212 protein-coding genes, 1 tRNA gene, 1 other RNA gene, 2 pseudogenes and 2 riboswitches (1 of these 218 cut by a window edge) are annotated in these 227,359 nt (G+C 63.6%); of the genes and pseudogenes, 91 read left to right on the top strand and 125 right to left on the bottom strand.

Annotated elements, in window-relative coordinates:
• Positions 1-773: the 5' portion of an efflux RND transporter periplasmic adaptor subunit gene (locus IB262_RS01075; RefSeq protein ID WP_060582713.1), read on the bottom strand. 409 nt of this gene lie to the left of the window's left edge; the window shows 773 of its 1,182 coding nt (coding positions 1-773); its start codon is at positions 771-773; its stop codon lies off the left edge, out of view.
• A 317-nt stretch (positions 774-1,090) separates the two neighbouring features.
• On the opposite strand from IB262_RS01075, the gene IB262_RS01070 reads away from it, so the two are divergent.
• Entirely contained in the window at positions 1,091-1,912 is an 822-nt protein-coding gene (locus tag IB262_RS01070) for a cyclase family protein (RefSeq protein ID WP_060515955.1), read from the top strand.
• 198 nt (positions 1,913-2,110) lie between these two features.
• Here the strand turns inward: IB262_RS01070 and IB262_RS01065 are convergent, their stop codons facing one another.
• On the bottom strand, positions 2,111-2,425 hold the full coding sequence (locus IB262_RS01065) for an EthD family reductase (protein ID WP_034792570.1): 315 nt from the start codon (positions 2,423-2,425) through the stop codon (positions 2,111-2,113).
• A gap of 345 nt (positions 2,426-2,770) precedes the next feature.
• Here IB262_RS01065 and IB262_RS01060 point away from each other — a divergent pair, with 345 nt between their 5' ends.
• The 4 genes and pseudogenes from IB262_RS01060 to IB262_RS36630 form a co-directional block, all read left to right on the top strand.
• Positions 2,771-3,415 (top strand): hypothetical protein, encoded by a 645-nt coding sequence (locus IB262_RS01060; RefSeq protein ID WP_162728671.1) that lies wholly within the window; start codon positions 2,771-2,773, stop codon positions 3,413-3,415.
• Between the two features lie 124 nt (positions 3,416-3,539).
• Positions 3,540-3,947, top strand: a complete 408-nt coding sequence (locus IB262_RS01055) for a carboxymuconolactone decarboxylase family protein (protein ID WP_034792561.1) — start codon at positions 3,540-3,542, stop codon at positions 3,945-3,947.
• Between the two features lie 133 nt (positions 3,948-4,080).
• Positions 4,081-6,546, top strand: coding sequence for a UvrD-helicase domain-containing protein (locus IB262_RS01050; protein WP_113294165.1), 2,466 nt, complete (start codon positions 4,081-4,083; stop codon positions 6,544-6,546).
• Between the two features lie 155 nt (positions 6,547-6,701).
• A pseudogene (locus tag IB262_RS36630) lies at positions 6,702-7,877 on the top strand (adenylate/guanylate cyclase domain-containing protein); the annotation flags it as partial.
• A 94-nt stretch (positions 7,878-7,971) separates the two neighbouring features.
• Here the strand turns inward: IB262_RS36630 and IB262_RS01045 are convergent.
• From IB262_RS01045 to IB262_RS01035, 3 genes are all read right to left on the bottom strand, one after another.
• A complete protein-coding gene (locus tag IB262_RS01045; RefSeq protein WP_060582707.1) occupies positions 7,972-8,433 on the bottom strand; it encodes a GNAT family N-acetyltransferase in 462 nt (153 codons plus the stop codon).
• 43 nt (positions 8,434-8,476) lie between these two features.
• Entirely contained in the window at positions 8,477-9,112 is a 636-nt protein-coding gene (locus IB262_RS01040) for an isochorismatase family cysteine hydrolase (protein ID WP_112974983.1), read from the bottom strand.
• Positions 9,113-9,282: 170 nt separating this feature from the next.
• Positions 9,283-9,954: a phosphoribosyltransferase gene (locus IB262_RS01035; RefSeq protein WP_112974930.1), complete on the bottom strand. Its 672-nt coding sequence runs from the start codon at positions 9,952-9,954 to the stop codon at positions 9,283-9,285.
• Between the two features lie 333 nt (positions 9,955-10,287).
• Here IB262_RS01035 and IB262_RS01030 point away from each other — a divergent pair, with 333 nt between their 5' ends.
• Both IB262_RS01030 and IB262_RS01025 read left to right on the top strand, forming a co-directional pair.
• Positions 10,288-11,532, top strand: coding sequence for a GGDEF domain-containing protein (locus IB262_RS01030; protein WP_162728672.1), 1,245 nt, complete (start codon positions 10,288-10,290; stop codon positions 11,530-11,532).
• Positions 11,533-11,685: 153 nt separating this feature from the next.
• Positions 11,686-12,180, top strand: coding sequence for a CreA family protein (locus tag IB262_RS01025; protein ID WP_034792543.1), 495 nt, complete (start codon positions 11,686-11,688; stop codon positions 12,178-12,180).
• Positions 12,181-12,424: 244 nt separating this feature from the next.
• Here the strand turns inward: IB262_RS01025 and IB262_RS01020 are convergent, their stop codons facing one another.
• From IB262_RS01020 to IB262_RS01010, 3 genes are all read right to left on the bottom strand, one after another.
• A complete protein-coding gene (locus tag IB262_RS01020; RefSeq protein WP_034792540.1) occupies positions 12,425-12,733 on the bottom strand; it encodes a hypothetical protein in 309 nt (102 codons plus the stop codon).
• Positions 12,734-12,993: 260 nt separating this feature from the next.
• Positions 12,994-13,458: a chemotaxis protein CheW gene (locus IB262_RS01015; RefSeq protein ID WP_034792537.1), complete on the bottom strand. Its 465-nt coding sequence runs from the start codon at positions 13,456-13,458 to the stop codon at positions 12,994-12,996.
• A 2-nt stretch (positions 13,459-13,460) separates the two neighbouring features.
• Positions 13,461-15,560 carry a HAMP domain-containing methyl-accepting chemotaxis protein gene (locus IB262_RS01010; RefSeq protein ID WP_244546701.1) on the bottom strand — a complete coding sequence of 700 codons (2,100 nt, stop codon included), beginning with the start codon at positions 15,558-15,560 and terminating at the stop codon, positions 13,461-13,463.
• 370 nt (positions 15,561-15,930) lie between these two features.
• Between IB262_RS01010 and IB262_RS01005 the strand changes: the two genes are divergently transcribed.
• The 3 genes from IB262_RS01005 (at position 15,931) to IB262_RS00995 (ending at position 18,064) form a co-directional block, all read left to right on the top strand.
• Complete coding sequence (locus IB262_RS01005; RefSeq protein WP_034792531.1) at positions 15,931-16,089, top strand: hypothetical protein; 159 nt, start codon at positions 15,931-15,933, stop codon at positions 16,087-16,089.
• A 338-nt stretch (positions 16,090-16,427) separates the two neighbouring features.
• Positions 16,428-17,027 (top strand): SCO family protein, encoded by a 600-nt coding sequence (locus tag IB262_RS01000; protein ID WP_060582701.1) that lies wholly within the window; start codon positions 16,428-16,430, stop codon positions 17,025-17,027.
• A gap of 161 nt (positions 17,028-17,188) precedes the next feature.
• The gene (locus tag IB262_RS00995; RefSeq protein ID WP_034792526.1) at positions 17,189-18,064 is read left to right on the top strand and encodes a 50S ribosomal protein L11 methyltransferase; all 876 of its coding nucleotides are present in this window, start codon (positions 17,189-17,191) and stop codon (positions 18,062-18,064) included.
• 326 nt (positions 18,065-18,390) lie between these two features.
• On the opposite strand, the gene IB262_RS00990 is transcribed toward IB262_RS00995, so the two are convergent.
• Positions 18,391-18,663 (bottom strand): hypothetical protein, encoded by a 273-nt coding sequence (locus IB262_RS00990; protein WP_112974932.1) that lies wholly within the window; start codon positions 18,661-18,663, stop codon positions 18,391-18,393.
• A gap of 582 nt (positions 18,664-19,245) precedes the next feature.
• Between IB262_RS00990 and IB262_RS00985 the strand changes: the two genes are divergently transcribed.
• Positions 19,246-21,081 carry an aminopeptidase P family protein gene (locus tag IB262_RS00985; RefSeq protein WP_112974933.1) on the top strand — a complete coding sequence of 612 codons (1,836 nt, stop codon included), beginning with the start codon at positions 19,246-19,248 and terminating at the stop codon, positions 21,079-21,081.
• Between the two features lie 120 nt (positions 21,082-21,201).
• Here the strand turns inward: IB262_RS00985 and IB262_RS00980 are convergent, their stop codons facing one another.
• From IB262_RS00980 to panC, 5 genes are all read right to left on the bottom strand, one after another.
• Positions 21,202-21,441, bottom strand: coding sequence for a hypothetical protein (locus IB262_RS00980; RefSeq protein ID WP_034792522.1), 240 nt, complete (start codon positions 21,439-21,441; stop codon positions 21,202-21,204).
• Positions 21,442-21,623: 182 nt separating this feature from the next.
• A complete protein-coding gene (locus IB262_RS00975; protein ID WP_112974934.1) occupies positions 21,624-21,938 on the bottom strand; it encodes an AzlD family protein in 315 nt (104 codons plus the stop codon).
• A 2-nt stretch (positions 21,939-21,940) separates the two neighbouring features.
• Entirely contained in the window at positions 21,941-22,657 is a 717-nt protein-coding gene (locus IB262_RS00970) for an AzlC family ABC transporter permease (protein WP_034792518.1), read from the bottom strand.
• Between the two features lie 210 nt (positions 22,658-22,867).
• Entirely contained in the window at positions 22,868-23,689 is an 822-nt protein-coding gene (gene panB, locus IB262_RS00965) for a 3-methyl-2-oxobutanoate hydroxymethyltransferase (RefSeq protein WP_060515941.1), read from the bottom strand.
• 1 nt (position 23,690) lies between these two features.
• Complete coding sequence (panC, locus tag IB262_RS00960; protein WP_112974935.1) at positions 23,691-24,566, bottom strand: pantoate--beta-alanine ligase; 876 nt, start codon at positions 24,564-24,566, stop codon at positions 23,691-23,693.
• 249 nt (positions 24,567-24,815) lie between these two features.
• On the opposite strand from panC, the gene IB262_RS00955 reads away from it, so the two are divergent.
• The 3 genes from IB262_RS00955 (at position 24,816) to IB262_RS00945 (ending at position 26,703) form a co-directional block, all read left to right on the top strand.
• Positions 24,816-25,115, top strand: a complete 300-nt coding sequence (locus IB262_RS00955; protein WP_060515939.1) for a hypothetical protein — start codon at positions 24,816-24,818, stop codon at positions 25,113-25,115.
• Positions 25,116-25,435: 320 nt separating this feature from the next.
• Positions 25,436-25,846 (top strand): VOC family protein, encoded by a 411-nt coding sequence (locus IB262_RS00950; protein WP_060515938.1) that lies wholly within the window; start codon positions 25,436-25,438, stop codon positions 25,844-25,846.
• Positions 25,847-26,049: 203 nt separating this feature from the next.
• A complete protein-coding gene (locus IB262_RS00945; protein WP_112974936.1) occupies positions 26,050-26,703 on the top strand; it encodes a CatB-related O-acetyltransferase in 654 nt (217 codons plus the stop codon).
• A 34-nt stretch (positions 26,704-26,737) separates the two neighbouring features.
• On the opposite strand, the gene ligA is transcribed toward IB262_RS00945, so the two are convergent.
• The 10 genes from ligA to aqpZ form a co-directional block, all read right to left on the bottom strand.
• Positions 26,738-28,891, bottom strand: coding sequence for an NAD-dependent DNA ligase LigA (gene ligA, locus IB262_RS00940; RefSeq protein ID WP_112974985.1), 2,154 nt, complete (start codon positions 28,889-28,891; stop codon positions 26,738-26,740).
• Between the two features lie 75 nt (positions 28,892-28,966).
• Entirely contained in the window at positions 28,967-29,956 is a 990-nt protein-coding gene (locus IB262_RS00935) for a hypothetical protein (RefSeq protein WP_112974937.1), read from the bottom strand.
• Positions 29,957-30,115: 159 nt separating this feature from the next.
• Positions 30,116-31,789 (bottom strand): DNA repair protein RecN, encoded by a 1,674-nt coding sequence (gene recN / locus IB262_RS00930; RefSeq protein ID WP_060515935.1) that lies wholly within the window; start codon positions 31,787-31,789, stop codon positions 30,116-30,118.
• A 37-nt stretch (positions 31,790-31,826) separates the two neighbouring features.
• Complete coding sequence (locus tag IB262_RS00925) at positions 31,827-32,693, bottom strand: outer membrane protein assembly factor BamD (protein WP_034792504.1); 867 nt, start codon at positions 32,691-32,693, stop codon at positions 31,827-31,829.
• Positions 32,694-32,866: 173 nt separating this feature from the next.
• The gene (gene lpxC / locus IB262_RS00920; RefSeq protein WP_034792502.1) at positions 32,867-33,820 is read right to left on the bottom strand and encodes a UDP-3-O-acyl-N-acetylglucosamine deacetylase; all 954 of its coding nucleotides are present in this window, start codon (positions 33,818-33,820) and stop codon (positions 32,867-32,869) included.
• 334 nt (positions 33,821-34,154) lie between these two features.
• Positions 34,155-35,942 (bottom strand): cell division protein FtsZ, encoded by a 1,788-nt coding sequence (ftsZ, locus tag IB262_RS00915; protein WP_034792500.1) that lies wholly within the window; start codon positions 35,940-35,942, stop codon positions 34,155-34,157.
• Positions 35,943-36,047: 105 nt separating this feature from the next.
• A complete protein-coding gene (gene ftsA / locus IB262_RS00910; protein WP_034792498.1) occupies positions 36,048-37,379 on the bottom strand; it encodes a cell division protein FtsA in 1,332 nt (443 codons plus the stop codon).
• Positions 37,376-38,326 carry a cell division protein FtsQ gene (ftsQ, locus tag IB262_RS00905; protein WP_112974938.1) on the bottom strand — a complete coding sequence of 317 codons (951 nt, stop codon included), beginning with the start codon at positions 38,324-38,326 and terminating at the stop codon, positions 37,376-37,378. The genes ftsA and ftsQ overlap by 4 nt, the downstream gene beginning before the upstream one ends.
• A complete protein-coding gene (locus tag IB262_RS00900; RefSeq protein WP_112974939.1) occupies positions 38,314-39,240 on the bottom strand; it encodes a D-alanine--D-alanine ligase in 927 nt (308 codons plus the stop codon). Before IB262_RS00900 ends, ftsQ begins: the two co-directional genes overlap by 13 nt.
• 310 nt (positions 39,241-39,550) lie before the next feature.
• Positions 39,551-40,237: an aquaporin Z gene (aqpZ, locus tag IB262_RS00895; RefSeq protein WP_034792491.1), complete on the bottom strand. Its 687-nt coding sequence runs from the start codon at positions 40,235-40,237 to the stop codon at positions 39,551-39,553.
• 320 nt (positions 40,238-40,557) lie between these two features.
• Between aqpZ and IB262_RS00890 the strand changes: the two genes are divergently transcribed.
• The gene (locus IB262_RS00890; protein ID WP_060515931.1) at positions 40,558-41,868 is read left to right on the top strand and encodes an MFS transporter; all 1,311 of its coding nucleotides are present in this window, start codon (positions 40,558-40,560) and stop codon (positions 41,866-41,868) included.
• A gap of 167 nt (positions 41,869-42,035) precedes the next feature.
• Here the strand turns inward: IB262_RS00890 and IB262_RS00885 are convergent, their stop codons facing one another.
• The 18 genes from IB262_RS00885 to IB262_RS00800 form a co-directional block, all read right to left on the bottom strand.
• The gene (locus tag IB262_RS00885; RefSeq protein WP_162728673.1) at positions 42,036-42,626 is read right to left on the bottom strand and encodes a hypothetical protein; all 591 of its coding nucleotides are present in this window, start codon (positions 42,624-42,626) and stop codon (positions 42,036-42,038) included.
• A 117-nt stretch (positions 42,627-42,743) separates the two neighbouring features.
• Complete coding sequence (murB, locus tag IB262_RS00880) at positions 42,744-43,718, bottom strand: UDP-N-acetylmuramate dehydrogenase (protein ID WP_034792458.1); 975 nt, start codon at positions 43,716-43,718, stop codon at positions 42,744-42,746.
• Positions 43,719-43,720: 2 nt separating this feature from the next.
• Positions 43,721-45,130: a UDP-N-acetylmuramate--L-alanine ligase gene (gene murC / locus IB262_RS00875; RefSeq protein ID WP_060515929.1), complete on the bottom strand. Its 1,410-nt coding sequence runs from the start codon at positions 45,128-45,130 to the stop codon at positions 43,721-43,723.
• Positions 45,127-46,251, bottom strand: a complete 1,125-nt coding sequence (gene murG, locus IB262_RS00870) for an undecaprenyldiphospho-muramoylpentapeptide beta-N-acetylglucosaminyltransferase (protein ID WP_060515928.1) — start codon at positions 46,249-46,251, stop codon at positions 45,127-45,129. The genes murC and murG overlap by 4 nt, the downstream gene beginning before the upstream one ends.
• A 3-nt stretch (positions 46,252-46,254) precedes the next feature.
• Complete coding sequence (gene ftsW, locus IB262_RS00865; RefSeq protein WP_034792447.1) at positions 46,255-47,409, bottom strand: putative lipid II flippase FtsW; 1,155 nt, start codon at positions 47,407-47,409, stop codon at positions 46,255-46,257.
• Between the two features lie 96 nt (positions 47,410-47,505).
• Entirely contained in the window at positions 47,506-48,897 is a 1,392-nt protein-coding gene (murD, locus tag IB262_RS00860; RefSeq protein WP_112974941.1) for a UDP-N-acetylmuramoyl-L-alanine--D-glutamate ligase, read from the bottom strand.
• 7 nt (positions 48,898-48,904) lie between these two features.
• On the bottom strand, positions 48,905-50,005 hold the full coding sequence (gene mraY, locus IB262_RS00855; protein ID WP_034792441.1) for a phospho-N-acetylmuramoyl-pentapeptide-transferase: 1,101 nt from the start codon (positions 50,003-50,005) through the stop codon (positions 48,905-48,907).
• A gap of 231 nt (positions 50,006-50,236) precedes the next feature.
• Positions 50,237-51,691 (bottom strand): UDP-N-acetylmuramoylalanyl-D-glutamyl-2,6-diaminopimelate--D-alanyl-D-alanine ligase, encoded by a 1,455-nt coding sequence (locus IB262_RS00850; protein ID WP_089043440.1) that lies wholly within the window; start codon positions 51,689-51,691, stop codon positions 50,237-50,239.
• A 1-nt stretch (position 51,692) separates the two neighbouring features.
• Positions 51,693-53,156 carry a UDP-N-acetylmuramoyl-L-alanyl-D-glutamate--2,6-diaminopimelate ligase gene (locus tag IB262_RS00845; RefSeq protein WP_060528867.1) on the bottom strand — a complete coding sequence of 488 codons (1,464 nt, stop codon included), beginning with the start codon at positions 53,154-53,156 and terminating at the stop codon, positions 51,693-51,695.
• Positions 53,157-53,222: 66 nt separating this feature from the next.
• Positions 53,223-54,971, bottom strand: a complete 1,749-nt coding sequence (locus IB262_RS00840) for a penicillin-binding protein 2 (protein WP_060582686.1) — start codon at positions 54,969-54,971, stop codon at positions 53,223-53,225.
• A complete protein-coding gene (locus IB262_RS00835; RefSeq protein ID WP_034792423.1) occupies positions 54,971-55,354 on the bottom strand; it encodes a hypothetical protein in 384 nt (127 codons plus the stop codon). Before IB262_RS00835 ends, IB262_RS00840 begins: the two co-directional genes overlap by 1 nt.
• A 6-nt stretch (positions 55,355-55,360) precedes the next feature.
• Complete coding sequence (rsmH, locus tag IB262_RS00830) at positions 55,361-56,386, bottom strand: 16S rRNA (cytosine(1402)-N(4))-methyltransferase RsmH (protein ID WP_192493360.1); 1,026 nt, start codon at positions 56,384-56,386, stop codon at positions 55,361-55,363.
• A gap of 14 nt (positions 56,387-56,400) precedes the next feature.
• A complete protein-coding gene (mraZ, locus tag IB262_RS00825; RefSeq protein ID WP_060515924.1) occupies positions 56,401-56,841 on the bottom strand; it encodes a division/cell wall cluster transcriptional repressor MraZ in 441 nt (146 codons plus the stop codon).
• A gap of 565 nt (positions 56,842-57,406) precedes the next feature.
• Positions 57,407-57,806: RNase P RNA component class A (gene rnpB, locus IB262_RS00820), an RNA gene on the bottom strand.
• A 106-nt stretch (positions 57,807-57,912) separates the two neighbouring features.
• Positions 57,913-59,103 carry an FAD-binding oxidoreductase gene (locus tag IB262_RS00815; RefSeq protein WP_112974986.1) on the bottom strand — a complete coding sequence of 397 codons (1,191 nt, stop codon included), beginning with the start codon at positions 59,101-59,103 and terminating at the stop codon, positions 57,913-57,915.
• Between the two features lie 290 nt (positions 59,104-59,393).
• Positions 59,394-59,921 carry a lytic transglycosylase domain-containing protein gene (locus tag IB262_RS00810; protein ID WP_034792405.1) on the bottom strand — a complete coding sequence of 176 codons (528 nt, stop codon included), beginning with the start codon at positions 59,919-59,921 and terminating at the stop codon, positions 59,394-59,396.
• 223 nt (positions 59,922-60,144) lie between these two features.
• Positions 60,145-60,909 carry an N-acetylmuramoyl-L-alanine amidase gene (locus IB262_RS00805; RefSeq protein ID WP_060515923.1) on the bottom strand — a complete coding sequence of 255 codons (765 nt, stop codon included), beginning with the start codon at positions 60,907-60,909 and terminating at the stop codon, positions 60,145-60,147.
• Positions 60,906-61,613, bottom strand: a complete 708-nt coding sequence (locus IB262_RS00800) for a DnaJ family molecular chaperone (RefSeq protein ID WP_034792391.1) — start codon at positions 61,611-61,613, stop codon at positions 60,906-60,908. Before IB262_RS00800 ends, IB262_RS00805 begins: the two co-directional genes overlap by 4 nt.
• 430 nt (positions 61,614-62,043) lie before the next feature.
• On the opposite strand from IB262_RS00800, the gene IB262_RS00795 reads away from it, so the two are divergent.
• The 3 genes from IB262_RS00795 to IB262_RS00785 all read left to right on the top strand — a co-directional run bounded on the left by IB262_RS00795 (position 62,044) and on the right by IB262_RS00785 (position 65,161).
• Positions 62,044-63,261, top strand: coding sequence for a pyrophosphate--fructose-6-phosphate 1-phosphotransferase (locus tag IB262_RS00795; RefSeq protein WP_060582683.1), 1,218 nt, complete (start codon positions 62,044-62,046; stop codon positions 63,259-63,261).
• A 128-nt stretch (positions 63,262-63,389) separates the two neighbouring features.
• Positions 63,390-64,025 (top strand): LysE family translocator, encoded by a 636-nt coding sequence (locus IB262_RS00790; RefSeq protein WP_034792388.1) that lies wholly within the window; start codon positions 63,390-63,392, stop codon positions 64,023-64,025.
• Between the two features lie 116 nt (positions 64,026-64,141).
• Entirely contained in the window at positions 64,142-65,161 is a 1,020-nt protein-coding gene (locus tag IB262_RS00785; protein ID WP_192493359.1) for a lytic transglycosylase domain-containing protein, read from the top strand.
• 69 nt (positions 65,162-65,230) lie between these two features.
• On the opposite strand, the gene IB262_RS00780 is transcribed toward IB262_RS00785, so the two are convergent.
• Together IB262_RS00780 and IB262_RS00775 are read right to left on the bottom strand one after the other, a co-directional pair.
• Entirely contained in the window at positions 65,231-66,583 is a 1,353-nt protein-coding gene (locus tag IB262_RS00780; protein ID WP_112974987.1) for a serine hydrolase, read from the bottom strand.
• Between the two features lie 163 nt (positions 66,584-66,746).
• On the bottom strand, positions 66,747-68,210 hold the full coding sequence (locus tag IB262_RS00775) for a diguanylate cyclase (RefSeq protein ID WP_192493358.1): 1,464 nt from the start codon (positions 68,208-68,210) through the stop codon (positions 66,747-66,749).
• A 178-nt stretch (positions 68,211-68,388) separates the two neighbouring features.
• On the opposite strand from IB262_RS00775, the gene IB262_RS00770 reads away from it, so the two are divergent.
• The 5 genes from IB262_RS00770 to IB262_RS00750 all read left to right on the top strand — a co-directional run bounded on the left by IB262_RS00770 (position 68,389) and on the right by IB262_RS00750 (position 73,946).
• Positions 68,389-69,639: a DUF3419 family protein gene (locus tag IB262_RS00770; RefSeq protein WP_060515917.1), complete on the top strand. Its 1,251-nt coding sequence runs from the start codon at positions 68,389-68,391 to the stop codon at positions 69,637-69,639.
• Between the two features lie 36 nt (positions 69,640-69,675).
• On the top strand, positions 69,676-70,311 hold the full coding sequence (locus tag IB262_RS00765; protein ID WP_060515916.1) for a class I SAM-dependent methyltransferase: 636 nt from the start codon (positions 69,676-69,678) through the stop codon (positions 70,309-70,311).
• Between the two features lie 239 nt (positions 70,312-70,550).
• Entirely contained in the window at positions 70,551-71,342 is a 792-nt protein-coding gene (locus IB262_RS00760) for a GH25 family lysozyme (protein ID WP_034792376.1), read from the top strand.
• A 141-nt stretch (positions 71,343-71,483) separates the two neighbouring features.
• Positions 71,484-72,713 (top strand): lytic murein transglycosylase, encoded by a 1,230-nt coding sequence (locus IB262_RS00755; RefSeq protein ID WP_112974988.1) that lies wholly within the window; start codon positions 71,484-71,486, stop codon positions 72,711-72,713.
• A gap of 294 nt (positions 72,714-73,007) precedes the next feature.
• Positions 73,008-73,946: a DMT family transporter gene (locus IB262_RS00750; RefSeq protein WP_192493357.1), complete on the top strand. Its 939-nt coding sequence runs from the start codon at positions 73,008-73,010 to the stop codon at positions 73,944-73,946.
• Between the two features lie 743 nt (positions 73,947-74,689).
• Here IB262_RS00750 and metF read toward each other — a convergent pair.
• The 4 genes from metF to IB262_RS00730 all read right to left on the bottom strand — a co-directional run bounded on the left by metF (position 74,690) and on the right by IB262_RS00730 (position 79,923).
• Complete coding sequence (metF, locus tag IB262_RS00745; RefSeq protein ID WP_112974943.1) at positions 74,690-75,637, bottom strand: methylenetetrahydrofolate reductase [NAD(P)H]; 948 nt, start codon at positions 75,635-75,637, stop codon at positions 74,690-74,692.
• A 2-nt stretch (positions 75,638-75,639) separates the two neighbouring features.
• Positions 75,640-76,659, bottom strand: a complete 1,020-nt coding sequence (locus IB262_RS00740) for a metalloregulator ArsR/SmtB family transcription factor (protein WP_043615837.1) — start codon at positions 76,657-76,659, stop codon at positions 75,640-75,642.
• A gap of 622 nt (positions 76,660-77,281) precedes the next feature.
• Positions 77,282-78,931: an energy-dependent translational throttle protein EttA gene (gene ettA / locus IB262_RS00735; RefSeq protein ID WP_034792366.1), complete on the bottom strand. Its 1,650-nt coding sequence runs from the start codon at positions 78,929-78,931 to the stop codon at positions 77,282-77,284.
• Positions 78,932-79,140: 209 nt separating this feature from the next.
• On the bottom strand, positions 79,141-79,923 hold the full coding sequence (locus tag IB262_RS00730) for a ribonuclease (protein WP_192493356.1): 783 nt from the start codon (positions 79,921-79,923) through the stop codon (positions 79,141-79,143).
• A 186-nt stretch (positions 79,924-80,109) separates the two neighbouring features.
• Here IB262_RS00730 and IB262_RS00725 point away from each other — a divergent pair, with 186 nt between their 5' ends.
• Genes IB262_RS00725 through IB262_RS00715 form a run of 3 tightly spaced genes read left to right on the top strand, consistent with a single transcriptional unit; the run spans position 80,110 to position 83,704 of the window.
• On the top strand, positions 80,110-81,045 hold the full coding sequence (locus IB262_RS00725; RefSeq protein ID WP_060528750.1) for an alpha/beta hydrolase: 936 nt from the start codon (positions 80,110-80,112) through the stop codon (positions 81,043-81,045).
• A gap of 11 nt (positions 81,046-81,056) precedes the next feature.
• Positions 81,057-82,010: a DMT family transporter gene (locus IB262_RS00720; protein WP_034792361.1), complete on the top strand. Its 954-nt coding sequence runs from the start codon at positions 81,057-81,059 to the stop codon at positions 82,008-82,010.
• 47 nt (positions 82,011-82,057) lie between these two features.
• A complete protein-coding gene (locus IB262_RS00715; RefSeq protein ID WP_034792359.1) occupies positions 82,058-83,704 on the top strand; it encodes a thiamine pyrophosphate-binding protein in 1,647 nt (548 codons plus the stop codon).
• A gap of 309 nt (positions 83,705-84,013) precedes the next feature.
• Here the strand turns inward: IB262_RS00715 and IB262_RS00710 are convergent, their stop codons facing one another.
• From IB262_RS00710 to IB262_RS00700, 3 genes are all read right to left on the bottom strand, one after another.
• Positions 84,014-84,364 carry a cupin domain-containing protein gene (locus tag IB262_RS00710; protein ID WP_034792357.1) on the bottom strand — a complete coding sequence of 117 codons (351 nt, stop codon included), beginning with the start codon at positions 84,362-84,364 and terminating at the stop codon, positions 84,014-84,016.
• Positions 84,365-84,427: 63 nt separating this feature from the next.
• On the bottom strand, positions 84,428-84,766 hold the full coding sequence (locus tag IB262_RS00705) for a TIGR01244 family sulfur transferase (protein WP_034792356.1): 339 nt from the start codon (positions 84,764-84,766) through the stop codon (positions 84,428-84,430).
• Between the two features lie 92 nt (positions 84,767-84,858).
• Positions 84,859-85,704: a DUF4432 family protein gene (locus tag IB262_RS00700; protein WP_192493355.1), complete on the bottom strand. Its 846-nt coding sequence runs from the start codon at positions 85,702-85,704 to the stop codon at positions 84,859-84,861.
• 164 nt (positions 85,705-85,868) lie between these two features.
• On the opposite strand from IB262_RS00700, the gene IB262_RS00695 reads away from it, so the two are divergent.
• The 4 genes from IB262_RS00695 to IB262_RS00680 all read left to right on the top strand — a co-directional run bounded on the left by IB262_RS00695 (position 85,869) and on the right by IB262_RS00680 (position 90,315).
• Positions 85,869-87,323 carry a L,D-transpeptidase gene (locus IB262_RS00695; protein WP_112771121.1) on the top strand — a complete coding sequence of 485 codons (1,455 nt, stop codon included), beginning with the start codon at positions 85,869-85,871 and terminating at the stop codon, positions 87,321-87,323.
• A 386-nt stretch (positions 87,324-87,709) separates the two neighbouring features.
• Positions 87,710-88,999: an FAD-binding oxidoreductase gene (locus tag IB262_RS00690; protein ID WP_192493354.1), complete on the top strand. Its 1,290-nt coding sequence runs from the start codon at positions 87,710-87,712 to the stop codon at positions 88,997-88,999.
• 262 nt (positions 89,000-89,261) lie between these two features.
• On the top strand, positions 89,262-89,627 hold the full coding sequence (locus IB262_RS00685; protein WP_192493353.1) for a hypothetical protein: 366 nt from the start codon (positions 89,262-89,264) through the stop codon (positions 89,625-89,627).
• A 157-nt stretch (positions 89,628-89,784) separates the two neighbouring features.
• Positions 89,785-90,315, top strand: coding sequence for a dihydrofolate reductase family protein (locus IB262_RS00680; protein WP_034792349.1), 531 nt, complete (start codon positions 89,785-89,787; stop codon positions 90,313-90,315).
• Between the two features lie 159 nt (positions 90,316-90,474).
• Here IB262_RS00680 and IB262_RS35820 read toward each other — a convergent pair whose 3' ends face one another.
• The 9 genes from IB262_RS35820 to IB262_RS00635 form a co-directional block, all read right to left on the bottom strand.
• On the bottom strand, positions 90,475-90,693 hold the full coding sequence (locus IB262_RS35820; protein ID WP_246802567.1) for a GNAT family protein: 219 nt from the start codon (positions 90,691-90,693) through the stop codon (positions 90,475-90,477).
• Between the two features lie 530 nt (positions 90,694-91,223).
• A complete protein-coding gene (locus IB262_RS00670) occupies positions 91,224-92,744 on the bottom strand; it encodes a globin-coupled sensor protein (protein WP_060582660.1) in 1,521 nt (506 codons plus the stop codon).
• Positions 92,745-93,013: 269 nt separating this feature from the next.
• Complete coding sequence (locus tag IB262_RS00665) at positions 93,014-93,733, bottom strand: ParA family protein (RefSeq protein WP_112771123.1); 720 nt, start codon at positions 93,731-93,733, stop codon at positions 93,014-93,016.
• 187 nt (positions 93,734-93,920) lie between these two features.
• A complete protein-coding gene (locus tag IB262_RS00660) occupies positions 93,921-94,667 on the bottom strand; it encodes a ParA family protein (protein WP_192493352.1) in 747 nt (248 codons plus the stop codon).
• A gap of 238 nt (positions 94,668-94,905) precedes the next feature.
• Entirely contained in the window at positions 94,906-96,051 is a 1,146-nt protein-coding gene (locus tag IB262_RS00655; protein ID WP_060515901.1) for an iron-containing alcohol dehydrogenase, read from the bottom strand.
• Complete coding sequence (locus IB262_RS00650) at positions 96,048-97,433, bottom strand: aldehyde dehydrogenase family protein (protein WP_192493351.1); 1,386 nt, start codon at positions 97,431-97,433, stop codon at positions 96,048-96,050. Before IB262_RS00650 ends, IB262_RS00655 begins: the two co-directional genes overlap by 4 nt.
• Positions 97,434-97,517: 84 nt before the next feature.
• Entirely contained in the window at positions 97,518-98,882 is a 1,365-nt protein-coding gene (locus tag IB262_RS00645; protein WP_034792288.1) for a glutamine synthetase family protein, read from the bottom strand.
• Between the two features lie 192 nt (positions 98,883-99,074).
• Complete coding sequence (locus IB262_RS00640) at positions 99,075-100,622, bottom strand: amino acid permease (RefSeq protein ID WP_034792285.1); 1,548 nt, start codon at positions 100,620-100,622, stop codon at positions 99,075-99,077.
• Between the two features lie 113 nt (positions 100,623-100,735).
• The gene (locus tag IB262_RS00635) at positions 100,736-101,509 is read right to left on the bottom strand and encodes an N-formylglutamate amidohydrolase (protein WP_082566243.1); all 774 of its coding nucleotides are present in this window, start codon (positions 101,507-101,509) and stop codon (positions 100,736-100,738) included.
• A 175-nt stretch (positions 101,510-101,684) separates the two neighbouring features.
• Between IB262_RS00635 and IB262_RS00630 the strand changes: the two genes are divergently transcribed.
• The 6 genes from IB262_RS00630 to IB262_RS00605 all read left to right on the top strand — a co-directional run bounded on the left by IB262_RS00630 (position 101,685) and on the right by IB262_RS00605 (position 107,630).
• On the top strand, positions 101,685-102,563 hold the full coding sequence (locus IB262_RS00630; RefSeq protein WP_034792277.1) for a MurR/RpiR family transcriptional regulator: 879 nt from the start codon (positions 101,685-101,687) through the stop codon (positions 102,561-102,563).
• 204 nt (positions 102,564-102,767) lie between these two features.
• Entirely contained in the window at positions 102,768-103,874 is a 1,107-nt protein-coding gene (locus IB262_RS00625) for an ABC transporter substrate-binding protein (RefSeq protein WP_034792275.1), read from the top strand.
• A 183-nt stretch (positions 103,875-104,057) separates the two neighbouring features.
• On the top strand, positions 104,058-104,939 hold the full coding sequence (locus IB262_RS00620; RefSeq protein WP_034792273.1) for an ABC transporter permease subunit: 882 nt from the start codon (positions 104,058-104,060) through the stop codon (positions 104,937-104,939).
• Positions 104,936-105,718, top strand: a complete 783-nt coding sequence (locus IB262_RS00615) for an ABC transporter permease (protein WP_034792271.1) — start codon at positions 104,936-104,938, stop codon at positions 105,716-105,718. Before IB262_RS00620 ends, IB262_RS00615 begins: the two co-directional genes overlap by 4 nt.
• A gap of 11 nt (positions 105,719-105,729) precedes the next feature.
• The gene (locus IB262_RS00610) at positions 105,730-106,791 is read left to right on the top strand and encodes an ABC transporter ATP-binding protein (RefSeq protein ID WP_034792269.1); all 1,062 of its coding nucleotides are present in this window, start codon (positions 105,730-105,732) and stop codon (positions 106,789-106,791) included.
• Positions 106,792-106,914: 123 nt separating this feature from the next.
• Positions 106,915-107,064: riboswitch (FMN riboswitch) on the top strand.
• Positions 107,065-107,156: 92 nt separating this feature from the next.
• The gene (locus IB262_RS00605; protein ID WP_060515900.1) at positions 107,157-107,630 is read left to right on the top strand and encodes a 6,7-dimethyl-8-ribityllumazine synthase; all 474 of its coding nucleotides are present in this window, start codon (positions 107,157-107,159) and stop codon (positions 107,628-107,630) included.
• 380 nt (positions 107,631-108,010) lie between these two features.
• Here IB262_RS00605 and IB262_RS00600 read toward each other — a convergent pair whose 3' ends face one another.
• The 18 genes from IB262_RS00600 to IB262_RS00515 all read right to left on the bottom strand — a co-directional run bounded on the left by IB262_RS00600 (position 108,011) and on the right by IB262_RS00515 (position 127,757).
• The gene (locus IB262_RS00600; protein WP_112974949.1) at positions 108,011-109,294 is read right to left on the bottom strand and encodes a low temperature requirement protein A; all 1,284 of its coding nucleotides are present in this window, start codon (positions 109,292-109,294) and stop codon (positions 108,011-108,013) included.
• A 210-nt stretch (positions 109,295-109,504) separates the two neighbouring features.
• Complete coding sequence (locus IB262_RS00595; RefSeq protein ID WP_034792218.1) at positions 109,505-109,948, bottom strand: RpiB/LacA/LacB family sugar-phosphate isomerase; 444 nt, start codon at positions 109,946-109,948, stop codon at positions 109,505-109,507.
• 41 nt (positions 109,949-109,989) lie between these two features.
• Positions 109,990-110,757 carry a triose-phosphate isomerase gene (locus tag IB262_RS00590; protein WP_060605567.1) on the bottom strand — a complete coding sequence of 256 codons (768 nt, stop codon included), beginning with the start codon at positions 110,755-110,757 and terminating at the stop codon, positions 109,990-109,992.
• A complete protein-coding gene (locus IB262_RS00585) occupies positions 110,754-111,533 on the bottom strand; it encodes a DeoR/GlpR family DNA-binding transcription regulator (RefSeq protein ID WP_112974990.1) in 780 nt (259 codons plus the stop codon). The genes IB262_RS00590 and IB262_RS00585 overlap by 4 nt, the downstream gene beginning before the upstream one ends.
• 100 nt (positions 111,534-111,633) lie before the next feature.
• Positions 111,634-112,572 carry a TIM barrel protein gene (locus IB262_RS00580; RefSeq protein ID WP_112771129.1) on the bottom strand — a complete coding sequence of 313 codons (939 nt, stop codon included), beginning with the start codon at positions 112,570-112,572 and terminating at the stop codon, positions 111,634-111,636.
• Between the two features lie 14 nt (positions 112,573-112,586).
• Positions 112,587-113,438: a TIGR01459 family HAD-type hydrolase gene (locus IB262_RS00575; protein ID WP_210333207.1), complete on the bottom strand. Its 852-nt coding sequence runs from the start codon at positions 113,436-113,438 to the stop codon at positions 112,587-112,589.
• Positions 113,435-114,721: an FGGY-family carbohydrate kinase gene (locus tag IB262_RS00570; protein ID WP_060515896.1), complete on the bottom strand. Its 1,287-nt coding sequence runs from the start codon at positions 114,719-114,721 to the stop codon at positions 113,435-113,437. Before IB262_RS00570 ends, IB262_RS00575 begins: the two co-directional genes overlap by 4 nt.
• On the bottom strand, positions 114,718-115,770 hold the full coding sequence (locus IB262_RS00565; protein WP_112771131.1) for a class II aldolase/adducin family protein: 1,053 nt from the start codon (positions 115,768-115,770) through the stop codon (positions 114,718-114,720). Before IB262_RS00565 ends, IB262_RS00570 begins: the two co-directional genes overlap by 4 nt.
• Positions 115,771-115,780: 10 nt before the next feature.
• Positions 115,781-117,298, bottom strand: a complete 1,518-nt coding sequence (locus IB262_RS00560) for a glycerol-3-phosphate dehydrogenase (protein ID WP_112974992.1) — start codon at positions 117,296-117,298, stop codon at positions 115,781-115,783.
• Positions 117,299-117,312: 14 nt separating this feature from the next.
• Positions 117,313-118,350, bottom strand: a complete 1,038-nt coding sequence (locus IB262_RS00555) for a 2-hydroxyacid dehydrogenase (RefSeq protein ID WP_060582644.1) — start codon at positions 118,348-118,350, stop codon at positions 117,313-117,315.
• Positions 118,347-119,924: an FGGY-family carbohydrate kinase gene (locus tag IB262_RS00550; RefSeq protein ID WP_112974950.1), complete on the bottom strand. Its 1,578-nt coding sequence runs from the start codon at positions 119,922-119,924 to the stop codon at positions 118,347-118,349. Before IB262_RS00550 ends, IB262_RS00555 begins: the two co-directional genes overlap by 4 nt.
• A complete protein-coding gene (locus IB262_RS00545; RefSeq protein ID WP_060582640.1) occupies positions 119,924-121,048 on the bottom strand; it encodes an ABC transporter ATP-binding protein in 1,125 nt (374 codons plus the stop codon). The genes IB262_RS00550 and IB262_RS00545 overlap by 1 nt, the downstream gene beginning before the upstream one ends.
• Positions 121,045-122,163, bottom strand: coding sequence for an ABC transporter ATP-binding protein (locus IB262_RS00540; protein WP_060582638.1), 1,119 nt, complete (start codon positions 122,161-122,163; stop codon positions 121,045-121,047). Before IB262_RS00540 ends, IB262_RS00545 begins: the two co-directional genes overlap by 4 nt.
• Before the next feature lie 3 nt (positions 122,164-122,166).
• Positions 122,167-123,024, bottom strand: coding sequence for a carbohydrate ABC transporter permease (locus tag IB262_RS00535; RefSeq protein ID WP_034792198.1), 858 nt, complete (start codon positions 123,022-123,024; stop codon positions 122,167-122,169).
• 11 nt (positions 123,025-123,035) lie between these two features.
• Entirely contained in the window at positions 123,036-123,959 is a 924-nt protein-coding gene (locus tag IB262_RS00530) for a sugar ABC transporter permease (protein ID WP_034792195.1), read from the bottom strand.
• Positions 123,960-124,144: 185 nt separating this feature from the next.
• On the bottom strand, positions 124,145-125,587 hold the full coding sequence (locus IB262_RS00525) for an extracellular solute-binding protein (RefSeq protein ID WP_034792193.1): 1,443 nt from the start codon (positions 125,585-125,587) through the stop codon (positions 124,145-124,147).
• A 122-nt stretch (positions 125,588-125,709) separates the two neighbouring features.
• Positions 125,710-126,675 (bottom strand): sugar-binding transcriptional regulator, encoded by a 966-nt coding sequence (locus IB262_RS00520; RefSeq protein ID WP_162728681.1) that lies wholly within the window; start codon positions 126,673-126,675, stop codon positions 125,710-125,712.
• A gap of 278 nt (positions 126,676-126,953) precedes the next feature.
• Positions 126,954-127,757 carry a LuxR C-terminal-related transcriptional regulator gene (locus tag IB262_RS00515; protein WP_060515890.1) on the bottom strand — a complete coding sequence of 268 codons (804 nt, stop codon included), beginning with the start codon at positions 127,755-127,757 and terminating at the stop codon, positions 126,954-126,956.
• 185 nt (positions 127,758-127,942) lie between these two features.
• Here IB262_RS00515 and IB262_RS00510 point away from each other — a divergent pair, with 185 nt between their 5' ends.
• From IB262_RS00510 to IB262_RS00490, 5 genes are all read left to right on the top strand, one after another.
• The gene (locus IB262_RS00510; protein ID WP_112974951.1) at positions 127,943-129,025 is read left to right on the top strand and encodes an ABC transporter ATP-binding protein; all 1,083 of its coding nucleotides are present in this window, start codon (positions 127,943-127,945) and stop codon (positions 129,023-129,025) included.
• A 69-nt stretch (positions 129,026-129,094) separates the two neighbouring features.
• Positions 129,095-130,255 carry a spermidine/putrescine ABC transporter substrate-binding protein gene (locus tag IB262_RS00505; RefSeq protein ID WP_060582636.1) on the top strand — a complete coding sequence of 387 codons (1,161 nt, stop codon included), beginning with the start codon at positions 129,095-129,097 and terminating at the stop codon, positions 130,253-130,255.
• A gap of 230 nt (positions 130,256-130,485) precedes the next feature.
• Positions 130,486-131,352, top strand: coding sequence for an ABC transporter permease (locus tag IB262_RS00500; protein ID WP_029742635.1), 867 nt, complete (start codon positions 130,486-130,488; stop codon positions 131,350-131,352).
• On the top strand, positions 131,352-132,170 hold the full coding sequence (locus tag IB262_RS00495; RefSeq protein WP_029742634.1) for an ABC transporter permease: 819 nt from the start codon (positions 131,352-131,354) through the stop codon (positions 132,168-132,170). The genes IB262_RS00500 and IB262_RS00495 overlap by 1 nt, the downstream gene beginning before the upstream one ends.
• A gap of 4 nt (positions 132,171-132,174) precedes the next feature.
• The gene (locus IB262_RS00490) at positions 132,175-132,936 is read left to right on the top strand and encodes an SDR family oxidoreductase (protein ID WP_029742633.1); all 762 of its coding nucleotides are present in this window, start codon (positions 132,175-132,177) and stop codon (positions 132,934-132,936) included.
• A 95-nt stretch (positions 132,937-133,031) separates the two neighbouring features.
• Here the strand turns inward: IB262_RS00490 and IB262_RS00485 are convergent, their stop codons facing one another.
• Both IB262_RS00485 and IB262_RS00480 read right to left on the bottom strand, forming a co-directional pair.
• The gene (locus IB262_RS00485; RefSeq protein ID WP_112974952.1) at positions 133,032-133,835 is read right to left on the bottom strand and encodes a class I SAM-dependent methyltransferase; all 804 of its coding nucleotides are present in this window, start codon (positions 133,833-133,835) and stop codon (positions 133,032-133,034) included.
• Between the two features lie 126 nt (positions 133,836-133,961).
• Positions 133,962-135,551, bottom strand: a complete 1,590-nt coding sequence (locus tag IB262_RS00480) for a winged helix-turn-helix domain-containing protein (protein WP_348646571.1) — start codon at positions 135,549-135,551, stop codon at positions 133,962-133,964.
• Positions 135,552-135,661: 110 nt separating this feature from the next.
• Between IB262_RS00480 and IB262_RS00475 the strand changes: the two genes are divergently transcribed.
• On the top strand, positions 135,662-136,105 hold the full coding sequence (locus IB262_RS00475) for a cupin domain-containing protein (RefSeq protein WP_112974954.1): 444 nt from the start codon (positions 135,662-135,664) through the stop codon (positions 136,103-136,105).
• Positions 136,106-136,163: 58 nt separating this feature from the next.
• Here IB262_RS00475 and IB262_RS00470 read toward each other — a convergent pair whose 3' ends face one another.
• From IB262_RS00470 to IB262_RS00445, 6 genes are all read right to left on the bottom strand, one after another.
• Positions 136,164-137,822, bottom strand: coding sequence for a urocanate hydratase (locus IB262_RS00470; RefSeq protein ID WP_112974994.1), 1,659 nt, complete (start codon positions 137,820-137,822; stop codon positions 136,164-136,166).
• Between the two features lie 223 nt (positions 137,823-138,045).
• Positions 138,046-138,375, bottom strand: coding sequence for a TfoX/Sxy family protein (locus IB262_RS00465; RefSeq protein ID WP_112974955.1), 330 nt, complete (start codon positions 138,373-138,375; stop codon positions 138,046-138,048).
• A gap of 13 nt (positions 138,376-138,388) precedes the next feature.
• Positions 138,389-139,486 carry a DUF917 domain-containing protein gene (locus IB262_RS00460; protein WP_112974956.1) on the bottom strand — a complete coding sequence of 366 codons (1,098 nt, stop codon included), beginning with the start codon at positions 139,484-139,486 and terminating at the stop codon, positions 138,389-138,391.
• Between the two features lies 1 nt (position 139,487).
• The gene (locus tag IB262_RS00455; protein ID WP_034792149.1) at positions 139,488-140,768 is read right to left on the bottom strand and encodes a Zn-dependent hydrolase; all 1,281 of its coding nucleotides are present in this window, start codon (positions 140,766-140,768) and stop codon (positions 139,488-139,490) included.
• 65 nt (positions 140,769-140,833) lie between these two features.
• Positions 140,834-142,201, bottom strand: a complete 1,368-nt coding sequence (locus IB262_RS00450) for an amidohydrolase family protein (protein ID WP_112974957.1) — start codon at positions 142,199-142,201, stop codon at positions 140,834-140,836.
• Positions 142,202-142,219: 18 nt separating this feature from the next.
• Positions 142,220-143,758, bottom strand: coding sequence for an aromatic amino acid ammonia-lyase (locus tag IB262_RS00445; RefSeq protein WP_034792145.1), 1,539 nt, complete (start codon positions 143,756-143,758; stop codon positions 142,220-142,222).
• A gap of 215 nt (positions 143,759-143,973) precedes the next feature.
• On the opposite strand from IB262_RS00445, the gene IB262_RS00440 reads away from it, so the two are divergent.
• A complete protein-coding gene (locus IB262_RS00440) occupies positions 143,974-145,191 on the top strand; it encodes a LysR family transcriptional regulator (RefSeq protein ID WP_192493350.1) in 1,218 nt (405 codons plus the stop codon).
• A 45-nt stretch (positions 145,192-145,236) separates the two neighbouring features.
• On the opposite strand, the gene IB262_RS00435 is transcribed toward IB262_RS00440, so the two are convergent.
• Positions 145,237-146,208, bottom strand: coding sequence for a GlxA family transcriptional regulator (locus IB262_RS00435; protein WP_029742620.1), 972 nt, complete (start codon positions 146,206-146,208; stop codon positions 145,237-145,239).
• Positions 146,209-146,316: 108 nt separating this feature from the next.
• Here IB262_RS00435 and IB262_RS00430 point away from each other — a divergent pair, with 108 nt between their 5' ends.
• From IB262_RS00430 to IB262_RS00390, 9 genes are all read left to right on the top strand, one after another.
• Complete coding sequence (locus IB262_RS00430; protein ID WP_029742619.1) at positions 146,317-147,219, top strand: 3-keto-5-aminohexanoate cleavage protein; 903 nt, start codon at positions 146,317-146,319, stop codon at positions 147,217-147,219.
• 16 nt (positions 147,220-147,235) lie between these two features.
• Positions 147,236-148,729 carry a carnitine 3-dehydrogenase gene (locus IB262_RS00425; protein WP_192493349.1) on the top strand — a complete coding sequence of 498 codons (1,494 nt, stop codon included), beginning with the start codon at positions 147,236-147,238 and terminating at the stop codon, positions 148,727-148,729.
• A gap of 139 nt (positions 148,730-148,868) precedes the next feature.
• Positions 148,869-150,029, top strand: coding sequence for an acyl-CoA dehydrogenase family protein (locus tag IB262_RS00420; RefSeq protein WP_060582620.1), 1,161 nt, complete (start codon positions 148,869-148,871; stop codon positions 150,027-150,029).
• Positions 150,030-150,036: 7 nt separating this feature from the next.
• Complete coding sequence (locus IB262_RS00415; protein WP_090294346.1) at positions 150,037-152,094, top strand: acetate--CoA ligase family protein; 2,058 nt, start codon at positions 150,037-150,039, stop codon at positions 152,092-152,094.
• Positions 152,095-152,099: 5 nt separating this feature from the next.
• Positions 152,100-152,882, top strand: a complete 783-nt coding sequence (locus IB262_RS00410; RefSeq protein WP_029742615.1) for a carnitinyl-CoA dehydratase — start codon at positions 152,100-152,102, stop codon at positions 152,880-152,882.
• 385 nt (positions 152,883-153,267) lie between these two features.
• Entirely contained in the window at positions 153,268-154,857 is a 1,590-nt protein-coding gene (locus tag IB262_RS00405) for an ABC transporter substrate-binding protein (protein WP_029742614.1), read from the top strand.
• The gene (locus IB262_RS00400) at positions 154,842-155,978 is read left to right on the top strand and encodes an ABC transporter permease (protein WP_029742613.1); all 1,137 of its coding nucleotides are present in this window, start codon (positions 154,842-154,844) and stop codon (positions 155,976-155,978) included. The genes IB262_RS00405 and IB262_RS00400 overlap by 16 nt, the downstream gene beginning before the upstream one ends.
• Positions 155,975-156,802 (top strand): ABC transporter permease, encoded by an 828-nt coding sequence (locus IB262_RS00395; protein ID WP_029742612.1) that lies wholly within the window; start codon positions 155,975-155,977, stop codon positions 156,800-156,802. Before IB262_RS00400 ends, IB262_RS00395 begins: the two co-directional genes overlap by 4 nt.
• Positions 156,795-158,426: an ABC transporter ATP-binding protein gene (locus tag IB262_RS00390; protein WP_029742611.1), complete on the top strand. Its 1,632-nt coding sequence runs from the start codon at positions 156,795-156,797 to the stop codon at positions 158,424-158,426. The genes IB262_RS00395 and IB262_RS00390 overlap by 8 nt, the downstream gene beginning before the upstream one ends.
• A 56-nt stretch (positions 158,427-158,482) precedes the next feature.
• Here IB262_RS00390 and IB262_RS00385 read toward each other — a convergent pair whose 3' ends face one another.
• On the bottom strand, positions 158,483-158,737 hold the full coding sequence (locus IB262_RS00385; RefSeq protein ID WP_029742610.1) for a hypothetical protein: 255 nt from the start codon (positions 158,735-158,737) through the stop codon (positions 158,483-158,485).
• Positions 158,738-158,959: 222 nt separating this feature from the next.
• Here IB262_RS00385 and IB262_RS00380 point away from each other — a divergent pair, with 222 nt between their 5' ends.
• Positions 158,960-160,411, top strand: a complete 1,452-nt coding sequence (locus tag IB262_RS00380) for a LuxR C-terminal-related transcriptional regulator (RefSeq protein ID WP_113553682.1) — start codon at positions 158,960-158,962, stop codon at positions 160,409-160,411.
• A 9-nt stretch (positions 160,412-160,420) separates the two neighbouring features.
• Here the strand turns inward: IB262_RS00380 and IB262_RS00375 are convergent, their stop codons facing one another.
• Both IB262_RS00375 and IB262_RS00370 read right to left on the bottom strand, forming a co-directional pair.
• The gene (locus tag IB262_RS00375; RefSeq protein WP_192493348.1) at positions 160,421-160,762 is read right to left on the bottom strand and encodes a PAAR domain-containing protein; all 342 of its coding nucleotides are present in this window, start codon (positions 160,760-160,762) and stop codon (positions 160,421-160,423) included.
• Positions 160,763-160,816: 54 nt separating this feature from the next.
• A complete protein-coding gene (locus IB262_RS00370) occupies positions 160,817-161,611 on the bottom strand; it encodes a helix-turn-helix transcriptional regulator (RefSeq protein ID WP_060582615.1) in 795 nt (264 codons plus the stop codon).
• A gap of 162 nt (positions 161,612-161,773) precedes the next feature.
• Here IB262_RS00370 and IB262_RS00365 point away from each other — a divergent pair, with 162 nt between their 5' ends.
• From IB262_RS00365 to IB262_RS00335, 7 genes are all read left to right on the top strand, one after another.
• Positions 161,774-163,378, top strand: coding sequence for an ABC transporter substrate-binding protein (locus tag IB262_RS00365; RefSeq protein ID WP_192493347.1), 1,605 nt, complete (start codon positions 161,774-161,776; stop codon positions 163,376-163,378).
• A gap of 74 nt (positions 163,379-163,452) precedes the next feature.
• On the top strand, positions 163,453-165,447 hold the full coding sequence (locus IB262_RS00360; RefSeq protein WP_060582613.1) for a CocE/NonD family hydrolase: 1,995 nt from the start codon (positions 163,453-163,455) through the stop codon (positions 165,445-165,447).
• A 101-nt stretch (positions 165,448-165,548) separates the two neighbouring features.
• Positions 165,549-166,043 carry an HPP family protein gene (locus tag IB262_RS00355; protein WP_034792117.1) on the top strand — a complete coding sequence of 165 codons (495 nt, stop codon included), beginning with the start codon at positions 165,549-165,551 and terminating at the stop codon, positions 166,041-166,043.
• A complete protein-coding gene (locus tag IB262_RS00350) occupies positions 166,040-166,603 on the top strand; it encodes a TetR/AcrR family transcriptional regulator (protein WP_192493346.1) in 564 nt (187 codons plus the stop codon). Before IB262_RS00355 ends, IB262_RS00350 begins: the two co-directional genes overlap by 4 nt.
• Positions 166,604-166,765: 162 nt before the next feature.
• Entirely contained in the window at positions 166,766-167,230 is a 465-nt protein-coding gene (locus IB262_RS00345) for an SRPBCC domain-containing protein (RefSeq protein ID WP_034792113.1), read from the top strand.
• Entirely contained in the window at positions 167,223-168,821 is a 1,599-nt protein-coding gene (locus IB262_RS00340; protein ID WP_060582776.1) for an MFS transporter, read from the top strand. Before IB262_RS00345 ends, IB262_RS00340 begins: the two co-directional genes overlap by 8 nt.
• A 106-nt stretch (positions 168,822-168,927) precedes the next feature.
• Positions 168,928-169,347 carry a GFA family protein gene (locus IB262_RS00335; protein ID WP_060515877.1) on the top strand — a complete coding sequence of 140 codons (420 nt, stop codon included), beginning with the start codon at positions 168,928-168,930 and terminating at the stop codon, positions 169,345-169,347.
• A 14-nt stretch (positions 169,348-169,361) separates the two neighbouring features.
• Here IB262_RS00335 and IB262_RS00330 read toward each other — a convergent pair whose 3' ends face one another.
• Entirely contained in the window at positions 169,362-169,763 is a 402-nt protein-coding gene (locus tag IB262_RS00330) for an ACT domain-containing protein (protein ID WP_029742599.1), read from the bottom strand.
• 156 nt (positions 169,764-169,919) lie between these two features.
• On the opposite strand from IB262_RS00330, the gene msrA reads away from it, so the two are divergent.
• Entirely contained in the window at positions 169,920-170,639 is a 720-nt protein-coding gene (gene msrA / locus IB262_RS00325) for a peptide-methionine (S)-S-oxide reductase MsrA (protein WP_112974964.1), read from the top strand.
• Between the two features lie 30 nt (positions 170,640-170,669).
• Here the strand turns inward: msrA and IB262_RS00320 are convergent, their stop codons facing one another.
• Positions 170,670-171,593: an alpha/beta hydrolase gene (locus tag IB262_RS00320; RefSeq protein ID WP_192357097.1), complete on the bottom strand. Its 924-nt coding sequence runs from the start codon at positions 171,591-171,593 to the stop codon at positions 170,670-170,672.
• Between the two features lie 155 nt (positions 171,594-171,748).
• On the opposite strand from IB262_RS00320, the gene IB262_RS00315 reads away from it, so the two are divergent.
• The 10 genes from IB262_RS00315 to IB262_RS00270 all read left to right on the top strand — a co-directional run bounded on the left by IB262_RS00315 (position 171,749) and on the right by IB262_RS00270 (position 181,860).
• Positions 171,749-172,657, top strand: a complete 909-nt coding sequence (locus tag IB262_RS00315; RefSeq protein WP_029742595.1) for a LysR family transcriptional regulator — start codon at positions 171,749-171,751, stop codon at positions 172,655-172,657.
• 183 nt (positions 172,658-172,840) lie between these two features.
• Positions 172,841-174,001 carry an ABC transporter substrate-binding protein gene (locus IB262_RS00310; RefSeq protein ID WP_029742594.1) on the top strand — a complete coding sequence of 387 codons (1,161 nt, stop codon included), beginning with the start codon at positions 172,841-172,843 and terminating at the stop codon, positions 173,999-174,001.
• A gap of 194 nt (positions 174,002-174,195) precedes the next feature.
• On the top strand, positions 174,196-175,194 hold the full coding sequence (locus tag IB262_RS00305) for an ABC transporter ATP-binding protein (RefSeq protein WP_029742593.1): 999 nt from the start codon (positions 174,196-174,198) through the stop codon (positions 175,192-175,194).
• Positions 175,191-176,141, top strand: coding sequence for an ABC transporter permease (locus tag IB262_RS00300; protein ID WP_192493345.1), 951 nt, complete (start codon positions 175,191-175,193; stop codon positions 176,139-176,141). The genes IB262_RS00305 and IB262_RS00300 overlap by 4 nt, the downstream gene beginning before the upstream one ends.
• Positions 176,131-176,943: an ABC transporter permease gene (locus IB262_RS00295; protein ID WP_112974965.1), complete on the top strand. Its 813-nt coding sequence runs from the start codon at positions 176,131-176,133 to the stop codon at positions 176,941-176,943. The genes IB262_RS00300 and IB262_RS00295 overlap by 11 nt, the downstream gene beginning before the upstream one ends.
• A 24-nt stretch (positions 176,944-176,967) precedes the next feature.
• A complete protein-coding gene (locus IB262_RS00290; protein ID WP_192493344.1) occupies positions 176,968-178,395 on the top strand; it encodes a gamma-aminobutyraldehyde dehydrogenase in 1,428 nt (475 codons plus the stop codon).
• Between the two features lie 59 nt (positions 178,396-178,454).
• The gene (locus tag IB262_RS00285) at positions 178,455-178,949 is read left to right on the top strand and encodes a nuclear transport factor 2 family protein (RefSeq protein WP_060515873.1); all 495 of its coding nucleotides are present in this window, start codon (positions 178,455-178,457) and stop codon (positions 178,947-178,949) included.
• A 333-nt stretch (positions 178,950-179,282) separates the two neighbouring features.
• Positions 179,283-179,942, top strand: a complete 660-nt coding sequence (gene fhuF / locus IB262_RS00280) for a siderophore-iron reductase FhuF (RefSeq protein ID WP_112771210.1) — start codon at positions 179,283-179,285, stop codon at positions 179,940-179,942.
• Between the two features lie 33 nt (positions 179,943-179,975).
• Positions 179,976-181,085: an ABC transporter substrate-binding protein gene (locus IB262_RS00275; protein WP_246802564.1), complete on the top strand. Its 1,110-nt coding sequence runs from the start codon at positions 179,976-179,978 to the stop codon at positions 181,083-181,085.
• Positions 181,086-181,335: 250 nt separating this feature from the next.
• Positions 181,336-181,860, top strand: a complete 525-nt coding sequence (locus IB262_RS00270; RefSeq protein WP_060515871.1) for a hypothetical protein — start codon at positions 181,336-181,338, stop codon at positions 181,858-181,860.
• A gap of 58 nt (positions 181,861-181,918) precedes the next feature.
• Here the strand turns inward: IB262_RS00270 and IB262_RS00265 are convergent, their stop codons facing one another.
• Positions 181,919-182,503, bottom strand: a complete 585-nt coding sequence (locus IB262_RS00265; RefSeq protein ID WP_112974968.1) for a cysteine hydrolase family protein — start codon at positions 182,501-182,503, stop codon at positions 181,919-181,921.
• Between the two features lie 113 nt (positions 182,504-182,616).
• Here IB262_RS00265 and IB262_RS00260 point away from each other — a divergent pair, with 113 nt between their 5' ends.
• Complete coding sequence (locus tag IB262_RS00260; protein WP_226020607.1) at positions 182,617-183,060, top strand: Lrp/AsnC family transcriptional regulator; 444 nt, start codon at positions 182,617-182,619, stop codon at positions 183,058-183,060.
• 62 nt (positions 183,061-183,122) lie between these two features.
• Here the strand turns inward: IB262_RS00260 and IB262_RS00255 are convergent, their stop codons facing one another.
• From IB262_RS00255 to IB262_RS00245, 3 genes are all read right to left on the bottom strand, one after another.
• Positions 183,123-184,355 (bottom strand): aromatic ring-hydroxylating dioxygenase subunit alpha, encoded by a 1,233-nt coding sequence (locus IB262_RS00255; RefSeq protein WP_112974969.1) that lies wholly within the window; start codon positions 184,353-184,355, stop codon positions 183,123-183,125.
• A gap of 130 nt (positions 184,356-184,485) precedes the next feature.
• Positions 184,486-186,933 carry an FAD-dependent oxidoreductase gene (locus IB262_RS00250; protein ID WP_112974970.1) on the bottom strand — a complete coding sequence of 816 codons (2,448 nt, stop codon included), beginning with the start codon at positions 186,931-186,933 and terminating at the stop codon, positions 184,486-184,488.
• Positions 186,930-189,377, bottom strand: coding sequence for an FAD-dependent oxidoreductase (locus IB262_RS00245; protein WP_112974971.1), 2,448 nt, complete (start codon positions 189,375-189,377; stop codon positions 186,930-186,932). The genes IB262_RS00250 and IB262_RS00245 overlap by 4 nt, the downstream gene beginning before the upstream one ends.
• Before the next feature lie 123 nt (positions 189,378-189,500).
• On the opposite strand from IB262_RS00245, the gene IB262_RS00240 reads away from it, so the two are divergent.
• Positions 189,501-190,376, top strand: coding sequence for a LysR family transcriptional regulator (locus IB262_RS00240; protein ID WP_060582602.1), 876 nt, complete (start codon positions 189,501-189,503; stop codon positions 190,374-190,376).
• Here IB262_RS00240 and IB262_RS00235 read toward each other — a convergent pair.
• The 5 genes from IB262_RS00235 to IB262_RS00215 all read right to left on the bottom strand — a co-directional run bounded on the left by IB262_RS00235 (position 190,373) and on the right by IB262_RS00215 (position 192,978).
• Positions 190,373-190,786 carry an ABC transporter permease subunit gene (locus IB262_RS00235; RefSeq protein WP_162728676.1) on the bottom strand — a complete coding sequence of 138 codons (414 nt, stop codon included), beginning with the start codon at positions 190,784-190,786 and terminating at the stop codon, positions 190,373-190,375. The genes IB262_RS00240 and IB262_RS00235 overlap by 4 nt on opposite strands.
• Complete coding sequence (locus IB262_RS00230) at positions 190,783-191,046, bottom strand: hypothetical protein (protein ID WP_162728677.1); 264 nt, start codon at positions 191,044-191,046, stop codon at positions 190,783-190,785. Before IB262_RS00230 ends, IB262_RS00235 begins: the two co-directional genes overlap by 4 nt.
• Before the next feature lie 17 nt (positions 191,047-191,063).
• Positions 191,064-191,879, bottom strand: a complete 816-nt coding sequence (locus IB262_RS00225) for a transporter substrate-binding domain-containing protein (RefSeq protein ID WP_162728678.1) — start codon at positions 191,877-191,879, stop codon at positions 191,064-191,066.
• 11 nt (positions 191,880-191,890) lie between these two features.
• Positions 191,891-192,193 (bottom strand): GYD domain-containing protein, encoded by a 303-nt coding sequence (locus IB262_RS00220; protein ID WP_034792064.1) that lies wholly within the window; start codon positions 192,191-192,193, stop codon positions 191,891-191,893.
• Between the two features lie 119 nt (positions 192,194-192,312).
• Positions 192,313-192,978, bottom strand: a complete 666-nt coding sequence (locus IB262_RS00215) for an isochorismatase family cysteine hydrolase (RefSeq protein WP_112974974.1) — start codon at positions 192,976-192,978, stop codon at positions 192,313-192,315.
• Positions 192,979-193,115: 137 nt separating this feature from the next.
• Here IB262_RS00215 and IB262_RS00210 point away from each other — a divergent pair, with 137 nt between their 5' ends.
• Positions 193,116-194,030 (top strand): LysR substrate-binding domain-containing protein, encoded by a 915-nt coding sequence (locus tag IB262_RS00210; protein ID WP_060605667.1) that lies wholly within the window; start codon positions 193,116-193,118, stop codon positions 194,028-194,030.
• On the opposite strand, the gene IB262_RS00205 is transcribed toward IB262_RS00210, so the two are convergent.
• The 3 genes from IB262_RS00205 to IB262_RS00195 form a co-directional block, all read right to left on the bottom strand.
• Positions 194,024-195,709, bottom strand: coding sequence for an alpha/beta-hydrolase family protein (locus tag IB262_RS00205; protein ID WP_112974975.1), 1,686 nt, complete (start codon positions 195,707-195,709; stop codon positions 194,024-194,026). The two genes, IB262_RS00210 and IB262_RS00205, sit on opposite strands and share 7 nt — an antisense overlap.
• Before the next feature lie 149 nt (positions 195,710-195,858).
• Positions 195,859-197,148 (bottom strand): mechanosensitive ion channel domain-containing protein, encoded by a 1,290-nt coding sequence (locus IB262_RS00200; protein ID WP_060515860.1) that lies wholly within the window; start codon positions 197,146-197,148, stop codon positions 195,859-195,861.
• 137 nt (positions 197,149-197,285) lie between these two features.
• Positions 197,286-197,744: an Lrp/AsnC family transcriptional regulator gene (locus IB262_RS00195; RefSeq protein ID WP_034792047.1), complete on the bottom strand. Its 459-nt coding sequence runs from the start codon at positions 197,742-197,744 to the stop codon at positions 197,286-197,288.
• A gap of 126 nt (positions 197,745-197,870) precedes the next feature.
• Here IB262_RS00195 and IB262_RS00190 point away from each other — a divergent pair, with 126 nt between their 5' ends.
• Entirely contained in the window at positions 197,871-199,154 is a 1,284-nt protein-coding gene (locus tag IB262_RS00190; RefSeq protein WP_034792023.1) for a cystathionine gamma-synthase family protein, read from the top strand.
• 212 nt (positions 199,155-199,366) lie between these two features.
• Here the strand turns inward: IB262_RS00190 and IB262_RS00185 are convergent, their stop codons facing one another.
• Both IB262_RS00185 and IB262_RS00180 read right to left on the bottom strand, forming a co-directional pair.
• Positions 199,367-199,717 (bottom strand): VOC family protein, encoded by a 351-nt coding sequence (locus IB262_RS00185; protein WP_034792008.1) that lies wholly within the window; start codon positions 199,715-199,717, stop codon positions 199,367-199,369.
• A gap of 126 nt (positions 199,718-199,843) precedes the next feature.
• The gene (locus IB262_RS00180) at positions 199,844-200,464 is read right to left on the bottom strand and encodes a TetR/AcrR family transcriptional regulator (protein WP_060515859.1); all 621 of its coding nucleotides are present in this window, start codon (positions 200,462-200,464) and stop codon (positions 199,844-199,846) included.
• A gap of 83 nt (positions 200,465-200,547) precedes the next feature.
• Here IB262_RS00180 and IB262_RS00175 point away from each other — a divergent pair, with 83 nt between their 5' ends.
• The 3 genes from IB262_RS00175 to IB262_RS00165 are packed head-to-tail and all read left to right on the top strand — an operon-like array spanning position 200,548 to position 202,339.
• Positions 200,548-201,363, top strand: coding sequence for a crotonase/enoyl-CoA hydratase family protein (locus IB262_RS00175; RefSeq protein ID WP_060582596.1), 816 nt, complete (start codon positions 200,548-200,550; stop codon positions 201,361-201,363).
• Between the two features lie 50 nt (positions 201,364-201,413).
• Positions 201,414-201,776 carry a metalloregulator ArsR/SmtB family transcription factor gene (locus IB262_RS00170; RefSeq protein ID WP_034791974.1) on the top strand — a complete coding sequence of 121 codons (363 nt, stop codon included), beginning with the start codon at positions 201,414-201,416 and terminating at the stop codon, positions 201,774-201,776.
• Positions 201,773-202,339 carry an SRPBCC family protein gene (locus IB262_RS00165; protein WP_090294387.1) on the top strand — a complete coding sequence of 189 codons (567 nt, stop codon included), beginning with the start codon at positions 201,773-201,775 and terminating at the stop codon, positions 202,337-202,339. Before IB262_RS00170 ends, IB262_RS00165 begins: the two co-directional genes overlap by 4 nt.
• Positions 202,340-202,408: 69 nt before the next feature.
• Here IB262_RS00165 and IB262_RS00160 read toward each other — a convergent pair whose 3' ends face one another.
• A complete protein-coding gene (locus IB262_RS00160; RefSeq protein ID WP_034791970.1) occupies positions 202,409-202,888 on the bottom strand; it encodes an anthrone oxygenase family protein in 480 nt (159 codons plus the stop codon).
• Complete coding sequence (locus IB262_RS00155; protein WP_112974996.1) at positions 202,885-203,715, bottom strand: NAD(P)H-binding protein; 831 nt, start codon at positions 203,713-203,715, stop codon at positions 202,885-202,887. Before IB262_RS00155 ends, IB262_RS00160 begins: the two co-directional genes overlap by 4 nt.
• A 104-nt stretch (positions 203,716-203,819) precedes the next feature.
• Here IB262_RS00155 and IB262_RS00150 point away from each other — a divergent pair, with 104 nt between their 5' ends.
• From IB262_RS00150 to IB262_RS00140, 3 genes are all read left to right on the top strand, one after another.
• Positions 203,820-204,512, top strand: coding sequence for a TetR/AcrR family transcriptional regulator (locus tag IB262_RS00150; protein ID WP_060515856.1), 693 nt, complete (start codon positions 203,820-203,822; stop codon positions 204,510-204,512).
• A riboswitch (cobalamin riboswitch) is annotated at positions 204,511-204,773 on the top strand. Its footprint overlaps the gene before it by 2 nt.
• Positions 204,774-204,813: 40 nt before the next feature.
• Positions 204,814-204,990 carry a CbtB-domain containing protein gene (locus IB262_RS00145; protein WP_034791966.1) on the top strand — a complete coding sequence of 59 codons (177 nt, stop codon included), beginning with the start codon at positions 204,814-204,816 and terminating at the stop codon, positions 204,988-204,990.
• Positions 204,991-205,187: 197 nt separating this feature from the next.
• Positions 205,188-205,985: a CbtA family protein gene (locus tag IB262_RS00140; protein WP_110818702.1), complete on the top strand. Its 798-nt coding sequence runs from the start codon at positions 205,188-205,190 to the stop codon at positions 205,983-205,985.
• 38 nt (positions 205,986-206,023) lie between these two features.
• Here the strand turns inward: IB262_RS00140 and IB262_RS00135 are convergent, their stop codons facing one another.
• Both IB262_RS00135 and IB262_RS00130 read right to left on the bottom strand, forming a co-directional pair.
• Positions 206,024-206,890 carry a (2Fe-2S)-binding protein gene (locus IB262_RS00135; protein WP_246802553.1) on the bottom strand — a complete coding sequence of 289 codons (867 nt, stop codon included), beginning with the start codon at positions 206,888-206,890 and terminating at the stop codon, positions 206,024-206,026.
• Positions 206,891-206,892: 2 nt separating this feature from the next.
• Positions 206,893-208,239, bottom strand: a complete 1,347-nt coding sequence (locus IB262_RS00130) for a glucoamylase family protein (protein WP_112974998.1) — start codon at positions 208,237-208,239, stop codon at positions 206,893-206,895.
• Positions 208,240-208,386: 147 nt separating this feature from the next.
• On the opposite strand from IB262_RS00130, the gene IB262_RS00125 reads away from it, so the two are divergent.
• The 3 genes from IB262_RS00125 (at position 208,387) to IB262_RS00115 (ending at position 210,491) form a co-directional block, all read left to right on the top strand.
• Positions 208,387-209,181: a DUF1194 domain-containing protein gene (locus tag IB262_RS00125; RefSeq protein ID WP_034791962.1), complete on the top strand. Its 795-nt coding sequence runs from the start codon at positions 208,387-208,389 to the stop codon at positions 209,179-209,181.
• 103 nt (positions 209,182-209,284) lie between these two features.
• Positions 209,285-210,007, top strand: coding sequence for a GntR family transcriptional regulator (locus IB262_RS00120; protein ID WP_112974999.1), 723 nt, complete (start codon positions 209,285-209,287; stop codon positions 210,005-210,007).
• Positions 210,008-210,251: 244 nt separating this feature from the next.
• Positions 210,252-210,491, top strand: coding sequence for a DUF982 domain-containing protein (locus IB262_RS00115; protein ID WP_034791960.1), 240 nt, complete (start codon positions 210,252-210,254; stop codon positions 210,489-210,491).
• A 158-nt stretch (positions 210,492-210,649) separates the two neighbouring features.
• On the opposite strand, the gene IB262_RS00110 is transcribed toward IB262_RS00115, so the two are convergent.
• Positions 210,650-211,666: a glycosyl hydrolase gene (locus IB262_RS00110; protein ID WP_051659238.1), complete on the bottom strand. Its 1,017-nt coding sequence runs from the start codon at positions 211,664-211,666 to the stop codon at positions 210,650-210,652.
• A gap of 186 nt (positions 211,667-211,852) precedes the next feature.
• Positions 211,853-212,206, bottom strand: a complete 354-nt coding sequence (locus tag IB262_RS00105; RefSeq protein WP_034791958.1) for a hypothetical protein — start codon at positions 212,204-212,206, stop codon at positions 211,853-211,855.
• Between the two features lie 42 nt (positions 212,207-212,248).
• Here IB262_RS00105 and IB262_RS00100 point away from each other — a divergent pair, with 42 nt between their 5' ends.
• Both IB262_RS00100 and IB262_RS00095 read left to right on the top strand, forming a co-directional pair.
• The gene (locus IB262_RS00100; RefSeq protein ID WP_162728679.1) at positions 212,249-212,671 is read left to right on the top strand and encodes a hypothetical protein; all 423 of its coding nucleotides are present in this window, start codon (positions 212,249-212,251) and stop codon (positions 212,669-212,671) included.
• 366 nt (positions 212,672-213,037) lie between these two features.
• On the top strand, positions 213,038-214,228 hold the full coding sequence (locus IB262_RS00095; RefSeq protein WP_192493343.1) for a glycosyltransferase family 4 protein: 1,191 nt from the start codon (positions 213,038-213,040) through the stop codon (positions 214,226-214,228).
• Here the strand turns inward: IB262_RS00095 and IB262_RS00090 are convergent.
• The 4 genes from IB262_RS00090 to IB262_RS00075 all read right to left on the bottom strand — a co-directional run bounded on the left by IB262_RS00090 (position 214,225) and on the right by IB262_RS00075 (position 216,406).
• The gene (locus IB262_RS00090; RefSeq protein ID WP_090294399.1) at positions 214,225-214,623 is read right to left on the bottom strand and encodes a hypothetical protein; all 399 of its coding nucleotides are present in this window, start codon (positions 214,621-214,623) and stop codon (positions 214,225-214,227) included. The genes IB262_RS00095 and IB262_RS00090 overlap by 4 nt on opposite strands.
• Before the next feature lie 120 nt (positions 214,624-214,743).
• A complete protein-coding gene (locus IB262_RS00085; RefSeq protein WP_060515850.1) occupies positions 214,744-215,070 on the bottom strand; it encodes an ATPase inhibitor subunit zeta in 327 nt (108 codons plus the stop codon).
• A gap of 309 nt (positions 215,071-215,379) precedes the next feature.
• Positions 215,380-216,165, bottom strand: coding sequence for a hypothetical protein (locus IB262_RS00080; protein WP_112977229.1), 786 nt, complete (start codon positions 216,163-216,165; stop codon positions 215,380-215,382).
• A 165-nt stretch (positions 216,166-216,330) separates the two neighbouring features.
• Positions 216,331-216,406, bottom strand: a tRNA-Ile gene (locus IB262_RS00075).
• A 259-nt stretch (positions 216,407-216,665) separates the two neighbouring features.
• On the opposite strand from IB262_RS00075, the gene IB262_RS00070 reads away from it, so the two are divergent.
• Positions 216,666-217,406: an SIMPL domain-containing protein gene (locus IB262_RS00070; RefSeq protein WP_112977228.1), complete on the top strand. Its 741-nt coding sequence runs from the start codon at positions 216,666-216,668 to the stop codon at positions 217,404-217,406.
• Positions 217,407-218,155: 749 nt separating this feature from the next.
• Here the strand turns inward: IB262_RS00070 and IB262_RS00065 are convergent.
• From IB262_RS00065 to IB262_RS00050, 4 genes are all read right to left on the bottom strand, one after another.
• The gene (locus IB262_RS00065; RefSeq protein ID WP_034803430.1) at positions 218,156-218,542 is read right to left on the bottom strand and encodes a hypothetical protein; all 387 of its coding nucleotides are present in this window, start codon (positions 218,540-218,542) and stop codon (positions 218,156-218,158) included.
• Positions 218,543-218,949: 407 nt separating this feature from the next.
• Positions 218,950-219,354, bottom strand: coding sequence for a ketosteroid isomerase-related protein (locus IB262_RS00060; RefSeq protein ID WP_034803432.1), 405 nt, complete (start codon positions 219,352-219,354; stop codon positions 218,950-218,952).
• 100 nt (positions 219,355-219,454) lie between these two features.
• A complete protein-coding gene (locus IB262_RS00055; protein WP_112977233.1) occupies positions 219,455-219,877 on the bottom strand; it encodes a secondary thiamine-phosphate synthase enzyme YjbQ in 423 nt (140 codons plus the stop codon).
• Between the two features lie 127 nt (positions 219,878-220,004).
• On the bottom strand, positions 220,005-220,358 hold the full coding sequence (locus IB262_RS00050) for a DUF1428 family protein (protein WP_112977232.1): 354 nt from the start codon (positions 220,356-220,358) through the stop codon (positions 220,005-220,007).
• Between the two features lie 159 nt (positions 220,359-220,517).
• On the opposite strand from IB262_RS00050, the gene IB262_RS00045 reads away from it, so the two are divergent.
• Positions 220,518-220,970 (top strand): VOC family protein, encoded by a 453-nt coding sequence (locus IB262_RS00045; protein WP_112977226.1) that lies wholly within the window; start codon positions 220,518-220,520, stop codon positions 220,968-220,970.
• A 44-nt stretch (positions 220,971-221,014) separates the two neighbouring features.
• Here IB262_RS00045 and IB262_RS00040 read toward each other — a convergent pair whose 3' ends face one another.
• On the bottom strand, positions 221,015-221,584 hold the full coding sequence (locus IB262_RS00040; RefSeq protein ID WP_034803436.1) for a membrane protein: 570 nt from the start codon (positions 221,582-221,584) through the stop codon (positions 221,015-221,017).
• 248 nt (positions 221,585-221,832) lie between these two features.
• On the opposite strand from IB262_RS00040, the gene IB262_RS00035 reads away from it, so the two are divergent.
• Together IB262_RS00035 and IB262_RS00030 are read left to right on the top strand one after the other, a co-directional pair.
• Positions 221,833-222,246, top strand: coding sequence for a lysozyme inhibitor LprI family protein (locus tag IB262_RS00035; RefSeq protein ID WP_112977225.1), 414 nt, complete (start codon positions 221,833-221,835; stop codon positions 222,244-222,246).
• The gene (locus IB262_RS00030; protein ID WP_112977224.1) at positions 222,222-223,067 is read left to right on the top strand and encodes a DUF2066 domain-containing protein; all 846 of its coding nucleotides are present in this window, start codon (positions 222,222-222,224) and stop codon (positions 223,065-223,067) included. The genes IB262_RS00035 and IB262_RS00030 overlap by 25 nt, the downstream gene beginning before the upstream one ends.
• A 55-nt stretch (positions 223,068-223,122) precedes the next feature.
• Here the strand turns inward: IB262_RS00030 and IB262_RS00025 are convergent, their stop codons facing one another.
• From IB262_RS00025 to IB262_RS00015, 3 genes are all read right to left on the bottom strand, one after another.
• Positions 223,123-223,416, bottom strand: coding sequence for a GYD domain-containing protein (locus tag IB262_RS00025; RefSeq protein ID WP_034803438.1), 294 nt, complete (start codon positions 223,414-223,416; stop codon positions 223,123-223,125).
• A 193-nt stretch (positions 223,417-223,609) separates the two neighbouring features.
• Entirely contained in the window at positions 223,610-225,667 is a 2,058-nt protein-coding gene (gene rpoD, locus IB262_RS00020) for an RNA polymerase sigma factor RpoD (RefSeq protein ID WP_034803439.1), read from the bottom strand.
• A gap of 462 nt (positions 225,668-226,129) precedes the next feature.
• A complete protein-coding gene (locus IB262_RS00015) occupies positions 226,130-226,474 on the bottom strand; it encodes a GFA family protein (protein ID WP_034803441.1) in 345 nt (114 codons plus the stop codon).
• Between the two features lie 217 nt (positions 226,475-226,691).
• Here IB262_RS00015 and IB262_RS00010 point away from each other — a divergent pair, with 217 nt between their 5' ends.
• Positions 226,692-227,150, top strand: coding sequence for a hypothetical protein (locus IB262_RS00010; protein WP_112977231.1), 459 nt, complete (start codon positions 226,692-226,694; stop codon positions 227,148-227,150).
• Between the two features lie 36 nt (positions 227,151-227,186).
• On the opposite strand, the pseudogene tdh reads toward IB262_RS00010, so the two are convergent.
• Positions 227,187-227,359, bottom strand: a pseudogene (tdh, locus tag IB262_RS00005) (L-threonine 3-dehydrogenase); the annotation flags it as partial.

Here is a 227,359-nt window from a genome sequence, read left to right as displayed (position 1 = left end):
TTGCCCGGCTGGGCGATGGCGAAGGCGGTGACGGGCTGGCCGACGAAGATCTTGTTGGCGAAGCGCTCGGGCACCCAGAAATCGACGAGGATTTCCGAGCGGTCGTCGACGACGGCAATCGGCGTCGTGGTCGTGACGTAGTCGCCGACATTGACGGTGATGATGCCGACGACGCCCTTCGACGGCGCCACGATGTCGCGGCGCTTGAGGTCGAGCTCTGCGGTCTTCAGCGCCAGTTCGGCGGTCTGCATGGCGATTTCGGCGTCGCGCACGTCCACGGCTGTTACCGCGCGGGCGGTGCTCAGGTTGCGGTAGCGCTCGACCTTTTCGCGTGCGCTGTCACGTGTCAGCCTCGCCTGGTCGGCAGCAATCTTCTGGTCGTCGCTGTCGAGCTTGGCAATGACCTGACCCTGCGACACCTTTTCGCCGGAGCGCACGAGGATTTCGGTGAGGTTGCCGGTTGCCGTCGGCGTCACGGTGACGGAATGGATCGCCTCGCCGTTGCCGATCGCGTTCAGCCGGTCGTTGACAACAGACGTGCCCGAAGGCCGGACCATGACGAGAATGGCGTTGTTGCCGCCCTGCCCGCGGCCATTGCCGCGTTCGCCGCCCTCGCCGCCACCGGCGCCCGGCTTGGACAAGGCATCAATCAGCGGATGCGAAACACCAATCGCCGCCAGCGTTTCACCAGCACCAGGCACAAAACGCACCCAGACGGCTGCGCCCACGAGAAGCACAGCGGCGCTCACCGCAAGCTGTTTCCAAACCCGCATTCAAGTCTCCGAATTAAACATAAAACACGCCCCAGCGCGGCGCGGCCGGCGGTTCGTTCCGATTGTGCGCGGAGTATCCCTGTTCGCGCGTGTCGGGGCAACGACAGAATACCATCATTACGCAATTGTAATAAAAGCGAATTTGTTGGCGGGATGATGACGCACGGGGGCTTCGCTCGACGCCTCGCAGCTTTGTCCAGAAATTCACTAGAGAATTACCATTTACAGCCGCCGACACTGCGCTATCCTGCAACCGCCGGCAGCGTGTTTCGGCCGGCTTTGCGCCTGTCTTCAGGCCTCTTGGGGGAGAGAAGTCAATGTGCGATGCCTGTGTCATGGAAACGGTGAAAGAGCGCATGCTCTCGCGCCGCAGCTTCTTCAAAGCCGCCGCGGTCGGAACCGCGGGTCTTGCCGCCGCAAGCGTGGGCGCGGCCCCGCCGGCGCTGGCGCAGGGGCATTCAAGCGTCACCGACCTGACCCACGAGTTGCACGAAGATTTCCCGACCTTCTTCGGCCAGCAGCAGTTCTTCCGCGAGGAGAAGTTCAACTACGCAAAAGACAAGTTCAACATGTTCGAGCTCCGGGTGAACGAACACACCGGCACCCATGTCGACGCGCCCCTGCACTTCTCCGCCGATGGCCTCTCGGTCGCCGAACTGCCCGTCGACAAGCTGGTGGTGCCGCTGGTGATTGTCGATATCAGAAAGAAGGCTGAGGCCGATGCCGATGCACAGGTGACGCCCGAAGACCTCAAGGCCTGGGTCGCCGCCAATGGCGAGATCCCGGAAAACGCCTGCGTCGCCATGCTGTCGGGCTGGGGCGCGCATCTGGGCACGGACAAGTTCCGCAATGCCGATGGCGGCGGCAAGCTGCATTTCCCCGGCTTCCACGTCGAGGCGGCCAAATATCTGATCGAGGAAAGCAAGGCGGCTGGTATCGCCGTCGATACGCTGTCGCTCGACCATGGCCCCTCGCCCGATTTCGCCACGCATTATGCCTGGCTGCCGGAGGGTCGCTGGGGGCTGGAGGCAGCAGCCAATCTCGACAAGCTGCCGGTCAAGGGCGCAACCCTCATCCTCGGCGCACCGAAGCACCGCGGCGGCACCGGCGGCCCGGCCCGCGTCTTCGCGCTGGCCTAGGCCCCCGGCCTATTGAGCACAGCCAGGTTTTGGCTGAAGCGAGCCTGACGAGAGCAAGGTCGTATACGCTTCGACGGCAACCACATGTTCCCGATCGTCAACCGGTTCCGCACTGGCTGCGTCACCATGGATCATGGTGCGCCAACGCTACGCCGATTGCGGAAAGGTCAACGGCTACGCCTGACGCGCCAAAGCACCCTACCCTCCAACGACTTCGCTGATCTGCACGATGGGCGCGATGTCCGTATAGTTGGCGACGTCCGCGGCAATCTCGGCGCGGTGGGGACCTAACGCCTCCTGGAATGTCTCGAGGCTCGGCGAGTAGACGTGGCACGCCGCGACGAACCCCGGCGCGCTTCCAGGCTCGCGACCCGCAAGGCCCTTATCGATCTCGTAGCGCAGGCAGGCATCGCCGAGCCGTTCCTGGATCAGTGGCATGTGGCGGGTGCGGTAGTAGTCGTGATCGAACTTCGAGCCGCCATCGGCCGGATAGTAGACGCTCATCTTGATCATGGTCGGGCTCCTGCCTGAACGCCGCTCCGAGCGTTCGAAGCTTCTTCTAGGTCACCGACCTGTAGAGCACAACCAGGTTTTGGCTGAAGCGAGTTTGACGAGAGCAAGGTCGTTTTCGCTGTGCTTGTCGAAGCCGGTGACGACGGCACGGAAGTGCCTGAGTGCTGACGAAGCGTTCGACGAGGTTGCGATAGCGACAGAGGAAGGTGCTGAAGGACGCGCATCGTTTGTGGACGGCAACGATGCCGCGGGGTTGATCGAGCGCGGCAAAGGAAGGCGCTTGTTTGCGGGCAAAAGTCTTCGGGAGTATCTTGGGCAGCGGTACGGACAATGGCGGGGGTCGTCATGGGGCCGCATGCATTTTGCCTGACATTCGCACTCGTCTCCATGGGCCTGCTTCTTGCGGGGTGTCAGACCGTGACTGTCCAGGCGGACGACAAGACCGGCCCGACCACGAAACTCGAGATCACCGGCATCCTGGATGACCATGGCAATCCCGACCCGGTCTTTAACGACAGCAGCTGCTGCAACCGCCGCCGAAGTGTTCCCGATCTGGCGCCTCTGACGATTGCAGCTTCGGCCGAGGACCCCGAAAGCGGTGTGCGCGACATTGCCGTCTGGATCTGGGCCATCAAGCGGTGCCGCTACGATGACAGCACGGGAGATTTTCAGATCACGCAATCGACCGTGGCCGCTGCAGGCACGGCTTCGGGGACGTACCCACCCGGCAGTTCCGCGCCGCTCAGCCGCAGTTCGACGGCAACCGTTCGCATGGCCGACACGCCTTATGGCGCCTGCAACCCCAAGACCGTCACTGACGCCAGTGGCCAGACGCGCGTGGTTGCCGCGCAGCCGACGGGCTTCTGCGGCCGCAGGGTCTTCATCGTCACGCAGAACGGCAACGCCTATCAGGGCTCGAGCAAGGGCGTGCTGTTTACGACCGGACCATTCGGCTCGAACAATCAGCCGTGCAACGAAATCCCCAACTGAACGCATCGGCGACGGCTTCCCCAAAACGCAGCGCTGGCAATCGCCGCGACGTCGGCTATCGTCACCGCTTCAGGCGACAGGCCGGCCCGCACACAACCGCCGAGAACAACAGCGAAGGAGCCCCATGAGCACCGTATCCCCGCCTCAGAACCCGGAAGCCGATCCGCGTGTCAAAGCCGTGTTCGACGACATTCGCACCACCCGCAAATCCGACTTCATCAACAATATGTGGCTGTGGCTCGCCTTCGATCCGGAGCTCCTGGAACAGACCTGGCGCGACGTGAAGGCCGTGATGGCAACGCCCTCGGCGCTCGATCCGCTGGTCAAGGAGATGCTCTATATCGCCGTCTCCGTCACCAATGGCTGCGGCTACTGCGCCCATTCCCATACGGCGGCGGCAAGGGCGAAAGGCATGACCGACGCCGAGCATGCGGACCTGCTCAGGGTGATCTCGCTTGCCGCCCGCACCAACCAGTTGGCGACGGCGCTGCAGGTGCCTGTGGATACCGCCTTCGACAAGACAAAAGAATAGACCGCGCGACCAAGAATAAGCGGTCTCGAAATCGCCTGTCTTTCCACAGGCTTGGTGCGGCTGGCGCAGAAAACGGAATAAAAGAAGAACATCCTTTCTGGCCTTTCCCCACCGAATCACTACATTGAGCCGCATGATGAGTGGTTTCGACGATATTCCCTTCTTCGACGAGGAGCCGGCGCCGCGCAAGCAGCAGCCCGCCCCCGCAGGTATTCCGGCAACGGGCGGCATCGCCGCGCGCGCCATGGCGGCGCGCGATCGCGCCCAGCCGCGCCCGGACTATCTCTCCGGCCTCAACCCGGAACAGTCCGAAGCGGTCGAGACGCTCGATGGCCCCGTGCTCGTGCTTGCCGGCGCCGGCACCGGCAAGACCCGGGTGCTGACGACCCGCATCGCCCATATCCTTTCGACCAACCGCGCCTTTCCCTCGCAGATCCTGGCGGTGACCTTCACCAACAAGGCGGCGCGCGAGATGAAGGAGCGCATCGGCGTGCTCGTCGGCCATGCGGTCGAAGGCATGCCCTGGCTCGGCACCTTCCACTCGATCGGCGTCAAGCTTTTGCGCCGCCACGCCGAGCTCGTCGGCCTGCGTTCCGATTTCACCATTCTCGACACCGATGACGTGGTGCGGCTGATCAAGCAGCTCATCCAGGCCGAAGGCATCGACGACAAGCGCTGGCCGGCCAAGCAGTTTGCCGGCATGATCGACGGCTGGAAGAACAAGGGCCTCGATCCCGCCCAGATCCCCGAGGGAGACGCCCGCGCCTTTGCCAACGGCAAGGGCCGCGAGCTTTACGCCGCCTACCAGAACCGGCTGTTGACGCTGAACGCCTGCGACTTCGGCGATCTTCTTTTGCACCCGATCCGCATCTTCCGCATGCATGCGGATGTGCTGAAGGACTATCACGACAAGTTCCGCTACATTCTCGTCGACGAGTACCAGGACACCAACACGGCGCAGTACATGTGGCTGCGGCTGCTTGCCCAGCGCCCCAAGGGCGTACCGCAGAACGTCTGCTGCGTGGGCGACGACGACCAGTCGATCTATGGCTGGCGCGGCGCGGAAGTGGACAATATCCTGCGCTTCGAAAAGGATTTCCCGGGCGCCAAGGTGATCAAGCTTGAGCGCAACTACCGCTCGACCGAGCACATTCTGGGCGCTGCCGGTCACCTGATCGCCCACAACGAGGGCCGCCTCGGCAAGACGCTCTTTACCGACCGCATCGATCCGGATGATGAGAAGGTGCAGGTGCACGCCGCCTGGGATTCCGAAGAGGAAGCCCGCGCCGTCGGCGAAGAGATCGAGCAGTTGCAGCGCAAGAGCCACAAGCTCAACGACATGGCGATCCTTGTGCGCGCCTCGTTCCAGATGCGCGAGTTCGAAGACCGCTTCGTCACGCTCGGCCTCAACTACCGCGTCATCGGCGGCCCGCGCTTCTACGAGCGCCTCGAAGTCCGCGATGCCATGGCCTATTTCCGCCTCGTCTGCCAGCCGGCCGACGATCTCGCCTTCGAGCGCATCGTCAACACGCCGAAGCGCGGTCTTGGCGACACCACCGTGCGCACGCTGCACGACTATGCCCGCGCCCGCGACATCCCGATGCTGGCGGCTGCCTCCGAGATCATCGAGACCGACGAGCTGAAGCCGAAGGCGCGCAAGGCACTGTTCGACGTCGTCACCGATTTCCGCCGCTGGCAGAGCCTGCTTGAAACGACCGTGCACACCGAGCTTGCCGAGCAGATCCTCGACGAGAGCGGCTATACGGCCATGTGGCAGAACGACAAGACGGCGGAAGCCCCCGGACGGCTGGAAAACCTGAAGGAACTCATCCGCTCGATGGAAGCCTTCGAGAGCCTGCGCGGCTTCCTCGAACACGTCGCTCTGGTCATGGATGCCGAGCAGAACGAGAACCTCGATGCCGTCTCGATCATGACGCTGCACTCGGCCAAGGGCCTGGAGTTCGATACTGTCTTCCTGCCCGGCTGGGAGGAAGGCCTGTTCCCGCACCAGCGCGCGCTTGATGAGGGCGGCCGCTCCGGCCTTGAGGAAGAACGGCGCCTCGCCTATGTCGGCATCACCCGCGCCAAGCATCGCTGCCACATCTGGTTCGTCTCCAACCGCCGCATCCACGGCCTCTGGCAGTCGACCATGCCGTCACGCTTCCTCGAGGAGCTGCCGCTCGCCCATGTGGACGTGGCCGAGAATGAACAATCCTATGGCGGCTATGGTCGCGGCGGCTACGGCCAGTCGCGCTTCGACAAGGCTGATCCCTTCCAGAACAACTACTCCACGCCCGGCTGGAAGCGCGCCCAGCAGCACCGCTCCGACGCCACCCGCGACAACTGGGGCACCCGCTCCGGCCATGCGGTCGAGCGCATCGGCTACGGCGAAAGCGGCCCGCGCGGCCGCACGATCGACGGCGAGCTGGTGGCGAAATCGACGGCCACCGAACCCTCGCGTTTCTCGGTCGGCGACCGCGTCTTCCACATGAAGTTCGGCAACGGCAACATCGCCGCCATCGAAGGCAACAAGCTCACCATCGACTTCGACCGCGCCGGCCAGAAGCGGGTGCTGGATGGATTTGTGGAGAAGGCGTGAGGAGGTCGAAGCCCTCCTCACGTGCACTCCCTATGGACTGCACAACCATCGATCTCATGGCGCCAACCGGCGAAGTGCAATAATATTGCGGGCACAATTCTCGCGTTTGAACGAAACCATGTACCGATCTCCCTCGACGCAAAGTGGGTGGAGACATGTCCTGGACGAGCGCTGTTCGCAGCCTGCTGGAGCTGGGCGCCGCAAATGCTGCGGAGGGTGACCGTGAAGGCATCCTCGTCGCGAATGTCGCGGCCTGTGTGATCGTCGTCACCACCACGAGCTTTGCCCTCATCTACGCACTCTATGGCGAGCCGAGCCTCATTCCCCTCGTCTATGCCAATCTCGCGCTAGCCGTCGCGGCAGCCATGACTCCGCTTTTTCATCGCTTCGGCCGCGTCGCGTCAGGGCTTTGGGAATTCGGTATCTGCGTGGTGGTCCTCGTCTGGATCGCCTCCTATGTCGGTCGGGACTCCGGCGTCCTGCTGACGCTGCTCGGCGTGACGCCGGTCGCCTTCGCGATCCTCGGGTTTCAAAACATGGCGCTGGTCACGGCCCTCAGCGCCATGGCTGCGATCACGGTCATCGCCGCATCCATCGCGTTTCCTCAGGCGCGGTCGGGTGTCTATGACGACACCCGTTTCCTGCAACTCCTCCATTCGTCGTCGATCATCACGCTCACGCTCATGTGCTTCGCAACGATCTACTATGCCTTCCACCTGGCGAGAGAGGCGCAGGGGCGGCTCGCCCGCCTGATGACGTCGATCATGCCGGACGAGATCGTGGCGCGCCTGCTGAGGAACGAGCGTGAAACGATCATCGACGAATTCGAGCATGCGACTGTTGTCCTGATCGACATCGTCCAGTTCGTGGCCCTGTCAAACAGCCTGGGGCCGGAACGGACGGTCAACCTGCTCAACGAGCTCTTCAGCGAGTTCGATCGCCTGGCCGCAGCAACCGGTGTCGAAAAGATCAAGACCATCGGCGATGCCTATCTTGCGGTGGCGGGCGTGCCCGCCCGGCACCCCACGCCCGAGAAGGCGGCGGCAGTGTTCGGCTTCGGCGCCATCGCCGCGGCCCACGAGATCGGCGAACGCCATGGCGTCGTCCTCAAGCTGCGCGCTGGCATGGCCTCGGGATCGGTAACGGCTGGCGTGCTTGGGCGAGCGAAATATGCCTATGATATCTGGGGTGCACCCGTGAACCTTGCCGCGCGCCTGGAAGCGATCGGCAAGCCCGACTGCATCACCACCACCGCAGAAATCAGGCAGCGACTAGGCGAGTCTTTCCTGTTCATTTGCTCCGGCCGCGAGGACGTCAAGGGCTTCGGCCCGACTGAGATCTGGACCACGCGGATGCTGGATCCCGATGCATGTGCCCCTGGCATCCGCGCACACACGGCGAAGTTAGCAGCCGAAAGGAGAGCCCTCAGACCGCCTTGCGATAAACGAGAAACCCCGACTTCTCCGCCACCTTGTCGTAAAGCGTCATCGCCGTCTCATTGGTCTCGTGCGTCATCCAGTAGACGCGTGGCGCGCCGACGGCACGTGCCGCCTCATAGACGCCCTCAATCAACGCTCGTCCGATGCCCTTGCCGCGGGCTTCCGCATTGGTGAACAGGTCCTGCAGGTAGCAGTTCGGCTGGATCATCGTCGTGCTGCGGTGGAAGAGGTAGTGCGTAAGCCCAATCAGCCGCCCTTCGCTCTCCGCCACCAGCGCATGCACCGGCTCGTAGGCGTCGAAGAAGCGCGACCAGGTCATGGCGGTGATCGCCGGGTCCAGCGCGGTTTCGCCGGAGCGGCCGTAGAAGGCGTTGTAGCCGTCCCAGAGCGGCAGCCATTGTTCGTAGTCGGTCCGGGCTATCGGGCGGATGTGAAGCTTGTCGGTCATTTGTCGGTCCTGTGATCGATTGGATGGAGCGGCACTGCGGCCCCTAGCGTTTGGTCATCGCGGCGGTGATTGCCTGAACGTCGGTCATAATCGCATCGCCCATGAAGGCGATGTTTTCCATCGCGCGCTCGCCGGCCTCGTGGTGGCCTGCCCCGCAGGCGTCGCGCACGACGACGGGCACCAGGCCGAGATCGGTCGCATGACGCACGGTCGGGTCGATGCCGATTTCCGTGGCGATACCGCAGATGGCGAAGGAAGTAAGCCCGAGGTCGCGCAGGATCATGGCGAGCGGCGTGCCCTCGAAGGCGGAAAACGTGATCTTGTCGAGGATCGCCTCGTCGTCACGGGTCGCAAGTTCTGGCACCAGCTCGAAGCCCGGCGTGCCGCGCAGAAACCAGGGGTGCACCGCATCCGGATCGTCTGTCCGCTGCCAGGCCATCGCCTGGCGTAGCTGGAAGGCGCCCATCAGCGGCCTCGGCATCGACAGATGCCGGAGAAAGATCACCGGAAACCCGCCGGCCCGCGCAGCGTCCAGCACCTTCAGCACCTTGGAAAGCACCGCCGGGCCGTTCTTGACCTGATTGGTAATCCCCACCTGCATGTCGTAGACGATGAGCGCCATCCGCTCCGGCCGGCAGAAATCCTCAAGCGTCTTTCCGATTTCCAGTTTCGCGGCCATGACATCTCCTCCGGGCGCCTCCTCTGGCGCCCCTCTCCCGGCAACATCGCGCGCCGGGAATGTGGCGCGGGAGAAGGAGGCTTGCAAGACGGTTTCGGCCGCCTCGCGCAACTATTCGGATGCCTGGCGGAAATCGCGGCAACCGGAGCCCGGCTTGCCCTGAACATGGATCAATCGCGCTCGTTGCGCAGCCGCGCCTTCTCCATCAGCGCCAGCACCTCTTCGTCCGCCGTCTGCTCGAAATTGCGGTAGTACAGGCCGACGGCACGGAACGCAAAAGGCGTGGCGAGGCAGACGATGCGATCGACCTGGTTGCGCAGTTCGGTAAGTTCGCTTTTCGGCGCTACCGGAACGGCAAGCACGAGGCGCCCCGCCCCCATTCGCCGCAGCGCCTTGATCGCCGCCCGCACGGTGCCGCCGGTGGCGATACCGTCGTCGACGAGGATTACATCACGGCCCCGGGGCGACGCCGGCGCGCGGTCGCCGAAATAGAGCGTGCGGCGGCGCAGGATCTCGGCGCGCTGGCGCTCCGTTTCGGCCTCCAGATAGCCTTTCGGCGGACGGACCAGCCGGATCGCCCGACGGTTGAGCACCAGTTCCGGCTCCTCGCCATCGACCAGAGCGCCCAGACCGAATTCCTCATGCCCAGGCGCGCCGATCTTGCGCACGATCAGGATTTCCAGCGGCGCCGCAATATGGACGGCGATTTCATAGGCGACCGGAACGCCTCCGCGCGGCAGCGCCATGACGAGCGGATCGTCAAGACCCTTGTCTTCGACCGCACGCGCCAGCTGGCGCCCGGCATCCGCCCTGTCCTCGAAGAGCCACGTTGCCGTGAACATGTCGCCTCTCCCGGTTCGTCCTGCTGCGTGAGTATCGGGCCCTGAAAACAAGGCGCGCGCATGCCTGGCCGGAGGCTCGGATCGCGCCACCCGAAGGGCCTCACCCCGGGGCTGCGGGCGGTACCGTTCATGCACGCCTCTTCGCCTGCCGGCGTGCCGCCCCACGGTTGATCGGGCGCCGCTGTGAACAACCGTGCCAATCCCGACCAATCGCTAAAATTGCAATGGATTTCGCCGGGTTTCGTTAAGGCGCCATCGCTACCAATTGGCGTCACATATCTGGCTGAGACGCAAGCCGCCTTTGTTGATTTTAGCACGACAGGCCGTTTCGAAATGAGCTTTCTCCCTGCCATATCGATCATCGCTCTTCTGGCGATGCTCCCGGTGCTGATTTCCCTGCGGGCCTCCATGGTCGAGGGGGGCACGGATTTTGCAGCCGCCTGCGCCATCGCAGCGGCGGCAACGCTGTTTCTGATGCTATCCGATATCCCGGCGCTGCGGCCGTTGTCGCTGATCGGCATCGTCTTTCTCATTGGCGCCTGTCTTTTCGTGCTCTCGGGCTTTCACCGGGCGCTCGGCGTCCTCCGGCCGATGTCGACGCCGCTGGTCGCTGCCGCCTCGATTTCGGCCGTGGTGGTGCTGATTGCCGCCTTCGGCCCGCACAGCGCGACATTGCACGCACTGTCGGCCGTCGGCATCGCCGCCGCCTTCGTGCTGATCATCGCCGTCTGTTCGCAGCACCGGCGCGCAGCGCCCGGGCCGATCGAGCGCCTCTGCGTCATCGGCTGCGCCGCCATCGGCTGTTCCGCTCTGATCGCGGTCACGATTTTCTCGCCGATCGCCCACGGGACCGCCGAAACCCCGCTTGCGTCGGCCAGCTGGGACTTCGCCTGCGTCGTGCTTAGATATTTCTACCTGCCTGTGCTGTTCCTCGGCGTGATCCTGATGATCCAGAACCGGGTGATCACCGACCTCAAGAGCGCCATTGCCCGCGATGAGTTGACGGGCGCCCTGTCGCGCCGCGCGCTGCTCGACCTCGGACAGCGGGCGCTGGCAGTGGGTTTTGCGCGCCAGAGACCCGTCACCTTCCTGCTGCTCGATCTCGATTATTTCAAGCAGATCAACGACCGCTACGGCCATGCGGTCGGCGACACGGCGCTCGGCCACTTCGCCGGCACGGTCGCCGCCTGTCTCGGCGGGCGCGGCACGCTCGGGCGCATCGGCGGCGAAGAGTTCGGCATCGTCCTGCCCAATCACTCGGAAGATGCCGCCTTTGCGGTGGCCGAGGAGATCGGCCGCACGGTGCGCGATACGCCGATCGGCCGCTTCGACCGCCCGATCCGGCTGACAGTGAGCATTGGCCTTGCCGAGGCCGAGCCCGGCGATACGATCAGCGACATCATGATCCGCGCCGACATGGCGCTCTACGACGCCAAAGCCGACGGCCGCGACCGCTGCACCATCGCCGGCCGCTTCCAGCCCGAGGCCAGCGCACGGGCTCTTGCCGCCGCCGCCGCGCAAATGCGCGCTGCCGACCACCGAAACCTCGAGCCGCAGCTTCTTCGCGGCACCGGTTGAGCCGGCACGCCTTGTAAAGCCAATTCCCGAACCTATGTGAACCTGGCTGCCCGAGCGCATGCCTTCCCGGGGATTGCCTCGGCAAAAACATGCGTCAATTCAAAATGCTACGGCGACCTTGCGTGAGACGTCAGGCGCTGCAGGAGGACATCCATGTCGCGTTCGCTTCGTGCGCTCTTTTTTGCCGGCCTTGCCATAGCCGCCACAGCCCTGCCCGCTCGCGCCGAAACAGTCGGCGAAGTCGGGGTCGACTGGCTCGGCAACGACATCATGATCGATGCCGTGAGCGACCCGAAGATCAAGGGTGTGACCTGCCACGTGACCTATTTCGACCGCAGCGTCATCGACCGGCTGAAGAACGGCAACTGGTTCGAGGATCCGTCGAACAATTCGATCGCCTGCCGGCAGACCGGCCCGATCGAAATCGGCGACATCGATCTTTCCAAGGAAGGCGAGGAAGTGTTTCGCGCCGGCTTGTCGCTCGTCTGGAAGAACCTGCTCGTCACACGGATCTACGACCGAAGGAACGATACGCTGATCTATCTGGCGCATTCGCGCGAATTGACGGATGGCTCTGCCAAGATGTCGATCACCACCATTCCGCTCTACGGCCAGACGGTCAATTGGCAGAACGGCAAGCCGCAGTAGGAGCGGTCCCTGCCGCCGGCATCGGCGTGCAAGGCGATCGGTCAAAGGTTGAAAGCGCCCGCCGCTTTGCGGGCGCTTCCGAAACCTCTTCGGTGCGAAACAGGGAGAAGTCTGGGAGCAACCCGTTCCGCTTTTGTAAGCACCTGACGTTCCGTGCGTTCACACGAACCTACGTGAACTCCCTGGCGCATTCATGCCAAATCGAATTTCCGCTTTCAACGTTTTCACTTCAACGCGGGATGATCTAGTAGGCCGTCGGCGGAACGATGCCCTGGTAGTAGTCGCCATCACCGCCCTGGTATCCGCCATAGGGGTTGCGATCACGGTAGACCGGCGTCGGCGCCGGCGCCGACATTCTGTTGATGCTGCCCGTCGACATCGTGTCAACCGAAGCGCTCGGCCGCTTCATTGGCGTCATCATCTTGTGTGTGTTCTGCGTTCCGGGAGGATTGTTGACGTCGATGCCCTGGTAATAGCTGTCGGCCAGGGCCGGTCCGGCGATGACCATCGTAACGGAGAGCACGGCGGCGAGTTTCCTGAGAGAGATTGTCATAGGTTCAACTCCTGTTGACGGGACCAGGCACCCGGCCTCCGTTCGGGCACCCGGCAACACCGGTAAAGTAGTACAAGTAACCCGCCCAGCCACTTGACGTTTTGTCACAATGGCATCGCCCAAGCGTGAAGTTCATTGCCGAAGTTTAACTTGACCGTATCGTTCCAGTACGTGCGGAAACGGTCTGAAAACACGCCGAAACGCAAGAAAGCCCCGGCGCCGATGCACCGGGGCTTTCTCAGATAAGGAACAAGCTTGCGTCAGGCGGCCTGGGCCAGCTCGTCGGCAATGACGGTATCGAGGTTGAGGAAGCAGACCATGGTCTTTTCCAAAGCGACGATGCCGCGGCAGAAGGCGCGCTGCGCTTCCGGGATGATCTCCGGCGCCGGCTGCAGCGCCTCGCTCTTGATCGTCATCATGTCCGAGACCTGCTCGACCAGGAGGCCAACGAGCTTGCCGGCGATGTCGGTGACGATGATCGCCGAGCGCTCGGACGGCTCGGTCATCTTCATGCCGAGGCGGGCCGCCATGTCGATGACCGGGATCACCGCGCCGCGCAGGTTGATGAGGCCGAGCACGTAGGGCGGCGTATGCGGCATCGGCGTTACCGGCGCCCAGCCGCGGATTTCGCGGATCGCCATGATATCGATGCAGAATTCCTGGTCGCCGAGGTGGAACGACACGATTTCGAGATAGGCGCCGGACTGCTTGATTGCGTTGCTCATGTTCAGAATTCTTCCCAGTTTTCACCGGAGGCCGTCGTCGACGGCACCGAGCCCGGTTTGTTGCCGAATGCGCCCGCAAGCTTGCCCATCAGGGCCTTGGCGGGAGATGGAGTTGGAAACGAGGCCATTTTGGCAGCGCCGATCTTGCGCAGCGGCACCGCTTCGCTGGTGCCCTTGGCTGCCGGCCGCTGAACGGCTGAAACCGAAGGTGTTTTCGTCTGCACCGGCGCAGCGGTCCTCGCCGCGGGCGTCACAGGCGCCGGCGCCGCCGTCGGCATGGCGCGCTGCATCGTGTGCCCTTCGCGGAACTGGCCGACGAGGTCCGTCAGGCGTTCGGCGTCCTGCGCCAGCGTGTGGCTGGAGGCATTGGTCTGTTCGACCATGGCGGCGTTCTGCTGCGTCATCTGGTCGAGTTGGCCGACGGCCGTGCTGATCTCGTTGAGACCCGTCGACTGTTCGCGCGCCGCCATCACGATCGCGGTCATCAGTTCGTTGATGCGCGCGACATCGGTGCCGATCCGCCCGAGCGCCTCGCCGGTCGCCTGCACCAGCTTGACACCGGTGCCGACCTCGCTGCCGGAGCGGCTGACGAGCGCCTTGATGTCCTTGGCGGCACCGGCGGCGCGCTGCGCCAGCTCGCGCACTTCCTGCGCCACGACCGCAAAGCCCTTGCCGGCTTCGCCCGCGCGCGCCGCCTCGACGCCGGCATTGAGCGCCAGAAGGTTGGTCTGGAAGGCGATCTCGTCGATGACGTTGATGATCTTGCCGATTTCGTTCGAGGCACCCTCGATGCGGGCCATGGCGGCGATCGCCTGGCCGACGATGCGGCCGGACTCCTCGGCATTGGTGCGGGTCTGGTCGACCATCTGGCTCGCCTCTTCGGCGCGCTGGGTCGCGGTGCGGACCGTCACGGTGATTTCGTCGAGGGCTGCCGAGGTCTGCTCCAGCGAAGCGGCCTGCCGCTCGGTGCGGCGCGCCAGGTCGTCGGCCGCCGTGCGCATCTGCCGCCCGTTGGATTCGATCGAAAGCGCATTGTCCTTGACGCTCGAAAGCACCACGCGCAGCCGCTCGACCGTCTGGTTGAAGTTCTGCCGGAGCTGGTCGAGATTGCCGTCGAACGGTCGGTCGATGGCAACGGCAAGGTCACCCTCGGCAAGCTGGGTCAGCGCGCGGCCGAGATTGTCGATCGCCGCCTGGATGCGGCGCACCGCCTCCTCGCGTTCCTGCTGCTGCTGTTCGCGTTCCTTCTCGATCTCGCGGCGGCTGTGGGCAGCACTCTGTTCGAGAGACTGCTTTTCGATTGCCGACAGGCGGAAGAGGTCGACGGAGCGCGCCATGGCGCCGATTTCGTCGCCGTGGTCGAGCGCTTCCAGCTTGGTCGAAAGTTCGCCCTTCTGGATCCGCTGCATGCCATCGCGCAGGGAGAGAATGCCGCGCCTGAGCGTGCTGCCATGGAACCAGAGCAGATAAAGCAGCGTCGCCATGGCGATGAGGCCGGAGGCGAGCTGAAGCTGGAACGCCTCGTCGGAGGTGGCGCGCGCCTCGGCAACGCGCGTCTGAACCAGCGTCGTTGCCGCTTCGGAAAGGCCGGCGAGCGCCGTGGCGACCCGTTCGCCGGCACCGTCGATCGCGTCGTCGATCTTGCCGAAGTCGTCAGCCGAAGCCTTGCCTTCGATCAGTGCCTTCAGGTCCGTTCCGATCGCCTGGCGCAGTTCCGCCACATCGGCGTCAAAGGTCGAAAGCGCATCGCTGCCGCCAATGAGGCCGGCAAGCGCCTTGATATCGGTCGATTTCGTCTCAAGCAGTTTCAGGATCTCGGCGATGCTGGCGGCGCGCGCCGGCTGGATCGCGCCCTCCTCGCGGTCGATGATGCTGTCCATCGCATTGAGCACGAGATTGGTGGTCGCAAGCCGGACCTCGTCGACCGTGGTCAGCCCGTTCTGCGCGGCGAGCGCGCCCTGCAGGGCATCGTTCGCCTGCCGGCCCTCGTACCAGGCGACTCCGAGCACGGAGCCAAAACCGACGAAAGCGGCACCGGCAAGCGTTGCCAGCCGCTGGCTTACGGAAAGATTGCGCTTCAATGGGGAAGATGCGGCGGTCATAGACATTCCATGCTCACGGACCCGGCGCGGGCCGGATCCTCCGTTAGGATCGATGCGGAAAACCGGGCTCGATCAAACCGGATGACCTCATGTCATGTCGGAGCACAACGCTCCCCCGCGCTGAAAAAACACTGTCAAACAGACCTTAAACATTCGCTAAGGCGCCTCGCCGATCCCCAGGGAAAGCGCCTTATTTTCGAGATCGCGCATATTTACTGCAAGCGCCGGTTTTCCCGGCATTTGAGGGCACAATCCATCAGCACGCCGGGTGCCGGTTTTGACACCGATCTCGTGACAGGCCCAGACAGACCCACGGTCCGCCGGCAGCGCGCCCGCTTCCCCTTGCCGCCCGAACTGTTATGATGACGCCATGAACACGAAGACCGAGCGCTCGATCCGCCTTCCTCTCGTCGCAACCCTTGCGGCCGCGATCGCCGTCGTGCTGCTGCTTGCCTTCCGCGGCTGGATGGAAAACGGCGCCGAGATGTTCCTGGCACTCGCCCAGTCCGGCCTTTCCTGGTGTTTTTAGCGCGGACACGCTTCTAAGTTTTGCCCCTTACCCTTACCCTCTCCCTGCTTGCGGGAAGAAGGGACGAAAGCGAGCGAAACGTCGCCGTGCGGTTCTTCTGCGGTGGGTGTTGGCGCACTGAGGCTCATTGTCGGAGCGGGAGGTGGCCGTGCGGTCCCTTCTCCCCGTCACGACGAAGGTCGCGGCAGCGGGATGAGTGGCAGCCGCCCGACAAAATGCTCACCCCGCTGTCACAACCTGCGGCAATTGTCCCATTTGCGCGGGGTCCGTGAAGGCGGTATCAAGGGCCTATCAACCGGACACGGCCGTCTTCGGCCCCAACAAAATCGGTAGCACGCATGAAAACCATCCGCATCGTCCTCTGGGCCGCCGTCGTCGTCATGGCGGGCATCCTGGGCTGGCTGACCTATGAAATGACCCAGTCGAAAGAGCAGGCCGCCTCCGGCCCGTTCGGCGTGCCCTTCACGCTGGTTGCCCAGGACGGCAAGGAAATCACCGAGAAGGCCTTCACCGGCAAGCCGACCGCGCTCTTCTTCGGCTTTACCCATTGCCCCGAGGTCTGCCCGACGACACTGTTCGAACTGAACGGCTGGCTGGAAAAGGTCGACCCCGAAGGCAACAAGCTGCAGGCCTATTTCATCACCGTCGACCCTGAGCGCGACACGCCCGAAATCCTCGGCCAGTACGTCTCCAACGTCTCCAAGCGCATCACCGGCATTTCCGGCCCGGCCGACAAGGTCATGGAGATGGTCAAGGGCTTCCGCGTCTACGCCAAGAAGGTTCCGGTCGACGCCGCAAAGCCCGACGGCGACTACACCATGGACCACACCGCATCGGTGTTCCTGCTTGACGCCAACGGCAAGTTCTCCGGCACCATCGCCTACGAGGAAAACCCGGAGACGGCGGTAAAGAAGCTGGAAAACCTGACCAAGGGCTGAGCCCTTCGATCCTGACCTGAAGATGCAAGCGCCGGCCCCGTCCGGCGCTTTGCCTTTGTAGGGCAATCGTGATAGCGCACAGCACACGATTGCCGACGCTTGAGCGCACCCCTTTCAGGGCTTGGTGCGGGCGGCGGATTTGCCAGCCGAAGGACGGACCCTTGAGCGAGATCAGACTTTTCGTCACCACCACCGAGAAGCAGGCGGAAGCCGTGCTCGACCGCATGAGCGAGGTCTTCGGCGAAGAGGACTATGCCATCGGCACGACGGAAGTCGACGAGAAGCGCGACATCTGGGAAGCCTCGATCTACATGATGATGGTCGACGAGGAGAGCGTGGGCGAACGTCTCACCGAAGCGCTCTCCGAAAACTTCGCTCATCTCCCGATCGAGCGCGAAGTGCTGCCGGATATCGACTGGATCGCCAAGTCACTCGAGGGCCTGGCGCCGGTGCGCGCCGGCCGCTTCGTCGTGCACGGCTCGCATGACCGCGACAAGGTCAAGACCGGCGAAATCGCCATCGAGATCGACGCCGGCCAGGCCTTCGGCACCGGCCATCACGGCACCACCGCCGGCTGCCTCGAAGTGCTGGCGACCGTCGCGCGCACCCGCACCGTGCGCAACGTGCTCGATCTCGGCACCGGCAGCGGCGTGCTGGCGATCGCCGCCTGGAAACTGATGCACGTGCCGGTCCTTGCTACCGACATCGACCCGATCGCCACCCGCGTCGCCGAAGAAAATGCCCGGGTCAACGGCGTCGTTACCGGCATGACCTTTGCGACCGCCCCTGGCTTTCATTCGACGGCCTTCAGCACCAACGGCCCCTTCGATCTGATCATCGCCAACATCCTCGCCCGCCCCTTGATGAAGATGGCGCCGCAACTCGTCGCCAACCTTGCCCCTGGCGGCTCGGTGATCCTCTCGGGCATCCTTGCCGAACAGCGCTGGAAAGTGCTCGCCCATTACAACGGCCAGCACCTGCGCCACGTGCGCACCATCTGGCGCAACGGCTGGGTAACGATCCATCTGGAGAAGTGAGGCGCGACTGCCCGCTGGGCGACCGTCACAGACGCGTGCCGTCAGGCCAGATGCGTCCCATTCGTTGTTGAGGTAATAGCCCCTCATCCGGCTGCCGCCACCTTCTCCCCGCAAGCGGGGCGAAGGTGGCGGCGCTCTCTTGCCCAATCACAACCGCCCGCCTGTCGCCAGGCCATGGGACAGGCGTCCCTCGGGGTGTGCCGGGCTTCGGGCACGTCCCCTCGCCCCGCCTGCGGGGAGAGGGTTAGGGTGAGGGGCTTGGGTCGACATCCAAACGCGCGCCAGGCAGCAACGACCACCTGGGAATTGTGAGCATTAAAGGGCTGTCACAGGGCAGGATTTTGGGTTTCCTTCAGCCAAGCAAACCTGACCAGCGCGTCGCGCTCGGCCAAGTCTGCACCTCCGAAGAGACCGTACTCACCATAAATCGGTTTCCACCCTTCCGCGACGAGTTCCCCATCGATCACGTTTTGATACCATTCCTCGGGCTTGAGAACATACACCCCATCGTCGCGCTGGACGATCCAAACGCGCCTTAGGCTGTCGACGCCTTGAAGAAGTTTGACTGCTTTGTCTACAGTGGTCGGCTCTGAACGCATCTTTTGCCATTCTCCTCAAAAAGCAGCGTGGCATCCATTTAACGCATCGGAAGCGCGACGAACAATGTAGAACCCGCGGTTCTATCTAGTTGCGGAAGAAAACGAAAAGGCCGCCACGTCCATCATGACGGGCGGCCTTTCGAAACTAAGGCGATGCCAGAGGCATCGCCTGCTGGTTGGCTTGTGGCCAACCATGCCCGCGAGCCTGAGGAGGAGGAGTGCTCGAGCGGGCGTCTACCGTTCCGAAGCTGACCACCCTTGAGGGAGGAGGAGAACAGAGTGACCAACTATTCTCGGAACCGCAGCTTTTTGAACCACCGGATGTTCGTCCGTGTTCGTTGAGGCGGCTTATAAACTATTATTCCGATAGAGAAAGAGTTTTCTGAGCATGGGTGCCATGCGCTGAGCGCATATGTATGGTAAATGAGCAATTGCCCTCCTATCAGGGTGCAACCGCAGCGTTGCGCGGACCGGGGATCAGGCCACCCTGCAGGATATCGCCTCTTTCCCGGCAAGGGCGATTTCCGCTAACATAGCCCATCTTTTCCCGCGGTTTGCCGCTCAATCTACCGGAATTCCCTCATGTTTCAGTCATTTGAAGTCACCTCCACGCCGCAGTTCGGCAAGGAGCGCACCGAAGCCCTGCGCGCGTCCTTCGCAGCCCTCGGCATCGACGGCTTTCTCGTGCCGCGCGCCGACGAGTTCCAGGGCGAGTATGTGCCGGCCTCCTCCGAGCGCCTGTCCTGGCTCACCGGTTTTACCGGCTCGGCCGGCGTCGCCCTCATCACGCAGCGTGAAGCGGTCGTCTTCGTCGATGGCCGCTACGTCACGCAGTTGAAGGAGCAGGTCGACGGCTCCGTCTTTACCGGCGGCGACCTCATCGGCGAGCCGCCGCATCTCTGGTTGGAAAACCATGGAGCCAAGGGCTTCAAGCTCGGCATCGATCCCTGGGTCCACACCGGCGCCGAAGTGCGCCGGCTGGAAAAGGCGCTCGCTTCCCTCGGCGGTTCGCTCGTCTTCCTCGATCACAACCCGCTCGACAGGATCTGGACGAACCGTCCGGCTGCCCCGCTCGGGAAGGTGACGATCCAGCCGATCGAACATGCGGGCACGCTTGCCAAGGACAAGATCGCGACGATCGCAGCCGGCCTTTCCAAGACGGGCGCCGAAGCCGTCGTGCTGACCGACCCCTCGTCCGTCGCCTGGACATTCAACATCCGCGGGTCCGACGTGCCGCACACGCCGCATCCGCTGGCCCGCGCCATCATCCACGCCGACGGCCGCGCCGAACTTTTCCTCGACAAGCGCAAGACCGGCATCGAGCAGGAGGCCTACCTCACCCAGATCGCCGACATCGTCGCACCGTCGACCTTCGACGACCGTCTGCGGGCTCTCGGCACCGCCGGCGCCTCCGTCATGATCGATCCCGATCTCGCCTCCTTCGCCATTTCCGAACTGATCCGCGCCAAGGGCGGCAAGGTCGTCGAAGCGGTCGATCCCGCCCGCCTGCCCCGCGCCCAGAAGAACACGGCCGAGATCGAAGGCTCGAGCCGCGCCCATCTGCAGGATGGTGCGGCCATGGTCGAGTTCCTCGCCTGGCTCGACAGCCAACAGCCCGGCACAGTCACCGAGATCGGTGCCACCAACCAGCTGGAAGCTGCCCGCGCCACCGTCGGCGAGCGCATGCAGAACCCGCTGAAGGACATCTCCTTCGACACGATCTCCGGCGCCGGCGCGCACGCGGCGATCATGCACTACCGCGTCACCACGGCCACCGACCAGGCAATCGAAGCGGGCACCATGTTCCTGATCGATTCCGGCGCGCAGTATATCAACGGCACCACCGACATCACCCGCACGGTGGCCGTCGGCGCCGTGCCTGAAGAGCAGAAACGCTTCTTCACCCTGGTGCTGAAGGGCATGATTGCGATAAGCACGGCGCGCTTCCCCAAGGGCTCGCGCGGCGTGGATCTCGACCCTTTGGCGCGCATCGCGCTCTGGAAGGCGGGCGCCGACTATGCCCACGGCACCGGCCACGGTGTCGGCTCCTATCTCTCGGTGCATGAAGGCCCGCAGCGCATCGCCCGTCTTTCGACGCAGGAACTGCTGGCCGGCATGATCCTTTCCAACGAGCCCGGCTACTACCGCCCCGGCGCCTTCGGCATCCGCATCGAGAACCTCATCGTGGTGCAGCCGGCAACGATGGTTGACGGCGGCGACCTGCCGATGCTCTGCTTCGACACGATCACCTACTGCCCGATCGATCGCCGCCTGGTGCTGCCGGCGCTTCTGACCGACGAGGAACTCGCCTGGCTCAACGCCTATCACGCCGAGACGCGCGAAAAGCTGATGCCGCTGCTGGCCAGCGACGAGACGCGCGCCTGGCTGAAGGCCGCAACGGAAGCGCTGTCACGCTGAGTCATGCTCTCTGCTGGGCTCCTGCTGTCGCGGGGGCCCATAAAACGAGCCGTCGCGCAGCCGATAGCGTGCTGCGCCCTCACCCGCCAGACCTTGGCTCCAGACGTCCTGGTCTCTCGTTCAGATGCCCAGAAGCTTCTTCGCTTCGCCAAGCGTTGCCTCCGAGGCGGCGTGATCGCCAGCCTGGTGCTGTGCCTCACCCTTGGTGCGCAATTCCTTGACCTTGGCCATGTCGGCATCGGACAAGGAAGCGGTCTGCATGGCCGCATCGATCGCCTTCATCATGGTCGGGCATTGATTGGCAAAGGCCGTTGCCGGCGCGAGCGCCAGCAAAAGGGCAATAGAGATCCTGGTCAACATGGTCGCTCCTCCACTGCCGGGAGGCTTCATGCTGCGGTGACGTCGTACGCCACCTAACGAGGGGGGATATGTCCTGCCTCTCCGGCAACGGCAGAGATGATAGTCCAGGATGCGCGCGCCGCCAATCGAAACGGGCGCAACACATCCGTCCACGGCTTCGCACACCACCGCGGACGGGCGTCCTACATCACCAGATGCCGGATCACCATGACCACCACCCAGCCGATGACGAGCATGCGCAGTGTTGAGAGATTCAGCCCGACCGCGATGGCAAAGGCGACGAACATGGCAATCGTCACGTCGAGCCCGCCATAGACGAAGGCCGGCGCCACCAGCGTCGTCAGAACGGCTGCGGGAACGGCGTTGAGCGCCGCCTCCAGCCGCGGCGGGATCTCTTTCATCTGGGTGATCAGGATATAGCCGCCGACACGCGTCAGGAAGGTCGCAACGGCCGCCGCGATGATCAGGTAGATGAGGTTCAGGTGTTGCGGATCCATGTTCACGCCTCCTTCTCGACACCCGTCGGTGCCACTGCCCGCTCGCTTGGCGGCAGACAGGCGGCAAGAATGATGCCGGCTAGTGCTCCGATGCTGACATGCCATGGCGAGCCGACGAAATGCATGCCGGCGACGGATGCAAGCCCCGAGACGATGACGATCGGCAGGAACCGGTCACGCTTGCGGAAGCCCATGACGAGCCCCATGAAATAGACCGGCAGCAGGACATCAAGGCCGATCGCCTTCGGGTCACCGATCATCTGCCCGAAGATCGCGCCGACCAGCGTGTTGATGATCCACGGGATGTAGATCACGAGACCGAAGCCGAGATACCAGGCAAAGGTGATCGGCAAGCCGCGCTCGCCGCGCTTTTCGGTCTCGGCATATTGCGGATCGACCAGCAGGAAGAAGGCGAGGAACTTCTGCCCGAAGGTGAAGTGCCGGACATATTTGGCGATCGAGGCCGAATAGAGCACGTGGCGGAAGTTGACCGCAAAGACCGAGAGCACCACCAGCCAGGGCTGGACGTGGTTGCCGAAGAGCTCGATGCCGACCATCTGGCTGGCGCCGGCATAGACGGTCGCGCTCATGAACACCGCATCGGCAATGGTGAAGCCATTGTCGACCGCAAGCGCCCCGAACAGCGCACCGAAGGGCGATGCTGCCAGCATGATGGGAAAGCCGCCGCGGACCCCTTCCCAGAATTCATCTTTTTTCATGGAAACCTCCGCCGGCCGAGGCGATGACGCGCCATGCGGCCGGTGCCGGACTGATAGGCGCTTGCGCCCCCGGCAACAATTCAAATGCGCTGATACAATGATTGAATTTTATGATGCCTCGGCGAACGAGGCTTGAACAAAAGGCGCACCGATCAGGAAAACGATGCGCTTTATCGCTTGGAATAAGCGCCGGCGCGGGCCAGCCGCCCCTTACTTCTTGACCTGGAACGTATGCTCGATGCCGGGGAACGTGCGGGCCTTCACCTCGTTCGCATACTCCTCGGCCGCCTTCGAGATCGCCGGCGCCAACTCGGCGAAATGCTTGACGAAGCGCGGCTTGAAGTCGTTGAAGAGGCCGAGCATGTCGTCGGAGACGAGGATCTGGCCGTCGCAGGCAGGCGATGCGCCGATGCCGATCGTCGGCGAGCGCAACTCGGCCGTGAGCTCGCGGGCCACCGGCTCGACCGTGCCCTCGATGACGATGCCAAACGCTCCGGCATCGTCGATCGCCTTGGCGTCGCGGCGGATCTTTGCCACTTCCTTGTCGTTGCGGCCAACCGAGCGGTAGCCGCCGGTCGTGTTGACGAGCTGCGGCATCAGGCCGACATGGCCGAGCACCGGAATGCCGCGGCTGACGAGGAACTCGACCGTCTCGGCCATCTCCGCCCCGCCCTCGAGCTTCACTGCGCTGCAGCCGGTTTCCTTGAGGATACGCGCCGCACTGCGGAACGCCTGCTCCTTCGATTCCTGGTAGGAGCCGAAGGGCATGTCGATAACGACGCAGGCCTGCTGCGAGCCGCGCATGACCGCCTGGCCATGGGCGATCATCATTTCCAGCGTCACGCCGACGGTCGTGTCGAGGCCATAGAGCACCATACCGACGGAATCGCCGACCAGCAGAAAGTCCACATGCGGATCGAGCAGCCGCGCAATCGGCGTCGTATAGGCCGTGAGGCTGACGATCGGGCGCTCGCCCTTCAGCGCTTCGATGTTGGCGGGGCTGAGCCGGCGCTTGGCGGTCTGCACGCTCATGTCAGGCAACCTTTGCAAATGATGCGGATTTCGGGGCGATCACGCGATTGTCGAGCAGCTTCGTCGTGCCGAAGCGGACGAAGAGCAGAAGCAGCACCGGCCGGTCGCCGATCGTTTCGATCGTCTCCAGCGTTTCGGGATCGCGCACCGCCACGACCTCAGGCTTCGCCAAGGGCTCGCTCGCCAGAAACTTGGTCACGGCCTTTTCGAGTGCGGCGACATCGCTGACGCCGGAGGCAACGAGGTGCTGCGCCTCATCCAGCGCCTTCGGCACGATCGCCGCGGCACGCCGCTCTTCGGCCGTCAGGTAGACATTGCGCGACGAGCAGGCGAGCCCGTCGGCCTCGCGCACCGTCGGCACGCCGATGACGGTCACCGGCTGGGCGAGATCGTCCACCATGCGGCGGATGATCTGCAGCTGCTGGAAATCCTTCTCGCCGAAATAGGCGCGATCGGGCCCAACGATGTTGAAGAGCTTGGTGACGACGGTGGCAACACCGGCGAAATGACCGGGGCGCACGGAGCCCTCGAGCTCGCTGCCAAGCGTCGGCACGTCGACGACCGTCTCCATCGGCCGCGGATACATGTCGGCAACACCCGGCGCAAACAGATAGTCGACGCTGCCCGCTTCGAGCATCGCCTGGTCGCGGGCGAGATCGCGCGGATACTTGGAAAGATCCTCGTTGGCGCCGAACTGCAGCGGATTGACGAAGATGCTGGCGACGACGACGTCGTTTTCTTCGCGGGCCCGGCGCATCAGCTCCATATGGCCGACATGCAGGTAGCCCATGGTCGGCACGAAGCCGACCGTCTTGCCGGCGCGTCTATGCTCGGCAAGCGCTGCACGCAGCTCGGCGATGGTGGTGAAAGTCTTCATCTCCGGACCCTCCAATCCGCGCCGGCGCCCTGCCCTTTGGGATGCTGGCGCGCTGCCTTCGCAGATGGCCGCGACCTGCTCCGCGAAAAGGCATTTGCATAAAATTCGGCTGCAATCCTCTATCTTGTGCAGCGCAAAAAAACAATCGGATTGATGACAGCTTGGTGACGCTCAGCCGCGCTTGACTTCCACCGGCAGCCTGTCACGGTTGGCGATCGATGCCACCTGCAACCCACGCTGGAGAGCAAGATGAAACCCTGCCTGCGCCTTCTCGGCGTTCTCGTCCCGACGCTTGCCTTCGCCGCTGCGGCCGAAGCAAAAATCCCGCTGGTCAACGCCACCTGCCCCGGCAAGATCGAGGTCCATGCCGACGAAGGCGGCCCGATCTACATCAACGGCAAGGAAGCCAAGCTCAAGGTGTTCAACGAGAACTACTACGAAGCGCACGGCGCCGGCGTCACCATCTCGCTCAGCATCAATCCCGACGGCTCGCCGAGCGTGTCCTACACCGGCAAGGGCGGCGCCAACGGCGTGTGCACGGTGAAGTGACAATAACATCGAGCAGCGGCGCGCGCCCTTGGGGCCGCTCGCAGCCGCTAGCACCGTCGATCCTATTTGCAGCATCGAAGCAGGTCTCGCTCCGCTTGAAGACCTGTAGTTGCACCCCACATCAGCCCGGCTCAAAAAATCTTTGAGCCGGTGTCGGGATCGTCGACCGGCATTCGTCCTTAGAGCAACTCCAGGAAAAGTGCGCCGCGGTTTTCCGTCCGGAGTTGCGTCAATCAAAGAGTTGGATCGCTTCGCGGTTTCGCCGAAACAACGAAGTGATCAGATCCGTAAAACACGAAATCCATTCCAAGGAGCATTTCATGCGCATGATTTTCGTAAACCTGCCGGTCAAGGATCTGAAGGCCTCGCGCGCGTTCTTCGCCGCCCTCGGCTTCACCTTCAACGAGCAGTTCTCCGACGACACCGCCGCCTGCACGGTGATCTCGGACAATATTTTCGTCATGCTTCTGACCGAGCCGAAGTTCCGCGACTTCATCACCGGCGAGATCAGCGACGCCCGGAAAGGAACCGAGGTCATTACCGCCCTTTCCGCGTCCAGCCGCGCTGAATGCGACGACATGCTCGCCAAGGCGCTCGCTGCCGGCGCCAAGCCCTGGAAGCCGGCTCTCGACTACGGCTTCATGTACGGCATTTCCTTCCAGGACCTCGACGGTCACGTCTGGGAATTCATGTGGATGGACCAGGAAGCCGCCCAGCAGCAGGCCTCCTGATCTCGCGCAGTGCCCCGAACTTTGCGCCTGCCGCCAAAAGCGGCGGGCGTTTTTGTGTGATGGAATGATCGCAGTGCCTGCCAAAGCTTCCGGTCGGCGCCCGATTTGAGAAGAAAGCGACCGGTGAATCCGATAGTTGGGACGGGATACGAATGGCGAGCGACGCGCAGCTTCGCTTGCAAGCATTGAGAATGAGGAACCCCATGTCCACGAAGGTCGAAGCCAAGCATTGGTCCAAGGTCGAGCTCTTGCATGAGACAGTGCGCAACCCGAACATTCACGTGCGCGGCAGCAACAGCTACTACAGCAACGCCTGGACCGGATCCTTCGAGGAAAGTGTCGTTCGCTACCTCTATGGCGACGACTACAGCCTCAGGGCCTGGGAACCGCAATGGCCAATCGATCAACTGCTGATCGGCGACTATGTCGCGATTGGCGCCGAGGCGGTGATCCTCATGGGCGGCAACCACACCCATCGCACCGATTGGGTGAGCCTCTATCCCTTCCTCGACGTGATCGGCGAAGCCTATGTCGGCAAGGGCGACACCATTATCGGCGACGGCGCCTGGATCGGCATGCGCGCCATGATCATGCCGGGTGTGACGCTCGGCGAAGGCGCCGTCGTCGCATCGGGCGCCATCGTGACGAAGGACGTTGCGCCCTACACCATCGTTGCGGGGAACCCTGCCCGGCCCGTCCGCCAGCGTTTCCCCGCGGCGGATGTCGAGACGCTGCTTGCGCTCGGCATCTACCAGTGGGAACGATCAAAGTTCGACGCGTTGCGCCGTTTCATCTGCGCCGACGATATTGCCGCCCTGAAAGCCGCCTCCGAAGAGTACGACAGCAGGCAGGCGTAACGACGCTCTGCCGATTGCATGCAACCGGCGGGGATTACCCGCCGATCAGCGCCAGCCACTCGTCCTCGTCCATGGTCGCGACGCCGAGTTCGCGGGCCTTGTCGAGCTTGGAGCCGGCACCCGGTCCGGCAACGACGATGTCGGTCTTCTTCGACACGGAACCTGCCACCTTGGCGCCGAGGCTTTCGGCCTTGGCCTTGGCTTCATCGCGCGTCATCTTTTCGAGCGAACCGGTGAAGACGACAGTCTTGCCGGCGACCGGGCTGTTTGAGGCAACCGGTGCTTCCGCTGCCTCCGGCGTCACCTCCAACAACAGCCGGGTGACGACTTCGAGGTTGCGCGGCTCCTTGTAGAACTCGACGATGGCACGGGCGACCACCTCGCCGATGCCGTCGATGCTGTTGAGTTCATTCCAGGCGTCGCCCGTAAACGTCGACGCGTCGCGCATCGCCTCGCCGAAGTGCTCGTAGGTGCCATAGGAACGCGCCAGCAGCTTTGCCGTCGTCTCGCCCACATGGCGAATGCCGAGCGCATAGATGAAACGCTGCAGCGCGATCGAACGGCGCGTATTGATGGCGTCATAGAGCTTGCGCACGCTGACGCGGCCGAAGCCGTCGATGTTTTCGAGCTTGGTGAGCGACGCCTCCTGGCGTTTCTCCAGCGTGAAGATATCCGGCGCCGTGCGGATCATCAGCGTCGGGTCTTCGCTTTCGAAGAAGAACTCGATCTGCTTCGAACCGAGGCCCTCGATGTCGTAGGCGTTGCGCGAGACGAAGTGCTTCAGGTGCTCGACGGCCTGCGCGCGGCAGACGAAACCGCCGGTGCAGCGGCGCACCGCATCTACTTTGCCGGTCTTCTCGTTGATGTCGCGCACCGCATGGCTGCCGCAGACCGGGCATGTGGTCGGGAAGCGATAGGGCTCGCTCCCCGCCTTGCGCTCGTCCATGACCACGTCGACGATCTGTGGAATGACGTCGCCGGCGCGCTGGACGATCACCATGTCGCCGATGCGGATGTCGCGGCCCTCGCGGATCGCCTCGCCCGAATTACCGAGACCCTTGATGTAATCCTCGTTGTGCAGCGTCGCGTTGGTGACGACGACGCCACCGACCGTGATCGGCTCAAGGCGTGCCACCGGCGTCAGCGCGCCGGTACGGCCGACCTGGATGTCGATCGCCGTCAGCCGGGTGAAGGCCTGCTCGGCAGGAAACTTGTGCGCGGTTGCCCAGCGCGGCGAGCGCGAACGGAAGCCGAGGCGGGCCTGCAGGTCGAGCCGGTCGACCTTGTAGACGACGCCGTCGATATCGTAGTCGAGATCCGGCCGTTCGCGCTCGATGTGGTGGTAATGCTCCAGCAGCGCGTCGGCCGAGGAGAGCCGCTGCATCAGCGGGTTAACCGGGAAGCCCCAGCTCTTGAACACCTCGACCATGCCCATCTGCGTGTCGGCGGGCATTTCAGAGATCTCGCCCCAGGCATAGGCAAAGAAACGCAGCTTGCGGCTCGCCGTCACCTTGGCGTCGAGCTGGCGCAGCGAGCCCGAAGCGGTGTTGCGCGGGTTGACATAGAGCGGCTTGCCGAGCGCCGCCATCTCGGCGTTGAGCGCGGCAAAGTCCGATTTCGCCATATAGATTTCGCCGCGCACCTCGACGACATCGGGCGCATCTGCCGGCAGCGTCTGCGGGATCATGCCGATGGTGCGGATATTGGCGGTGACGTTTTCGCCAGTCGTACCGTCGCCGCGGGTCGCGGCCGTCACCAGCCGGCGGTTCTCATAGCGCAGCGACATGGAGAGCCCGTCGATCTTTGGCTCGGCGGTAAAGGCGATGGAGTTGTCCGGCAGTTGGCCGAGGAAACGATAGACCGAGGCGACGAAATCGCGCGCGTCCTCGTCGGAAAACGTGTTGTCGAGCGACAGCATCGGCCGGGCGTGCACGACGGGCTGGAAGGTGACGGAGGGTGCAGCACCCACCTTCTTCGAGGGGCTGTCTTCGCGGATGAGCGCCGGAAAGCGCTGCTCGATCGCGTCGTTGCGCCGCTTCAGCGCGTCATAGTCCGCATCCGAAATCTCCGGCGCGTCCTGGCCATGATAAAGCGCGTCATGGCGCGCAAGCTCGGCCGCGAGAAAGGCAAGCTCTTCGGCCGCTTCCGTTTCGTTGAGATTCTCGACGGGTTTCAATTCTTGGGACATGCGCGACGACTCCGGATTCGAAGTCGTTTTGTAGAGCAACTGATGGGAAAGAAAAGACCGTCCGGCGCCGTCGGCTCACGCGCCAGTGGCATTGACGGCCCCCGGCGCGAGCCCGGCAAGCGGCCTGACATCCAGTTCGCACCAGCGTTCATAGCGCCTCTGATAACGGCAGCGGATGGCCTCGAGATCCTTTTTCTGGACACCACGCTTGCAGTAGATCCATTTGCCTTCCGCCTGGCCACGCATCACCCGGCTCACCGGCTGCAGACCGAACATCTTCAGGATCGCGGCCCCGCCCTTGTCCCAGCCGATGCTGTAGATGTCGATGCCGTCGGGCGGGAACGTGTGGTGTTCGAGGATCGCCGAAACCGTCGCCCAGACGAGAATGCCGTTCTGCCTGCGGCGCTCGGCGCGCATGGAATCGAGCAGGAAGCTCATATTGAGGATGGTCGCGAGATAGACCACCTTCGCCTTTCGCGCCTGCGGATGGGCAAGCAGCCCGCTCGCCAGCAGGTTGCCAAAGGCATAATGCCCCTGCAGGAACAGTTTGAAGTGGTTCTTCTCGAAGGCGTAGTAGTCGATGAAGCCGAAGATGTTGCCGTCGAGGTCCTGCAGGCAGATCAGGCTGTAGGGGTCGGAATGGAACGCTCTCATATCCTCTTCGGGATCGATCGCGCCGCTGCGAAACACATCCTGTGCCTTGCGGACCACCTCATAGGCAACCGCCGTCGGCGCCGGGACGCGGACAAGATAGGAACGGTCCCCGTGCGCACAGGGCGCCACAAGCGCCAACGGCGTGACTTCGTCCGCGTTCGGCGGCTGAGCATCGGCCTCCTCCTCCGCCATCCCGACCTGCGAGGCGTGTCGCAGCCTTGCGACGAGAGTTGCTGCAGTCACGGCGATGGCAACGCACGCGAACACCCCGAAGCCGCCCAGTTCCTGGTTCGCTTCCTTTATCGTCAGGATAAGGCCGGCATAGGCGAGCGCGATGAGCAGGATCAGTTCCGGATGCGCACGCATCTGCGCAAACCGGATCTCCAGTCTATGCTCGAGTTTCTCCCACATGCCCGAAGTGCCCCAACCGCAGAGGAAATAGAACACGGGTGCAGCGGCGCAACAATTCAACCAAAAGGCTTAGGAAGCCCAAGGCCGTGGGTTCAGATGAACACTCTGAGGACATCGCATCCTTCAGCCGCCAATGTTTCCACTTGGCGCCAGGATGATCTAGCCGTTGCCGGAAAGCAGGCGAGCGGCAGCCGCCCTCGCCTCTTCGGTGATCGAGGCGCCGGCAAGCATGCGGGCGATTTCCTCGGTGCGCGCCTTGTCGTCCATGCGGGCGACACGGGTGGAAATCATCTCGGCCTTCTCGGTCGAAGGACCCTTGGAGATCAGAAGATGCGTTGCCGCACGGGCTGCGACCTGCGGCGCGTGGGTGACGGAGAGCACCTGCACCGTTGCCGAGAGCCGCTTCAGCCGCTGGCCGATGGCATCGGCCACCGCACCGCCGACACCGGTGTCGATTTCATCGAAGACGAGCGTCGGCGCCGAGCCGCGATCGGCAAGCGCCACCTTCAGCGCCAGCAGGAAGCGCGAAAGTTCGCCGCCGGAAGCCACCTTCATGATCGGGCCCGGCCGCGTGCCGGGGTTGGTCTGGACGTGGAACTCGACGAGGTCGATACCGTCGACCGTCGGCAGCGACGGATCGCTTTGCACCTCGACCATGAAGCGTGCCCGCTCGAGCTTCAACGCCGGCAGCTCGGCCATGACAGCGTCGGAAAGCGCGGTCGCGGTATGGCGACGCTTTTCGGAGAGGGAGCGCGCCGAAGCGTCGAACGCCACCCGTGCCACGCCGACTTGTGCATCGAGCTGCTTCAGCTTTTCCTCGCCGGCATCGAGATCGGCGAGATCGGAAATCATGCGAACCGCGAGTGCCGGCAGTTCCGTGACCGGAACCGAATATTTGCGGCTGGCGGCGCGCAGCGCGAACAGCCGCTCCTCCACCCGCTCCAGTTCCTTCGGATCGAACTCCGTGTTGCGCAACGCCCGCTCGACCGACATCTGCGCGTCCGAAAGCTGGTTGAGCGCACCGTCGAGCAACTCGACCGTTTCTTCGAGCAGGCCCGGCGCCTCCTGGCTCTTGCGCTCGAGACGGCGCACGAGCGAGGCGATCAGCGGAACCGGCGAAGCGTTGCCGTTCAGGAACTCCGAGGCCTCGTTGATGTCGCCGGCGATGCGCTCGGCCTTCATCATCCGCGCCCGGTTCTCGGCAAGCTCGTCCTCTTCGCCGTCGCGGGGGCTGAGCTTCTCCAGTTCTTCGACCGAAGACCGAAGGTAGTCCGCCTCGCGCGCGGCCGCCTCGACCCGCTCGCGGTGCTTCTTCAGGCCGCGCTCGGCATCCTTCCAGGCGCGATAGAGTTCGCTCACATGCGCCGCTTCTTCGGCGGTGCCACCGAAGGCGTCGAGAAGCGTGCGGTGCGCGTCGATATCGACGAGCGCGCGGTCGTCGTGCTGTCCGTGAATTTCGACCAGCGTCTGGCCAAGCTGGCGCATCAGCTGGACGCTGATCGGCTGGTCGTTGACATAGGCCTTGGTGCGGCCGTCGGCCGACTGCACGCGACGAAAGATCAGGTCGCCGTCGTCGTCGATGCCGTTTTCCCTGAGCATCAGCCGCGCCGAATGCCCCATCGGCACGTCGAAGACCGCCGTCACCTGCCCCTTGTCGGAACCGTGGCGAACGAGCGAGCCATCGCCGCGCCCGCCAAGGGCGAGCGACAGACTGTCGAGAAGAATGGACTTGCCGGCCCCGGTTTCACCGGTCAGCACCGAGAGCCCGGCGTCGAAATTGAGATCGAGCCGTTCAATCAGGACGATATCGCGGATCGAAAGCTGGGCAAGCATCCGGGGTTATATCTTCCTTGAAGGGCGCCGATAGATATCAGGCGCCGACGAGTTTCTTGGCGGCGCGCGAAATCCAGGAGTTGCCGCTTTCACGCGGCTCAAGGCCACCCGACTGCAGCAGCTTGAAGCTATCGTTGTACCACTGGCTGTCCGGGTAGTTGTGACCGAGAACGGCGGCAGCGGTCTGCGCCTCCTGGGTCACGCCCATCGCGAAATAGGCTTCCGTCAGGCGCGCCAGCGCTTCTTCAACCTGGTTGGTGTTCGGATACTGCTCGACGACGACGCGGAAACGCGACACGGCGGCAAGGTATTCCTTGCGCTCGAGATAGTAGCGGCCGACCTGCATCTCCTTGCCGGCCAGCTGGTCGCGGGCAAAGCGGATCTTCGACTTGGCGTCGTCGACATATTCGGAGTCCGGGTAGCGGTCTACGACCGCCTGCATGGCTTCGATCGCCTTGAAGGCCGGCTTCTGGTCCTGCGTCACCGCCGGGATCTGCTTGGTATAGGCGAGACCCTGGATGTACTGCGCATAGGCCGCGTCTTCCGACTGCGGATAAAGATTGAGGTAGCGGCCGGTGGCGTTGATCGCCTCCTGGTACTGACCGTTACGGTAAGAAACGAAGGCGTTCATGACCAGCGCCTTGCGGGCATATTCCGAGAACGGATGCTGGCGGTCGAGCGCTTCGAACTTGCGCGCCGCCTCCGTCGTCTTGCCGGCATTGAGGTTGGCGAGGCCCTGATTGTAGAGCACTTCCGGCGGATCGGTTTCGGCCGTCAGCTTGGTGATGTCGATATCGGGATCGTTCTGGCAGGCGGTAATCAGGGCGCTGCCGGCAACGGCCGCGACAATGACGGCGGCGACGCGCGCTGACTTTTTCAAATCCACAGAAACTGCAAGAACCATCGGATATTCCCGTTCCATTCTGCGGGCATGGACCCCGCCAGACATGCGCTTTTAGAGCAAGTTACCTTGAGACCGCAACGTCATGATCGGTGATTCATGCAAATTTGTGGCAGCTCTATCATGAAAATGCCGGCCTTTCGGCCGGCGACTGGAGGAGATGATGACTTTTCTTGTTATGCGGACCAGGGCGCGAAGCCCGGAGCTGCCACTGCAACCATATCGCGCGCGCGGGTACGCTGGCGCGGGGTTGCCGTTTCGACGACTTCGTAGGCCGTCGGGTCGCTGAGAAGTGCCTTCAGCGCGTTGGCGTTCATCTTGTGGCCGCCGCGGTACGAGCGGTAGCAGCCGATGAACGGCGCGCCGGCGAGCGAGAGGTCGCCAACCGCATCGAGCGTCTTGTGGCGCACGAATTCGTCGGTGTAGCGCAGGCCCTCGACGTTGATCACCGTGTTGTCGTCGGAAATGACGACGGAGTTTTCGAGCGAGGAGCCGAGCGCAAAGCCAGCCGCCCAGAGGCGTTCGACATCGCGCATGAAGCCGAAGGTGCGGGCACGCGACAGCTCGCGCTTGAAGACCGAAGGCGTCATGTCGCCCTTCCAGGCCTGGCGGCCGATCAGCGGGCAATCGAAATCGATCTCGACCTCGAAGCGCATGCCGTCATAGGGCGTGAACTCCGACCAGGAGGCACCCGATTCGATGCGCACCGGCTTGACGATGCGGATGTAGCGACGCTTGACCGCAAGGGCGCGAACGCCCACCTGCTCGATCGCGTCGATGAAGGGTTCGGAGCTGCCGTCCATGATCGGCATTTCGGCGCCGTGCACTTCGACCGTGAGGTTGTCGAGGCCGAGCGCGTAGATCGCCGCCATCACATGCTCGATCGTGGCGATCGAAGTCGCCGGCGACATCCCGAGAACGGTGCAGAGATCGGTGTTGCCGACCTGCGAGGAAACCGCCTTGTATTCGCTGACCCGGCCGTTGGAGAGAACGCGCTGGAAAACGATGCCCGCATCGGCTTCGGCCGGATGGAAGGTGATCGACACTTCCGCACCGGAGTGAACGCCAATTCCCTTGAGCGTTACCGGGCTTGCAATCGTCGTCTGAAACCCGAGCAATTCGATTCCCATTCTCGTCACTTTCAATACCTGTGGCCAATGGCCAAAACCTGCTGGTGGACGCAACGATCTTCAGGGCACAAGAAAAATGCCCGAGAGTCCCGGCTCAACGACCGGTCCTCTGCGTTTCGAACAGACAGCGCTTGATCGAATCGCATGCGTCCCCAATTCCGAGTCTGAAAATAGGAGTTTGGAGGCACCATTCCAAATCACTGTTCGTTTCGCTTTGTTACGCATTTGCGACGGTCCGTAACATCGAATCAAACACCTGAAATAATGAACAAAATGCAAAAATGCCCGGGCAGTTGCCCGGGCATTCGGCAAGGTGAAGGAACGGGCCTTCCAATCAGTTCGATTGACGGCGCAGGAACGCCGGGATTTCGAGCTGATCATCTTCTTGCGGGCGCGCCTGCGGCGAAGCGCGACCGTGATCGTCAAGCTGGCCGCGGCGCGGCGCATAGAGGCTCGCTTCCGGCGAGAGCGGCCGGCGCTGCTGGGAAGCAGCGGTCGGGGCGGAAGCCGTCATGTCGGCGGCTGCCGGGGTCTGTTCGCGGTCACGCAGGCCGAGCGAGCTGGTGATGCGGTTGAGCAGACCCATCGGGCCGCGCTCTTCCTGCATCGGGGCAGCCGGCTGTGCGCGGCGGTCCATCTCTGCCTTTACGACCGGCGGAAAGTCTTCGACCTTCGGCATGCGAACCTGTTCCGGCTGCTGGCGCATGACCGGAGCGACGGGCTCCTGGCGCATGATCGGCTGCGGCTGGGGCTGAACCGGCTGCATCTGCGGCTGCGGCTGGCGCATGACCGGAGCGGCCTCTACCGGTGCAGCACCGGCGAAGAGCTTGCTCTGGGGACGAAAGTTGTCGTCGTGCATCGGCTGCTGAACCGGGGCCTGGGCCTGCACCTGGGCAGCCCGGGTCGCGATGTCGAGCTCGCGCTCCATTTCGGCTTCGCGGATGGCGGCTGCGATCTGGTCGGCGGTTGCCTGCTGTTGCATCGGCTGCTGAACCGGCTGGGCGACCGGCTGCTGCATCACCGGCTGGTGAACCGGGGCCGGCTGGTGCTGGGCAACCGGCTGCGGCTGCTGGGCCGGAACGGCGGCGGACGGGCGGACGACCGGCTTTGCTGCTACCGGACGAAAGTCGGCGGAACGACCCGCCACCTCCGCGGCCGTGCGGTCGATGCCGGTGGCAACGACCGAGACGCGGATGAGGCCTTCGAGGTCTTCGTCGAACGTCGCGCCGAGGATGATGTTGGCATCCGGGTCGACTTCTTCGCGAATACGGGTAGCCGCTTCGTCGAGTTCGAACAGGGTGAGGTCGCGGCCGCCGGTGATCGAGATCAGGAGGCCCTGGGCGCCCTTCATCGAGGTTTCGTCGAGCAGCGGGTTGGCGATCGCGGCTTCGGCGGCGGCCAGTGCGCGGCCTTCGCCCGAAGCTTCGCCGGTGCCCATCATGGCGCGGCCCATTTCGCGCATCACCGAGCGGACGTCGGCGAAGTCGAGGTTGATGAGGCCTTCCTTGACCATGAGGTCGGTGATGCAGGCAACGCCCGAATAGAGAACCTGGTCGGCCATAGCAAACGCGTCCGCGAAGGTCGTGCGGTCGTTGGCGATGCGGAAGAGGTTCTGGTTCGGGATGACGATCAGGGTGTCGACCGACTTCTGCAGTTCGGCGATGCCCTGGTCGGCGAGCCGCATGCGGCGCGCGCCTTCGAAATGGAACGGCTTGGTGACGACGCCGACCGTCAGGATGCCCTTGTTGCGGGCGGCCTGCGCGACGATCGGGGCTGCTCCGGTGCCGGTGCCGCCGCCCATGCCGGCGGTGACGAAGCACATGTGGGTGCCGTTGAGGTGATCGATGATCTCATCGATGCACTCTTCGGCGGCCGCACGGCCGACTTCCGGCTGCGAACCGGCGCCGAGACCTTCGGTGACGGCGACGCCCATCTGGATGATGCGCTCGGCCTTGGTCATGGTGAGTGCCTGGGCATCCGTGTTGGCGACGACGAAATCGACGCCCTGGAGGCCTGCGGTGATCATGTTGTTGACAGCATTGCCGCCGCCGCCACCTACACCAAAGACGGTGATGCGGGGCTTCAGCTCCGTGATATCCGGCTTCTGCAAGTTGATAGTCATAGTCCCGTTCCTTCTGGTTTCTGGCCGCCTTGCCGAGCCGGCCAAATCTTTCAAAGTCCTAGTTTGTCTTCACCCGGCCCCGTCCCTGTCGGAGCCGGCCGTCACTCAAAAGCTCTCTTTCAGCCACTGGCCCATGCGGGCGATGCGGCCGTTGCCGGCGCCGAGCGCCGAGAACATGCCGCCGTGGGAGGCATGGGTCTCGAGGTCGGCGACCTGCGGATAGATCATCAGGCCGACCGCCGTGGAGAAGGCCGGGCCCTTGGCAGCGGCCGGCAGCCCGGAAACTCCGAGCGGACGGCCGATGCGAACATTGCGGGCGAGGATGCGGCGAGCCGCTTCCGGCAGGCCAGTCAGCTGGCTGGCGCCGCCCGTCAGAACGATTCGCTTGCCGACGATCGGGCTGAAGCCCGAGCGCTGGATGCGATCGCGGATGAGTTCCAGCGTCTCTTCGATGCGGGCGCGCACGATGCGCGACACAAGTGCGCGCGGCACATGCGTCGGCTGATCGCGGTCGTCCTCGCCGATCGGCGGAACCGATACGATGTCGCGTTCGTCGGCGCTGTTGGGCAGAGCCGACCCGTGCACGACCTTCAGCCGTTCGGCATCCTCGATGCGGGTCGAAAGACCACGCGCCAGATCCGTCGTCACGTGATGGCCGCCGAGGCTGACAGCGTCAGCGTGAACCAGCTTGCCTTCGGCAAAGACCGAGATCGTCGTCGTGCCGCCACCCATGTCGATCGCCGCACAGCCGAGCTCGACCTCGTCGTCGACGAGAGCGGCAAGACCGCTGGCATAGGGGGTCGCCACCATGCCCTCGACCGAAAGGTGGGCGCGGTTGACGCAGAGTTCGAGGTTCTTGAGCGCTGCCCGTTCGGCTGTCAGCACATGCATGTCGACGCCGAGAACGTCGCCGAACATGGCGAGCGGATCGCGGATGCCGCGCTCGCCGTCGAGCGAGAAGCCCGTCGGCAGCGAGTGCAGGATGGCGCGATCGGAGCGCAGCGACTGCTGGCCGGCGGCGGAGAGAACCTTGCGCAGATCATTGGCGTCGACTTCCTGGCCGCCGAGATCGATCGTCGCGGTATAGACGTCGCTCTGCAGCCGGCCGGCCGAAACGTTGACAATCAGGCTGTCTATGGTGAGGCCGGCCATGCGTTCGGCCGCATCCACGGCGAGCCGGACGACGCTCTCGACCGCATCGAGGTCGGCGACGACGCCGTTCTTGACGCCGCGGGACTTCTGGTGGCCGATGCCGATGATTTCGACGCTATGCGTACGGTTGGGCAGGATCTGGCTTTCGGCGCGCGGCGTCAGCCGGCCGATCATGCAGACCACCTTGGTCGAACCGATATCCAGCACCGAGACGACATGAGACCGCTTCGAGGAAAGCGGCTTCAGGCGCGGCAGGCCAAAGCTGGAGGAACCGAATAGACTCATATGCGGCCTTCTTTCTTCTTTTCGGTCTCCTGCGCCTTCAGCATCTTGTCCCTCGCCTTCAAGGCAACTTCGCGCCGGGTCACTGCGTCCGGCGTCAACTGAACTGTTGTTCTGTCTTCGAGCCTCAGATCCACGGCAGCGATATCGCGATCGAGGAGCTGGTGCTGGCTTTCCATGTCGGAGAGCACCTTCATCGCCCGGGCGACGTCGTGCTCCGGCAGCTTGACGACGATGCCGTTGTCGAGGCGCAGGTCCCAGCGGCGGCCGGCCACGCGCACGAAGGCCTTCACGCGCGAGCGGATCTCCGGCCAGCGGGAGAACTCGTCGTAGAAATCGGCAGCCGCCGTTTCGGCGTCACGGCCGACGAAGAGCGGCAGAGCGGCAAACTTGTTGTCGCGCAAGGGCGCGATCACGCTGCCGCTGCGCTCGATCAGCGAAAGGTCCGATCCGTGCTGCCAGATGCCGAAGGCCTTGCGCTCGGTGAGGCTAACCTCGATCGTGCCGGGATAGATCTTGCGAACGGTGACGCCCTGCACCCAGGGCATTTCCGCAATCAGCTTGCGTGCCTCGGCGATATCGAGCGCCACCAGCGACGTCGTGCCGTCGAGGCCGAGCTGCTGGAGAATGTCGATTTCCGAGGTCTGGTCGTTGCCGGAAACCTTGACGTCTTCGATCGCGAAGCCTGCGGCCGTGGTCGAGGCCTGCGCGAAATTCTGCGTATGGCCACCGAGCGACATGCCGTAAAAGCCGGTGGCGGCGAAAAAGGCGATCGCCGACAGCGTGCCGGTATAGGCGGGAAAGCGGACGCGGCCAGCGCCGAGGCTGACGAAGAAGCGCACAACGCGACGAAGCGGACGCGGCAGTACGCGCGCGCCATCCACATCGACGGCGGCGGCGCCATCGAGGTGACGAACCCTCTTGCCCCTTTTGCCCCTCAACGCAAACACGACGCGTCCTCCACCATCCAACTCAAAAACTCACCGAAGCTGTAGCCGGCATGCGCGGCCATCTCGGGCACCAGGGAGGTCGGTGTCATGCCGGGCTGGGTGTTGATCTCCAGCCAGATCAGCTCGCCCTCGGCGGAGGAACTGTCATCGAAACGAAAGTCGGATCGGCTGACGCCCCGGCAACCGATTGCCTGATGCGCCTTCAGAGCGAATGTTTGTATTTTTTGGTAAATATTTGGTGAAATCTGTGCCGGAATGACGTGACGCGAACCACCTTTTACGTATTTGGAATCATAATCGTAGAAGGCATGGCCCTGCGGGATGATTTCGGTGACGCCGAGCGCCTTGTCGCCCATGACACCACAGGTCAGTTCTCGGCCGGCGACATAACGCTCGACCATGATTCGGTCGCCGTAACGCCATTCGCTCGATGTCACCACCTGCGGCGGATGCGACTGATCTTCCTTGACGATGACGACACCGAAGCTGGAGCCTTCGGAAACCGGCTTGACCACGTATGGCGGCTTCATCGGGTGCTTCGGACCAAAGGCATGGCGATCCATGACCTGCGCATCGGCAACTGGAATGCCCGAAGCAGCCGCAACGTGCTTGGCCTGCGCCTTGTCCATGGCGAGCGCCGAGGCAAGTACGCCGGAATGGGTGTAGGGGATCTCAAGATATTCGAGGATGCCCTGGATCGTGCCGTCCTCGCCGAACGGTCCATGAAGGGCGTTGAAGGCAACGTCGGGTCGCAGCGCGGCCAGCGTCTCTGCGACATTGCGATCGACGTCGATCCGGGTGACGCGATAGCCGGCAGCCTCCAGGGCATCCGCACAGGCAGCCCCGGACGACAGGCTAACCGGTCGCTCCGAAGAAAATCCGCCCATCAGGACAGCCACATGCTTGCCGTTCATTCAAACCCCCAGACAATACGCCACTATCGCAAGGTTTCCTTGCGTCTGGCTGGCTCCCGCCCTCGCGAGTCAGCTGCGCCATTGGGGTCACTAGAACGTCATTAAGGTTAACGAACCGTTTACTTTCGTTAACCCCGGTCAGGAAATGAAACGCCGCCTGCAGGCGCAAGCGCATGTGGAACAAGGCATTTTAGCGAGAGATCAAAGGGTTGCGGAGTAATCTTGAATCTAATGCATAAACAGAAGAAAAAATGAAAAAACCCGCCGCAGCCAGGGCGGCGGGTCTATGCCTGACGGCATCCGAATTGGATCAGTCGTCATCACCGACGATCTTCCAGACGATGCCGGCGATCGCCGCGCCGACGATCGGCGCCACCCAGAACAGCCACAATTGCGCGACCGCCCAATCGCCGACGAAGAGCGCCTGCCCCGTCGAGCGGGCCGGATTGACCGACGTGTTCGTCACCGGGATCGAGACCAGATGGATCAGTGTCAGCGCCAGGCCGATGGCGATCGGCGCAAAGCCCGCGGGCACTCGGCCATGGGTGGAGCCGAGAATGATGAACAGGAAGAAGGCGGTTAGCACCACCTCGGCAACCAGCGCCGCCGTCAGCGAGTAGCCGCCCGGCGAATGCGCGCCGTAACCGTTGGCAGCGAAGCCACCGAGCTGGAAATCCCCCTTGCCGCTGGCGATCAGATAGATAACCGCCGCCGCGGCGATGGCACCCAGCACCTGGGCGATGACATAGCCGACAAGTTTGTGCGCGGGGAACTTGCCCGCAACCAGCAACCCCACCGAGACGGCCGGATTGAAATGCCCGCCGGAAATGCCGCCGACCGCATAGGCCATGGTCAGCACCGTCAGGCCAAAAGCAAAGGAGACGCCGAGATAGCCAATACCGACCTCAGGTAGGGCAGCCGCCAGCACGGCGCTGCCGCAACCGCCGAAAACGAGCCAGAATGTACCGAGAAATTCCGCAGAAAGCCTTTTGAACATGCATTCGCTCCTGAAAAACGAAGCCGATCGCTTCGCCGTCGAGAGTTTGCCACAATTTGATTCTCGTCAATCCGGGTTGTCCCGCCAAGCGAACCTCCCGCAAAACGTGAAAATCTGCCTACGGCAAAGCAGTTGAGGCGCAAGCGAAAAGGCCGTCCCGCGCCGCGGCCCCAGAGCGGAGCGCCGACAGAATAATGATGCGCATGACGCCGATATCGTTCGCACTTCTTACGATATCAGGGTTTCGTCATGTCGAAACTTGCGTTAAGACGCCCGCACCCGCCTCCCAAGACGGTCTTACATCCATAGGAACAATGATAATGACAGACGCGACAACCTCCCTGTCGCCGAAGGACAATGCGTCAAAGCACGCGGCAGTGAACTCCCCTGCCCGGGTGCTGTTCGCGAGCCTCGTCGGCACGACCATCGAATTCTTCGACTTCTACGTTTACGCCACCGCCGCCGTTCTGGTGTTCCCGCACCTGTTCTTCCCGGGCTCGGACCCGACCTCGGCAATGCTGCAATCCTTCGCGACCTTCTCGATCGCTTTTTTCGCCCGCCCCTTCGGGGCCGTGATCTTCGGCCACTTCGGCGACAAGGTCGGCCGCAAGGCGACGCTGGTGGCGGCGCTGATGACCATGGGCATCTCCACGGTCGTCATCGGCCTTCTGCCGACCTATGCCACGATCGGCGTCGCAGCTCCGCTGCTGCTCGCGCTTTGCCGTTTCGGCCAGGGTCTCGGCCTTGGCGGCGAATGGGGCGGCGCAGTGCTGCTTGCCACCGAGAATGCGCCTGAGGGCAAGCGCAGCTGGTACGCCATGTTCCCGCAGCTCGGCGCGCCGATCGGCTTCATCCTGTCGGCCGGCACCTTCCTGATCCTCGGCGAAGTGATGAGCAACGAAGCCTTCCTCGCCTGGGGCTGGCGCGTGCCGTTCATCGCCAGCATCCTGCTCGTCGCCGTCGGCCTTTATGTCCGCCTGAAGATCACCGAAACGCCAGAGTTCCAGAAGGCCGTCGACAAGCACGAGCGCGTGCAGGTGCCGATCGCCGAGATCTTCCGTTTCCACAAGCGCAGCCTGGTGCTCGGCACTTTCGTGGCGCTTGCGACCTTCGTGCTGTTCTACCTGATGACCGTCTTCTCGCTCTCCTGGGGCACGGCGAAGCTCGGCTATTCGCGTGAGCAGTTCCTGGTCGTGCAGATGACCGGCGTCGTCTTCTTCGGCCTGATGATCCCGGTTGCCGGTATCCTCTCGGACCGCTACGGCCGTCGCCTGATCTTGATCATCACCACCATTGGCATCGGAGTCTTCGGCCTGTTCATGGCCCCGCTTCTTGCCGGCGGCCTCGGCGGCGCCTTCCTGTTCTCGATCATCGGCCTCGGCCTCATGGGCCTCACCTACGGCCCGATCGGCGCAGCGCTGGCAGCCCCCTTCCCGACCTCGGTGCGCTACACCGGCGCGTCCATGACCTTCAACCTCGCCGGCATCTTCGGCGCGTCGCTGGCGCCGTACATCGCCACCTGGCTCGCCACCAACTACAGCCTGGATTACGTCGGCTACTACCTGCTCGCCGCCGCCGCCATCACGCTTCTGTGCCTGGTGCTGTCGACGGAAGACGAGGTTTCGGCCTGATCACGACTGGCCGTGCCTAGCGCGGCCGATCACAACCAAGAAGGGCCGCAGCGGCAACGCTGCGGCCCTTTCGCTTAGCGGGTGCTGTTTGCGAAGCCTCCGAAGCCAAACCGATGACGATCGCAGCAGGCAATGGCCCGGCGCCAGCAAAGCGCGGGTGGCTCGGCTCACTCCATGAGGTCCGGATCGTCGCCGCAGTCGCCGGTCATGGCGCAGCTAGAGCCGACCTGCCGCGTGGACTTGGGAAGACGCGCAATCAACTCGCAGCGATGCATCGATTCCGCGAAAATATTGTCGACCTCCGTGCCGTCGATCATGACAACGCCGTTTCGGATGGCTGGGTGAGTGCCGTTCGCGATCGTCATCGCGACGATGCGGATGGCAGCGTTGGCGTAGTGGCATGGCCCCATTGAGAGTGCGATCTGCTGCCAACCGGGCGTCGCGTTCGCTTGCTCCGGCTGCTCATAGTACTTTGCCAGAATGTCGAGGAAATCGCCGTCTTTCATCCGGATCTGTTCGGCCAGCTTCGCAAGCTCGATCTGGTCGCCTGATTTTACGAGATCGGCAACCCTGGCTTCGAGACGCTGGGCGTCAGCACCGTCACCGAGCGAGGCGACGGCAGCTTGCAGACGCACCTCATCCATAGCCTTGACGGGCGCAAAGAACGCAAGATTGGCCAATAGGGCTGAAACGGCGAGCAACCTCGCATACGACAGTCTTTGCAAGCAACGCACTCGAGCTTTCTCCTCGGCCGTCATTGAGTAGGGACCCCGGCATTCTGCAAAGGCGCTGGCAGCCGCTTGCCGCCCGCCGGAAAAACAAGAGGCCGCAGCGCTTCCGCCACGGCCTTTCAGATTACGTCTCGCAACCGAGCCTTACGCGATGCCGCGGCCGAGGAACTCCTTGATCTCGTAGCCCGGCATGAAGTTGCCGATGCGCTTGATCTCCCATTCGAGCCGGACGCCGGAATGTTCGAGCACGCGCTGGCGCACGGTTTCGCCGAGATATTCGAGCTCGTAGCCGGTCGCCTGGCCGGTGTTGATCATGAAGTTGCAGTGCAGCGGCGACATCTGCGCGCTGCCGATCATCATGCCGCGGCAGCCGGCCTCGTCGATCAGCTTCCAGGCCGAGTGGCCCTCCGGGTTCTTGAAGGTCGAGCCACCGGTCTTTTCGCGGATCGGCTGCACCGTTTCGCGATGCTGGCGCACGGCATCCATGTCGGTGCGGATCTTGTTCTTGTCCTCGGCGTAGCCTTCGAACACCGCGTGGGTGAAGATGAGGTCCTTCGCCGCCGCCGAATGGCGGTAGGCATAGCCCATGTCGGCATTCGACAGCACATGCTGGTTGCCCTGACGGTCGACCGCGTGCACCTCGACGACCCGTTCGCGGGTCTCGGCACCATTGGCGCCGGCGTTCATGCGCAGCGCGCCGCCGAGCGAGCCGGGAATGCCGTAGTAGAAGTAGAAGCCGCCAATGCCGTGATCGAGCGCCATGGCGGCGATGTTCTTGTCCGGGCAGATCGCGCCGGCCTTGATGCGGTTTTCGCCGACCAACTCCAGATCGCCAAAACCCTTGGCCGACAGCCGGATGACAACGCCGGGAATGCCGCCGTCGCGCACCAGCAGGTTCGAGCCGACGCCGACGACCATGACCGGCACTTCAGCGGGGACCAGCTTCAGGAAGGTGATGAGATCGTCGGTGTCGTGCGGCTGGAACATCAGCTCGGCAAGACCGCCGGCGCGGAACCAGGTGACACGATCCATCGGCGCATCCGGCGTGATACGGCCGCGCACAGCGCTGACGCCACTTCCGAGCGATTCCAGTAGTTTCTGACCGTTGACCTGTTTCATGCTCAATTTCCTGAAATATCCGCGAGTTCCTTAGGCAGGGCAGCCGCCCAGTAGGTGATGCTGCCAGCCCCCAAGAGAACCACAAAATCGCCGGGCTGTGCAATCTTGCTGACAACCGGCGCGATTGCCTCCGGACCGGAGACGTAACGGGCGTCGCGATGGCCACCCGCCTTGATGCGATCGACCAGTTCCTCGGCCGTTGCGCCCGGAATGAGGTCTTCGCCGGCCGCATAGACAGGCGCGATCAGGATCGTGTCGGCATCGTTGAAGCAGGCCGAGAAATCTTCAAACAGGCTCGAAAGGCGCGAGTAGCGGTGCGGCTGGTGCACGGCGATGATTCGGCCCTGGCAGGCCTCGCGTGCGGCGCGCAGCACCGCCTTGATCTCGACCGGATGGTGGCCATAGTCGTCATAGACGCGCACGCCGTTCGTCTCGCCGGTCAGCGTGAAGCGGCGCTTGACGCCGCTGAAGGAGGCAAGCCCCTTGGCGATCGCTTCCGGGCTGACGCCGAGGCGCTGCGCAACGGCGATCGCCGCGGTCGCATTGGACACGTTGTGGCGGCCGGGCATCGGCAGGCGCAGGTCCTTCATCGGGATCACCTGGCCGGTGCGCCGGCGGCGGATCTCGATGTCGAAGACGGAGGTGGCGCCGTCCATGCGGATGTTGTGGAAGCGCACGTCGGCCTGTGGGTTCTCGCCGTAGGTCACAACCTTGCGGTCCTCGATCTTGCCGACCATGGTCTGCACTTCCGGATGGTCGAGGCAGAGCACGCCGAAACCGTAGAAGGGCACGTTCTCGACGAACTGGCGGAACGCGGCGCGCACGGCATCGAAATTGCCGTAGTGGTCGAGATGTTCCGGGTCGATATTGGTGACGATGGCAACGTCAGCCGGCAGCTTCAGGAAGGTGCCGTCGGATTCGTCGGCCTCAACCACCATCCACTCGCCCTCGCCCATTCGGGCGTTGGTGCCATAGGCATTGATGATGCCGCCGTTGATGACGGTCGGGTCGAGCCCGCCGGCCTCGAGCAGCGCTGCGACCATCGAGGTCGTGGTCGTCTTGCCATGCGTGCCGCCGATCGCGATCGCATTGCGGAAGCGCATGAGCTCGGCCAGCATCTCGGCGCGGCGCACAACGGGAAGGAACTTCTCGCGCGCGGCGATCAGTTCCGGATTGTCCTTCTTGATCGCGGTCGAAACGACGATCACCTCGGCTTCGCCGAGGTTTTCCGCCTTGTGGCCGACGAAGACCTCGATGCCCTTGGCGCGCAGGCGCTGCACATTGGCACTGTCGGACTGGTCGGAACCCTGGACCTTGTGTCCGAGATTGTGCAGCACCTCGGCGATGCCGCTCATGCCGATGCCGCCGATACCGATGAAATGGACCAGCCCGATGGTTTTCGGCATTTTCATGAGCGTGTTTCCCTGAATTTCTCGACTGTCAAACCGCTGGCAATAGCCTCTACGAGGGATGCAAGCAAGCTTGCTGCGTCCGGCTTGCCGGTTTCCCGGGCATTTGCCGCCATCTCCGCGAGCGATTGCGGCTTGCCGATCGCATCATTGAGGATGCCGGCGAGACGGTCGGCGGTGAGTTCGGCCTGCGCGATCACGCGTGCGCCACCCTTGGCGGCAAGGGCGGCCGCATTGGCCGCCTGGTCGTGATCGAGCGCATAGGGATAGGGCACGAGGATCGCCGGCCGGCCGATGACCGCAAGCTCCGATACCGTCGAGGCGCCGGAGCGGCAAATGACGAGCTGAGCGCCGGCGATGCGCTCGGCCATATCGGTGAAGAACGGCGAGACCTCGGCGGGCACACCGAGCTTCTCATAGGTGGCGATCACGCCGTCCCTGTCTTCCGGCCGGGCCTGCTGCGTGACCTTGAATCGCTGGCGAACCTCGTCGTCCAGACGGCAGATCGCCTGCGGTACTGCCTTGGAAAAATACTGTGCGCCCTGGCTGCCGCCGAAGACGACGAGATGGAATGGCGCGTCGCCGACAGCCGACGCATAGGGCGTGTTGGCGGCGGCTAGCACCGCCGGGCGAACAGGGTTGCCCGTCGTCACGGTTTTCGCGGCAAAGGCGCCCGTGCCCTCCGGAAGGAAGCCACCGGCGATCGCCTTGACGCGTGAGGCCAGCGCCTTATTGGCGCGGCCCATGACCGCGTTCTGCTCGTGGATGATCGACGGCACACCCATGCCGGTTGCCGCCAAGAGCGGCGGCACGGTCGGGTAGCCACCGAAGCCGACGACGGCCTTGGGCTTCAGCCGGGCAATCAGCTTTCTCGCCGCGCGCATGCCGCTCCACAGCGTCCAGAGCGATTTGACGACGCTGACCGGGTTCTTCGAGCCGATTGTCGCCGAAGGCACGACATGAACCTCGTCGGCCGGGAACTTGCCGGCATAACGTTCGGCGCGGCTATCGGTGACCAGATGCACCGAATAGCCCATGGCCTTCAGCTCGTGGGCCAGCGCTTCTGCCGGAAAGAGATGGCCGCCGGTACCGCCGGCGGCAAGCAGGATGATGCCTTTAGTCATATTTTACTCCGCCGGCACGCCAATGCCGGACCGAAACAGGCTGCGCTCCACGGCGCGCTTCTCCGGGCGGTGACGGGTCAAGGCCAGGATGAAGCCGGCAGTGACGCAGATCGCCACCATGGACGAGCCACCATAGGAGATCAGCGGCAGGGTCATGCCCTTGGCCGGAAGCAGTTCGAGGTTCACGCCGATGTTGATCATCGACTGGATGCCGATCTGAAGCACCAGGCCGGCAACGGCGAACCGGTTGAAGTCGTTGCGTTCGCGGAAGGCATGGTTGAGGCCGCGCATCACCAGGAAGGCGAAGATCAGCACGATGACCATGCAGAAGACGATGCCGAATTCCTCGGCGGCAACGGAAAAGACGAAGTCGGTATGGCTGTCCGGGATGATGCGCTTGACGATGCCTTCGCCCGGGCCCCGGCCGAACCAGTCGCCGCGGATGATCGCCTCGCGGGCGGTATCCATCTGGAAGGTGTCGCCTTCGCCCGTCAGGAACTTGTCGATACGCGCGGCCACGTGCGGCAGCAACGTATAGGCGACGAAGAAGCCGCCGAGGGCCGCACCGCCAAGCAGGATGATCCAGAGCCAGGGCATGCCGGCCATGAAGAACATGCCGCCCCAGACGGCGGTGGTCAGGATCGTCTGGCCGAGGTCGGGCTGAGCGACAAGCAGGGCCGCGACGATGCCGAAGAGCAGGATGGCAAAGAGATTACCGGGGATTTCCGGCTGGCGCGCATGTTCGGAAAACAGCCAGGCACAGACGACGACGAAGGCCGGTTTCATGAACTCCGACGGCTGGATCGAAATCCCACCGAGCGAAATCCAGCGCATCGAGCCCTTCACCTCTTCGCCGATGAAGAGCACCAGCACCATCATGCCGAGCGAACCGGCAAGAAGCAGAATCGCCGCGCGCCGGACCTGGCGCGGCGAGAGGAAGGAAATCCCCACCATCACCACCAGCGACGGCAGAAGGAAGAGTGCGTGGCGCCGGACGAAGTGGAAGCTGTCGAGGCCGATGCGCTCGGCGACGGCAGGGCTTGCGGCGAAGGACAGCATGAAGCCGACGCCCATCAACAGGATGAAGGTCGCCAGAAAGAACCTGTCGATCGTCCAGAACCAGTCGGCCACGGGGCCACGTTCGGCTCGGCTTACCATCTTGTCAGTCCCCTTCTCCGGCGCCCATCGCGCCCACGTCCGAAATCCCGCACCACCTTCCGCATCGACCGGCACGCATGCGCGCCGGCCGAGGGATCAAATCAGCATCGTCACGCCTTCGATCGCGCGCACATGGCCGACGAAGGCATCACCGCGTACCTCGAAGTTCTTATACTGGTCGAAGCTTGCGCAAGCCGGTGAAAGCATCACCGCCGAGCCGCCCGTCTCGTCCCTGCCGGCATCGGCCGCGGCATGCGCTACCGCCTGCTCCAGCGTGCCCGAGATCTCATAGGGTACGGCTTCGCCGAGCGTCGCGGCGAAAGCCGGCGCGGCCTCGCCGATCAGATACGCCTTGGCGATCTTCGGGAAGAAGGGTGCAAGCGTCGTGATGCCCCCTTCCTTCGGCAGACCGCCGGCGATCCAGTAGATGCGGTCATAGCTCGAAAGCGCCGGTGCCGCCGCATCCGCATTGGTCGCCTTGCTGTCGTTGACGAAGACCACCGTACCCTTGCGGCCGACCGGCTGCATGCGGTGCTTGAGACCAGGGAAACTCTTCAGGCCCGCGTGGATTTCTCCCGCGCTGACACCGACCGCAAGGCAGGCCGCAATGGCCGCCGCCGCGTTCTGGGCGTTGTGACCGCCGCGCAGCGTCTGGATGCCGTCGAGATCGACGAACAGGCTGGAAGTGCCGCCTTCAGCCTTCAGGATGCGCGGGCCCTCGGCATAGAGGCCGCTTGCCAGCACATGGCGACGGGAGATCCGCACGGTCCTGGTGCCGGCGCGCTCGACGCGATCGGCGATCAGCGCCGAGAAGCTGTCGTCGACACCGACGATTGCCGTGCCGCTACCGGCGACCAGCCGTTCCTTGATGTCGGCGTAATGCTGCATCGTGCCGTGGCGATCGAGATGATCGGGTGTCAGGTTGAGCAGAATGCCTGCCGTCGGGTTCAGCGTCGGCGCCAGATCGATCTGGTAGGACGAGCACTCGACCACGTAGAAGCGCCCGGCCTTCGGAGGATCAAGCGTCAGCACCGCGGTGCCGATATTGCCGCCGAGCTGCGTGTCTCGGCCGCTTTCTTTGAGGATATGTGCGATCAGCGCCGTCGTCGTCGATTTGCCGTTGGTGCCGGTTATCGCGATGAAGGGGCAATCGGGCGCATGCGCCCGGCGTTCGCGCACGAAAAGTTCGACGTCGCCGATGATCTCGACGCCGGAAGCATGGGCAAGATCCACAGTCCAGTGCGGCTTGGGATGCGTAAGCGGCACGCCGGGCGAAAGCACGAAGGCGGCAAAGGCCGCCCAGTCGACGGTGCGCAGGTCCGCCGTCGGCACGCCTGCGGCCGAAGCCTTGGCGACGCTATCCGGGTTGTCGTCCCATGCGGTAACCTCGGCACCACCGGCGACGAGCGCCTGCGCGGTCGCAAGGCCCGACCCCCCGAGACCGAAGAGAGCGACTTTCCTGCCCTTGAAGGAAGTGACCGGGATCATCGTCCGCTCACCGCAGCTTGAGGGTGGAGAGGCCAACCATCGCCAGGATGACGGCGATGATCCAGAATCGGATCACGACCTGGCTCTCGGTCCAGCCCTTCTTTTCGAAGTGGTGGTGGATCGGCGCCATCAGGAAGACGCGGCGGCCGGTGCGCTTGAACCAGAAGACCTGGATGATGACCGACAGCGTCTCCATGACGAAGAGGCCGCCGATGATGATCATGACGATCTCGTGCTTGACGGCAACGGCTACGGTGCCAATCAGGCCGCCAAGCGCCAGCGACCCGGTGTCGCCCATGAAGATGGCGGCCGGCGGCGCGTTGAACCAGAGGAAGCCGAGGCCGGCGCCGATGACAGCGCCGAGGATGACGGCAAGCTCGCCCGTGCCGGGCACGAAATGGATCTGCAGATAGTTGGCGAAAACGGCGTTACCCGCGAGATACGCGATCAGGCCGAAGGCGGCAGCGGCGATCATCACAGGCACGATCGCAAGACCGTCGAGACCGTCGGTCAGATTCACGGCATTGCCGGCGCCGACGATGACGAAGCCACCGAACAGCACGAAGAAATAGCCGAGATTGACGATCAGGTCCTTGAAGAAGGGGAAAGTGACGGAGGAGCCGAAAGTGGAGCCGGACGGACCGCCCGAAAGCGAGGCCTGCATCATGAAGAACACAGCGATCGCCGCGATCACGAATTCGATGCCGAGGCGTGCCTTGCCGGAAAAGCCCTTGTCCGACTGCTTCGTAACCTTGAGGTAATCATCGTAGAAGCCAATGGCGCCGAAGCCGAGCGTGACGAGCAGCGTCGAGACGACGTAGACGCTCGACAGATCGGCCCAGAGCAGCGACGAGACGACGATGCCGGCCAGGATCATCAGGCCGCCCATGGTCGGCGTGCCGGCCTTCTTGAAATGCGTCTGCGGCCCGTCGGCGCGGATCGGCTGGCCCTTGCCCTGGCGGATGCGCAGCGAGGCGATCATCGCGGGCCCGAAGAGGAAGACGATCATGGCCGACGTGAAGAGCGCCGCGCCGGTGCGGAACGTGATGTAGCGAAAAAGATTGAAAAACTGAAAGTGGTCCGCCAGTTCCACAAGCCAAATGAGCATAAGGGACCTTTCCCCAAAGGTTTCCTGCACAATGATGCAGCAGTTTAAAGTGTTACAGCGAAGCTTTCCCGCCCCGGGAGACGCGGCGCCGTAGTATTTCGAAACACGTCCAACAGAATCATCTGAAAAACGATACGCGCTTGCATGCGAAAGTGTTAGGGCGCGCCGCCTAACCTCAAACTGTATCCACCGCGCCATCATGGGCGGTTCCGCCGGCTTTTATTACGCCGGCTACCCCTCGGCTTCGGTTCCCTCGGCCCCGTATTCCTCGGCTTGCGTCTCCGGATAGCTCTCGATTAGCGCCTGCACGATCTTGGCGCAGCCGGTCCCCTTGGACGACTTGACCATGACAACGTCGCCCGGCGCGACAGCGGCCAGCGCATAGGCTTTGAGGTCCTCAACGCTCTCGCGATAGATCACCGAAACTTCGGGCGGAAGCGCGTCGCGCAGGTGCGCCATCAGCGGTCCGGCGAGCCAGACATCGGTAATACCGGCTTCGATGAGCGGACGGGCAAGGGCCGCATGCACCTCGGCCGCGTGTTCGCCCATTTCGAGCATGTCGCCGAGCACGGCGACACGACGGCCGCCGACCGGCGGCTCGCTGTCGCGCAGCAGCGAAATTGCCGCCCGCATCGAGCTCGGATTGGCGTTGTAACTCTCGTCGATCAGCTTCAGCGTACCGCCGCCGATCGAAAGCGTGTGGCGCCGGCCCCTGCCCGTTTCGGCCTGCATGGTTGCGAGCGCCGAAGCCGCATAGTCGAGATCGCCGCCAGCAAGCTTCACCGCTGCGAGAACCGCAACGGCATTCTCGGCGATGTGACGCCCGGGGGCACCGATCGCGACTTCCAACGTGCGACCGCCGATGCCGGCCCAGAGAATGGAACCCTCCGCACCGCCGCTGAATTCAACCAGCCGGAATTCGGCCTTCGGGTTGGCGCCGAAGGAATGGATGTGGCTGACGCCGGCCGCTGCCGCGGCGTCTTCAAGCAGCTTGTACTGCGGGCTGTCGTGAATGATCAGCGCGTGGCCGCCATTGACGACGCCTTCGAAGATCTCGGCCTTGGCTTCGGCGATCTGGTCGAGGCTCTCGAAATTGCCAAGATGGGCGGCAGCGATGCTGGTGACGATGGCCACATGCGGGCGCACCATGGCGGTCAGCGGCCGGATCTCGCCCGGATGGTTCATGCCGATTTCGAAGACGCCGAAATCGGTTGCCTCGGGCATGCGCGCAAGCGTCAGCGGCACGCCCCAGTGATTGTTGAAGGAGGCGACCGACGCATGTACGCGGCCCTGCGGCTGAAGCACGTGGCGCAGCATCTCCTTGGTGGTCGTCTTGCCGACCGAACCGGTGACGGCGATGATCTTGGCGGCACTGCGGTCGCGCGCCGCACAGCCGAGCCGGATCATCGCTTCGAGCACGTCGTCGACGACGATCATCGGCGCATTCAGCCGTCCGAGCGCCGGCAGCTTGCCTTCGCTGACGACCAGCACCGCGGCGCCATTGGCGAGCGCGATCCCCGCATAGTCGTGGCCATCCACGCGATCACCCTTGATCGCGAAGAAGGCTTCGCCCTTGCCGATCGAGCGGCTGTCGATGGAGATCCCCGAGATGCCTTCAGGCAGATTGCCGACCGGCCGACCATTCATGGCGGCCAGGAGATCGTCGCTTGTCCAGAGCCAGTTCAAATCACAAGCCTCCCAATGCCTTGCGGACCTCCGCGTGATCCGAGAAGGGCAACGTGACGGAGCCGATCGTCTGCCCCTCCTCGTGCCCCTTGCCGGCGACGATCAGCGTGTCGCCGGTCTTCAGCATGCCGACCGCCGTGCGGATCGCCGTGGCGCGGTCGCCGATTTCGATGGCGCCCCTGGCCGCCGCCATGATTTCGGCGCGGATCACATCGGGCACTTCCGAGCGCGGATTGTCGTCGGTCACGATCGTCACGTCGGCAAGCCGGGTGGCGATCTCGCCCATGATCGGGCGCTTACCCTTGTCGCGGTCGCCGCCGCAGCCGAACACCACGACGACGCGGCCGGTCGTGAACGGCCGCACCGAGGCGAGCACGTTTTCCAGTGCATCCGGCTTGTGGGCGTAATCGACATAGGCGAGCGCGCCGTCCCTGGTCTGGCCGACGAGTTCAAGACGACCGGAGGCCCCCTGCAGTTTTTCAAGCGCGGAGAAGGCCGCCTTGGCACTGATGCCGGTGGACATGGCAAGGCCGGCCGCCACGAGCGCATTGGCCACCTGGAAGTCGCCGGCAAGCGGAATGTGGATTTCGAAGATGTCGTCGCCGACATGCACTTCGGCCGACTGCTTGTGGCGGAAGTGCTCGACCCGCTTCAGCGAAATGTAATCGCCCTTGCGGCCGACCGTTCGCACGTCGAGCTTGGCCTTGCGGGCAGCGGCGATCGCCTGGTCCGACCATTGGTCGTCGGCAAAAATCACCGCGGGCGCGCCCTTCGGTAACAGCGCCTCGAACAGCCGCATCTTGGAGGCCATGTAGTGCTCCACCGTCGGGTGGTAGTCCATGTGATCGCGGCCGAGATTGGTGAAGGCGGCAGCCGACAGGCGCACGCCGTCGAGCCGGCTCTGGTCGAGGCCGTGGCTGGAGGCCTCCATCGCCGCATGGGTGACGCCGGCATCGGCAAGTTCGGCGAGCAGCTTGTGCAGCGACACCGGATCGGGCGTCGTCAGCGAGCCGTAATCGTTACGCCCGGGTGCGACGACGCCGGTCGTGCCGATCATCGCGGCTGCAAGGCCGGAATGCGCCCAGACCTGGCGGGTGAAGGAGGCGACCGAGGTCTTGCCGGCGGTGCCGGTGACGGCGACCATGGTTTCCGGCTGGCGGCCATAGAAGGCAGCGGCAGCGCGGGCGAGGAAGGCGCGAGGTTCGGAAAGCTTCAGGACCGGCGCTGCCGAAGTGTCGACGTCCGAGCCAGCTTCGGTGACGACGGCGACCGCGCCGCGCTTCAGGGCATCGGCGACATAGGCGCTGCCATTGGCCTTGCTGCCGGAAACGGCGACGAAGAGATCCCCTGGCTGAACCTGCCGGCTATCGGCCGTCAGTCCGGCAACGTCGATATCGGCGGCAGCGCCGCTCAGTTGCGCCGAAAGTTCCGGGAAGCTCGATCCCGCCAGGTCTTTGATCTTCATGAACGCACGTCTCGCATCGATTTCGATCCGCAAGAATCGCGAATCGTCCGCTTTCTCATTTCATGTCTAATAAGACACAAGCAAGGCAGAACCGTCTTCTCCAAACTTTGGTTCGACACCGAGCAGCGGCGCAGAGCGGCTGATGATGTCGCGAACCATGGGAGCCGCGTTCGAGCCTGCGGTGCGCCCGCCACCCTCGCCGGTCTTCGGCGCGTCGATGAAGGTCAGCACGATGTATTTCGGGTTGTCGATCGGGAAGGCCGCGAGGAAGGCGTTGAAGTTCTGGTCGCTGGCATAGCGGCCGTTGACCACCTTGTCGGCCGTGCCGGTCTTGCCGCCGACGTTGAAGCCCGGCACCAGTGCGCGCTTGCCGGAGCCTGCAATGCCGTTCCAGCGAAGCAGGAAGCGCATGTCGTCGCTGGTGCTCTTCTTGACCACCGGTGTGGAGACGGCGTCGGCCTGCTCCTCGGTGCGCGGCAGGAAGGTCGGTTCGATCAGCTTGCCGCCGTTGACGAGTGCAGCACCCGCGACCGCCGTCTGCAGCGGCGTCGTCGAGACGCCGTGACCGAAGGAGATGGTGACCGAGTTGATCTTCTTCCATTCGCGCGGCTGCGTCGGGGATTTCACTTCCGGCAGTTCGGTCGGCAGCTTCGAAAGCAGGCCGAGGCGCGTCAGGAATTCCTTGTGGCCGGGAATGCCGACGAGATCGGCAATCTTCGCGGTGCCGATGTTCGACGAATACTGGAAGATTTCCGGGACAGTCAGCACGCGGCGCTTGCCGTGGAAGTCCTTGATGGTGAAGCCGCCGATACGGATCGGCGCCGAGGCGTCAAAGCTGTCGTTGAGCGTCACCTTGCCGGAATCGAGGCCCATGGCGATGGTGAAGGTCTTGAAGGTGGAGCCCATTTCGAACGTGCCGTTCGACATGCGGTTCATCCAGCCCTCTTCCGCCCCTTCGGCCGGTTTGTTCGGGTCGTAGTCGGGAACGGACGCCATTGCCAGCACTTCGCCAGTATGCACGTCGAGCACGACGGCGCCGGCGGCGAGCGCCTGGTAGTTCTTCATGCCGGCGTCGATGACGTCGCGCACGATGTTCTGCACGCGCACGTCGATCGAAAGCTTCACCGGCTCGAGCTTGGCGTCGCTGGTCATGCCGATCGCGGCAAGGTCGGCCAGCCCCTGGCTGTCGATGTAGCGCTCCATGCCGGCAACGCCGCGGTTGTCGATGTTGACGTGGCCGAGGATATGCGCGGCCGTGTGGCCGCCGGGATAGAAGCGGCGCTTTTCCGGGCGGAAGCCGACGCCGGGAATGCCGAGCGCCAGGATCTCCGACTGCTGCTTCGGGGTCAGCTGCCGGCGCAGCCACTGGAAGCGCGATTTCGACTTGAGCTTGTTGTAGATTTCGCGGGCGTTGATGTCGGGCAGCACCGTCGACAGCCGCTCGACCGCTTCGTCGGCATCGACGATCTTGTGCGGTTCGGCATAGAGCGAGACGGTGCGGATGTCGGTCGCGAGGATCTCGCCGTTGCGGTCGAGAATGTCGGGGCGCGACGCCATCAGGTTGTCGGCCCGGCCGATGCTGGAAACGGTTTCGGGTGCCGCCATGCCGTATTGCACCAGGCGGCCGCCGATGACGGCATAGACGATGCCGAAGCTGGCGATCACGATGGCGACGCGGTTCTTCGCCTGGTTCGTGGTCTTCTTGCGCGTCCCCTGGAAGGTGACGTTGACGCCGCTTTCAGCCGGTCGGTTGTTGCCGCCCGCCGAGAAGTGCGCCTTGCTTTTCAACACCATGATGCGGGAGAGAAACGACATCAGCGCGCCACCGAGCCAGTTGCGATCTTATCGGTCTTTTCGATGATGGCAGCGATGCCATCCTTGGCCGACTTGTCCTCGGGCACGGGCAGATCGGCCTTCAGCATCGGCAGTTCCTGCGGCTGGGCGAGCTGTGTCGAGGGGGTCGGCACGAGTTGCAGGTCGGCTCCGAAGGCACCGACGAGGCGCTCCAGGCGGTTCGGTTGGGTCAGAAGCGCCCAGTCGGCCCGCAGCAGGTCGATCGTGTCTTCCTCGAGCTTGATCGCCACGTCGAGCTTGCGGACTTCCTCAAGCTTGTTTTCGGCGCGGTGCTTGATCGTATAGGTCACCGTGGCCGCGGCCGTCATGACGACGATCAGAACGATATCGAACGTTCGAAGCATGTCTCGTCAGCCCCCCAGCCGTGCAAGGCTTGCCAGTTCCGGCAGATTGAAAATGGACAGATCGTTTCCCGGCGACGCGGCTTGCGTGCGGATACCGGCGCGAAGCTTGGCAGAGCGGGCGCGCGGATTGAGGGACGCTTCTTCCTCGCTGGCTGCCACCATAGGCTTGCCAACTGGCGTGAAGGTTGCGGCACGCGCGTACACCATCGGCAGGTGACGCGAGCCGCTGGCCTTGCCGGAGCGGTCTTGGAAGAAGGCCTTGACGATGCGGTCTTCGAGCGAATGGAAGGTGACGACGACAAGACGGCCGCCGGGTTTCAGCGCTCGCTCGGCCGCAAACAGCGCCTCTGCCAGTTCGCCGAGCTCGTCGTTGACGAAGATGCGCAGCGCCTGGAAGACGCGGGTGGCGGGGTGGATCTTGTCCTTGGCCTTGCGCGGCGTCACCACCTCGATCAGGCCGGCAAGATCGCGGGTCGTTTCGAAGGGCTGTTCGGCCCGGCGCTTCTCGATCGCACGCGCGATGCGGCCGGCCTGCTTCTCTTCACCGAGAAAGCCGAAGATGCGGATGAGATCAGAGACCTTGGCACGATTGACGACATCGGCCGCCGAAACGCCCGAAGCCGACATGCGCATGTCGAGCGGCCCCTTCTTCTGGAAGGAGAAGCCGCGCTCGGCCTCGTCGATCTGCATGGAGGAAACGCCGATGTCGAGCACGACGCCATCGAGCCCGCCTTCGGGCGCATGGGCAGCAAGATCGGAGAACTGTGCATGAACGAGCTTCAGCCGGCCGCCCCACTCGGCGACCTGCGCCTGCCCTGCGGCAATCGCCGTCGGGTCGCGATCGAGCGCGATCACGTCGGCACCTGCCTTGAGGATTGCGGAGCTGTAGCCACCGGCACCGAAGGTGCCATCGAGGATGACCTTGCCGGGCGCGGGCTCGAGAGCCGCAAGCACCTCGGGCAAGAGAACGGGAATGTGACGAACCGGTCCGCCTTCGGCTTCAGAAACACCTCCGCCTTGATCCGTCACCATTCCCTCTCTCCATTCTATTCTGGACGCAACCCCCGTGACTTGCGCCCTTCCCGGGCCGCCGCCTGCGCCTTTTGAAAGGCCTGCGGCTCCCAGAGCTGAAAATAATCGCCCCGCCCGACGAACATCACGTCGGTCGAGATGCCGGTGAAGTCGCGGATAAAATCCGTCATCATCAGCCGACCTTCCGGATCGAGCTTCACAAAGACGCCACCCCCGTGAACCAGCAGCGACATCTCGTTGGCTTCCGGAGAAAATGGATCCTCGGCCGCCATCTGCCTCTCGAACCGATCCAGGAGCTCCGGCCCGCCGACGCTGATCGCCGGAAAGACGAAATCCTGAAAACAGTATAGCTCCCGAACGCCCCCATCCGACAGCACGGAGCGAAACGCCGAGGGAACAGAGACCCGCCCCTTCGCATCGATCCGATTGGTGGCATGTGACAAGAAGCGGTTCATAACGCGAAACGGCCGCCCAAGACTGACGGGCCACGATCATCGACCCGCGAGAACACGTCACTCCGCACGCAAGACAGCCCCGCCGAACAGTGGAATGTCCGACCACCCTCCGAAGCCGGAAGGCATTGGAATCTTGCGATATTGGGCCGCGAAGCAGCCCCTGCGCAGTGCCATTATGGGATATCATGGGACCATATGGGCGTCAATGGGAATGGATCATAAACAGCCGTCGGGCTGATCAAATATTGATAGGTTGTTAAGTTTAACGAAGGGTTACGAAGAGACCCCCACCGTGCGGGAATGCGACGGTCGAACGGCTTCAAATCGTTGAAAAATCAGAATGTGAGAAAAAGCGCAGACACACCGTTGTGCAGAGGCCCTTGCGCGTCATCGCAAGAGAAGAATGCACGGCGGCAACGACAAAACCGCCTAAACCTGCACCGCTGCCAGCCGCAAAAATGGCATGCGGATCAGCCCGGTTTGCAAGGCGCGATCCGCGCGCGCTGAACCGTTCGGCCCGCATTGAGAGAGAGAGAGAGAGAGAGAGAGAGAGAGAGAGAAAAAAATCGCCAGTTGGCCTGTAAGCCGGGTTCTGTATGGCCCCGCCACCCGAAGGCAACGGAACGTGGCAGCCATTCATCTGGGACTACGTTTGCACGCAGCCTCTTGCAACCCACCCGGATGACTGGCCCGGAAACAGGCTGGGCGCTTGCGCGTCCGCGTCATCCCTATTCGGTCTTGCTCCCGGTGGGGTTTGCCGTGCCGTCCATGTCGCCATGTCCGCGGTGGGCTCTTACCCCACCCTTTCACCCTTACTCCGCAAGCGGAGCGGTTTGCTTTCTGTGGCACTTTCCCTGAGGTCACCCTCGCCGGACGTTATCCGGCACCGTGCTTCCGTGGAGCCCGGACTTTCCTCCCCCCGCGGCCTTTCGGCACTTGCGGAGAGCGGCTGCCCGGCCAACTGGCAGGCGCTCCTTAACGCAAGCCCCCGCCCGGCGCCAGAAAAAACGGCAGTGTTTTTCAAGCTGCCAACAGGGCAGATCGGCCGAGACCGGGTGGATGCCGCCGCACCTAGCGAAAGGCGACCGCGAAGTCGGCGTCGTATTCGGGCTCATCGAGCCGGCCATTTTGCACAAGGACAGCGCCGAGCCTGCCGATCTCGTCGGAGCTTTTTGCCGCCTGGCCGTTGCCGCCGGTGACGACGGCGATGCGGTCGCCCTCGGCAAAGCCGATATAGGGCAGCCCGTCGCGGGTAAACGAGGTGACACAGGGTGAAAAGCGGGTGGAGACCGGCCGGAAGTCAGGCATCACCTCGGCCAGCAGCCGACGCAGATGCTCGGCCGCCGCGGCACCGCCCGGTCCGCGGAACCAGTGCCGTATCGCCGGCTCGTCACCCAGGATCCTGTCGGTCGGATCGCCGCCGATCTTGATATAGGTCCTGCCGTCGGCATAGCCGACCGGCGGCAGCAGGTAGTAGCTCTTCTCCTGCTCGGGTGCTGCACCGATCAGCGAGGGCATGCCCTCGAAGTCAGGCAGCTCGCTCGCCGCCACCTCCGCGAACAGCACCGTGCGAGCCTTGACCGTCAAGTCGATCGGCCGCGGCAGCAGTTTGTCGGACAGGGAAAATCCGCCGGCCGCAACGATGACCCGGCCCGCTTCCAGGCGCATGCCCGAGACCGTCGTGACGACAACGCGATCGTCCGCTTCGGAGACGGCGCCGACCTCGTCGCGCACGATCCGTGCGCCGGCCTTCTCGGCACAAATGACCTGCGCCGCAACGAGCGCGCGTGGATTGATGTAGCCGGCGCCAAGGCGCTCATAAACGCCGGCCGTGCCCTCGGGAAAACGGAACCAGGGAAAGCGCCGCGACAGCGCCTCGCTGTCATAGAGCGGCGCTTCGACGCCGAGCGCATCCCGCGCCTTTTCCACCTGCTCGATATAGTCGTAGCTCGAGCCCGGCGCTGGCCCCGCCATCAAGCAGCCGACCTCGTGATAAAACCGGATGCCGCTTTCGCGTTCGATCTCGTCGTAGCGCTCGATCGAGCGACGGGCGAGACGCGCCCAGACGGGGTCGTCGTCGATCGTGCGGGTGATGCGGGCATTGTCGTAGTGGCTGGAAAAGACGCCGGAATGACTGGCCCAATCGGTCGGCTCGTCAGGACCGACGAGCGCGACGCCAGCACCCGAGAGCGCCAGGTGCCGGGCAGCCGCAGCGCCCATCATGCCCTTGCCGACGACAATGAAATCAAAGCTTTCCGACATGCTCATCCCCGCTCCGCTGACACGGAAGGAGGTAGCATATCGGTGCTGATAGGGCACCACCACTCAAGGATTTAATTGGTGCGCCGGAACGCGAGACCTGTCCGGCTGGAGCATCCGCCATTGCCGCGTGGCCGGCGGACGATGCTCTCTCGTCGCGTGGGCAAATGGATCACCCACGCCTGTCAGGGACTAGAGCATTCCGCCCTCAGGTGGAAACACCGAGGCGGCCAGATGCTCTAGAATAGGGATGCCAAGGCGCCCCTCGTGCGTTCGCTGGAACCCACTGCGTTCTAGTCGATGATGTCCTGGACCTTGCCGCAATAGCGCTTGGAAACCGGGTTCATGCGCTTGGCGCCATGGCCGGCATTGTACTTGAGGATCGTGCCGCAGGTGGTGCCGCCCGAAAGCTCATGCGCCATGGCGAGATACTTCATGCCGAACTTGATGTTGGTTTCCGGGTCGTAGAGACCCTTGGAGGAGCCCGAATAGCCCATCATGCGCGCCGTGGCGGGCTTGATCTGCATCAGGCCGATCTCGCCGGCGCTGCCGCGTGCCTTCGGATTGAAGTTGCTTTCGACCTTGACGACCGCATGCGCCAGATCGACGGGAACGCCGTACTGCTTCGCATAGCTCTTGATCAGGGCCGTATACTGAACGTTCTGCGGAAGGTCCGGTTTCGGGAAGCCTGTGGTCCGGGTGACGGTCGGGATGGAAGAGGTCTTGATGGTCTTGTCGACATTCCCCGCATACGACGTACCCATCCCGGCGAAGAACATGCCAAGGCATGCCGCCACCGCAGCAACAGACGATATTCTCATGTAGTTTGAATTCTCCGGTCTGGGGATTGGACCGAAGCGCACCCCGCTTCGAGCCTCACGTCCCGATCGTTTCATTCACAGGACGTGAGCGTTGCGCCCCGAAGTTCCTGCAGTTTCAATGAGCGGGAAATGAACGGCGCATCATGGTAAACATGTGGCAAAGCTAAAAAAACATGCCACGAACATCCGGAAAACAGGCTTCGAGACGAAAAATTCTTCCGCGTCAGGCGACAAATTGCGGCAGCCCGGAAAGCAGGCGATGGAGCGTATCGAGGGTTGAGATGTCGGCGATGCCGTCTACCCTCTGTTGCCGGAAATGCCTTTGGAACGCGGCGATGGCGCCCTCGGTTTTTTCGCAGAAATCACCAGTCACTTCAATGCCGTAGCCATAGAGCGACAGCATCGACTGGATGGCCTCTACCGGCTGACCGCGGTCGCCGCGCTGAAAGAAGCGCCCGCCGCCGATCGGAGCCGGCTCGACCCAGTGCCCGACCCCTTCGCGGTGAAGAACATGCCAGGGAAATTTTTCTCCCGGATCAACCTTGCGAATGGGGGCGATATCGCTGTGCGCCAGCACCCTTTCCGGGGCGATCGACCACCGCTGGCCACAGTCCCGACACAATTCGACGACCGCATCGATCTGCTTCTTCGGGAAATCCGGCAACCCGCCGGGGTGGCCCGGGTTGGCGATCTCGATACCGATCGAACAGGAGTTGATGTCGGTCTCGCCCTTCCAGTAGCTCTTGCCCGCGTGCCAGGCACGCAGCGTCTCAGGCACGAGCTGGTCGACGCGTCCGTCCTCATGAACGAAATAATGGCTGGAAACCTGGCTCTCTTCGCGACAAAGCCATTCGAGCGCCGAAGCGCCCGTTGCCATGCCGGTGTAGTGCAGCACGATCATATCCGGTGCCCGCCTGTCGGCGCGGTCGCCAAAATTGGGCGACGGCATGAAGCGAGCCCCCGGATAGTCGCAGTATTTCGAAGTCATGCAGCTCGGCGTTCTTTCTCGATCGCCTCATAGGCGGCGTTCAGCGCCGCCATGCGATCATTGGCGATCGCGTGGAATTCTTGCGGTACGCCGCGCGCCACCAGCATATCCGGGTGGTTTTCGGAAACCAGCACACGGTAGCGCTTGCGGATGTCGGCGAAATCATCCTTACGCGAAACGCCGAGCACCTGATAGGGGTCGCGACCGTCTCCGTGCACATGGCGGGCCATGATGAGCTCGAAATGCGCCTCGTCCATGCCGAAGATCTCGGCGACCCGCACCAGGAACGCCAGTTCGCGCTCATGAACTGCACCGTCGGACTTGGCGATGTGGAACAGGCCGTCGACGATATCCTCGAGGATCGGGCAGTTTTCTTCGCAGGACGAACACAGCGACGCCATCTTCTCCGCATAGGCCTCGTAGCCGGCGACGTCCTGGCGCGCCAGATTATAGAGACGCGCGACGTTCTGCGCCTGGTCGGGCGGGAACTGGAAGATGTCGCGGAAGGCGGCGACCTCGGCCTCGCTGACGATGCCGTCGGCCTTGGCCATCTTGGCCGAAAGCGCGATCATCGCGACGGAGAAGGCAACCTTGCGCCGTGTCTCCGGGTCGCCCTCAAACAGGGTACGCACGGCCTCGACCACACCGGCAAGCGCATTGCCGGTGGCGGTAACGATTTTGAGGAGGCTGTCCCAGAATGACATGCGAGAATCCCTGTCTCTCCAGCGTATAGCATGGACTTGTGTGGTGGCAAATTGCAAGCGGTGGGACGGTCCGAACCACGAGGATGACGAATTTGTGATGGCACCTCACTATTGTCAATCCATCGATTGGAACTTGCGACAGCTGGTAGACGGAAAGCTGTTCCCTTGGGAACAACCTAGCGATCCGAAGCGGCGAATTTATGCCGAAAAACACGCCAAATGCACCGGCCGCGAAGGCCGCGCCGCCCGATTGCGCTCCTCCGGCTGCGACAATCGGCGCGACACCGAGCCCGCCCCGCGTTTCCGACGGCGCCCGGCGGCCGTTCTCGCGCAGCCTCGACACAACATCCACAGGCCCGTCATTTAAATTCCATCTGATTTGCGCTATGGAGGCCGCACCCATCGCATGCCAAAGTCCCGAGGAGGAAACATGGCCAAGAAAAAAGTCGCAATGCTGACGGCCGGCGGGCTCGCGCCCTGTCTGTCATCGGCCGTTGGAGGACTGATCGAGCGCTATACGGACGTAGCACCCGAATATGAGCTGGTCGCGTATCGCTCGGGCTACCAGGGCGTACTCCTTGGAGACCAGATCGAAATTACGCGCGACATGCGCGAAAAGGCCCATATCCTGCATCGCCATGGCGGCTCGCCGATCGGCAACAGCCGCGTCAAGCTCACCAACGCCGCCGACTGCGTTAAGCGCGGCCTGGTCAAGGAAGGCGAAAACCCGCTGCGCGTCGCAGCCGAGCGCCTTGCCAAGGACGGCATTTCGATCCTGCACACCATCGGCGGCGACGACACCAACACGACCGCTGCCGACCTTGCCGCCTATCTCGGCGCCAACGGCTACGACCTGACCGTGGTCGGCCTGCCGAAGACCGTCGACAACGACGTCGTTCCGATCCGCCAGACGCTCGGCGCCTGGACGGCTGCCGAATACGGCGCCCGCTTCTTCGACAATGTCAGCAACGAACAGAGTGCCGCCCCGCGCACGCTCGTCGTCCATGAAGTCATGGGCCGCCATAGCGGCTGGCTGACGGCAGCCACCGCCCGCTCCTATATCCAGATGACCGACGACAAGGAATTCGTCGACGGCTTCATGATGAACCGCCAGATGAAGAACATCGACGGCCTCTATCTGCCTGAGATGAAGTTCGACCTGCAGGGCGAAGCCGATCGCCTGCGCAAGGTTATGGACCGCACCGGCTTCGTGACGCTGTTCGTCAGTGAAGGCGCCTGCCTCGACGCCATCGTCGCCGAGCGGGAAGCAGCCGGCGAGACCATCAAGCGTGATGCCTTCGGCCACGTGAAGATCGACACGATCAATGTCGGCAACTGGTTCTCCAAGCAGTTTGCAGCCCTTCTCGGCGCCGAACGCTCGATGGTGCAGAAATCTGGCTACTACGCCCGCTCGGCCCCGGCCAACGGCGACGACCTGCGCCTGATCCAGGGCATGGTCGACCTTGCCGTCGAAAGCGCCCTCAACAAGGTCTCGGGCGTCACCGGTCACGACGAAGACCAGGGCGGCAAGCTGCGCACCATCGAATTCCCGCGCATCAAGGGCGGCAAGCAGTTCGATACCTCCACCAAGTGGTTCGGCGAGGTGATGGATGTCATCGGCCAGAAGTGGAAGGCCCAGAAGCACTGACCGACACTTGCCGGCGGGTGGGTATGCCACCCGCCGACAACGCTTGATTAGACGTTGACGGCTCCGCGTTTCCGTGGCTGGCTCGGCGAATTGATTGCCGAACACCACCTTTAGCGCGGAGCTTTTTCATGTCGTTCGAACACTGGTTTGCCTTTGCCGCGGCCTCGGCCGTGCTGCTCGCCATCCCCGGCCCCACCATTCTCCTCGTCATTTCCTACGCGCTCGGCCATGGCCGCAAGACGGCGGGCGCGACGGTCGCCGGCGTGGCGCTCGGCGATTTCACCGCCATGACCGCCTCCATGCTCGGCCTCGGCGCCCTGCTTGCCACCTCTGCCGCCATCTTCACCGTCTTGAAATGGGTGGGCGCTGCCTATCTTATCTGGCTCGGCATCAAGCTCTGGCGCGCGCCGGTGGCCGCCGGCGGCGACGCCGACCTCGAAACCACGTCGACGGAACGCCCGCTTCGCATCTTCTTTCATACCTATGCGGTGACTGCACTGAACCCGAAGAGCATCGTCTTCTTCGTCGCCTTCCTGCCGCAGTTCCTCGATCTCAGCCAGCCGCTCTTTACCCAGATGGCGATTTTCGAGCTGACGTTCCTCACGCTCGCGATCCTCAATGCCAGCCTCTATGCAGCCCTTGCGACCGCCGCCCGCAGCACGATTTCCAAGCCGAATGTGCGGCGGATCGTCAACCGCGCCGGCGGCTCCATGCTGATCGGCGCCGGGCTTTTGACGGCCACGATGAAGCGGGCCACGGCCTGAAATTCGACCCCACGCTTGCCGCCGCCAGCCTCATAGGTTAATGGAGATTCACGCTTGGCGGCTGGCAACCGCTGATTTGCAGGGGCTACGGGGCCCAGAAGCACGAAAGTGACAGAATGGCGAATTACCGTATTTCCCTTTCCAAACAGACGTTTGGCGTGGCAGCTTTGTTGTCGGCGACCATCGTCTCGGGATGCTCAACGGTAGAGCACACGTCGCTGGCAGACCTCACGGCCGTGCAGACGGTTACGCCCCTCGCAAAGCCCGGCACCGAAATGACCGCCTATGCACTGCCGACGCCCGACGGCGCCGCTACCGCAACGAGCGCGGCCTTGACGGCTCAGACCGCTGGGGTCGTCGCGACCGATCTGGCACAGGGTGCAGAAGCAGCACCCGCACTGGTCGCGGTCCCCGCGGCCAAGCCGGGCGACACCATGGCGCTTGCCATGGTTGCCCCGACGACGCAGACCGGCGCCAGCGCGGCGATTGCCGCTGCGGAAGCCCCCTCGCCCGCCGATTCCACTCAGGTGGCATCCGCCGCCCTCTCGCCGACGGCAACCAAGACCGCTCGCGTCCAGGACCTGCCGGTCTCGACGCTCGCAGTTGCAGCCGCGATGGAATCGGACTTCGACACCGGCGAACCGGTCGGCCTCGAAACTCTGGTCGCCAACCGCATGATCGTTCCGACCGAGCGCCCGAAGACCGGCGTCATCGGCTCGACGGTGGCCGCAGTCGCCAACGTCATCCCGGATTCGATGAAGTTCACCAAGACGCCGACGAGCTCGCGTCCCGAACTCGACAAGATGATCAAGTACTATGCCGATCTCAACGGCATTCCGGTGGAACTGGTGCACCGCGTCGTCAAGCGCGAGAGCAATTACAATCCGCGCGCCTACAGCAAGGGCAATTACGGCCTGATGCAGATCCGCTACAACACCGCCAAGGGTCTCGGCTATGACGGTCCGGCGGAAGGTCTGTTCGACGCCGAAACCAACCTCAAATACGCGACCAAGTATCTGCACGGCGCCTGGATGGTGGCCGACAACCAGCATGACAGCGCAGTCAAGCTCTATGCCAGCGGCTATTACTATCACGCCAAGCGCAAGGGCCTGCTCGAAGAGCTCGGCATGAAGTAAGCCGGCCCCCCCCGGCTTGCCCGAAGCGAAGCTGCTTCTCGACGGCTCTGGAATATCCCTACGAGGCGCTCAATCGAGCGCCTCTATTACTTTGGCGTTGAGCTTCTGCACGTCATAGCCGAGCCGCGAAGGCGTAAGCCCCAGCCGCACGACCGCCAGCTTCAGCGAAGGCACCAGCATGATCGCCTGGCCGTCATGCCCGAGCATCCAGAAGGCATCTGCCGGGAAACTGCCCGTTCCCGCCCGCGCGCCGTTTTCCTCCAGCCATACCTGGCCCTGGCCGTATTTGCCTCCCGATGCCTTGGTCGGCGTGCGCATGAAGGCGACATAGTCCTTCGGCAGCATCGCCCTTCCCTTCCAGACACCGTCCTGCAGCAGGAGCTGTGCGAACCGCGCCCAGTCCTGTGTCGTCGCATACATGTAGGAGGAACCGACGAAGGTGCCGCTCTCGTCCGTCTCCAGGACGGCGCTTGTCATACCGAGCGGCGCAAACAAAGCGTCATAGGGAAAGGCAAGCGCTGCCGTCGGATCGTCGAAGGTGCGCATCCAGATCCGCGACAGCAGCGTGCTGGTGCCGCTGGAATAGCTGAAGTTCGTGCCGGGCTTTGCACCCAACGTCCGCGTCGCGGCAAAACCCGCCATGTCCCTTTCCAGATAGAGCATGCGCGTCACGTCGGTGACGGCGCCATAATTCTCGTTGAAGGCAAGTCCGCTCTGCATCCCCATCAGGTCCGCAAGCGTGATGCCCGCCCGGTCGTCCCCGGCCCATTCCGGCAGCAGGTCGCCCTGCGACACGTCCATGCGCCCTTCTGCAATCCTGAGGCCAATCAGCGCCGCCGTCACCGACTTGGTCATCGACCAGCCGAGCAACGGCGTCGAACGGTCGAAACCCTGGCCATAGGTTTCCGCCACCAGTTGGCCGTCGTGGATCACAGCGATCGCCCGCATGCCCGGCCCGGCAAGGTCAGCGTCCTCGACGAGCTTCTGCAAGGCCGGCTCGATCACGGCCCCCTCGCCTTCGGGCCAGGCCACACCCGGCACGGGCGCTGAAGCGGCGGTTTTCGTTTCGATCGGTGCCAGAGCCGCGGCATCGCCGTCCGGCAGGCTGGCGCAGCCGGCACCCGGACGATAGGCCGCATAACCGGGGGCGGCAAAACCAAGGATGCGTGCCGTCACCACCTGTTTCTCTTTGTCGACATCGACGCGCACCAGCTTGAGCAACGGATGGCCGGGGGCCTGCACGTCATCGGCGAGCACAGCCTGGGCATCGCGCCCGGCGATGAAGACGTTGGAACAGACGATTTTTGCCGCATAGCCGTCGCCGACCTTCAGCAGTTCCGGCGGCGCCAGCGCAAGCCAACCGAACAGACCGACGACGATGAGCGCCAGCACGGCACCCGAAATCTTCAACAAACGTCTCATGCGATCCTCCGGCCTGATGCGCAAAGAGAACCAGCATTTTGCCGCAAGGGAAAGCCCCGGCCGCCTCAACTTTTCATATTGGAAAAACGCACAAACAGTCGAAAAAAGTGCAGCGCTTCGAGCTCTCGCTCACGCACCCGCAGAGAGGCGCGCCTCTCCCGCTTCACCGTCGCCGACGAGCACCGACACGTCGGCCATAACAGGCGAAACCCAGGGGCCTCGGATCTCGGCAGCGCCACAGGCCCGCGCGCAATCCGCCTCGCTCTCCTTCTCGACACCGCTGACGGCGATCGAAAGCCGCAGCACCTGTCCTGTCTTGATCAGGCAAGCGAGCAACGCCACGCACGTCGGAGATCTGGTTCAGGGGCAGCGACGAGGCGGAGCCGCCGCCAAGCGCGACGCGAACGCCGAGCGCGCGCAGCCCCCGCAAGTTTTCGGTGACGATGACGAGATCGTCCGTCGAGACGCCCTCGGCGACCTCGATCGTCAGGCGTTCCGGCGAAAGGCCGGCATCCGAAAGGCACCGCTCCACCTGCGTGACGAAATCGCGGTCGCGCAGTTGCGAGACGAAGGGCGCAATCGTCAGCCCCTTCGGGAAAGACCAGCCAGCCGCCTGCCTGCAGGCAGACTGAAGCGCCCAGGCGCCAAGCGCCAGCGTAGTCGCGCTCTGCTCCGGCGGCTCGAACGTTTCCGCGCCGATGACGCCGAGATGCGGATGCCGCCAGCGCAGCAGCGCCTGGAACCCACCGATGGAGCCGCTTTCGATGCCGAGGATCGGCAGGAATGCGAGAAAAAACTCCTCTGCCTCGAAACCGCGCGTAAGATCGCGCTCGGCTTCCGCCCGCTGCCGCACGGCATGGCTCAGGGTTTCCGAGTGGAAGGCATGACTGTTGCCGCTGATCGCCTTGGCTTCGTAAAGCGCCAGGTCCGCCCTTTTCAACACGTCGGATGTCGATTTGTCCGACCGCTCGATGAAGGCGATGCCGATGCTGCAGCCTGAAGCGATGCGCGTTTCCCCGAGATCGAACGGCGCTTCGAACAGCTTTTCCACCCGCGTTGCGAGCATTTCCGCATCGGCTTGAGACGGCGCACACGCAGCCGCAAGCACGAACTCGTCACCACCGAGGCGGTAGACCGTTGCCTCGCCGGCAAAGGCACGCCTGAGCCGGGCGCCGAACAGAGCCAGCAACCGGTCGCCGGCGTCATGTCCCAGCGTGTCGTTGATCACCTTGAAGCGATCGAGATCGAGAAGAAGCAAGGCGTTGCGCGCAAACGCGGCACCTTCTGCGCTGAGTGCCTGGCTGATATCGGCCTCGAGCGCAGCGCGGTTTGCAAGCCCAGTCAGCTTGTCGCGATGGACTTCGTTGCGCAGGCGACGCTCGGCGCGCCGCGCGGCACGCAGCTCCAGCTCGAGCCGGCGCGAGTGGCGCCAGCGATAGAAGGAGCCGCCGAGGATGAAAGGCATGGCGCCGGCCGCCATAACGGCAGGGACGTCCCAATGCGGCGCCATCTGGTCGGGAAGAGCGGTTCCGCTGGCAAGCCACGCCACAGAAACCAGAGCCCCCAATGCCGCGCCGGCAGCCGCAAATCGCTGCTCGGGCTTCGGCAGAAACGTACCTAACATCATGTCGACGCCCCCCGTATGTAAGGCGGTGCTAGCACGTCAGGGTTTAATGAATTCTTATGGGTGAAAAATTGTAGATTTGCGTTCCGGAGACCGCCCCGGCCCTGTGAGAAAGCCCGTCATCAAAGTGTAGCCGAGTCACTTTAGAAGCGCCTAAGTTTCAACTGGATGACCGTCTGAGATGAATGAAATCGCTTCCGACGTTGGCTTTGGCAGAAAAAATCCGAAGCTGAAAAACGCCCTGCTCCAGCACAAGACCCTCTCCCTCGCAGGCTTCTCGGAACGTCTGTTCGGCCTGCTCTTTTCGGGCCTCGTCTATCCGCAGATCTGGGAAGATCCGATCGTCGACATGGAGGCGATGCAACTGACCCCGGAAAGCCGGATCGTCACCATCGGCTCCGGCGGCTGCAACATGCTGACCTATCTGTCGGCCGGCCCACGGAAAATAGACGTCGTCGACCTCAACCCGCACCATATCGCGCTCAACCGCCTGAAGCTCGCAGCCTTCCGCCATCTGCCGAGCCACAAGGATGTCACGCGCTTCCTGGCGATCCAGGGCACGACGACCAACGTCCAGGCTTTCGATCTTTTCCTCGCGCCGAAGCTTGATACAGCGACGCGCAGCTACTGGACCGGCCGCGACATGACCGGTCGCCGGCGTATCGGCGTCTTTGGCCGCAATATCTACCGCACCGGTCTGCTCGGCCGCTTCATTGCAGCCAGCCACCTGCTTGCCCGCCTGCACGGGGTCAATCCGGAGGACTTCGTCCAGGCGCGCTCCATGCGTGAACAGCGACAGTTCTTCGACGAGCGCCTGGCACCGCTCTTCGATCGTCCCGTCATCCGCTGGATCACCGGGCGCAAGAGCTCGCTCTTCGGCCTCGGCATTCCGCCGCAGCAGTTCGACGAGCTCGCAAGCCTGAGTGCCGAAAAGTCGCTCGCCGCCGTTCTGCGCCATCGCCTGGAGAAGCTCACCTGTCACTTCCCGCTGCGCGAAAACTACTTCGCCTGGCAGGCCTTCGGCCGCCGCTACCCGCTGCCGCATGAAGGCGACCTGCCGCCCTATCTCGACGCCGGCGCCTATGAGGCGATCCGCAACAATGCCGAGCGCGTCGAGGTGCATCACGCAAGCTTCACCGAGCTTCTCGCCGGCAAATCCGCCGGCTCGGTCGACCGCTATATCCTGCTCGACGCGCAGGACTGGATGACCGACCAGCAGCTGAACGACCTCTGGACCGAGATCACCCGCACGGCGGATGAGGGCGCAGTGGTGATCTTCCGCACCGCGGCGGAAGACAGCATCCTGCCCGGCCGTGTCTCCCCGGCCCTGCTCGACCAGTGGCACTACGATGCCGAAACCTCGCTACGGCTCGGCGCCGAAGACCGCTCCGCCATCTATGGCGGCTTCCACATCTACCGCAGGAAGGGCTGAGACGTGCAACAGGCCGGGATCTCCCACGCGCGGCGCATGGACCATATGTACCGCTATCAGCGGCACTTCTACGATCTCACGCGGAAGTACTACCTCTTCGGCCGCGACACGCTGATCCGCGACATGAACCCGGCCTCCGGTGCCTCGGTGCTTGAGGTCGGCTGCGGCACCGGCCGCAATCTGGCGCTGATCGGCCGCTGTTTCCCGTCGGCCCGCCTGTTCGGGCTCGACATATCCCAGGAAATGCTGACCTCGGCCGGCGCGAAGCTCAACCGTGGCGGCAACAGGCGCGCCACGCTGCATGTCGCCGACGCAACGGACTTCGACCCGGCGATCTTCGGCGAAAGGGGTTTCGATCACATCGTCATCTCCTACTCGCTGTCGATGATCCCCGACTGGCAGAAGGCGATCGACGCGGCGATCGCAGCGCTTAATCCGGGCGGCTCGCTGCACATTGCCGATTTCGGCCAGCAGGAACGCCTGCCGACGAGCTTCCGCCGGGCGCTGCACGGCTGGCTCAACCGCTTCCACGTGACGCCGCGCGAGCGGCTGTTCGACGTGTTACGCGAGAAAGCCCGCGAAAATGGCGCCGATCTCGAGCGGCGCACGATCGGCCGCGGCTATGCCTGGCTCGCCGTCTATCACCGCCCTTCCGTGGCGATCGCCGCCTGAGCGGCAGGCGGTTTACACAAAGGTTTTGCATCCCGCCTGAGGGCAGCCATTCCGGCAAGCGCCGAAACCGCCTGGTTTTCGGCGCTTTTGCGCTTTTCTGCCGTCCGCAATTCCCGCTTGAGCTAACTCAATTTTTACGATGATATGGTGAAAATGGGGTTCACGCCTCACTGGGGAAATCACCGACAGGAAGCCATCGTGTGAGGCAGGATCATCGATCGTCTCTAGACAGGAAAATCATGCGCCGGCTTCTCCTGGCTCTCTTGCCGCTTGCCACCCTTCTTTCCGGCTGCTCGTCGACCGACTATGACCTGATGCAGACGGCATCGATCCCGCCGCGCTTCCACGATACGGACCCGCAGAACTTCGGCGACCGGACCCCGCAGCACCACAATATCCACGGCATCGACGTTTCGAAATGGAATGGCGATATCGACTGGATGAAGGTGAAGAACTCGGGCGTCTCCTTCGCCTTCATCAAGGCGACGGAAGGCAAGGACCGGGTCGATACCCGCTTTCCCGAATACTGGCAGAAGGCACGGGCCGCCGGCATCCCTTATGCGCCCTATCACTTCTACTATTTCTGCTCGACCGCCGACGACCAGGCCGATTGGTTCATCGCCAACGTGCCGAAGAGCGCGGTCTATCTGCCGCCGGTTCTCGACGTCGAGTGGAACGGCGAATCGAAGACCTGCCGCCATCGCCCGACGCCGGACGAAGTGCGCGTCGAGATGAAGCGCTTCATGGACCGGCTCGAAGCCCATTACGGCAAGCGCCCGATCATCTACACCTCGGTCGACTTCCACCGCGACAATCTCGTCGACCAGTTCAAGGAACATCACTTCTGGGTGCGCTCGGTCGCCAAGCATCCGGGTGAGGTCTACGTCGAGCGCCGCTGGGCGTTCTGGCAATATACCAGCACCGGGGTCATCCCCGGCATCGACGGCGCCACCGATATCAATGTCTTCGCCGGCTCGGCGAAAAACTGGAAGAACTGGGTCGCAGCGGTCTCGCAGCCGAAGCAGAACTGACATTCCTGCCGACAGGTGCGGCAGGAAGACCCATTTTCTTCTTTCGGTCATAATGCTCTGAGAGAGCAACGGCAGATTTCGCAGCGATTTGATTGCCCGTGGTGGTGCAAGGCGCCCCACGGCAAAGAAAGGAATTTCATGATGACCCGCACAGCCCGGCGCGCGCTTGCCTCCGTCGCTCTTCTGGCGCTGACCGCCTCGGCCGCCGCCGCCCAGACCGCAGCCTCGACAGGCGCGAAGACGGCATCCACGGCCGTTGCCTGCGGTGGCGATCTCGCAACCTTCCTTCAGGGCGTGAAGGCCGAAGCGGTCGCCAAGGGCGTTCCGGCCGATGTCGCTGACCGGGCGCTCGCCGGTGCCGCCATCAATGAAAAGGTGCTCAGCCGCGACCGCACCCAGGGCGTCTTCAAGCAGACCTTCACCGAATTCTCCAAACGCACCGTCAGCAAGTCGCGCCTCGATATCGGCCAGCAGAAGATGAAGGAATATGCTGACGTCTTTGCTCGCGCAGAGAACGAATTCGGCGTGCCGGCCCCGGTCATCACCGCCTTCTGGGCGATGGAGACCGACTTCGGCGCCGTCCAGGGCGACTTCAACACCCGCGACGCGCTGGTGACGCTGTCCCACGACTGCCGCCGTCCAGAGATGTTCCGCCCGCAGCTGATCGCGGCGATCGAGATGGTCCAGCACGGCGACCTCGACCCGGCGACGACGACAGGCGCCTGGGCCGGCGAGATCGGCCAGGTGCAGATGCTGCCGGAAGACATCATCGCCTATGGCGTCGATGGCGACGGCGACGGCCACGTCAACCTGAAGAAGAGCTCGCCCGACGCGATCCTGACCGCCGCCAAGTTCATCCAGAGCCTCGGCTACAAGGCTGGCCAGCCGGTAATCCAGGAAGTCAGCGTTCCCGAGCAACTCCCCTGGGAAAAGACCGGCCTGCAGCCGGGCATGAAGGCCAGCGACTGGTTCGCGCTCGGCGTCAAGCCGCGCAACGGCGACACCGCCTTCGGCAACCTCGAAGCCTCGCTGGTGCTGCCGCAGGGCCGCAAGGGCGTGGCCTTCCTCACCTACCCCAACTTCAACGTCTATCTCGAATGGAACCAGTCGTTCATCTACACAACGTCTGCCGCCTATTTCGCGACCCGTCTCGGCGGCGCGCCGACCTATGAAGGCGGCAATCCGGAACCGGGCCTCGACGACACCGGCATGAAGGCACTGCAGAGCAAGCTGCAGACGCTCGGCCACGATGTCGGCAAGATCGACGGCATCCTCGGCTCCGGCACCCGTGCGGCACTCCAGAAGGAGCAGCTCCGCCTCGGCCGTCCGGCCGACGGCTGGGCGACGCTCGAACTCCTGAACGCGCTTTAAGCCCGAACCGCCGTTTCAAAACCATGACCCCGGAGATCGGATCGATCTCCGGGGTTTTTTCATGCCACAACGGCCGACCGGATCCCGGTTGATGAGAGCCCACCGGCTCGCCCCCACGCATGCCGCCCTCATCATCGCCGCAAGAACCGGGTGGTTCCGCCGGGCGTGCCGGGTTATGTATCCTGTGTCGGAGCACAACCGATCCGGGAGCGGTAACCAGGCGCTTGCGCCATGGCGTCCACCCGGCGGAGGGAGACTGACGCCACCACGCAATCAGCACGGATAGGCATCACCATGAATGCGCGAAGCACCGTCGATGGCAATCAGATGAGCGCCGGGACCTGGGCGCTGCTTGCCCTGCTCGGCCTGATCTGGGGCGGATCGTTCTTCTTCGCCCGCGTTGCCGTCGCCCATGTGCCGCCCTTCACGCTGGTGTTCCTGCGTTTGGGCCTGGCAGCCCTGGCGCTGCATATCTACATCCGCGGCCGCTTCGGCATGTACGAGGCGCTTGCCGGCCGCTGGCGCGAATTCGCGCTGATGGGGCTGATCAACAACGCCATTCCACACGCCTTCATCTTCCTTGGACAAACCCACATCGGCGCCGGACTGGCGGCGATCCTCAACGCCACGACCCCGGTCTGGACCGTGATCATCGCCAACATGGCGACCGAGGACGAGAAGCTGAGTTCCGCCAAGATCGCCGGCTGCCTGCTCGGGCTCGCCGGCACCGTCGTCCTGATCGGGCCGAGCGCCGTTGCCGGTCTCTTCGGCACCACAAGCAGCGTGCCGCTCTGGGCGCTGCTGCTGTCGGTGCTTGCCGCCATCAGCTATGGTTTTGCGGCGACCTACGGCAAACGCTTCCGCGATCTCGCGCCTCCCGTGACGGCCGCAGGCCAGCTGACCGCCTCGACGCTGATCGCGCTGCCGGTGGCCGCCTTTACCGACAAGCACTGGCTGCTGCCGATGCCGCCCGTCGAGGTGATCCTGTCGATCCTCGGCCTGGCGCTGGTTTCGACGGCCTATGCCTACATCCTCTTTTTCCGCATCATGCGCGCGGCCGGCGCCACCAATGCCTCACTGGTCACCCTGCTGGTGCCTCCAAGCGCGATCCTGCTCGGCTACCTCTTTCTCGGCGAGACGCTGCAGGCGGCCGATTCTGCCGGCATGGTGCTGATCGCCCTCGGCCTCGCCGTGCTCGACGGTCGAATCCTGCGTTTCCGGCGGGTCGCCTGACATCTGATCGTGGTCGGTTACAGGAAAAGCCCACACACCTTGAGTGCTTCGCACCGCGTGAAAAAGACATGGTTTGCGGGGGAATCGACGGCCGATTTTCGTCCCGCTCCGGGCCACTCACGCACGGTTACGAACGTTTATATTAACCTTCCCGAAGCGATTGTGAAAAAAATGTGGCAGCCTGGAAAATTAAATAAAATCAGAACTATAGGCCTGTGAATAAGGCAGCGCCGGCTCACGCATTTCGCACTGCAGCACAAGTTTCCCTTTAACGTGTCGTGATTTCGCCCTATGTTTTAACGCGTTAACGCAGGGAGGGTCTTCCATGGGCCTTACACATTCGCTGAATGTCATCATGATCAGTGCAGCGTTCGTATTCGTGGCAACGATGCTCTTCATCTGAGGAGCGGCCGCTGAGAGTCCAAACCGAATAGGGACTTAAATTTCCGGGAAACCATTTTGCAGCACCAAGCCAGTTAGACCGCCAAGAGAGCATAAGGTCTAGACGCTGCGACAAACGAGAAAGCGCCTGAAGATCGATCTTCGGGCGCTTTCCTTTTTGGTGGATGCTGTAGCGATCGGGACGCTTGCTGCGACCGCAGCCGAAGAGACCCCAAACGGCATGGAGCCATACCAAAGCGCGGCGGCGACCACTGTCTGCCAGGACACGCGGCGCGTTCGCAGCCATTCGGAAGTTCAACATGGCGAAGCGCACCTTGCCCGTCGCAAGGTGCGAGCGAAGGTCAGGCGGCCGCGCCGGCCGCCACCATCCGCGGTGCATCGATCGCGCCCACCGCTTCCACAGAGACCCGCTCGAAACCGACGAGATCCAGCACGGCTGTCACCAGCGGCGTGCGGTTCATCGAATAGATATGGAAATCGCGTACGCCGCGCCGGGCGAGATCGACGATCTGCTCGGCGGCGATGTGGGTCGCCTCCTTGAAGCGCTCGACCGGCTGGTCCTCGAGATGCACGAGCCGCGTGACGATCGCCTCCGGCACGGTGGCGCCACAGAGGCCAGCGAATTTCTGCACCTGCGCCAGATTGTTGATCGGCAGGATGCCCGGCACGATCGGGATGTTGACGCCAGCGCGCCGCACTCGTTCCAAGTAGCGCTCGAAATCATTGTTGTCGAAGAAGAATTGGGTCAGCGCCCGGGTTGCGCCCGCATCGACCTTGCGCTTCAGCATGTCGATGTCAGCGGCGACGTCAGGGCTTTCCGGGTGCTTCTCCGGATAGGAGGAGACGGAAATCTCGATGTCGTCCCCGCGCGCACGGATCGCCCGCACGAGGTCGGTGCTGCTGGCGTAACCCTCGGGATGCGGCTGGTAAGTGCTGCCGATGCCGCCCTGGGGATCGCCGCGCAGCGCCACGAAGTGGCGGACGCCGAAGCTGAGATATTCGTCGATCACCGCATCGACCTCCGCCCTCGGCGCGCCGACGCAGGTCAGGTGCGCGGCGGTATTGGCAAAGCCGCTTTCCGCGATCAATCGCCTGACCGTCGTCAGCGAACGCGCCTTGGTCGAGCCGCCGGCGCCGTAGGTGACGGTGATGAAGGCCGGACCGAAGACCGATAGGTCGTCTGCCGTCTGGAAGAGCTGGGCTTCCATCTCGTCGGTCTTGGGCGGGAAATATTCGAAGGAGAGCCGGAGATTGCCGCGTTCGGCCGGGTAAAGCGTCTGTGCCGTCATTATTATACTCCCCCCGCCTGGACACGCGGCCGCGGCGTTTCATTCTCGTTCACGGCCCGCCGATCACGCGCGAGCCAGATCGTCACCGTCAATTTTCCATCATTCGCCCCCTCAGGCGAAAGATCCGTGGTCTTCTCGAGCACAAGGCCAGCCTTCGCCAGCCAATCGGCCATCGCCTGGTGCGAGAAGCCGAGGCGCGCATGGGCGTGCTCGTCGCGCAGATGCTCAAGCCCGTGCGGCGCAAAGTCGATAATGACCAGCCGTCCACCCGGCATCAGCATGCGCGCGGCTTCCGCGATCGCGGCTTCTGGCTCTTCGAGGAAATGCAGTACCTGGTGAATGGTGACGAGGTCGAAGGTCTGGCCGTCGAGCGGCAGGTTGAAGATGTCCCCATGGCGGATCGACGCCTTGGTGATGCCGGCGCGATCGAGATTGGAGCGCGCCACCGCAAGCATGTCGCGGCTGGCGTCGACGCCGATACCGCGCCGATAGAGGCCCTCGAACAGCTGCAGGATGCGGCCTGTGCCGGTGCCGAGATCGAGCAAGCTTTCGACCGGCTCGTCGCCCACCATTTCGCGCAGCTTCGCCTCGACGTCACGCTCGCTGACATGCAGGCGGCGAAGCTCGTCCCAGCCGGCGGCGTTGCGGCTGAAATAGGCCTGCGCCTTCTCCGAGCGCGCCTTCTTCAAGGTGGTGAGCCGGGCTGCATCACGCGCCAACACCGCGTCGTCGGCGGAGGCGGAAGCCAGCATCGCCCGCACGAGCCCGACCCGGGCACCGTCCTGACGGAGGCGGAAATAGGCCCAGGCGCCCTCCTGGTAGCGGTCGATCAGCTCGACCTCCGCCAGCAGCTTCAGATGCCTGGAAATGCGTGGCTGCGATTGACCGAGAATTTCGGTAAGATCGGTGACGGTAAGATCGCCGGCGGCGAGAAGCGCGACGAGACGCATGCGGGTCGGCTCGCCCGCCGCCTTCAGCACGTCCACCAACGCATCCAGACCCAGTTCTCTCTGCAGAGCCATAGCGATCCCCATCAACACATAAAGATATGTTTATGTGATTTGCGGTGGTGACGCAAGCGGATTTGCGCGGAGAGGCCAAACAATGGCGCCGGCGGAACAGATGCGTGTGTATGGACGCCATGCGCCACAAACGATGTCTCACAAACGATGTCTCGGGCGGCACGTCAGAAGACCTGCGAAGGCCCCTCTAATAGGCCGACTTCACGACCCGAATGAGGGCAGCCCCACCCAACCGAGACAAACCCGGCGCCCTTCCCGGTGTTGGGACGCCACCCTATCCGCGCCTCTGCCGCCCCAGGTACGCGTCATCCGCCAGCCCATCTCGCCGCAGCGATAGACAAACCTGCAAACGCCCGTTCGCGCCCGCCATCGGGACTGCAACCGCAGAGCTGATCGCTACGCCGATCCCTGGAGCGTCCCGCACGTTCATCCCTCGCGCGGGCCAAGCGACAAACAGACCCTGGCGCGCAACCGAGCGACAGCTGGTCTTCGCCTCAGGTCAGGAGACAAAGGAAAACGGGCGAAGCCTGCGCCTCGCCCGTTCCTTGAACAATTGTTGCAGCACCCGCCCCAACGCGGGCCGCATGTCGCGGCGCCGCAACATGGCAGCGTCGATTGCGAGTTAGCGCGTCAGGCGCTTGTAGGTGACGCGCTTCGGGTTGACCGAGTCCGGGCCGAGGCGGCGGATCTTGTCCTTCTCGTAGTCTTCGAAGTTGCCTTCGAACCACTCGACCTGGCTGTCTCCTTCAAAGGCGAGGATGTGCGTTGCCAGGCGGTCGAGGAACATGCGGTCGTGGCTGATGATAACGGCGCAACCGGCGAAGTTTTCGAGCGCGATTTCGAGCGCTGCCAGCGTCTCGGTGTCGAGGTCGTTGGTCGGTTCGTCGAGCAGCAGCACGTTGCCGCCGTTCTTTAGCATCTTGGCGAGGTGAACGCGGTTGCGCTGACCGCCCGAGAGGTTGCCGACCTTCTGCTGCTGGTCGCCGCCCTTGAAGTTGAAGGTCGAGCAATAGGCGCGCGAGTTCATCTCGTGCTTGCCGAGCTTGATGACTTCAGCACCGCCGGAGATTTCTTCCCAGACGGTCTTGTTGCCGTCGAGCGCGTCGCGGCTCTGGTCGACATAGCCGAGGTGCACGGTATCACCGATGCGGATCGAGCCGCTGTCGGGCTGTTCCTGGCCGGTGATCATGCGGAAGAGCGTCGTCTTACCGGCGCCGTTCGGGCCGATGATGCCGACGATGCCGCCCGGCGGCAGCTTCAGCGACAGGCCGTCGATCAGCAGGCGATCGCCATAGCCCTTGGTGACGCCTTCCATCTCGATGACCACCTGGCCGAGACGTTCGCCGACCGGGATGATGATCTGCGCGTCGCCGGGACGCTGGTTTTCCGCCGCGTTGACCAGTTCATCATAAGAGCGGATACGCGCCTTGGACTTGGCCTGACGAGCCTTAGGGCTGGATGCGATCCATTCCTGTTCGCGAGCGATCGCCTTCTGGCGGGACGCCTCTTCGCGACCTTCCTGCTGCATGCGCTTGGCCTTCGCAACCAGGTAGGCCGAGTAGTTGCCCTCGTAGGGAATGCTGCGGCCGCGGTCGAGCTCGAGGATCCAGCCGGTGACGTTGTCGAGGAAGTAACGGTCGTGGGTGATCATCAGCACGGCGCCCGGATACTCGCGCAGGTGCTTTTCGAGCCAGGCGATCGTCTCGGCGTCGAGGTGGTTGGTCGGTTCGTCGAGGAGCAGCAGGTCCGGCTGCGAGAGCAGCAGCTTGCAGAGCGCGACACGACGCTTTTCACCGCCCGACAGGTTGGTGACTTCCGCGTCGCCCGGCGGGCAGCGCAGCGCTTCCATGGCCATTTCGACCTGACTTTCCAGATCCCAGAGGTTCTGGCTGTCGATGATATCCTGGAGCTTGGCGCCCTCTTCCGCCGTCTCGTCGGAATAGTTCATCATCAGTTCGTTGTAGCGGTCGACGATCGCCTTCTTCTTGGCGACGCCTTCCATGGCGTTTTCAAGCACCGTCTTCGTCGGATCGAGCTGCGGCTCCTGCGGCAGGTATCCGACGGTCGCACCTTCGGCCACCCAGGCCTCGCCGGTGAATTCCTTGTCGAGGCCGGCCATGATGCGCAGAACCGTCGACTTACCGGCGCCGTTCGGGCCGAGGATACCGATCTTGGCATCCGGGTAGAACGACAGATGAACGTTCTCAAGAACCTTCTTCGCGCCGTAGGACTTATTAAGTCCGGCCATATGATAGATGAACTGACGTGCCATGAGGGAATGCTCCGCAGGGATAAGGAAATTTGCCCGCTATGTAGGCGAATTATAGGAAGGGGGCAATGATCAAAGGCATCCGCCCCCGCCCTATCCCAAAACGAACATCGCCATCGGCACCCCCGGCAGGCTCTCCCGGAAGGCGCCTAAAGCCGGCGCGGTGAAGGCCGCACCATAAGGCGCTGCCATGGCCGACCGGGCGAAACGCCCTACCCGCGACCGGCAGTATCGGCGATACCCTTGGCGCATTTGAACTCGGTCGTGCCTGCGGCCTGGATCAGCGGCCCGAGGCTCGGCGCCTTCATGACATCGCCCGTGAGCCCGATCGTCAGCCCGGTGATGATGCTGCGGCCCTGCACGGTCTGGCAGCGCATGCGCACCCGGTCGCCGGCTCCAGCGCCAAAACTCTGGTCGAAGGCCTGCTTGATCGCCGCCTCATCGAGTTCCGCACCCACACGCTGGCGGAAAAGTGCCCCGACCGCCGAGCGGTTGAGCTCTTCCAGCATGCGCAGCTGTACCGAGAAATAGTCGTCGACCGAGCCGCTCTGGCAGGTGCCGCTTCGCAGCCACTGGTGCCGGTCGAGACCGGATTGCACCCCGGGCATGGCGATAAGCAGCCGCGCCGCGGTGTCGTCGGCCATGGCAAGCTTCGGCAGCTCTAGCCAGCTGCCCTTGCGGTCGGTTGCCCGCGCTTCTGCCGCGACCCCGCGATAGCTCTTGCGCAGCGGCCACAGGCCATGCAGCGAGAGGTTGGTGGCATCGAAGCGTTCCGCCGTCTGGCTCTCGCATTCCTTGCGTTGCGGCCGCGTCTCGCAGAAACCGGGCTGCCAGCTGACCGCCAGTACGTAGTCGGTGCGGCTGGTTGAACTCGCCGGCGCAGCACCCTTGGATGCGTCTTCACCGGCAGCAAAGGCGCCGGAACCAAGCAACAGCGTCAGCGCTGCCAGGATGCCCGCCACAGAACCTGATATCGCTTTACAAAAACGGACCATGATATCCTCCCGCAAAAACAAAACGGGAACAAATATCGCCCAAAACGGGAAAATTGCAACCCCTAATGTAATGCACCGTCAAATCGCTTGTGACCTCATGCGCAACGATCAACAAGCGGCGATTGCCTTTGCCACGCAAATCGATTTGAAATCTCAAAGGTCTGTCGATTGCTTCCGGGAGTAGAGATGTTCGGGCAGGTGAAGACGCATCAGAGCCCGACCGGTGCCAGCTTGAGCTGGCGGCATTTTCCGGCAACCACAGAAGCCCGCGGCATCCTTCTCGTCAGCCATGGCCTTGCCGAGCATTCCGGCCGATATGCCCGCTTTGCCGAGGCGATGGCCGGCCACGGCTTCCATGTCTATGCCCACGACCATCGCGGCCACGGCGCGACGCAGGCGCCTGACGCCCAGCTTGGGATGTTCGCAAGCCGCGACGGCCTCGACAAGATATTCGCGGACATCCGGGCAGTGCGGGAGATTGCGACCACCGCCCATCCGGGCTTGCCGGTCATCCTCTTCGGCCATTCCATGGGTGGACTGATCGCGCTCAATGCCGCCGAAACCGATCCCGGCCTCTACGATGCGCTTGCCGTCTGGAACTCCAACTTCCGGCCGGGCCTTGCCGGCCGTGGCGGACAGGTGATCCTGAAGATCGAAAAGGCGCTCAAAGGGTCTGACGTGCCGAGCCCGCTTCTGACCAAGCTCACCTTCGGCATGTGGGGCGGCGCCATCAAGGATCGCAAGACCGATCTCGACTGGCTGTCGCGCGACGATGCCGAGGTCGCCAAATATGCCGCCGACCCGCTCTGCGGCTTCGATGCGACGGTCTCGCTCTGGCTCGATCTTTTCCGCCTGTCCTTCGATGGCGCCCGGCCCGACCGGCTGGCGCGGCTCCGGAAAAACCTGCCCATTCATCTCGTCGGCGGCAGCGCTGACCCGTCGACCGAGATGGGCAACGCCGTCCGCTGGCTTGGCACGAAGATGAAAGCCGCCGGTCTCAGCGACGTTAGCGTCACCGTCTATGACGGCATGCGCCACGAAACACTGAACGAACTCGGCCGGGACGAGGCGACGGCCGACTTTGCCGCCTGGTGCCTGCGCGCCGTCGCAGGGCGGCGCTGACCGGAAATATCATGGCCGACATGTCGCTTCCCAAGATCGCCGCCGACCACAACCGCATCTCCTTCGGGCTGACGCTGATGGTGATCTCGGTGCTTCTGTCGCCGCTGATCGACATCTTCGCCAAGCTCGCGATCGCCACCGTTCCCTCGGCCGAAATCACCGCCGTGCGCTTTCTGCTGCAGGTCGTCTTCATCCTGCCGATCGTGCTCTTCCGCGGCAGCCTGTTTGATCTCACCTGGAAGAAGACCGGGCTGCACGCGTTGCGCGGCGGTCTGCTGGTCGTGACCATGCTCTCCTTCATTACCACGCTGAAGGTCATGGAAGTCGCCGACGCGATCGCGATCTTCTTCGTCGAGCCGATCATCCTCACGATCCTTGGCAGCATCTTCCTGAAGGAGACGATCGGCTGGCGGCGCTACACCGCCTGCGGCGTCGGCTTCTTCGGCGCGCTGCTCGTCATCCAGCCGAGCATGCAGGAGGTCGGCTGGATCGCCCTTCTGCCTGTTGTGGCCGCCTTTGGCCTTGCCGTTTTCCTGCTCGTCACCCGCATGGTCGCGCAAAATGAGGACCCCTGGTCGATGCAGTTTCACGCCGGCGTCTGGGGCGCGCTCTTCTGTCTCGTGCTGCTTTATTTCGGCGAAGGCACCGGTTCCGGCATCTTCGATCCGGTCTGGCCAGAAGGGTACACCTGGTATTACCTGCTCGGCGTCGGCGTCACCGCCACCATTTCAGGCGTGCTCGGCGTCTATGCCTATCGCGCCGCCCCGGCCTCGGTGCTGGCGCCGCTGCAGTATCTCGAAATCGTTTCGGCCACGATCTTCGGCTGGCTCGTCTTCGGCGACCTGCCCGACGCGCTGAAGTGGCTCGGCATCGCCATCATCATCGGCTCCGGCCTCTACATCATCTGGCGCGAGCGCCGCGTGCACAAGGACACGAGCGTCGCTCCGGTGTCGCCAGCCATCTGACAACAAAGCCATCTGAAAACAAAAGAAAGACCATCGGGAGGAATATCATGAAAACTGGAGGTCAGCTCATCGTTGACGCGCTCGTCGCCAACGGGGTGAAGCGCATCGCCTGCGTGCCGGGGGAAAGCTATCTCGCCGTGCTCGACGCGCTCTACGACACCGACATCGACGTGCTCGTCTGCCGCCAGGAAGGCGGGGCCGCGATGATGGCGGATGCCTGGGGGCGGCTGACCGGCGAGCCCGGCATCTGCATGGTGACCCGCGGGCCTGGCGCGACCAACGCTTCCGCCGGCCTCCATGTCGCCAAGCAGGATTCGATCCCGATGATCCTCTTCATCGGCCAGGTGCAGAGCGAAGCGCGCGAGCGCGAGGCCTTCCAGGAGATCGAATACCGCCGCGCCTTCACCGAGGTCGCCAAATGGGTGGGCGAGATCGACGATCCCGCCCGCATTCCGGAATTCGTCACCCGCGCCTTCGCGGTCGCCACGTCCGGCCGCCCCGGCCCTGTCGTGCTGACGCTCCCCGAGGACATGCTGACCCGCAGCGCCGAGGCGCCCGCCGCCAAACCCTACCAGCCGGTCGAGGGTCATCCAGGTCCGGCGCAGATGAAGCGGCTCGGCGAAATGCTGAGCAACGCCAAGCGCCCGATCGCCGTCCTCGGCGGCACTCGCTGGACAGCGGAAAGCGTTGCTGAATTCCAGCGCTTCGCTGAACGCTGGAAGCTGCCGGTCGGCTGCTCCTTCCGTCGCCAGATGCTGTTTGATCACCTGCACCCGATGTACGCCGGCGACGTCGGCATCGGCATCAACCCCGCTCTGGCAAAAGAGGTCAAGGAAGCGGATCTCATCCTGCTTATCGGCGGCCGCTTCTCGGAAATGCCCTCGTCCGGCTACACGCTGATGGACAGCCCCTACCCACACCAGACGCTGGTGCATGTGCATCCTGACAGTTCCGAGCTCGGTCGTGTTTACAGGCCGGAGCTGGCGATTGCCGCCAGCCCGCGCGACTTCGTCGCCGCGCTCGAAAGCCTTGCACCGCCGAGCGAACCGAGCTGGTCCGCACGCACCGAGACCATGCACGCCGCCTATCTCAAGTGGTCGACCCCGCCGGAAACCGGCCCGGGCGCGGTGCAGATGGGCCCGATCATGAACTGGATCGAGGCGAACGTGCCGGAGGATACGATCTTCACCAACGGCGCCGGCAACTACGCCACCTGGGTGCATCGCTTCCACCGCTTCCGCCGCTACGCCACCCAGGCAGCCCCGGCTTCGGGCTCAATGGGTTACGGCCTGCCGGCGGCGGTCGCCGCCAAGCAGCTGCATCCGGATCGCGAAGTCATCTGCTTTGCCGGGGATGGCTGCTTCCTGATGCACGGCCAGGAATTCGCAACCGCCGTGCGCTACCGCCTGCCGATCATCACCGTCGTCGTCAACAACGGTATCTACGGCACGATCCGCATGCACCAGGAGCGCGACTATCCCGGCCGCGTCAGCGCCACCGATCTCACCAACCCGGATTTCGCAGCCCTTGCCCGCGCCTATGGCGGCCACGGCGAGACGGTCGAGAAGACGGAAGAGTTTGCCGACGCCTTCCTCAGGGCGCGCGCCAGCGGCAAGCCGGCGATCATCGAGATCAAGCTCGATCCCGAAGCGATCACCCCGACGCGCACGCTAAGCGAGATCAGGGCGGGCTGAGCAAGTCTTGTTCGTGAAGGGTCCAATCACGGCGCAGACGCGCCGTGGCTGGATTCCTGTGACAAGCACAGGAATGAGGACGATGGAGCATTTGCGATGGGGGCCTTCTTCCCACGCGCCCGCGCTTCTGTGCCTGCGAGCGCGCGGGCGAAGCGACGCTTCTCAGGGCGTCGTGCGCCAATTGAACGCCGATCGGCCACCATTATACCTCCCTCATTCCTGTGTTTGTCACAGGAGTCCAGCAGCGCCGCCTCGGCGGCGCGGGGAACGATCACGCCCGCTAACTGCCTGCGAGATACGTCCAGCCGCTTACTCCAGCCATTCCGTCGAAAACGCACCGGCCTCATGCAGATCGGTCGTCTCCAGGCGCCCCGGCCCGAGGTTCTCGAACTTGTGCGGCACATTGGCCGGCGCCACGACGATCTGACCGGCCTCGGCATCGATGATGCGGTCGCCGACGGTGAAGCGGGCGCGGCCGACGCGGACGATGAAGGTTTCCGGATAGGGATGGCGGTGCAATTTCGGCCCGTACCCGATCTCGTCGGTGGAAACGAAGATCACCGAAAGGCCTGCGCCATAGGCGCCGCCCTCGAATTCGCCCTTCCAGGCGTCGGGCTCATCCGCCCATTGCTCCCGCGAAATGAGATACGCTTCGGCCATGCCGATCCTCCACTGTCAGATGGAACGATGCGGCCGAGCGCGAGAGTTTGGATTTTGCGTGGCTCAGCCGCGGATATGCTGGGTCTGCTGGTAGACGGCCGTCGAGCGCGCGCCGGAACGGCAATAGCCGAGCATCGGCCGCTGGAACTCGTCGAGCGCGTCGACCATGCTCTTCACGGCGTCGGCGGTCACGCCCATCGGGCCGACGGGAATGTGCTTGGTTTCGATGCCGAGTTCTTCGGCACGGGCAGCGATGGAATCAAAGGTCGGCTGGTCCGGCGCCTCGAAGTCCGGGCGGTGGCAGACGATGGACTTGAAGCCGAGCGCCTTGATCTGGTCGAGGTCCTCGACCGCGATCTGGCCGGTGACCGAGTATTCGTCGTTGATCTGGCGGATGTCCATGGTCGTCTTCCTTGAGGCAAATTTCCCGGCCTCTGATGTAGGCGCAGCCTTATCTCCCGTCAATTCAAAAGCCGCATCGTCAAGGCGCAGGATCAGACGACCGAAAAGGCGATGGCGTAGCTGCGCGCCTCGCCCGGCTGAAGCGGTGTCAGTTCCCCGGCCGCAGCCAACTCCGGCCGTTTGGCGATCCGGTGCGATACCGGCTCGATGCTGATCACGTTGGCCTCGCCGCGCTGGCAGCGCCACATCTGCAGGAAGGGCAAAGTATCGGCCCGGAACCGCACTTTCAGATTTCGGCCGCCGAGCCCCGCGAGATCCGCAAGCGTGACCTCCGACCAGCCATCGGAACCGACGGCCGCCGGCAGGCAGAAATGTGCGCTCTCGCCGGTGCCGAAGCGCCAGGCGCTCTCCCCGCCTGCAAGCGAAGCGCTGACGATGCGGGTCTCGTCCCCGAGCAACCGGCCGCCAATGTTGAGGTGATACATCATGACAGGCGGAAAGGCGGTGACGCCGGAATTGACGACGCGATCTTCGAGCACCACTTCGTGCCGCGCGGCATCGATCCGCCAGCGCCGCTCGACCCGGGCCCGCCCGCCATCGGCGAGCACCACCTCGATCGTCGCCGTGCACTCGGCCCCGTCGCCCGCCATCTCCGTGTGGCTGACGGCTGTTCCGGCCAGTGACCCGTGCAGCGGATAGCGTGCGCCTTCCGCGCCACCTTCGATCGCCTCGGGATGGCGGATATGGTCTGGACCGCAGGTAAAGAGAAAACCGGCCAGCGCCCGGTCGATCCTCGGGTCCCCATCCGACGGGATCGCAGCACCCGGCGACAGGTCGATACCGTCGACGACGAAGGCGGCGATATCGAGCGCCGAGAGCCGGTCGAACAGCACATGATTCTCTTGAAGATCCTGAGGTTCTTCGAGCGTCTTCAGCATGTTCTCTTCCTCAAATCGGCCGCAGAATCACTGCAATCACAAAGAGATGATAGCTGAGGAGAGACGCATTTCACCGGTTGAAGCCCGGGATTGCGCCGCCTAGATAGAATTTAACTGCTTGTTCATGATGAATTCATTTTTTTCACATTAACGTCGAAATCGAAATGTATCGCGCCACATTCACCACAATGAAAACAGGTTCTCTCGTGACGTCAGCGACCCGCACAGGCCTCTCGCTCCTCGCCGCAGTCGGCTTTCTTGCCGTGGATCTGACGGCCGCCTTCGCGCAGGACTATCGCGGCTACAATCGCTATGGCGACGATGTCATGCTGGTCACGCCCGACGGCGAAATCCTCGATTATGTACCCCGCTCCGACGAAGTGCAGACCATGCGCGACAGCCGCGGCCGCACGCTTCTGATCGACAACTGGGGCAATGTGGTCGCAACCGTGGTGCCCAATAATCGCGGCCGCCAACGCGACTACGGCGGCAACCGTCAGGGCGATTACGGCGGCTATCGCCGTCAGGGTGACGTGGATATCTATTCCAACCGACGCTACCGGGAAACCGAGCGCGGCTACGGCTATTCCGAGCCCGGCGACGTCACCGGCTCCGTTCCCGACTACCGCGACGTCGTTCCGCCGTCGACCGACGGCAACGAACTGCCAAACAGCCTACCCGGCCTGATCGACGGCACCCAGGAGGCTTCCGTCGATCCGAACGACGGCAACCCAATGCGCCAATCGATGCCGCCCGCGATCTCGGTCAAGTCGAAGTCGCGCGCCGAGATCACAGCACTTCAGGTCTTCCTCGACCGCGAAGGTTTTTCGCCAGGCGTGATCGACGGCAAGATGGGCTCGAACGTCACCAAGGCGATCGAAGCCTTTCAGCAGTCGACCGGCGAAACGCTCGATCCCAACAACACCGACGACATTCTCGAGCGGTTGCGGATGAACGGCGGCATGCCGATCACCAGCTACACGATCACGGCCGCCGACGCCGCCGGCCCCTATGTTGCGTCGATCCCCGAGGATTACGCGCACAAAGCGATGCTGCCGCACATGTCCTTCACCTCGACGACGGAAATGCTCGGCGAGAAGTTCCACATGGACGAGGCCTATCTGCGCGAGTTGAACCCGGGCGTCGATTTCACCATTCCAGGCACGATCATCAAGGTGATCAACCCCGGCGCCAACAAGACCGGCAAGGTCGCCCGCATCCTCGCCGACAAGGCGCGCAAGCAGGTGCTCGCTTATGACGACGCCGGCAAGCTGATTGCCGCCTATCCGGCAACGATCGGCTCGTCCGATACGCCGTCTCCGTCAGGCACGGTCAATGTCGAGCGCATCGCGCTCAATCCGGGCTACACATACAATCCGAAAATCAACTTCAAGCAGGGCAACAACGACAAGATTTTGACCCTGCAGCCGGGCCCGAACGGTCCCGTCGGCACGGTCTGGATCGCGCTCTCGAAGCCCACCTACGGCATTCACGGCACGCCGGAACCCTCGAAGATCGGCAAGACCCAGAGCCATGGCTGCGTGCGCCTGACCAACTGGGACGCGACCGAGCTTGCCAAGATGGTGAGCACGGGCGTCACGGTCGAGTTCGTCGACTGAGCGAAGCCGGCCGCCCGTTAACCGAACCGTTGTTTTTTTGGCATTTTTCTTGAGGCTTCCCCCAATTGGGTGAGTGACTTCGCGCCTGCAGCATAGATGATGGAGTTGCCTGGCCGACCATCCACGACGAGGCACTCTTTTTTAAATTTCTTTGCGCCGACCCGTCGGCTAAATCGTTTCAGACCTATCCATTTACGAAGACCGCAGCTGCCGACGACCCAGCTGCGGTTTTTTTTCGAGCGCCGGGTGCAAAAGCCCTCCCGCCGCTCTCCCCGTCCATCATGACTTCATGAAACATTGTCATGAGAATTTTTTCGGCAATCGGCTATCACCGGATATCTCAACGACAATGGCCGACCTGCGGCCGCACTTGAAGGATGGCCTGAATGGCGACGGAGCGCACCCTGCCCAACCTCTGGCATGCGACGGCACCGGCCGCCCCTGAGACCAGGCCGCTCAGCCAGGATCTGACGACCGATGTGGCGATCATCGGCGGCGGCTTTACCGGCCTCTCGGCAGCGCTGCACCTGGCCGAAAAAGGCGTGAAGACAACGGTCATCGAAGCCAAGATGATCGGCTTTGGCGGCTCCGGCCGCAATGTCGGCCTCGTCAATGCCGGCATGTGGGTGAAGCCCGACGACCTGATCTCGACGCTCGGCCCCGAGGCCGGCAACCGGCTGCTGACCGAACTCGGCGACGGCCCTTCGATGGTCTATGCGCTCGTGGAAAAACACGGGATGCCTTGCGAGGCGGTGCGCAACGGTACGCTGCACATGGCCGTCGGCAGCGAGGGCGTCACCGAGATCAAGGACCGCGAAGCGCAGTGGCAGAAGCGCGGCGCGCCGGTCGAGGCGCTTTCGGCCGAGCGGGCGCACGCGCTCACCGGCGCTGAAGGTTTTTCCGGCGCCCTGCTCGACCGCCGCGCCGGCACCATCCAGCCGCTCGCCTATGCCCGCGGGCTCGCCCGCGCTGCCCTTGCCGCCGGTGCCGAGATCTACACCGACACGCCGCTGACCGGTGCGGAGCACCAGGGCGACAGCTGGGTATTGAAGGCCGGCAACAACACGGTCCGCGCGAAACAGGTGATCCTCGCCACCAATGCCTATGGCGGCCTCTTCGCCGAGAGCCCCTGGCAGGCCCATACGCAGGAACTGACGATCCTGCCCTATTTCCAGTTCGCCACCAATCCGCTGCCGGACGCCGTCGCCAAACGCATCCTGCCGGAGCGCCAGGGCACTTGGGACACCGGCCTCGTCATGACCTCCTTCCGCATGGACCAGCAGAACCGGCTGATCTTCGGCTCGATCGGCCGGCTCGACGCGATCGCTGAAGGCACGCACCGCGCCTTTGCCGCCCGCTCGCTGCGCAAGCTCTTCCCCTTCATCGGCAATTTCCGGTTTGAGTACTGGTGGGACGGCCGCATCGGCATGACCACCAACAACCTGCCGGCCATGCACACGCTCGCCCCCAACGTCGTTTCCGTCAGCGGCTACAACGGCCGCGGCATCGCGCCGGGCACCGTCTTCGGCCGCGCACTCGCCAGCCACGTCACCGGCGAAACCTCGGCGATCCCGCTCGCCGAAACGCCCGTGACCCCGGACACCTGGCGCGGCGTGAAGTCCGCCTTCTACCACGCAGGCGCCCAGGCCAAGCACTTCATCGACCGTCGGTTCTGAGGTAGCGCACGGTGCGGACCGTTCATTTCGGTTCGCGACCATGCCATGCGGTTTCGCCACGGGGTGAAATGCGCGCCAGCCGGACTGCGCCGGCCCATGCTGACCTATCTTGAATGTTGAAACCCTGAGGTGTAGCGTCCGCCGCGGGTGCCCCTCCAAACCTGCTGCCGGGTTGAAGGGCCGCGGAACTTTACTCGACGACCATGTTCATCAACGTCGAAGCGTAATCGGCAGACTTCGACCAGGAGCATCGGATCGTCTCATGCTGCACCCGCAGGTCAGGTTCTCGCCGTCCAATATCGCCGCCCTGAAGAAGTCCCTCCGGGATTGTTACCCGCACATCAAGTCATCCCACCTGGACGAGGCAATCGCCGCGTCGTTCGGCTTCAAATCCCATGCGGCATTGCGCCCGGCGCTGCTTCAGGTCGGCAACCACGCCCGGCTGATCGTCATCACCGATCATATGTTGCTTCTGCTTCGGCTGGAGGAACTGGGATACCGAGATATCGACGCCGGAGACTTGCGCCACCTGATGTGGGACATAAAATTCCCCGACCACTGGTACGATCAGCACCTTGAAAAGGCCGTGACGAAACGCAGACGGCCGACAGCGGCCAATTCGCAGTAGCGCAGCCAGCGACCATCGGTGGCCCGTGCACGGTAGAGACCGTCGATGGCAAAGCCCAAAAACCGCTTGCGATTTGAAATCAGTCGGCTTAGCGTTGACCGATTGCACGTCGCAAGCAGACCCGTGCGAACGGGCCATTCGAGACAAGGAACTGGCCATGGCTAAGCTCGTGTTCGGAATGAACCAGTCGCTGGACGGCTACGTCGACCACATGGAGTTTGCGCCAAGTCCCACGCTCTTCCGCCATTTCATCAAGGAGGCCGAACAGCAGACGGGCAGCCTGTACGGTCGCCGGATCTATGAGATCATGCGCTACTGGGACGACGAGCATCCGGAATGGGATGCGGACAGACAGGCCTTCGCAGCCGCGTGGCGGAAGCAGCCGAAATGGGTCGTCTCGCGCTCCTCGGCGTCCGTCGGCCCCAATGCCCGGCTCGTCGACGGTGATCTTGCGGGCGCCGTGCGCAAGCTGAAGGCCGAGCACGACGGCGAGATCGAGGTGGCGGGCCCCGTCCTCGCGCACAGCCTCACCGAACTGGGCTTGATCGACGAGTACCGGATCTACCTGCACCCGGTCGTCCTTGGTCACGGCAACCCCTATTTCGCCGGCCCCCGCCCGCGGCTCCGCCTGATCGCTCATGATCGGATCGGCGAGGACGTGGTGCGGCTGGTCTACGTTCCCGCTTAGTGGCCGGACTTGCCGGTCCCGTCAGCGCGCGGCTCTGTGCTTCGCGCTAACGGCGTGAAATCCGCATTCGACCCGGTTCGTTTTTCAGCTGCGACCTTGGCTTTCAAGCCAGGTGAGCGCGCCGCGAACTGCGGCGGCAAGCTGGTGCTGCCTTTGCCCTCACTCGGAGCGTCTCCAGCGATATGACCAACCGTCGATCCTTTCTCCGGTGGCCTTCAGCAACAAGGCGTCAGGCAGGAACTGGCCACGCACCAGGCCAATCTTTTCGAGAACACGGCAGCTGCTCTCATGTGCTGCCGCGCATATGGTATGAACCTCGGATAGGAGTGACTGCTGCTTGACCCAATGCATAATCGCAAGACCGGCTTCCGTCGCCAGCCCCCGTCCCCAATAGGCCGGTCCGATGCCATAGTGAATTTCCGCGCCGCCCCATCCACAAACATGAGGAAGAGGCCCATCGGCCGCTGGTCGCTGCGGTCGATGATGCTCCAGATGAAGCGGTCACCTTCCGACCAGTTGCTTTCTCCCCACGCATGGATGACCGCCTCGGTGCTGGATTGTGCGGGATGAGCGCCGCGCGGCAAAAATCGTGCTGCCATGCTGTTGCCGGTGTATTCCGTAAACACGGACGCTGCGTGTTCAGAGCGGGCTGCACGCAGGTGAAGGCGGCTGGTCGTTAGTTCAACGGGCGGCGTGATCAACTTCAGGTGTCCGGGCGGGGCAGAGCGCGCGGACATCTTAAGTCTATCGGGACAAAGAGCGAAAGCCACCCATCGATCGCTTCCGGCGTAGAAAGTCCCTGGCCGCGCGGTGAAGCTGCCCCCAACATCACTGCGCCGCGATCAGCAAAGCAAAACGCCTCGGATCATCCCTGACCCGAGGCGTTGTCTCTCGAACGGAAGGCGCGATTACGCCGCTGCGCGGTAACCCGAGCCGGCGCTGACCTGCACCTGACCCGACGTGCGGAACGCCCGCAGACGCGTGGCGATGTGCTCGGCCTCTCCCGTCAATGCCTGGCTTGCGGCGTTCGCCTGCTCGACCATGGCGGCGTTCTGCTGCGTGATCTGGTCCATCTGGGTAATCGCGGTGTTGACCTCCTGCAGGCCGGTTGCCTGTTCGGCGGTGCTGGCGCGGATGGCGCCGAAGACGGAGCTGACTTCGACAACCTGGGCGACGATCTGCTGCAGCGACTGCGCCACCTGATTGACCGAATTGACGCCGTCGTCCACCTGGCCGCGCGACTTGGCGATCAGGCCCTGGATGTCCTTGGCCGCTTCGGCGCAACGCTGGGCCAGCGCCCGGACTTCGGAGGCGACGACCGCAAAGCCCCTACCCGCCTCGCCGGCACGGGCCGCTTCGATGCCGGCGTTCAGCGCCAGGAGGTTGGTCTGGAAGGCGATCTCGTCGATGACGTCGACGATCCGCGCGATGCTGGCGGAAGACGTCTGGATCTCCTGCATCACCTCGATCGCGTGGCTGACGATCTCGCCGCTCTGTTCGGCATTGGCGCGGGCGGCAATCACGGTCGAATTCGCCTGGTTGGCGCCTTCGGCCGTCTGCTTGACCGTGCGCGTCACCTGCTCGACGGCAGCGGCCGTCTCTTCAAGGTTGGCCGCCTGGCGTTCCGTGCGCCGGGCCAGATCGTCGGCAGCCGCCGCAATCTCCTTGGCGCTTGTGTGGATCTGGCTGGCGCCGGCCTCGATTCCGCCGATGGCGCGCGCAAGCTCGCCGATCGCGTGGTTGAAATTTTCGCCAAGCTCCTGATAGGCAACCGGCAGGTCCGCACCGATGCGTGCCGTCAAGTCGCCATCGGCGATCTTCTTCAGCGCCGCGCCGAAGGTCTTGCTGATCAGCGCGCGTTCGGCAGCCAGCACTTCTTCCTGCACCGCACGTTGCTTGGTGACGTCGGAGGCGTCCATGTAGACGGAGATCGACAGATCCATGTCGAGGAAGACGCCCTTGATCAGGCTCGACAGCATCGCGCCCATGTCCTCGGCCGAGGTCCCCTTGCGCGAGAATAGGCCGGCCTTCGGCCAGTGCGCCTTGACGATTTCGGTGATCAGATGCTCGGCGATCAGCGCATAGCCGCCGATGTACCAGCGCGGCTCGAGCCCGATGCGGGCGTGCACCAGGCCGATGGTGCGAACCTTGGCGCTGTAATCCTCGTTGAAATTGGCATCGACGATATTGGCCCAGTGGCCGACCTGGGCGCCCTTGGCGCGGTCGATATGAGCGTCGGAGGAGAAGAAGCGCTTGGTCTCGGGCGTCGTCTTGACCTTGACGTAGAACTTGTCGAGCGCGGGTTTAAGTTCCTTCTCGAGGATCGGCTTCAGCGCCTTCAGGCTCGTCTTGGCGGCGTCATCGAGCGCCATGAAATTCAGACGACCGGCAACGTCTTGCGTGCCGGCAGCGGCGTGTTCCGTTTTCATGCGCGAACTTCCCTGCATGCTCATTTCTGGATCATGGAGACAGGATCTAGGGCGCTGCAGCGTCTGAGATCATGGCCGCAATCATGGCGGCTGGTTGCCCTGTTCAGTCGGTCGCAGGGGCAAGCTGTGTCCTGGGCCACTGATAGAAGCGCAGGGTAAAGGAAGCCTTACGCGAAACAGCTATTTCGCGAGGCCTGAAATACAACTCAACCGGAACTGACGAATATCAATTCCGGTTGATACGCAATAAACGGTGGAACGGCGAAGGATCAGGCGGCGTTTCGCGAAGCCCAGGACGGCATGCGCGCAGCCCAGGAGCGGCGCGTCTTGACCGGAATCAGCGCCTGCACTTCCTTGGCGAGGGCTGCTGCGTTTTCGCGCGCCTTGTCGAGATTGCTGACGCGGTTCGGATCCATCGTCTGCAGCGTGCCGCCAAAATCGAAGATCTCGCGATAGGCGGCGCGCTCGACGATCGGCGTGTCGAGAACCGAGACGCCGCGCTCGGCGAGCATCGCCTTGATCGTCTGCAGCGCACGCGTGGTGACCAGCGAATTGACGCGGGTGAGCACCACAGAATGGTTGATGCGCAGGCCCGAACGGTCCTGGATCTGTCGGATCAGCTCAAGAATTTGCGCCGCACCCTTGGCATCCATGGCGCAGCCCTGCACCGGGATCAGCACCTGGTCAGAGATGGCGAGTGCAAGTGCTACGATCTGGTCCTTGGCGCCCGCGAGATCGATGACGATATAATCCGCTTCGTCCTTCGCCTCGCGGATATGACATTCGAGCGAGCCGGGCGTGATGTGCGAAATGACGGTGAGGTTGGCGATATGGCCGGAAGCCTCCGCCCAGCTGGTGATCCAGCGCTGCGGATCGGCGTCGAGAACGACCACCCGGTGCCCCTGCCGCGCCAGTTCCGTCGACAGGATCAGCGCCGCGGTCGTCTTGCCCGCACCACCCTTTGCATTGGCGAAAGTGATGACCGCCATGATATTCCCCATTCTATGCCTGTATCGCGCTGAACCGGACGGCCACAGCCGGTGGTTCGCTTCTTAACGAAACCTTACAGAATTTGGTTAACGAAACGGTAACGCCGGCACGTCAAACCTGACAGTCGGCCTTAAGGCTGCGTGCCAGCGACACTGCTATGGTGATGAAAATGCTGGAGTTCTGGCCTCAGACCGGCAAAACTGCCGGTTCGTTCACGTGCTGTGATCGATAGCACATCGACGAGAACGGCCCGTGCCGCACCGCCTCGCCTGTCGGGCTGAGCAGGGTCAGCACGTCATTCGCAAACGCCTGGGCGTTGGCCTGCGCCTTGGCAAGGTTGCTGACCTTCGCGGGGTCGAGAGAGGAAAGCGTGTCGCCCCGCTCAAAGAGCTCGCGGAAGGCCGTACGCTCCACCAGCGGGGTATCGACGAGCCGGATCCGGTTCTCCGAAAGCAGCAGCTTGACCCGGCGCATCGCCCGCGTCGTCACGATCGGGTTGACCCGGGTCAGCAGAACCGCGTGGTTGATGTTGGCGCGCGCGTTGTTCTCGATGTGGCGGATCAGGTCCAGCACCTGGATGGCGCCGCGCGCATCCATCACACAGCCCTGCACCGGGATCAGCGTCAGGTCCGAAAGACCGATCGCCAGCGCCACCAGCACGTCGGCCGCCCCGGAGAGATCGATGATCACATGCTCGACCTGACCGCGCAGCCGCCGGAGATGATCGCTGAGCGTGGTTGTCGCGACACCTGAGAGAACGAAGAGATTGCCATCGTTGCGGCCGTGGCGGAACCAGTCGGTCATGCAGGCGAGTGGATCGCAATCAAGAACCGCAACGCGATCGCCGCGCCGGGCGAATTCGCAGGCAAGCAGCAAGGCTGCCGTTGTCTTGCCGGCTCCCCCCTTCGCATTCGCGAGGGATACAATCGCCATCGGTCGACCCTAACTCAACGCAGGCCCGGCTTTTCGCGGGCCGATACATACGCACACCCTAATGCAAGCGTTCCAGACCGCGGTAAACAAAGCGTAAAGAAAACGCTCCGCGAGCCCGAAACGTGACAGTTCGATGACGATTAGGTGACAGATCCGCCGCAATGGCAAGTGGTATTTTTGGGCTAACTAAACCGAGAGGCCGACGCCTTCGCCTGGGGGCAAAGGCGTCGGGAATTGGTCAGATGCACTCGCGGAAGAGCTTCTTCGCGGCGTCGAGCGTCAACTCGACCGGGTTGCCGCCGGCCGTCGGGTCGACGATCGCCATCTCCGACATTTCGTCGATCCGGTCGGTGCCAACGCCGAGGGCTGCGAGCTTGTCCGGAACGCCGAGTTCCTCGCGCAACTTCAGCACGTAGTCGTAGAAGCCGTCGAAGCCACCGGAAATGCCGAGATAGGCGGCAGCGCGCACTATTCTGTCCTCGATCGCCGGACGGTTGAAACGCAGCACCGGCGGCATCACGACCGCATTGGTCATGCCGTGGTGGGTGTTGTAGATCGCGCCCACCGGATGCGACAGCGAGTGGATGGCGCCAAGGCCCTTCTGGAACGCGACGGCACCCATGGCGGCCGCACTCATCATGTTGGCGCGCGCCTCGATGTCGGTGCCGTCCTTGTAGGCGCGCGGCAGGTATTCCTTCACCAGCCGCATGCCTTCAAGCGCAATGCCCGCAGACATCGGGTGATAGAAGGGCGAGGAATAGGCTTCCAGGCAATGGGCAAAGGCGTCCATGCCGGTGCCCGCCGTGATCACCTTGGGCATGCCGACCGTCAGTTCCGGGTCGCAGATCGTGACTGCCGGTAGGAACTTCGGATGGAAGATCACCTTTTTCACGTGGCTTGCCGAATTGGTGATGACGCTGGCGCGGCCGACTTCAGAGCCGGTGCCGGCGGTGGTGGGCACGGCAATGATCGGTGCAATGCCTTCGACGCTCGCCCGCGTCCACCAGTCACCGATATCCTCGAAGTCCCAGACCGGGCGGCTCTGCCCGGCCATGAAGGCGACGCACTTGCCGAGGTCGAGGCCAGAGCCGCCGCCGAACGCGACGACGCCGTCGTGGCCTCCATCCTTGAACGCCTTCACGCCGGCGGCGAGATTGATGTCGTTCGGGTTCGGATCGACGTCGGCAAAGATCGCGCGGCCGAGGCCGGCGGCCTCGAGGATATCGAGCGCATTTTGCGTAATCGCCATCGGCGCGAGGCCCCGATCGGTAATCAGCAGCGGCTTCTTCATGCCGACCGCCTTGCAATGGTCGGCAAGCTCCTTGATCCGGCCGGCACCGAACTTGATGGACGTCGGATAGCTCCAGTTGGCGGTGATGGTCATGCGGTGACTTTCTTCAGATGATAGGATTTCGGACGGGTGAGGTTCTGGAAGCCGATGACCGAAAGCGAGCCGCCGCGGCCGGTTTCCTTGACGCCGGTCCAGCAAAGCGCCGGGTCGAGATAGTCGGCGCGGTTCATGAACACCGTGCCAGTCTCGATGTCGGCGCCGATGCGCGCGGCACGCTCGGCATCCCTGGTCCAGAGCGATGCGGTAAGGCCATACTGGCTATCGTTCATCAACTCGATCGCCTGGCTGTCGCTCTTCACCTTCATGATGCCGACGGCAGGGCCGAAGGTCTCTTCGCGCATGAAGGCCATGGAGTGGTCGACATTTACGAGGATCTGCGGCGCGAGATAGGCGCCGCGGTCGTCGGCAGGGAAAAGCTTCGGGTCGATCAGAGCCTTGGCGCCCTTGGCAACGGCGTCGGCGATCTGCTCGCGCACGGTGGCAGCAAAACGCTTGTTGGCCATCGGCCCCAGCGTCGTTTCCGGATCGAGCGGATTGCCGAGCTTGTAGTTGGAAACCCAGGCGACCGACTTCTCGACGAAGGCGTCGTAGAGCTTTTCGTGCACGTAGATGCGCTCGATGCCGCAGCAGCACTGGCCGGAATTGTAGGTGGCGCCGTCCATCAGCGTGTCGACGGCCGCGTCGAGATCCGCGTCGTCCATGACGTAGCCCGGATCCTTGCCGCCGAGTTCGAGACCGAGACCGGTAAAGGTACCGGCCGCCGCCCGTTCGATCGAACGCCCGCCTTCGACCGAACCGGTGAAGTTGACGAAGTCGAAGCTCCTGGCCGCAATCAGCGCCGCCGTTGTTTCGTGGTCGAGGAAGATGTTCTGGAAGACGTCGGCGGGAACGCCGGCCTCGACGAAGGCGCGCACCATGCGCTCGCCGACGAGGATCGTCTGGCTCGCATGTTTGATGATGACCGTGTTGCCGGCCATCAGCGCCGGCGCGACCGTGTTGATCGCGGTCATGTAAGGGTAGTTCCAAGGTGCAACGACGAAGACGACACCGTGCGGCTCGCGGGCGATGCGGCGCTCGAAGCGGTCGCTCTCTTCGATCACCAGCGGCTTCAGCGCATCGGCGGCGATCGTCGCGACATAGTTCGAGCGCTCGTTGAATCCCTTGAACTCGCCGCCGTAGCGCACCGGCCGGCCCATCTGCCAGGCAAGCTCCGGCACGACTTCGTCGACCATCTCGTTGAGGCGCGCGACACCGGCCAGAACCAGATTGACGCGCTCGTCGAGCGGACGGCGCGCCCAGGTCTTCTGCGCCTGGCGGGCGCGGGAAACCACCTGCTTTGCCATGTCGAGCGGCATCGCCGGGCGTTCTGCGTAGACCTCGCCGTTCACCGGCGAAATGCACTTGATCATGCTCATGATCGTCTTCCTGCTTTCATTGCGAATGATGCGATGGCCGCTCCGGTCAGGAACGGCCATCCTTGTGAATGATTATGTCGCGGGTCAGGCCCGTTCGAAACCGCGTGCGACCTCCCAGTCGGTGACGCGGCGATCATATTCTTCCTGCTCCCAGCGCCCCGCCCGCGCATAGTGCTCGATGACCTCGTCGCCGAAGGCGGCGCGCAGCATCTTCGATTCCGTCAGCGCGGCCGTCGCATCGCGAAGCGTGCGCGGGATCTCGCGCACGTCCTTGCCGCCATAGGCGTCGCCGACAAAGGGCGCCTCCAGTTCCATCTTGTTTTCGATACCGGAAATGCCCGCCGCGATTAAAGCGGCGAAAGCGAGATAGGGATTGAGATCGGAGCCGCCGACGCGGCATTCGATACGGATCGCCTTGGTGTCTTCGCCGCAGAGACGGTAGCCGGCCGTGCGATTGTCCTTGCTCCAGACCGCCTTGGTCGGCGCGAAGGTACCGGCCATGAAGCGCTTGTAGGAGTTGATGTAGGGGGCGAGGAAATAGGTGATCTCGCTCGCATGGGTCAGAAGCCCGGCCACGTAATGGCGCATCATCTCGGACATGCCGTATTTGCCGCTCTCGTCGTAGAACTTCGACGACTTGCCGTCCGCGCTCCAGAGCGACTGGTGGATATGCGAGGACGAACCGGCGGCCGCATAGTTCCACTTTGCGAGGAAGGTGATGGCCTTGCCGCGCGACCAGGCGATTTCCTTGCAACCGTTCTTGATGATCGCATGCCGGTCGGCCATCGTCAGCGCGTCGGCATAGCGTACGTTGATCTCTTCCTGGCCGGCCGACGCCTCACCCTTGGAATTCTCGACCGGAATGTCTGCGCCCTGGAGACCATTGCGGATCGCCCGCATCACGTCCTCTTCCTTGGTCGTCTGGAAGATGTGGTAGTCCTCGTTGTAGCCGCTGACGAGCTGCAGATCGCGATAGCCGGACTGGCGGGCGTCGTCATAGGACTGGTCGAAGAGGAAGAATTCGAGCTCGCTCGCCATATAGGCCTTGAGGCCCATCTTCTCGAGACGCGCCACCTGCTTCTTCAGGATCGCCCGCGGCGAATGCGGCACTTCCTCATGGGTGTGATGGTCGAGCATGTCGCAGAGAACCAGCGCCGTGCCTTCGAGCCAGGGGATGCGGCGAAGCGTCGAAAGGTCCGGCTTCATCGTATAGTCGCCGTAGCCTTTTTCCCAGCTTGTCGCCTTGTAGCCGGGAACGGTCTCCATCTCCATGTCGGTCGCCAGCAGGTAGTTGCAGCTATGCGTTTCCTTCCAGGCGCCATCGACGAAGAACTGCGCGTGGAAGCGCTTGCCCATCAGCCGGCCTTGCATGTCGACCTGGCAGGCGAGCACCGTATCGATGCGGCCGGCGGCGACGTCTTCCTTCAACTCGTCAAACGTATAGCTCATCAACTTCCATCCCATGTTTTGTCACGCGGCCGTTCCCTTGAGGTCACGATATTTTTTGGCCGCGTGAACGTGATCAGCTCGAATTGTCTGGCGCGGAGTGCGGGCCGGAAGCCGCGCACATTGTTTTCGATTTCGTCCGGCCCCAAAGAAAAGGCGGAAGTCGCGGTCGCGCTTCCGCCCTTTTGTCGTTGATCAGATCTGGCCGACGGCCTTCTCTGCAGCGGCGATCTCTGCCTGACGGCGTGCCACTTCGTCACCGATCGGCGGGCCGCGGAAGCGGCGGCTCTCGAAGCCGAACCAGACAGCGCCGGTCAGCACCAGGAAGCCCACGGTGATGTAGAGCGCCCAGTCGTTCGGCGGCTGCACGCCGAGGATGAAGATCAGCACCATGGCGATGATCGAGAGCACCGCGAACAGCTTGAACATGCTCTCACCGAGGTTCCACGGACCCATCTTGTCCCACTTCGAGGTTCCCCAGGCGAAGAGGCCGAGGGTGATCGGGATCGCGAAGGAGAAGAACAGGAAGATGACCGTGCACGAAACGACGATGGTGTAGACCGGCGTCTCGCCGATCGAGACCAGCGACGAGCCCCAGACGAACAGGACCGACAGGATCGAGCCGATCCAGATCGCGGCAACCGGCGTGCGGTAGGTCGGGCTCACCTTGGCAAGCGCCTTGGAGGCCGGCAGGCCGCCGTCACGCGAAAACGCGAAGATCATGCGCGACACCGAGGTCACCGTTGCCAGGCCGCACAGCCACTGGCTGACGAGGATGGCGAGATAGAGGATGTCCTTGATGATGGGGTGCACCTGCGCATCCATTGCCCAGAAGAACACGTTCCAGCCCTGCTTGGCGGCTTCGTCCATGTTCGGGATCATCAGCACGAACGAGCACAGCATGATATAGCCGAAAAGCGCCGACCAGAGCACCGACGAGACCATGCCACGCGGCACCGAATGGGCGGCTTTGACCGTCTCTTCGGAGGTGTGCGCCGAAGCGTCATAGCCGGTGATCGTGTAGATCGGCAGGAGCAGGCCGAGCAGGAACACCCAGGTGCCCGAGGTCTGGGGCCACACGTTGCCGCCGGCTTCACCGGAATAGTTGGAGAAGGTGAAGAGACGGGCGATGTCGTAGCTGTCGGCTGCGACGAGGCACACGAGCGCCAGCAGGATCGACGTCGCGAAGATCAGGTAGCCCGAAAAGTCGGTGAGCTTGGCTGTCAGCCCGATGCCCATGTGGTTTACCAGCGCCTGCCCGCCGGTGATGATGGCGAGGAAGACGATGCGCGTCAGAGTCGTATCGGCGAGGCCGAAATAGGGCGTGCCGAAGGAACCCATGAAGAAATAATAGGTGCCGACGTTGATCGCACCGAGAACGGTGACGAGACCGAGCAGGTTGAACCATGCTGTCAGCCAGCCGGTGAAGCGGTTGCCGAGGATCGAACCCCAGTGATAGAGGCCACCCGCCGTCGGATAGGCCGAGCTGATCTGTGCCATGGCAACGGCGAAAACCAAGGAGATGAAGCAGCCAAGCGGCCAACCGATGCCGATCGCGGCGCCCCCCGCGCCGGCGGTCGCCTGGGCGAGCGAGTTGATGCCGCCCGAAAGAATGCAGATGATCGAGAACGACACCGCGAAGTTCGAGAACTGGCTCATGCGCCGCTCGAGCTCCTGGGCATAGCCCATCGAGTGCAGGACGCTCATGTCCTGCTTTTTGTCTGAATCACTGTAGTCCGACATTTTTCTTCCCCTGATTTCTTCAGACCACACCGCCCCATTGCGGCAGGGTCCCATCAACCACCTGCCCCGGCTGGCCGGAACAGGACCGCGGCAACGCCGCTCCCCAGGGTCTTTTATTGTGCTGAAACAGCCGCAGCACCTTTGCGCAGCAGCCCTTCCAGGTAATCGGCCATGACCCTTTGGCCGATGTCATTGCGAATGAGATCGTTGCGGATCTCGATCATCACATTCGGCAGTCCGTTGTGGACGCCATATTCGATCAGGCTATGGGTAACGCCGTCGGCCGGCCCATAGGGCTCGTTGCGCCGGATGTCGTAGGCAACCTGCCCCTTGGTGGCGGTCGCGAGCATATGGTCGGCCAGCCGGCTGTCGGCATCGTGAAGCACGCCGACTTCGACGGCGCGCGGCTTGCCGAAATAGACGGGCGTGAAACTGTGCATCGTCACGAGAACAGGCGGGCGTCCCGCGGCCTTGCGATCGGATACAAACCGGGCGACGGCATCGTGGAACGGCCGATAGATCTCGTCGACCCGCGCCTGGCGCTCGTCGGCCGACATCGTCCGGTTTCCCGGGATCTCGTAGACCTCGCTGACAGCAGGCATCGCCGCGTCCGCTTCCGGCGGGCGGTTGCAGTCATAGGCAAGGCGGGAGAAGCGCTGGTAGATCAGGGACCCGTCGAGCTTTGTTGCGAGCAGCTTGGCAACCGCAAGCGCACCCGGGTCCCAGGCAATATGACTTTCGAGCGCCTGTTCGCTGAGGCCAAGCGTGCCCAGGCGTTCGGGAACGAGGCGCGAGGCATGCTCGCAGACGAGCACAATATCGCCCTTGCCTGCGGCGTTCTCGATCGCAACCGGATCGCCATCTGCTTCGGTCAAAAGTCGCGTCAACACCGGCATCCCCTCTTGCCCCGTTAGACGTTCGTTAATGAAAAGAATTCTTCAGAGGATGACGCATGTCAATCAAAATCTGAAACGATCTCTTCAAAATTGCGATTGACTCCAATTGTGACAGCGATGTTTAATCTGTCACAAACCGGCTTAAGATCGGTTCAGGGGAGACAATTTGAGCAGCAAGGCGACGTCCACCACCGTGTCGGATGTGATCAACGCCCACTTCACCGTGCTGACCCGCGCGGAGAAGCAATTGGCAGAGACGCTTCTCGACAATTATCCCGTTTCGGGACTCGGTTCGATCACCACGGTTGCCGAGAACGCCGGCGTTTCGACACCGACGGTCGCCCGCATGGTGCAGAAGCTCGGTTTCCGCGGTTTTCCGGATTTCCAGGCAAGGCTGCATCAGGAATTGGAAGCGACGATTTCCAATCCGATCACCAAGCACGACCGCTGGGCTGCCAATGCACCCGGCACCCACACGCTCAACCGCTTTGCCGACGCGATCACCAGCAATCTGCGCGAGACGCTGACCCAGATCGAGCCGCAGGAATTCGACGAGGCGGCCGCGCTGATCGCCGACCGCAAGCGCAGCATCTATCTGCTCGGCGGCCGCATCACCCGCTCGCTCGCCGATTATCTCTTCACCCACCTTCAGGTCATTCGGCCGGGGGTCACCGAAATCGCCACCAATGCCAGCGCCTGGCCGCACTACGTGCTCGACATGCGCCAGGGCGACGTGCTGATTCTCTTCGACATTCGCCGCTACGAGCAGGAGATGGTGACGCTCGCCAAATCCGCCCGCGAGCGGGGTGTCGAGATCATCCTTTTTACCGATCGCTGGAGTTCGCCGGTCGCCAAGTCCGCCTCAAGGGTGTTTCGCTCGCAGATCGAGGTGCCGTCCGCCTGGGACAGCTCCGTCGTCATCCTGTTCTTGATCGAGGCCCTGATCGAGGCCGTTCAGAGTTCGAACTGGGACGAAACCCGGGATCGGATGAAGACGCTCGAGGGCCTGTTCGATTCCACCCGCATCTTTCGCAAACCGGTCTAGGAGAATTCGCCGACACGTTCACAGGATTTCATGCAGTTATGCGACAGTGGCCCGCCGAAGCCAAAAAAGAAATGTTCTTCCAACGACATACGCGGCGCGAACGGATAAACCCCTGTCACATTACTTTCATCGCATCTCTTTAACAGCTTCGCCGAAATCGACTGAAACCCCACGAATTTGACTAAACCCATAAGGAGAACTCCAGTGATTTCAAAAACCCAACGCCTGCTTTCGCTCTCCACCGCCATTTTCCTGGCGACGACGGCAATCGCCGCTGCCGAACCGAGCGCCGAGCTCATCGAAGCCGCCAAGAAGGAAGGCATGCTGACGACCGTCGCCCTGCCCCACGACTGGTGCGGCTACGGCGACGTCATCGCCTCCTTCAAGGCCAAGTATCCGGAAATCCAGGTCAACGAACTGAACCCGGACGCAGGCTCGGCCGACGAAGTCGAAGCCGTCAAGGCCAACAAGGACAACAAGGGCCCGCAGGCTCCTGACGTCGTCGACGTCGGTCTCGCCTTCGGCCCGCAGATGAAGGCCGAAGGGCTGCTGCAGCCCTACAAGGTCTCCACCTGGGACGAGATCCCGGACAGCGTCAAGGACGCCGAAGGCTACTGGTACGGCGACTACTACGGCGTCATGTCCTTCCTCGTGAACAAGGACCTCGTCCAGAACGCACCGAAGGACTGGGCTGATCTGCTGAAGCCGGAATATGCCGGCCAGGTTGCTCTCGCCGGTGACCCGCGCGCCTCGAACCAGGCGATCCTCGGCGTTCTCGCCGCTGGCCTCGCCAAGGGTGCAAAGTCCGGCAAGGAAGCCGGTGAAGCTGGTCTCGGCTACTTCGCCGAACTGAACAAGGCCGGCAACTTCGTTCCGGTTATCGGCAAGTCGGGCACGCTCGCCCAGGGCTCGACCCCGATCGTCGTTGCCTGGGACTACAACGCGCTCGGCTGGGCAAAGACGCTCAACGGCAACCCGCCGACCGAAGTCGTCGTTCCGGCCAGCGGCGTTCTCGCCGGCGTCTACGTTCAGGGCATCTCCGCCTACGCGCCGCACCCGAACGCAGCGAAGCTGTGGATGGAGCACCTCTACTCCGACGAAGGTCAGCTCGGCTGGCTCAAGGGCTTCTGCCACCCGACCCGCTTCAACGCCATGGTCAAGGCCGGCAAGGTTCCGCAGGAGCTGATCGACGCCCTGCCGCCGGCAGCCGCTTACGAGAAGGCCTACTTCCCGACGCTCGAAGAAGTCGACGCCAACAAGGCTGCCGTCACCGGCGGCTGGGATTCCGTCGTCGGCGCGAACGTTCAGTAAGCCTTTCCACAGACATGTCGCCCCGACCGGTTTTCCGGTCGGGGCGCATAGGTTATTCGTAAGAAATTCAAGTCCTTGGAGCGAGATCTGGGAGCCGTGCGCGGCTTCGTCGGTTTCCCGCTTCTTGCTTGCAACAATCGATAACGCCCGCGTGGAAAACGCGGCTTCAGGGGCGCGAACGGAATGTCATCTGCTAAACCCGACGCCAGCCCGCCGGCGCGTCGCCTACCGCTTCACTGGCTGGGCATTCTTCCCTTTGCCGCCTTCGTGACGCTGTTCCTGCTTTTGCCGACGATGAAGATCGTGGTCGGCGCGTTTCAGACGCCCGATGGCAGCTTCACGCTCGACAACATCCGCGGCCTGTTCACGCCCTCGATCCTGGCTGCCTACTGGATCTCCATCAAGATCAGCATCGCCTCGGCGCTTCTCGGCTGCCTGATTGGCTTTGCCATGGCGTCCGCCATCGTCTTCGGCGGCTTGCCGAAGGGGATCCGCGGACCGCTCCTGACCTTCTCCGGCGTCGCCTCCAACTTCGCCGGCGTGCCGCTCGCCTTTGCCTTTCTCGCGACGCTTGGACCTGTCGGCATCGTCACTGTCTTCCTGCGCTCGAACTTCGGGCTCGACCTCCGGATGCTCGGCTTCAACCTGCTGTCCTTCTGGGGGCTGACGGTCACCTATCTGTTCTTCCAGATCCCGCTGATGATCCTGATCATCACGCCGGCACTCGACGGCCTGAAGCGTGAATGGCGCGAGGCCGCCGAGATCCTCGGCGCCACCGGCCTGCAATACTGGCGCATGGTCGCCTTCCCGATCCTGCTTCCGTCGCTGCTCGGCACGCTGGCGCTGCTGTTCGCCAATGCCTTCGGCGCCGTTGCGACCGCGATCGCACTCACCGGCTCGTCGCTCTCGATCGTGCCGATCCTGCTCTTTGCCCAGATCCGCGGCGACGTGCTCGGCAACCCGCATCTCGGTTACGCGCTCGCCTTCGGCATGATCGTCGTCACCGGTATCGCCAACGCGATCTACATCTGGCTGCGCAGCCGCAGCGAAAGGTGGCTGAAATGAAGAAGATCTGGGCCTGGGGAGCCCTCGTTTTCGGCCTCCTCTATTTCACCCTGCCGCTCATCGGCATGACCAACTTCTCCTTGAAGATGCGCCGCGGCGAATACTCCTTCGACGCTTACCAGAAGGTCTTCGCCGACCCGCGCTTCCAGGAGACCTTCACCTATTCGGTGCTGCAGGCCTTGTTCACCATCCTCTTCGGTGTTCTGCTCGTCGTGCCGACAGCCTATTGGGTCCGCCTCAAGCTGCCGCGGCTGCGCCCCGTCATCGAGTTCATCACGCTGCTGCCGCTGGTCATCCCAGCGATCGTCATCGTCTTCGGCTACATCCGGCTTTACAACACCTCGAGCTGGCTGCCGTTGACGGGCTCGCTCACCGGCACCAACATCCTCCTGATGTTCGGCTATGCGACGCTTGCGCTACCCTACATGTACCGCGCGGTCGACACCGGCCTTCGCACCATCGACGTCGCCACCTTGACCGAGGCCGCCCAAAGCCTCGGCGCCGGATGGACGACGATCCTTGCCAAGATCATTCTGCCGAACGTGCTCGTCGCCGTGCTCTCGGGCGCCTTCCTGACCTTTGCCATCGTCATCGGCGAGTTCACCATGGCTGCCTTGCTCAACCGCCCGGCTTTCGGCCCCTACATGCAGCTCCTGGGCGCCAACCGCGCCTATGAACCGGCCGCACTCGCCGTCATTGCATTCGGCATCACCTGGGGCTGCCTCGGCCTCATCCAGCTCGTCTCGCGCTTTCAAAAAAGCGCGCCTCCTAAGGCCTGAGGACCGCACCCATGAGTTTCCTGTCACTCACCAGCATCAAGAAGTCCTTCGGCCCGGTTCACGTCGTGCACGATTTCAACATGGACATCGAAAAGGGCGAGTTCGTCTCGTTCCTCGGGCCATCGGGCTGCGGCAAGACCACGGTCCTGCGCATGATCGCCGGCTTCGAAAGCCCTACCAGCGGCAAGATCGTCATCAACGGCCGCGACCAGAACTCGCTGAAGCCCAACCAGCGCAACATCGGCATGGTGTTCCAGGCCTATGCGCTGTTTCCCAACATGAACGTGCATGACAACGTCGCCTTCGGCCTCAAGGTTGCAGGTACAGACAAGTCGGAGATCGACGCGAGGGTGAAGCAGATGCTCGGGCTGATCAAGCTCGAGCACCTGGCGGACCGCTTCCCCTACCAGCTCTCCGGCGGCCAGCAGCAGCGCGTTGCGCTTGCCCGCGCCATTGCGGTCAAGCCGCAGGTGCTGCTGCTCGACGAGCCGCTGTCGGCGCTCGACGCCAAGATCCGCGTGTCGCTGCGCGAGGAAATCCGGCAGATCCAGCAACAGCTCGGCATCACCACCGTGTTCGTGACCCATGACCAGGAAGAAGCGCTGTCGATCTCCGATCGCATCGTCGTCATGAATGCCGGCCGCGCCGACCAGATCGGCACCCCCTTCGAGATCTACAACACGCCGTCAACGCGTTTCGTCGCCTCCTTCGTCGGCACGCTCAGCATCATCGAAGGCAAGGTCGCGGACCCGGCCGCGGGTGCCGTCACGATCGGCAACCAGCAGATCGCGCTGAAGGATCCGATTGCCGGCATGAAGGGCGGCGACAGCATTTCGCTGGCGCTTCGTCCCGAAGCGGGCTCGATCGCCGAGGGCGCCACGGGCGACACGTCGCTTGCGGGCGAGGTCGTCTCGACGAGCTTCCTCGGCTCGGTCATCCGCACGCGCCTTCGCGTCGGCGGCGACGTCATCTCCTTCGACATGTTCAACAATCCGGGTGTGGCCCCGCCCGTTTCCGGCGACAACGTCACGCTGCGCTTTGCCGCCAAGGACCTCTTGGTCATCCGCGAGTAAGCGGATCGAAAGCCATCGGAACGATTTCTTCCGATGGCTCCAAACACTGGAAAAATCTGTCGTGATTTCCGGCATTTTCGTCGCACCGTGCGTTTGACCGCGCGCGGTCGCGCTATATAGTCGCGTTGTTCTCAGGGCGGGGTGAAATTCCCCACCGGCGGTAGCGGCCGAAAGGCCGAAGCCCGCGAGCGCCTCAGGGTTTCACCCTGGGGGTCAGCAGATCCGGTCAGATTCCGGAGCCGACGGTCACAGTCCGGATGGAAGAGAGCAAGCAGCAACGTGGGCCCCCGCGACGGGACCTCGCGCGCATGCATGTTCGCCCGACGGGATCATTGGAAACGCCAAACCCTGAAAGGCTTGAGACCATGACCATTCTTTCCCACCCCGCCGCCAAGATCGCGATCGTTCGTGCCCGCTGGCATGCCGATATCGTCGACCGCTGCGTCGATGCCTTCGTCACGCAATGGACGAAGCTTGGCGGCTCGGCAGCCGACGTCGAGATCTTCGACGTGCCCGGCGCGCTCGAGATCCCGCTGCATGCGCAGACGCTGGCCAAGACCGGCCGCTATGCCGCGATCCTCGGCACCGCCTTCGTCGTCGACGGCGGCATCTACCGCCACGATTTCGTCGCCGGCACCGTGCTCGACGGCATGATGCGCGTGCAACTCGACACCAATGTGCCGGTGCTTTCCGCCGTACTGACGCCGCACAATTTCCAGGAAAGCGAACCGCTGATCGCCTTCTTCCGCGAGCACTTCGTTACCAAGGGTACGGAGGCGGCCAACGCCTGCGCCCAGATCCTCGACGCCCGCGCCAAGCTGGCGCTGGTCAACGCCTGATCGGCGAAATGCGGTTGAGGTTGGCTCGCCCCTCATCCGCCCGGTGAAGGCTTGCCCCTCATCCGCCCGGTGAGGGGAATGCCCCTCATCCGGCCTGCCGGCCACCTTCTCCCCGCGGGCGGGGAGAAGGACACAAGCGGCACCCTTGTCGCGCAAACTCTGTCCCCGGGGCTACCGAGAACGGCCTTCCACCCGGGTCCATCACAAATTCCGAGGCAGCTCGCGTTCTCGTTCCCTCTCCCCGCCTGCGGGGAGAAGGTTAGCGTGAGGGGGCAGCGGCAGGGGCGAACAGCGCCGAACGCTCCACTTGAATCAACCTCTGAACCACCTGAATCGGCTCACCAGCTTGAGCCGGCAACGCACTGTTTCGGCTCGCAAAATCAATGCGCACCCTCGTTCTTGCGCAGGCTGCGATCCAGTGCCGCCACGCGGTGCCGGTGCCCCGCCACCTCGTAGCCGACGATAGTGACGACGGGCGCGAGCATCAGGATGATCAGGCACTTGGCCATGTCGAGCCCGGCCATGGCCGCGACCACTGACGCGGCCAGCACCACTGCCGTGCCCGCGAGCAGCCAGAGATGCAACCGCTCCACCTGCTGCACAAGATAGACGTACATCGCATAGAGCAGCCCGATGTAGCACGCGACGGGCACCGCAACGGTCAGCACCGTTGCGACCGAGCCGATATGCGCCTTGTGCTCGATGTAATAGGCCGCCACATGCAGGCCGGCGCCAGTCGCGACGATCGAGGCGAAGATCGGCATGTGGCCGTAGCCCCAGACGAAGGAGCGTTTTTGACGGTGCCGGTGCAGGATCTCGGCGCTCGGCAGCAGAAAATAGATCCACCACATGCCGAAGGTGAGCCCCGTACCGGCGAGGCAGACGAGCGCGACATCGAGGTTCCAGCCCTGCCCTTCGACCACGGCGGAGATTGAGGCGACCGTGCCGACCACCCCTTCCCCAAGCGCAATGATCGCGAGCAGCCCGTAGCGCTCGGCGATGTGATGGGCATGCCAGGGCGTTCCGCCGTAGCGCATCTCGGCGACATAGGGGCCGAGCATCTCGATCGCCGTCAGCCCCACGACCATGACGAAGGTCACCAGCAGCGAGAAATCGAAGAAGATCAGAACGACCCAGCCGAGCTGGGCGAGGCTGATTGCTTTGACATAGGCCATGCAGGCATCCCGTCGGGCCGGGTCCTGCCGGCTGGCGCGCAGCCATTGGAAGAGCATTGCCACCCGCATGACGACATAGCCGAGCACCATGATGCCGTTGTCGAGATGCTCACCCTTGTCGATCGACTCGAACATCGGCGGCAGGCCGATCGCAAGGATCAGCACGCCGACCATCTGCACCATGGTGACGATGCGGAAGACCCAGTCGTCCGTGTCGTAGGCGGAGGCAAACCAGCTGAAATTGATCCAGGCCCAGCAGATGGAGAAGGTCGCAAGCGCGAAGCCGAAGAGGCCGGAAAAGAAGTGCCCTTCGGCCAGGAAATGAGCAAGCTGCGAAGCGGCGAGGCTGAAGGCGATGACGAAGGTCAGGTCGAACAAGAGTTCGAGCGTCGTCGCCGTCCTGTGATGTTCATGCGTGTCGCGGCCGCTCATGCGCGCCACATGGTGGTGCGCGCTTTGATGCGGCTCGGTCGGGGTGGTTTCACTCATGCGGCGACGCCCTTCAATTGACGATCCGCAAGAATATTCAAATATTTGCAGAAGCCTCGTCAAGGCGAAGCGGGAGACCGGACATGAAAACGCCCGGCATCGCTGCCGGGCGTGTCGTCACGATGCCTGAGGGAGGATCAACGGCATCGCGAGATAAGGTAGGCGTTGAACCGGGAACCGGATGCAGACGGTAAGCCGCCGCCCCTTTCCTCAACCGGCTCTTGCAGCATCCAGGCGATTGATCGCCTCGACATTGCCGGCCGAAGAGCCGTTCGGGTCGAACTCGGACGCGAGCCAGGTGTCGACGATCGACTTTGCCAGCTCCGGACCGATGACGCGGGCGCCCATGGTGATGATCTGGGCGTTGTTCGACTTGGCGGCCCGCTCGGCCGAATAGGTGTCGTGCGTCAGCGCCGCGCGGATGCCCGGCACCTTGTTGGCCGAGATGCATACACCGATGCCGGTACCGCAGAACAGGATGCCGCGGTCATGCTTGCCCTCGACAACCTGCTGCGCCAGGTTCTGTGCGAGGTCCGCATAGAAGCCGGACTGGCTGAGATCCACGACTTCCACGTCGCTGCGGCCACCGAGATGGGCGGCTATGACATCCAGCAGGGGCTTGCCGGCGCTGTCGGCTCCGATTGCAATCTTCATGATTGTTCCTTTCGTTCTTCTTGAGCTGCAACGGCCGGGGCTCAGATCGCCTTGGCGACACGCTGCAGAATGTCGAGATAGCCAGTGACGTCCCAGGCGGAGCGGCCGATGAAGAGGCCGTCGATATGCGCCTGGGTGATCAGTTCTTCGCAATTGCCGGGGTTGACGCTGCCGCCGTAGAGCACCGGCACGCGACGGCCGAGGGCGGCTTCCGCCACCTCTGCGATGCGCTTGTGGCGCTCGTCGGCATAGTCAGCCGTCGCCGGAATGCCGTTGACGCCGATCGCCCAGACCGGCTCGTAGGCCAGCAGGATCGTCGCCTTCTTCGCCGCGCCTTCGAGAAGTGCCAGCGCGCCTTCGACCTGGCGCTTCAGCACCTGATCGGCCTCGCCCGCTTCGCGCTCGGAAAGCGTCTCGCCGATGCAGATCAGCGGCACCAGACCATGGCGCACGGCGGCTGCCGTCTTCAGGCCGACGGTGCGGTCGGTCTCGCCGAAATGCTCGCGCCGCTCGCTGTGGCCGAGCTCGACCACATCGAGGTTGCAATCCGCAAGCATCGGCGGCGACACCTCGCCGGTCCAGGCGCCGGCATCGTCCCAATGCATGTTCTGCGCGCCGACCTTGACGCTGGTGCCGGAAAGTCGCGCCTTGACCTCACGCACCGCCGTGAACGGCGGAATGACAAAGCGCTGGATCCGCTCGTCCCGTGATGCGTCGGCAGCCGCCAGGCCGTCGGCAAAGACCATCGCCTCGGCAAGCGTCTTGTTCATCTTCCAGCTGGTGCCGACCCAAAGGCCTGACTTGCTCATGCTTTCTCCTTGAGATTGTCGATCCTGACCAGCCGGATGCCTGCCTCTTCGAGCGGTGCGGCATGTACGGCCGAAACTTCAGCGCCGGTCAGCACCGCGTCGAAGGAATCGAGCCCGGTCAGGAAATGGAGCGCAGAGCGCCCGAATTTGTCGTGGTCTACTAAGAGGTATTTGCGCTTGGCCGCCTTCACCATCAGGCGCTTGGCCTGCACCACCTCCTGGTCCTGGTGGAAGGCCGTGGTGCCTTCGATGGCAGAACTCGAGAGAAAGGCGATATCGACGCGCAGCGACCGCAGCGCCTCGTCGGTGACGATGCCGAAGAAGCCGTTGAACTTCTTGTTGTATTGGCCGCCGAGCGCGATGACGTTGATGCCCGCAGCACCTGAGAGGCTGGTGATCACGCCGAGATTGTTGGTGATGACCGTCAGCGGCCGGATGTCGCGGATGCAATCGGCGATCGCGCCGGTGGTCGAACTGTCGTCGATGAGGATGCTCTGCCCCGGCTCGATCAGGCTCGCCGCATGTTCGGCGATCCGCCGCTTTTCGGAGATGGCGATCTTTTCGCGGTAGCGGAAATCGCTTTCGAATTGCGGGCTCGACTGGATCGAGGCGCCGCCATGGACCTTGCGCAAGAGGCCCGCTTGCTCGAGGTCGTCGAGGTCGCGATGCACTGTCATCTTGCTGACGCCGAAGCGCAAGGAGAGGTCTTCGACGGAGGCCGTTCCGGCCTCCATCAGCACATCCATGATCGCCTGTCGCCTGTCTTCCGGCTTCATCATCTCGGTCCCGATCCCGCGCAGCCTCGACCACGCTCACCGTGAGAAGATAACACCTATTTGTGATATTTCAATTTATCTAACGTGATTTTGTGATCTTTCAGTGTGATTTTTCTGTGCGATTGAAGCCCGTATCGATATGTGGCTCCCAGAATTCGACCGACTCCCGGATCATCTCGACGACGTTGTGGTCCGTCGGCTCGCGTTCGCGGAAGGAAAGCTCCAGGCAGATCTCGTTGTCGGTGCCGCCACCGGCCTTGACCGCGCCGATCAGCTTCTCCGGCGTGATGCGGCCGTCGCGGTTATAGGCGGCGGTGAACGGCCAATGACCGCCCTTGTTCATCGAGGATTGCTTGATGTGGATGATCGGCGAGCGCGCAGGGAACGCCGCCGCCCAGGCATAGGGATCGATGTCGTTGGGGTTGTCGGAGGTGACGTCGCCGTGGTCGATATCGACCATCATCTTCATCGGGATCGGCAAATGGGCTTCGGCGAGCCGCCGGTCGAGCGCACGGCATTCCTCGATCGTGTGGCCGAACTCGCGCCCGACCGACATCGGCTCCCAGAAGACATAGGAGAGCCCCGCCGCCTTGCCGTGCTCGGCAACTTCGCGCCAGCAATCGATGGCGATCCGCATCATCGCCTCGCGCCGCGACGGGTCGTCGTAATCGCGAAGCGTGAAGATCGCGAACTGCGTGCCCATGCCCGAGGCGCCAAGTTCGGCGGAGATATCGGCGAAGGTCTTGAACCAGTCGACATAGTAGCGCCTGACATCCGGGTCCGGATGGCCGAAATGATTGAGCCGACCATAGGGGCCGGTCATGCCGGAGGTGATCTTCACCCCGGTACGGTCGAGCGCCCGACGAAACTGCCTGACGGTCTTGGCGATCGTTGCCGCCGGCCAGCCGGGATTGACGAACTCGTGGGTGAGCTGGACGTAGCCGATGCGGATCTTCTCGGCGATCGTGTCGATCAGGTCGTCAGGCTCGGCGAAGCGGTTGACCAGCGGATTGGTGTTGAGCGACAGCGTGAAGGCCACGACCTTACTCCCGGCTACCAGAGAAATTTCGGAAGGATGAAATCGAGGTTGGCGCCGTGTTCGGCAAAGAGCTTGCGGCGCTCCGCGTCCGAGGCGCGCTCCAGGATCCCCGTCGTCACCAGTATCGAGTGAAGTCCCGCGCTCGCGGCACCGGCAATGTCATGCTCGATGCTGTCGCCGATCGCGCAGACACGCGTCGGATTCGGATGGCCGAGGAATTCCAGCGCGGCTGCATAGATGTCGGCAAAGGGCTTGCCGATCCAGCGCACACTGCCGCCAAGCTCTTCGTAGAGCTCGGCGATACGCCCGGCGCCGAAGGCGGTACCTTCCTTGGTCAGCATCACCTTGTCCGGATTGGTGCAGAGGCAGGGCACGCCGCGTCTGGCGGCCGGCGCCAAAAGCGCCTCGTAGTGGGAAAGCGGATGGACATCGCCCTCGCTCGCGGCGAGCAGCACGAAATCGGCATCGGCACCACTGGTCGTGCGTTCGAGGTCTAACCCCGTCAGCGGCGAGAGGTCACCGTCGCGACTGATCAGCAGGCACTTGCGCCGCCTACCGGCGGCACCCTCGCCTTCCCGCCTGAGAATCTGCCAGGCGACCTCGCCCGAGGTCAGGAACCAATCCCAGCTCCCCGCGACGAAACCGAGATCGACGAGGCGACGGTCGTTTTCCGCCGAGCGCTTGCCGGAATTCGAGAGGATGATGATGCGCTTTCCCGCATCCTTCAGCTTGACCAGCGTTTCGGCCGCACCCGGATAGGGCCCGCGGCCATCGCGCAGCACGCCGAACTGATCGATCAGGAAGGCGTCGTAGCGATCGGCAATCTCGCCAAGTCTCGCGATCGCAGTCGTTTGAGCAAACGTCACAGCACACCAGCCTTTCTGGCACCGGCCAGCGCCAGCCGTGCCGTGCCGGCCGCCGCCTCCTCGGACAGGACGGGCAGGAACGGCACGCCGAGCTTGCGCGCCCGGATCGCGCTCCAGACCGCGTTCTTGGCGCCGCCGCCGACACTGCGAAGCGATCGGAGCCCCGGTCCGCCAAGCGACGCCAGCCGCTGATAGGCGAGGCTCTCGACGCCGGCGATGCCCTCGAAGATTGCCTTGAGGAAGGTCGCGTCATCGGCCGGCCGCGGGCTCATGCGCGGGGCGAAATCCGGATCGGCGATTGGGAAGCGCTCGCCGGGCTTCACCAGCGGATAATAATCGAGCCCGGTGTCGACGGCCGGATCGATCCCGGCCGAAAGTGCAGCGATCCGCTCCGGCGAGAAATGCTCGGCCAGCACCACCCCGCCCGTATTGGACGCCCCGCCGGCGAGCCACATCTCGCCGATGCGGTGACTGTAGAGCCCGTATTCCGGCGCAAACAGCGGACGCTCGGACAGCATCTTCACCGTCAGCGTCGTGCCGAGCGCGCTGACGCCGTCGCCCGGTCGATCGGCGCCAGTGGCGAGAAACGAGGCGCATCCGTCCGTGGTGCCGGCAACGACCACCACCTCGCTTGAAAGCCCGAAGGCTTCGGCCGCTTCCGGCGAGATCGTCGCGACCGGCGCACCGGCCGGCAGCACATCCGGCAGCAGTTCGACGCGGGCGCCGGTCTTTTCCATCCAATCGGGCCAGGACCGCGACACGGGATCGTAGCCGGTTTTCAGCGCATTGTTCTCGTCGGAGACATCGTAGAGCCCGGTGAAATGCCCGGCCAGCCAATCGGCCTGATGGATCACCCGGAACACGCCCGGCACAGTCTGGAAAGCGAGAAGCTTGGCAAGGCCGGATGTGGCGCCATGGGCCGCACTTTCGCGCGGCGCATGGGCAGAGACCGCATCGAGCGGTGCGCGGTCGGCAACCGGGTCGTTGTACATCATAGGCGTTGCCAACGGCGCGCCCGCATGATCGACCGGCAGCATCGTGCCCGATGTACCGTCGATCGAAAGTGCAACGACCTTCTGCCTGTCGGTACCCCCAAGCGCTTCTTCGAGCGCCGCCTGCACGGCCTTCCACCAGCCGATTGGATCGCGGTGATCCGCAGAAAAAACCGAGAGCTTCGCTGCACCCGATGCAACGACCGTGCCGTCCGCCACCATCGCGACCGCACGGGCGCCAGAGGTGCCAAGGTCGATGCCGACGACCAGCTTGCGATTGTCGCCGCTCATTGCAGCACCTGTCCGGCGCGGTTGAGCTGCTGGCGGTATTTCTCGGCGTCCCAGCCGAGAAGCTCGGCATTCTCTGCCTCCGTCAGGTAGCGAAGCCGTGCGTCCGCCGGAATGCGTGCTGTCACGTCGGCAAGGCACCGCGCCATGGCGAAGGCACCGGCAGAAATCTCCTTCTGCACGAGCACGCCCTTGCCCGGGAAGAGCAGCAAGGGCGGCAGGCTGTCGCCGGTCGCACGCCGCTTCGTCTCGATCGAAAGCGCGGTCTCGCCGGGCGCGGCCACCGCCACCCCCTTGCCGAGGAAGATGACATGATCGGGATAGAGACTGCCGCCGGCAGCAAGCCGGCAACTGTCGAGATCGGCGGCGACCGAATGCAGGGCAATGTCCTCCGGCAGCCGGTAATCGCTGTCGACCGCAAGCCGACCGAGCGACGCGAGATCGGCGGCCAGCGCCTGCCGACGCGTGCCGGTCAGGCGGCGGGTAATGTCGGTGAGCAGGATCGCCGCGTCGACCACGGTTTCAGCGGCGACGACCAGGCCGTGATTGCCGAGGATCAGAACCGACGTGTTGTCCTGCATCCGCTCAGCGATCGCTCTTGCAAGCGGCAGGCCCGGGCGGGCATAGGGCACGAAAACATGGGGGTAGCCGGCAAGCCGCTCAGCAGTGATCGCCGCACCGTTGGTCTGCACCGCCGTCGCGATCGTCTCGACGCAGTGCACATGCACCACCACCTTCTGCGGCATCAGCGCATGCACGGTGGTTTCGATCGAGGGGCGCAGGCCCGAAGGGTTGCGCTCGGTTATCACGAAATCCTGCGCCTTCTCGGTTGCCGGGTCGTTCGCTTCCAGCGCATTGAGCAAGGGCTCGAGCGCCACCGGCACCATGACGTCGCGCTGGCGCGCATGCGCCAGCCACAGGCCCGAGGCCTTGATCCAGAGCGTACCGCCCTCCTTGATCGAGGTATTGCCGCCCGCCCCCTGCACCAGCAGCGGATCCGCCCCGACGCGGGCCGAAAGATCGAGAAGCGCTTCGAATTCCAGACTTCGCATCCGTTCTCCTTCAGGCCGCGGCCTGCTGGCGGTCCAGCCAATGAGTAAAGGCCTGCCGCTCGGCCGGCGTCATGTGCAGGCCATGCTTGGTGCGCCGGTCGAGAATGTCGTCCGCCGTCAGCGCCCATTCGTTTTCGATGAGGAAACGCGCCTCGCGCTCGCGAAAGAGCGAACCGAAAGCCGGGCCGAGATCATCAAGCGATGTAGCGCCGGCAAGCAGCGCATGCGTGCGGGTGCCATAGAGCCGCGCATAGTGTTTGGCGAGATCCGATGGCAACCAGCGATAGCGCGCCTTCAACTCACCCAGGAACAGATCAAAATCGGCCGCCGCCATGTCGCCGCCCGGCAGATGCGCCTTCGCCGTCCAGGCCGGCCCCATCTTGGGGAAAAACGGCTTCAGCCGCTCCAGCGCATGTTCGGAAAGCTTGCGGAAAGTGGTGATCTTGCCACCGAAGACCGAGAGCAATGGCGCCTGGTTGTCAGTCGCATCGACCTCGAAAATATAGTCACGGGTGACGGCCGAGGGGTTTTCGGCATTGTCGTCATAGAGCGGTCGTACGCCGGAGAAGCTGTAGACGATATCGTCCGACGTCAGCTGCTGCTTGAAGTAGCGGTTCACCGATTTCAAGAGATAGGCGATCTCGTTGCCGTCGGCGGTCACGTCCTCCGGACGGCCTTCGTAGGGGATATCCGTCGTGCCGATCAGCGCCAGGTCGTTCTGGTAGGGATTGATGAAGATGACCCGCTTGTCCGGGTTCTGCACCAGATAGGCCTGCCGCCCCTCCCAGAATTTCGGCACGACGATGTGGCTGCCCTTGACGAGGCGCACGCTGCGGGTGGAGTTCAGGCCCCCGATCCGGCCGATGACGTCGTTGACCCACGGACCGGCGGTGTTGACGACACAGCGCGCCCTCGCCTCGGTCTTGGCGCCAGTGCGCGTGTCGGTCATCTCGATAAACCAGAGCCCGTCCCGCCTTCGGATCGCGCTGCAGGCGGTCCGGGTCAACACCCGGGCGCCACGAGCGGTGGCATCGAGCGCGTTGAGCACCACGAGGCGCGCGTCATCGACCCAACAGTCGGAATATTCGAACGCTTTGCGATAATCGCGCTTGATCGGCGCGCCCTCGGGCGCCGTCGCAAGGTTGAGGCTGCGGGTGCCCGGCAGGCGTTTGCGCCCGCCGAGATGGTCGTAGAGGAACAGCCCGAGCCGGACGAGCCAGGCCGGGCGGTCCTGAGGGTTATGCGGCAGCACGAAGCGCATCGGCCAGATGATGTGCGGCGCAGACTCCAAAAGCACCTCGCGCTCGATCAGCGCCTCGCGCACCAGCCGGAACTCGTAATATTCGAGATAACGCAGGCCGCCATGCACCAGCTTGCCGGAGCGCGAGCTGGTGCCCTGCGCCAGGTCGTCCTTTTCGCACAACAGCACCGAGAGCCCGCGCCCGGCCGCATCGCGCGCGATGCCCGCACCATTGACGCCGCCGCCGACGACGAACAGATCGTATATTCCGGTCTCGGAACTCACCATCGTTGCTCCTGTCATCAGCACGGATTGACCGGCGGCAGACCGGCGATGTAGCGGCGGACTTCCTCGGCCGCCATTTCGGCGGCGAAGGTGACGGTGCGTACCGAGGCACCGGCAATATGCGGCGTCAGCGTCACATTCGCCAGTTGCAGCAGCGGCCAGTCTTTCGGCACCGGCTCGATCGCGAAGGTTTCGAGCATCGCCGCCGACAGATGGCCGCTCACCAGGTTCTCATAAAGGGCGTCGTAGTCGCAGAGCGGACCGCGCGCCGTGTTCACGAAGATCGCGCCCGGCTTCATCCTGGCGAAGGTCTCTGCATTCATCATGTTGCGCGTCTCCTCCGTGACGCGCGGATGCAGGGTCACGACATCGGAACGGGAGAGAAGCGTGTCGAGCGACACCTGCTCGACGCCGGCGTTCAGATCATCGGCCGAGAGCTGCACATAGGGATCGTGCACCAGCACCTTGGTGCCGAAGGCGCGCAAAAGGCGCACCACCTTGGTCCCGATATTGCCGTAGCCGATGACGCCGACGGTCATTTCGCAGAGCTCGCGACCGGTGCGATCGGCGCGGTAGAGATCGCCCCGCCACTCGCCCTTGCGCAAGGCTTCGTGGCCGGTGCGGATCAGCCGCGTTTCGGCGAGAATGGCACCAAGCGTGAACTCGGCAACGGCGTTGGCGTTGCGGCCGGGCGTGTTGACGACGCGAACGCCGGCATCGCGTGCGGCCCCCATGTCGATGTTGACAGGACCGCCGCGCGAGACGGCGACGAGCCTCAAGCCGGGCAGTGCCTGAAGCATTCCGCGCGACAGAGGCGCCAGTTGCGTCACCAGGATCTCGGCGTCACCGATGAAGTCGATAATGTCCTCCGGCTTGCCGAGATATTCCTTGAGCCCGTCCATGCCCTCGACGGCATAGCCGTGCTCCATCGGCACATCCGGCCAGGGCAGTTCGAGCGTGCGGATGTCATGGCCGTTGCCGGTCGCCTCGACGATCTTGTCGCGAAACACGTCCGGCAGCATGAACCGGTCGCCGATAATGGCTATCTTCTTCATTTCGATGTTTCCTGTTGATTTCCCGCGGTCGCACCTTGGGAGAGTGCGTGCCAGACGGGCCTGAGCGCTGTGCGTGACTGCTGGTAGGTGGGAAAGAGTTCGTTGTAGCGGCAGGCAAGCGCCGGATCGGCGGCCTCCGCGGGGCGCTGATAGGGCGTCACCCAATCGCCGAGGCAATCGGCCATCGAGGGATAGATGCCGAGCGAGACGGCGGCGATCATCGCGGCACCGGCAGCACCGGCCTCCTCCCGCTCGCTCGTCTGGACGCTGGCGCCGAGGGCCGCACCGAGGATGCGGCGGAGCGAGGCGCTGCGGGCAGCGCCGCCCGTCAGCCGGATGCGGCCTGGAAGCGGCCCCATCTCGGCGTAGCAATCGCGCGCCGCCATGGCGAGCCCGTCGAACACCGCCTTTACCATATCGGGAAAGCCGTGGGTGATCGACAGCCCGACGAAGGACGCCCGCGCCGTCGCGTCGACGAAGGGGCCACGCTCGCCGGCTTCCGAGATATAGGGCTGGAAGATCAATGGCGTGTCCTTGGCATCGGCTAGCCAGCCGTCGACAAAAGCGAGCAACTCGCTCTTGGATTTCTCGACCCCCATGCCCTTCAAGAGGCCTGAGGCCAGCGAGAGGATCCAGTCGATATTGAGCGTCGCGGCCATGTTCGACTGCATCTGCGCATAGGCGCCGGGGATCGGCATGCACATGGTGTAGCCGGTCAAGTCCCGGTTCAGCCGCACATCGTCGGCGCCATTGGCGAGCCGCATGTGCATGCCGGTCGAGCCGATGATCGAGCAGCCGGTATCGGTGCCCGGATCGTAGAGCCCGGCGCCAAGCGCGGTGCAGACGACATCGACGTAGCCGAGCACGATGGGCGTGCCTTCGGTGAGGCCCGTGGCCTTCGCGGCCTCGCCCGAGAGCTTGTGATGGGTGGTGGCGCCGTCGACGATCTCGGGAAGCACGTGCTTCAGCTTTTCAAGGCCGAGGAAGGCGATGACGTCGTCGCTGTAGCTGCGGATGCGAAAATTGCCGAAGCTGAAATTGGCCTCGGACGGATCGGTCACCCGCTTGCCGGTCAGCTTGAAATAGAGCCAGTCCTTGCAGTGGAAGGTGGTGGCGACGCCTGAGAGCATCTCGGGCGCATGGTCGCGCATCCAGCGCAGCTGCGGCCCCTGCTGGCAGGCGGCGAGGCCAGAGCCGGTGCTTTCGAAGCGGGCGATATCGCCGCTGTCGGCGCGCAGCCGCTCGACGGTCTCGCCGGCGCGCGCGTCGAGCCACAGCCAGCCCTTGCCGACCGGCACGCCGGCCTTGTCGATCATCCATGTGCCGTCGCCCTGACCGGTCACGGCGATCGCGGCGACACGGCCGGCGAGGTTCTCGATCTTGTCGGAGAGCTGCTTCAGCGTCGTTGCCGCGTCGGCCCAGGTGCGGTCGAGATCCTGCACGCTGCCGGCGCGGCCTACGGCCTCATAGGCGTTCGGTAGTGCCGCCGTGGCGATCTGCCGGCCGGTGAGATCGAAGGCCACCGACTTGATGACCGACGTCCCCGCATCGATGCCGATGAGGATGTCCCGCATCAGGCGAGCTCCTGTCCGTGACTGATCGCCCGTCCGCTCTCGCCATCGAACACATGCAGGCTCGACGGATCGAGATGAATGCCGATCGGCTGGCCGACATCGAGCTCCGTGCGATCGTGCTCGACCAGCACCATGGTGCCGCCGGCAAAGTCCGCGGCGATATGGGTCTGGTCGCCGAGCCACTGGTTGACGGCGACGCGGCCCGTCACACCATCAGCGCTGCGGCGCACCGAATAGGGCCTGATTCCGAGCACCACCTTCTGCCGCTTGATGAGTTCGTCGCGCACCGCATGCGAGAAATCCGACGCCGCATATTCGAGCCGCACGCCGTCCTTGAGCCCAAAGGCCATCTTGCTTTCCGAGCCGGTGACGCTGGCCTCAAAGACGTTCATCGGCGGCTCGCCGACGAAGGTGCCGGTGAACAGATTGGCCGGCCGCTCCTTGATCTTCTGCGGCGTATCGAACTGTTGCAGCACGCCGCCCTCCATGACCGCGATGCGGTCGGCAAGCGCGTTCGCTTCGGTCTGGTCGTGGGTCACGAGGATCGCGGTCAGCCCGCGCTCCTTGATGAAGTGCTTGATGCGGCCGCGAAGCAGCGCCCGAAGCTGCGGCTCGAGCTGTCCCATCGGCTCGTCGAGCAGGTGCAGGTTGGCGTCGCGGATCAGCGCCCGCCCGAGCGAGGCGCGCTGCTGCTGGCCGCCGGAGATCGAGCTCGGATAGCGCCCGAGAATGTCCTCGATTTCGAGCAGTTTGGCGATACTGGCCACCTTCTCGTCGACGACGCCCTGCGAGAGCTTCGAGGCCTTCAGCGCAAAGGCGATGTTCTCGCGCACCGTCAGCGGCGGATAGAGTGAATAGCCCTCGAATGCCATGGCGACGTTGCGGCGCACCGGCGGCAGCGTCTGGACCTCTTTGCCTGCAAGCGAGATCGTTCCGCGCGAGACCGCCTCGAAGCCGGCGATCATGCGCAAGGTCGAAGTCTTGCCGCATCCGGAGGAGCCGAGCAAAGCGATGATCTCGCCCTTTCGCACATCCATGTTCAGCTTCTTCACGGCATGCACGCCGAAGTCGACGGGGCCGTAGAACTTGTCGACGTCCTTGATCAAAAGAGCGGTGTCGGTCATGCCGCTTCTCCATTGCGCTTGGCTGCAAGGTCGGCGCGCGGCAAAAGAGCGCCGCTCGTCTTGTCGAAGAGAAAGGCCTGCGCGCCATTGACGGCAATATGGGCAGGTCCGGCGGTCGGACCAGGCGTGCCGGCCGGACGCGACACCAGGATTTCGCGGCCGCGTGCCGTCAGCGCCAGCGTCACGGTCTTTTCGTTGAGCGGCGTTTCCGCCTCGACCGTCACAGGAATGGCGCCAGGTGCTGCCGCATCGACGAAACTGATCGCCTCCGGCCTGAGCCCGATAACGCACGGACTGCCGACGACATCGGCGCCATAGTCGCCGAGCCGCACCCGGACATTCGAGAGCTCGACGAAGACGTCTCCGCCGCTGCGCTGCGGCGTGACATCCAGCAGGTTGATCGTCGGATCGCCGAAGAGCCGTGCGATCTCGATGTCGGCGGGCGCGTTGTAGATCTCTTGCGGCGTGCCGATCTGGCGGATGCGGCCTGAGGCCATGACCGCGATCCGGTCGCCGAGCGCCATCGCCTCCTTGTAGTCCTGGGTGACGTAGACGACGGTGGCGCCTTGCGCTGCGAGCAGTCGCGGCAGTTCCAGCCGCATCTCGAAGCGGAGCTTCGCGTCGACGTTGCGCAAGGGATCATCGAGGAGAAGCAGCGGCGGCGAGCCGACAAGCGCACGGGCAAGTGCCGTGCGCTGCTTCTGACCGTTCGACAGTGCCTTCGGGTGATGCGTCAGCACATGGTCGATCTTTAAGAGCTTGGCGACCTTCTGCACGCCTGCCGCTATTTTCTCCTTCGACGATCGCGTCGCCGTCAGCGGGCTTGCAATGTTGTCGAATGCACTCATGTGCGGGAAGAGCGCGAAGTTCTGGAAGGCCATGCCGACGCCGCGATGTTCGGCATCGACATCGGTCATGTCCTCGCCGCCGATCAGCACCCTGCCCTCGTCCGGCTCGATAACGCCGGCAACCAGCCGGAGCAGCACGGTCTTGCCGGCGCCGGAGGGGCCGAAGAGCACCAGCCGTTCACCGTCGGCGACGTCAAGCGTAAGATCGTCGAGAACCGTCTGGCTCTTGTAGCGCTTGACGATATTCTTCAGTTGCAGCGTGGTCATGAGTTACCCTTTCACCGCGCCGAGCGACAGGCCTTCGACGAGGTAGCGCTGGGCGTAGAGTGCAAGTGCGAGCGTCGGCGTCACCGAAAGCACGATGGCCGCGGCGATCTGTCCGTATTGGATGCCCGAGGAGGTGACGAAGGCAAGCGCGCCGACCGTCACCGGCTGCTTGTCGGCAGATGCCAGCACCAGCGCGAAGACGAAGTTGTTCCAGGCGAAGATGAAGGCGAGCAGGCCGGCAGCGGCAATGCCCGGTCCGGCAAGCGGCAGCGCAATCTTGCGGAACGTCGCAAACCAGGAGTGCCCGGCGATGCGATAGGCATATTCGACGTCGGCCGAAATGTCCTCGAAGTAGCCGCGCACGATCCAGAGAATCAACGGCAGGCAGATCAGCTGGTAGACCCAGATCAGGCCGAAGTAAGTGTTGGAGAGCCCGAGCCACTGGAAGTACTGCGTCAGCGGCAGGAGCACCAGCAGCGGCGGCGCGAAGCGGAAGGACAGCAGCGTGAACGCGATGTCTTCCGATCCTTTGAACTTGTGGCGGGCAAACGCATAGGCCGCTGGCACGCCGAGCACCAGCGCCACGGCGACGGAGGCGACCGACAGGAAGATCGAGTTGCCGAGATTGCGCATGAAGGCGATGTCGAGCGTTCCGGCCGCCGTCTGCAGCTTGCCGGTGATCAGCGCCGCATAGTTGGAAAGCGTCGGCGAAAACACGACCGATGGCGGGATCGCGAGAATCGTCTCGTTCGTCTGGAACGACATCAGGAAGATCCAGAAGATCGGGAACATGAAGAAGACGACGACGAGCGTGAGGGCGAGACCGCGCAAGGTCCGTTCGAGCGGAGACATGGTTTCCATTGGTCCCTCCTTTACGCTTCGCCGCGTGCGCGTTCGCGCAGCCGCAGCCAGTTTTTGATGAAGACGTTGGACAGCGTGTAGGTGATCGCCCACAGGATGATCAGCAGTGCCGCCGACCGGCCGACATTGGTCGACTGGAAGAAGTTGAGATAGGCCTCGACCTGGAAGACGGTGAGCGTGTTGCCAGGCCCGCCCTGGGTCATCGCGTAGATGATGTCGAACTGCTGGATACTGTCGAGCAACCGGAACAGCGTTGCCGTCAGGATGTAAGGTGTGAGCATCGGAAGCGTGATGCGGAAGAAGACGAAGCTGCGCGGCACGCCATCGAGTGCCGCCGCCTCGAAGGGCTGCGTCGGCAGCGAGCGCAGGCCCGCAAGCAGCAGGATCATGATGAAGGGCGTATAGACCCAGATGTCGACGAGCACGACGGTGAGCAGCGCTGTGTCCGGCGAGGACGCCCAGCGGAAATCATGCAGTCCGATCAGGCTTGCGAGATAGCTGAGGATACCGAAGCTCGGATTGGTCATCAGCTTCCACATCAAGGCGGCCAGCGCCGGCGCAATCATCAGCGGCAAAAGCAGCATGATCGAGATGAAGTTGTTGACCGCGGAGCGCCGCTGCAGCAGCAGCGCGATGCCGAGACCGAGCAGCAGTTCCAGCGTCACGGTGAGGCCGGCATAGAGCAGCGACACTTTCAGCGTGTTCCAGAAGGCCGGGTCGGTGAAGAAGTTGAGGTAGTTTTCGCCCCAGTTGAACTGGCGCGCCCAGGGCTGGCTCAGCCGGTAGCGCTGGAAGGAGTAGATGACCGCCGTGAAGAACGGGATGAGGATGCCGATGCAGACGAGCAGCGCCGGCAGGCTCAGCACATAGGGAAGCATCTTCCTGCTGATCCTGAAACCGGAGGCTGGTCTCTTGAGGGTTTCTGTTGAAGCCATGTCGAGCTCCGTTCCTGACGTCTTTAAAGAGCACGCGGCACGCGGCAGCCTTCAGGCGCCGCGCCAGTTCCTCGGCATCTCAGGTTGATTTCGGCGCGACCTCAAACCGGTCGCAACAGGCCGGTCGAGCCGGCATCTCGGGATCCCCGGCGCGTGCTGGCGCCGGGGATCGCTTGGGAGGCCTATCAGCCGAGACCCGCCTCTTGGAGCTGGCGGTTGATGCTTTCCACGAGCTGGTCGAGACCTTCATCGACCGGCACCTGCTTGGCGACCATCTTCTGCAGCGTCGACGCCCATTCGGTGGTCACGTCGAAGAACAGCGGCTGCGGCGTGAACTTGATGGAGGCGCCGGCGGCCGAGGCGTCGAACATTTCGACGTAACCCGGATACTTGCCGTTGAGCTTCTCGCGGAAGATCTCGTCCTTCCAGATCGACTGGCGAACCGGATCGACGAAGTCCATCTTGGTGGCGCCGAACAGCGCATGCTCCGGACCGGAAGCCCATTGCAGGAAGTACCAGGTGGCGTCCTTGTCCTTGGAGAAGTTGGACATGGCGAGCGACCAGATCCAGATGTTCGGCGTCGAGGCGGTCGCTTCGGGGTTGGCGGCAAAGGCGGCATAGCCGAGCTTGCCGGCCATCTTGTTGTCGCCACCGTTCATGAAGTAGCCGAGGCAATCGGCGTCAAAGATCATCGCCGAAGCGCCGGCGCCAAGGTCGGTGCCGACCTGATACCAGGTGTAGGTCGACCAGTCCTTCGGACCACTTTCCTGGATCATCTGCACGAACTTGGCGTGGTAGGCCTTGGATTCTGCCGTGCCCATCGCCGCTGACAGCTTGCCGTCGGCCGAGACGTTCAGGTCCTTCTGGTTGAAGTTGGCATAACCCGACAGGAAGCCCGGATGGATCGTCGCCCAGGAGCGCGAACCGCGAACGCCGATGCCGTAGATGCCACCGATGTCCTTCTGCAGCTTGGCCGCCACCGTGATCATGTCGTCGAGGTTCTTCGGCAGCTCGACGCCGGCCTTGTCGAACATCTCGCGGTTATAGGTGATGTTGTTCTGCTCGAACGCCCACGGAATGCACCACTGCTTGGCGTCTTCCGAGCCGAGCGCCCCGCCCGGCTGGCCGTTCCAGGCGCAGGAATTCTTCACGCCTGCGAGGAAATCGTCCCAGTTGTAGTTGGGGTTGGTCTTGGCCGGATCCTTGATCCATTCGTTGAGGTCGGCGATCCAGCCGGCCGGACCATAGGTCCAGGTCATGTAGGCGCCGGTCATGAAGGCATCGTATTCTGCCGAGCCCGAAGACAACGCCGCCGTCACCTTGTCGAAATAGACGTCTTCCGGAAACACGTCATAGGTAACGTCGATGCCGGTCAGGTCCTTGAAGGCCTGCAGGTTGGCAATCATCGCATCGGCGTAAGGGTGCTTGTTCAAAAGCAGCTTCAGCTTCTTGCCCGAATGCGCCTTCCAGTCGAAATCGGCGGCGAGCGCCTGCGTCGACATCATGTTGAACAACGTGCCGGCCGTGCCGGCTGCCAGGCCTGCAGCCCCCAATCCCTTGAGCATGCCGCGGCGGTCCACCTCCCCACGCAGGAATGCGCTGATGAGGTCCTTCTCCTTCTCGTACATTCGTCTTCTCCTCCGTTGCGGGTATGATTGCGACTGCCGGCTACCCCACCGGTATTCCTCCCGTTAAGGCCCGGATGGCAGATCCTCCCCGCCCTCCGCATGGCCTCGAATGTGTCAGCGCCTCATGCGCCGTCGGCGGCCAGCGCCCTCGCAGTCCTCTCGTCGGTAATGAGACCGCTCAAATGCCCGCTGGCGAGCACCGCCCGGATGGCTGGAACCTTGATTTTGCCGCCGGCAACAGCGACCGTGCGGCGGTTCTTCAGGTCCTCGCGGCTGAGCGTAAACGTGCGGTCGGAAAGCGTCGTCTCGACCGGCTTGCCGTCGCGGTCGAAGAAGTGGCCGAGCAACTCTCCCATCGCCCCGCCCTTCTGGATGTCCTCGATCTCGCTGGTCTCGATCATGCCGGTCGAAACCAGCGACGCCTCGCGCTCGACGGTGCCAATGCCGACCATCAGGAGATCGGCTGTCTTGGCGAGATCGAAGACTTCGCGCACGCCGCGCTGGCTGAAGAGCACGTCGCGATCCTCGACCGTGTTGGCAAAGAACGGCACTGGCATGACATAGGCCTCTGCCCCCGTGCGCTCGGCGAGCCGGTGGATCACGTCATGCGGGTTGGCGGAGAACTTGCGGGTAAGCCCGCCGAGCAGCGACACGAAGCGGGTGTTGCCGCTGGCGATCCGCGGCAGATACTCGACGCAAGCGGCAAGCGTGCGGCCATGACCGACTCCGACCAGCGCCGTCTCGCCACGCTCGATCTCACGCTTCAGGAACTGTGCGCCGGAAATGCCAAGCGCCTTCAGCGGCAGGTCATCGGAATCGAAGTCCGGCACCACTTCGCAATAGTCGAGGCCGTAGCGCGCCGAAAGCGCCTGTTCGAGCTCCACGCATTCGGAGACTTCGCCGTCGATATAGACCTTCACCAGGCCTTCCTGGTTGGCCTTCATGATCAGCCGGTGGGCCTTGAGCGAGGTGAGCCCCAGGCGCTTGGCGACCTCCGCCTGGGTCAGGCCGCCGGCATAGTGCAGCCACGCCGCCCGTGTCGCCATGCTGGTTTCGTCATCACGAATGCCCGTCCCGCCAATCGTCATTGTCTCCACCCGGCTCTTGTTGCGCTGCATGATATTTTTTGCACCGCGTGATATTTTTATCCGTTAATGAAAGAAATTTCATGGCGTGAAATTTTTGTCAATAGCGTTTGACAAATGAGCGATCACGTTTGCGAAGAGACGGTTGAGCAGTTGCGGCGGCTGCACGCAGGGGCAGCGGTCGCAGGCAAGCGCCAGACGGCGTAGGCTCGTCAAAAGCGGAAAAAGGGCAACGCAGGCGGAAGATCGAACGGCCGATCAGCGGTGCAAGGATCGCAGGATTATTGCCCGAGATTTCTCAGATAGAGCGACAGAAGCTGTGTCTGCGATGAGATGCCGAGCTTGCGATAGACGTTGCGGCGATGAACCTTCACCGTGCCGGTGGAGATGCCGAGCCTGAGGCCGATCGATTCTGACGAATGGCCCTGCAGCACCAGTTCGATGATCGAGGCTTCGCGGTCCGTCAGATTGAGATGCTGCCAGACGCCGTCGGCCGGCGGGTGCGTCGCCTTGCGCCTGCTGCGCCCGGTTTTCGCCAGCGCCGCATCGAACCGGCGGCCGAGATCGGCCCAGTGATGGCGCACCAGGCCGGAGACCAGCGGCTCCACCTTTTTCAACAGCGCGAACTCCGTCGCGCTGAAAGTCCCCGTCGCCTCGCGCCGCATCAGCGAAAGCACGACGGTGATCTGCTCGTCGATCGGCACGAAGAAGCCGACCTCTTCGGCAAGCCCCGTCTGCACATAATAGGTGCGATAATATTCCGAGGAGAAGAACCGGTCGGGCGCCAGCTCCCGCATCCGCCAGACGCCGGGCTCACTCTTGATCGCCGCGTGGTAGAACGGGTCAAGCAGGTACGGTCCAGCCTGATAGAGGCTGACGAAGAGCACGTGATCCTTGGCGTTGAAGGTGCTGTAGAGGTCGATCGGCCGTTCCTTGCCGCGATAGGCAAAGACAACCACGTAGTCGAAGGTCATCAGCGTCGACATCAGCCGCCGATAGGTGGAGCCGACAGCATCGTCGTCCATCGCGGCACCCGCCACCAGCGGCACCATGACCTGAAAAAGTCCTTCGAGATCGACGCTCAAACCGCCCTCCCGGCCGGTGTTTCCTGCTCTGGGGTATACTCCTCACACAGAGCAATCTGCGTTGAAATACCTCTCTCGGGGTATATACCGGCAGGGCACGCGGTGACTAGGCTGTGTGTCAATGACGGTGGAGTACCAGGATGCAAGATCCTGGCGACATCCGATAACAACCGCAGGGAACAGACGTGACATCCGCTTCGACGAACGACATCGAGTTCCGTACGGTCGCCAAACGTTATGGCGCCGTGACGGCCGTTTCCGACATCAATCTTCAGGTGCCGCGCGGCGCCTTCATGGCGCTTCTCGGGCCATCGGGTTGCGGCAAGACCACGTGTCTGCGCATGATCGGCGGCTTCGAGCAGCCGAGCGAAGGCACGGTCTTCATCAGCGGCGAGCCGATGAATGGCGTTGCCGCCTATCGCCGCCCGGTCAACATGGTGTTCCAGCACTATGCGCTGTTCCCCCATCTCGACGTCGAGCAGAACGTCTCCTACGGGCTGAAGCAGATGCGGCCGCGCATCGCCGGCGCCGAGATTTCTCGCCGCGCCCAGGAGGCGCTGGAGATGGTACGGCTCGGCGGTTTCGGCAAGCGCCGCATCCACGAAATGTCCGGCGGCCAGCAGCAGCGCGTGGCGCTCGCCCGCGCCATCGTCAACAAGCCGAAGGTGCTGCTGCTCGACGAGCCCCTCGCCGCCCTCGACAAGAAGCTGCGCACCGCCATGCAGATCGAGCTGCAGACGCTGCAGCGCGAGCTCGGCATCACCTTCGTGCTCGTCACCCACGACCAGGAGGAAGCGCTGTCGATGAGCGATTTCGTCTGCGTCATGAATGCCGGTCGCATCGTCCAGGTCGGCCCGCCGCAGGAAATCTACGACAGGCCCGCAAGCCTCTTCGTCGCCGATTTCGTCGGCAAGACCAATCGCATCTCGGCGACCGTCGACGGCAACGCCTCGATCGAGCTCGCCAACGGCACGCGTTTTGCCGCCCCCGCGATCAACGGCACACGGGGGGCGGCCATGGTGGCACTCCGGCCCGAGGCGATCCGCCTGACGCGCAACGGTGCCGTCAGCACGGCGGCGCTGGCCGGCACCGTCACCCACCGGATCTTCCTGGGGTCAGCGGTCGAATATTCCGTCGCGGTCGACGGTCTCGGCGACTTCCTCGTGACGGCCGACCGCCGCACGCTCGGCGACAGCGAACTGGTCGAGCCCGGCGAAAAGGTCGGCCTCGCCTTCGATCCGAACGCGCTTCACGTCTTTCCAGCCTGACATCACCCGGCTTCCGAAGCCGGTTCTGCCGCCTACGCATGAACGTCAAACGATAAAGGGAACAGCGTCATGAGCAAATGGTACAGAGAGAATGCCCCTATCACCGCCGACCAGCTCGCGGACGAACTGATGCGCCTGAAGCGCGGCTCGGTCACGCGCCGCCACTTCCTCGGCGTCACCGGCCTCGGTCTTGCGACCGCCGTGCTCGCGCGCCAGCCCGGCCTCTTCAATTCCACCGCCTTTGCCGGCGACCTCGGCACACAGATGTCGATCGCCACCTGGCCGAACTACCATGATCCGGCGACCTTCGAAGCCTTCCAGGCGGCCACCGGCGTTGCCGTCGAGGTCAACGTCTTCGGCTCCAACGAAGAGATGCTGGCGAAACTCCAGGCCGGCGGCACCGGCTGGGACCTCTTCGTTCCCACCAACTACACGATCTCGACCTATGTGAAGCTTGGCCTCATCGACGAACTCGATCTTTCCAAGCTTCCCAACTATGACGCGTCGACCGAGACGGCGCGCTTTACCAACGAAGGCATCGTCGACGGCAAGACCTATGCCGTGCCGAAGAACTGGGGCACGACCGGCATCGCGGTCAACTCGGCGAAGATCAAGAAGCCGGTGACGAGCTGGAAGGAATTCTTCGAGATCGCCATGACCGAAGGCGACGGCCGCGCCATGGTGCACGATTACCAGCTCACCACCATCGGCAACGCGCTGGTGTCGCTCGGCTATTCCTTCAACTCGATCAAGCCGGACGAACTCGCCAAGGCCGAGGAACTGCTGATCAAGGTGAAGCCGCACCTCTACGCCATCAACAGCGACTACCAGCCGTCGATGCGCGCGACCGATGCCTGGATGACCATGTGCTGGACCAATGACGGCGCCCAGCTCAACCGCGACATGCCGGAGATCCTGTTCACGCTCGGCAAGGACGGCGGCGAGATCTGGTCGGACTTCTACGCGATCCCGAAGAGTGCCGCCAACAAGGCCGCCGGCTACGCGCTACTCAACTATCTGATGGCGCCGGAAAACGCCATGAAGGAGCACATCGCCAACGGCGCACCGACCACCGACAGCCGCGTCATGAAGCTGCTGCCGGTCGACGTCACCTCCAACAAGATCGTCTATCCGGACGAGGCCGCGCTGACGCCGCTCGAATTCGGCGCCGCCGTGACCCTCACCGACCCCGGCCGCGCCGAACTGATGGCGCGTTTCAAGTCGGCTTGATCTGGCATGTGACTGCCCCTCATCCGCCTGCCGGCACCTTCTCCCCGCAAGCGGGGAGAAGGAACAAGCGGCAAGCTCCCTGCCCTCCTGCTTCTGCCGGAAGAAAGGGACCGGGCGGGTGCCACAAATCCCCTTCCCCCACCTGCGGGGAGAAGGTGCCGGCAGGCGGATGAGGGGCCTTTCCCTCCCGCTCGCATCGAAGTGCTGATGAAACGCGAACGGAAGAATTTATGACCGCGGCAACGAACACGAAGAGAAACCTGGTGACGGCGGCGCTGGTGGCGCCAGCCGCGGCCTGGCTGATGATCTTCCTCGTGCTGCCCTTCATCGCCATGCTGGTCTTCGCCTTCGGCGAACGCGCACCGGAAGGCGGCTATCAGGCAGCCTTCACCTTTGCCCAATTCGCCAACCTGCCGACACGGGCGGCCGCCTTCTGGAACACGCTGATCCTCGCGCCGGTCGGCGCGCTCGCCTGCCTGCTGATCGCCTATCCGGTCGCCTATTATCTGGCGGTCAAGGCCAACCCGCGCTACCGGCTGATCCTCGTGTCGCTCGTGGTCGTGCCCTTCTGGACGAGCCTGCTCGTGCGCACCTACGCCTGGATGTACATTCTTGGCTCGCGCGGGATCCCCAATCTGCTCTCGATGATCGGCATCGAGGACGTGAGGATGCTGAACACGCCGGGCGCCGTGCTTCTCGGCATCGTCTACGGCTACCTGCCGCTGATGATCATGCCCATTTACGTGAGCCTCGAAAAACTCGATCGCCGCCTGCTCGAAGCCTCCGCCGACCTCGGCGGGAGGCCGGTGTCGACCTTCTTCGGCGTCACCCTGCCGCTCTCCTTGCCCGGTGTCATGACCGGAGTCGCGCTGGTGACGATCCTGCTGCTCGGCGAATATCTGATCCCGCAGCTGCTTGGCGGCGGCAAAGTGTTCTTCATCGGCAATGCGCTAGTCGATCTCTTCCTTCAATCGCGAAACTGGCCGTTCGGCTCCGCGATCGCCGTCACGCTGGTTGCCGTCGTCGTCGTGATCCTGATGGTGGCAATGCGCATTGCCTTCCGCGTCGCCGGCACAAGACAGGTGGATCTCGTCTGATGCGCGCTTTCATCTCCTCCGTCTACCTCTTCCTCTACGCCCCGATCGCGCTCGTCGTCCTGTTCTCCTTCAATGCCGGGCGCAATGCGAGCGAGTTCACCGGGTTTTCGACCGCCTGGTACGGCAAGGCGCTTGGAAATACCTTCCTGGTTTCGGCGCTGCAGAACAGCCTGCTGATCGCCTTTACCAGCGCCACGCTCGCCGCAATCTTCGGCACCATGGCAGCCCTCGGGATGGAGCGGATGGCGCCGCGCAACCGGGCGATCTTCGATGCGCTGTTTGCAGCCGCAATCGTCGTGCCCGGTGTGGTCATCGGCATCGCCACGCTGGTCGCCCTCGTTGCCGTCTTCTCCTTCGTCAACCCGGCGCTGGCAACGATCTGGCCCGGCGACCAGCCGCCGCAGCTCGGCCTTGGCTACGGCTCTATCATCGCCGCGCACGGCCTGTTCTCGATGGCGCTGGTGACGATGATCGTGAAGGCCCGTATCGCCAGCCTCGGCCGCGATATCGTCGAGGCATCGAGCGACCTTTACGCGACACCGCTCACCACCTTCCGGCTGATCGTGTTGCCGCAGATCCTGCCGTCGATCCTTGCCGGCTTTCTTCTGGCCTTCACCTTCTCCTTCGACGATTTCATCATCGCCTTCTTCGTCGCGGGCTCGAAGACCACGCTGCCGATCTACGTCTTCGCCTCGATCCGCCGCGGCGTGACGCCCGAGATCAACGCGATCGCGACGCTGGTGCTCGTCGCCTCGCTGCTTCTGATCCTGACCGCCCGCATCCTGATGCGGGAAAAGAAAACGAAATCCGGGGAGTGAAACCATGATCCTGAAAGACCGGGTCGCGATCGTGACCGGAGCGGGCTCCGGGATCGGTCAGGCGGGTGCGGCCATCATGGCGCGCGAAGGCGCCCATGTCGTCGTCATCGACCGCAGCCTTTCGGCCGCGGCAACCGCCGTCGAGGCAATCGCCGCCAAAGGCGGCAGCGCCGAGGCGCTCGCCATCGACGTGACGGATGACGCGGCCCTTTCTGACGGCATCGCCGATATCCTCTATCGCCACGGCCGCATCGACATTCTGCACAACCACGCCGGCGCCCAGGTCGCGGGGGACCTGGAAGAGGTCGAGGTCGCCGGCTTCGATCGCTCCTGGAACCTCAATGTCCGCGCCCATTTCATGGCAGCGCGGCTGGTCATGCCGTCGATGCGCGCCGCCGGCCGCGGCGTCATCCTCAACACCTCCTCATCCTCGGGCGTGCTCTACGACCGCGAGATGATCGCCTACACGACCACCAAACACGCCGTCATCGCCATGACCAAACAGATGGCGGGCGACTACGCCCGCCACGGCATTCGCGTCAACGCACTCTGCCCCGGCTGGGTCGACACCCCCTTCAACGAGCCGTTCATCGCGCAAATGGGCGGCCGCGGCGCAATCGAATCCTATATCCGCGAAAAGGTGCCGCTCGGCCGCTGGGCCAGCGTCGAGGAGATCGCCGAGTCGATCCTCTTCCTCGTTTCCGACCGCTCCTCCTACATGACCGGCCAGATCCTGGTGGTGGACGGCGGCGAGACAGTGGTGTGATGGCCTGAGCCCAGAGTTCAGAGAGGAGCTGCCTCGCGCTGCTGGATCTCTGTGACGAGCACAGAGTTGAGAAGCGGCGGATGAAAGGCCCGTCATTACCCGGGAACGATACCCCGGCAAGCCCACGCAACCGCCGCAAAGGAGCGCGGTCCGTCCGGCTGACCGGCTTCGTAGGCGGCGCGAATGGCTGCGTCGAGCTTTGTCCGCATCCCCGCATCCAGTGAGCCGACATATTTGCCGAGCGGCCCCTCGCCCGCGGCGATCGGTTCCCAGAAATCGGCGAAGGACTGATAGTCCATACGGATCAGGAGCGAGGTCTGCCGGACGTCCGCAAGGCCATTCGCGACGAAGCTCTCGGTCATCTCTCCCGGCCGCATCATCGGCTGGAAACAATAGCGACTGCGCACCTGCTCGGCATTTCCATCCAGCATCGCCGCCACATCGAGCACCATGCGCATGCCCGGCATGCCGCCGAAATGATCCCAAACGACGGCTGCAACGACGCCGCCCGGCCGGGTGACTCGGCGCATCTCGGCGACCGCTTTCCCCGATTCCGGCACGAAGTGCAGCACCAGCAGCGCCATCGCCCGGTCGAAGGATGCATCGGCAAAGGGCAGCGCGCAGGCGTCGGCCTGCTGGACTTTGATCCGCGGATCTGAACTCGCCCGGATCGTCGCTTCGACGAAAACAGGCGAAAAGTCGATTGCAACGATCTCGCTGACATCGGCCGCGCGCGGTAAGGCAAAGGTAAGGCTACCCGTGCCGCAACCGACATCCAGCACCCGCTCACCGTCGGCAACACCCGCAAAGTCGATGAACGGCGGCGCAAGCTGCCGGCTCCACCGGCCCATCAACTGTTCGTAGCCGGCAGCACTCTGCACATTGAAGCTCGATGTCATGATCGCCTCCGGGCAGTGAGGCGTGCATTGTAACGTGCGGCAGGCGCGACACCAAGAGACCGGCTCACCGCTCGACCGCCGTCAGCAGCAACGGTGGGAGCAACGGTCGTCAGATCGCCTGCAAAGTCAGGAACGTTGAGGCGTCTGAAGCGGGTTGCTCGGGATTTGCTGCAACAATTCCGCCAATCGTTCCTGCCAATGTGGATTGCGCTGTCTTAGCGGCTCTAGAGCATCGCCTGACGCGTTCTCCATTTCGCTCATCAACGCGCGCGATGATCGAGCCTCTGCAAGACGCCCAGTAGCCGCATAACAGCAGGCCAGCGTTTCTTGGACCGGCCGCCATGCAGGGCGCACTTTTTGGGCCTTCACGGCAGCAGCGAGCGCGTTCGTTCCGTCGCCTGCAAACAGGTGGGCGAGCGCCAGAAAATTCAGCCAGACGAAGTTCTGCGGGTCATTGGCGTTCAACATGAGACCGTGTTCCAGTGACGCTATGGCACCGGACACGTTCCCCCTGAACAGCTCCGCCATCCCCAGGACAAGGTGGCCAAGGGCGAAACTCGGGCTGATCTCGATCGCCCTTTCGGCGGCAAGGACCGCCTGCTCGGGCGCATTCGCGTACGCGCTGCAGATCGCCAGCGCATAGTGTGTGTACGGGTTCTTTTCGTCGAGCCGAACGGCTGCCAAGGCGGCGTCCAAACCCTCTCTGATGTCATCGGAAGGAAGCTCGCTCCATCCATAGGCGACGATGCCTGCGCTCACGCGACCAAGCCAGAGATGCGCTTCGGCAAGCTCGGGATCAAGCCGACACGCCTCCCTGAATAGCTCTCGCGCCATTAAGTGGGTCTGCTGGCCAACCTGGTGAAAGTACCAGGTCCCCTGCCGCACGATCTCCCACGCCGACAAATTTCCCGTGTGCCGCGCCGGCGAGGGGAATGATGCCGTCTTCAACAGTTCTGGTTCAATCGCACCTGCAACTCTCTCTGCGATGGCGTCTTGAACTGCGAATGCCTCTTCCATTTCCAGGTCATATCGTTCGGCCCAGACCTGGCTGGCCGAGGTCGCCTCGACCAGTTGCGTGGAGACCCGAAGACGGCTGCCGGAGCGGCGCACGCTTCCTTCGAGCACGTAATCGACATCCAGGTCTCGGCCCACCTGCTTGGCGCTCACCGACTTGTGCTTGTAGACGAAACTTGAATTGCGCCCGATGACCCGAAACCACCGAAATCTCGTAAGCGCGGTGATCACATCTTCGGTGATGCCATCGACCAGATACGACTGTTGCTTGTCACTGCTCAGATTTGCAAACGGTAGGACCACGATCGATGGTCTGCCCGGGTTCGCGGGCGAGCCTGGCAGTGCCGGCGACGCATCAGCGGCAACCGGATGCAGGCTATTCACCCGGGCGGCAAAACGATAGCCCGCACGCGGCACGGTGGCGATCCATTCGTTCCCCTCCGGTTGAGGACCCAGCATCTTGCGCAAGGCAGCGATCTGAACCGAGAGATTGCTCTCCTCGACGACAGCCGCGGGCCAGGCTGCCTCCATCAGCGCGGACTTGCTCACGACCTGCATCGACGCTCGCACCAGCGCGTGCAGCAGCAACAAGCCCTTATGGCCAATTGCGACCCGCCGCCCTTCACGCGTCAGTGCGCCGCGCTCCATGTCGAGGATGAATGTCCCGAACGCGAAAAGTTGCGGCTCGACACTATCGGCCACGACGTCTTCGGAAGAATTCGGAACTTTTCGCCCTCCCATTCAGGACTCCAGCCGGTCTTCTTGCGATCCTTTGCGCAGGTCGACCAGACTACCACAGAGGAGACCGAAAAATGACGATTTCAGAAGAACGAACCGACGCGCGTCCAGGCTTCTCGCGGAGCAAGGCCCTCGTATCCAAAGGGGACGCCGGTTACCGGGCTGAACAGGGCCCCGATTACCTGCCCGGCGTTAGTGCAGAGTCGGTTGGCTCCACCGCATTGTGGCTCGGTATCGCTACGATACCGCCCGGAAAGCGCACCAAGGCGCATGTGCATGAGCGCCACGAAACTGCCTTCTACATGTTGAGCGGCGAAGAGCTGGAACTATGGAGTGGCGATGAACTCCAGCACCGGGATGTGATGCACCCAGGAGACTATCTGTACATCCCCGCCAACGTGTTGCACGTGGCCGTTAATCGAGCTGCCCAACCAGCCGTATTTATCGGGGCGCGCAACGAGCCAACCGCGCAGGAGAGCGTTGTTCTTTATCCTGAAATGGATTCCAGAGTGCCGTGACAGGTGCAAAACTGCTTATGGCAAAGCCGCCGCCAGGTCCTTACACCTTCACAGGTCCTTACACCTTCACATGCCCGATGCCCTTGGCGTCGATCTCCTCAAGGCTCTCGTCATAGCCGGCATCCGCATAGCGGATGACGCCAAGCGAGGTGTCGTTGGTGAGGGCATAGTCGAGGCGCTCGTCGGCCTCGACCGTGCCGTCGGCAACAACGGTCACGCCGCAGCTCGTCATGTAGCCGGCATAACCGCCACCACCGGAATGGACGACCACAAGATCGGCCATGGAGGAGCAGAGCAGCATGGCGTCGAGTAGCGGCCAGTCGGCGATCGCGTCCGAGCCGTCCTTCATCCGCTCGGTCATGATGTTCGGATGCGCCATGGCGCCGGCATCGAGATGGTCGCGGGAAAACGCGATCGGGCCTTTGAGCTCGCCAGATGCCACAAGTTCGTTGACGCGCCGCGCCAGCGCCGTGCGTTCACCGTGGCCGAGCCAGGCGATGCGGGCCGGCAGGCCCTCGAAGGGAATATGCTGGCGCGCAAGCCTGATCCAGTTGGTGACGATGCGGTTGTGCGGAAACATGTCGAGCAGCAGATCGTCGATCCGGGCGATGTCGCTCTCCTCGCCGGAAAGCGCCATCCAGCGGAAGGGGCCGATGGCGCGGGCAAAGAGCGGACGCAGATAGGCCTCGGTGAAGATCGGGATGTCGAAGGCATTGGCAACGCCGCCCTCGCGCGCCTGGGTGCGGATGAGGTTGCCGTTGTCGAAGACTTCCGCGCCCTTCTGCTGGAAGTCGAGCATCGCCTTGACGTGCTCGACGATCGAGGCGCGGCTCGCCGCCATCAATTGCCCCTGGCCGTCGTCGCGCAGCGATTTCACCTGGTCGAGGCTCATGCCCTTCGGCACATAGCCGTAGACGAGATCATGCGCTGACGTCTGGTCGGTGACGACGTCGGGCACGATGCCACGCCGGGCGATCTCCGGATAGATCTCAGCCGCATTGCCGACGAGGCCGACGGAGAGCGCCCGCTTGTCCTTCACTGCCGCGTCGATCATCGAGAGCGCAGTATCGAGATCGGGCGCGATCTCCTGCAGATAGCCGATCTCCCGGCGCTTCTTCGCCCGCTCCGCGTCGATATCGACACAGAGGATCGCCGCCCCCGCCATCCGGCCGGCAAGCGGCTGGGCGCCGCCCATGCCGCCAAGCCCAGCCGTCAGCACAAAACGCCCGGAGAGATCGCCGCCGAAACGGCGTTCGGCGATGCGCATGAAGATCTCGTAGGTGCCCTGGATCACGCCCTGGCTGCCGATATATTGCCAGGCGCCGGCCGTCAGCCCGCCCCAGCAGATCAACCCTTTTCGCTGCAAATCATAGAACACCTCGGCCTTCGCCCATTGGCCGACAATGTTGCAATTGGCCATGATGACGAGCGGCGCCTTGGCGTGGGTCTTCAAGAGCCCCACCGGCTTGCCGGACTGGATGACGAGCGTCTGGTCCTCGTCCATTTCGATGAGCGTCTTGACGATAGCCCGGTGCGCCGGCCAGTTGCGCGCCGCCTTGCCGAGTGCTGCATAGACGACGAGATTGTCCGGATCCTCGCCGACCGAAAGCACGTTTTCCAGGAGCCGCAGCAGCGCTTCCTGCCGCCAGCCCTTGGCGCGCAGCTCCGCTCCACCGGGGATGGGAAAACCAGGATGACGGGGATTGGCCTTGGGCATCGTCTCGTTCCTCTTTGTCTTGTCGGCGGGGTGGTTGCCCCACGCATTCATGGCGACGGGGGGTCGCTGCCTCTCGTTTATGGCGGGGGCAGATCCCTGCTCCCTTGCATTCGTGGCACGCGCAAGTCGCGGCCTCTCATGCTTGTGGCGACGGGCGGTGACGGCCCGACACGCACTGGCGAGAGCGGCCAATGAGGCTCGCCGCCGAGGCAGCGAGCCTCATTCACTTCGGCGGCAGCGTCTCGACGAACGCGATCGCCCCATCAAGCAACCGCCGGCGCAGCGCATCATCGCCATAGGCATCCGCCCCTGCGCGCACCCAGCCATGCATCGCCCGTCCGTTCATCACCATCAGCTCGATATCCGGCAACGCCAACGCCCAGCCGTCATTGCCCTTGCCGAGGCGCACGAGCAGAGAGCCCTCGCGCGCGCCAAGTAGCAGGTTGCCTTGAAGCAGATAGGCCCAGCCGCCGAACATGGCCTTTTCCGAAAGCCCGGGGCGGTCACCGAGCTCTTCGCGGATTAGTTCCTCTAGCCCTGCATCGCGCGCCATCACCCTGCTCCCGTCAGCTACGGCCGGAAAGCGCGTAGCGGGCAAGCTCGATGCCCATCGCCTTTTCGACCGATGGATAGACCGTCGGGTCGAGCGCGCTGGAGGACAGCGGGATCACCGTCTTCGGCACATGCAGCACGAAGATCCTCATGCCCACCTGCAGCTGGCCGACACTCAAAGGCTCGCCCTCCGGCGACAGCGTGGTGATGACGTCGGGGAAGGTCGCAAGCCGCGTGCCTTCCGCAGAGTCAACCGCCATGTATTCGTTCATCACGTGCAATACCGTTGAGTCAGCGCCCTTCCCCAGCGTCACCGTGCCGATGTCGAAGGCTTCCTTGGTATAGACGACCGATTTGTCGGTGATCGTGCCCTCGGCGAGGATCGCGCCATTGGTCGTCTTGACGATCGCGTCAATCACTGCGCTCCCGCCCTTGGCTTCCGCCGCGATGATCGCCTCGCCGAGCGCCAGCGCCAGCGAGATGCCGCCCAGCGCCGCATTGGCTTTCACATAGGATGCCCTGACCGGATTGCGGCAGGAGGCAATGAAGCCGCCGGACATGTCGGAGGCGGTGCGCAAGACCGGCGAGACCTTGGCCGTGGCGCCGCGCACCACCAGCTCGATGTAGCGGTTTTCCTCGCGGTTTCCCCCGACCGCCGTCTGGATCATCGGCTCGGGCGAGCCGGCAAGGCCGATCGAGCCCATGTCACCGGTCGGGTGCGCGCGGATGTCGCCGACCGCGTCCACCACCTTGGTGCCGAGGATCGCCGACGGCAGCCAGCCGTTCAGCGTCGAAGACTTGCCGTTCTGGCCGATGATGAGCCCCGAGAGCTTCTCGCCGAGCGCCTCCTGCAACAGCTGCACGGCCTTGACGTAATCGACCCCACGCATCTCCCAGGGCGTGGTCGAGGCCGGTGCACCGATCGCGGCGGCCGTCGCCACCCAGTCCTGTGCCTCGAGTTCGTCGATCGAGACGAGCTCGGGTTTGCCGATCGAGACCGCTGCATAGCCGAGCATGCGGCCATGGTCGGCCCAGCCGCCGCCCCCGGCGGCATAGACGGAACCGCCCTTGACCGCTGCCTCGACATCCTTTTCCTTCAGTATCCGGCCCATCTCACACCTTCTCCTGCAATTTCTTGTCGAGTCGCTTCACCGCATCGAAGAGAACGGCCGCGCCGAGCGCGATATCGTCGTTTTCGGCCCACTCCTCCGGCGCATGCGAGCGCCCGCCGAGGCAGGGAATGAAGATCATCGCCGAACGGGTGATGCGTCCCATCCAGGCGGTGTCGTGACCGGCGCCGGAGGCCATGCGCCGATGCTTGGCGCCGATCGCATCGCAGCTTTCTTCGAGCGTTGAAAGCAGGAGCGGATCGCCCGGCGTCGGGTGGTTGTCCGAGATCACATTGGCGGGCGGGATCGTCACGCCCGATGCCTCGGCGACACCCTGGCAAAGAGAGCCGAGCGTAGCCAGGAACCGCTCCATCTGCGGCCGCAGCTCGGCACGCGCATCGATCAGCAGCCGGACGCGAGACGGCACCACATTGGCTGCATTCGGCTCGATCGAGAATTCACCGACCGTCGCGGTGAAATGCCCGTCGCCGTGAGAAAATTCTGTCGCCAGCCGCTCGATCTCCAGCACCAGATGCGAGGCGGCAACCAGCGCGTCGCGCCGATGCCCCATCGGAGTCGTACCGGCATGGTCCGCCTGGCCCTCGACGATGATCTCGATGCGGGTGATGCCCGAGATGGCGGTAACCACCCCGACATCGAGCCGCCCAGTCTCCAGTATGGGCCCCTGTTCAATGTGCAGTTCGAGGAAGGCCTTGATGTCGGAGCGTTTCGAGCCGGAAAGCCTGGAGGGGTCACCGCCCACCTCGACGATACCCTGCCTGAGGCTCAGATCCCCTTGCGTGCGGCTGAGCCACCCATCGGGCAGCACGCCCGCCATGCCGCGGCTGCCGACGCAGGAAACGCCGAAGATCGACACTTCCTCGGCCAGGAAATCAACGATCTCCAGATCGTGGTCGAGGTCGATGCCGTTGTCAGAAAGCGCGCGCGCCACTTCAAGCGCCGCCGCCACGCCGGCGATGCCATCGAAGCGGCCGCCATCCGGCACCGTGTCGGAATGGGAGCCGAGCAGGATGGTGCCGAGCGCCGACTTTTTCCCCTTGCGCCGGCCGATCAGGTTACCGGCGGCGTCGATGCGGGTTTCAAGCCCGGCCGCGCGAAAACGCCGATCGAGAAAGGCCCGGCCTTCGAGGAACAGCGGCGTGAAGGCGCGGCGTGTGTAGGGCCGGTCCGGCTCGGTGATACCAGCCAGGCCGTTGACGATGCCGGCAATGCGGCTGGCATTGACGGGCAGATTGGCCGGAACTTTGTGGGCGGTCTTGCTCATCACATTTCCTACATCTCGATGCCGGATGCGAGCGGAAAATCGCACGCACTTTTCCGCATCCCGCTTTACAGAGCCAAAGTGGCGAGCGGCCGGACAAACTGTCCCGCACCCGGCTCGGCCAAAACCTGGCGACCATCGAAGGCAAGTCTGCCCCGCAGATAGGTCGCCGAAATCCGCCAGGGCAGTCGAATGCCATTATAGGGCGACCAGCCGACGACGTTGTGACCGCTCTCGGCCGCATCATAGACATAGGGCTCCGGCGTCATGACGATGATGTCGGCATCCTTTCCAGGTTCCAGCGCACCCTTCTGATGATCAAGACGGAAATGCCTGGCCGGGTTCAGCGTCATCAGCTCGGCTGCGCGCGTCAAGGGAATGCCGCGCTCCAGCGCGCCCTTGACGAAGAGCGGCACCATGACTTCGAGCCCCGGCACGCCAGATGCGTTCGCCAGCATGTCCGGATTGGTCTTGCGATCCTCAGACCAGCTGACGTGATCGGTCGAGACCATCGTCACCGTGCCGTCGGCCACGTGCCGCCAGAGCTTTTCCACCTCGGCGCGCGGCCGGATCGGCGGGTTGATCTTGGCCTTGCCGCCGAGACGGCGAACATCGTTTTCTTCGTCGAGCGTCAGGTAGTGGATGCAGCACTCGATCGTCGCTTTGTAGCCCTGGGCGCGATAGGCGGCAGCAATCTCATAGCCGCGCCCGAGTGAGCAGTGCACCACATGCGCCGGGCAGCCGGTGGCGGCACCCGTCTCGTAGATCTGGTTGGTGGCGAGCAGTTCCGTCAGCGGCGGACGCGACAGCCCATGGGCGCGGTAGTCGGTGATGCCAGCCGCCTTGACCTTGTCGATCGCGGCACGCACCGCCTCGTCATCCTCGTTGTGGACGCCGGCTGAAAGCCCGGTCGGCGCGATCGCCCGGAAGCAGTCTTCGAGAAGGGCTGCCGGAATGCGGGGAAAGCGCTTTGGATCGGTGCCGAAGGTCGAGAACTTGAAGGCGGCGACACCCGCCTCCACCATCTCGCCGATGCGCGCCGGTCCCTCCTCCGGGTCCACGGTGCCATAGAGCGCGAAGTCGATGCGCGCCTGCGGTCCCGCATGGTCGATCTTGCGGCGAAGGGCTTCGGCAGAGCAGACGAGATTGCCCTCGTCATAGGGCATGTCGACAATGGTGGTCACACCGCCGGCCGCCGCCGAACGGGTCGACCACAGGAAATCCTCCTGGTTCTTCTGCGACAGCGAATGCACCTGCGCGTCGACGGCTCCGGGCAGGATCAGCGCGTTGCCGAGATCATGCCGCTCCCGCGCGGCGGGTGCAGCCCCTTGCCCGACATGCACCACCTTACCGTCGCGCACCGCCACGTGGCCGCCCTCGACGATCCTTTCGGGGAGAACAACGGTGCCTTTCAGAACGAGATCGAAATCGGACATGCTGCTCTCCCAATCGGATTATTTGTCGAGCGCGAAGAAGTCATCGAATTCCGGCATCGGCGCCAGAGCGACGAAGGAGCGCAACAGGTCGTGGCAGGTGAACGCATCCTGCAGCGCCTCGATCTCCTTCGAGAGCGGCCGGTCTTTGAGATACATGGGGCTGACCGAACGGGTCTGGTCATAGGCGCGCTTGACGATCCCCTGCGGCTGGTCGCCGACGAGATCGATCGCCTGGGCCGAAAGCATCGCCTCGATCGCGGCGAGCTGGCGCAGATCGCGCACCTGGGTTTCCATGCGCTCGACGATCAGCGGCAGGAAGGTCGCCTCCTCTTCGAGACCGCCGGCAACCACGATCGACTGCGCCGAAAGCGGCACGGCGAGCGACTGCACGCGCATATAGAGTTCGACCGCAAGCTTCATCAGCGGCCCGAGCCCGGTCGCGACTTCCCCCGGCGCCACCAGATTGACCGAGAGATTGCGGCGTCCGCCGTTCGACAGCAGGATGCAGCGGTTCAAAACGTTGCGCGCCGCATGGGAAAAGGCGATCTGCGCCGCCTCGATATAGAGCGTCGTCGTCAGCGGCAGCGATGCGCCGGAGGAATGGACCTGGCCGCCGATGACAACAGGGTTGTCGTCGGAGAGATAGGTCTGCTCCACCAGCCGGCCGGCGGCGACCAGCAGCGTATCGACGACCGCGCCGAAGACCTGGGCGGTCATGCGCAGGCTCAAGGGATCGTGGATCGCCGTCGGTAACGGCCAGTCGGAAATGCCGGACTGGCCATAGAGCCAGGAGCCGACCAGCGCCTCGCCGCGGGTCGAGAGCGTCGCGGCCACCCGCCACGGGTCGGCGGAGGCACCGAGCGCCTGAGACGACATGACGCCGGTGACGAGCAACACGCGGATCGCGGCCGCCGCCTCGCGCAGCACGTTTACGGCAGCTGCAAAGGAAATGGCGTTGACGCTGAGAGCCGCCAGTGCATCGCGCGGCTGCATGACGAACGGCTTGAGACCCGCCTCGGCAAGCGCCGTATCGGCCGAAACGAGGCGCCCCTGGTAATAGGCCTCGCCGACACCGGTCAGCACCGAGGCGATCTGGCCCATCAGCCCGATATCGGCGCAGCCCATGGAGCCGTGGCGGCGCACCGCCGGAATGATGTCGTGCTCGCTGAGTGCCAGAAACGCCCGGATCAGGTCCGGGCTGCAGCCGGTGTGGCCCCGCATCGCGGTGTTCACGCGGATGGCGATCGCCATGCGTACGATCGCCGGCGCAAAGAATTCGCCGGTGCCGAAATGGTGGGCTCTGACCAGCGCATTGTTGAATTCGGCGAGATCGTCGGCGGTCCAGAGCCGGTCCTTCATCGAGCCGACGCCGGTGTTGGAGCCGTAGACGGGAAGCCCCATCGCGACACGTTCGGCAACCACCTTGTGGGCGGCCGCCACGCGTTCCATGCCGCCGTCGTCAGCCACCGGTCGCGCCCTTCCCGCCCCGATATCCTCGAGCGTCGCGAAGTCCAGCGGTTTCCCGCAGAGAACGGTGGTTTTGACCTGATACAGCATGCCGATAAATATCCTTCCGCGCCGAGCGCGCTTCGGTTTCGAAACGGTGCGCGGATGCTCTGATGTCTCGCACCCGACGCTCGAAAACGCCGGGGTGCTTCATGCATGCTATGCGCTTATCGCGCATCCATGCTATATCCCAAATCCGGAACGGGTGATGCATATTTCAGAACGCACCTGGTGAAGGTGCCACGTCCGGGGTCATTGGAATGGATATGGCGACGATCGCTTTGGTCGATGCGGTGCTTCGTGAAGGTGGCGTTCGCCGCGCCGCAACTCGCTGCGGCCGGGCGCCGCCGAGCGTGAGCGCCGCGGTCAAGCGCTTCGAGCAGGCGATCTCCATGCCGCTTTTCCGTCGGGAAGAAACAGCGCTGGTGGTGACGCTCGAAGCGCGCGCGCGCGCCGTCGACGTCGAAGAGGCAACCGCCAAGATCACCGCCATCCTGGAAGGCGTCGGACGGGAGACGACCGCCCCCGTGCCGCCGATCGGCCTCGTCGCGCTCGACCGCTTCGTGCGCATCGCCCGCTCCGGCAGCATCCGTGCCACGGCAAAGGCGCTCGGCCTCGGCCAGCCGCAACTGACGCGGCAGATGGCGGATCTCGAACGCCATCTCGGCACCAGGCTGTTCGAACGCTCCCATGGCGGGGTCCTCTCTACGCCAACCGCGGAGCGGATCATTCCTCTCAGCGAGGCCCTGCTCGATATCTGGGCGCGGCTGACCCACGCCTCTGCCGACCGCTTTCGCCGCGACGTCGCCACCTGGCGGCTCGGCGCCGTCATGCCGCTTGGTCCGGAAAGCGAGATCGCCCGCATGCTGGCGGCCCTGACGGCGAACTGGCACCGCGCCCGCCCGCGCCAACCACTGTTCATTTCCAGCACCACGGCCGACGAACTGCTCGTCGGCCTTCGCAGCCGACGGTTCGATGCCGCGCTGCTCGATGTCGCCGAGATCCCGGCCGACTGCGACGGCCGGCTGGTGTCGCAGACGCCGCTGGTGCTGGCGGGGCCAGCCTCCGCCCTTTCGGAACTGGGCGGCAACCTGCCCCGGCTGCTCGCCGCCTGCCCGATCGCGGTGCCGAGCGTCCGGAGCGGCCTTCGCCGCGAGGCCGCGCGCTTCCTCGACGACACGCTTGATGAAGCCGAACGGCGGCGCATCACCCTCGTCGAGGTCGATTCCATCCCCGTCATCATCAACCTCGTTCGCCAGCACGGCTATCTCTCGGTGCTGCCGCAATCCTCGCTCGCCCGCGTGCATCGCCCGCCAGCCATGATCCGGCTCGGCCCCGCCTATCGGCAGTCGCTGACACTCGTCTGGCCGCGCGGCGCCTTCGCCGCCGAGATCGGCGAGTTGATGATTTCGATGATGAAGATGAGCGCCGAGACGAGATCGCCGGCGGAATCATTTCCTGATCATCGGCCGCCAAACGTCTGAAACGACTCTGAAATTCCCACTTGAATCGATACTTGAAGCGCGCGCTCAGCTCTTCAGCTTCAGCCGCCTGCGCGTTTCGCTCGGGCTTTCACGGTAGTGCGCCCTGTAGCTGCGCGAGAAGGAAGACGACGAGTTGAAGCCGGAGATCGCGGCAATGTCGGCAAATTCCATCCGCGTCTCGATCACCTTGCGCCGCGCCGCATTGAGACGAAGCGCCAGGTAGTGCTCGTGCGGCGCAACGCCCATCGTGTCGCGAAAGAGATCTTGCAGATGCCGGGTGCTGACGCCGATGCGGCGGGCGAGCCTGGCGAGCGTCAAGGGCGCTTCCACCGTTTCCTCCATCAGCTTGACGGCGGCACCGACGCGTGGATCGAGGATGCGCATGTTGCCGATCGTCGGCATCTGCAGGAGATCGCCGCGGGTGCGCTCCTGCTCGTAGATGAAGAGGCGGGAGACTTCGAGTGCCAGCGAATAGCCATGCGCCCGGCGGATCAGCTCCAGCATCAGGTCGAGCGTCGGCAGCGAGCCACCGGTCGTGATGCGCTTGCCGTCGATGACGAAGCGCTCGCGCACCATCGTCACCTGCGGGTAGGCGGCGGTGAAATCCTCGAAATCCTCCCAGTGGGTCGTCGCCTTGAAATTGTCGAGCAGGCTGGTCTCGGCAAGCAGCCAGGAGCCGGATTCGATGCCGGCCATCAGCTCGCGGTGCCGCGCGGTCTGCGAGAGCAGCATCTTTAGCTGCGAAGTGGCGCTGCGCTGCCAGTTGTAGCTCGAGAGGATGAAAAGCGGCGACGTCTCGCGCTGCGGCCGGAAGATACCGGAGACCGGAATGGGGATGCCGCTCTTCGTTTCGATCGGCGCACCGTCGGGGCTGTAGATCGTCCAGTCGTAGAGCGGGCGGCCGGCAATGCGGTTGGCGGCACGCATCGGCTCGATGACCGAGGCAACGAGGATCAGATTGGTCTCCGGCAGCACCAGGACATCGACGTGCTGCACCTGCGAAACGTTCTGATCCATGCCCAAACTTCTCCACTCTGTCGCCGATAATGTATAGAATGAAGCCGATAATGAAAAGCAATGCGGTCTTTCTTGGCTCGTAATGGGCGCAATAAAAGGGAGATAGCAATGCCGCTCAGCATGAACCGCGAGGTATTCATCACCTGTGCCGTCACCGGCTCGGGAGACACCGTTTCAAAGTCCAGCCACGTGCCGATCACGCCGAAACAGATCGCCGAAGCGGCGGTCGAGGCGGCCAAGGCCGGCGCTGCCGTGGTCCACTGCCACGTCCGCGATCCGGAGACCGGCGCTCCGGCCCGCAGGCTCGATCTCTACAGGGAAGTGACTGACCGTATCCGCTCTGCCGATGTCGACATGGTGCTGAACCTGACCGCCGGCATGGGCGGGGACCTGATCTTCGGCAACGTCGAAAGCCCGCTCCCGCTCAGCGAGAAAGGCACCGACATGGCCGGCGCCACCGAGCGCGTCGCCCACGTGGCCGAATGTCTGCCGGAAATCTGCACGCTCGACTGTGGCACCATGAACTTTTCGCTCGGCGACTACGTCATGACCAACACGCCGTCGATGCTGCGCGAAATGGCCCGCCAGATGACCGCCCTTGGCGTGCGTCCGGAGATCGAAGCCTTCGACACCGGCCACCTCTGGTTTGCCAAGCAGCTGGTCGAGGAAGGCCTGATCGAGGATCCGGTCTTGATCCAGCTCTGCATGGGCATTCCGTGGGGCGCGCCCGACGACCTCAACACCTTCATGGCCATGGTCAACAACGTGCCCGCCAACTGGACCTTCTCCGCCTTCTCTATCGGCCGCAACGCGCTCGCCTATCCGGCCGCAGCCATCCTTGCCGGCGGCAACGTCCGCGTCGGCCTCGAAGACAACCTCTATATCGGCAAGGGCCAGCTCGCGACCAACGGCCAGCTCGTCGAAAAGGCGGTCGGCGTCATCGAGGGCATGGGCGCCAAGATCATCGGACCGAAAGAGGTCCGCGAGAAACTGAAGCTGACGAAGCGCTGAGCAAGGACTGGACACCATGAGCTTTATCACCAAAGCAGCCTGCGTCGGCGGCGGCGTCATCGGCGGCGCCTGGGTGGCGCGCTTTGCGCTTGCCGGCATCGACGTAAAAATCTTCGACCCGCATCCGGAAGCCGAGCGCATCATCGGCGAAGTCATGGCCAATGCCGAGCGCGCCTATGCCATGCTGACCATGGCGCCGTTGCCGCCGAAGGGAAAACTCACCTTCTGCAAGAGCATCGAGGAAGCGGTCGAAGGTGCTGACTGGATTCAGGAAAGCGTGCCGGAGCGGCTGGAACTGAAGCGCGGCGTGATCACCAAGATCGATGCCGCCGCAAGGCCCGATGCGCTGATCGGGTCCTCCACCTCAGGCCTTTTGCCCTCCGACCTGCAGTCCGAGATGCACCACCCCGAGCGCATGTTCGTGGCGCATCCCTACAACCCCGTCTACCTCTTGCCGCTCGTCGAGCTCGTCGGCGGCAAGAAGACGTCGAAGGCGACGATCGAGCGCGCCATGCAGGGCGTCGAGCAGATCGGCATGAAGGGCGTCGTCATCGCCAAGGAGATCGAGGCCTTCGTCGGCGACCGCCTGCTCGAGGCGCTCTGGCGCGAGGCGCTCTGGCTGATCCAGGACGACATCTGCGATACCGAAACGCTCGACAACGTCATGCGTTATTCCTTCGGCATGCGCTGGGCGCAAATGGGCCTGTTCGAGACCTACCGCATCGCCGGCGGCGAGGCCGGCATGCGCCACTTCCTCGCCCAGTTCGGCCCCTGCCTGAAATGGCCCTGGACGAAGTTCACCGACGTCGTCGACCTCGACGATGCGTTGGTCGAAAAGATCGGCGCCCAGTCGGACGCGCAGGCCGCCGGTCGCTCGATCCGCGAGCTCGAACGCATCCGCGACGAAAACCTCGTCGGCATCATGCATGCGCTGAAATCCGGTAACGGCGGCGAAGGCTGGGGTGCGGGCAAGCTGCTTGCCGATTTCGAGGCCAAGCTCTGGGCCAACGCCCGGAAGCCGGAAGCCGACCTCGGCGACGTCAAGCCGCTGCGCATCCTCGACACCAAGGTCAGCGCCGCCTGGGTCGATTACAACGGCCACATGACCGAGCACCGTTATCTCCAGGTCTTCGGCGACACCTCCGACGGCGTGCTGCGCCTGATCGGCGTCGACCTCGACTATGTCCGCGACGGTCACAGCTACTACACGGTCGAGACCCATATCCGGAACCTTGGCGAAGCCAAGCTCGGCGAGGCGCTCTACTCGACCTGCCAGGTCCTGTCGTCGGACGATAAGCGTCTGCACATCTTTTCGACGATCTACAACGCCGCAACCAACGAGGCCGTCGCCACCGCCGAACAGATGATGCTGCATGTCGACAGCAAGGCCGGCAAGGCGGTCGCGGCACCCGAGGCGGTGCTGAGCAAGCTCCGCGCGATCACTGAAGCCCACGCGCAACTGCCGACGCCCGATGGTGCCGGACGCTTCGTCGGCCAGAAGCGCGCCTGACCGCAACAGCGGCAGGCCAGCAACAACAGGCAGCTTCGCCTTCCGGCGGAGCCGCAAACCGCAGCCGAAGGACGCTTGAGGAGGCGGCCATCGTTTGCGGCACCGACGTCAGCGGCGCGAAAACGAGGGGAACAACACAATGAACTTCGCACTGACCGAAGAACAGCAGATGATCGTCGATACGGTCAGGAGCTTCGTCGAAACGGAAATCTATCCGCATGAGGACGAGGTCGAGCGCACCGGCGTAGTGCCGCGCGAACTCGGTCAGGAGATCGCCCGCAAATGCAAGGAGATCGGCTTCTTCGGCTGTAATTTCCCGGAGGAGGTCGGCGGCGCCGGTCTCGATCACACCTCCTTCACCCTGGTCGAGCGCGAGCTTGGCCGCGGCTCCATGGGCCTGACCGTCTTCTTCGGTCGCCCCTCTGGCATCCTGATGGCCTGCAACGCCGAGCAGCGCGAAAAATACCTGCTGCCGGCCGTCAAAGGTGACAAGTTCGATGCGCTTGCGATGACCGAGCCGGACGCCGGCTCCGACGTGCGCGGCATGAAGTGCTTTGCGCGTCAGGATGGCGACGACTGGATCGTCAACGGCACGAAGCATTTCATTAGCCACGCCGACATCGCCGATTTCGTCATCGTCTTCATCGCGACCGGCGAAGAGGATACGCCGCGCGGCCCGAAGAAGAAGATCACCTGCTTTCTCGTCGATCGCGGCACGCCCGGCTTCGAGATCCGCAAGGGCTACAATTCCGTGTCGCACCGCGGCTACAACAACTGTGTCCTGACCTTCGACGATTGCCGCCTGCCCTCCGCCCAGATCCTCGGCGAGGTGCACAAGGGTTTCGACGTCGCCAACGACTGGCTGTTCGCCACCCGCCTGACGGTGGCGGCGACTTCGGTCGGCCGTGCCCGTCGCGCCTTCGACTATGCGCTGAATTACGCCGCCGAACGCAAGCAGTTCGGCAAGCCGATCGGTGCCAACCAGGGCGTCTCCTTCAAGCTCGCCGACATGATCACCGAGATCGACGCCGCCGATCTCCTGACCCTTTCGGCCGCCTGGCGGCTCGATAACGGCCTGCCCTCGAACCGCGAGATTGCCTCGGCCAAGGTTTTTGCCACCGAGATGCTCGCCCGTGTCACCGACGAGGCGATCCAGATCTTCGGCGGCATGGGCCTGATGGACGACCTGCCGCTCGCCCGCTTCTGGCGCGACGCTCGCGTCGAGCGCATCTGGGACGGCACGTCTGAAATCCAGCGCCACATCATCAGCCGCGACCTGCTGCGGCCTCTGGGAGCGTGATCGGCCGATGATACGCTCCCTCGACCGCCTCATCCGCCCGCGCACCATCGCCGTCTTCGGCGGCAAGGAAGCCCGGCGTGTCATCGAGCAATGCGACAAGATGGGATTTACCGGTGAGATCTGGCCGGTGCACCCGCGCGAAGCCGAAATCCTCGGCCGCAAGTGCTATCGCTCGGTGGCAGAACTGCCAGGCGCACCGGATGCCTCCTTCGTCGGCGTCAACCGGCAGCTGACGATCGATATCATCCGCGATCTTGCGAGCCGCGGCGCCGGCGGCGCCGTCTGCTACGCCTCCGGCTTTCGCGAGGCGGCAAGCGAGCTTGACGACGGCAACGACATGCAGGAGGCGCTGGTGGCGGCTGCCGGCGACATGCCGATCGTCGGGCCGAATTGCTACGGCTTCATCAACATGCTCGATGGCGCCCTGCTCTGGCCGGACCAGCACGGCATGCAACGCGTCGAAAAGGGCGTCGCGATCCTGACGCAGTCCTCCAACATCGCCTGCAACATTTCGATGCAGACGCGCGGTCTGCCGCTTGCCTATGTCATGACCGCCGGCAACCAGGCGCAGACGGGCCTCTCCGACATCGCCTGCGCCGTGCTCGAAGACCCGCGCGTCACCGCCGTCGGCCTGCATATCGAGGGTTTCGACAGCGTTGCTGCCCTCGAGCGGCTGGCGACGCGCGCGCGCGAACTCGGCAAACCGGTCGTGACACTAAAGGTCGGCAAGTCGGAAGCGGCCCAGCTTGCGACGGTGTCGCACACCGCATCGCTTGCCGGCAACGACCGCGTCTCCTCGGCGCTTCTTGCCCGCCTCGGCATCGGCCGCGTCGACACGTTGCCGGCGCTCTTGGAAACGCTGAAGCTGCTGCATGTGGCAGGCCCACTCGAGAGCAACGACATCTCCTCGATGAGCTGCTCCGGCGGCGAGGCCTCGCTGATGGCGGATGCCGGCGAGCGCTACCGGGTCAATTACCGGCCCTTGCGCGACGAGCAGAAGAAGCCGCTGAAGGATGCGCTCGGCGAGATGGTGACGATCGCCAACCCGCTTGACTACCACACCTTCGTCTGGGGCAACCGCGAGAAGCAGACCACCGCCTTTACCGCCATGATGAAGGGCGGCTACGCGATCAATCTGCTCGTGCTCGACTTCCCGCGCCTTGACCGCTGCGACCCGGCAGACTGGGAAACCACCTGCCATGCGGTGATCGACGCGGCCCGGGCAACGGGTGCCCGCGCCGGCATCGTCGCCAGCCTTGGCGAAAACATGCCGGAAGCCACCGCCCTCTTCCTGATGAAGGCGGGTGTCGTGCCCTTCTTCGGCATCGAGGAAGCACTGGCAGCCATCGAGACGGCCGCCGAGATCGGCACCGCCTGGGCCAAGCCCGTCCCGCCCCGCCTGCACGATGGCGGTGTCGCCGCTGCCGGTGAAGCCATCACGCTCAGCGAACACGAGGCCAAGGTGGAGCTTGCTGCCGCCGGCCTGACCGTGCCGAAGGGCAAGACCGCAGCAACCGCCGAAGAAGCCGCAGACGCTGCCGAAGCGCTCGGTTTCCCGGTCGTGCTGAAAGGCCTCGGCGTCGCCCACAAGACCGAAGCGGGTGCCGTGAAGCTCAACCTTGCGAGCCGCGCGGACGTCCTTGCGGCGGCCAAGGCCATGGCCGCCGTCACCTCCGGGTACCTTGTCGAGAAGATGGTGGCGAAACCGGTCGCCGAGCTCATTATCGGCGCCATGCGCGACCCCGTCGCCGGCCCGGTTTTGACGATCGGTGCCGGCGGCATCCTCGTGGAACTGCTCGATGATTCCGCCATCCTGACGCTGCCGACGACGCCGGAAGCGATCGGGGAGGCAATCGGCGGGCTGAAGATCCGCAAGCTGCTCGACGGCTATCGCGGCGCGCCTGCCGCCGATTACGCCGCTTTAACCGCGGCTGTCGCGGCAGCGGCATCCTATGTCGTTGCAAACGCTTCGAAACTCGAAGAACTGGATATCAATCCATTGATGGTGTTGCCGAACGGTCAGGGTGCCGTTGCCGCCGACGCTCTCATTCGCCGGAGGAACTGACCCTCATGACCGGACCGATCCTCACACGCCGCGAAGGCGGTATTCTGGAAGTCACGATCGACCGGCCGAAGGCGAACGCCATCGACCTGAAAACCAGCCGGGTCATGGGCGAGATCTTCCGCGACTTCCGCGACGACGACAGCTTACGTGTCGCGATCATCACCGGCGCCGGTGAAAAATTCTTCTGTCCGGGATGGGACCTGAAGGCTGCTGCCGACGGTGACGCGGTCGATGGTGACTATGGCGTCGGCGGCTTCGGCGGCATGCAGGAACTGCGCGATCTCAACAAGCCGATCATCGCCGCGATCAACGGCATCTGCTGTGGCGGCGGCCTCGAGATCGCGCTTTCGACCGACCTGATCCTTGCCGCCGAACACGCGACCTTCGCGTTGCCCGAAATCCGCTCCGGCACCGTTGCCGATGCTGCCTCGATCAAGCTGCCGAAGCGCATCCCCTATCACATCGCCATGGACATGCTTCTGACCGGCCGCTGGCTCGACGTGCAGGAAGCCCACCGCTGGGGCTTCGTCAACGAGATCCTGCCGGCGGGCAAACTGATGGAGCGCGCCTGGGAGCTCGCCCGCCTGCTCGAAAGCGGCCCGCCGCTGGTCTATGCGGCGATCAAGGAAGTGGTCCGCGCCGCCGAGGGCGAAGCCTTCCAGACGACCATGAACAAGATCACCCAGCGGCAGTTCAAAACCGTCGATATTCTCTATTCGAGCGAAGACCAGCTGGAGGGTGCGCGCGCCTTCGCGGAGAAGCGCGACCCCGTGTGGAAGGGTCGCTGAGACCGAACGAGAGCGCGTGCGGTTTCCGCCCGCAACCCGCTTCGAACAGCACCGCCAACCCTTGGCGGCGTAGGCAACAGAGCCGGATGACCGGCACCGGAACGTGACGAGACGCGCGGGCAACATCGCGTGCCATTAAACACGTGTCCATAAGCCAGGCTTATGGAAATAAATTATAATTTAGGGCGTTACAACAAGAGTTCCAGCGATTACGCTTATCGATCTGAACGAAGGACGCCCGGCCAGAAGGAAGGAGAGACAAGAACCCGGAAGAAAACAAGCGGCCCTCCGGCCCAGTCCGAAGCCATCGATACAATGGCTGTACGCAGCAATCTCTACCAACCACAACGAACGGCGAATGCCGACGAGAAAAGGGAACAGGGGAATGAGCGATTACAAGGATTACCTCACACGACAGGTCATGCTCGGCAAGATGAACCGGCGCGAGTTTTTGGGCCGCGCGGCAGCAGCCGGCATTCTCGCCTCGACGGCCGGCACTTTGTTTGCCACCAGCGCTGCAGCGCAGGAGCCGAAGCGCGGCGGTCACCTGAAACTCGGTCTCGAAGGCGCTGCCGCCACCGACTCGAAGGACCCGGCCAAGGCGCTGTCGCAATTCATGTTCGTCGTCGGCCGCAACTGGGGCGACATGCTCGTCGAAAGCCACCCGACGACCGGCGCGCCGGTGCCGGCACTCGCCGAATCCTGGGAGCCCTCGACCGACGCGTCGACCTGGACCTTTACCATCCGCAAGGGCGTAAAATTCCACGACGGCAAGGAGCTGACGCTCGACGACGTCATCAAGACGCTGCAGCGCCACACCGACGAAAAGTCTGAATCCGGCGCGCTCGGCGTGATGAAGTCGATCAAGGAAATCAAGGCCGACGGCGACAAGCTGGTGCTCGTGCTGACCGAAGGCAATGCCGACCTGCCGCTGCTTCTGACCGACTATCACCTCATCATCCAGCCGGGCGGCGGCATCGACAAGCCGGACGCGATGATCGGCACCGGCCCCTTCAAGGTGACGAGCTTCGAAGCCGGCGTTCGTGCCACCTTCGAGAAGAATGCCGACGACTGGCGCACCGACCGCGGCTATGTGGACTCGGTCGAGCTGATCGCCATGAACGACGCCACGGCCCGCATCGCCGCGCTTTCCTCCGGCCAGGTGCACTACATCAACCGCGTCGATCCGAAGACGGTCAACCTTCTGAAGAAGGCGCCGACGGTCGAGATCCTGAACACGTCCGGCCGCGGCCATTACGTGTTCATCATGCATTGCAACACAGCACCCTTCGACAACAACGACCTGCGCATGGCGCTGAAATATTCGATGGACCGCGAGACCATGGTCCAGCGCATCCTCGGCGGCTACGGCAAGGTCGGCAACGACTTCCCGATCAACGACACCTACGCCCTCTTCCCCGAAGGCATCGAGCAGCGTGCCTATGATCCGGACAAGGCGGCCTTCCACTACAAGAAATCCGGCCACAGCGGTCCGGTACTGCTGCGCACCTCCGACGTCGCCTTCCCGGGTGCTGTCGATGCAGCGGTGCTCTACCAGGAAAGCGCCAAGAAGGCGGGCATCGAGATCGAGGTCAAGCGCGAGCCGGGCGACGGCTACTGGACCAACGTCTGGAACGTGCAGCCCTTCTCCACCTCCTACTGGGGCGGCCGTCCGACCCAGGACCAGATGTACTCCACCGCCTATCTTTCGACCGCCGACTGGAACGACACCCGCTTCAAGCGTCCGGATTTCGACAAGATCCTGCTCGAGGCCCGCTCGGAACTCGACGAGGCCAAGCGCAAGGACATGTACCGCACCATGGCCATGATGGTGCGTGACGAAGGCGGCCTGATCCTGCCGATGTTCAACGACTTCGTGAACGCCTCCACCAAGCAGGTGAAAGGCTACGTGCATGACATCGGCAACGACATGTCGAACGGCTATGTCGCAACCCGGGTATGGCTGGACGCATGATGATGGAAAGCGGACCGCTCACTGGTCCGGTTCCGACGGATGGAACCGCGGGTGCAACACACCCGCGGTCTGCCGAACTTTCCGGAGTACCAGCAAAACCCAACCCTGCCGCCAATCCCTCGAATGGTGAAATCGGCGGCACCTTCTGGCGGCGCTTCACCTTCCGCCGCCCGCTCGCGGCGCTGATCCTGCAGCGCCTCGGCTTGAGCGTCGGCCTTCTCTTCGCCGTATCGCTGATGATCTTCGGCGGCATCGAGGCGCTTCCCGGCGACTTCGCCACCACCTATCTCGGCCAGTCGGCAACGCCGCAGGCGGTCGAAAACATCCGCAAGGATCTCGGCCTCGACCGGCCCTGGACCGAACGTTACGTCTCCTGGCTCGGGGGCGCTGTCCAAGGCGATTTCGGCACCTCCTGGGCGAGCAAGAACTCGGTCGGCGAGCAGATTTCCAAGCGCCTCGGCAACTCGCTGTTCCTTGCCTTCTTCGCAGCCCTCGTCTCCGTACCGCTCGCCGTCGGCCTCGGTATGCTGGCGGTGCAGTTCCGCAACCGGCTGCCCGACAAGATCATCAACGTCGTCTCGCTCGCGGCGATCTCGCTGCCCGAGTTCTTCGTCGGCTATCTCCTGATCATGTTCTTCGCCGTCAAATACGGCGTCGCGACCTTCCCCGCGACCGTCTATGACAGCATGAGCTTCACCGAACGTCTCTCGGCGATCGCGCTTCCCGTCGCGACCCTCGTTCTCGTCGTTCTCGCCCACATGATGCGCATGACCCGCGCGGCGATCCTCAACGTCATGTCGTCGGCCTATGTCGAGACGGCGGAGCTGAAGGGCCTCGGCATGTTCCGCATCATCGCGCGTCACGCCGCCCCCAATGCGGTGGCGCCGGTCATCAACGTCATTGCGCTCAACCTGGCCTATCTCGTGGTCGGCGTCGTCGTGGTCGAAGTGGTCTTCGTCTATCCGGGCATGGGCCAATATATGGTGGATGCGGTGACCGTGCGCGACATGCCGGTCGTTCAGGCCTGCGGTCTGATCTTTGCCGCCTTCTACATCTTCCTGAACATGGCGGCCGACATTCTCGCGATCATCGCCAACCCGAGACTGAGGCATCCGCGATGAACCTGAGATCCATCCCCTTCAGCGCCTGGATCGGCATCGCCGGCATCGCGATTGCGATCTTCTGCGCCCTCTTTGCGCCTGTCATCGCCCCCTTCGGCGAACGCGACGTGGTTGGCGACGTCTGGCTTCCGGCCGGCGGCGACTTCTTGCTCGGCACCGACAATCTCGGCCGCGACCTGCTGTCGCGTCTGATCTATGGCGCCCGCACCACCATCTTCGTGGCATTTGCGGCAACCGTGCTTTCCTTCTCGCTCGGCATGATCCTGAGCTTCACCGCCGCTGTTGTCGGTGGTTTCACGGACCAGCTGTTTTCCCGCTTCAACGACCTGATGATGGCGATTCCGACGCTCATTTTCGCCCTCGTCGTTCTCGCCGTCCTGCCGCAGCATCTGTGGATCCTGATCCTGGTGATGGCGGTACTCGACAGTACCCGCGTCTTCCGCATCGGCCGCGCCGTGGCGCTCGATGTCGCGGTCATGGAGTTCGTCGAGGCGGCAAGGCTGCGTGGCGAAGGTTCGCTCTGGATCATCTTCCGCGAGATCCTGCCGAACACGCTGTCGCCGCTCTTGGCCGAATTCGGCCTGCGCTTCGCCTTCTCGATCCTGTTCCTCTCCACCCTCTCCTTCCTCGGCCTCGGCATCCAGCCGCCGGCAGCCGACTGGGGCGGCATGGTCAAGGACAACAAGGACGGCATCATCTTCGGCATTTCGGCAGCGCTCATCCCCGGTGCTGCGATCGCGACGCTCGCGATCTGCGTCAACCTCGTGGTCGACTGGCTGATGAAGAGAACCTCGAGCCTCAAGGGAGGACGCGGCGATGCCTGAGATGCTCTCCGTCAAGAACTTGAAGATCGAAGCGACCAGCTACCCGCCGGGCGAACCGCCGAAGGTCGTCACCCTCGTCGAGGGCGTCTCCTTCGACGTTCAGAAGGGCAAGGTGCTCGGCCTCATCGGCGAGTCCGGCGCCGGCAAGTCGACCATCGGCCTTTCGGCGCTCGCCTATGGCCGCGGCGGCGTGCGCATCACTGGCGGCCAGGTCCTGCTCGACGGCAAGGACATTCTGACGCTCGACAAGAACGGCATCCGCTCGATCCGCGGCGCCCGCGTCTGCTACGTCGCGCAATCGGCAGCGGCCGCCTTCAATCCGGCGCATCGGCTTGGCGACCAGGTGATCGAGGCGTCGCTCCGCCACGGCATCATGAGCCGCGAGGAGGCTAAGAAGCGGGCGCTCTATCTCTTCCGCGTGCTCGGTCTGCCCAATCCGGAGACCTTTGGCGAGCGCTATCCGCACCAGGTCTCCGGCGGCCAGCTGCAGCGCGCCATGACCGCCATGGCGCTCTGCCCCAACCCGGAGCTGATCGTCTTCGACGAGCCGACGACCGCGCTCGACGTCACCACCCAGATCGACGTGCTCGCCGCGATCAAGCATGCGATCGAAGAGACGCACACGGCAGCCCTCTACATCACCCACGACCTCGCCGTCGTCGCCCAGATCTCCGACGACATCATGGTGCTGCGCCATGGCAAGACGGTGGAATACGGCTCGACGAAGCAGATCATCGAAGAGCCGCGCGAGGATTACACCCGGGCACTCGTCAGCGTCCGCCAGACGAAACGCGAGGAAGCCGCCGACCAGACCGGGACGCAGTTGAAGATCGAGCATATCAGCGCCGGCTATGCCAACGGCTTCAAGGTGCTGCATGATGTCTCGATGCATCTGCCGAAAGGCCAGACACTGGCGATCGTCGGCGAAAGCGGCTCGGGCAAGTCCACCCTTGCCCGCGTCATCACCGGGCTTTTGCCGCCGACCGAGGGGCGCATCACCTTCGAGGGCAAGGAGCTGCCGCGGGCGCTGAAAGGCCGCAGCAACGACGAGCTCCGCCGCATCCAGATGATCTACCAGATGGCCGATACGGCGATGAACCCGCGCCAGACGGTGCGAGACATCGTCGGTCGACCGCTCTCCTTCTACTTCGGCATGCACGGCCAGAAGAAGACGGAGCGGGTCAAGGAACTGCTCGACCAGATCGAAATGGGAACGCGTTTCCTCGATCGTTATCCGGCCGAACTTTCGGGCGGCCAGAAGCAGCGCGTGGCGATCGCAAGGGCGCTCGCCGCCAAGCCGGAGCTGATCCTCTGCGACGAGCCGACGTCGGCACTCGATCCGCTTGTGGCCGAAGGCATCCTGAATCTGCTTCTGAAGCTTCAGGAGGAAACCGCTGTTTCCTATGTCTTTATCACCCACGACATCGCCATCGTGCGGGCGATCGCCGACAGCGTCGCGGTCATGCATCGCGGCCGCCTCGTGCGCTTCGGGCCGAAGTCGAAGGTGCTGTCGCCACCCTTCGACGACTACACGGACCTGCTGTTGAAGTCGGTTCCGGAGATGGAAATCGGCTGGCTGGAGCGGGTGCTGAAGACACGCCGCATGGAAAGCGCCGGCAACTGAAAAACGAGACGGCGGCACGATCGCGTGCCGCCGTCTCATGCCTTCGTCAGGCAAGCTCAGCGTTGCCAGAAGGCCTTGCTCGTTTCTGCGCGAACCTCAGCCCTCGTCATCCCGATATCCTTGAGCCGCTCCGGATATTGATCCGCCATGAGCTGAAGTTGCTCGCGGACGCGAACGCGGTCCTCCCAGACGACAAGGATCCGGAAAGGATCGTGGCGGCCGAGGCTGTCGGCCAGATGCTTGGCCGGCTGGTTGAGATCAAGCCGGACGGCGTGATAGAAATCGGACATTCCCGAAAGCAGGCTGCTCATCGCCGCTCCCACCTCTTCTTGCCCCTCAGGGCGTTGAAACACTGTCGGAACTCTAGGCCCGTGGAACGCGTCCCACATCGCGCAGCTGCTGTGTTTTCCTCTCCTGCATTTGTAGTATTTTGCCTGCAGCACCGCGCGCCCCGTTGGACGCGCAAGGGGCGCTGTGGCACCTTGCCTTATGTCGCCATTGAAAACGGCCCGGTCAGATGGCAGGAAGCAGCCATGAACCGTATCCCGACACCACAGGTCGCCACCGAAGCCTTGTCAGACCGCGAGCGCGCCGTGGCCGAGCGTTTCGCCGCCGGCCTGACCTATCGCGAAATCGGCGAGGCGCTGTTTATCGCGCCGTCGACGGTGCGCACGCATCTGGCGACGATCTACGGCAAGCTTGGCGTTCGCAACAAGATCGAGCTTGCCGCCGCGGTCGCGCAGATGGTGGCCGGCAGGACGGCGACCGAGGCGGTCGCGCCGTTGCGCGACGCCGAGCCCGCCTCGCCGACGCTCGCGGTCTTTCCCATTGAAAGCCTCAATCCGGAGGAGCGCTGGCGCCGTTTCGCCGACGGGCTGTCATCCGACATCTGCGTCGATCTCGCGCGCTTCGCCGATCTGCCCGTGATCGCCTTCCACACAATGAAGCTGCTCGGCAACCGGCCGGAAAGCTTCGAAGACCACGTCCAGGCGGTCGGCGCCACCTATGCCATCACCGGGCAGCTGCGCGCGGACGACCGGCGGGTCCGCCTGACGATCCAGCTTTCCGATACCCGCACCGGCATGACGCTCTGGAGCGAGCGCTACGAGCGCACGATGGAGGACGTGCTGACGCTGCAGGACAGCCTCACCGAAAGCGTCATCAACGTGCTCGCCGGCTGCTTCGGCACGCTGGCCGCCATCGGCCGCAAGGCGAGCCGGCAAAAGCCGCCGGGCAGCCTGCAAGCCTATGACTACTTCCTGCTGGGCGTCGAACAGCACAATCGCTTCAGCCCCGATGGCAACGCCGCCGCCATGCAATTGCTGACGCGCTCGATCGAGCTCGATCCGGGGCGGGCGCGCGCCTGGACCGAACTTGCCTATGCCCATTCCATCCAGGCGGCGAACGGCTTCGGCGACGACCTCGAAAGCGCAAGAAAGAACTGGCGCAGCGCCGCCGAGGAGGCGCTGCGGCTCGATCCGACGGATCCGGCCGGCCATACCTGTATCGGCGATTTCAAAGCCTGCATCGGTGATCTGGCGGGTGCCGCCGAGGCCCACGCCCGGGCGCTCGAATATGGCAGAAACAACGCCGATACGCTGGCGCTGCTCGCGGGAGCCAAGGCCCTGATCGTCGGCGATCCCGCCGACGGGATTCCCTTCATCGAGCGCGCCCTCTCGCTCAACCCGCTCGGCCCGCCCTGGTACCACGGCATGTTCGCGCGCGTTCTCTTCGTCGTCGGGCGCTATCGCGCGTGCTTGTCCGCGCTTGAAAAGAGTTCGCAGGAATCGCCGAACACACTGATGTTCCAGGCGATGGCACACGCGCACCTTGGCGAGATGGAGGAAGCGGCAGAGGTCGTGTCGCGGCTGCAAACCCAGTTCCCGTCGTTCACGGTCGAGGGCTTCATTGCCGGCTATCCCATCTCCAATCCGCCGGCGCTTTCGGCCGTTCGGGAGGGTGCCCGGTTGGCCAGGCTCGTCTGACGATAGCTGTCACTTCTGCCGGCAATCGACGTCGCCCACCCTTTGCGCCGCCTCGCCTTCGAAGGTCACCGTCGCCTCGCCCCTGGCCGAGCAGTCGCCCTTTTCGCCGCTGCCGGCGCGGAAGTGCACCACCGGCTGGCCTTCGACCATGATGCTCGGCACCACCTCGTAGAGTTCCGGCGGGCAATTGGCGACATCGGAAAGCCTCAGCGCCGGCTGCCCGCCGATCATCACGCTGGACGCACCCGAAAGCGCACAGGACGGGATCGGCGCCCATGCCTCCTCGGCCTTTGCCGGTGACATCGGCAATGCGAAGCAAAGGCAGGCGATAGCGGCCAAAGCAGATTTCATGATCCCCTCCTCGATCGGTGCGTTCGGCGAAACCTACCACATGGCGACGCCGCCTCAATATTCGGTCGGCACGGTCAAGAGCTCGGCATCGGGCGTATCGAGGAAGGCTCGCACCGTCTGCGGCAGGTGCCGCGAGCCGAAGGACAGCACGCCGCAGCGTGAGAGCATCTGCCGCAGATCCGGCTGCGCCCCGAGCGAGCGCCAGATCATCCGGGACGCGTAAGGCAGGTTTTCCTTGCGCCAGGAGACCCCCATGGTGGTGCCGCGCAGATAGACCCGCTGATGCACTTCGAACGGCAGAAGGATGGTCTGCGCCAGCATCGGCTCGCGCCCGATGCTGCGCTCGGCGATGAAGATCCGGTTTCGCCAGAAGGTGACGAGCCCGACATATTTTGAGAACTGCTGGATCTCGTTTGCGGGATCGCGGATGCGCTCGATCGATTTCACCCGGATCGAGCCTGCCTCCTCGTAGATCCGGGCGCAGGAGCAGACGACCAGCCCCGGCCAGGAGAGCGACACGTGATAGGTCTGGTAGTAGCCGACATGGCGCCGGAGGCCCGCGATGTCGCCCGGGAAACCCTCAAGCAGCAGGCCGGCATCCGAGCGGTCCCGATCGGGGCGCGTCATGCGGGCCTCGAACTGTTTGGCCGGCAACGCGAAGTCTTCGGCCGAAAGCCCGAAGAAGCGGGCAATGCGCGCCACATTGTGCGCCGATGGCCGCGCCTCGCCACCGATGTAGCGGTTGAACTGCTGGCGGTTAATGCCGATTTCGCGACAGATCTGCGAGATCGACCGTCGCGTCGCGCAGGCAAACTTGAGATTGGCGGCGAAGATGTCGATGTCCTGCACGATGCTTTTCGAACCCCATTCAACGCGCTTCCAATCCCTGTCGAACAGGAAGCATTCAGGTAGCGTAAAAGAGCGTAAAGAAGCGTCAAGTCGCGAAATTGTGTGCCGGTCGGCAAACGCTAGGTTTTCCCTAACAAGCATCACTCCAAAGGGAACCCTAGAATGACCGAATTCACGAAGCGTCCTGACGGCCTCCTTATCCCCGCGAGCCTTGCCTCGACCGGCCTCAGCCGGCGCGGCTTCCTGGCCGGCACGGCAGCATTGGGCCTTGCGGCCGGTTTCGGCGGCACGCTCGCCACCACGGACGCAAGGGCTCAGGAGCCGAAGCGTGGCGGCCATCTGAAGCTCGGTCTCAAGGGCGGCGCCACGACGGACTCGCTCGACCCGGCCGCCTATAGCGGTTCCGTTTCCTTCGTCATCGGTCACCTCTGGGGTGATACGCTGGTCGAATCCGACCCGAAGACCGGCGCGCCCCTGCCGGCGCTTGCCGAATCTTGGGAGCCCTCGGCCGATGCGTCCGAGTGGACCTTCAAGATCCGCAGCGACGTGAGCTTCCACGACGGCAGCAAGCTGACCGTTGCCGACGTCGTCGCCACGCTGAAGCGCCATGCGGACGAAGGCTCGAAGTCCGGCGCGCTCGGGCTGATGCGCTCGATCAAGACGATCGAGGAGAAGGCAGGCAGCCTGGTGCTGACGCTCACCGAAGGCAATGCCGACCTGCCGCTGCTTCTGACCGACTATCACCTGATCATCCAGCCGAAGGGCGGCGTCGACAATCCGGCCTCGCCTGTTGGTACCGGCCCCTACAAGCTTGCAAGCTACGAGGCAGGCCTGCGCGCCACCTTCGAGAAGAACGCCGATGACTGGCGCTCGGACCGCGGCTTCGTCGACAGTGTCGAGATCATCGTGATGAACGACACGACGGCGCGCATCGCAGCACTTTCTTCCGGCCAGGTCCACTTCATCAACAACATCGACCCAAAGACCGTGCCGCTCCTGAAGCGCGCCCCGCGCGTCGAGATCCTCAGGACCTCCGGCAAGGGCTTCTACAGCTTCCTGATGCATTGCGACACCGCGCCCTTCGACAACAACGACCTCAGACTGGCGCTGAAATATGCGGTCGATCGACAGGCGATCCTCGACCGGGTGCTCGGCGGCTTCGGCACGCTCGGCAACGACTATCCCGTCAACGGCAACTATGCGCTGGCGCCCGAAGGCATCGAGCAGCGCGCCTATGACCCGGACAAGGCGGCCTTCCACTTCAAGAAGTCCGGCCATGACCGGCCGATCCTGCTGCGCACCTCCGACGCCGCCTTCCCGGGTGCTGCCGACGCCGCGGTGCTCTTCCAGGAAAGCGCCAAGAAGGCGGGCATCGAGATCGAAGTGCGCCGCGAGCCGGAAGACGGCTACTGGACCAATGTCTGGAACGTGCAGCCCTTCTGCGCCTCCTATTGGGGCGGCCGGCCGACGCAGGATTCGCGCTACTCGACCTCCTATCTCTCGACCGCCGAATGGAACGACACCCGCTTCAAGCGCGAGGATTTCGACAAGCTCCTGCTGCAGGCCCGCTCCGAGCTCGACGAGGCCAAGCGCAAGGAAATGTACCACACCATGGCGATGACCGTGCGCGACGAAGGCGGCCTGATCCTGCCCGTCTTCAACGATTACGTGAACGCCGCCTCGGCTTCGCTCAAGGGCTTCGTCGACGACATCGGCAACGATCTCTCGAACGGCTACGTCGGCAGCCGCGTCTGGTTCGACAGCTAAGCCATTGCGACGAAAGCCGGACGCGGGCTCGCGTCCGGCATTTCCCGAGAAAACAAAGAGATCGTTGGAACCACATGTCAGAGCGCGAATTCACAGTCATCGAAAACGAATGGATCCGGCTGAAGGACGGCACCGAGCTTGCCGCCCGCATCTGGATGCCGGCCGGCACGGAGGCCGATCCGGTTCCGGCCGTGCTCGAATACCTGCCCTACCGCAAGCAGGGCGGCACGAGCCTGCGTGACGAATCCACCTATCCCGTGTTTGCCGCCGCCGGCATTGCCGGCGTGCGCGTCGACATCAGAGGCTCCGGCGAAAGCGAAGGCGTGATCGACGGCGAATATACGCCGCGCGAGCTTTCCGACGGTTGCGAGATCGTCGAATGGATCGCCGCCCAGCCCTGGTCAAACGGCAAGGTCGGCATGATGGGCATCTCCTGGGGCGGCTTCAACTGCCTGCAGGTCGCGGCCTTGAAGCCGCCGGCGCTGAAAGCCGTCATCTCCATCGCCTCGACCGTCGACCGCTACAACGACGACATCCACTACAAGAACGGCTGCCACCTCTCCGCCCAGCTGTCCTGGGCGGCGACCATGCTCGGCTACCAGTCGCGCTCGCCGGATCCCGCCATCGTCGGCGACCGTTGGAAGCAGATGTGGATGGAGCGGCTGGAGAAGGAGCCCTTCTTCATGGAGGAATGGCTGGAGCACCAGCGTCGCGACGAATTCTGGCAGCACGGATCGATCTGCGAAGATTTCGACAGGGTTGGGATCCCCGCGCTGGTCATCGCCGGCTGGGCCGACGGCTACCGCAACACGCCCTTGAAGGCGGTCGAAGGCCTTGGGGACAAGACCAAGGCGCTGATCGGCCCCTGGGTGCACAAGTACCCGCATTTCGCCTTTCCGAAGCCGCGCGCCGATTTCCACGGCGAGGCGATCCGCTGGTGGAACCGCTGGCTGCGCGACGAGGAAAACGGCGCCGAGAACGGGCCACAGGTGCGCGCCTATATTCTCGACGGGCCCCGCCCGTCGCTCCGGCGTGACAGCGATCCCGGCCGCTGGGTGGCGAAGGACGCCTGGGCAACGCCGGAAATGCATCTCTTCGGCATCTCCCATGACGGCCGGCTGACGCCGTCGGCCGGCGGCACCGGCATCGGCGAGGTCTACCTGAAATCGCCACTCGATACCGGCACGGCATCCGGCGAGTATTTCACGCTGAAGCCCGATGCCGAAATGGCCGGCGACCAGCGCATCGACGATGCCGGCTCGCTCACCTTCGAGACGGCACCGCTACTGGAAGCCGCCGACTATCTCGGCCAGCCAACGCTGACCGTCGACGTCACCTGCCAGGAGCCGACCGCCAATCTCGCCGTGCGCCTCGTCGACGCGCATCCTGACGGTACCGCCACCCGCGTCGCCTTCGGCGTGCTCAACCTTTCGCATCGCGACGGCAACGCCCAGCCGCGCGCCATGGAGCCCGGGCGCAAGACGCGCATCACGCTTACGCTCGATGCCTGCGGCTACCGCTTCCGCGCGGGAAATCGCATCCGGGTGTCGCTCTCGACCTCCTATTGGCCGCTGATCCTTCCCACCCCGACCGATCCGGGCCTTTCGATCGACACAGCAAGCCTCTCGCTCGCCCTTCCCCTGCTCGGCGCCCACAGGGAGATCGCCGTGCCCGAGCCGGAGAACCCCGACCCGCTGCCAAAGTATCGCGAGCTGACGCGCGGTATTTCGAGCCGCACCGTCGAGCGCGACATGACCCACGGCATGACCCATTACCGTATCTACGAGGACACCGGGCTTTCAGAACATCCGGGTACGGGCCTTGCCACCCAGGATATCCGCGACGAGACCTGGTCGATCGCACCGGACGACCCCTCGTCGATGATCGGAACCTCGACCTGGACCTGTGTTGCCAAGCGCGAGGGCTGGTCTGTGCGTACCGTCTCGACCTCGACGCTCCACTGCACGAAAAGCGAGTGGATCACCGAGGCGGAGGTCGTCGCCTATGAGGGCGAGACACGGATTTTCGAGAAGCATTTCAAGAAGCGCATCCCCCGCGACTTCATGTGAAGGGCACGGGCGGCCGGTTCCAACGCGCTGCCCCGCCCCGCATTGACATCTCACACAAGTCATTGTACCAATCGGTAAAGAGTTTACTGATTGGTACAACCATGCGCCATTTCTTCTCGCGTCATCAGCCTCCCGTTCATATCAACCGCGGCTTGATTGCCGGCATCGGCGGCCTCGTCGCCATCGCCGCCGTCGGCGCCCTCACCGGCCTTGTCGGCCACCCCATGTTGATGGCGCCCTTCGGCGCCAGCTGCGTGCTGATCTTTTCCGTCACGGCGAGCCCGCTGTCGCAGCCGGCCAACGTCGTCGGCGGCCACTTCGTCGCCACCCTCGTCGGCCTGATCCTCAGAACCGTCTTTCCGAATGAATGGTGGGCGGTCGCCATCGCCGTCGGCGCGGCGATCGCGCTGATGGCGGCATTGCGCATCACCCATCCGCCGGCAGGCGCCAACCCGCTCGTCGTCTTCGCCGCCGATCCCGGCTTCGAATTCCTGCTCTTCCCGGTGCTGACCGGCTCGCTTATTCTCGTCGCCGTTGGCGCGCTGTTCCACCGCTTCGCCAAGGTCGAGTATCCGCTCGCGAGGAAGCCCGCATGAGCCGCGTCGTCGCTGAGCGAAAGGACGTGATCGCCATGCTTGCGGAAATCTTCCGCGAGCACGGTTATGACGGCACCAGCCTCAGCCTGATCACCGAGAAGACCGGGCTTGGCAAAGGCAGCCTCTACCACTTCTTCCCCGGCGGGAAGGAGGAGATGGCAGAGGCCGTGCTTGGCGATATCGCCGCCTGGTTCCGCACGCACATCTTCGAGCCACTACGCAATGCGGAAGACCCGGCCGCAGCGCTGGGCGCGATGTTTGCCGCCGTCGACGGCTACTTTCGCCAGGGCCGACGCCTCTGCCTGATGGGGGTGATCGCTACGAGCGGCGCACACGACCGCTTCGCCCGCGAACTCAACCGCTATTTCTCCGATTGGCGTGCCGATCTATCCGCAACGCTTGAACGCGCCGGCACACCGGCCGCCGAGTGCGACGGCCTTGCCGAGGAAATCGTCGGCGGCATCCAGGGCGCGCTGATCCTTGCCCGAAGCCTCGAGGACCCCGGCGCCTTCGTCCGGGTGCTGGCCCGCCTCAAGGCGCGCCTGCACGTATCATCGTAAAAGCAAGCGACCACCCTTCCTCCCCCGCCCAAATTGACAAAAATCAGATCGCGGCTTGAGCCTGCCTTGACAATCGCCTTTTCGCACGGATATTAACCGCTAAGTTAAATAACTCTACGGTTAAAGACTGGGCGTATTGGGGCGCCCAGAGGAGGAGGAATCATGACAGCGGCGACCGCAAACGCAGCACGCAAGGATATCAGCCTGGAAATCGTGCGCGACTTCGAGGCGCCGATAAACCTCGTCTTCAAGGTCTGGTCGACGCCGGAGCACCTGTTGCGCTGGTGGGGACCGCAGGACTTCACGCCGCATTCGGTCAACATGGACTTCCGTCCGGGCGGGGCCTGGCGCGCCTGCATCCGCTCGCCCGAAGGCCAGGACTATTGGATGAGCGGCATCTTTCGCGAAGTGCGCGAGCCCGAGAAGCTGGTCTTCACCTTCGCCTGGGACGAAGACGGCGAGCCCGGCAGCGACACGCTGATCACCGTTTCCTTCGCCGATATCGGCGGCAAGACGCGGCTCACCTTCCAGCAAACACCATTCGAGACCGTCGAAGAGCGCGACTCGCACCAGGATGGCTGGGGCGAGTGCCTCGAGCGGCTCAGGGATTACGTCGACCATGTCTGAAATTTCGAACCTTGAAACCGAAAACGCGCCCGGTCCGAAGGCGACCCGGCGCGAATGGATCGGGCTCGCCGTGCTGGCGCTGCCCTGCATGCTCTATTCCATGGACCTGACGGTGCTGAACCTCGCGGTCCCGCAGCTTGCCGAACAGCTCAAGCCCTCGGCCGCCCAGCTTCTGTGGATCATCGATATCTACGGCTTCATGGTCGCAGGCTCGCTGATCACCATGGGCACGCTCGGCGACCGCATCGGCCGCCGGCGCCTGCTGATGATCGGCTCGGTCGCCTTTGGCCTGGCGTCGATCTTCGCCGCCTTTGCCTGGAATGCCGAGACGCTGATCATCGCGCGCGCGGTGCTTGGTGTCGCGGCAGCAACGCTTGCGCCCTCCACGCTCTCGCTCATCCGCAACATGTTCCTCGACGACCGCCAGCGCACGTTTGCGATCGGGGTGTGGATCGCCAGCTTCTCGGCCGGCGGCGCCATCGGCCCCGTGGTCGGCGGGCTGATGCTGTCGCAGTTCTGGTGGGGCTCGGTCTTCCTGCTCGCCGTGCCGGTCATGGTGCTGATCCTCATCCTCGGGCCGATCCTCCTGCCGGAATTCCGCGATCCCGAGGCCGGCCGGATCGATCTCGTCAGCGCCGCCCAGTCGCTCGTCGCCGTGCTTTCGGTGATCTACGGCATGAAGCACATCGCCGAGGCCGGGTTCGATACGATCGCAGTCTTCTTCATCCTGCTCGGCATCGTCGTCGCGATCCTGTTTGCGCGGCGCCAGCTTCGTCTCGCCGATCCGCTGATCGATCTGGCGCTGTTCAGGACGCCGGCCTTCAGCGCCGCCCTTGGCGTCAATATCCTCGGTCTCTTCGTCGGCTTCGGCGCTTTCCTGTTCGTGGCACAGTACCTGCAGCTGGTGCTCGGGCTCACGCCCTTCGTCGCCGGTCTCTGGTCGGTGCCGACGGGTGTGGCGATGATTGTCGCCTCGATGACCGTGCCGATGCTTGCCACCCGTTTTGCCGCCTCCAACCTGATTGCGGCAGGCTTCGTGCTGACGGCGATCGGCTTTGCCATCTGCACCCAGGTCGGCACCACAAGCAGCCCGCTTCTCGTCACCACAGGCCTCGTGGTGCTCTGCCTCGGTTTTGCCCCGGTCGGCACGCTGACGACGGATATGATCGTTGGCTCTGCCCCGCCGGAGCGCGCCGGTGCCGCCTCGGCGATCTCGGAGACCAGCTTCGAGTTCGGCGGCGCGCTCGGCATTGCCGTGCTCGGCAGCCTGCTGACCTCGGCCTATCGCGGCCGCATGGACCAGCTGGTGGTCACCGGCCTGCCGGAGGAAACCGTTGCCGCCGCCCGGCAGACGCTCGGCGGAGCGGTCGCGGTGGCTGCCGACCTGCCACCTGCAGAAGCCGAACGGCTGCTGACGGCGGCGCGCGACGTCTTCACCCAGTCCTTCGCCTTCACCGCCTCGATCTGCGTGCTGCTATCGCTCGGCACCGCACTCATCGCCTTCCTGCTCCTGCGCAAGGCCAGCGATGACGGTGACGGCAAGGCGCAGGTGGCCGCCGATCAGCCGGCGCCTTCGGGCAACGCCGGTTAACGGCGCCAGGCGCCGGGCCGGAAACGCAAAGTAGCGCAAATCTCAAGCGGCGCGGGCCATATGGCCGGCGGGCGATGATCTGCGTCCAATCCCAGGGAGGAAACCGATGAAGAAGCTCTATCGCGGCAGCTGCCATTGCGGCGCCATCGCCTTCGAATGCCAGCTTGATCTCGCCGAGGGCATCCGCCGCTGCAACTGCTCCTTCTGCGCCAAGACGCGCATGCAGAAGGCATTTGCGCTGCGCGAAGAATTCGAGATCACGTCAAGCAAGGACCGGCTGACGAGCTACCGGGCCGACAATTCGAGCTGGATCGAAGGCGACGTCGATCATTATTTTTGCAGCCGCTGCGGTGTCCGGCCCTTCTCGCGCGGCTACCACAAGGATTTCATCGGCCATTTCTACGCGGTCAATGTCGCCTGCCTCGATGGCGTCAGCGACGCGGAACTCGCCGAGGCGCCGATCATCTACGAAAACGGCCGCGATGACGACCACTTCAACGCGCCCGCCGACACACGCTTCATGTGAGCGCACACGGCCAGTCAGGCGACGGTCAGCGCCCGGAGCGCATCGAGCGCTCGCTCGGCATCCGCTTCCGGCACGAAGATGTGGTCATGGTAATAGGCGGCGATCACATTGGCGCTGATGCCCTCGCGCGTCAGCGCTGCCGAAACGGCCGCCGTCAGCCCCACGGCCTCGAGCGCCGAATGCACGTTGAGCGTGATGCGGCGAAGCAGCGGACCATAGGCGAGCCCGGCCTCGTCAGCGGCCGCGCGGGTAACGACCAGGGTCAGCCCCTCGTCCTCGCGATAGGTGGCAAGCGCCTCCAGCGCCTGGTAGCGCGCCTGATCCTGATAGGCGACGGTACAATAGACGTAGGTCTGCGGAAACAGCACCGGGTTCATCGTCGAAAGCAGTTTCGCGAGATCCGTTTCTCCGGCCATGTCATCGTCCCTCGTTCTCGGCGCCTCGTGCTTGCCCACTGGTATCGGATCGTCACGTTGGCGTGAAGCACGCGATCGCGATTTGACCGTTGCCAATCCCATGAAAACATGAGGTCATCGAACGCCGGCGCTGGAGCCGGGCGACGGGAGGACGCGATGGCGCGCAGCAAGTCGGTACAAACCTCTGACAGATCCCTCACAAGACTGACCGCGGTCTTCGCCGCGTTGCTGGCGTTTTCGCCCATCGCCGCCGCCCAGGAGCCGGCCGTCGTCATCCCGCCGCCGTCACTCGACGAGAAGTCATCCGCTTCGACCGAAATCGCCGTCTTTGCCGGCGGCTGTTTCTGGGGCGTGCAGGGCGTCTTCCAGCACCTTAAGGGCGTGAAGAAAGCGGTCTCCGGCTATTCCGGCGGCACCGCGGCAACCGCCGACTACGAAACGGTGAGCGGCGGCAAGACCGGCCATGCGGAGGCGGTGGAAGTGACCTTCGATCCGCGCGACGTCACCTATGGCCGGCTGCTGCAGGTGTTCTTCTCCGTCGCCCACAATCCGACCCAACTCAACTATCAGGGGCCGGATCACGGCCCACAGTATCGATCGGCGCTCTTTACCGTCACCGATGAACAGAAGCGGATCGCCGATGCCTATATAGCCCAGCTCGGCAAATCAGCCGCCTTCCCGGCAAGGATCGTCACGCAGGTTTCGCCCTTCAAGGGCTTCTACGCTGCCGAGGACTATCATCAGGATTTCCTGACGCGAAACCCGACGCACCCCTATATCGTCTACAACGACCTGCCGAAGATCGAGAACTTGAGAACCCTGTTCCCCGAGGCCTTCCAGGCAAATCCGGTGCTGGTGTTCAAGCCGAAGAGCTAGGCCCGCTTCACAAACGGACACAGCAGGTCGTCACCGCGTTCCGACAAGGACCGCCACGCCTTCCGCCAGCCGGCGAAAGCCTTCGCGCGCGCCCTCGCTCATGTGCCGCGCCCTCAGCCACGCATGGATCATCTGCGGCTCCTCGCGGAAGGTGACGTTCACGCCCGCCAAAGCAAGCCGCGCCGCATAAATGCGGGCATCGTCGCGCAAGGGGTCAAAGAAGGCGCCGGTTACATAGCTCGGCGGCAGGCCCGAGAGATCCGTTTCCGCCAGCGGCGCGGCGAAGGGATTGTCCGCCGGCGCCTTGAGGATATCGCGATAGTAGCTGACATCGGCCGTCGTCAGCCCCGGCGCCTCGGCCATCTCCTCATAGGAACCCGACACGAGATCGCCGCCAAGGCCGGGATAGATCAGCACCTGGCCAACGATGCCGGAAAGCCTTTCCGCCCGTGCCTTGAGAACGATGCCAGCCGTGAGATTGCCGCCGGCGCTGTCGCCGGCCACGACGACCGGGCGGCCGTCGGACAGGAGGTGTTGCAGCACTGCGTAGCTGTCGTCAAAGGCAGCCGGCCAGACATGCTCCGGCGCGAGCCGATAATCGACCGAGACCAGCTCGGCCTGAGCGAAATTCGCAAGCTCGGCACAGATCGCATCATGGCTGTCGAGCGAACCGACGACGAAGCCGCCGCCATGGATGTAATAGATGCGCGTTTCGCTCGAGACCTTGCCCGGCCGGTAGCGCCGGGTCGGGATAAGGCCGTCGACGAGTTCATCCATGCACGTCAGCCCGGCCGGGCTCGGCGCATCGAATTCGGCGCAGAGCGCGTCATACCATTTGCGCTGCTGTTCGATCGAGGCATCGACCGCGTCGGCGGGATAGAAGTCCTCGCAGCGGCGATGAAAGGCGAGGATCCCCTCCTCCGTCGGCATCGGCCGCTTGGTCACCTGATCCACGTCGTCCTCCCTGCAATCCCGAAGTCGCCTGCAGCTTAGCACCGGCGTTCCGGCTCTCTGTCCGAAAACCGACATGACGGGAAAAAATCGGCGGTCGATCCGGTTGCATCGGCCACCCGCTTGCCAGCCCTGCCCCGCACCTATTAACTCTCGCCATGGCCTTCACTTTCAGACAGTTGCAATATTTCGTCGCCGTCGCCGAACAGGGGTCGATCACCCGTGCGGCGCAGAACCTGTCGATCTCGCAATCCTCGATCACCGAGGCGATCAAGGAGCTGGAAGGCGATCTCGGCGTCGAGCTCTTCGACCGGCATCCGCGCGGCCTGTCGATCACCCACAACGGCCACCAGTTCCTGCGCCACGCCACCAAGATCCTCTCCAATGTCTCGGACGCCCGCCGCAGCTTTTCCGACAGCCGCGAGGAAACCGGCGGCAAGCTCAACCTCGGCGTCACCTCGCTTGTGGCCGGTTACGTGCTCTCCGATCTGCTGGCGCGATACCGCCGCGCCTGCCCCGGCGTGGAAGTCAGCGCCATCGAGGACAACGGCTCCTATCTCGAACATCTGCTGATCGGCGGCGAGCTCGATGTCGCCGTCATGGTCATCTCCAACCTGCGCGACCGCATGGCGCTGCAGGCGGAAATCCTCGAGACCTCGCCCTATCGCCTGTGGCTGCCGATCGGACATCCCTTGGTCAGCGCCGACATCATCTCCGTCAGCGATATCGCCAAGGAACCGTTGATCATGCTGACAGTGGACGAAATCGAGGAGAACACCGGCAAGCTTTTGTCCGCACTTGGCGCCCGCCCGCATGTCGCCTTCCGCACCCGCTCGGTCGAAGCAGTGCGCAGCCTGGTGGCGACAGGCGCCGGCATCGCGCTTTTGCCTGACCTCGTCTACCGCCCCTGGTCGCTGGAAGGCGACCGCATCGAGAGTCGCGACGTGTCGGGCGCGCTTCCCGTCGTGCAGGTCGGCATGGTCTGGCGCAAGGGCTCCGGCCTGCCACAATCGGCGCGCGATTTCGTCGGTATCGCCGAGGCGCTGAGGAGCGCCAGACCGCGCTAACTCATCGCTTTTATTGTTTTTCTTCTGGAAAGAGCCACATCCCTGGCGTGCCGGTGGGTAGTCGATATCGGAAAAACAGAAAGCGACATTCTGTTTAATGAATTTGCGAATACGGTGAAATGAAGGCACGCTTCATCCTGGGAACGAAGCCGCAAAACGCGGCTCAAAACTGGGAGAATTCAGATGAAGCAGATGCTCAAATCCTGCACGGCATTGACCCTGTCGCTCGGCCTTGTCGCCCCGGCCTTCGCGCAGGAGCCGCTGAAGGAACTCGGCAAGGGCGAAGGCGAACTCTCCATCGTCGCCTGGGCCGGCTACATCGAGCGCGGCGAGACCGACAAGGCCTATGACTGGGTCACGGATTTCGAAAAGCAGACCGGCTGCAAGGTCTCGGTCAAGACCGCCGCCACCTCGGACGAAATGGTGGCGCTGATGAACGAAGGCGGCTTCGACCTTGTCACCGCCTCGGGCGACGCCTCGCTGCGCCTCGTCGCCGGCAAGCGCGTCCAGCCGATCAACACCGATCTCATCCCGAGCTGGAAGACGATCGACGAGCGCATGCAGAACGCGCCCTGGTACACAGTCAATGGCGTCCACTACGGCACGCCCTACGTCTGGGGCCCGAACGTGCTAATGTACAACAAGGACGCCTTCAAGGGCGAAGCGCCGAAGAGCTGGAACGTCGTCTTCGAGGAAATGAACCTGCCCGACGGCAAGTCCAACAAGGGCCGCGTCCAGGCCTATGACGGCCCGATCCATGTGGCCGACGCTGCCAACTACCTGATGAAGCACAAGCCGGAACTCGGCATCAAGGACCCCTACGAACTCAATGAAGACCAGTACAAGGCAGCGCTCGAGCTGCTGCGCGGCCAGCGCAAGATCGTCGGCCGCTACTGGCACGACGCAATGATCCAGATCGACGACTTCAAGAACGAAGGCGTCGTCGCCTCCGGCTCCTGGCCGTTTCAGGTCAACCTGATGGAAGCCGAGAAGCTGCCGATCGCCTCGACCATTCCGGAAGAAGGCGTGACCGGATGGGCCGACACCACCATGCTGCACGCCGACAGCCAGCATCCGAACTGCGCCTATATGTGGATGGAGCACTCGCTGTCGCCGAAGGTCCAGGGCGACGTCTCCGCCTGGTTCGGCGCCAACCCGTCGGTCGGTGCGGCCTGCAAGGGCAACGAACTCTTGACCGACGCCGGCTGCAAGACCAACGGCTACGAGGACTTCGACAAGGTCAAGTTCTGGAAGACGCCGGTGACGAAGTGTGAAAGCCAGGGCGAATGCGTGCCCTATCACCGCTGGGTCTCCGACTATATCGGCGTGATCGGCGGCCGCTAAGCCGTCAGACCTATCGCAAGCATTTGCCCCTCACCCTGACCCTCTCCCCGCACGCGGGGAGAGGGAACGCCCCCGGCCAAACAGTAGGGCGTGAACTTGAGGCAAGACGCCCGCCGCACGTCCCCTTCGCCCCGCCTGCGCGGAGAAGGTGCCCGGCAGGGCGGATGAGAGGCCACATTTCCCGGAGCCATACAATGACCACCGCCGTTCTCTTCGACAATGTCTCCCGCCACTTCGGCGCCGTGCGCGCCGTTGATGGCGTGAACCTCGAGATTGCCGAGGGCGAGTTCTTCGCCATGCTCGGCCCCTCAGGCTCCGGCAAGACCACCTGCCTGCGCCTGATGGCCGGCTTCGAGCAGCCGACCGGTGGCCATATCGAGATCTTCGGCGAAACGGCGGAGGGCGTGCCGCCCTATCGCCGCAGCGTCAACACCGTCTTCCAGGACTACGCGCTCTTCCCGCACCTCTCGATCCTCGACAACGTCGCCTATGGGCTGATGGTCAAGGGTGTCGGCCGCGAGGAGCGCCGCAAGGCGGCCGAGGACGCACTCGCCATGGTCAAGCTGCCGGGCTATGGCACCCGCCGTCCCGGGCAACTCTCCGGCGGCCAGCGCCAGCGCGTGGCGCTCGCCCGGGCACTTGTCAACAAGCCCAAGGTGTTGCTCCTCGACGAGCCGCTCGGCGCGCTCGATCTGAAGCTGCGCGAGCAGATGCAGGAGGAACTGAAGAGCCTGCAGAAGTCGCTCGGCATCACCTTCGTCTTCGTCACCCACGACCAGGGCGAGGCGCTGTCGATGGCCGACCGCATCGCCGTCTTCAACGATGGCCGCATCCAGCAGCTTGGCAGCCCGGAAGACGTCTACAAGCAGCCGAAGACGCGGTTTGTCGCAGATTTCGTCGGCTCGTCCAACGTGCTGCCGCAAAAGCTCTGCCAGCGGCTCGGGCTGAAGGCACCCTTTGCGAGCCTACGTCCCGAAGCGATCGTCCTCGCCCAGCCGGTAGATGGCGCGCTCAGCCTCTCGGGCACCGTCTCGGCCCATAGCTTCCTCGGTGCCGTCAACCGTGTCGTCGTCGATGTCGATGGCGCCCGCGTCGCGGTCGCCAGCCCCGCAGCGCTCGCCGTGCCCGCGCTCGGCAGCCCCGTCACCATCAGCTTTGCCGCAAACGAGCTGCACCCGATGGAGGACGCATGACCGCCTTTGCCGAACCCCTCGTTCTGCCTGAACGCCGAGGCCCCGCCGGCCGCCTGTCGGACTTCTTCTGGAAGCACCCGCATCTGCTTCTGTTGATCATGCTCGCCCCGCCGCTGCTCTGGCTCGGCGTCGTTTATCTCGGCTCGCTGTTTGCGCTTCTGCTCCAGAGCTTCTTCTCGATCGACGATTTCTCGGGCCTGATCAACTACGAGTTCACGCTCGCGACCTATCGCCAACTGCTCAGCGAAACCAATCTCGACATCATCCTGCGCACCGTGCTGATGGCGGCGACCGTCACCGTCGCTTCCGCCGTCATCGCCTTCCCGATCGCCTATTACGCCGCGCGCTACGCACAGGGGAAATGGAAGGTGCTCTTCTATCTCGGCGTCATGCTGCCGCTCTGGTCGAGCTATCTGGTCAAGATCTATGCCTGGAAGCTGCTTTTGGCCAAGGAGGGCATCCTCACCTGGTTCTTCGAAAAGCTGCATCTCATGTGGCTGCTCGACGGTTGGCTGTCGCTACCCGTGGTCGGCGGCAACTCGCTCTCGGTCAGCTACACCGGCACCTTCATCGTCTTCGTCTATGTCTGGCTGCCCTTCATGATCCTGCCGATCCAGGCAGCGCTGGAGCGCGTGCCCGGCAACCTGATCGAGGCCTCCTCCGATCTCGGCGGCACGCCGGCCCAGACCTTCCGCTACGTGCTCTTTCCGCTGGCCCTTCCTGGCATCGTCGCCGGCTCGATCTTCACGTTCTCGCTGACGCTCGGCGACTACATCATCCCGCAGATCGTCGGCTCGTCGCGCCTCTTCATTGGCCAGGCCGTCTATGCCCAGCAGGGCACGGCCGGCAACATCCCGCTGGCCGCCGCATTCACGGTCGTCCCGATCGTCATCATGGGCGCGTACCTCTTCGTCGCCAAACGCATGGGAGCCTTCGATGCGCTCTGAACGAAACCGCTCACCGATGGGCCTGAAGATTGCGGCCGCCGCCGGCCTCGCCTTCCTGCACCTGCCGATCCTCCTGATCTTCCTCTATGCGTTCACGACGGAGGAAAAGAGCTATCAGTTTCCGCCGCCGGGGCTGACGATGCAGTGGTTCGCCGTTGCCTGGAACCGGCCCGACGTCTGGGCGGCGCTGACGCTTTCGGTCAAGGTCGCCTCGATCGCAACCGCGGTCGCGCTGGTGCTCGGCACGCTCTGCGCCGCAGCCGTCAGCCAGACGCGCTTCTTCGGCCGCGAGACGGTCTCGCTGCTCGTCATCCTGCCGATCGCGTTGCCCGGCATCATCACCGGCATTGCGCTGCGCTCCGCCTTCTCGATGGCCGATATTCCGTTTTCCTTCTGGACCATCGTGCTCGGCCACGCGACCTTCTGCATCGTCGTCGTCTACAACAATGCGGTCGCCCGCTTCCGGCGGATTTCCGGCTCGCTGATCGAGGCCTCGATGGACCTTGGCGCCGACGGCTTCCAGACCTTCCGCTACATCATCCTGCCCAACATCGGCACGGCTCTGCTTGCCGGCGGCATGCTCGCCTTCGCGCTCTCCTTCGACGAGGTGATCGTCACCACCTTCACTGCCGGCCAGCAGTCCACGCTGCCGATCTGGATGCTCGAAGAGTTGATCCGCCCGCGCCAGCGCCCGGTGACCAATGTGGTTGCCATGGTCGTGGTGCTCGTCACTTTCCTGCCGATCCTCGGCGCCTACTACCTCACCCGCGACGGCGACCAGATCGCCGGCGCCGGCAAATAACTCGACTATCAAGGGAGAACAGACATGGACACCCAACTGCTGATCGGATCGCGCTTCGAGGCCGGCACCGAGGCCGACGAACACATCCTGAACCCGCGGACGGGCGGCAAGATCGTCGATCTGCCGGAAGCCTCGCATGCCCAGGTCGAGGCGGCCGTCGACGCTGCTGAAAGCGCCTTCACCAGCTGGTCGCAGACGACACCGGCCGAACGCTCCAACTATCTCTTGAAGATCGCCGATGCGATCGAGAAGGATGCGGACGGCTTTGCAGCGCTCGAGGCGCTCAACTGCGGCAAGCCGATCAATGCGGTCAAGAATGATGAGCTGCCCGCTATCATCGACTGCTGGCGTTTCTTTGCCGGCGCCGTGCGCAACCTGCACGCCCCGACCGCAGGCGAATACCTGCCCGGCCACACCTCGATGATCCGCCGCGATCCGATCGGCATCGTCGGCTCGATCGCGCCGTGGAACTATCCGCTGATGATGATGGCCTGGAAGCTGGCGCCGGCGATCGCCGGCGGCAACACCGTCGTCTTCAAGCCATCCGAACAGACGCCGCTGACGGCGCTGAAGCTCGCGCGGGTGCTTGCCGACATCCTGCCGGAAGGCGTGGTCAATGTTGTCAGCGGCCGCGGCGAAACCGTCGGCAATGCGCTGATCAACCATCCGAAGATTTCGATGGTCTCGATCACCGGCGATATCGCCACCGGCAAGAAAGTGCTGGCGGCGGCCGCCAAGACCGTGAAACGCACCCATCTGGAGCTCGGCGGCAAGGCCCCGGTCATCGTCTATGACGACGCCGACCTCGAAGCGGTGGTCAACGGCATCCGCACCTTCGGCTATTACAATGCCGGCCAGGACTGCACCGCCGCCTGCCGCATCTATGCCGAAGCCGGTATCTACGAGAAGCTGGTCGCCGACCTCTCCTCGGCCGTCTCGACCATCCGCTACAACCTCGCCGACGACACCGAAAACGAGATCGGCCCGCTGATCTCGCGCCGCCAGCGCGATCGCGTTGCGAGCTTCGTCGAGCGCGCCGCCGACCAGAAGCACATCGAGATCACCACCGGCGGTGCCGCCGGCAGCTCGGACGGCTTCTTTTTCCAGCCGACGGTTGTGGCCGGCGCCACGCAGGAAGACGAGATCGTGCGCCGCGAAGTCTTCGGCCCCGTCGTCTCCGTTACCCGCTTCACCGGCAAGGACGATGCCGTCGCCTGGGCCAACGACAGCGACTATGGCCTCGCCTCCTCCGTCTGGACCAAGGACATTTCCCGGGCGATGAAGGCCGCCTCCCGCCTGCAATACGGCTGCACCTGGATCAACACCCACTTCATGCTGACCAACGAGATGCCGCATGGCGGTATCAAGCAGTCGGGCTACGGCAAGGACATGTCGGTCTACGCGCTCGAGGACTACACCGCCGTTCGCCACATCATGATCAACCACGGCTGAGGCTCACCGCCCCGGGCGCGGAGAATGCATGCAAACGAAACAAACGGGAGGAGTTTGCGATGTACCGTCGTCAATTGCTTGTTGCCGCTGGAGCCCTCGGCCTCAGCGCCCTCGTGCTCACGCCGGCGGCGTTTGCCGCCGACGCGGCGCCGGATGTGGTCGCGGCCTATGTCGCGGCCTGGAATGCCCATGACTCGAGCAAGGCCGCATCCTACTTCGCCGATGACGTCACCTATTACGACGCGTCGGTCGGCAAGCCGGTCACCGGCAAGGATGCCGCCAAGACCGGCGTCATCGACAATTTCCTGAACGCGGTGCCTGATGCCGTCTGGACCATGAAGGGTGATCCGATCGCTAGCGGCGACAAGGTCTCCTTCGAATGGGAGTTCTCCGGCACCAATTCGGGCGCCTGGGCCGACGGCACGGCCGCGACCAACAAGAGCTTCAAGTTCACCGGCGCCTCGGTCTTCACCGTCAAGGATGGCAAGATCGCCGCCCAGAACGACTATTACGACGCGCTCGGCTTTTACAAGCAGCTCGGTCTGATGCAGTAGGCGAGCCGAGCGGCGGTTTCGCCGCTTCGATGGCCGCAGGCTTCGGCTTCCGGCCATCGTCTCTTGGCTTCAAATCATGAATACAAAACTCATAAATGACTTGCACCGGAAAAAATCTTGAGTAACACGATCACCTTATGAGTTTCTGACCACGCTCAGAAGGTATCGCATGCTTGCAGGACGGCGTTCTTCCAAGGCTCCATTACCGATCGGGCTTACCCGCGCGCGGGTGACGTCTTGACGGCGGCCGTGTCCGAACCGGTCGTCGCGACAGGCGGCCCCAAGGCGCTGTCGGCCGCCTTTGCCGGCACCCATGCCTGGTGCAATGAGAAGATGGTGCTCTCGGACGAGCTTTCCGACGGCATGGCGCTGCCGGACTTCTTTGCCTCCGGCGCCTTCGACCGCGCGCTCGATATCTACACGGAGAAATCCGGCGCCAGCGACCGCCGTGCCGTCGCCTCCATGTGGTCGCTCTACTATTTTTCGAGCCTCACCATTCCCTATCTCGTCGCGCGCGTGCTTGACGATCAGGTGCTGCCCGTCGCCTTCGATCAGATGAAGGTGGCGCTCGCCGAGGATGGCCTGCCGCGAACCTTCGGTGTCGCCACACCGGGCGACTGGCAGAAAGCGGACGATAGCGACGTTTTCGCCACGCTTGCCCCCCTGATGCAGGGGCATCTGCGTGAGGTCGTCAGTTATCTCAAGTCCGTCGGCGGCATAGCCCCGAAGCTCGCCTGGAACAATGCGCTCGTCTATATCGACTATGCGCTGCGCGCCTCCGGCATCGAGCCGCTGAACGCGCAAGCCGACGCGCTGATCGGCAGCAAGTCCCTGCCGGACGGCACACCCAATCCCTTCTTCGATTGCCTGCGGCACGAGGAGGAAGATGGCGCCCGTGTCTGCCGGCGCAAGATCTGCTGCCTGCGCTATCTGCTGCCCGGCGTCCCGAGCTGCGGCAGCCTCTGCGCCCTCCCAAGCCAAAGGAACCAATAGGTTTTGTCTTCCCGCTTCCTCTTCCCGGCCGCCCTGCGGCTGACGCTCGTTTTCATCACCGCCCTGCTCTTTGCTGTCTCCGCCCGCGCCGAAAGCAACTGGCCGATGACCGTCACCGATGCGGTCGGCCGCGAGGTGACGATACCGGCAAAGCCGAAGGCGATCCTGCTTGGAAGCGGCTTCAATCTCGTCGCCCTGTCGCTCATCCATCCCGATCCCGTCAGCCTGCTTGCGGCCTGGTCCGGCGACATGAAGACCGACAACCCCGAGATCTACGAGAGCTTCCGGCGTAAGTTTCCTGATATCGCCGACGTGCCGCAGATCGACGATGGCACCGGCCCGGGCCTCTCCTTCGAGACGCTGCTGACGGTGAAGGCCGATCTCGCGCTGCTCAATAACTGGCAATCCGACACCGACTCCGGCAGGCGCGCCATCGAGTATCTGACCGGCATCGGCGTGCCCGTGGTGGTGGTCGATTTCAACAACGACGCGCTGACCGGCACGCCGCGCATGATGCGTCTGCTCGGCCGCATCCTCGAACGGGACGAACAGGCAGAAGCTTTCGCCCGGTTCTACGAGGACAAGCTCAAGCTGATCCGCGACCGCATCGCCGCCAAGCCGGAACCGCGCCCGCTGGTGCTGATGGACGCCTTCCCCCAACCCGACCGCTGTTGCTGGGCCTATGGCACCGGCGGTCTCGGCGAATTCCTGACGGTGGCCGGCGGCCGCAATTTTGCCGAAGGCGTGCTGCCGCGGCCGGGCGGCACCGTCAACGCCGAGGCGATCATGGCCGCCAATCCGGAAATCTATATCGCCACCTCCTCGCCCGGCGGCAAATACGGCACGCTCTCGATCGGCCCCGGCGTCAGCGAAGACGAAGCGCGCGAGACGCTGTCCCGCACCATCGAGGCGCCGGCGCTGAAGACCATCCGCGCCGTCGAGGAAAAGCGCGTGCACGGTCTCTGGAACTTCTTCAATGCGATCCCGCTCAACATCGTCGCCGCCGAAGCCTTCGCCACCTGGATCCGGCCGGATCTGTTTGGCGATCTCGACCCCCAGAAGAGCCTTGCCGAGATCAACGCCCGCTTCGCCGCGGTGCCGTTCGAGGGCACCTACTGGGTGGACCTGACACCCGCCAGATAGGGAGACGCCCTGCACACGCGAGCGCGGACCCACACGGCATCGTCACGCGTGTTCACCAATTCGTCAGGGTGCTTCCTTTCGTCCGACGCCCCGGCGTGTTGCCAGTCGGCGCCCACCCTATATAAAGGCCAGGTGGTGTAGCGCGCCGTTCCAAAAGGCGAGCGTCGCTGTAACACGTTGATCGGCTGCACGATTTCTCTGTTGCGTCGATTCCGGACCAAGGAATGATGCGGGGTTGAGGAGGATCTTGATGCTATGGTTGATCGCGTTACCGCTGGGTCTTGTCGTGGTGTATCTGGCAGCGCGCTTCAGCCGCTTTCGTCATTGGGCCGAACCGATCCTCTCCGTCGCCGTGGCGCTCGGCCTGCTCGTCGCCTTCATCATCTGGTTTGCCGACCGCGACGGTCGCACGCCGGCCGCGCCCCCGCCCGTTGAGACGACCCAACCGGCCGGCCTCACGGCCGCCGACGTTGCCCTCGAAGGCCTGACCTTCGAACAGAGCCAGCCGGAGAGAAGCTTCCGGCTGCGCGGCACGGTGACGAACAAAGGGCCGCAACTGCTCGAATATTTCCGCCTCGCGGTAACGCTCGAAAACTGCCCTGACGGCAATTGCGAGACGATCGGCAACGACACCGCACTCATCCTCGCCCGCGTGCCGGCGGGCCAGAGCCGTTCGTTCGAAACCTTCCTCACCTTCCCCAACCGCGAGGGCGAAAGCCTGACGGCGCCGAAATGGACGACCGAGATCCAGGAAGTCCGCGGCGCCAACCGGTAGTCGGCGGCGCGGGAGCGGAAGCACCTGAACGGTAGCCCCGTCTGCCCGCGCCCGACCGTCAAGCCGCTGCCGGTCGCTGCAACGCCTCGACGAGCTTCGCCGTCGACAACACCTCGGCAAATTCCGCCCGCAAGGTCGCCACGTGGGCGCGGTGGATTTCCCGCGCCGAGATCACTCCGCCTTCGCCGTCCGGCTGGTCGAAACAATCGCAGGCATCCTCGACGAGGATCATGCGGTAGCCGAGATTGGCGCCGACGCGCACCGAGGTCGAGACGCACATGTCGGTAGAAATGCCGAAGGCGACGACCGTCTCGACGCCGAGACGACGCAGGCGCAAGTCGAGGTCGGTACCGATAAAGGCGGCGTTGACGCCCTTGGTGACGAGTGCCTCGTCTCCCATCGGTCCGAAGCCCGGCCGGAAGCCGTTGCCGGGCGAGCCGAGGGAAAGCGTCGAGCCGGGCATGACGCTGTCGTGGCGCACGTGAATGACTGGTCGGCCGCTTGCCCGCCAGACGGCAAGAAGCGCAAGGCCGTTGCTGTCGACCGCCTCATTCCAGCGGCGCGGCCAGGGGGCGCTGTCAAAGGCCTGCTGCATGTCGATCGGCAGCAGCACGGCGTTGTCGGGGACACTCATTTTGGGCATGGCAAGGCTCCTTGGTTGTAGGGAGACGCTATCTTGCCTATCGTCCGATTTCACTGGACATGGTGACGCCTGACCGGACATATGTCCGGAAATGGCGACAAGGAGGCGACGTTTTGACGGAAATCGATGAAAAGGATCGCCTGCTTTTGGCAGCGCTCAGGCAGGATTCGCGCCAGAGCCTGGTGGCACTGGCCCGCCACAGCGGCCTTTCGCGCAGCGCGGCCCATGACCGGCTGCGACGGCTGGAATCCAAGGGCGTGATTGCCGGCTACACCATCCGCCTCGGCATCGAAGACCAGAGCCCGACCGTCAAATCGCTGATCGCGATCACTTTCCAGCCCGGCAAGAACTGCGACCATATCGTGCCGCATCTCTCGGCCATGCCGCCGATCGTCACCTGCTGGTCGCTCGCCGGCGCCACCGACCTGATGGTGCTGGTCGAGTGCGCCTCCAACGGCGATCTCGACACCATCCGCCGCCAGATATCGATCATCCCGGGCGTCGCGACGGTGCAGACGCATGTGGCGCTGAGGACGCATTTCAACCGGCGGGACTAGGCAAACGAAATGCGTCGCCGGCACGCTTGCACCGGCGACGCGATTTGCCTGCAGCTTGCCGCTCAGGCCGGCCGGCTGATCTCGTCGAGATACCAGTTGATGTAGCGCAGCTCGTTCTGCTCCATCGGCGCGATTGGGCCTGGCACAAAGTAGTGCGAACGCACGCCGCGCGACGTGTGCTCGATGATCGCCTTGTCCTCGTCGGTCGTCACCTTCCAGAGCCAGGTGAGCTTTTCCAGATCGTAGTCGCGCCCCTCCTCGGCCTTGCCGTCGACGAGCCAGATCAGCTCCATCTCCGAGGTTTCGGCCGTCTTTGGGATGAAGCGGTAGATCATGCCGTGGTCCGGATAGCAGACGAGGAAGGTGGTGCCGCCCAGATGGATCGAGGTGACGCCGCCGTCGAAATCGGTGAAGCGGCCCATCAGCGTGCTCAGCGCCTGCCCGTCCTTGCTGCCGGTCTGGACGCCATCATAGAGCGCGTAGCGGAAGGCATGAATGGTCTCCTTGCCGCCGGTGGAATTCTGCCAGTGATTGCCGGAGGCGACCTCGATGCCGAGCGCGCAGGTGCGCGCCTCCATCCTGGCGTTCAGTTCCTCGATCAGGTGCAGCGGCTGTTCCAGCGCATGGGTTTCGGAATATTCCGGATGCGCCGGCCCGCAATGGTAGCACTCGACATAGTTTTCGACCGCAAGCTTCCAGTTGGCGTCGATCGCATAGCTCTGACGATGGGCGATCTTCGCCGATCCCCAGCCATACTGGCCGCAGGTCGCATGCAACAGGCGCTCGACTTCGGAGAAATCAAGCGGCTCGGCGGCAAAGGAGATGAAGATCAGTCCTTCGACGACACGCACGTTGAGCTTCTTCAGGCCGTGGTCCTCGCGCTTGAAGTCCTTGGGCATCAGCCGCGCCGCCTTCAGCGCGCCATCATTGCCATAGGTCCAGGCATGGTAGGGACAGACGAAGGCACGGGCATTGCCCTTGTCTTTGGTGCAGACCTCGGCCCCGCGATGACGGCAGACATTGAGCATCGCATGGATCTCGCCGCTTGACGTACGGGTGACGATCACCTGCTCGGACGCCATGCGGAAGACCTCGAAATCATTGGCGTTGGGGATCGCGCTTTCATGGGCGACGCAATGCCAGTGACGCCGAAAAACCCGCTCGAGGTCCCGTTCATAGATCTCCGGGTCGAGGTAGAAGGCGCGGGCAAGCCCATGGCCCGGACGATGGCCGGCGACCAGCTGATCGATGCGGTCGCCCGCAACTGTCGTACCCTTAAGCTCCGATGCGAGCATGGACTGAACTCCAGAAAGAAGACCGGAAACCCGCGATCCGGCACGCGTATTTTCGTTGTGCCTCGAAAGGCCCCTCATCCGCGCGGTGAGGGGCTGTCTCAAGCGCCAGGCACGCCACCCAAACGCCTGCCTACATCCGCACCCGCTCCGCCCGCGGGTCGTACATCGGCTTCAACGACACCTCCGCCTTCACCCGCGTTCCGGCGATCTCGATCTCGAAGCTTGATCCGAGCACCTCCTCTGCGCTCTCGCCTTCCGAGGGCACGTAGCCGAGGCCGATGGCGCCGCCGAGGTGGTGGCCGTAATTGCCTGACGTGATCGTGCCGACGATCTTGCCGTCGCGAACGATCGCCTCGTTGTGGAAGAGCAGCAGCTCGGGATCCGAGAGCCGAAACTGCACCAGCCGGCGCGAAAGCCCGCGATTGTGCTTGGCGAGCACCGCTTCGCGGCCGATGAAATCGCCCTTGTCGGCCTTGACCGCAAAGCCGAGCCCGGCTTCGAGCACATGATCTTCGTCGGTGATGTCGTGGCCGAAATGGCGGAAGGCCTTTTCGATGCGGCAGCTATCCAGCGTGTGGATGCCGCAGAGCTTGAGGCCCAGGTCCTGCCCCGCCGCCTCCAGCGCCTCGAACACATGCGCCGTCTGGTCGGTCGAGACATAGAGCTCCCAGCCGAGCTCGCCGACATAGGTGACGCGGTGGGCACGGGCGAGGCCCATGCCGACCTCGATCTCGCGCGCCGTGCCGAACGGATGCCCCGCGTTGGAAAAATCGTTCGGGCTCACCTTCTGCATGAGCTCACGCGCCTTCGGCCCCATGACGCAGAGCACACTTTCGCCAGCGCCGACATCGGTGATCACCACGAACTCGTCCGTCAGATGCTTGCGAAGCCAGGCGAGGTCGCGCTGGAGCGTGGCGCCGGGCACGACCAGCAGGAAGGCGCTTTCCGACAGCCGCGTCACCGTCAGGTCGCTCTCGATGCCGCCGCGGGCGTTGAGCATCTGGGTATAGACGATCCGGCCGGGCTCGACGTTCATCTCGTTGGCGCAGAGCCGCTGCAGGAAGGAAAGCGCATCGCGCCCTTCAACCCGGATCTTCCCGAAGGAGGTCATGTCGAACAGGCCGACGCCGTTTCGCACCGCAAGATGCTCGTCCCTCTGGTTCTCGAACCAGTTCTGGCGCTTCCATGAATAGCGGTACTCGCGCCCCTGGCCTTCCTTCGCAAACCAGTTGGCGCGTTCCCATCCGGCGACTTCACCGAAGACAGCGCCGCGGGCTTTCAGATGCTCGTGCAGCGGCGAACGGCGCACCCCGCGCGCGGTCGCCATCTGGCGATAGGGGAAATGGTCGGCGTAGAGCAGGCCGAGCGTTTCCGAGACGCGGTCTTTCAAATACGCGCGGTTCTTCTGGAACGGCTGCGCCCGGCGGATATCCACCTCCCAGAGATCGAAGGGCGGCTCGCCGTCATTCATCCATTGGGCGAGCGCCATGCCGGCGCCGCCCGAGGAAACGATGCCGATCGAGTTGTAACCGGCCGCGACCCAGTATCCCCTAACCTCCGGCGCCTCGCCGAGATAGTAGCGGTCGTCGGGCGTAAAGCTCTCCGGGCCGTTGAAGAAGGTATGGATCCCAGCCGTTTCCAGCATCGGCATGCGGTTGACCGCCATTTCGAGGATCGGCGCGAAGTGGTCGAAATCGTCCGGCAACTGGTCGAAGCAGAAATCCTCGCGGATGCCGTCCATTCCCCAGGGCTTGGCCTTGAGCTCGAAGGCGCCGACCAGCATCTTGCCGGCATCCTCCTTGTAATAGGTGCATTCGTCCGGCACGCGCAGCACCGGGAGGCGGGTCAAGTTGGGGATCGCCTCGGTGACGATGTAGAAATGCTCGCAGGCATGCAGCGGCACGGTGACGCCCGATTGCCGCGCAAACTCGCGGCCCCACATGCCCGCGCAGTTGACGACATGATCGGTCTCGATCGTGTAGCTCTCGCCGTTCTGCTCGCAGGTGACGCCGGTGACCCGGCCGTCCTTCTTCAGGACGGAGGTCACCTTGACACCCTCGATGATCGTCGCGCCGTTCTGGCGGGCACCCTTGGCGAGCGCCATGGCGATATTGGCCGGGTCGCACTGGCCATCGAGCGGCAGATGCACCGCCGCCTTCACATCCGAGGTGTTGAGGTGCGGATACATCGCCTTCACTTCGTCAGGCGTGATCTCGCGCACGTCGACATTGAAGGCACGCGCCAGCGACGCCTGGCGATAGATCTCTTGCCTGCGCTCCTCCGTCAGTGCCACGGTGATCGAGCCGTTCTGGCGCATGCCGGTGGAAATGCCGGTTTCGGCCTCGAGCTTGACGTAGAGGTCGGCCGAGTATTTCGCGAGCCGCGTCATGTTCTGCGAGGCGCGAAGCTGACCGATCAGGCCGGCCGCATGCCAGGTGGTACCGGAGGTAAGCTGCTTGCGCTCAAGCAGAACCACATCGGTCCAGCCGAGCTTGGCGAGGTGATAGGCGACGGAACAGCCGGAGACGCCGCCACCGATGATGACTGCGCGGGCTTTCGAGGGAATGGGCTTGCTCATGCGCGCAGTCTTTCATTGGAGGGATCCCAGAGCGGCTGGTCGGCCTCGACCGTCGCCTTGAAGCGATCGCCGAAGATCTCGACCTCGATCTCGTTGCCGGGCACGGCGAGATCGGCGCGCAGCATGCCGAGCGCGATCGACTTGCCGACGCGGTAGCCCCAGTTGCCCGAGGTGGTCTCGCCGACAACCTGGCCGTCCGACCAGAGCGTCGACATATAGGGCGCATCGCAGCCGTCGGCGGCGACGGTCAGCGTCACGAAGCGTTTTGAAACGCCCTGCTGCTTCTCACGCTCCAGCGCCGCCTTGCCCTTGAAGCCGGGCTTGCCCCAGTCGACGAAGCGCTCCAGCCCACCCTGCAGGATGGTGTAGTCGGTCGACAGATCGCCCTTCCAGGCGCGGTAGCCCTTCTCGATGCGCAGACTGTCGAGCGCTTCCATGCCGAAGGGTTTGAGGCCATGCTTCTGACCGGCCGCCCAGACGGCGTCGAAGATGGCGGCCGTATCCTCCACCTTGGTATGGATCTCCCAGCCGAGTTCGCCGGCGAAGGAGACGCGCACGAGCTGGCAATAGCGCCCGGCGATCTGCGCCGTCTGGTGCGTGAGCCAGCCCTTGGCGAGATCCGCTTCGCTGACCTCGGCGAGGATCGCGCGCGACTTCGGCCCGGTCAGGATCTGGCAGGAGAAGGACTTGGTGACGTCGTCGATGGTGAAGGCGGCGTCGGCCGGCCGGTGCTTCATCAGCCATTCGAAATCGTGCCACTGCGCGGTTGCGGCGGTGATGAGGAAGAAGAAGTCTTCGTCGAGCATCATCACCGACATCTCGGTAACGATCCGGCCCTTGTCGTCGGCGAAATAGGCCAGGCCGATGCGCCCAGGCTTCGGCACGCGGCCTGTGATGAGGCCGGAGAGCCATGCGGTCGCGCCCTCGCCCTTTACCCGGAAGCGCGAGAAGCCCGGCAGGTCGAGTATGCCGGCGGCATCGCGCACGGCCAGGCACTCTTCTTCGATGCGCTTGGCCCAAGGCCCTTCGCGGCCCCAGGTCTGCGTCGCCTCTTCCGAGGTGTCGTCGCCTGGTTTGGCGTACCACATCGCACGCTCCCAGCCGTTATAGGGCTTGAAGTGGGCGCCGAGGGCGGCGATGCGGTCGTGGATCGGCGATAACTTCTTGCCGCGCCCGGCTGGCCAGTAATGCTTCGGAAAGTGCATCGCGTATTCGTGGCCGTAGATCTCCATGCCCTTGGCGATGCAATAATCCTGGTCGGTATAGTCGGTGTAGCGGCGCGGATCGCAGGACCACATGTCCCACTCCGTCTGGCCCTCGGTGATCCATTCGGCGAGCACCTTGCCGGCGCCACCCGCCTGGCAGATACCGAAAGTGAAGACGCAGGCTTCGAAGGCGTTCGGCACGCCCGGCATCGGGCCGATCAGCGGATTACCGTCGGGTGCATAGGGGATCGGGCCATTGATGATCCGCGAAAGGCCGGCCGTGCCGAGGATCGGCACGCGCTCCACGGCATCGTTCAGGTACCATTCCAACCGGTCGAGATCGTCCGGAAAGAGCTGGAACGAAAAATCCTCCGGCATCGGATCGTCAGGCGTTACCCAGTGGGCGCGACAGTTGCGCTCGTAGGGGCCGAGGTTCATGCCGTTCTTCTCCTGGCGGAGATAGTAGGAGCTGTCGACGTCACGAAGCAGCGGCAGCTTGTGGCCCGCCTCCTTCGACCAGGCGGCAAGCTCCGGGATCTCGTCGAACAGGATATACTGATGGCTCATCACCATCATCGGCACGTCACGGCCGAACATCTTGCCGACTTCGCGGGCATAATAGCCGGCGGCGTTGACGACGTATTCGCAGCGGATCTCGCCCTGCGGCGTCGAGATGACCCATTCGTCGTTTTCGCGGCGCGCGCCCGTGACCGGACAGAAGCGGATGATCTTGGCGCCCATGTCGCGCGCACCCTTGGCGAGCGCCTGGGTCAGCTGCGCCGGGTCGATGTCGCCGTCATAGGGATCGTAGAGCGCGCCGGTCAGCTCGTGGGTTTGGAGGAAGGGATAGCGGGCGCGCATCTCGTCGGGCGACAGGATATCGAGATCCATGCCCTGGTAGCGCCCCATGCCGACGACGCGTTTGAACTCCTGCAGCCGCTCCTTGGAGTGGCCGAGCCGGATCGAGCCGGTGACGTGATAGTTCATCGGATAGTCGACGAGCGCGCCGAGGTCACGATAGAGCGACGCCGAATAGCGCTGCATGTTCATGATCGACCAGGAGGACGAGAAAGTCGGCACGTTGCCGGCGGCATGCCAGGTGGAGCCCGCCGTCAGCTCGTTCTTTTCCAGAAGCACGCAGTCGGTCCAGCCGGCCTTGGCGAGATGGTAAAGCGAGGAAGCCCCGATCGCTCCCCCACCGATGATCACGACGCGTGCGTGCGACGGCAAATTCGACATCAACTGTTCCCTCGTTTTGGCGAATTCTTGCCGGTGAAGCCGGGCGCCATCAAGCAACGGAAACAGGCTTTATTGATCGATGTTTTCGATTAGATTGGAGCGATTGCAGCGGGAGAGAACGGCATGCAGGTGGAGCTGATCGAAACCTTCCTGGACCTGATGGAGAGCCGCTCCTTCAACCGCACCGCCGAGCGCCTGAATCTCACCCAGTCGACCGTCTCACATCGGGTGAAGGCACTGGAAGCGCAGTTCAACCGCAAGCTCTTTACCCGCAACAAGGGCGGCACCGTGCCGACGGCCGCCGGCCTGCGCTTTCTAGATTACGCAAAAGCCCTGCAAAACCAATGGCATGAGGCCACACGCGCGGTCACCAATGCCGGCGCGCTGGAGCGCTCCATGCGGCTTGGTGTCCAGCATGATCTGGCGGAAGCCTTTGCCGGGGAATGGATGGCAACGATCCGCCGGGAGCTGCCCGGCATCGAGATCTATATGGAGGCGGACTACTCCAACCAGATGAACCGCGATCTCGGCGCTGGCGACCTGGATCTGGCGATCCTCTACACGCCCCACTACCTGCCCGATCTCTATTACGAAAGGATCGGCGATCTGCATTACGTGATGGTGAGCACGGAGGCGCAGATGCTCGCCGAGATCCGCTCCGAGAGCTACATCCGCTCAAGCTATTCGCCAGGCTTCGATCGCGCCCACCGGCTGGCGCTGCCGCATCTCTCCGCAGCGCTGCTTGCCGCCGGCCAGAACATGGCGATCACCCGGCTGCTTCACACACTCGGCGGATCGGCCTACGTGACGGCAGCGACGGCCGAGCGGCTGGCGGACGATGGATTTGCCGCGCGCGTCCACGACGCGCCCGTCATCCCACAGACGGTCTATGCCGCCACCAGCCTGCGCACCCGCCACGCCCACCAGCACCGCAAGATCATCGCCGCCATGGCCGATCTGCTCGCGACGCTGCCGGTGCCGAATTCGGAAGCGGGTTAAGCCATGCGCCGCTGGATCAGCCGCTGCAGAAACATCAGGATCGAAACGATCGCGAGATAGTAGACCAGCGCTGCCGAATACCACTCGACGAAGCGGAAGCTGGAGGCGATCGCGTCGTTGACGACCGCCATGATCTCGCGCATCGAGATTACATAGGCAAGCGAGGTCAGCTTGATCAGGTTGATGAATTCGTTGACCAGCACCGGCATGACGATCCTGAGCGCCTGCGGCAGGACCACCAGAAAGAAGGTCTGCCAGCGATTGAGCCCAAGCGCGCGGGCGGCGTCCGTCTGCCCCTGGCCGATCGCCGCAAGCGCCCCGCGCATCGCCTCCGCCATGTAGGCTGCCGTGACCAGCGTAAACGCGATGAAGGCAGCGACGAAGGGCGTGTACCAGGGCGCCCGCGTCAAGCCCGGAAAAAGCTGCGGCGCGCGCCGTTCCAGACGATCAGGAGCACGAGGATCAGCGGCGCCGAGCGAAACAGCCAGACATAGACCTGCGCCGCTGTGCGCCTGACCGCCGCCATCGAATTGAGCGCGACGGCCAGCGGCAGGCAGAGCAGGAACGACGCCGCCTGCACCAGGATCGACAGCAGGATGGCGATGCCCGCCCCCTGCAACATGACGGGCATGGTCAGGGCATCGAAAAACAGTTTCGTATCGAAGTTCATGCCCCGCCTCCTTTCGCTCAGGAGTCGTAGTCGACGTCGAACAGAGCCGGATCGAGCCCGTACTTCCTGGCGAGATCGCCGAAGAAGCCCTTCTCCTTGAGCGCCTTCAGCCCTGCCTTCACCGCGGCTGCATCGCCACCGTCACGGCGGCTGTAGATGCCGTATTTGAAATCCGAGGCCCAGATATAGGGGAGCGTGAGCGCGCCGTCGGAGCGCGACGCGCGATAGGCGCCCTCCGCCTCTTCCGTCACGGTCGCATCGACGCGGCCGACGAGCACCTGCTGGTAGGCGGCCTGCTGGGTCGGGTATTCCTGCACATCGACCGGCGGCAGGCCCTTGGCCGCGAGCGCATCGTTTAAGGGCCCGATCCGCTCTTCCTTGTAGTAGGCGCCGGCTTCGAGCGCGATGACCTTGCCGCTGAGATCCTCCGGCGCCTTGATCGTATCGCTGCCCGCTTTGGTGACCATGGCGGTCGCCGATTTCATGTAGGGCACGCCGTCATAGGTCTCGCGCCGCTTGGCGTTGATGTAGATGCCGCTGACGATGACGTCGCAGCGCCCTGCCCCGAGCGTCGGCAAGAGGCCGGCGAATTCGGTGACGGTGTAGTTCACCTTCGCATTCCATTGCGCGGCCAACGCTTCGGCGATCTCGATGTCGATGCCGGTCGGCTTCGCATCGGCCGGATGTTCCTTGAAGGAGAGCGGCGGAAAGGCCGCGGTGGTGCACACGCCAACCTCTCCATCGGCGGCGAAAGCCGGCGGCTCGGCCTGTGCGGCGCCGGCCGAAAGCACGGCGGTCGTCAGAAGGGTTGCGCAGGATGCCAGTCTGATCATCTTCATTCCCCTCATTGTGCTGGTGAAACGCGGCCGACGATGTCGCCATAGGTCTGGCTGTCGAAGGCGGGAAGGATGAGCGGATCCACAAAGCCGTCGCGCCGCGCCGTCAGCACGTATTGCATCATCGACGCATTGTCCGGCATCTCGAAAACCTGGACGAAGTCATAGGTCCCGAGCGTGGCATAGAAGGCGACCGAGCGGCCGCCGAGCGCTGCGACCCGATCCTCGCTCACCTTGCGCCGGCTGCCACTATCGGCAAGCTCGGCCAGTCCCTTCGAGGTCAGTCGCATCAGCGAGATGTATCTTTGCATGGGGCATCATTCCGTTGAACGGTTGGCAAAAGGCTTTGGAAATGTGAGGACCGCGCCTGGAGCAATTCCAGGAGAAGCCTGAAGCGGCTTTTCGTCCGGAATTGCGCGGTGCCAGAGCGCTAGCGGGCGGCCTTGGCCAGTCCGGCAATTACGGCATCACTGGTCGAGACCGTGCCGAAGATGCCGTTCTCGATCGAGATCATGTTGATCGCCGCCTCATGCGCCCACTGCTCGCCGCTGGCGCAGCAGTCCGAAATCGTCAGGCACTGGAAATTGCGGTCGCAGGCTTCGCGCAGCGTCGTATGCACGCAAACGTCCGTGGTGCAGCCGGTAAAGAGCATGTGGGTGATGCCCTGGGATCTCAAGACATGCTCGAGATCCGTATAGGTGAAGGAGCTGTTGCAGGTCTTGTCGATGATGACGTCGGTGTCGGCGACATCGAGTTCCGGGAGCAACTGGAAGCCGGGGCTGGAACGCAAAAGCACCTGCGTGTTCTCAAGTCCCGAGCGCTTGCGCCGCCATTTCTCGTAAGGCGTCATGTCGGCGAGATCGGCGCGGTAGCCCTGGCGCGTGTGGATGATCAGGCAGCCGGCTTGCCGTGCCGCCGCAATCACCCGGTTGACCGCGGGCACGATCGCGGCCAGCGGCGCCGGATCGTAGCCCATCGAGGCGAAGTAACCGTTGGGCGAGCAGAAGTCGATCTGCAGATCGATCACCATCAGCGCCGTCTGCGCCGGAACCAGCTTTCCATCATAAGGAAAATCAAACGGTTGTGCCTCGATCATCGTAGTCCTCCCTCTCTCCGGTCAGATTCATAGGAGCAAAAATCGATTGGGAATAGCGATTTTTTATGCTTGATATTGTGCAGTCTGGCTAAACGATTTCACGCCGTGAGGGGCGCGATCAGAGCGGGAGGGCTCACGTGAAGGCGTTGCATTTCCTGCCCTATATCCGGGCGTTCGAGGCGGTCGCGCGCATCGGTTCCGTGCGCCAGGCGGCGGATGAGCTGGGCTTGAGTCCCGGCGCCGTGTCGCTGCAGCTGCGCCGGCTCTCGGAGACGACCGGCCTGACGCTGCTTGAAAAATCCGGCCGCAACATCAAGCTCACGGCCGCCGGCCGCGAGTTCGCGCAGACGGTTTCCCACGCGATCGGCAACCTTGCCGCCGCCGTCGAGGACGGCACCGACCGACGGCTCGAAAGCCACCAGCGCAAGCTGACGGTCGGCCTACCCCCGGCGCTCGCGATTGCCTGGATGGCCGGCCTCCTCGTACAGTTCGCGGGTGCGCGCGGCGTCACCGATCTTTCGATGCGCAATTGCATCCGCGCCAGCGACGTCGTCTGGGACGATGTCGATCTCGCCGTCGTCTACGACAATCCGCCCTTCGACGGCCTGTGGTGGCAGGCAGTCAGCGACGTGAAGCTCAGGACGGTCTGCTCGCCGCTCCTCTTCCCCCGGCTCGAGGGCCCGCTGCGCGAGCGGAAGCTGCGCGACGTCACGCTGCTGCATGAGGATGACGGCCGGGAATGGACGCGCTGGTCGGCCGCCTCGCGCATCTCGCTCGAAGGCAGCCGGAGCGTGCGGGTGCAATCGGTCGCGATCGCCGTCGCCTCGGCGCTACAGGGCCAGGGCATCGCGCTCGTCTCCGACGTGCTGACACGCTCCTATCTCTACGAAGGACGCCTGATCCAGCCCTTCCCGACGGCGATACCGGCCTCGGCCGGCTACTATCTGCTCTGCCCGACGGAAAAGGCGGAGGAGCCGCTGATCCAGGCCTTCGCCAACCAGATCGCCGCGCACCTGCGTGGCGAGCGGTCCGGCGACAAGCAGGCTCAGTAGCGGCCCTTGAGCAGCGCCTTCAGCCGCTCGGCGTCCGCCTCGCTGACATCAGCCGGTGCCATCACCTGCATCCACGCGTCGATATAGTGCTCCGGCGCATAGACATGGCCGTAGCCGATCGGCGAGGTCGTTGCGAGCGCCATGTCGGCAAGCAACTGGAACATGGTGACGACGGGGAACCATCTGAGCGCAGGAGAGACGTCGGCACCGCGCGGCGCCTTCATCCAGTCGGGCTCGCGGTAGAAGGAGTATGGATCGAAGAAGGTGATCGGGTCACTGGCATATTGCAGATAGACGATGCGGACATTGCCCCAGGTCGCGCCCGGGATGTTCAGCGCATTCTCCTGATTGGTGAAACGGATCACCGAGCCGTCGCGATAAAGCGGCCGCCACTCCGGCGAGCCCGGATTGCGGTTTCGGGTGATCTGCAGCCAGGTCTTGGTCGGGAACGGCGAGCCGACCCAGAGCGCGCCCTGGAACGGATCGCTGATGATATCGAAGGGATCGACCGAGCCTTGCGAGTTCATCGAGCCGAGGCTGAGGCCATAGAGATAGAGCTTCGGCCTTCTGTCCTTCGGCAACGTCGTCCAGTAGCCATAGACCGCATCGAAGAGCGCATCGGCCGTCTCCGCGCCATATTCCGGCTCGACCAGCAGCGACAGCCAGCTCGTGAGATAGGAATACTGCACAGCGACGCTGGCGACATCGCCCTTCATCAGATATTCGAGCGAATCGAGGCCGGGCGGATCGATCCAGCCGGTGCCGGTCGGCACCACGATCAGAAGGTTCGTGCGCTCGAAGCCGCCGACGCGCTTCAATTCCTCCAGCGCGAGCTTCGCCCGCTCCTTGGCGGTCTCGGCCGAATTGAGGCCGGCATAGACGCGCAATGGCTCTTTTGCCTCTCCGCCGAAGAAGCCGGCGATGTCCTTCGCCGCCGGACCGGAAGCGATGAACTGGCGCCCCTGGCGGCCGAGTTCGTCCCACGTCATCAGCGACGCGTTGCTGCCGGTCTTCAACGGATCGGTCGGCGGCGCGACATCCGGATCGATCAGCGCGTCCAACCGCTGGAACGAGCTGTCGGCCGCATGCAGCGCATACCGGAAGATAACGCCATCGGCCGCAGACCAGAAAAGCGCCAGCGCCGCGACCACGCCAGCGACCTTCGCCAGCGGCCGTGTCAGCACATGCTCGAAGCGGCGGGTCAGAAACCGGAAGGTCAAGCGGAACAGGCGCGCGATGAGCACGATGGCGACAAACACGAGGGCCGCGATCAGCCCGAGCTTGAACGGCTCAGCACTTTCGACCGGGTCGAGCCCCATGATCTGCCGCACCGTGTTCTGCCAGTAGGCGGTCCTCCAGAGGAAGGCGAGCGCAACCGCGGTGCAGCCGAGCGCCGCTAGCACCTTCACCGTAAGGCCTGTGCGGCCGCGGATCTCCGGCAGGTCGAGCAAGGACCACAGCCAGCGCAACAGTACGCCGATCGCATAGCCGGCGGAAAGCGACAGGCCCGAAATCACCGCCTGCACCACATAGGGCCGCGGGATGAGGCTCGGCGTCAGCGACATGGCAAAGAAGAAGACGCCGACGATGAGCCCCGTGGTCGAGAACGATGCCAGCAGCGTCGAGAGAAAACGCGGCATCGGCAACCTCGACAGCGGCGTTTGTTGAAGATGGTCCATGGCGTCGGGTCCCCACTGATGCTGGCACGGTCACCGGAACGACTGCGGGCTGTTCCGGCGCCGGCAATGTCGCTTCCCCGGCGTGTCCAGTCAATCGCTTACAACCGCAAGAGACCCTGACGCGAACCGGTCGACGGGCACTTCGGCCCCTAAACCCGGGTGACCTCGACCGGCGTCTTCATGATGATTTCACGGTGCGGGAACGGGATCGAAATGCCCGCCGCCTTGAACGCATCCCAGAGCGCCATCAGCACCTGCCCGCGAATGTTGGTGAGCCCGTTGCTCGGATCGGAAATCCAGAACCTCAGCTTGAAATCGAGCGACGAGGCGCCGAAACCCGTCATCCAGCACACCGGCTGGGCGTAGCTGCTCGCCACCCGCGGCAGCGATGCGGCGGTCTCGATGGCGATGCGCGCCACCTCGTGCGGGTCGCTGTCATAGGAGGTGCCGAAATCGACCTCGATGCGGACGAAGTCGCTGGAGAACGACCAGTTCACCACCTGCTGCGAAATGAAGTCCTCATTTGGAATGAGGTATTCCTTGCCGTCCCGGGTGATGACGGAGACGAAGCGGGAGCGCAGGTCGCGCACGGACCCGAAGGTATCGCCGAGCGTGATCGTGTCGCCCGGCTTGATGGATTTGTCGAGCAGGATGATGATACCGGAGATGAAGTTGGAAACCACCTTCTGCAGACCGAAACCGATGCCGACACCGACCGCCCCGGAGAAAACCGTCAGCGCCGTCAGGTCGATGCCGGTGGCCGATAGCGCGATTGCGCCGGCAAAGCCAATCAGTGCAATCTTGACCAGCTTGCTGATCAGCACCTTGAAGGAGGGTGTCAGGTCCGCTGACCGCTGGATCCAGTGCGACGAGACATTGCCGATCAAAACGGCAAGCCAGATCAGCGCGGCGGAGAGCACGATGGCTTTCAGGACGAGCAGCAGCGACAGGCGAACCGCACCGAGATTGATGGCAACGCCATCAAGTGTCGTCAGGATCACCCGGTCGAGCCCGACCGCATAGAGCGCAAAATAGATCCAGCCGACGACGGCGGTGACGCGCGCCAGCATCTGGTTGCGGATGATGCGTGTGAGCACCGAGATGACGAACCACGCCGCCGTCAGCGTCAGCGCGGTCGCCACCAACCAGCGATAGGACGGCCAGCCAAAGCGCAGGATCATGCCGTCGGCAATCCAGAGCCAGACGATCAGAAACAGCCACCGCAGCCGCCGCATGAAGGCGATGATGACCCGCAAGAGATCCGGATTGCCCTTGATCAGACGGGCTCGGGCTTCGACCCGCGGCTCTATCCGCTTCGCCAGTGCGCCGCAGACCAGGTAGCCGGCGACGATGATGGCGAGCTGATAATAGGTCCACTCGTTCAAAAAGACCGTCTGCAGCCAGGAAGCAGCGGCATCGAGCGCTGTTGCGAAATCCATCGTCTCTCTCCGAGAGAGCAAGGCGCCCGCCGAGCGTGTGGGACGCCCTCCTGACTCGAATCTAGGGCATCCCTGATGGTTTCAAAGCCGGATGGACGATTATCGAACCGCTTCAGAGGCTTATGGAGGGGTTGGCGCTAGACTCGCCGCTCCTTGATCGTGTTCATCACGAAACTCGTCTCGATCGAGGCGACGCATTTGAGCCTTGCGATCTTTTCCTTGATGAAACGCTCGTACTGATCGAGGCCGGCGCTCATCACCTTCAGCACGTAGTCGCGCGAGCCGGTCACCAGATGGCATTCGAGCACCTCGTCCCAGCCGCGCACCGCCTCTTCGAACATGACGATCTCGTCTTCGTGCTGGCGGCTGAGCGTGACGGTCGCAATCGCCGTCATCGTCCAGCCGTCGACTGCGGGATCGACCAAAGCCGTATAGCCGCGGATGACCCCGGTCTCTTCCAGCCGCCGTAGCCGACGCAGACAGGGCGACGCCGAGAGCCCCACCCGCTCGGCGAGCTCGTTGTTGGTCAGGCGGGCATCCGCCACCAGTTCCTTCAAAATCCTGCGATCCGTCTCGTCGGCAATTTTCTGCGCCATATCTTCTCAACTCAGCCAAATCTTTGCGCAACTCAAGGCGATCCCGCCGGAAATAGCAAGGATCGGTCCAAGCATCTGATATAATTTGCCTGTCAGTCGAGTCCGCTTCGCTTGAGGAGACAAGCCATGACCGCACCGCATCCCTCCAAAACCCACATCGGAAACCACAAGCTGCATCCTGAAACGCAGATGCTGAACTATGGCTACGATCCGGAACTGTCGGAGGGCGCGGTCAAACCTCCGGTCTTTCTGACCTCCACCTTCGTCTTCCGCTCCGCCGAAGAGGGCCGCGACTTCTTCGACTTTGTCTCCGGCCGGAAGGAACCGCCGGCGGGTGTCGGCGCCGGCCTCGTCTATTCGCGCTTCAACCACCCGAACAGCGAGATCGTCGAAGACCGTCTCGCCGTCTACGAGCGCACCGAAAGCTGCGCACTGTTCTCGTCGGGCATGTCGGCGATCGCCACGACGCTGCTCGCCTTCGTCAAGCCGGGCGACGCGGTGCTGCACAGCCAGCCGCTCTATGGCGGCACCGAGACGCTGCTTGCCCGCACCTTCCTCAATCTCGGCGTTTCCGCCGTCGGTTTTGCCGATGGCGTGAACGAGGCGGCCGTCAGCGCCGCCGCAGAAGAGGCGATGGCCAAGGGCCGGGTCTCGGTGATCCTGATCGAGACGCCGGCGAACCCGACCAATAGTCTCGTCGACGTCGCCATGATCCGCCGCGTTGCCGATGCGATCGGCAGGAAGCAGGGCCATACCCCGATCGTCGCCTGCGACAACACGCTGCTTGGGCCCGTCTTCCAGCGGCCGATCGAGCACGGCGCCGACATCTCGCTCTATTCGCTGACCAAGTATGTCGGTGGTCACTCCGACCTGATCGCCGGCGCCGCGCTCGGTTCCAAGGCGGTGATGAAGCAGGTGAAGGCGCTACGCGGTGCGATCGGCACGCAGCTCGATCCGCATTCCTGCTGGATGCTCGGCCGTTCGCTCGAAACGCTGGCGGTGCGCATGCAGAAGGCCGACGACAATGCCCGCATCGTCGCCGAATTCCTGCACGACCACCCGAAGGTCGAGCGTATCCACTACCTGCCCTTCCACGGCGAGGACACGCCGGTCGGCCGCACTTTCAAGACGCAGTGCACCGGCGCTGGCTCGACCTTCTCCTTCGATATCGCTGGCGGCCAGGAGGCGGCCTTCCGCTTCCTCAATGCGCTGCAGATCTTCAAGCTCGCCGTCAGCCTCGGCGGCACGGAATCGCTCGCCAGCCACCCGGCAGCGATGACCCATTCCGGCGTGCCGATCGAGGTGCGCCACCGCATCGGCGTGCTGGAATCGACCATCCGCCTGTCGATCGGTATCGAGCATCCCGACGACCTCGTGGCCGATCTTTCAAACGCGCTGTCGCTCGCCTGATGCAAGAGGCCGCCGGTCCAGCCGGCGGCATCCTTCGCGAGTTTGCAAGGACGCAATTCCAGACGGAAAACCGCTACGCACTCTTCCTGGAATTCGCTCGCTTGGCTGGCGCAATTCCGGACGGAGAACCGCTTCGCACTTTTCCTGAAATTCGCTCGCTTGGCTGGTGCAATTCCGGACGGAAAACCGCTGCGCACTTTTCCTGGAACTGCTCAGTGCGCCAGGATGTTGACGATATTGCCGAACGGGTCGCGCATGTAGAAACGGCGCACGCCCCAGGGCTCGTTGGTGATGTCGTAGACGATCTCGACACCGGCGGCCTTGGCTCGCTGATAGGCCCGGTCGACATCGTCCACCTCGATCGAAAGCACCGGCACCGGCGTATCGTTGCCGCCCTCGCTGGCGATGCTCACCTGTGGCATCGCGGCCTTGCCCTCGGCGGCAAAGGTCAGGATCCAGCCGTGATCCATCACCACGTCGAGTTCAAGCAGGTCGCCGTAGAAGGCGCGCGCCACTTGCGGGTCCGGGGCGTAGAGGTTTGAGACGATACGCTTGACTGTCATGGAATTCTGCTCCCTTCGACGCGCCGCAACGCGGCAGCATCGACGCTTACTGGTTGTTCGGCTGATAACGATACAGCCCATACTGCCCGCCAACGGCAGCCGATTGAAAGCGGAAATCGCCTCGCTTCAGAATGAAGCCGCCGCATGTTCCGATGGCGCCTTCGGGTTTGCTCCGGCAAGCGCCACCCGCACAAGCGTCGCCGCAGCCTTGCCCGCCACCTCCATGTAGTTTGGATCCCGGTGCAGCAGCACGACCGCGAAACTGCCGTCGAGCAGCAGCAGGATCTGCTTTGCCAGCACGGCCGGCTCGGCGACACCGGCTTCGGTAAAGGTCTCGGCAATCCAGGCCTCGAACTTCTTCTTGTGGGCGGCACCGATGCGGATCGCCGGATGACCGGGCATGTTGGCAAGCTCGGCGGAGGTGCGCAGGAAGCCACAGCCCTTCCATTTCGGATGGCGCGCCGCCCGCGCCAGGTTGACGAAGATCGCCTCGACCTTGTCGGCAATGTCCCCGTCGCCCGCGTCGAACCACTTGCGGAAGAGTTTCAGATTGGGCTGGTCGCGGCCTTCGAGATAGGCGGCGATCAGCTCGTCCTTGCTGTCGAAATGATAGTAGAGCGTGCGTTTGGTCACGCCCGCGGCTTCCGCCACCGCATCGACGCTGACGGCGCGGATGCCCTCGGCATAAAACAGCTTTTCCGCCGCTGCGACGATCAGGTCCCGGGTCGATTTCTCTGCTTTCGCCATCTCTCATGTATACCGACTAGTGAATATACATGGCATCTTCCCTCACCTAGCCTCTCCCCGTCAACAGCTGCCGGAGAGCAACCATGTCGAACACCGTGCTGATGCAGATTTCCGAGGGCATCGCCCTCCTCACTCTCAACCGACCAGAGAAACTCAACGCGCTGAACTACGAGCTGATCGACCGGCTCATGAGCCTTCTCGACCAGATCGAAGCGAACGACGGCGTCGGCGCCGTGATCATCACCGGCACCGGCGACCGCGCCTTTTCCGCCGGCGGCGATATCCATGAGTTCTCGGAAAGCGTGGCCAAGGGCGTAAACCCGGCCGTGCGCGATTTCGTCCGTCGCGGCCAGGGCCTGACGGCCCGGCTCGAAGCCTTTCCGAAGCCGGTCATCGCTGCCGTCAACGGGCTTGCCTATGGCGGCGGCTGCGAGATCACCGAAGCGGTGCATCTCGCTGTTGCAAGCGACCGGGCGCGTTTTGCCAAACCGGAAATCAAGCTCGGCATGCCGCCGACCTTCGGCGGCACCCAGCGCCTGCCGCGGCTCGCCGGCCGCAAGCGCGCGCTTGAACTGCTGCTGACAGGCGAGGATTTCTTGGCCGATCGCGCGCTGGAGCTGGGGCTCGTCAACCACGTCGTCGCTCATGAGGAACTGATGTCGGCCGCCCGTGACCTGGCAAAACGCATCATCGGCCACTCCCCGCTTGCAGTGCGCTCGATCATCACCGCCGTCACCCGCGGCCTCAACATGTCGATCGCCGAGGGGCTGCTGGTCGAAAGCGAACAGTTTGCCCAGATGGTGCCGACCGACGATCTTGCCGATGCGCTTGCCGCCTGGACGGGACGGCGCCTCCACGACGACCCACCGCGGCGTGGTCTCTTTTCGCGATACTTTTAAATTCAACCGAACGGTTGACAATTAGGTCGACCGAGAGGATATTCAACAATATGGTTGAATATCAGAACGCACATCTCGATGCCGTGTTTCACGCGCTTTCGGACCCGACGCGGCGCGCCATGCTCCAGGACCTTTCGCAGGGCGAAAGACTGGTGGGCGAGCTTGCGGCGCCGTTCTCGATCTCGCTGGCCGCGGCATCGAAGCACATCAAGGTGCTGGAAGGAGCAGGTCTGGTGCGCCGCGAAGTGAAAGGTCGCACGCATGTGTGCCGGCTCGATGCCGCGCCGATGCATGCAGGCATGGAATGGATGCGCCACTACGAAGCCTTCTGGCGCACCCGCATCGACGCACTCGAGGCGCTGCTTCTCGCCGAAGACGCCACAATCCAAACTGATCCGGAGGAAAAGCCATGACTTCGTCTGCCACAGCCTTTGCCGGCGCCGACTACGGCCGTGTCGTCGCACCGGACGCGGTGCGCATCGAGCGCCTGCTTCCCGGCCCGATCGAGCGGGTCTGGTCCTATCTGACGGAGGAAAGCAAGCGCCGGCTCTGGATGGCGTCCGGAACGATCGGATCGAAGGAAGGGGCCGAGGTCGAGCACGTCTTCCGCCATTCGGAACTGACGACGGAGGACGATCGGCCACCGCAGAAATACGCCGAGCACGCCGGCGAGGTGCGCAATTACGGCCACGTGCTCGCCTGGGAGCCGCCACGACTACTGGCCTATACCTGGAACGAAGAGACCGGCACCCCGTCGGAGGTCCGCTTCGAGCTCAGCCCCCGCGGGGACAAGGTGCTGCTCGTCGTCACCCATAAGCGCATCGCCGACCGCGCGGTCATGACCAGCTTCTCCGCCGGCTGGCACGTGCACCTCGACATTTTGCGCGCTCTGCTCGAAGGCGAAAAGCCGGCAGCCTTCTGGAGCAAGTTTGCCGACCTTGAAGCGCAATACGACGCGCGTATTCCGAAGCCCTGACGGCGGGATGGGCTTGAAGGTCAGGACGCGTGCAGGCGCCGGCAAGGATCGACTTGCCGGCGCTTTTCGTCAGGCTCGGGCGAAACCGAGAACGAAAAACGCCAGCGCGCCGATCGAGGCCCATGTGCGCACGTGGTTCCACCAGACCCAATCGGTCAGATAGCGCTCACGCCAGAGATCGGTCGCCGCCTGACCGGGGGCTGCCGCGGCGAGTGCGTCATTCATCGGCACGTTGAAGACAATGGTCACCAGCAGCACGCCAACGACATAGGCAATGCCACCGGCGGCAAGCCACCACCTGCCCTCGCCCCCCGAGATGAAGGCGACGACGACGAGCGCCAGGGCGAGCAGCGCCGTGCCCATGAAGGCGCTGAGGAAGATCGGGTTCTGGATCACGACATTGATGGCGTTCATCGCGGCGATCCCCTGCTCCGGCGGCAGCCGCGACAGGGCCTGCATGATGCAAACCGAGAAGATGAAGAACAGCCCGGCCATCAGGCCGGAACCGATCGCGGCGGCAAACGCCAGAGCGGGGATCAGCGGGATCATGCGGCAAGACTCCAAACACCAGTTGCTGCGGTTTCCCGGGCGTAATCGGCAAAGTCGCGCGGACGCCGCCCAAGCACGCGCTCGACATCGGACGTCATGCTGGAATTGCGTCCGTCGAGCACCGAGGTGAAGAGATAGCGGATGAGTTCGACATAGTCATCCGGCACGCCGTCCGCCTTGAGATGCGCTGCGAAGTCGGAAACCGGAATGGCCTGATAAGAGATCCGACGGTTGGCGGCCGCGGCGATCTCGGCGACGGCCTGGGCAAAGGTCATCAGGCGCGGGCCGGTCAAGGCATAGACCTTGCCGATATGCGCATCGTCCAGAAGGGCCTCAACCGCCACGTCGGCGATGTCGTCGCAACTGACGAAGGGCTCGGTGACCTCGTCCACCGGCAGGAAGACCGAACCACTCACCACGCTGTCGGCGAGGAAGCCTTCGTCGAAATTCTCGAAGAACCAGCTGCCCCGGATGACCGTCCAATCGGCGCCGGAGGCCTGCAGCGCACGCTCGGAGGCTTCCGCCTCGTCCTCGCCGCGGCCCGACAGGAGCACCAGCCGCTTGATGCCCGAGCGAACGGCAAGGCTCGAGAACCGGTCGATGACGTCGACGGCGCCCGGCACCGCCAGATCGGGCTGGTAGCAGACATAGATGCGATCGACATTTTCAAGGGCGGGCGCCCAGGTCGCCTCATCCGTCCAATCGAAGGAAGGCGACGCCGAACGGGCGCCGATGCGGACCGCTATGCCCCGCTCCCGAAGGCGATCGGCCACCCGCCGCCCCGTCTTGCCGGTACCGCCCAAAACCAGTGTGACTTTCTGAGACATCGTTTCCTCCTGAGGTTCCACCAACAAACATGAGCATCTCTCACATTTGCAAATGTGATAAATCCTCGTATTTTAGGAGTCAAGCCAAAATGTGAGCATTACTCATGATTCCAGATGCAAGTCCCGCCACGCTTCCCGCCGACGACGAGCCTGCGCTGCGCCGGACGCCGAGCCAGAAGCGCAGCCGCGAGCGCGTCGAGCAGATCCTTGCCTGCGCGACGGCGCTCATCCAGGAGAAGGGCAGTGACGCCATGCGCATGAGCGAAGTCGCTGAAAAGGCTGGGATTTCGATCGGATCACTTTATCAGTACTTCCCCGACAAGGCGGCAATCGTGCGCACGCTGGCCGAGCGCTACAATGCGGTCTGCAACGAGTGCATCGCGGCCGAACTGGCCAAGGTCACGTCGATAGCCGAACTGCGCGACGCCTTCTCGCTGCTGTTCGACATCTACTATGACATGTTCCTCGCCGAGCCGGTCATGCGCGACATCTGGTCGGCGATGCAGGCCGACAAGGCACTGCGCGAGATCGATCTTGCGCAAAGCCGCGCCGGCGGAAAGCTGCTTGCCGATGTCTGGGCCCGCCTTGTGCCGGAGACGCCGCGCGAAGAGATCGACAGCGCCGCCTTCCTGATCATGCATCTCGGCGACTGCACCATGCGACTTGCAGTCTCGGTCGACCGGGCCGAGGGTGACCAGATCGTCGAAGCCTACAAACGCATGACCATCAAGGATTTTGTCGCGGATGGACCGCGCGGCGGCGCGCACTCAATTGACAACTCCATGACACAATCCTAATCATCTGGGATCGATTGGTTCCCGGGACGCGAACGTGTTTCGGGAGTAAACGGGAATGTGACGGATGGACCCAAGCTGGGCATTCAAATCACGGCCGACCCCGCGACTGTAGAGCGACGTCGATCCACCGTTCCGGAGCGATCCGGAAGAAGCCACTGGCAAGACCGCGAGAGGGCGGCCGAGCTGGGAAGGCGAGGCAGATCGAGGGCATCGAGCCCAACGCCGTGAGCCAGGAAACCTGCCACTCGATACGGGCATAGGGCCCAACCGGGAATTTCCCGATGCCATCACGGAGGTTGTCATGGCTACGTCTACCATTTCGAGCACCCCGCTCTCCCTCAGCGATCGTCTGACCGCTGGCGTCATCGCGCTCTTCATCGGCGCATTCCTCGTCTTTGGCGCCGGCCTTGCCAACTCGGCAGTGCTGCACGACACGGCGCACGACACCCGCCACTCCTACGGCTTCCCCTGCCACTGACCGATGCGCCGGAACGTGAACAACGTTCCGCATCGAACAATCTGCGGACCTGAACGCATCCGGCCCGAGCCGGATGGAGGCCTGCGTGCATCCCGGTTTTTCCGGCGCGCGAAGGCCATCCGCAGCATAGGGAAAATGGGAAGGCTCAAGGACCACGCCACAGGGCGTGGCTTTTGTCGTTATCGAGGGATTTCAAGATGATTGTCAGAACGCTTCTGGCCGCGATCGTGGCTGGATTGATTGCCGGTGTCTTCATGACCGGCGCCCAGGAACTGCGCGTCACACCGCTGATCCTGCATGCAGAAGAATTCGAAGGCGAGGCACCGGCCGCCACCGAACAGCCCGCCGCCCAGCCGGGTGCGGCACAGCCGGCCGCAGAAAACCACGACCAGCACTCGTCGCTCAAAGCCGTGTCGCCGTTCGGCGCCTTTCTCGACGCTTTGTCGCCGATCACCCCGGCCTATGCCCATGAGGGCGAGCATGAGGAAGGCGGCATCATGTTCGGCATGAGCCGCTTCTCCGGCACGCTGATGGCGAACCTCGTCACAGGTTCCGGCTTCGGCCTGCTGCTCGCCGGCGTCAGCCTGGTGATCGGCTACCCGATCACGCTCAGGAACGGCGCGCTGTGGGGCGCCTGCGGCTGGCTTGCCGTGCACATGCTGCCGGCGATCGGTCTGCCGCCGGAACTGCCGGGCTTTCCGGCAGCCGAACTCGGCGACCGCCAGACCTGGTGGCTGGTGACAGTGGCGCTCTCCGCCGTCGGCCTCTATCTCGTTGTCCTGCGCGAGGAGATCGTCTCCAAGGTCGCAGGCCTGGTGCTGATCGCAGCACCCCATGTCTACGGTGCGCCGCAGCCGCTCGATATCACCAGCAACGTTCCGGCCGTGCTCGGCGCCGAGTTTGCGGTTGCCGCACTCGCCACCACGCTCGCCTTCTGGATCGTGCTCGGCGTCGTCTCCGGCTTCATCAACGAGCGCTTCGTCAAGGCACAGTGATCACTGATCACAGATCGTCAGCAAAGCGACGGCGGGGTTCAGGTCCCGCCGTTTTGCATGAGATGCGCCGCCAGCCGCGCGCGGCGATCTTCCGGCTCCAGCAGCACGCAAGTGTCGCAGAAGCTGCCCCCTTCCGTCTTGAAGTAGAGACAGCAGCCGCAACGGATCCGATACTGGCGCGACAGCTGAGCGCCGCTTGCCGGATCGAGAGCCGCGATCTGCTCGTAGCAGAGCTCCTCTGAGTAGAGCCGCGAACCCGGTCGTTTGACGATCGCCAGCGCCTCGGCCCTGCCGCGCGCCTCGTCGCCGATCGCGCGGCCGATTTCCAGGAACGCGCCGGCCAGGGCATCGGCCGCGAGCCGCCATTGCGCCCCGCTCGACAGCCCTGCTCGCGCTTTCAGAACCGCAACGACGGGTACCAGATGGGCGATGAAGCCCTGTTCGAATGCGCTGACGCCTTCGCCACCCTGGCGCTCCGTGGCCGGCGGATGCAGGCGAAAATGATAGCGCTTGCCCGCGATTTCGACGCCACGGTGAAGCCGCGTCCAATCCTCGAAACGAATGCCGGCCACCTCCGCCTGCAACCCGGCGCCGAGATGGAACGCGCCAAGGACTACGCTCAGCTGGCGGCTATAGAAGGCGATCAGATGCGCCGCCCGGACCCGGTCGGTCATGCCGACCCCGAAGAAATCCTGATAGGCGAGCCCCGCCTCAAGGCCAGCGCTGCCCGTAGCCCAGAAGTCACCCGGCGCGCTGAAATCACTGGCCGCCGGCCCGAGCGAGACGGCAGCCTCGGGAAACTGGGCACGCAGATGGTCGGCGACGGCCAGCGCCTGCGGCGCAAACGCCGCGGTCTCCGCTGTCGGCCGGTGGTCGTTCGAGCGCATGCCGTCTCCGTCGTCCATTCTCATCCTCTGGCGCGGGATGCGGGCGGATTACCACACGCGCCTTCCCCCTCCTGCAGCCAGCCACCGTCGAAGCCCGCCCGCTCAAGGCCGAGGCGGATCGCCGGTATGCTGCGCATCAGCGCCCAGCTAAGGCCGCTTTGCCAGTTCTCGATCATCATGACAACGATGCCCTGGTCAAGACCGACGACACGCGCATCGATCCAGCCCTCCGGGCCTGTGCCGGCGGCCAGGCTCGGATTAAAGCCGCCAGGAAAGCGCCCTTCGCTCAAAAGTCCCGGATAACTGTCTGCCATATGCACGAGGGAGGCCTGCGCCGCATCCGGCTCGAACGGCAGGCAGGCAAGCGGCGCCCAGGGCACGAGCGTGCCGTCATCAAGGCCGTAGGGTGCGCCGCGGTTCACATAGCCGAAAAGCCGCTGCTGGCGCCCATCCGCAAGCCGCAGCCGGCCGCGGGGCGCATGGCAGGCGCTCAGACCCCACAGGTCCTCGCCATATCCGGCGAAACCGCCGGGATTGGAGCGCGCATGGTCCCGCTGCAAGGCGATGGCGCGTCGGGTATTCTCGAAATAATCCGTCCCCCGCTCCCGCATCGTCCGGTCGGAAAGCCCGCGCAGATCGAGCCAGGCCTGCGGAAAGAGATGGATGAAGAGTGGCGCCGCATGCAGATGCGGCCGGCCGTCGACGGGAATCCAGTCATGGCCCTCGGCAAAGGCCGCATAGTGCTCCGGTTCGATCGAATGGTCGGGCGCGCCGAGTGCCAGCACATAGAGCAGCAGCGCTTCGCTGTAACCCCGCCAGCGATGCTTCAAGAACCGCCCCGGCGGCCGCCAGCCCATCGTCAGCGTGTCGCCCCGATTGAGCGCCCAGCGCCAGTCCACCCGCGCATAGAGCCGATCGGCAAGAGCGCGGATCTCGCATTCGTCCGCATCCCTACCGGAAAAATATGCAGAGGCGGTCAGGCAGCCGGCGATCAGCAGCGCCGTATCGACGGTCGAAAGCTCGCTCTGCCAGGTGCGCTCGCCGGTCCGCATGTCGAGGAAGTGATGGTAGAAGCCGCGATAGCCGGTCGCCTGCCGGTGGCGGGACTGCGGGCTTTGGACAAGGAAGCGCAGGGTCGTCACCACCCGCCGCGCCGCATCGCTGCGCGAGAGCCAGCCGCGCTCGACGCCGATCGGATAGCAGGAAAGGCCGAAGCCGGTCGCAGCGATGCTCGCCGGCGCGCCCGGCAACGCGGTGTCGGCGATCAGTCCGGTGACCGGATCCGAATGTTCGAGGAAATACCCGAACGCCGCCTGCTGCAATCGATCGATCTGAAATCGCTCAGTATTTTCCGTACGCTGCGGCATTTCGCCTTTCCTGTCCGACATCCGGCCTCATGCAGGACCCGGCAAAATCACTCTTTAGTGAAGGCCAACTACACCCAAACGGTCGCCGAAATCCAATCTTGTGTTACAGTCTTCTAATCTGACCGCGCGCAATGACTGGTTGAAGCGATGTTGAGCGTGTTGGCGTTACTCCTTTCATTGAGTGGTGGCCCGAGCCCATCGACCGCCGAGGCGACGAATGTCGACGTCGAACTGATCCTGGCGGTCGACATGTCCGGCTCGATGGATCTCGACGAGGCCCGCATCCAGAGGGCCGGCTATGTCGAGGCACTCCGGCATCGCGACTTCCTTGATGCGGTCGAAAGCGGCCAGCTGGGCAAGATCGCCATCGGCTATTTCGAATGGGCCGGAACGGTGAACGAGTCCTCCGTTGTCGCCTGGAAGGTCATCGACAATGCCGCCGACGCCGACGCCTTCGCCAAGCTGATCGAAGCGCGGCCGGTCGGCACACGCCGCGGCACCTCCATCTCCAACGCCATCACCTATGGCACGGCGCTGATCGATTCCAACGCGTTCAGCGGCGTGCGAAGGGTCATCGACATCTCCGGCGACGGGCCGAACAACATCGGCCCGCCGGTGCTTCCAGCCCGCGAGATCGCGATCACGCGCGGCATCACCATCAACGGGCTTGCCATCCTCATCCGCCCGTCGGTTTCGACCGGCCCGCTTGACCAATATTATGCCGAATGTGTCATCGGCGGCCCCGGCTCCTTCGTGCTGCCGGTGCACGAGCCCGAAGATTTCTCCATCGCGATCCGCCAGAAACTGGTGCTCGAAGTCAGCGGCCTGCCACCGCCGCCGACCATACGCTATGTCGATGCCTTCCCGGCGCCCGATTGCCTGATCGGCGAGAAATTGCGACCGGGCTTCCTCGACCGGGTCTATCCGGAGCTCGACAAGTAGCCTCGCTCGACCGGACGATGCCCCGCAACCTTTGCGCGTCAGATTGTCGTTTCCCTTCGCTTCGTCCGACGATAAGATGGCGCGTTGCTTCGCGGATCGATTCATGTCCTTGACCACCACGCCCCATCAGACCGAACTGGCCACAGACCCGACCACCGACACCGGCAGTCAGCACATCCGCGATACATTGCGCGATGCGATCGTCGAGCGGCGGCTTGCGCCTGGCACCAAGCTTTCGGAAAGCGACGTCGGCGAACTGTTCAATGTCAGCCGAACGCTGGTGCGCGCCGCCCTGCAGGCGCTGTCCTATGAGGGCCTCGTCAACGTCGAGAAGAACCGCGGCGCCTTTGTTGCGCACCCTTCGATCGATGAGGCGCGCCAGATCTTTGCGACCCGCCGGCTGATCGAACCCGGCGTCGTGCGCGCCGCCGCCGCCCAGATCGGCAAGGCGGAGCTTTCCGAACTCAGGCGCATGCTGGCAGCCGAGCGCCAACTGACCGAACAGCGCGGTCAATCGGCCCGTCGTGCGGAAATCAAGGCATCGGGTGATTTCCACCTGGCGCTTGCCGACCTCTCCGGCAACACCATTCTGCGCCGCTTCATGGACGAGCTCGTCGCCCGCTCCTCGCTGGTCATCGCGCTTTACGGACAATCGACCGTTTCGAGCTGCGGCCACAGCGAACACGACGAGATCGTCAACGCGATCGAGCGTGGCGACATCGACGCGGCCGCGCGGCTGATGGTCCACCACATCGACCATATCGAAGCCGACCTCGACCTGCGCGTTCTGAAGTCGACCGACCTCAAGGCAGCGCTGGAACTCTAGTGCCGCCACCTGCGCCGGGCCTGGATTTTCAAAGCTTTTCAACACCGGTCCGAGCTCGATGGAGCTCCCGTCGGACCTCCCTTCGTCCGCCGTCGGCAAAAGCGACGCAACCAAAAGATCAGGTTCGCAAAGCCGGAGAGAACTCGCCTGCCGTCAGCGCGAATAAAATCGGTCGACAACATGGAACCATCCCGCTGCTCTCGCGTTGCCCTCTCGCTCGAAAAGACTGTGAACGAGGAATGCAATGAGCGAGAAACTCTTTCCCACTCCCATCCCCCTGAAACTTTCGGCACGACGGCAGACCGTGGTCAGAACGGTGTTCGAAGCCGTGGAACTGCTCAGGCAGTGGCCGGGCCGTCGTGGCCGGGAATATCGCGCAGCCCTCAGGCGCTGCCTGGATGCGCTGGATGGATTGACGAGTACGGACCGGGCGAGCCGCTGCTTTGCCGCAGCCGCCCGGGAATCGGGCCTGTTGCTGGCCTGATCCGGGCGACCGGGATGATCCGGAACCGCAACGGTGATCCGGGATATCAAGGGCTCGGCGTTTGAAGCTTTCACGATGCGCCGAAGGACGATCGGCGCATCGCCCCGACCGAAAGCACCTCAGCTGCGATCAGCAAGATTTCATGCCACGCGCGGCGATCAGTCGGCGAGTTCGGCCGCTTCCTTCGGTCCACGGTCGGCAAGCGCCTTGAGCGCCGCCTTGTCGAGCCGCCAGTCCGGCGCTCCGTAACCGAGCGGCCACTTGTACGGCTCCTTGTCGTTGAAGAAGACGACGGTCGTCAGAAGCGGGAAGGCCTGGCGGTAGGTCTGCTGATCCAGGATTTCGGCATACCATGCACGCTTGTAATCGGCCGAGCCGGAGACCCCGAGTTCGGCAACGATCACGGGCTTGCCGTAACGCGAAACGCGCTGGTACTTTTCCTTGAGCGCTTCGCCGAAGCGACGCTCGCGACCCCAATAGTCGACGTCCATCTTCTGCAGGCCCCAAACCGGGATGCCGATCGCATCGACGACATCGTCGCCCGGATAATAGGCCGCGAGATTGCGATGGCCCTTCGGCGACCAGACGTAGCGGGCGGCCGGCGCGAGTTCCCGGCACTTGCTGACGAAGTAGCGGAACGCCGTCTTGTAGCCTTCGCTGTCGCGCCGCGCCCAGGGATAGCGCTCGCCGGGCTCTTCCATCTCATGGCCCCAGCGAATGTAGACCGGCCCGCGGAAGTCGGCGGCGCGCGTGCAAATATCGGTAATCTCGCGATCGAAGCGGCCCTTGCCGATATCGGCAAACAGCCGGTTGCCGCCGGCGCGCCAGTCGGCGGCATGGGTATAGGGCTCGACCGAAAGCATCAGCGCCCGCCCCTGTCGCGCGGCATTTGCGAACTTCCGTTTCAGCTGCGCCCGATCCGGCTTCTGCCAGTAGACGAAGACATGCTCGAGTGTCAGCGCGTCGCTGGATGCGACCGCATCATGCGGATCGTAAACACCGATTTCGACCGTGCGTGTTTCCCGCTCCCTTGCCTCAGGCGTGATGGCGGCGGTCGTCAGCGACCGATCAATACCGTCTACGGGATCCTGCGCGCGGCCCGGCGTGACTCCGGCAACCGCCAGAAGCGCCAGCGCGCCAGCACCGAGGACCGATCTTGGGACAGCAATAGGCAACGATTTTCTCCAGCGTGCCACATCTGGCACCGCATAAAACCAGACATGGCTTGCTGCGCGCTGGAAGCCGGTGCGATCGCGAGGCCGTGGGCGTCATGCCCGGATGGCAAAAAGGCCGCCGCCAAGGCTGGCAACCGCCCCGTCTCCATGATCGATTGCGCCTGCCTTCCCGAACGCGACAGACTGTTAGAGCGAGGCTCTGAGGAAACAGTGCGACGTGCGCCCGAAGCCGCTCGGCGAGCAGATATAGGGCGCGCGGCCGAGGTAGGTTGCCGTGCGCCTGCGCGTCGGTGCCGGCTCGACGATGTCTTCATCCGCCTCGGCGATCTTCAGCTGCTTCTCTTCCTTGCGGACCTTGATCGAAGGGCTCGCATAGGCACTCGAATGGCCCGATGCAAACAGCGGCGTTTCGCTGACGACCGTCGACGAGCAGCCGGCGGACAGAAGCAGGAGGCTTAGAACTGATGTCGTCGGTACGAGAAACTTGAAACCCGAAACGGCGGTGCGGCCTACGCCGGCACATGCGGTTTTGATTCGCATAAACGTCCTTTCGAATAGCGGTCCAGCCGCCTGGGGCTTCCTTTGGGCGAAAAGGCGGCGATCTTCAACCCCCTTTTTCATTATTCATTGCTTAAATTAACAATTCCTTTCTTAGAGATTCCGCCATGGTTGTGCCGCCACTTTCGCCCTGCGCTGGCGAACATCCACACCATGCGGACGGCGGACGCAGGCATCGGCGCGGGCTATGAGCGAAACAAATACGGAAAAGCAAAGGCTTGCCGGGCCCCCTGTATCACGGCATCGGCGAACGGCGACCCGTCTCTGCCGCTTCCGCGCCACCACGCCCGGTGGCAATATCCGGCCGATGCTACGGCTGATGTCCCCGGACAAAAAATCGACCCCAGCCACCGGTTCTCCGCTGGAATCCGGACGGCGGCGGCTGGCGGGGACGACGGGCCGCTGCCATTCGCTATTTTTAGCTATCGCGCATTTACGGATCCTTGACCTCTGACGGCCACCTTGGAGCGAGGCGCAACATGTTTGAGCGTATGCGCCCACTCCAAAACTGCCCGCCTCCCGCGGGCATTTTTTTTGCGCGCACGGTAGCCCCTGCGAGCACCAGCCGCCCGGTATTCCCAGAGACGACACCTTCCCCCGCGCGCCGCTTCAACCCGCCCCATCCTCGGCGCCCATTGCACAGGCTGAGGCCTTCGAACGTCTGGTCTTGCCTTGCCGATGGGACATACGAACTGCGCGCCGGCCAGCCGCGATCGGCTGTTCGCCAGCGCATTTACCACACTGCGAAAGTCCCATTGCGCGAATTTAAGGAGTTGTTAATAATAGAAAGCGGAGAGCGAGGGGCAATCCAAATTGGATCAAGATACAGGTGCCGACATCGTCGGAGCCGCCGGCATCGCTGGCGCGCGCATAACCATCATTGTTTCTGCACTCGGCGCCGGCGGCACCGAGCACGTCGTCAGTCTCGTTGCCAGCCACTGGGCCCGCCTCGGCTGCACCGTCACGGTGATTACGCTCGAAGCGCCGACCTCCGAACCCTATTACAGGCTCGATCCGCGCGTCACCATCGAGCGGCTCGACGTGCCGGTTCAGAAGGCTGGCAAGCTGCGGGCCGCCTGGCTGGTGGCAAGGCGGCTCTACCGACTGCGCTCGACGATCAGCCGCACCCGTCCCGACTTCGTGCTGAGCTTCCTGACGCGCACGAACGTGTTGACACTGCTCGCAACACGAGGCCTCAGGCTCCCGGTGATCGTGTCCGAGCGCAACAACCCGGCGGTGCAGCCCTTCGGCCCCTTCTGGAAGTGGCTGCAGCTTCGTCTCTACCCGCGCGCTTTTGCGCTGGTGACGATGACCAAGGGCGCGCTGGACTATTTCCCGCCGAATGTTCGCCGCTCCAGCCGGGTGATCGCCAATGCGATCAATCTGCCCGACGGCTGGCAAAAGAAGCGCGGCAACAATGTGCTCACCGCTGTCGGGCGCCTGACTGAGCAAAAGGGCTTCGATCTGCTGCTCGAAGCCTTCGCCAAGGTGGCCAGCGACCACCCCGAATGGAAGCTCGTCATCTGGGGCGAAGGTGAGGCGAGAAAAGCGCTGGAAGCCCAGCGCAACGCGCTCGGATTGGCCGCCCGGGTAGAAATGCCCGGCGTCACCGCGAAACCCGGCCTCTGGGTCGAAACCGCCGACCTCTTCGTCCTGTCATCCCGCTACGAAGGCTGGGGCATCGCCCTGCTTGAAGCGATGGCCGCAGGCCTCCCCGTCGTCTCCTTCGCCTGCGAATGGGGCCCGACCGACATGATTGCCAACGGCGACGACGGCATTCTCGTCGAAAACGGCGACATCAACACCCTGGCCGAAGCCCTCTCCAACCTGATGGGCGACGAGACCCTGCGCGCCCGTCTCGCGGCCAACGCCGAAGCCAATGTCAGACGCTACGACGCCGAACATATCCTCTCCCAATGGGACGCCGCGGCACTTTCGGCACTGGAAAACTCGAGCACCCCGAGGGCCACGATGAAGCCCCGGGCCATCCCCGCTTCCGGCTAAGGATCTGGCCGCGTTAGCGGAGACAACTGCGAACGTGGCCTCGGAAAGGGTATGTCCTGACAAAGCGGTCGTGACAGGCGAGCGCTTTGTAGACCAATGTTGGTCAGCGTGCCGCCGCAGTTGAAGACCCGGTAGATGCCGGCGCCGAAGCTGCCGCCGGAGGGGACGGAAACGTTGAGCGTGGCGTCGAGCACCAGGTTGCCACCGACATCGACAAGATCGTTGAGCGCGCCACCGGCGACATTGGCCTGGCCGAATTCGAAATCGAGGAAGGAAGCGGCAGCGAGCGACAGATTGCCATTGATCGTCAACGTTCCCGGGCTGTTGCCGGGCGCCAGCGTGCCGCGGTCGTTCAGGACGACGCTGCCGCCGATCGTGCCGCTGCCGCCGGGCACGGCACCAGAACCAACCGTCGTCAGTCCGGTTGCAATCGACTGGTTGCCGTTGACCAGCAGCTTGCCGGCATCGACGTTCGTGGCACCCGAATAGCTGTTGCGCCGGAGAGGATCCGTCGCTCACGATCCTTGCATGAGGTGACGTGCAATCTGCACCAGCGCTGCATCGCTGCCGTCTGACCCCTTTGTTCGTTTTCCCGCCTCCAGCCAGCAAACGTTCATGACCGCCAGAATGTCGTCGTCGGATTGGACCACGCCTGCCGCGTCAAAGTCTCTTCGAATGATCGCAAGAATGTCGCTGCGTTCGACGTCCAGCGCCGCCATCGCAAGACCATCCGAGTAGGTCTTGGCATTTTCGCCGGCAAGGGCCAGTTTCTCCGCCGCCCAAAAGCCAACCAGCTTGTTGCGACGTACGATTCGCACCATTTCCGCGCCCGGACCAGCCATCGAAATTCTCCATTGCTGCCTGGCCGGCCATCCTAGCAGAAACCACGAGGGAGAGGGTTGGATTATCCGACGTTGGCGGAACATGCCGTGCGCAATTTCGCGTCGTACAAAATCGCTGGAAATGTCCCAAACCTGCGCGCACATCAAATCTGGGCAAAAATCAGCCAGAAAACCTAGAAAATTCAATGTTCGCAAGTGACTGGTGGGCCCGGAGGAACATCAAAGATGCGTGCATTCAGTCACTTAGGTTGCCTAAAACCACGATACCCGCATATATGCCCCTGTTTCACATACCAACCATATCAAGGGTTATATCGACTGCTGCTCCAGTTGCACGATCAGCTTTTTGAGTTCGTCCACGGCGGTCATATCATGCGGCTTGCCAAAGACGTGTTTGAACCAGTCATTTTGCTTCTCGATATAATGAATTCGGGCTCGATAATCAGAGAGTGTTTTCGGCGGGAAGAAGCGCATAAACGACTGCCATGCTGTAATCGACACCTGCACCAGTTCCTGAATGCATCCTTCTAGTAGGGCCGGTACGAGAAACGGCCCCATGTGGGCGTCAGCATTTGGCTCAGGACGCAGCATGGCGAAGCCGGCAAAGGTTGGGTGGCCGCATAATACACATAGCCGCTTATAGTGTGCTTCCCGCTTCTTCTCCGTGAACCCGTCGCGCTTATCCAGTTGGTCGCGGATTTTGCCGGGCCGGAACACGCTCTGCCGCTTGTCCTCTGGGGTAGCCTTCCACTCTTGGACCAATTTCGGATCGGTCCTCAGATAATCGAGCAGCCAACCGCTCTCCATGATGAAGCGAATCTGCAGTCCGGACGACTGGTAGTAGCCTCCGAGCAGCAGCTTGAATGCCGACGCCATTGAATTGAACACGCTGGCACCGATGAGCGCCACGATTACCTGGTCCTCACTCATTTCGGGCGTATTCGTGCGAACGTATTGCATCATGTCCATGCAGGTTTCGATCATCGAGACGTGTAGCGACATGTCCTCGCTGGCCTCAATAAGCGCGATAGACTTTGCTCGAAGGTCTTCTTCGCTGCTGTGAAGCAGGGTCAGATTTTCAGGAATGCATCTCATTTAGCACCATCATGGCCAGCAACACCCAAGTCAGGCAGCAAAGCCGGAATCGCCGGGTGCAAATAGAAACGAGAACAAAAGTGTCCCACTTTCCGAGTCCACGGCTGAAAAGTGGGACACAGAACCGCAAATTCAGGAGGAAAAACAAATACTTACAGAAAGCAATGGTGGGCCCGGAGGGACTCGAACCCCCAACCAAGCGGTTATGAGCCGCCGGCTCTAACCATTGAGCTACAGGCCCACTCTGGATCCGCTCCTGTCCTTAAACCGTAACGGTCCAGGGATAAGACACGGGGCAGCAACTTTAAGTGCTACGGTGGCCTTTGCGCTTCCGAACGAGGCGTGGCACCGTCGTGATCCAGGCCCGCGAACCAATGGCAGTTTGCGGGTGGCCAAGGCTCTAGCGGAAAACCTTTTTGCGGACAAGCCATTGCCGCAATGCTCACACAATCGATAGCCAAGAAGACGCTTGGGACGGAACAACCGGAGAGACATTGAAGATGATTTCCACACGCACTGCCCGCACGCTTTCGATCGCCGCCTTCGCTGCAGCTTTTGCTGGCGTTGCCGCCGCTCAGGCGCAGGAGACGGACAAGGACAAGGCCACCATCGTCGTTGCCGGCGAAGGCCGCGCGACGACCGCGCCGGACATGGCAGTCCTGCAGCTGAGCGTCGTCAAGGATGGCAAGACCGCGCGTGAAGCGCTGGACGCCAACAACAAGACCATGACCGAAGTGCTGAAGGCGCTGAAGGACGGCGGCATTGCCGATCGCGACCTGCAGACGAGCGGCTTCATGCTCAACCCGCAATACAGCTACCCGACCAACACCGACGGCAGCAACCGCGCGCCGGAGTTGATCGGCTACCAGGTGACGAACGGCGTCAGCGTCCGCGTTCGCGATCTCGCCAAGCTCGGCGAAGTGATCGACAAGTCGGTTTCGCTCGGCGTCAACCAGGGTGGCGGCGTACAGTTCACCAACGACAAGCCGGAAGCCGTGATCACCGAAGCGCGCAAGGCAGCCGTTGCCGATGCCGTTGAGAAGGCCAAGGTGCTGGCCGAAGCGGCCGGCGTCTCGGTCGGCAAGATCGTCAACATCTCCGAGCAGGGCTTCCGCCCCGAGCCGGTGCCGATGATGCGCGCCGGCATGGCCAAGGAATATGCCGCCGACGCCGTTCCGGTCGCAACCGGCGAAAACAGCTACAACGTGACGGTCAACGTGACCTTCGAAATCAAGCAGTAAGGCTTGTCAGCAACGCCCGCGGCCAAGCGCGGGCGTTCAACGATCGAACGCCCCTGGTGCCAAGGATGGGTGCCGGGGGCTTTTCTTTTGGGCGCTGGTGATCGCGATGCACTCGACTAAGACTGGGCCCGGCGCTGAACGCCGTCCGACCTCCAGGCTTAAATTTGCCGGCACCTGCTTTGACATCGCTTCCCGCGCGCGATTTGCTGCCGTCCCTCGCCCTGCGGCATCGCCCGCGACCGCTCCGCGATCTCCGCCTGGCGTCGCCCTCGCCTTCACGTCCTCGTCATCCTCGCCGCTAAAGCGGACCTCCAGCCACATCGCATGGATCGTTGGTCCCGAGTGTTCGGTCGAGGAGATCCTTGGCAGGTGTTCCGGGCGATGGCTGACACATGGGCTGGATCTGGTCTGAAGAAGATCAGCCGATGCCTAGGCCGCAGATGTCCGCGATGGAATTGCGCCGCGCGTTCATTCGTCTGGCAATGCTAGAGGGCAAACCGGCCGGAGCCTTGCCGTCGGTTCGGCAACTACGGTGCCTGACACCACGATCGCCCGAGCGGACGATTCGCACGTGTGGACCGCGCTGTCGGCCTGATCCACTTCGCTTCGTTCACGCGTCCCGACCAGGGCTGCGCGCAACCGGCGCCCCTTGGTCGCTGCGGCGTCAAACAAAAAGCCCCCCATGCCTTGGCATGAGGGGCCATTCTTCCGCCGGCCGGGGGAGACGAGGCGGGAAGATTCCTTAGATGTTACCAGCGGCCGATCGTCGGGCAGCCGCGGGCGTTCGCAAACACGATCGTCTGGCGTTGGCCGTGGCGACGGCCTTCGACGACGACGCGGCGCGAAGAGACGTCGGCGACATAGGCGCGGCGGAGTCCACGATCGCGGGCCTTGTCGACGGCCATCCAGGGCGCGCAACGGCCGCGGCGGTCACGGTCCCAGTGGCGGTCACGGCCGCGACCCCAGTCGCGCTCGTCACCGTAGCCGCCGTCGTAGTCGCGATACTGGACATCGACGCCACCGCGCGGGCCGAAACCGAATTCGATCGATTCCGCCGAAGCGGTGGAGGCGGCACCCAGCAGGCCGGTAAGTCCGATGACGGCGGCGGCAGCGGCGTTAAAAAGGCGGTTCTTCATAAGATCTCTCCAAGCTTGAAGGGTTCGAGGGGCAATCACCGTCCCAAGCGATTGATCAGAGAATAGGGTCGCCAAGCTGAACGACAGCGGAACCCGATGTTCATGGGACGTTCAGATTGCCAGAACGTGATGACCACACGCGCGTGGAGGAGACTTTCGTGCAAGTCACAGTCGATAAGGCATTGCTTATAAACAAGTATTTCGAAGGGCTTTGACCGCGGCCAAGGCGCTGGGACGCGCCTTCGCCTGCGCTTGGACAAGCGGCGAATCAGCCGCCGTCATCGGCGTGCCAGAGGTGATTCGCGCCCGTATTTTCCCGATCAAGACATGATCGGTCATCCGGCGGTCAGTAAGAAAACTTGAAAATGAAGGGGCGCGACCGTCAGGAGCGGTCGGCTACGCGTCGCTCAGCCGGCAAGCGCCCGCTCAAAGACGCGAATATTGCGATAATGGCTGAGGCGGGTGATGGCGCCGTCCTCGATCTCGAAGACGAGCACGCTGGGGATGGAGTAGCTCTGGCCAGTCGCAGGGGGAAAGCCTTCCATGGTCTCGCGGTAGGTGCCCCGTACCGTCAAATCGGCGGCCACGCGCTGGCCGAAGGCATCGCGCATCAGCACCACGTCTCCGAACTGCTCGTCGAAACGGCGCAGATAGTTCATCAGCCAGGCGCGCAAGGGGCCGACGCCGACGGTGCGTTGACCGGTCAGCGAATCGAGTTCTATGTCCTCATGCACGAGCCGCGCCAGCGCCTCGAAATCCCGCTGGTTCAGCGCCTCGATAAAGCCGCTGGCAATCGTCTGTGCATCGGTCATTCCGGTTCCTCCCTAGCCTCGAAGGCCGGTTCCCAAGCCCTTGCTCTCGCCCCTTTATCTAGAACCCTTGCGCCGCCGTTCAATCGTCGGCGCCGGCCAATCAGGCGGAAAGATGCAGGACGATCTCGCGGCGATGCGGGCGGTCGCGATGCTCGAAGAGGTAGAGCCCCTGCCAGGTGCCGGTGAGCATCCGGCCACCACTGACGGGAATGCCGAGCGATACCGGCGTCAACGCCGCCTTGATATGTGCCGGCATATCGTCGGGGCCTTCCTGGGTGTGCACGATCCAGCGCATGGAGGTATCCGAGGAAGGCGGCACGAGGCGGCGAAAAAAGGCGTCCAGATCGCGCTTCACGTCCGGGTCAGCGTTCTCCTGGATGAGAAGCGAACAGGAGGTGTGCCGCACGAAGACCGTGAGCAGCCCCTCGCAGTCGGCGTTGGCGCGTACGAAGGCCGCCGCCTCGTCGGTAAATTCATAGAGCCCCTGGCCATGGGTGGCGATGGTGATGCGCGTTTGCGGCATGAAGGCCTCCGGCAGGCGGTCGCATCCGCCTGAGAAGCGGTGCGACCCGGTGATATGCCCAATGCTTCTATCCCCGGACCGCTCCCGGTCCAAGGCGATCTGCCGCAATCCGTCGCGCAAACAGCGCCTACATCTCCAGGAAGGCCTCGAAGCCGCCATAGATCATGCGCTTGCCGTCGAACACCTGCTTCCAGGCATCGCCCTGCAGCCGCGGATCGGCCATGACCTTGGCAACGATCGCGTCGCGCTCGGCGCGGGATTTGTAGGTGATCCAGGAGAACACCACCGTCTCATCGTCCTTGGCCTGCACCGAGCGGGGAAAGGACGTCACTTCGCCATAGGGCGCGTCATCCGCCAGGCATTCGGTGTAGGCGAGCGCGCCGTGCTCCATCCACACCTCACCCGCCGCCTTCGCCATCGCCTTGTAGGCCTCGATATTCGCCTTCGGCACGGCAACGATAAAGCCGTCCACATAGGTCATCGACATAGTCTCCTCTGTTCGTTCTACGAGCATAGGACGCAGGACGGCCAAGAGTTCCGACATCGGGACGGAATTTTCTTTCAAGTGCGGCGCTGCTTTTGTCGGAACCGCGCTTCCCCGTTCGTCCTTGGCCGGTAGCATCCAAATCGGGAGACACCCATGCAGAAGATCACGCCGTTTCTCTGGTTCGACGATCAGCTGGAGGACGCCATCACTTTCTACACCGACATTTTCCGCAACACCCGCATCACCGACGTGAAGCGGGGCCCCGACGGCAGGGCCTTTACCGCATCCTTCGAGATCGAGGGGCAGCACTTCATGGGGCTCAACGGCGGGCCGCATTTCAAGTTCAGCGAGGCCGTGTCGTTCTTCCTGCGCTGCACCGACCAGGCGGAAGTCGACTACTTCTGGGAAAGGCTCTTGGACGGCGGCACGCCGCAGCATTGCGGCTGGCTGAAGGACAGGTTCGGCCTTTCCTGGCAGATCATCCCGGACGCCCTGATGCGTCACCTCGGCGATCCTGATCCGGCGCGTGCGGCCCGCGCCCAGCAGGCGATGATGGCCATGGTGAAGATCGATGTCGCGGAACTTGATCGCGCAGCCGCTGGTTAAGCGGAAGAACGGTCCCCTGGCGCCGGCTCAACCGGGCTGCGGCGTTAGCTGCCGCAGCCTCTGAGCTGCTTGCTATAGACCTGGGCCATGCCGGCCGCCCGCTTGGCGCCGTTCTTGGCCGTATCGCTCCAGTTGCCTCGGGAATAGCCGCCGTGGCCATGGTAATAGGCGATGTAGAGCCTGTAGGCGTCGTTGAGGGCGATGCCGTTCCGCTGGGCACTTTCGCGATGGTACCAGGCGATGAAGCGAATCGCGTCGCCGAAGTCCGAACGCCGCGCTGCCCAGCGGCCGGTCTCGCTCTGATAGCGCGCCCAGGTGCCGTCGAGCGCCTGGGAATAGCCGTATGCTGTCGAAGCGCGCGTCCAGGGGATGAAGCCGAAAAGCTTGGTGCGTGGCGGACGGGCATTATGGCGGAAGCCGGATTCGGTGTAGATCGTCGCCATCAGGATCGGTACGGGCACGCCGTATTCACGCTGGGCGCTATAGGCTTCCCGGCGCCAATTGTTGAAAAGGCCATCTTGCTGCTCGAAAACCGCGCAGGCATTCCGGGTGTCTCTCGGCACCGTTCCGCAGCCGGCCAGCAACAGGAGGACGACGACAAATACGCAACGCATCGCAGAACCTCTTGCTTCCCGCAGCACGGCTTGCGCGCAAGGCAATGCCGCGGGAAAAATGCTCGAACACCACGGGCCGCCCGTCGGGGCCGCGGCGCTCCAGAGATTGATAAAACGTAAACCTTAAGGATCTCTTTTGATTCAAAGGAGAACCATCGAAGGCCCGGCCATTGAACTTTCGCCACCGGAGGTTTTACGATCCACGGGAGACATGCCGCGCCAGCCATTGGGCGCAAAGGAGCGTATCGATGAAAATATCCGCCTTGATGGTGCTCGCCTTCGCCGGCTTGTTCGCCGCGACTGGCCTCGCGCGCGCCGACGAATGCGCCGATGCGAGCGACCAGGCGAAGATGAATGCCTGCGCCGACAAGGCGCTGAAGGCCTCCGACGCCGAACTGAACGCCCTTTACAAGAAAATCCAGGGACGCCTGAAGGACGATGCCGACAAGACGAAGCTGCTGGTTGCCGCGCAAAGGGCCTGGATCGCCTATCGCGATGCCGAATGCGATTTCGCAAGCTCGGGCGTTGCCGGCGGCTCCGCCCAGCCGATGATCACGCTTGAATGCCGCGACGATCGCACACAGAAGCGCGTCGCCGACTTCAAGACCTATCTGAGCTGTGAGGAGGGCGATCTCAGTTGCGTCCTGCCGCCGGCAAACTGATCCGGAAAAGAGCGACGGTCACGGCGCTCGTAGCGGCGCTTCTCTGCCACGCCGGCAGCAACGCCGGGGCGGCAGATATCGACGCGCTTTATCGCAGTGACGCGATCGTCACCGGCACGGGTGAGGCCAATCGTGAGATCGGTTTTCGCGAATGCCTGCGTGAAGTGCTCGTCAAACTATCCGGCGATCCGACGATCACGGAGGCGCCCCGGTTTGCTGCAGCGGAGGCCAAGGCCGGCAGCTTCGTCTCGACCTTCTCCTATCGCGATCGCCTCGAAGGCATCCCGATCCATGACGAACAGGGCACGCACGACCGCCCGCATGACCTCACCTGCCGGTACCAGCCAGCAACACTGAATCCGCTTCTCGCAGAACTCGGCCGCAAGCCATGGCTCTCCCCTCGCCCGGCGATCGCCGTATGGCTGGCGGTCAAGGACCAGAAGCGCCGCTTCGTGCTGACACGCGACGGCAGTGAAAGCCCCTATATGGCGGATTCGCTTGAGGCAGCTGCAAAGCCGCTGGCGCTTTCGACCGTGCTGCCGGATGCAGCGACCGTAACCGCCCGGAAACCCGCGCTCGACACCCTTCCGCAAGCGGATCCGGCGCAGCTCTTTGCGTCCGCGACACAGACCGACGGCGACGTGCCGCTCCTCGGCACGCTCGTCTGGTCCGACGCCGCCCGTGGCTGGATCGCCCAATGGCAGATGGACGCGGGCGGCAAGCGTTACCGCTGGCAGTTGAGCGGCATCAGCTTTGACGACGCCTTTCGCAACGCCATGCGCGGCGCGGCCCGCATCCTCTCGGGAAACGGTGCGCCGTGAACGAGGCATCTGGCGTTGTGGCCGCGATTATCCTCACGGCCGCAACACCGGCTGTTCATCCAAGCGAGGCAATCAGTTCGCGATAGGCAGCCTCAGGGAAGGCTTTCAGCGTCGTCGAGCGCACATTGCCGGCCATGCCAAGCGTGAGCGCGAAGCGTGCGGCCACCGCATCGTCAGGCGCTTCGACGATGGCCACCATGTCGTAGTCACCCATGGTCAGGAAGAAATGCTTGAAGGAGCCGCCCATCTCGCCGAGCACATTCCGTGCGAGGTCGAGCCTCTTCGGGGAATCACGCACATTCTTGACGCCCTGCTCGGTCCAGTTGAGGAGCATGACATACGTCGTCATCTGACACCTCCACGGGGGCACGCTTCACGCCCGCGGTGCGATTGCTCCCGCGTACAAGACGGGGTGCCCCAGATTACTGCGAAGGGGCGACTATACTCCCCGGCGAAAGCGCCCACAATAAATCGCATGGGTGAGGCGGAAACGAAAAAGCCGGGCACGTGGCCCGGCTTTCGATCTTTCCATGTACCCGACTTTAGCTGTCGAGGAAGCTTCTGAGCTTCCTGGAGCGGCTCGGATGCTTGAGCTTGCGGAGCGCCTTCGCCTCGATCTGACGGATACGTTCGCGGGTAACCGAGAACTGCTGGCCGACCTCTTCAAGCGTGTGGTCGGTGTTCATGCCGATGCCGAAGCGCATGCGCAGAACGCGCTCTTCGCGCGGCGTCAGCGAGGCGAGAACGCGGGTGGTTGTCTCGCGCAGGTTCGCCTGGATGGCGGCGTCGATCGGCAACAGTGCGTTCTTGTCCTCGATGAAATCGCCGAGGTGCGAATCCTCTTCGTCACCGACAGGCGTTTCGAGCGAGATCGGCTCCTTGGCGATCTTCAGGACCTTGCGGACCTTTTCGAGCGGCATGGCGAGCTTTTCGGCCAGTTCTTCCGGCGTCGGCTCGCGGCCGATCTCGTGCAGCATCTGGCGCGAGGTGCGGACGATCTTGTTGATCGTCTCGATCATGTGCACCGGGATGCGGATCGTGCGGGCCTGGTCGGCGATCGACCGGGTGATCGCCTGACGGATCCACCAGGTGGCATAGGTCGAGAACTTGTAACCGCGGCGGTATTCGAACTTGTCGACCGCCTTCATCAGGCCGATGTTGCCTTCCTGGATGAGATCGAGGAACTGCAGGCCGCGGTTGGTGTACTTCTTGGCGATGGAGATGACGAGGCGCAGGTTCGCTTCGACCATTTCCTTCTTGGCGATACGCGCTTCGCGCTCGCCCTTCTGCACCATCGAAACGATGCGGCGGAACTCGGCGATCGAGATGCCGGTTTCCGTGGCCAGATTCTGGATCTCCTGGCGGATGTCGCGGATCGTCTGGTTTTCGCTCTTGGCGAATTCCTTCCAGCCCTTGCCGGCCAGGTTGCTGATCGACTTCATCCAGTTCGGATCAAGTTCGGCGCCCGAATACTGCTCCAGGAACGAGTCGCGCTTGACGCCGTAGGATTCTGCAAGACGCAGCAGACGGCCTTCGTTCTGCATCAGGCGCTTGGAGATGTCGTAGAGCTGCTCGACCAGGCTGTCGACGCGGTTCTGGTTGAGCGACAGCGACTTGACCGCCTTGATCAGCTCGTCCTTGAGTTCCTTGTAGCGGCGCTCCTGGGCGGGCGACAGCGTGCCGGTGGCAGCAAGGCGGGCTTCCACCTGCTGGTCCTGCAGCTTGCGCAGCTTCTTGTAGGTCTCCGCGATGATGTCGAGGGTTTCCATGACCTGCGGGCGCAGTTCCGCTTCCATGGCGGCGAGCGAGAGGTTCGACTCGTCGTCGTCTTCCTCTTCCTCCTCGGCCGGCATGACATCGCCGCCGACATTGGTGATGTCGTCGTCGTTGGCAGGCGAGCGAACCTTGCGGGTCTTTTCCTTTTCCTCGGCAGCCTTGCGGTCGGCCTCGATCTTTTCCGGGCTCTGGAACTGCGGAGCAGCCTTGGCCTCGGGACCGGAATAGGTGGTCTCGAGATCAATGATCTCGCGCAGAAGCGTCTGGCCTTCGTTCAGTTCGTCGCGCCAGATAATCAGCGCCTGGAAGGTCAGCGGGCTCTCACAGAGACCGGCGATCATTGTCTCGCGGCCAGCCTCGATGCGCTTGGCAATCGCGATTTCGCCTTCGCGCGACAGAAGCTCGACCGAACCCATTTCGCGCAGGTACATGCGAACCGGGTCGTCGGTGCGATCAGTCGGTTCCTTCTTCTTGCTGGTGGCAAGCGAAGTACCGCTGGAAGGGGCCAGTTCGCCGCCTTCGCTTTCGTTATCGTCGTCGCTGGCCTCATCGTCGCCGCCGCCGGCAGCTTCTTCGGCTTCCTCGTCCTCGATCACGTTGATGCCCATGTCGGACAGCATCGCCATCGTGTCTTCGATCTGTTCGGAGGTGACTTCCTCGGACGGAAGGACGGAGTTCAGCTCGTCCATCGTCACGTAGCCGCGCTTCTTGGCAGCCTTGATCATCTTCTTGACAGCGTCATCGGAAAGATCGAGAAGCGGGCCGTCCGGAGCGCCTTCGCGTTCTACGTCAGCTTCTTCGTTTTCTTTGACTTTGGTTGCCATTTAGTTCGTCGCTTTCCTTGTCGCAACCGGCGTGAGCCCGGTGCCAATGCCGCTCGAAGGTCCGGGTGCGCCGCGCACCCGCCACCGAATCATTTCCCCTGACGTAACGGGATGATGTTTAATTCCTGTTTAACCACGAGTGTACTCGTGGCAAAGCGGACAAGCTCCGACAGTCCTGCCACTGAAACGTCTCTGGCATGATTCCCTAACCGCCGTGTCATCTCGCCATTTCTTATTCGGAAATGGTGATTCCCAGAATTTTCGATCCCGTCAAGCATTTCCGCTGAAAAACCGGATGATTCGATAAAAATCACCGTTCCTGTCGCTTTTTGGGGTTTATCAGCTTCCGCTGAAGATGTAGGCGCTGCCCGCCAAAAGACAAGGGTAGCAACAATTTAATCGGCAAGGTCTCGTTGTGCCATATGCGCACGCGCAACCAGGACTGAATTTTTCGGTCCGGTGCTAAACCGATCGGCCGTCGTATTTGACGACTTTCACCGCCTCGATATCGAACTCCGGCAGGCAGCGCAGGTTGATCGCCGCCATCTTCCCATGCGGCCCGTCGCCCTCACCGAATGGCGCGATTCCGCAGGTGTCGCAGAACCGGTGCTGGATCACATGCTTGTTGAAGACATAGGTCGAGAGGTCCGCTTCCGGCGTCGTCAGCGTCAGCTTGTCGCGGGCAACGAAGGCGAGCAGTCCGCCGCGACGGCGGCAGAGCGAGCAATTGCAGTCGATCGCTTCGCCAAATTCCCCTTCCACCTCGAAGGCGATCTTGCCGCAATGACAGCTTCCCTCATAACGCATGCATGCATCTCCTCTACTTCCCGGTGCGACGACGTCGCCACTGCCATCAAGATAGAGCCTCCCTGCCCTCAAGCAAGCGCAGGCGGCAGCCAGGCATGTGCACGCAAAACGATTCCCGAAGGAGCCCATTGTCGAGGAAAAATCGCAAGATTATTCCGGCTTTTTGCTTGCGCTTGACCTGATCGCGCAGGACCTTCGCACCGAAACGGAGGCTCGAATGCTCATCAAGGAAACCGACGCCATGCGGGCGTTATCGATCGGTCGGCGGCTCACCATTCCAGACGTCAAGACGGAGAGCGCCATGCTGGCGCCTCTCATCGAGGCGGAGATGGAACGTGCAGGCATGATGCCCGCAGGTCCCTGGATCTTCATCGCGAACGATCTACCGAAAAACGCCAAGACGCCGTTCGACTGGCGGATCTGCCGCCCGGTCACGGGCGGCAAGGATTATCGCGGCGCGCTCGATCTGATCGAACTGGAGCCGATCATGGTGGCGTCCACGCTGCACCAGGGTCCGATGCGCAGCCTTTTCACCCAGGGCTACGCGCCGCTGGTCGCAAAGATCGAGATGTCCAGGCACAATTTCTCCGGCGAGAGCCGCGAGATTTACCACCGCTGGGCGGGCCAGGGCGCCCGCTATCACGAGATCGAGATCCAGTTCGGCCTCGCCAACTGAGCCGCCGCCGCTCACGGGTACGCCGGCCCTTGCGGCTTACCAGTCCATGACGACCTTTCCGGAATTGCCGGAGCGCATGGCCTGAAAGCCGTCGCGGAACTCGTCGATCTTGATGCGGTGGGTGATGACGGGGGCAAGGTCGAGCCCGCCCTGCACGAAGGCGATCATCTTGTACCAGGTCTCGAACATCTCGCGGCCATAGATGCCCT

The organism is Ensifer sp. ENS02 (assembly GCF_014851885.1).
GTDB classification, from domain to species: domain Bacteria; phylum Pseudomonadota; class Alphaproteobacteria; order Rhizobiales; family Rhizobiaceae; genus Ensifer; species Ensifer adhaerens.
The sequence above is the reverse complement of the archived record's forward strand: the minus strand, read 5'-3'. Positions and strand labels throughout refer to the sequence as shown.

Coding starts and splice junctions, on each gene's coding strand:
- IB262_RS00705 (WP_034792356.1), bottom strand. CDS start 84,766: ATGGACATCCGCCAGATCAACGACGAATACTCGGTCACCGGCCAGATC.
- IB262_RS00935 (WP_112974937.1), bottom strand. CDS start 29,956: ATGTGGGAGAAACTCGAGCATAGACTGGAGATCCGGTTTGCGCAGATG.
- IB262_RS00335 (WP_060515877.1), top strand. CDS start 168,928: ATGAAGAAGCTCTATCGCGGCAGCTGCCATTGCGGCGCCATCGCCTTC.
- IB262_RS00750 (WP_192493357.1), top strand. CDS start 73,008: ATGAATGCGCGAAGCACCGTCGATGGCAATCAGATGAGCGCCGGGACC.
- IB262_RS00890 (WP_060515931.1), top strand. CDS start 40,558: ATGACAGACGCGACAACCTCCCTGTCGCCGAAGGACAATGCGTCAAAG.
- ftsW (WP_034792447.1), bottom strand. CDS start 47,409: ATGGTAAGCCGAGCCGAACGTGGCCCCGTGGCCGACTGGTTCTGGACG.
- rsmH (WP_192493360.1), bottom strand. CDS start 56,386: ATGGTGACGGATCAAGGCGGAGGTGTTTCTGAAGCCGAAGGCGGACCG.
- IB262_RS01025 (WP_034792543.1), top strand. CDS start 11,686: ATGTCGCGTTCGCTTCGTGCGCTCTTTTTTGCCGGCCTTGCCATAGCC.
- IB262_RS00945 (WP_112974936.1), top strand. CDS start 26,050: ATGTCCACGAAGGTCGAAGCCAAGCATTGGTCCAAGGTCGAGCTCTTG.
- IB262_RS00015 (WP_034803441.1), bottom strand. CDS start 226,474: ATGCGTTATGAGGGAAGCTGTCATTGCGGCAAGATCGCCTTCGAGGTG.
- IB262_RS01035 (WP_112974930.1), bottom strand. CDS start 9,954: ATGTTCACGGCAACGTGGCTCTTCGAGGACAGGGCGGATGCCGGGCGC.
- IB262_RS00730 (WP_192493356.1), bottom strand. CDS start 79,923: ATGGTCCGTTTTTGTAAAGCGATATCAGGTTCTGTGGCGGGCATCCTG.
- IB262_RS00795 (WP_060582683.1), top strand. CDS start 62,044: ATGGCCAAGAAAAAAGTCGCAATGCTGACGGCCGGCGGGCTCGCGCCC.
- IB262_RS00790 (WP_034792388.1), top strand. CDS start 63,390: ATGTCGTTCGAACACTGGTTTGCCTTTGCCGCGGCCTCGGCCGTGCTG.
- IB262_RS00460 (WP_112974956.1), bottom strand. CDS start 139,486: ATGGGCCGGATACTGAAGGAAAAGGATGTCGAGGCAGCGGTCAAGGGC.
- IB262_RS00755 (WP_112974988.1), top strand. CDS start 71,484: ATGACCCGCACAGCCCGGCGCGCGCTTGCCTCCGTCGCTCTTCTGGCG.
- IB262_RS00140 (WP_110818702.1), top strand. CDS start 205,188: ATGATTGTCAGAACGCTTCTGGCCGCGATCGTGGCTGGATTGATTGCC.
- IB262_RS00455 (WP_034792149.1), bottom strand. CDS start 140,768: ATGAGCAAGACCGCCCACAAAGTTCCGGCCAATCTGCCCGTCAATGCC.
- panC (WP_112974935.1), bottom strand. CDS start 24,566: ATGAAGACTTTCACCACCATCGCCGAGCTGCGTGCAGCGCTTGCCGAG.
- IB262_RS00070 (WP_112977228.1), top strand. CDS start 216,666: ATGATTTCCACACGCACTGCCCGCACGCTTTCGATCGCCGCCTTCGCT.
- IB262_RS00600 (WP_112974949.1), bottom strand. CDS start 109,294: ATGAGTGAAACCACCCCGACCGAGCCGCATCAAAGCGCGCACCACCAT.
- IB262_RS01070 (WP_060515955.1), top strand. CDS start 1,091: ATGTGCGATGCCTGTGTCATGGAAACGGTGAAAGAGCGCATGCTCTCG.
- IB262_RS00990 (WP_112974932.1), bottom strand. CDS start 18,663: ATGCGTTCAGAGCCGACCACTGTAGACAAAGCAGTCAAACTTCTTCAA.
- IB262_RS00445 (WP_034792145.1), bottom strand. CDS start 143,758: ATGCTGTATCAGGTCAAAACCACCGTTCTCTGCGGGAAACCGCTGGAC.
- IB262_RS01045 (WP_060582707.1), bottom strand. CDS start 8,433: ATGACCGACAAGCTTCACATCCGCCCGATAGCCCGGACCGACTACGAA.
- IB262_RS00160 (WP_034791970.1), bottom strand. CDS start 202,888: ATGATCCCGCTGATCCCCGCTCTGGCGTTTGCCGCCGCGATCGGTTCC.
- IB262_RS00700 (WP_192493355.1), bottom strand. CDS start 85,704: ATGCTGAAGACGCTCGAAGAACCTCAGGATCTTCAAGAGAATCATGTG.
- ligA (WP_112974985.1), bottom strand. CDS start 28,891: ATGTCCCAAGAATTGAAACCCGTCGAGAATCTCAACGAAACGGAAGCG.
- IB262_RS00505 (WP_060582636.1), top strand. CDS start 129,095: ATGAGCAAATGGTACAGAGAGAATGCCCCTATCACCGCCGACCAGCTC.
- IB262_RS00060 (WP_034803432.1), bottom strand. CDS start 219,354: ATGACCGATGCACAGACGATTGCCAGCGGCTTTATCGAGGCGCTGAAC.
- IB262_RS00405 (WP_029742614.1), top strand. CDS start 153,268: ATGAGCGATTACAAGGATTACCTCACACGACAGGTCATGCTCGGCAAG.
- IB262_RS00720 (WP_034792361.1), top strand. CDS start 81,057: ATGGCCGACATGTCGCTTCCCAAGATCGCCGCCGACCACAACCGCATC.
- IB262_RS00285 (WP_060515873.1), top strand. CDS start 178,455: ATGTACCGTCGTCAATTGCTTGTTGCCGCTGGAGCCCTCGGCCTCAGC.
- IB262_RS00530 (WP_034792195.1), bottom strand. CDS start 123,959: ATGGCTTCAACAGAAACCCTCAAGAGACCAGCCTCCGGTTTCAGGATC.
- IB262_RS00155 (WP_112974996.1), bottom strand. CDS start 203,715: ATGTCTCAGAAAGTCACACTGGTTTTGGGCGGTACCGGCAAGACGGGG.
- recN (WP_060515935.1), bottom strand. CDS start 31,789: ATGCTTGCCCAGCTTTCGATCCGCGATATCGTCCTGATTGAACGGCTC.
- IB262_RS00785 (WP_192493359.1), top strand. CDS start 64,142: ATGGCGAATTACCGTATTTCCCTTTCCAAACAGACGTTTGGCGTGGCA.
- IB262_RS00365 (WP_192493347.1), top strand. CDS start 161,774: ATGACCGAATTCACGAAGCGTCCTGACGGCCTCCTTATCCCCGCGAGC.
- aqpZ (WP_034792491.1), bottom strand. CDS start 40,237: ATGTTCAAAAGGCTTTCTGCGGAATTTCTCGGTACATTCTGGCTCGTT.
- IB262_RS01060 (WP_162728671.1), top strand. CDS start 2,771: ATGGGGCCGCATGCATTTTGCCTGACATTCGCACTCGTCTCCATGGGC.
- IB262_RS00495 (WP_029742634.1), top strand. CDS start 131,352: ATGCGCGCTTTCATCTCCTCCGTCTACCTCTTCCTCTACGCCCCGATC.
- IB262_RS00215 (WP_112974974.1), bottom strand. CDS start 192,978: ATGATCGAGGCACAACCGTTTGATTTTCCTTATGATGGAAAGCTGGTT.
- IB262_RS00685 (WP_192493353.1), top strand. CDS start 89,262: ATGCTGCACCCGCAGGTCAGGTTCTCGCCGTCCAATATCGCCGCCCTG.
- IB262_RS00710 (WP_034792357.1), bottom strand. CDS start 84,364: ATGGCCGAAGCGTATCTCATTTCGCGGGAGCAATGGGCGGATGAGCCC.
- IB262_RS00240 (WP_060582602.1), top strand. CDS start 189,501: ATGCAGGTGGAGCTGATCGAAACCTTCCTGGACCTGATGGAGAGCCGC.
- IB262_RS00610 (WP_034792269.1), top strand. CDS start 105,730: ATGAGTTTCCTGTCACTCACCAGCATCAAGAAGTCCTTCGGCCCGGTT.
- IB262_RS00725 (WP_060528750.1), top strand. CDS start 80,110: ATGTTCGGGCAGGTGAAGACGCATCAGAGCCCGACCGGTGCCAGCTTG.
- IB262_RS00225 (WP_162728678.1), bottom strand. CDS start 191,879: ATGATCAGACTGGCATCCTGCGCAACCCTTCTGACGACCGCCGTGCTT.
- IB262_RS00410 (WP_029742615.1), top strand. CDS start 152,100: ATGACCGGACCGATCCTCACACGCCGCGAAGGCGGTATTCTGGAAGTC.
- IB262_RS00670 (WP_060582660.1), bottom strand. CDS start 92,744: ATGAAAACGGAACACGCCGCTGCCGGCACGCAAGACGTTGCCGGTCGT.
- IB262_RS00775 (WP_192493358.1), bottom strand. CDS start 68,210: ATGATGTTAGGTACGTTTCTGCCGAAGCCCGAGCAGCGATTTGCGGCT.
- IB262_RS00650 (WP_192493351.1), bottom strand. CDS start 97,433: ATGAGCATGATCAAGTGCATTTCGCCGGTGAACGGCGAGGTCTACGCA.
- IB262_RS00430 (WP_029742619.1), top strand. CDS start 146,317: ATGCCGCTCAGCATGAACCGCGAGGTATTCATCACCTGTGCCGTCACC.
- IB262_RS00645 (WP_034792288.1), bottom strand. CDS start 98,882: ATGAGCTATACGTTTGACGAGTTGAAGGAAGACGTCGCCGCCGGCCGC.
- IB262_RS00340 (WP_060582776.1), top strand. CDS start 167,223: ATGTCTGAAATTTCGAACCTTGAAACCGAAAACGCGCCCGGTCCGAAG.
- IB262_RS00660 (WP_192493352.1), bottom strand. CDS start 94,667: ATGGCGATTGTATCCCTCGCGAATGCGAAGGGGGGAGCCGGCAAGACA.
- murB (WP_034792458.1), bottom strand. CDS start 43,718: ATGAAACAGGTCAACGGTCAGAAACTACTGGAATCGCTCGGAAGTGGC.
- IB262_RS00045 (WP_112977226.1), top strand. CDS start 220,518: ATGCAGAAGATCACGCCGTTTCTCTGGTTCGACGATCAGCTGGAGGAC.
- IB262_RS00205 (WP_112974975.1), bottom strand. CDS start 195,709: ATGGACCATCTTCAACAAACGCCGCTGTCGAGGTTGCCGATGCCGCGT.
- IB262_RS00980 (WP_034792522.1), bottom strand. CDS start 21,441: ATGTTGACCAGGATCTCTATTGCCCTTTTGCTGGCGCTCGCGCCGGCA.
- IB262_RS00380 (WP_113553682.1), top strand. CDS start 158,960: ATGAACCGTATCCCGACACCACAGGTCGCCACCGAAGCCTTGTCAGAC.
- IB262_RS00310 (WP_029742594.1), top strand. CDS start 172,841: ATGAAGCAGATGCTCAAATCCTGCACGGCATTGACCCTGTCGCTCGGC.
- IB262_RS00740 (WP_043615837.1), bottom strand. CDS start 76,659: ATGGCTCTGCAGAGAGAACTGGGTCTGGATGCGTTGGTGGACGTGCTG.
- IB262_RS00620 (WP_034792273.1), top strand. CDS start 104,058: ATGTCATCTGCTAAACCCGACGCCAGCCCGCCGGCGCGTCGCCTACCG.
- IB262_RS00055 (WP_112977233.1), bottom strand. CDS start 219,877: ATGCCGCAAACGCGCATCACCATCGCCACCCATGGCCAGGGGCTCTAT.
- IB262_RS00640 (WP_034792285.1), bottom strand. CDS start 100,622: ATGTCGGACTACAGTGATTCAGACAAAAAGCAGGACATGAGCGTCCTG.
- IB262_RS00305 (WP_029742593.1), top strand. CDS start 174,196: ATGACCACCGCCGTTCTCTTCGACAATGTCTCCCGCCACTTCGGCGCC.
- fhuF (WP_112771210.1), top strand. CDS start 179,283: ATGGTGCTCTCGGACGAGCTTTCCGACGGCATGGCGCTGCCGGACTTC.
- IB262_RS00120 (WP_112974999.1), top strand. CDS start 209,285: ATGTCCTTGACCACCACGCCCCATCAGACCGAACTGGCCACAGACCCG.
- IB262_RS00395 (WP_029742612.1), top strand. CDS start 155,975: ATGAACCTGAGATCCATCCCCTTCAGCGCCTGGATCGGCATCGCCGGC.
- IB262_RS00780 (WP_112974987.1), bottom strand. CDS start 66,583: ATGAGACGTTTGTTGAAGATTTCGGGTGCCGTGCTGGCGCTCATCGTC.
- IB262_RS00475 (WP_112974954.1), top strand. CDS start 135,662: ATGACGATTTCAGAAGAACGAACCGACGCGCGTCCAGGCTTCTCGCGG.
- IB262_RS00810 (WP_034792405.1), bottom strand. CDS start 59,921: ATGAGAATATCGTCTGTTGCTGCGGTGGCGGCATGCCTTGGCATGTTC.
- IB262_RS00185 (WP_034792008.1), bottom strand. CDS start 199,717: ATGACAGTCAAGCGTATCGTCTCAAACCTCTACGCCCCGGACCCGCAA.
- IB262_RS00400 (WP_029742613.1), top strand. CDS start 154,842: ATGGCTGGACGCATGATGATGGAAAGCGGACCGCTCACTGGTCCGGTT.
- IB262_RS00315 (WP_029742595.1), top strand. CDS start 171,749: ATGGCCTTCACTTTCAGACAGTTGCAATATTTCGTCGCCGTCGCCGAA.
- ftsZ (WP_034792500.1), bottom strand. CDS start 35,942: ATGACTATCAACTTGCAGAAGCCGGATATCACGGAGCTGAAGCCCCGC.
- mraY (WP_034792441.1), bottom strand. CDS start 50,005: ATGCTCATTTGGCTTGTGGAACTGGCGGACCACTTTCAGTTTTTCAAT.
- IB262_RS00715 (WP_034792359.1), top strand. CDS start 82,058: ATGAAAACTGGAGGTCAGCTCATCGTTGACGCGCTCGTCGCCAACGGG.
- IB262_RS00230 (WP_162728677.1), bottom strand. CDS start 191,046: ATGAACTTCGATACGAAACTGTTTTTCGATGCCCTGACCATGCCCGTC.
- IB262_RS00535 (WP_034792198.1), bottom strand. CDS start 123,024: ATGGAAACCATGTCTCCGCTCGAACGGACCTTGCGCGGTCTCGCCCTC.
- rpoD (WP_034803439.1), bottom strand. CDS start 225,667: ATGGCAACCAAAGTCAAAGAAAACGAAGAAGCTGACGTAGAACGCGAA.
- IB262_RS01000 (WP_060582701.1), top strand. CDS start 16,428: ATGAAAACCATCCGCATCGTCCTCTGGGCCGCCGTCGTCGTCATGGCG.
- IB262_RS00985 (WP_112974933.1), top strand. CDS start 19,246: ATGTTTCAGTCATTTGAAGTCACCTCCACGCCGCAGTTCGGCAAGGAG.
- IB262_RS00695 (WP_112771121.1), top strand. CDS start 85,869: ATGTATCGCGCCACATTCACCACAATGAAAACAGGTTCTCTCGTGACG.
- IB262_RS00900 (WP_112974939.1), bottom strand. CDS start 39,240: ATGAACGGCAAGCATGTGGCTGTCCTGATGGGCGGATTTTCTTCGGAG.
- IB262_RS00245 (WP_112974971.1), bottom strand. CDS start 189,377: ATGTCGAATTTGCCGTCGCACGCACGCGTCGTGATCATCGGTGGGGGA.
- IB262_RS00570 (WP_060515896.1), bottom strand. CDS start 114,721: ATGAGCGGCGACAATCGCAAGCTGGTCGTCGGCATCGACCTTGGCACC.
- IB262_RS00800 (WP_034792391.1), bottom strand. CDS start 61,613: ATGTCATTCTGGGACAGCCTCCTCAAAATCGTTACCGCCACCGGCAAT.
- IB262_RS00270 (WP_060515871.1), top strand. CDS start 181,336: ATGCTATGGTTGATCGCGTTACCGCTGGGTCTTGTCGTGGTGTATCTG.
- IB262_RS00295 (WP_112974965.1), top strand. CDS start 176,131: ATGCGCTCTGAACGAAACCGCTCACCGATGGGCCTGAAGATTGCGGCC.
- IB262_RS00465 (WP_112974955.1), bottom strand. CDS start 138,375: ATGGCGCGCGATGCAGGGCTAGAGGAACTAATCCGCGAAGAGCTCGGT.
- IB262_RS00040 (WP_034803436.1), bottom strand. CDS start 221,584: ATGCGTTGCGTATTTGTCGTCGTCCTCCTGTTGCTGGCCGGCTGCGGA.
- IB262_RS00290 (WP_192493344.1), top strand. CDS start 176,968: ATGGACACCCAACTGCTGATCGGATCGCGCTTCGAGGCCGGCACCGAG.
- IB262_RS00150 (WP_060515856.1), top strand. CDS start 203,820: ATGATTCCAGATGCAAGTCCCGCCACGCTTCCCGCCGACGACGAGCCT.
- IB262_RS01005 (WP_034792531.1), top strand. CDS start 15,931: ATGAACACGAAGACCGAGCGCTCGATCCGCCTTCCTCTCGTCGCAACC.
- metF (WP_112974943.1), bottom strand. CDS start 75,637: ATGACGGCACAGACGCTTTACCCGGCCGAACGCGGCAATCTCCGGCTC.
- IB262_RS01030 (WP_162728672.1), top strand. CDS start 10,288: ATGAGCTTTCTCCCTGCCATATCGATCATCGCTCTTCTGGCGATGCTC.
- IB262_RS00435 (WP_029742620.1), bottom strand. CDS start 146,208: ATGGATCAGAACGTTTCGCAGGTGCAGCACGTCGATGTCCTGGTGCTG.
- IB262_RS00585 (WP_112974990.1), bottom strand. CDS start 111,533: ATGAAGCCGGAAGACAGGCGACAGGCGATCATGGATGTGCTGATGGAG.
- IB262_RS00035 (WP_112977225.1), top strand. CDS start 221,833: ATGAAAATATCCGCCTTGATGGTGCTCGCCTTCGCCGGCTTGTTCGCC.
- IB262_RS00420 (WP_060582620.1), top strand. CDS start 148,869: ATGAACTTCGCACTGACCGAAGAACAGCAGATGATCGTCGATACGGTC.
- IB262_RS00560 (WP_112974992.1), bottom strand. CDS start 117,298: ATGGTGAGTTCCGAGACCGGAATATACGATCTGTTCGTCGTCGGCGGC.
- IB262_RS00525 (WP_034792193.1), bottom strand. CDS start 125,587: ATGTACGAGAAGGAGAAGGACCTCATCAGCGCATTCCTGCGTGGGGAG.
- IB262_RS01015 (WP_034792537.1), bottom strand. CDS start 13,458: ATGAGCAACGCAATCAAGCAGTCCGGCGCCTATCTCGAAATCGTGTCG.
- IB262_RS00765 (WP_060515916.1), top strand. CDS start 69,676: ATGGACCATATGTACCGCTATCAGCGGCACTTCTACGATCTCACGCGG.
- lpxC (WP_034792502.1), bottom strand. CDS start 33,820: ATGGGAATCGAATTGCTCGGGTTTCAGACGACGATTGCAAGCCCGGTA.
- IB262_RS00200 (WP_060515860.1), bottom strand. CDS start 197,148: ATGGATTTCGCAACAGCGCTCGATGCCGCTGCTTCCTGGCTGCAGACG.
- IB262_RS00470 (WP_112974994.1), bottom strand. CDS start 137,822: ATGCCCAAGGCCAATCCCCGTCATCCTGGTTTTCCCATCCCCGGTGGA.
- IB262_RS00540 (WP_060582638.1), bottom strand. CDS start 122,163: ATGACCACGCTGCAACTGAAGAATATCGTCAAGCGCTACAAGAGCCAG.
- panB (WP_060515941.1), bottom strand. CDS start 23,689: ATGAGCGTGCAGACCGCCAAGCGCCGGCTCAGCCCCGCCAACATCGAA.
- IB262_RS00555 (WP_060582644.1), bottom strand. CDS start 118,350: ATGAAGAAGATAGCCATTATCGGCGACCGGTTCATGCTGCCGGACGTG.
- IB262_RS00080 (WP_112977229.1), bottom strand. CDS start 216,165: ATGAGATGCATTCCTGAAAATCTGACCCTGCTTCACAGCAGCGAAGAA.
- IB262_RS00065 (WP_034803430.1), bottom strand. CDS start 218,542: ATGAAGAACCGCCTTTTTAACGCCGCTGCCGCCGCCGTCATCGGACTT.
- IB262_RS00125 (WP_034791962.1), top strand. CDS start 208,387: ATGTTGAGCGTGTTGGCGTTACTCCTTTCATTGAGTGGTGGCCCGAGC.
- IB262_RS00050 (WP_112977232.1), bottom strand. CDS start 220,358: ATGACCTATGTGGACGGCTTTATCGTTGCCGTGCCGAAGGCGAATATC.
- ftsA (WP_034792498.1), bottom strand. CDS start 37,379: ATGAGTCTATTCGGTTCCTCCAGCTTTGGCCTGCCGCGCCTGAAGCCG.
- IB262_RS00190 (WP_034792023.1), top strand. CDS start 197,871: ATGACCGCACCGCATCCCTCCAAAACCCACATCGGAAACCACAAGCTG.
- IB262_RS01010 (WP_244546701.1), bottom strand. CDS start 15,560: ATGACCGCCGCATCTTCCCCATTGAAGCGCAATCTTTCCGTAAGCCAG.
- IB262_RS00680 (WP_034792349.1), top strand. CDS start 89,785: ATGGCTAAGCTCGTGTTCGGAATGAACCAGTCGCTGGACGGCTACGTC.
- IB262_RS00415 (WP_090294346.1), top strand. CDS start 150,037: ATGATACGCTCCCTCGACCGCCTCATCCGCCCGCGCACCATCGCCGTC.
- IB262_RS00975 (WP_112974934.1), bottom strand. CDS start 21,938: ATGGATCCGCAACACCTGAACCTCATCTACCTGATCATCGCGGCGGCC.
- IB262_RS00770 (WP_060515917.1), top strand. CDS start 68,389: ATGAATGAAATCGCTTCCGACGTTGGCTTTGGCAGAAAAAATCCGAAG.
- IB262_RS00175 (WP_060582596.1), top strand. CDS start 200,548: ATGTCGAACACCGTGCTGATGCAGATTTCCGAGGGCATCGCCCTCCTC.
- IB262_RS00500 (WP_029742635.1), top strand. CDS start 130,486: ATGACCGCGGCAACGAACACGAAGAGAAACCTGGTGACGGCGGCGCTG.
- IB262_RS00835 (WP_034792423.1), bottom strand. CDS start 55,354: ATGCTTCGAACGTTCGATATCGTTCTGATCGTCGTCATGACGGCCGCG.
- IB262_RS00300 (WP_192493345.1), top strand. CDS start 175,191: ATGACCGCCTTTGCCGAACCCCTCGTTCTGCCTGAACGCCGAGGCCCC.
- IB262_RS00955 (WP_060515939.1), top strand. CDS start 24,816: ATGAAACCCTGCCTGCGCCTTCTCGGCGTTCTCGTCCCGACGCTTGCC.
- murD (WP_112974941.1), bottom strand. CDS start 48,897: ATGATCCCGGTCACTTCCTTCAAGGGCAGGAAAGTCGCTCTCTTCGGT.
- IB262_RS00165 (WP_090294387.1), top strand. CDS start 201,773: ATGACTTCGTCTGCCACAGCCTTTGCCGGCGCCGACTACGGCCGTGTC.
- IB262_RS01020 (WP_034792540.1), bottom strand. CDS start 12,733: ATGACAATCTCTCTCAGGAAACTCGCCGCCGTGCTCTCCGTTACGATG.
- ettA (WP_034792366.1), bottom strand. CDS start 78,931: ATGGCACGTCAGTTCATCTATCATATGGCCGGACTTAATAAGTCCTAC.
- IB262_RS00885 (WP_162728673.1), bottom strand. CDS start 42,626: ATGACGGCCGAGGAGAAAGCTCGAGTGCGTTGCTTGCAAAGACTGTCG.
- IB262_RS00425 (WP_192493349.1), top strand. CDS start 147,236: ATGAGCTTTATCACCAAAGCAGCCTGCGTCGGCGGCGGCGTCATCGGC.
- IB262_RS00595 (WP_034792218.1), bottom strand. CDS start 109,948: ATGAAGATTGCAATCGGAGCCGACAGCGCCGGCAAGCCCCTGCTGGAT.
- IB262_RS01040 (WP_112974983.1), bottom strand. CDS start 9,112: ATGGCCGCGAAACTGGAAATCGGAAAGACGCTTGAGGATTTCTGCCGG.
- murG (WP_060515928.1), bottom strand. CDS start 46,251: ATGACTAAAGGCATCATCCTGCTTGCCGCCGGCGGTACCGGCGGCCAT.
- IB262_RS00145 (WP_034791966.1), top strand. CDS start 204,814: ATGGCTACGTCTACCATTTCGAGCACCCCGCTCTCCCTCAGCGATCGT.
- IB262_RS00450 (WP_112974957.1), bottom strand. CDS start 142,201: ATGTCCGATTTCGATCTCGTTCTGAAAGGCACCGTTGTTCTCCCCGAA.
- IB262_RS00330 (WP_029742599.1), bottom strand. CDS start 169,763: ATGGCCGGAGAAACGGATCTCGCGAAACTGCTTTCGACGATGAACCCG.
- IB262_RS00385 (WP_029742610.1), bottom strand. CDS start 158,737: ATGAGCAGCCTGCTTTCGGGAATGTCCGATTTCTATCACGCCGTCCGG.
- IB262_RS00360 (WP_060582613.1), top strand. CDS start 163,453: ATGTCAGAGCGCGAATTCACAGTCATCGAAAACGAATGGATCCGGCTG.
- murC (WP_060515929.1), bottom strand. CDS start 45,130: ATGAAAATGCCGAAAACCATCGGGCTGGTCCATTTCATCGGTATCGGC.
- IB262_RS00605 (WP_060515900.1), top strand. CDS start 107,157: ATGACCATTCTTTCCCACCCCGCCGCCAAGATCGCGATCGTTCGTGCC.
- IB262_RS00845 (WP_060528867.1), bottom strand. CDS start 53,156: ATGAAGATCAAAGACCTGGCGGGATCGAGCTTCCCGGAACTTTCGGCG.
- IB262_RS01050 (WP_113294165.1), top strand. CDS start 4,081: ATGATGAGTGGTTTCGACGATATTCCCTTCTTCGACGAGGAGCCGGCG.
- IB262_RS00550 (WP_112974950.1), bottom strand. CDS start 119,924: ATGCGGGACATCCTCATCGGCATCGATGCGGGGACGTCGGTCATCAAG.
- IB262_RS00220 (WP_034792064.1), bottom strand. CDS start 192,193: ATGCAAAGATACATCTCGCTGATGCGACTGACCTCGAAGGGACTGGCC.
- IB262_RS00355 (WP_034792117.1), top strand. CDS start 165,549: ATGCGCCATTTCTTCTCGCGTCATCAGCCTCCCGTTCATATCAACCGC.
- IB262_RS00805 (WP_060515923.1), bottom strand. CDS start 60,909: ATGACTTCGAAATACTGCGACTATCCGGGGGCTCGCTTCATGCCGTCG.
- IB262_RS00655 (WP_060515901.1), bottom strand. CDS start 96,051: ATGACCATCACCGCCAACTGGAGCTATCCGACGTCCATCAAGTTCGGT.
- IB262_RS00760 (WP_034792376.1), top strand. CDS start 70,551: ATGCGCCGGCTTCTCCTGGCTCTCTTGCCGCTTGCCACCCTTCTTTCC.
- IB262_RS00085 (WP_060515850.1), bottom strand. CDS start 215,070: ATGGCTGGTCCGGGCGCGGAAATGGTGCGAATCGTACGTCGCAACAAG.
- IB262_RS00195 (WP_034792047.1), bottom strand. CDS start 197,744: ATGGCGCAGAAAATTGCCGACGAGACGGATCGCAGGATTTTGAAGGAA.
- IB262_RS00375 (WP_192493348.1), bottom strand. CDS start 160,762: ATGAAATCTGCTTTGGCCGCTATCGCCTGCCTTTGCTTCGCATTGCCG.
- IB262_RS00390 (WP_029742611.1), top strand. CDS start 156,795: ATGCCTGAGATGCTCTCCGTCAAGAACTTGAAGATCGAAGCGACCAGC.
- IB262_RS00135 (WP_246802553.1), bottom strand. CDS start 206,890: ATGGACGACGGAGACGGCATGCGCTCGAACGACCACCGGCCGACAGCG.
- IB262_RS01065 (WP_034792570.1), bottom strand. CDS start 2,425: ATGATCAAGATGAGCGTCTACTATCCGGCCGATGGCGGCTCGAAGTTC.
- IB262_RS00265 (WP_112974968.1), bottom strand. CDS start 182,503: ATGCCCAAAATGAGTGTCCCCGACAACGCCGTGCTGCTGCCGATCGAC.
- IB262_RS00950 (WP_060515938.1), top strand. CDS start 25,436: ATGCGCATGATTTTCGTAAACCTGCCGGTCAAGGATCTGAAGGCCTCG.
- IB262_RS00130 (WP_112974998.1), bottom strand. CDS start 208,239: ATGCCGCAGCGTACGGAAAATACTGAGCGATTTCAGATCGATCGATTG.
- IB262_RS00690 (WP_192493354.1), top strand. CDS start 87,710: ATGGCGACGGAGCGCACCCTGCCCAACCTCTGGCATGCGACGGCACCG.
- IB262_RS00345 (WP_034792113.1), top strand. CDS start 166,766: ATGACAGCGGCGACCGCAAACGCAGCACGCAAGGATATCAGCCTGGAA.
- IB262_RS00440 (WP_192493350.1), top strand. CDS start 143,974: ATGGCGACGATCGCTTTGGTCGATGCGGTGCTTCGTGAAGGTGGCGTT.
- IB262_RS00105 (WP_034791958.1), bottom strand. CDS start 212,206: ATGCGAATCAAAACCGCATGTGCCGGCGTAGGCCGCACCGCCGTTTCG.
- IB262_RS00615 (WP_034792271.1), top strand. CDS start 104,936: ATGAAGAAGATCTGGGCCTGGGGAGCCCTCGTTTTCGGCCTCCTCTAT.
- IB262_RS00565 (WP_112771131.1), bottom strand. CDS start 115,770: ATGCGAAGTCTGGAATTCGAAGCGCTTCTCGATCTTTCGGCCCGCGTC.
- IB262_RS00590 (WP_060605567.1), bottom strand. CDS start 110,757: ATGAGCAAGTCAGGCCTTTGGGTCGGCACCAGCTGGAAGATGAACAAG.
- IB262_RS00025 (WP_034803438.1), bottom strand. CDS start 223,416: ATGACGACGTATGTCATGCTCCTCAACTGGACCGAGCAGGGCGTCAAG.
- msrA (WP_112974964.1), top strand. CDS start 169,920: ATGGCGCGCAGCAAGTCGGTACAAACCTCTGACAGATCCCTCACAAGA.
- IB262_RS00665 (WP_112771123.1), bottom strand. CDS start 93,733: ATGGCGGTCATCACTTTCGCCAATGCAAAGGGTGGTGCGGGCAAGACG.
- IB262_RS00180 (WP_060515859.1), bottom strand. CDS start 200,464: ATGGCGAAAGCAGAGAAATCGACCCGGGACCTGATCGTCGCAGCGGCG.
- IB262_RS00115 (WP_034791960.1), top strand. CDS start 210,252: ATGAGCGAGAAACTCTTTCCCACTCCCATCCCCCTGAAACTTTCGGCA.
- IB262_RS01055 (WP_034792561.1), top strand. CDS start 3,540: ATGAGCACCGTATCCCCGCCTCAGAACCCGGAAGCCGATCCGCGTGTC.
- IB262_RS00170 (WP_034791974.1), top strand. CDS start 201,414: ATGGTTGAATATCAGAACGCACATCTCGATGCCGTGTTTCACGCGCTT.
- IB262_RS00970 (WP_034792518.1), bottom strand. CDS start 22,657: ATGAAAAAAGATGAATTCTGGGAAGGGGTCCGCGGCGGCTTTCCCATC.
- IB262_RS00485 (WP_112974952.1), bottom strand. CDS start 133,835: ATGACATCGAGCTTCAATGTGCAGAGTGCTGCCGGCTACGAACAGTTG.
- IB262_RS00350 (WP_192493346.1), top strand. CDS start 166,040: ATGAGCCGCGTCGTCGCTGAGCGAAAGGACGTGATCGCCATGCTTGCG.
- IB262_RS00010 (WP_112977231.1), top strand. CDS start 226,692: ATGCTCATCAAGGAAACCGACGCCATGCGGGCGTTATCGATCGGTCGG.
- IB262_RS00925 (WP_034792504.1), bottom strand. CDS start 32,693: ATGGTTCTTGCAGTTTCTGTGGATTTGAAAAAGTCAGCGCGCGTCGCC.
- IB262_RS00840 (WP_060582686.1), bottom strand. CDS start 54,971: ATGTCGTTTCTCTCCCGCATCATGGTGTTGAAAAGCAAGGCGCACTTC.
- IB262_RS00545 (WP_060582640.1), bottom strand. CDS start 121,048: ATGACCGACACCGCTCTTTTGATCAAGGACGTCGACAAGTTCTACGGC.
- IB262_RS00815 (WP_112974986.1), bottom strand. CDS start 59,103: ATGTCGGAAAGCTTTGATTTCATTGTCGTCGGCAAGGGCATGATGGGC.
- IB262_RS00250 (WP_112974970.1), bottom strand. CDS start 186,933: ATGAGCAAGCCCATTCCCTCGAAAGCCCGCGCAGTCATCATCGGTGGC.
- IB262_RS00520 (WP_162728681.1), bottom strand. CDS start 126,675: ATGACGATTGGCGGGACGGGCATTCGTGATGACGAAACCAGCATGGCG.
- IB262_RS00490 (WP_029742633.1), top strand. CDS start 132,175: ATGATCCTGAAAGACCGGGTCGCGATCGTGACCGGAGCGGGCTCCGGG.
- IB262_RS00255 (WP_112974969.1), bottom strand. CDS start 184,355: ATGCTCGCATCGGAGCTTAAGGGTACGACAGTTGCGGGCGACCGCATC.
- mraZ (WP_060515924.1), bottom strand. CDS start 56,841: ATGAACCGCTTCTTGTCACATGCCACCAATCGGATCGATGCGAAGGGG.